The 227915-nt window shown below is 64.1% G+C and carries 206 protein-coding genes and 2 pseudogenes (2 of these 208 cut by a window edge); 80 read left to right on the forward strand and 128 right to left on the reverse strand.

Annotated features, from left to right (window positions below; all coding sequences use genetic code 11):
- On the forward strand, positions 1 to 561 hold the 3' portion of the coding sequence (locus IVB45_RS28980; protein WP_247358524.1) for a mandelate racemase/muconate lactonizing enzyme family protein. 543 nt of this gene lie to the left of the window's left edge; 561 of the gene's 1104 nt are visible here — the last part of the coding sequence; the start codon falls outside the window, past its left edge; its stop codon occupies positions 559 to 561.
- Between the two features lie 9 nt (positions 562 to 570).
- Here IVB45_RS28980 and IVB45_RS28985 read toward each other — a convergent pair whose 3' ends face one another.
- Positions 571 to 927 (reverse strand): hypothetical protein, encoded by a 357-nt coding sequence (locus IVB45_RS28985; protein ID WP_247358521.1) that lies wholly within the window; start codon positions 925 to 927, stop codon positions 571 to 573.
- Between the two features lie 180 nt (positions 928 to 1107).
- On the opposite strand from IVB45_RS28985, the gene IVB45_RS28990 reads away from it, so the two are divergent.
- A complete protein-coding gene (locus IVB45_RS28990) occupies positions 1108 to 1332 on the forward strand; it encodes a hypothetical protein (protein ID WP_027570609.1) in 225 nt (74 codons plus the stop codon).
- Between the two features lie 278 nt (positions 1333 to 1610).
- Here the strand turns inward: IVB45_RS28990 and IVB45_RS28995 are convergent, their stop codons facing one another.
- The gene (locus IVB45_RS28995) at positions 1611 to 2267 is read right to left on the reverse strand and encodes a glutathione S-transferase family protein (RefSeq protein WP_247358520.1); all 657 of its coding nucleotides are present in this window, start codon (positions 2265 to 2267) and stop codon (positions 1611 to 1613) included.
- A gap of 172 nt (positions 2268 to 2439) precedes the next feature.
- Here IVB45_RS28995 and phaZ point away from each other — a divergent pair, with 172 nt between their 5' ends.
- Together phaZ and IVB45_RS29005 are read left to right on the forward strand one after the other, a co-directional pair.
- On the forward strand, positions 2440 to 3663 hold the full coding sequence (gene phaZ / locus IVB45_RS29000; RefSeq protein ID WP_247358518.1) for a polyhydroxyalkanoate depolymerase: 1224 nt from the start codon (positions 2440 to 2442) through the stop codon (positions 3661 to 3663).
- A 114-nt stretch (positions 3664 to 3777) separates the two neighbouring features.
- Positions 3778 to 4704, forward strand: a complete 927-nt coding sequence (locus IVB45_RS29005) for a catalase family peroxidase (protein WP_247358517.1) — start codon at positions 3778 to 3780, stop codon at positions 4702 to 4704.
- On the opposite strand, the gene IVB45_RS29010 is transcribed toward IVB45_RS29005, so the two are convergent.
- The 7 genes from IVB45_RS29010 to IVB45_RS29040 form a co-directional block, all read right to left on the reverse strand.
- On the reverse strand, positions 4705 to 5631 hold the full coding sequence (locus IVB45_RS29010) for an AraC family transcriptional regulator (RefSeq protein ID WP_027570606.1): 927 nt from the start codon (positions 5629 to 5631) through the stop codon (positions 4705 to 4707).
- A gap of 270 nt (positions 5632 to 5901) precedes the next feature.
- A complete protein-coding gene (locus IVB45_RS29015; protein ID WP_247358515.1) occupies positions 5902 to 7770 on the reverse strand; it encodes an ABC transporter ATP-binding protein in 1869 nt (622 codons plus the stop codon).
- 9 nt (positions 7771 to 7779) lie between these two features.
- Positions 7780 to 8706, reverse strand: a complete 927-nt coding sequence (locus IVB45_RS29020; RefSeq protein ID WP_247358513.1) for a glyoxylate/hydroxypyruvate reductase A — start codon at positions 8704 to 8706, stop codon at positions 7780 to 7782.
- 12 nt (positions 8707 to 8718) lie between these two features.
- The gene (locus IVB45_RS29025) at positions 8719 to 10047 is read right to left on the reverse strand and encodes an FAD-binding oxidoreductase (protein ID WP_247358511.1); all 1329 of its coding nucleotides are present in this window, start codon (positions 10045 to 10047) and stop codon (positions 8719 to 8721) included.
- A gap of 58 nt (positions 10048 to 10105) precedes the next feature.
- Positions 10106 to 10981: an ABC transporter permease gene (locus tag IVB45_RS29030; RefSeq protein WP_027570602.1), complete on the reverse strand. Its 876-nt coding sequence runs from the start codon at positions 10979 to 10981 to the stop codon at positions 10106 to 10108.
- A gap of 2 nt (positions 10982 to 10983) precedes the next feature.
- Positions 10984 to 11934, reverse strand: coding sequence for an ABC transporter permease (locus tag IVB45_RS29035; protein ID WP_027570601.1), 951 nt, complete (start codon positions 11932 to 11934; stop codon positions 10984 to 10986).
- A 27-nt stretch (positions 11935 to 11961) separates the two neighbouring features.
- The gene (locus IVB45_RS29040) at positions 11962 to 13653 is read right to left on the reverse strand and encodes a peptide ABC transporter substrate-binding protein (RefSeq protein WP_247358509.1); all 1692 of its coding nucleotides are present in this window, start codon (positions 13651 to 13653) and stop codon (positions 11962 to 11964) included.
- A 219-nt stretch (positions 13654 to 13872) separates the two neighbouring features.
- Between IVB45_RS29040 and IVB45_RS29045 the strand changes: the two genes are divergently transcribed.
- From IVB45_RS29045 to IVB45_RS29065, 5 genes are all read left to right on the forward strand, one after another.
- Positions 13873 to 14505 (forward strand): cupin domain-containing protein, encoded by a 633-nt coding sequence (locus tag IVB45_RS29045; protein ID WP_027570599.1) that lies wholly within the window; start codon positions 13873 to 13875, stop codon positions 14503 to 14505.
- Positions 14506 to 14645: 140 nt separating this feature from the next.
- Positions 14646 to 16487 carry an ATP-binding protein gene (locus IVB45_RS29050; RefSeq protein WP_247358507.1) on the forward strand — a complete coding sequence of 614 codons (1842 nt, stop codon included), beginning with the start codon at positions 14646 to 14648 and terminating at the stop codon, positions 16485 to 16487.
- Positions 16488 to 16564: 77 nt separating this feature from the next.
- Positions 16565 to 17014, forward strand: coding sequence for a cupin domain-containing protein (locus IVB45_RS29055; RefSeq protein WP_247358505.1), 450 nt, complete (start codon positions 16565 to 16567; stop codon positions 17012 to 17014).
- Between the two features lie 41 nt (positions 17015 to 17055).
- Entirely contained in the window at positions 17056 to 18129 is a 1074-nt protein-coding gene (locus IVB45_RS29060) for a hypothetical protein (RefSeq protein WP_247358503.1), read from the forward strand.
- Positions 18130 to 18282: 153 nt separating this feature from the next.
- On the forward strand, positions 18283 to 19422 hold the full coding sequence (locus IVB45_RS29065; protein WP_247358501.1) for a YncE family protein: 1140 nt from the start codon (positions 18283 to 18285) through the stop codon (positions 19420 to 19422).
- A gap of 36 nt (positions 19423 to 19458) precedes the next feature.
- Here the strand turns inward: IVB45_RS29065 and IVB45_RS29070 are convergent, their stop codons facing one another.
- Positions 19459 to 20277: an ABC transporter substrate-binding protein gene (locus IVB45_RS29070; protein WP_247358499.1), complete on the reverse strand. Its 819-nt coding sequence runs from the start codon at positions 20275 to 20277 to the stop codon at positions 19459 to 19461.
- Positions 20278 to 20532: 255 nt separating this feature from the next.
- On the opposite strand from IVB45_RS29070, the gene IVB45_RS29075 reads away from it, so the two are divergent.
- Together IVB45_RS29075 and IVB45_RS29080 are read left to right on the forward strand one after the other, a co-directional pair.
- On the forward strand, positions 20533 to 21726 hold the full coding sequence (locus IVB45_RS29075) for an efflux RND transporter periplasmic adaptor subunit (protein ID WP_247358491.1): 1194 nt from the start codon (positions 20533 to 20535) through the stop codon (positions 21724 to 21726).
- A gap of 15 nt (positions 21727 to 21741) precedes the next feature.
- Complete coding sequence (locus tag IVB45_RS29080) at positions 21742 to 24900, forward strand: multidrug efflux RND transporter permease subunit (RefSeq protein ID WP_247358489.1); 3159 nt, start codon at positions 21742 to 21744, stop codon at positions 24898 to 24900.
- On the opposite strand, the gene IVB45_RS29085 is transcribed toward IVB45_RS29080, so the two are convergent.
- Both IVB45_RS29085 and IVB45_RS29090 read right to left on the reverse strand, forming a co-directional pair.
- Positions 24897 to 27164 (reverse strand): cation:proton antiporter, encoded by a 2268-nt coding sequence (locus tag IVB45_RS29085; RefSeq protein ID WP_247358487.1) that lies wholly within the window; start codon positions 27162 to 27164, stop codon positions 24897 to 24899. The two genes, IVB45_RS29080 and IVB45_RS29085, sit on opposite strands and share 4 nt — an antisense overlap.
- Before the next feature lie 401 nt (positions 27165 to 27565).
- Positions 27566 to 28738: an MFS transporter gene (locus IVB45_RS29090; RefSeq protein ID WP_027519745.1), complete on the reverse strand. Its 1173-nt coding sequence runs from the start codon at positions 28736 to 28738 to the stop codon at positions 27566 to 27568.
- Between the two features lie 59 nt (positions 28739 to 28797).
- On the opposite strand from IVB45_RS29090, the gene IVB45_RS29095 reads away from it, so the two are divergent.
- Positions 28798 to 29649: a helix-turn-helix transcriptional regulator gene (locus tag IVB45_RS29095; protein WP_027570589.1), complete on the forward strand. Its 852-nt coding sequence runs from the start codon at positions 28798 to 28800 to the stop codon at positions 29647 to 29649.
- Between the two features lie 171 nt (positions 29650 to 29820).
- Positions 29821 to 31173, forward strand: a complete 1353-nt coding sequence (locus tag IVB45_RS29100) for a malonyl-CoA decarboxylase (protein ID WP_027570588.1) — start codon at positions 29821 to 29823, stop codon at positions 31171 to 31173.
- A 167-nt stretch (positions 31174 to 31340) separates the two neighbouring features.
- Here IVB45_RS29100 and tarD read toward each other — a convergent pair whose 3' ends face one another.
- The 5 genes from tarD to IVB45_RS29125 all read right to left on the reverse strand — a co-directional run bounded on the left by tarD (position 31341) and on the right by IVB45_RS29125 (position 35259).
- Positions 31341 to 32510 carry a mandelate racemase/muconate lactonizing enzyme family protein gene (gene tarD, locus IVB45_RS29105; protein ID WP_247358486.1) on the reverse strand — a complete coding sequence of 390 codons (1170 nt, stop codon included), beginning with the start codon at positions 32508 to 32510 and terminating at the stop codon, positions 31341 to 31343.
- A gap of 147 nt (positions 32511 to 32657) precedes the next feature.
- On the reverse strand, positions 32658 to 32915 hold the full coding sequence (locus tag IVB45_RS29110) for a DUF3297 family protein (protein WP_007613756.1): 258 nt from the start codon (positions 32913 to 32915) through the stop codon (positions 32658 to 32660).
- The gene (locus IVB45_RS29115; RefSeq protein ID WP_027519751.1) at positions 32912 to 33388 is read right to left on the reverse strand and encodes a glutathione peroxidase; all 477 of its coding nucleotides are present in this window, start codon (positions 33386 to 33388) and stop codon (positions 32912 to 32914) included. The genes IVB45_RS29110 and IVB45_RS29115 overlap by 4 nt, the downstream gene beginning before the upstream one ends.
- 2 nt (positions 33389 to 33390) lie before the next feature.
- A complete protein-coding gene (locus IVB45_RS29120; protein WP_247358484.1) occupies positions 33391 to 34791 on the reverse strand; it encodes an amidase family protein in 1401 nt (466 codons plus the stop codon).
- A 210-nt stretch (positions 34792 to 35001) separates the two neighbouring features.
- Positions 35002 to 35259, reverse strand: a complete 258-nt coding sequence (locus IVB45_RS29125) for a hypothetical protein (RefSeq protein ID WP_007613759.1) — start codon at positions 35257 to 35259, stop codon at positions 35002 to 35004.
- 249 nt (positions 35260 to 35508) lie between these two features.
- On the opposite strand from IVB45_RS29125, the gene pqqA reads away from it, so the two are divergent.
- The 10 genes from pqqA to IVB45_RS29175 all read left to right on the forward strand — a co-directional run bounded on the left by pqqA (position 35509) and on the right by IVB45_RS29175 (position 45508).
- Positions 35509 to 35589 (forward strand): pyrroloquinoline quinone precursor peptide PqqA, encoded by an 81-nt coding sequence (pqqA, locus tag IVB45_RS29130; RefSeq protein WP_007595659.1) that lies wholly within the window; start codon positions 35509 to 35511, stop codon positions 35587 to 35589.
- Between the two features lie 118 nt (positions 35590 to 35707).
- A complete protein-coding gene (gene pqqB, locus IVB45_RS29135) occupies positions 35708 to 36637 on the forward strand; it encodes a pyrroloquinoline quinone biosynthesis protein PqqB (protein ID WP_247358482.1) in 930 nt (309 codons plus the stop codon).
- On the forward strand, positions 36634 to 37425 hold the full coding sequence (gene pqqC / locus IVB45_RS29140) for a pyrroloquinoline-quinone synthase PqqC (RefSeq protein WP_027570584.1): 792 nt from the start codon (positions 36634 to 36636) through the stop codon (positions 37423 to 37425). The genes pqqB and pqqC overlap by 4 nt, the downstream gene beginning before the upstream one ends.
- 6 nt (positions 37426 to 37431) lie before the next feature.
- Positions 37432 to 37743, forward strand: a complete 312-nt coding sequence (pqqD, locus tag IVB45_RS29145; RefSeq protein WP_247358480.1) for a pyrroloquinoline quinone biosynthesis peptide chaperone PqqD — start codon at positions 37432 to 37434, stop codon at positions 37741 to 37743.
- Positions 37740 to 38939: a pyrroloquinoline quinone biosynthesis protein PqqE gene (gene pqqE, locus IVB45_RS29150; protein WP_027570583.1), complete on the forward strand. Its 1200-nt coding sequence runs from the start codon at positions 37740 to 37742 to the stop codon at positions 38937 to 38939. The genes pqqD and pqqE overlap by 4 nt, the downstream gene beginning before the upstream one ends.
- Positions 38929 to 39915: a prolyl aminopeptidase gene (pip, locus tag IVB45_RS29155; RefSeq protein WP_247358478.1), complete on the forward strand. Its 987-nt coding sequence runs from the start codon at positions 38929 to 38931 to the stop codon at positions 39913 to 39915. Before pqqE ends, pip begins: the two co-directional genes overlap by 11 nt.
- 12 nt (positions 39916 to 39927) lie before the next feature.
- Complete coding sequence (locus IVB45_RS29160) at positions 39928 to 40605, forward strand: DUF4286 family protein (RefSeq protein WP_247358476.1); 678 nt, start codon at positions 39928 to 39930, stop codon at positions 40603 to 40605.
- A gap of 234 nt (positions 40606 to 40839) precedes the next feature.
- Positions 40840 to 42639: an FAD-dependent oxidoreductase gene (locus IVB45_RS29165; RefSeq protein ID WP_247358474.1), complete on the forward strand. Its 1800-nt coding sequence runs from the start codon at positions 40840 to 40842 to the stop codon at positions 42637 to 42639.
- Positions 42609 to 44456, forward strand: coding sequence for a 2-oxoacid:acceptor oxidoreductase subunit alpha (locus tag IVB45_RS29170; protein WP_027570579.1), 1848 nt, complete (start codon positions 42609 to 42611; stop codon positions 44454 to 44456). Before IVB45_RS29165 ends, IVB45_RS29170 begins: the two co-directional genes overlap by 31 nt.
- A complete protein-coding gene (locus IVB45_RS29175; protein WP_018454076.1) occupies positions 44453 to 45508 on the forward strand; it encodes a 2-oxoacid:ferredoxin oxidoreductase subunit beta in 1056 nt (351 codons plus the stop codon). Before IVB45_RS29170 ends, IVB45_RS29175 begins: the two co-directional genes overlap by 4 nt.
- Before the next feature lie 4 nt (positions 45509 to 45512).
- Here the strand turns inward: IVB45_RS29175 and IVB45_RS29180 are convergent, their stop codons facing one another.
- Together IVB45_RS29180 and IVB45_RS29185 are read right to left on the reverse strand one after the other, a co-directional pair.
- Complete coding sequence (locus tag IVB45_RS29180) at positions 45513 to 45956, reverse strand: DUF4399 domain-containing protein (protein ID WP_247287860.1); 444 nt, start codon at positions 45954 to 45956, stop codon at positions 45513 to 45515.
- A 17-nt stretch (positions 45957 to 45973) separates the two neighbouring features.
- A complete protein-coding gene (locus tag IVB45_RS29185; protein ID WP_247358472.1) occupies positions 45974 to 47536 on the reverse strand; it encodes an SUMF1/EgtB/PvdO family nonheme iron enzyme in 1563 nt (520 codons plus the stop codon).
- Between the two features lie 300 nt (positions 47537 to 47836).
- Between IVB45_RS29185 and IVB45_RS29190 the strand changes: the two genes are divergently transcribed.
- The 6 genes from IVB45_RS29190 (at position 47837) to IVB45_RS29215 (ending at position 50617) form a co-directional block, all read left to right on the forward strand.
- Positions 47837 to 48457: a hypothetical protein gene (locus IVB45_RS29190; RefSeq protein WP_247287858.1), complete on the forward strand. Its 621-nt coding sequence runs from the start codon at positions 47837 to 47839 to the stop codon at positions 48455 to 48457.
- A gap of 31 nt (positions 48458 to 48488) precedes the next feature.
- On the forward strand, positions 48489 to 48938 hold the full coding sequence (locus IVB45_RS29195; protein WP_247358471.1) for a DsrE family protein: 450 nt from the start codon (positions 48489 to 48491) through the stop codon (positions 48936 to 48938).
- 215 nt (positions 48939 to 49153) lie between these two features.
- Complete coding sequence (locus tag IVB45_RS29200) at positions 49154 to 49480, forward strand: metalloregulator ArsR/SmtB family transcription factor (protein ID WP_247358470.1); 327 nt, start codon at positions 49154 to 49156, stop codon at positions 49478 to 49480.
- On the forward strand, positions 49477 to 49908 hold the full coding sequence (locus tag IVB45_RS29205; RefSeq protein WP_247358468.1) for an SRPBCC domain-containing protein: 432 nt from the start codon (positions 49477 to 49479) through the stop codon (positions 49906 to 49908). The genes IVB45_RS29200 and IVB45_RS29205 overlap by 4 nt, the downstream gene beginning before the upstream one ends.
- 44 nt (positions 49909 to 49952) lie before the next feature.
- Positions 49953 to 50171 (forward strand): hypothetical protein, encoded by a 219-nt coding sequence (locus IVB45_RS29210; RefSeq protein WP_027570573.1) that lies wholly within the window; start codon positions 49953 to 49955, stop codon positions 50169 to 50171.
- A gap of 2 nt (positions 50172 to 50173) precedes the next feature.
- Entirely contained in the window at positions 50174 to 50617 is a 444-nt protein-coding gene (locus IVB45_RS29215) for a DUF1801 domain-containing protein (protein WP_247358466.1), read from the forward strand.
- A gap of 215 nt (positions 50618 to 50832) precedes the next feature.
- On the opposite strand, the gene IVB45_RS29220 is transcribed toward IVB45_RS29215, so the two are convergent.
- The 4 genes from IVB45_RS29220 to IVB45_RS29235 all read right to left on the reverse strand — a co-directional run bounded on the left by IVB45_RS29220 (position 50833) and on the right by IVB45_RS29235 (position 56567).
- A complete protein-coding gene (locus IVB45_RS29220; protein WP_247358464.1) occupies positions 50833 to 52368 on the reverse strand; it encodes a SpoVR family protein in 1536 nt (511 codons plus the stop codon).
- Entirely contained in the window at positions 52365 to 53642 is a 1278-nt protein-coding gene (locus IVB45_RS29225) for a YeaH/YhbH family protein (RefSeq protein WP_027570570.1), read from the reverse strand. The genes IVB45_RS29220 and IVB45_RS29225 overlap by 4 nt, the downstream gene beginning before the upstream one ends.
- A 19-nt stretch (positions 53643 to 53661) precedes the next feature.
- Complete coding sequence (locus tag IVB45_RS29230; protein ID WP_007595704.1) at positions 53662 to 55605, reverse strand: PrkA family serine protein kinase; 1944 nt, start codon at positions 55603 to 55605, stop codon at positions 53662 to 53664.
- Between the two features lie 299 nt (positions 55606 to 55904).
- Positions 55905 to 56567, reverse strand: coding sequence for a hypothetical protein (locus IVB45_RS29235; protein WP_247358462.1), 663 nt, complete (start codon positions 56565 to 56567; stop codon positions 55905 to 55907).
- A gap of 307 nt (positions 56568 to 56874) precedes the next feature.
- On the opposite strand from IVB45_RS29235, the gene IVB45_RS29240 reads away from it, so the two are divergent.
- From IVB45_RS29240 to IVB45_RS29265, 6 genes are read left to right on the forward strand one after another with little or no spacing between them, the layout of a single operon-like run.
- Positions 56875 to 59724: a bifunctional transaldolase/phosoglucose isomerase gene (locus IVB45_RS29240; RefSeq protein ID WP_247358460.1), complete on the forward strand. Its 2850-nt coding sequence runs from the start codon at positions 56875 to 56877 to the stop codon at positions 59722 to 59724.
- Between the two features lie 13 nt (positions 59725 to 59737).
- Positions 59738 to 60736: a phosphogluconate dehydrogenase (NAD(+)-dependent, decarboxylating) gene (gene gnd, locus IVB45_RS29245; protein ID WP_027570567.1), complete on the forward strand. Its 999-nt coding sequence runs from the start codon at positions 59738 to 59740 to the stop codon at positions 60734 to 60736.
- A gap of 43 nt (positions 60737 to 60779) precedes the next feature.
- Positions 60780 to 62291 carry a glucose-6-phosphate dehydrogenase gene (gene zwf, locus IVB45_RS29250; protein WP_247358458.1) on the forward strand — a complete coding sequence of 504 codons (1512 nt, stop codon included), beginning with the start codon at positions 60780 to 60782 and terminating at the stop codon, positions 62289 to 62291.
- Positions 62288 to 63037 carry a 6-phosphogluconolactonase gene (gene pgl, locus IVB45_RS29255; protein ID WP_247358457.1) on the forward strand — a complete coding sequence of 250 codons (750 nt, stop codon included), beginning with the start codon at positions 62288 to 62290 and terminating at the stop codon, positions 63035 to 63037. The genes zwf and pgl overlap by 4 nt, the downstream gene beginning before the upstream one ends.
- Positions 63024 to 63554, forward strand: coding sequence for a gluconokinase (locus tag IVB45_RS29260; RefSeq protein WP_007595717.1), 531 nt, complete (start codon positions 63024 to 63026; stop codon positions 63552 to 63554). Before pgl ends, IVB45_RS29260 begins: the two co-directional genes overlap by 14 nt.
- 34 nt (positions 63555 to 63588) lie before the next feature.
- Positions 63589 to 64401: an HAD family hydrolase gene (locus tag IVB45_RS29265; protein WP_247358456.1), complete on the forward strand. Its 813-nt coding sequence runs from the start codon at positions 63589 to 63591 to the stop codon at positions 64399 to 64401.
- 4 nt (positions 64402 to 64405) lie between these two features.
- On the opposite strand, the gene IVB45_RS29270 is transcribed toward IVB45_RS29265, so the two are convergent.
- The gene (locus IVB45_RS29270) at positions 64406 to 66205 is read right to left on the reverse strand and encodes a glycoside hydrolase family 15 protein (protein ID WP_247358454.1); all 1800 of its coding nucleotides are present in this window, start codon (positions 66203 to 66205) and stop codon (positions 64406 to 64408) included.
- Positions 66206 to 66247: 42 nt separating this feature from the next.
- Positions 66248 to 68209, reverse strand: a complete 1962-nt coding sequence (malQ, locus tag IVB45_RS29275; RefSeq protein WP_247358452.1) for a 4-alpha-glucanotransferase — start codon at positions 68207 to 68209, stop codon at positions 66248 to 66250.
- 204 nt (positions 68210 to 68413) lie between these two features.
- Here malQ and IVB45_RS29280 point away from each other — a divergent pair, with 204 nt between their 5' ends.
- Genes IVB45_RS29280 through treY form a run of 6 tightly spaced genes read left to right on the forward strand, consistent with a single transcriptional unit; the run spans position 68414 to position 82414 of the window.
- Complete coding sequence (locus IVB45_RS29280; protein ID WP_247358451.1) at positions 68414 to 70360, forward strand: maltotransferase domain-containing protein; 1947 nt, start codon at positions 68414 to 68416, stop codon at positions 70358 to 70360.
- An 11-nt stretch (positions 70361 to 70371) separates the two neighbouring features.
- Positions 70372 to 73665, forward strand: a complete 3294-nt coding sequence (gene treS / locus IVB45_RS29285) for a maltose alpha-D-glucosyltransferase (RefSeq protein WP_247358449.1) — start codon at positions 70372 to 70374, stop codon at positions 73663 to 73665.
- A complete protein-coding gene (gene glgB / locus IVB45_RS29290; protein WP_247358447.1) occupies positions 73658 to 75796 on the forward strand; it encodes a 1,4-alpha-glucan branching protein GlgB in 2139 nt (712 codons plus the stop codon). Before treS ends, glgB begins: the two co-directional genes overlap by 8 nt.
- Positions 75797 to 75799: 3 nt before the next feature.
- A complete protein-coding gene (gene glgX / locus IVB45_RS29295; RefSeq protein ID WP_247358446.1) occupies positions 75800 to 77878 on the forward strand; it encodes a glycogen debranching protein GlgX in 2079 nt (692 codons plus the stop codon).
- Positions 77875 to 79626: a malto-oligosyltrehalose trehalohydrolase gene (gene treZ / locus IVB45_RS29300; protein ID WP_247358443.1), complete on the forward strand. Its 1752-nt coding sequence runs from the start codon at positions 77875 to 77877 to the stop codon at positions 79624 to 79626. Before glgX (IVB45_RS29295) ends, treZ (IVB45_RS29300) begins: the two co-directional genes overlap by 4 nt.
- 1 nt (position 79627) lies before the next feature.
- Positions 79628 to 82414 (forward strand): malto-oligosyltrehalose synthase, encoded by a 2787-nt coding sequence (gene treY, locus IVB45_RS29305; protein WP_247358442.1) that lies wholly within the window; start codon positions 79628 to 79630, stop codon positions 82412 to 82414.
- A gap of 3 nt (positions 82415 to 82417) precedes the next feature.
- Here the strand turns inward: treY and IVB45_RS29310 are convergent, their stop codons facing one another.
- The gene (locus tag IVB45_RS29310) at positions 82418 to 82735 is read right to left on the reverse strand and encodes a polyhydroxyalkanoic acid system family protein (RefSeq protein ID WP_219681182.1); all 318 of its coding nucleotides are present in this window, start codon (positions 82733 to 82735) and stop codon (positions 82418 to 82420) included.
- Between the two features lie 185 nt (positions 82736 to 82920).
- Between IVB45_RS29310 and IVB45_RS29315 the strand changes: the two genes are divergently transcribed.
- Positions 82921 to 83085 carry a DUF3309 family protein gene (locus IVB45_RS29315; protein WP_007595743.1) on the forward strand — a complete coding sequence of 55 codons (165 nt, stop codon included), beginning with the start codon at positions 82921 to 82923 and terminating at the stop codon, positions 83083 to 83085.
- A 104-nt stretch (positions 83086 to 83189) separates the two neighbouring features.
- Here the strand turns inward: IVB45_RS29315 and ligD are convergent, their stop codons facing one another.
- Positions 83190 to 85880, reverse strand: coding sequence for a DNA ligase D (gene ligD, locus IVB45_RS29320; protein ID WP_247287831.1), 2691 nt, complete (start codon positions 85878 to 85880; stop codon positions 83190 to 83192).
- Between the two features lie 118 nt (positions 85881 to 85998).
- Here ligD and IVB45_RS29325 point away from each other — a divergent pair, with 118 nt between their 5' ends.
- Entirely contained in the window at positions 85999 to 86883 is an 885-nt protein-coding gene (locus IVB45_RS29325) for a Ku protein (RefSeq protein ID WP_247287830.1), read from the forward strand.
- Between the two features lie 218 nt (positions 86884 to 87101).
- On the opposite strand, the gene IVB45_RS29330 is transcribed toward IVB45_RS29325, so the two are convergent.
- The 6 genes from IVB45_RS29330 to IVB45_RS29355 form a co-directional block, all read right to left on the reverse strand.
- Positions 87102 to 87791: a response regulator transcription factor gene (locus IVB45_RS29330; RefSeq protein WP_247287829.1), complete on the reverse strand. Its 690-nt coding sequence runs from the start codon at positions 87789 to 87791 to the stop codon at positions 87102 to 87104.
- Positions 87788 to 90511 (reverse strand): sensor histidine kinase KdpD, encoded by a 2724-nt coding sequence (locus IVB45_RS29335; protein ID WP_247358440.1) that lies wholly within the window; start codon positions 90509 to 90511, stop codon positions 87788 to 87790. Before IVB45_RS29335 ends, IVB45_RS29330 begins: the two co-directional genes overlap by 4 nt.
- 37 nt (positions 90512 to 90548) lie before the next feature.
- Positions 90549 to 91151: a K(+)-transporting ATPase subunit C gene (locus IVB45_RS29340; protein ID WP_027570550.1), complete on the reverse strand. Its 603-nt coding sequence runs from the start codon at positions 91149 to 91151 to the stop codon at positions 90549 to 90551.
- A 110-nt stretch (positions 91152 to 91261) separates the two neighbouring features.
- A complete protein-coding gene (gene kdpB, locus IVB45_RS29345; RefSeq protein WP_247358438.1) occupies positions 91262 to 93376 on the reverse strand; it encodes a potassium-transporting ATPase subunit KdpB in 2115 nt (704 codons plus the stop codon).
- A gap of 65 nt (positions 93377 to 93441) precedes the next feature.
- On the reverse strand, positions 93442 to 95145 hold the full coding sequence (kdpA, locus tag IVB45_RS29350; protein ID WP_247358436.1) for a potassium-transporting ATPase subunit KdpA: 1704 nt from the start codon (positions 95143 to 95145) through the stop codon (positions 93442 to 93444).
- A gap of 31 nt (positions 95146 to 95176) precedes the next feature.
- Positions 95177 to 95266: a K(+)-transporting ATPase subunit F gene (locus IVB45_RS29355; RefSeq protein WP_018454042.1), complete on the reverse strand. Its 90-nt coding sequence runs from the start codon at positions 95264 to 95266 to the stop codon at positions 95177 to 95179.
- Between the two features lie 493 nt (positions 95267 to 95759).
- On the opposite strand from IVB45_RS29355, the pseudogene IVB45_RS29360 reads away from it, so the two are divergent.
- The 3 genes and pseudogenes from IVB45_RS29360 to IVB45_RS29370 all read left to right on the forward strand — a co-directional run bounded on the left by IVB45_RS29360 (position 95760) and on the right by IVB45_RS29370 (position 98697).
- Positions 95760 to 96227, forward strand: a pseudogene (locus IVB45_RS29360) (hypothetical protein).
- Between the two features lie 214 nt (positions 96228 to 96441).
- A complete protein-coding gene (upp, locus tag IVB45_RS29365) occupies positions 96442 to 97077 on the forward strand; it encodes a uracil phosphoribosyltransferase (RefSeq protein WP_247358434.1) in 636 nt (211 codons plus the stop codon).
- Between the two features lie 33 nt (positions 97078 to 97110).
- A complete protein-coding gene (locus IVB45_RS29370; RefSeq protein WP_247358433.1) occupies positions 97111 to 98697 on the forward strand; it encodes an AMP-binding protein in 1587 nt (528 codons plus the stop codon).
- A 55-nt stretch (positions 98698 to 98752) separates the two neighbouring features.
- On the opposite strand, the gene IVB45_RS29375 is transcribed toward IVB45_RS29370, so the two are convergent.
- Positions 98753 to 99919: an acyl-CoA dehydrogenase family protein gene (locus tag IVB45_RS29375; protein WP_247358431.1), complete on the reverse strand. Its 1167-nt coding sequence runs from the start codon at positions 99917 to 99919 to the stop codon at positions 98753 to 98755.
- 227 nt (positions 99920 to 100146) lie between these two features.
- Here IVB45_RS29375 and IVB45_RS29380 point away from each other — a divergent pair, with 227 nt between their 5' ends.
- Together IVB45_RS29380 and IVB45_RS29385 are read left to right on the forward strand one after the other, a co-directional pair.
- A complete protein-coding gene (locus IVB45_RS29380; protein WP_007595761.1) occupies positions 100147 to 100599 on the forward strand; it encodes a MaoC family dehydratase in 453 nt (150 codons plus the stop codon).
- Positions 100599 to 101450 carry a CoA ester lyase gene (locus IVB45_RS29385; protein WP_247358429.1) on the forward strand — a complete coding sequence of 284 codons (852 nt, stop codon included), beginning with the start codon at positions 100599 to 100601 and terminating at the stop codon, positions 101448 to 101450. Before IVB45_RS29380 ends, IVB45_RS29385 begins: the two co-directional genes overlap by 1 nt.
- A gap of 189 nt (positions 101451 to 101639) precedes the next feature.
- Here IVB45_RS29385 and IVB45_RS29390 read toward each other — a convergent pair whose 3' ends face one another.
- Positions 101640 to 102437, reverse strand: a complete 798-nt coding sequence (locus tag IVB45_RS29390) for a fumarylacetoacetate hydrolase family protein (RefSeq protein ID WP_247358427.1) — start codon at positions 102435 to 102437, stop codon at positions 101640 to 101642.
- A 202-nt stretch (positions 102438 to 102639) separates the two neighbouring features.
- Here IVB45_RS29390 and IVB45_RS29395 point away from each other — a divergent pair, with 202 nt between their 5' ends.
- Complete coding sequence (locus IVB45_RS29395) at positions 102640 to 103539, forward strand: LysR substrate-binding domain-containing protein (RefSeq protein WP_007613849.1); 900 nt, start codon at positions 102640 to 102642, stop codon at positions 103537 to 103539.
- A 3-nt stretch (positions 103540 to 103542) separates the two neighbouring features.
- Here the strand turns inward: IVB45_RS29395 and IVB45_RS29400 are convergent, their stop codons facing one another.
- The 9 genes from IVB45_RS29400 to IVB45_RS29440 all read right to left on the reverse strand — a co-directional run bounded on the left by IVB45_RS29400 (position 103543) and on the right by IVB45_RS29440 (position 114664).
- A complete protein-coding gene (locus tag IVB45_RS29400; RefSeq protein WP_247358426.1) occupies positions 103543 to 105030 on the reverse strand; it encodes an amidase family protein in 1488 nt (495 codons plus the stop codon).
- 16 nt (positions 105031 to 105046) lie between these two features.
- A complete protein-coding gene (locus IVB45_RS29405; protein WP_247358425.1) occupies positions 105047 to 105844 on the reverse strand; it encodes a xanthine dehydrogenase family protein subunit M in 798 nt (265 codons plus the stop codon).
- An 11-nt stretch (positions 105845 to 105855) separates the two neighbouring features.
- Positions 105856 to 108243, reverse strand: a complete 2388-nt coding sequence (locus IVB45_RS29410; protein WP_247358424.1) for a xanthine dehydrogenase family protein molybdopterin-binding subunit — start codon at positions 108241 to 108243, stop codon at positions 105856 to 105858.
- Positions 108244 to 108245: 2 nt separating this feature from the next.
- Complete coding sequence (locus tag IVB45_RS29415; RefSeq protein ID WP_247287812.1) at positions 108246 to 108737, reverse strand: (2Fe-2S)-binding protein; 492 nt, start codon at positions 108735 to 108737, stop codon at positions 108246 to 108248.
- Positions 108738 to 108758: 21 nt separating this feature from the next.
- Positions 108759 to 109865: an ABC transporter ATP-binding protein gene (locus IVB45_RS29420; protein ID WP_247358422.1), complete on the reverse strand. Its 1107-nt coding sequence runs from the start codon at positions 109863 to 109865 to the stop codon at positions 108759 to 108761.
- Positions 109866 to 109873: 8 nt separating this feature from the next.
- Positions 109874 to 110779, reverse strand: coding sequence for an ABC transporter permease subunit (locus IVB45_RS29425; RefSeq protein ID WP_247358420.1), 906 nt, complete (start codon positions 110777 to 110779; stop codon positions 109874 to 109876).
- Positions 110776 to 111693 carry an ABC transporter permease gene (locus IVB45_RS29430; protein ID WP_247358418.1) on the reverse strand — a complete coding sequence of 306 codons (918 nt, stop codon included), beginning with the start codon at positions 111691 to 111693 and terminating at the stop codon, positions 110776 to 110778. Before IVB45_RS29430 ends, IVB45_RS29425 begins: the two co-directional genes overlap by 4 nt.
- A gap of 55 nt (positions 111694 to 111748) precedes the next feature.
- Complete coding sequence (locus tag IVB45_RS29435; RefSeq protein WP_247358416.1) at positions 111749 to 113098, reverse strand: extracellular solute-binding protein; 1350 nt, start codon at positions 113096 to 113098, stop codon at positions 111749 to 111751.
- A 264-nt stretch (positions 113099 to 113362) separates the two neighbouring features.
- Complete coding sequence (locus IVB45_RS29440; protein WP_247358414.1) at positions 113363 to 114664, reverse strand: MFS transporter; 1302 nt, start codon at positions 114662 to 114664, stop codon at positions 113363 to 113365.
- 351 nt (positions 114665 to 115015) lie between these two features.
- On the opposite strand from IVB45_RS29440, the gene IVB45_RS29445 reads away from it, so the two are divergent.
- Genes IVB45_RS29445 through IVB45_RS29455 form a run of 3 tightly spaced genes read left to right on the forward strand, consistent with a single transcriptional unit; the run spans position 115016 to position 118783 of the window.
- Positions 115016 to 116230 (forward strand): ABC transporter substrate-binding protein, encoded by a 1215-nt coding sequence (locus IVB45_RS29445; RefSeq protein WP_247358411.1) that lies wholly within the window; start codon positions 115016 to 115018, stop codon positions 116228 to 116230.
- A 7-nt stretch (positions 116231 to 116237) separates the two neighbouring features.
- Positions 116238 to 117971 carry an FAD-dependent oxidoreductase gene (locus IVB45_RS29450; RefSeq protein ID WP_247358409.1) on the forward strand — a complete coding sequence of 578 codons (1734 nt, stop codon included), beginning with the start codon at positions 116238 to 116240 and terminating at the stop codon, positions 117969 to 117971.
- Positions 117972 to 117988: 17 nt separating this feature from the next.
- A complete protein-coding gene (locus IVB45_RS29455; protein WP_247358408.1) occupies positions 117989 to 118783 on the forward strand; it encodes an IclR family transcriptional regulator in 795 nt (264 codons plus the stop codon).
- 154 nt (positions 118784 to 118937) lie between these two features.
- Here the strand turns inward: IVB45_RS29455 and IVB45_RS29460 are convergent, their stop codons facing one another.
- The 12 genes from IVB45_RS29460 to IVB45_RS29515 form a co-directional block, all read right to left on the reverse strand.
- Complete coding sequence (locus tag IVB45_RS29460; RefSeq protein WP_247358406.1) at positions 118938 to 119717, reverse strand: SDR family oxidoreductase; 780 nt, start codon at positions 119715 to 119717, stop codon at positions 118938 to 118940.
- A gap of 54 nt (positions 119718 to 119771) precedes the next feature.
- Positions 119772 to 120356, reverse strand: coding sequence for a thiamine pyrophosphate-dependent enzyme (locus IVB45_RS29465; RefSeq protein WP_247359175.1), 585 nt, complete (start codon positions 120354 to 120356; stop codon positions 119772 to 119774).
- Positions 120357 to 120361: 5 nt separating this feature from the next.
- Positions 120362 to 120901: a thiamine pyrophosphate-binding protein gene (locus IVB45_RS29470; protein ID WP_247358404.1), complete on the reverse strand. Its 540-nt coding sequence runs from the start codon at positions 120899 to 120901 to the stop codon at positions 120362 to 120364.
- A gap of 162 nt (positions 120902 to 121063) precedes the next feature.
- Positions 121064 to 121807, reverse strand: a complete 744-nt coding sequence (locus IVB45_RS29475; RefSeq protein ID WP_247358402.1) for an aspartate/glutamate racemase family protein — start codon at positions 121805 to 121807, stop codon at positions 121064 to 121066.
- 9 nt (positions 121808 to 121816) lie between these two features.
- On the reverse strand, positions 121817 to 123082 hold the full coding sequence (locus IVB45_RS29480; protein WP_247358400.1) for an FAD-binding oxidoreductase: 1266 nt from the start codon (positions 123080 to 123082) through the stop codon (positions 121817 to 121819).
- 3 nt (positions 123083 to 123085) lie between these two features.
- Positions 123086 to 124747 carry a thiamine pyrophosphate-binding protein gene (locus IVB45_RS29485; protein WP_247358397.1) on the reverse strand — a complete coding sequence of 554 codons (1662 nt, stop codon included), beginning with the start codon at positions 124745 to 124747 and terminating at the stop codon, positions 123086 to 123088.
- 198 nt (positions 124748 to 124945) lie between these two features.
- The gene (locus tag IVB45_RS29490; protein ID WP_247287794.1) at positions 124946 to 125731 is read right to left on the reverse strand and encodes an ABC transporter permease; all 786 of its coding nucleotides are present in this window, start codon (positions 125729 to 125731) and stop codon (positions 124946 to 124948) included.
- Entirely contained in the window at positions 125728 to 126585 is an 858-nt protein-coding gene (locus IVB45_RS29495; RefSeq protein WP_247287793.1) for an ABC transporter permease, read from the reverse strand. Before IVB45_RS29495 ends, IVB45_RS29490 begins: the two co-directional genes overlap by 4 nt.
- Before the next feature lie 28 nt (positions 126586 to 126613).
- The gene (locus IVB45_RS29500) at positions 126614 to 127672 is read right to left on the reverse strand and encodes an ABC transporter substrate-binding protein (protein ID WP_247358395.1); all 1059 of its coding nucleotides are present in this window, start codon (positions 127670 to 127672) and stop codon (positions 126614 to 126616) included.
- A gap of 28 nt (positions 127673 to 127700) precedes the next feature.
- Positions 127701 to 129008: an FAD-binding oxidoreductase gene (locus IVB45_RS29505; RefSeq protein ID WP_247358393.1), complete on the reverse strand. Its 1308-nt coding sequence runs from the start codon at positions 129006 to 129008 to the stop codon at positions 127701 to 127703.
- 15 nt (positions 129009 to 129023) lie between these two features.
- Positions 129024 to 129740 carry an HAD family hydrolase gene (locus tag IVB45_RS29510; protein WP_027570518.1) on the reverse strand — a complete coding sequence of 239 codons (717 nt, stop codon included), beginning with the start codon at positions 129738 to 129740 and terminating at the stop codon, positions 129024 to 129026.
- Between the two features lie 38 nt (positions 129741 to 129778).
- On the reverse strand, positions 129779 to 130861 hold the full coding sequence (locus IVB45_RS29515) for an ABC transporter ATP-binding protein (protein WP_247287787.1): 1083 nt from the start codon (positions 130859 to 130861) through the stop codon (positions 129779 to 129781).
- Positions 130862 to 131072: 211 nt separating this feature from the next.
- On the opposite strand from IVB45_RS29515, the gene IVB45_RS29520 reads away from it, so the two are divergent.
- Positions 131073 to 132011, forward strand: coding sequence for a LysR family transcriptional regulator (locus tag IVB45_RS29520; RefSeq protein WP_027570516.1), 939 nt, complete (start codon positions 131073 to 131075; stop codon positions 132009 to 132011).
- A 57-nt stretch (positions 132012 to 132068) separates the two neighbouring features.
- Here IVB45_RS29520 and IVB45_RS29525 read toward each other — a convergent pair whose 3' ends face one another.
- The 7 genes from IVB45_RS29525 to IVB45_RS29555 all read right to left on the reverse strand — a co-directional run bounded on the left by IVB45_RS29525 (position 132069) and on the right by IVB45_RS29555 (position 139494).
- Complete coding sequence (locus IVB45_RS29525) at positions 132069 to 132980, reverse strand: lipase family protein (protein WP_247358391.1); 912 nt, start codon at positions 132978 to 132980, stop codon at positions 132069 to 132071.
- Positions 132981 to 133243: 263 nt separating this feature from the next.
- On the reverse strand, positions 133244 to 134434 hold the full coding sequence (uxuA, locus tag IVB45_RS29530) for a mannonate dehydratase (protein WP_247358390.1): 1191 nt from the start codon (positions 134432 to 134434) through the stop codon (positions 133244 to 133246).
- A 15-nt stretch (positions 134435 to 134449) separates the two neighbouring features.
- Complete coding sequence (locus tag IVB45_RS29535; RefSeq protein WP_247358389.1) at positions 134450 to 135499, reverse strand: L-idonate 5-dehydrogenase; 1050 nt, start codon at positions 135497 to 135499, stop codon at positions 134450 to 134452.
- Positions 135496 to 136902 carry a TRAP transporter large permease gene (locus IVB45_RS29540; protein WP_247358388.1) on the reverse strand — a complete coding sequence of 469 codons (1407 nt, stop codon included), beginning with the start codon at positions 136900 to 136902 and terminating at the stop codon, positions 135496 to 135498. Before IVB45_RS29540 ends, IVB45_RS29535 begins: the two co-directional genes overlap by 4 nt.
- 4 nt (positions 136903 to 136906) lie before the next feature.
- Positions 136907 to 137485, reverse strand: coding sequence for a TRAP transporter small permease (locus tag IVB45_RS29545; RefSeq protein ID WP_247358387.1), 579 nt, complete (start codon positions 137483 to 137485; stop codon positions 136907 to 136909).
- Between the two features lie 136 nt (positions 137486 to 137621).
- Positions 137622 to 138581: a sialic acid TRAP transporter substrate-binding protein SiaP gene (locus IVB45_RS29550; protein WP_247359173.1), complete on the reverse strand. Its 960-nt coding sequence runs from the start codon at positions 138579 to 138581 to the stop codon at positions 137622 to 137624.
- Positions 138582 to 138684: 103 nt separating this feature from the next.
- Positions 138685 to 139494 (reverse strand): FadR/GntR family transcriptional regulator, encoded by an 810-nt coding sequence (locus IVB45_RS29555; RefSeq protein ID WP_247358386.1) that lies wholly within the window; start codon positions 139492 to 139494, stop codon positions 138685 to 138687.
- Positions 139495 to 139639: 145 nt separating this feature from the next.
- On the opposite strand from IVB45_RS29555, the gene IVB45_RS29560 reads away from it, so the two are divergent.
- A complete protein-coding gene (locus IVB45_RS29560; protein ID WP_247358385.1) occupies positions 139640 to 141124 on the forward strand; it encodes a mannitol dehydrogenase family protein in 1485 nt (494 codons plus the stop codon).
- Between the two features lie 100 nt (positions 141125 to 141224).
- Entirely contained in the window at positions 141225 to 141632 is a 408-nt protein-coding gene (locus IVB45_RS29565; protein ID WP_027519831.1) for a nuclear transport factor 2 family protein, read from the forward strand.
- A 24-nt stretch (positions 141633 to 141656) separates the two neighbouring features.
- Here the strand turns inward: IVB45_RS29565 and IVB45_RS29570 are convergent, their stop codons facing one another.
- Positions 141657 to 142418: an HAD family hydrolase gene (locus IVB45_RS29570; RefSeq protein WP_247358384.1), complete on the reverse strand. Its 762-nt coding sequence runs from the start codon at positions 142416 to 142418 to the stop codon at positions 141657 to 141659.
- 145 nt (positions 142419 to 142563) lie between these two features.
- Between IVB45_RS29570 and IVB45_RS29575 the strand changes: the two genes are divergently transcribed.
- Positions 142564 to 143415 (forward strand): SDR family oxidoreductase, encoded by an 852-nt coding sequence (locus IVB45_RS29575; RefSeq protein ID WP_247358382.1) that lies wholly within the window; start codon positions 142564 to 142566, stop codon positions 143413 to 143415.
- Positions 143416 to 143535: 120 nt separating this feature from the next.
- Positions 143536 to 144801 carry a serine hydrolase domain-containing protein gene (locus IVB45_RS29580; RefSeq protein WP_247358381.1) on the forward strand — a complete coding sequence of 422 codons (1266 nt, stop codon included), beginning with the start codon at positions 143536 to 143538 and terminating at the stop codon, positions 144799 to 144801.
- 58 nt (positions 144802 to 144859) lie between these two features.
- Here IVB45_RS29580 and IVB45_RS29585 read toward each other — a convergent pair whose 3' ends face one another.
- Both IVB45_RS29585 and IVB45_RS29590 read right to left on the reverse strand, forming a co-directional pair.
- Positions 144860 to 145747: a dienelactone hydrolase family protein gene (locus tag IVB45_RS29585; protein ID WP_247358380.1), complete on the reverse strand. Its 888-nt coding sequence runs from the start codon at positions 145745 to 145747 to the stop codon at positions 144860 to 144862.
- Between the two features lie 112 nt (positions 145748 to 145859).
- Positions 145860 to 147149, reverse strand: a complete 1290-nt coding sequence (locus IVB45_RS29590) for an MFS transporter (protein ID WP_247359171.1) — start codon at positions 147147 to 147149, stop codon at positions 145860 to 145862.
- A 425-nt stretch (positions 147150 to 147574) separates the two neighbouring features.
- Here IVB45_RS29590 and IVB45_RS29595 point away from each other — a divergent pair, with 425 nt between their 5' ends.
- Positions 147575 to 148153 carry a MarR family transcriptional regulator gene (locus IVB45_RS29595; RefSeq protein ID WP_027570502.1) on the forward strand — a complete coding sequence of 193 codons (579 nt, stop codon included), beginning with the start codon at positions 147575 to 147577 and terminating at the stop codon, positions 148151 to 148153.
- Positions 148154 to 148166: 13 nt separating this feature from the next.
- Here the strand turns inward: IVB45_RS29595 and IVB45_RS29600 are convergent, their stop codons facing one another.
- Entirely contained in the window at positions 148167 to 149171 is a 1005-nt protein-coding gene (locus tag IVB45_RS29600) for a hypothetical protein (protein WP_247358379.1), read from the reverse strand.
- Positions 149172 to 149990: 819 nt separating this feature from the next.
- Between IVB45_RS29600 and IVB45_RS29605 the strand changes: the two genes are divergently transcribed.
- Positions 149991 to 150761: a response regulator transcription factor gene (locus IVB45_RS29605; protein WP_247358378.1), complete on the forward strand. Its 771-nt coding sequence runs from the start codon at positions 149991 to 149993 to the stop codon at positions 150759 to 150761.
- Positions 150762 to 150932: 171 nt separating this feature from the next.
- On the opposite strand, the gene IVB45_RS29610 is transcribed toward IVB45_RS29605, so the two are convergent.
- The 37 genes from IVB45_RS29610 to motA all read right to left on the reverse strand — a co-directional run bounded on the left by IVB45_RS29610 (position 150933) and on the right by motA (position 181687).
- Positions 150933 to 151391, reverse strand: coding sequence for a hypothetical protein (locus IVB45_RS29610; protein WP_018453988.1), 459 nt, complete (start codon positions 151389 to 151391; stop codon positions 150933 to 150935).
- Positions 151388 to 151900 (reverse strand): flagellar biosynthesis protein FlgN, encoded by a 513-nt coding sequence (locus IVB45_RS29615; RefSeq protein WP_247358377.1) that lies wholly within the window; start codon positions 151898 to 151900, stop codon positions 151388 to 151390. The genes IVB45_RS29610 and IVB45_RS29615 overlap by 4 nt, the downstream gene beginning before the upstream one ends.
- A gap of 39 nt (positions 151901 to 151939) precedes the next feature.
- The gene (locus IVB45_RS29620) at positions 151940 to 152425 is read right to left on the reverse strand and encodes a rod-binding protein (protein WP_247358376.1); all 486 of its coding nucleotides are present in this window, start codon (positions 152423 to 152425) and stop codon (positions 151940 to 151942) included.
- Positions 152422 to 152841, reverse strand: a complete 420-nt coding sequence (locus IVB45_RS29625; protein WP_247358375.1) for a hypothetical protein — start codon at positions 152839 to 152841, stop codon at positions 152422 to 152424. Before IVB45_RS29625 ends, IVB45_RS29620 begins: the two co-directional genes overlap by 4 nt.
- Positions 152842 to 152847: 6 nt before the next feature.
- Positions 152848 to 153600, reverse strand: coding sequence for a flagellar biosynthesis protein FliR (fliR, locus tag IVB45_RS29630; RefSeq protein ID WP_027570497.1), 753 nt, complete (start codon positions 153598 to 153600; stop codon positions 152848 to 152850).
- Positions 153597 to 155678, reverse strand: coding sequence for a flagellar biosynthesis protein FlhA (flhA, locus tag IVB45_RS29635; protein WP_247358374.1), 2082 nt, complete (start codon positions 155676 to 155678; stop codon positions 153597 to 153599). The genes fliR and flhA overlap by 4 nt, the downstream gene beginning before the upstream one ends.
- 94 nt (positions 155679 to 155772) lie before the next feature.
- Positions 155773 to 156039, reverse strand: coding sequence for a flagellar biosynthesis protein FliQ (fliQ, locus tag IVB45_RS29640; RefSeq protein ID WP_008130649.1), 267 nt, complete (start codon positions 156037 to 156039; stop codon positions 155773 to 155775).
- Positions 156036 to 156452 (reverse strand): flagellar hook assembly protein FlgD, encoded by a 417-nt coding sequence (gene flgD / locus IVB45_RS29645; protein ID WP_027570495.1) that lies wholly within the window; start codon positions 156450 to 156452, stop codon positions 156036 to 156038. Before flgD ends, fliQ begins: the two co-directional genes overlap by 4 nt.
- A 14-nt stretch (positions 156453 to 156466) precedes the next feature.
- Entirely contained in the window at positions 156467 to 156877 is a 411-nt protein-coding gene (flbT, locus tag IVB45_RS29650; RefSeq protein ID WP_027519845.1) for a flagellar biosynthesis repressor FlbT, read from the reverse strand.
- Positions 156877 to 157221 carry a flagellar biosynthesis regulator FlaF gene (gene flaF / locus IVB45_RS29655; RefSeq protein WP_027570494.1) on the reverse strand — a complete coding sequence of 115 codons (345 nt, stop codon included), beginning with the start codon at positions 157219 to 157221 and terminating at the stop codon, positions 156877 to 156879. Before flaF ends, flbT begins: the two co-directional genes overlap by 1 nt.
- Positions 157222 to 157288: 67 nt before the next feature.
- Positions 157289 to 158335: a flagellar hook-associated family protein gene (locus IVB45_RS29660; protein ID WP_247358373.1), complete on the reverse strand. Its 1047-nt coding sequence runs from the start codon at positions 158333 to 158335 to the stop codon at positions 157289 to 157291.
- A gap of 3 nt (positions 158336 to 158338) precedes the next feature.
- Complete coding sequence (gene flgK / locus IVB45_RS29665; RefSeq protein ID WP_247287761.1) at positions 158339 to 159817, reverse strand: flagellar hook-associated protein FlgK; 1479 nt, start codon at positions 159815 to 159817, stop codon at positions 158339 to 158341.
- A 34-nt stretch (positions 159818 to 159851) separates the two neighbouring features.
- Positions 159852 to 161084, reverse strand: a complete 1233-nt coding sequence (locus IVB45_RS29670; protein ID WP_027570491.1) for a flagellar hook protein FlgE — start codon at positions 161082 to 161084, stop codon at positions 159852 to 159854.
- A 90-nt stretch (positions 161085 to 161174) separates the two neighbouring features.
- The gene (locus IVB45_RS29675) at positions 161175 to 161756 is read right to left on the reverse strand and encodes a transglycosylase SLT domain-containing protein (protein WP_247358372.1); all 582 of its coding nucleotides are present in this window, start codon (positions 161754 to 161756) and stop codon (positions 161175 to 161177) included.
- Complete coding sequence (locus IVB45_RS29680) at positions 161707 to 163044, reverse strand: flagellar hook-length control protein FliK (protein ID WP_247358371.1); 1338 nt, start codon at positions 163042 to 163044, stop codon at positions 161707 to 161709. Before IVB45_RS29680 ends, IVB45_RS29675 begins: the two co-directional genes overlap by 50 nt.
- Positions 163041 to 164243: a chemotaxis protein gene (locus IVB45_RS29685; RefSeq protein WP_247358370.1), complete on the reverse strand. Its 1203-nt coding sequence runs from the start codon at positions 164241 to 164243 to the stop codon at positions 163041 to 163043. Before IVB45_RS29685 ends, IVB45_RS29680 begins: the two co-directional genes overlap by 4 nt.
- On the reverse strand, positions 164240 to 165571 hold the full coding sequence (locus tag IVB45_RS29690) for a MotB family protein (RefSeq protein ID WP_247358369.1): 1332 nt from the start codon (positions 165569 to 165571) through the stop codon (positions 164240 to 164242). The genes IVB45_RS29685 and IVB45_RS29690 overlap by 4 nt, the downstream gene beginning before the upstream one ends.
- 6 nt (positions 165572 to 165577) lie before the next feature.
- Positions 165578 to 166285: a hypothetical protein gene (locus IVB45_RS29695; protein ID WP_247358368.1), complete on the reverse strand. Its 708-nt coding sequence runs from the start codon at positions 166283 to 166285 to the stop codon at positions 165578 to 165580.
- Positions 166282 to 167913, reverse strand: coding sequence for a flagellar basal-body MS-ring/collar protein FliF (gene fliF / locus IVB45_RS29700; protein ID WP_247358366.1), 1632 nt, complete (start codon positions 167911 to 167913; stop codon positions 166282 to 166284). Before fliF ends, IVB45_RS29695 begins: the two co-directional genes overlap by 4 nt.
- 304 nt (positions 167914 to 168217) lie before the next feature.
- Entirely contained in the window at positions 168218 to 169129 is a 912-nt protein-coding gene (locus IVB45_RS29705) for a flagellin (protein WP_027570485.1), read from the reverse strand.
- Positions 169130 to 169398: 269 nt separating this feature from the next.
- Positions 169399 to 170307 carry a flagellin gene (locus tag IVB45_RS29710; protein ID WP_027570484.1) on the reverse strand — a complete coding sequence of 303 codons (909 nt, stop codon included), beginning with the start codon at positions 170305 to 170307 and terminating at the stop codon, positions 169399 to 169401.
- Between the two features lie 262 nt (positions 170308 to 170569).
- A complete protein-coding gene (fliP, locus tag IVB45_RS29715; RefSeq protein WP_007595877.1) occupies positions 170570 to 171310 on the reverse strand; it encodes a flagellar type III secretion system pore protein FliP in 741 nt (246 codons plus the stop codon).
- Positions 171307 to 171750 carry a flagellar basal body-associated FliL family protein gene (locus tag IVB45_RS29720; protein ID WP_027570483.1) on the reverse strand — a complete coding sequence of 148 codons (444 nt, stop codon included), beginning with the start codon at positions 171748 to 171750 and terminating at the stop codon, positions 171307 to 171309. The genes fliP and IVB45_RS29720 overlap by 4 nt, the downstream gene beginning before the upstream one ends.
- Before the next feature lie 42 nt (positions 171751 to 171792).
- Positions 171793 to 172488, reverse strand: coding sequence for a flagellar basal body L-ring protein FlgH (flgH, locus tag IVB45_RS29725; protein WP_027570482.1), 696 nt, complete (start codon positions 172486 to 172488; stop codon positions 171793 to 171795).
- On the reverse strand, positions 172489 to 173247 hold the full coding sequence (locus tag IVB45_RS29730; RefSeq protein ID WP_247287749.1) for a MotE family protein: 759 nt from the start codon (positions 173245 to 173247) through the stop codon (positions 172489 to 172491). It lies immediately after the preceding gene.
- A 64-nt stretch (positions 173248 to 173311) separates the two neighbouring features.
- On the reverse strand, positions 173312 to 174442 hold the full coding sequence (flgI, locus tag IVB45_RS29735; protein ID WP_247358365.1) for a flagellar basal body P-ring protein FlgI: 1131 nt from the start codon (positions 174440 to 174442) through the stop codon (positions 173312 to 173314).
- On the reverse strand, positions 174439 to 174915 hold the full coding sequence (gene flgA / locus IVB45_RS29740; protein ID WP_247358364.1) for a flagellar basal body P-ring formation chaperone FlgA: 477 nt from the start codon (positions 174913 to 174915) through the stop codon (positions 174439 to 174441). The genes flgI and flgA overlap by 4 nt, the downstream gene beginning before the upstream one ends.
- Positions 174916 to 174928: 13 nt before the next feature.
- Positions 174929 to 175717, reverse strand: coding sequence for a flagellar basal-body rod protein FlgG (flgG, locus tag IVB45_RS29745; protein WP_007595892.1), 789 nt, complete (start codon positions 175715 to 175717; stop codon positions 174929 to 174931).
- Positions 175718 to 175732: 15 nt separating this feature from the next.
- Positions 175733 to 176062 (reverse strand): flagellar hook-basal body complex protein FliE, encoded by a 330-nt coding sequence (locus tag IVB45_RS29750; protein WP_027570478.1) that lies wholly within the window; start codon positions 176060 to 176062, stop codon positions 175733 to 175735.
- Between the two features lie 2 nt (positions 176063 to 176064).
- Positions 176065 to 176481 (reverse strand): flagellar basal body rod protein FlgC, encoded by a 417-nt coding sequence (gene flgC, locus IVB45_RS29755; protein ID WP_085385293.1) that lies wholly within the window; start codon positions 176479 to 176481, stop codon positions 176065 to 176067.
- 11 nt (positions 176482 to 176492) lie between these two features.
- Positions 176493 to 176873, reverse strand: a complete 381-nt coding sequence (gene flgB, locus IVB45_RS29760) for a flagellar basal body rod protein FlgB (protein ID WP_247358363.1) — start codon at positions 176871 to 176873, stop codon at positions 176493 to 176495.
- An 85-nt stretch (positions 176874 to 176958) separates the two neighbouring features.
- Positions 176959 to 178044 carry a flagellar biosynthesis protein FlhB gene (gene flhB / locus IVB45_RS29765; protein ID WP_247358362.1) on the reverse strand — a complete coding sequence of 362 codons (1086 nt, stop codon included), beginning with the start codon at positions 178042 to 178044 and terminating at the stop codon, positions 176959 to 176961.
- A gap of 13 nt (positions 178045 to 178057) precedes the next feature.
- Positions 178058 to 179098, reverse strand: coding sequence for a flagellar motor switch protein FliG (locus IVB45_RS29770; RefSeq protein ID WP_027570476.1), 1041 nt, complete (start codon positions 179096 to 179098; stop codon positions 178058 to 178060).
- A 2-nt stretch (positions 179099 to 179100) separates the two neighbouring features.
- Positions 179101 to 179481 carry a flagellar motor switch protein FliN gene (fliN, locus tag IVB45_RS29775; protein WP_027519864.1) on the reverse strand — a complete coding sequence of 127 codons (381 nt, stop codon included), beginning with the start codon at positions 179479 to 179481 and terminating at the stop codon, positions 179101 to 179103.
- Between the two features lie 76 nt (positions 179482 to 179557).
- Positions 179558 to 179872, reverse strand: coding sequence for a hypothetical protein (locus IVB45_RS29780; RefSeq protein WP_018453958.1), 315 nt, complete (start codon positions 179870 to 179872; stop codon positions 179558 to 179560).
- Complete coding sequence (locus tag IVB45_RS29785) at positions 179853 to 180791, reverse strand: FliM/FliN family flagellar motor switch protein (RefSeq protein WP_007613971.1); 939 nt, start codon at positions 180789 to 180791, stop codon at positions 179853 to 179855. The genes IVB45_RS29780 and IVB45_RS29785 overlap by 20 nt, the downstream gene beginning before the upstream one ends.
- Positions 180788 to 181687, reverse strand: a complete 900-nt coding sequence (motA, locus tag IVB45_RS29790; protein ID WP_007613972.1) for a flagellar motor stator protein MotA — start codon at positions 181685 to 181687, stop codon at positions 180788 to 180790. Before motA ends, IVB45_RS29785 begins: the two co-directional genes overlap by 4 nt.
- A 142-nt stretch (positions 181688 to 181829) precedes the next feature.
- Here motA and IVB45_RS29795 point away from each other — a divergent pair, with 142 nt between their 5' ends.
- The 3 genes from IVB45_RS29795 to fliI are packed head-to-tail and all read left to right on the forward strand — an operon-like array spanning position 181830 to position 184712.
- Complete coding sequence (locus IVB45_RS29795; protein WP_247287740.1) at positions 181830 to 182618, forward strand: DUF1217 domain-containing protein; 789 nt, start codon at positions 181830 to 181832, stop codon at positions 182616 to 182618.
- A 3-nt stretch (positions 182619 to 182621) separates the two neighbouring features.
- Positions 182622 to 183350 (forward strand): flagellar basal-body rod protein FlgF, encoded by a 729-nt coding sequence (gene flgF, locus IVB45_RS29800; RefSeq protein WP_247287739.1) that lies wholly within the window; start codon positions 182622 to 182624, stop codon positions 183348 to 183350.
- Between the two features lie 36 nt (positions 183351 to 183386).
- A complete protein-coding gene (gene fliI / locus IVB45_RS29805) occupies positions 183387 to 184712 on the forward strand; it encodes a flagellar protein export ATPase FliI (protein WP_247287738.1) in 1326 nt (441 codons plus the stop codon).
- A 319-nt stretch (positions 184713 to 185031) separates the two neighbouring features.
- Here the strand turns inward: fliI and IVB45_RS29810 are convergent, their stop codons facing one another.
- Entirely contained in the window at positions 185032 to 185229 is a 198-nt protein-coding gene (locus tag IVB45_RS29810) for a hypothetical protein (protein ID WP_247358361.1), read from the reverse strand.
- Positions 185230 to 185574: 345 nt separating this feature from the next.
- On the opposite strand from IVB45_RS29810, the gene IVB45_RS29815 reads away from it, so the two are divergent.
- The 4 genes from IVB45_RS29815 to IVB45_RS29830 all read left to right on the forward strand — a co-directional run bounded on the left by IVB45_RS29815 (position 185575) and on the right by IVB45_RS29830 (position 190962).
- Positions 185575 to 186210: a MarR family transcriptional regulator gene (locus IVB45_RS29815; RefSeq protein ID WP_027570472.1), complete on the forward strand. Its 636-nt coding sequence runs from the start codon at positions 185575 to 185577 to the stop codon at positions 186208 to 186210.
- A 1026-nt stretch (positions 186211 to 187236) separates the two neighbouring features.
- Positions 187237 to 188301 (forward strand): 2-dehydropantoate 2-reductase, encoded by a 1065-nt coding sequence (locus IVB45_RS29820; RefSeq protein ID WP_247358360.1) that lies wholly within the window; start codon positions 187237 to 187239, stop codon positions 188299 to 188301.
- Positions 188302 to 188532: 231 nt separating this feature from the next.
- Complete coding sequence (locus IVB45_RS29825; protein WP_247358359.1) at positions 188533 to 189348, forward strand: YkgJ family cysteine cluster protein; 816 nt, start codon at positions 188533 to 188535, stop codon at positions 189346 to 189348.
- 102 nt (positions 189349 to 189450) lie between these two features.
- Positions 189451 to 190962, forward strand: a complete 1512-nt coding sequence (locus tag IVB45_RS29830; protein ID WP_247358358.1) for an ATP-binding protein — start codon at positions 189451 to 189453, stop codon at positions 190960 to 190962.
- A gap of 16 nt (positions 190963 to 190978) precedes the next feature.
- On the opposite strand, the gene IVB45_RS29835 is transcribed toward IVB45_RS29830, so the two are convergent.
- From IVB45_RS29835 to IVB45_RS29875, 9 genes are all read right to left on the reverse strand, one after another.
- Positions 190979 to 192010, reverse strand: coding sequence for a HoxN/HupN/NixA family nickel/cobalt transporter (locus tag IVB45_RS29835; RefSeq protein ID WP_247359169.1), 1032 nt, complete (start codon positions 192008 to 192010; stop codon positions 190979 to 190981).
- Positions 192011 to 192290: 280 nt separating this feature from the next.
- Positions 192291 to 193031: an ABC transporter ATP-binding protein gene (locus IVB45_RS29840; protein WP_247358356.1), complete on the reverse strand. Its 741-nt coding sequence runs from the start codon at positions 193029 to 193031 to the stop codon at positions 192291 to 192293.
- Positions 193028 to 193861: an ABC transporter ATP-binding protein gene (locus IVB45_RS29845; protein WP_247358355.1), complete on the reverse strand. Its 834-nt coding sequence runs from the start codon at positions 193859 to 193861 to the stop codon at positions 193028 to 193030. The genes IVB45_RS29840 and IVB45_RS29845 overlap by 4 nt, the downstream gene beginning before the upstream one ends.
- A complete protein-coding gene (locus IVB45_RS29850; protein ID WP_247358354.1) occupies positions 193861 to 195684 on the reverse strand; it encodes an ABC transporter permease in 1824 nt (607 codons plus the stop codon). Before IVB45_RS29850 ends, IVB45_RS29845 begins: the two co-directional genes overlap by 1 nt.
- Positions 195685 to 195697: 13 nt before the next feature.
- Positions 195698 to 196855 (reverse strand): ABC transporter substrate-binding protein, encoded by a 1158-nt coding sequence (locus IVB45_RS29855; RefSeq protein ID WP_027570465.1) that lies wholly within the window; start codon positions 196853 to 196855, stop codon positions 195698 to 195700.
- A gap of 60 nt (positions 196856 to 196915) precedes the next feature.
- Complete coding sequence (locus IVB45_RS29860) at positions 196916 to 197500, reverse strand: alkylhydroperoxidase domain protein (protein WP_247358352.1); 585 nt, start codon at positions 197498 to 197500, stop codon at positions 196916 to 196918.
- Positions 197501 to 197512: 12 nt separating this feature from the next.
- Positions 197513 to 198139, reverse strand: a complete 627-nt coding sequence (locus IVB45_RS29865) for a CMD domain protein (RefSeq protein WP_247359166.1) — start codon at positions 198137 to 198139, stop codon at positions 197513 to 197515.
- A gap of 47 nt (positions 198140 to 198186) precedes the next feature.
- Positions 198187 to 199221 carry a putative FMN-dependent luciferase-like monooxygenase gene (locus IVB45_RS29870; RefSeq protein WP_247358351.1) on the reverse strand — a complete coding sequence of 345 codons (1035 nt, stop codon included), beginning with the start codon at positions 199219 to 199221 and terminating at the stop codon, positions 198187 to 198189.
- Between the two features lie 136 nt (positions 199222 to 199357).
- A complete protein-coding gene (locus IVB45_RS29875; protein ID WP_027570461.1) occupies positions 199358 to 200152 on the reverse strand; it encodes a MetQ/NlpA family ABC transporter substrate-binding protein in 795 nt (264 codons plus the stop codon).
- A gap of 392 nt (positions 200153 to 200544) precedes the next feature.
- Here IVB45_RS29875 and IVB45_RS29880 point away from each other — a divergent pair, with 392 nt between their 5' ends.
- Together IVB45_RS29880 and IVB45_RS29885 are read left to right on the forward strand one after the other, a co-directional pair.
- Positions 200545 to 202332, forward strand: coding sequence for a peptide ABC transporter substrate-binding protein (locus tag IVB45_RS29880; protein ID WP_247358350.1), 1788 nt, complete (start codon positions 200545 to 200547; stop codon positions 202330 to 202332).
- A 367-nt stretch (positions 202333 to 202699) separates the two neighbouring features.
- Complete coding sequence (locus IVB45_RS29885; protein WP_155810080.1) at positions 202700 to 202840, forward strand: hypothetical protein; 141 nt, start codon at positions 202700 to 202702, stop codon at positions 202838 to 202840.
- Between the two features lie 34 nt (positions 202841 to 202874).
- Here the strand turns inward: IVB45_RS29885 and IVB45_RS29890 are convergent, their stop codons facing one another.
- Together IVB45_RS29890 and IVB45_RS29895 are read right to left on the reverse strand one after the other, a co-directional pair.
- Complete coding sequence (locus IVB45_RS29890) at positions 202875 to 203057, reverse strand: hypothetical protein (RefSeq protein ID WP_247358349.1); 183 nt, start codon at positions 203055 to 203057, stop codon at positions 202875 to 202877.
- A gap of 122 nt (positions 203058 to 203179) precedes the next feature.
- Entirely contained in the window at positions 203180 to 203374 is a 195-nt protein-coding gene (locus IVB45_RS29895; protein WP_027519884.1) for a hypothetical protein, read from the reverse strand.
- A gap of 86 nt (positions 203375 to 203460) precedes the next feature.
- On the opposite strand from IVB45_RS29895, the gene IVB45_RS29900 reads away from it, so the two are divergent.
- Entirely contained in the window at positions 203461 to 203976 is a 516-nt protein-coding gene (locus IVB45_RS29900) for a ferritin-like domain-containing protein (protein WP_247358348.1), read from the forward strand.
- Positions 203977 to 204039: 63 nt separating this feature from the next.
- Here IVB45_RS29900 and IVB45_RS29905 read toward each other — a convergent pair whose 3' ends face one another.
- Positions 204040 to 204897, reverse strand: a complete 858-nt coding sequence (locus IVB45_RS29905; RefSeq protein WP_247358347.1) for a glucose 1-dehydrogenase — start codon at positions 204895 to 204897, stop codon at positions 204040 to 204042.
- 63 nt (positions 204898 to 204960) lie between these two features.
- Complete coding sequence (gene treZ, locus IVB45_RS29910) at positions 204961 to 206769, reverse strand: malto-oligosyltrehalose trehalohydrolase (protein WP_247358346.1); 1809 nt, start codon at positions 206767 to 206769, stop codon at positions 204961 to 204963.
- A gap of 335 nt (positions 206770 to 207104) precedes the next feature.
- Between treZ (IVB45_RS29910) and glgA the strand changes: the two genes are divergently transcribed.
- From glgA to IVB45_RS29935, 5 genes are all read left to right on the forward strand, one after another.
- A complete protein-coding gene (gene glgA, locus IVB45_RS29915) occupies positions 207105 to 208514 on the forward strand; it encodes a glycogen synthase GlgA (RefSeq protein ID WP_247358345.1) in 1410 nt (469 codons plus the stop codon).
- A 74-nt stretch (positions 208515 to 208588) separates the two neighbouring features.
- A complete protein-coding gene (locus tag IVB45_RS29920; protein WP_027570454.1) occupies positions 208589 to 208846 on the forward strand; it encodes a DUF3606 domain-containing protein in 258 nt (85 codons plus the stop codon).
- A gap of 41 nt (positions 208847 to 208887) precedes the next feature.
- Positions 208888 to 211125, forward strand: a complete 2238-nt coding sequence (glgX, locus tag IVB45_RS29925; RefSeq protein ID WP_247358344.1) for a glycogen debranching protein GlgX — start codon at positions 208888 to 208890, stop codon at positions 211123 to 211125.
- 105 nt (positions 211126 to 211230) lie between these two features.
- Positions 211231 to 211524 carry a hypothetical protein gene (locus IVB45_RS29930; protein ID WP_027570452.1) on the forward strand — a complete coding sequence of 98 codons (294 nt, stop codon included), beginning with the start codon at positions 211231 to 211233 and terminating at the stop codon, positions 211522 to 211524.
- 146 nt (positions 211525 to 211670) lie between these two features.
- The gene (locus IVB45_RS29935) at positions 211671 to 212942 is read left to right on the forward strand and encodes a DUF892 family protein (RefSeq protein WP_027570451.1); all 1272 of its coding nucleotides are present in this window, start codon (positions 211671 to 211673) and stop codon (positions 212940 to 212942) included.
- Positions 212943 to 212945: 3 nt separating this feature from the next.
- Here IVB45_RS29935 and IVB45_RS29940 read toward each other — a convergent pair whose 3' ends face one another.
- A complete protein-coding gene (locus tag IVB45_RS29940; protein WP_247358343.1) occupies positions 212946 to 216062 on the reverse strand; it encodes a DEAD/DEAH box helicase in 3117 nt (1038 codons plus the stop codon).
- Between IVB45_RS29940 and IVB45_RS29945 the strand changes: the two genes are divergently transcribed.
- Complete coding sequence (locus IVB45_RS29945) at positions 216061 to 216291, forward strand: hypothetical protein (RefSeq protein ID WP_247358342.1); 231 nt, start codon at positions 216061 to 216063, stop codon at positions 216289 to 216291. The two genes, IVB45_RS29940 and IVB45_RS29945, sit on opposite strands and share 2 nt — an antisense overlap.
- Positions 216292 to 216449: 158 nt before the next feature.
- On the opposite strand, the gene IVB45_RS29950 is transcribed toward IVB45_RS29945, so the two are convergent.
- Positions 216450 to 216710, reverse strand: coding sequence for a hypothetical protein (locus IVB45_RS29950; protein ID WP_007595982.1), 261 nt, complete (start codon positions 216708 to 216710; stop codon positions 216450 to 216452).
- Between the two features lie 121 nt (positions 216711 to 216831).
- Between IVB45_RS29950 and IVB45_RS29955 the strand changes: the two genes are divergently transcribed.
- Positions 216832 to 217563, forward strand: coding sequence for a DUF3750 domain-containing protein (locus tag IVB45_RS29955; protein WP_247358341.1), 732 nt, complete (start codon positions 216832 to 216834; stop codon positions 217561 to 217563).
- Positions 217564 to 217840: 277 nt separating this feature from the next.
- Here the strand turns inward: IVB45_RS29955 and IVB45_RS29960 are convergent, their stop codons facing one another.
- The 7 genes from IVB45_RS29960 to IVB45_RS29990 form a co-directional block, all read right to left on the reverse strand.
- On the reverse strand, positions 217841 to 218128 hold the full coding sequence (locus IVB45_RS29960) for a DUF2934 domain-containing protein (protein ID WP_247287712.1): 288 nt from the start codon (positions 218126 to 218128) through the stop codon (positions 217841 to 217843).
- 280 nt (positions 218129 to 218408) lie between these two features.
- Entirely contained in the window at positions 218409 to 218570 is a 162-nt protein-coding gene (locus IVB45_RS29965) for a DUF2934 domain-containing protein (RefSeq protein WP_247358340.1), read from the reverse strand.
- Positions 218571 to 218905: 335 nt separating this feature from the next.
- Positions 218906 to 219562: a hypothetical protein gene (locus tag IVB45_RS29970; RefSeq protein ID WP_247358339.1), complete on the reverse strand. Its 657-nt coding sequence runs from the start codon at positions 219560 to 219562 to the stop codon at positions 218906 to 218908.
- A 14-nt stretch (positions 219563 to 219576) separates the two neighbouring features.
- Complete coding sequence (locus IVB45_RS29975) at positions 219577 to 220071, reverse strand: type II 3-dehydroquinate dehydratase (protein WP_247358338.1); 495 nt, start codon at positions 220069 to 220071, stop codon at positions 219577 to 219579.
- Positions 220072 to 220102: 31 nt separating this feature from the next.
- Complete coding sequence (locus tag IVB45_RS29980) at positions 220103 to 221383, reverse strand: TRAP transporter large permease subunit (protein WP_247358337.1); 1281 nt, start codon at positions 221381 to 221383, stop codon at positions 220103 to 220105.
- A gap of 58 nt (positions 221384 to 221441) precedes the next feature.
- Entirely contained in the window at positions 221442 to 221951 is a 510-nt protein-coding gene (locus IVB45_RS29985) for a TRAP transporter small permease (protein WP_106942116.1), read from the reverse strand.
- A 75-nt stretch (positions 221952 to 222026) separates the two neighbouring features.
- The gene (locus IVB45_RS29990) at positions 222027 to 223043 is read right to left on the reverse strand and encodes a TRAP transporter substrate-binding protein (protein WP_027570442.1); all 1017 of its coding nucleotides are present in this window, start codon (positions 223041 to 223043) and stop codon (positions 222027 to 222029) included.
- A 230-nt stretch (positions 223044 to 223273) separates the two neighbouring features.
- Between IVB45_RS29990 and IVB45_RS29995 the strand changes: the two genes are divergently transcribed.
- Together IVB45_RS29995 and IVB45_RS30000 are read left to right on the forward strand one after the other, a co-directional pair.
- On the forward strand, positions 223274 to 223933 hold the full coding sequence (locus IVB45_RS29995) for an FCD domain-containing protein (RefSeq protein WP_247358336.1): 660 nt from the start codon (positions 223274 to 223276) through the stop codon (positions 223931 to 223933).
- Between the two features lie 33 nt (positions 223934 to 223966).
- A complete protein-coding gene (locus IVB45_RS30000; protein WP_247358335.1) occupies positions 223967 to 224866 on the forward strand; it encodes an SMP-30/gluconolactonase/LRE family protein in 900 nt (299 codons plus the stop codon).
- A gap of 48 nt (positions 224867 to 224914) precedes the next feature.
- Here the strand turns inward: IVB45_RS30000 and IVB45_RS30005 are convergent.
- Positions 224915 to 225633, reverse strand: a pseudogene (locus IVB45_RS30005) (SDR family NAD(P)-dependent oxidoreductase).
- 1056 nt (positions 225634 to 226689) lie between these two features.
- Between IVB45_RS30005 and IVB45_RS30010 the strand changes: the two are divergent.
- Together IVB45_RS30010 and IVB45_RS30015 are read left to right on the forward strand one after the other, a co-directional pair.
- Entirely contained in the window at positions 226690 to 227619 is a 930-nt protein-coding gene (locus IVB45_RS30010; RefSeq protein WP_247358334.1) for a Ku protein, read from the forward strand.
- 61 nt (positions 227620 to 227680) lie between these two features.
- Positions 227681 to 227915, forward strand: partial view of a DUF72 domain-containing protein gene (locus tag IVB45_RS30015; protein ID WP_247358333.1) — the 5' portion only. The gene runs 179 nt beyond the window's last position; the window shows 235 of its 414 coding nt (coding positions 1-235); its start codon is at positions 227681 to 227683; the stop codon falls past the right edge of the window.

Here is a 227915-nt window from a genome sequence, read left to right on the forward strand (position 1 = left end):
CGCGCGGCGATCGGGCCCGGCATTCCGCTGATGGTCGACATGAACTGCCCGCTGTCAGGCGAAGAGGCGATCGCGTTCGCCAGGACATGCCGGGACGCGCAGCCGATGTTCCTGGAGGAGCCGGTCTGGCCGCCGGAGGATTTTGCGGCGCTCGCCGAGGTCCGCAGCAAGGGCGGGCTCGGCGTCGCCGCCGGCGAGAACGCCTGCACGGAATATCAATTCCGCCAGATGATGGATGCGGGCGCGGTCAGCCACGCCCAGCCGTCGGTGATCAAGGTCGGCGGCATCACGGAATTCCTGAAGGTTGGGGCGCTCGCAGATCGGGTCGGCGTCAAGATCGTTCCGCACTCCCCGTATTTCGGCCCCGGCCTGCTGGCGACCTTGCATCTGCTGGCGGGGCGCGACGACGGCTTCGTCGAGATGTTTTACCTGAAGCGCGAGGCCTGCCTGTGGGGCGGCCGCGCCGATGTCGATGCCACCGGCCATGTCGCGGTGCCGACCGGACCTGGGCTCGGTTATGAGCCCGACCGCAGCGTGATGGAGCGATATCGCGTCGCCTGAGCGCGGCGCCTATTTCGCCGCATCCTTCGGCGGCGGCGCATCCTGTTTCTTCTTCACATCCTCAGCGGTCTTCGCCTGCGCGGCCTGGAGATCGCCGAGCATCTTCTGAAAGCCGGCCACGGTCGTCTTCAACGCGTCGATCTGGCGACCCGCGGCGTCCAGCTTCTGCTGGTGATCGAGGTTCAGCTTGGTGATCGTCTTCTGCAGGAAGTCGACGTTGCTCTGGAGGCAGCTGGTGCGGCGCTCCATGGTCTTCTCGACGGTGCAGATCTCGATGCCGGGCACGTCCTGCGCGCGGACCGGCGCAATCGCCAGCGTGGCGAGCAGTGACATCGCGAAACAGACGCCGGCGCTTCGAAGCAGCATGCAGGTTCCTCGTCAAATCAATCACGGCAATGTGCGCTTTTTGCACGCAGCCTGTCGAGGCTACCACACTCGCACCGCATTCTCGCGTTGAGCTTGCGCTGTTCCCTCAGACGGGGAGCGATGATCTGCACGCGGAGGAAATGGGCGCTCCTTCCGCGGCTTTGTTTAGGGGAGTTTTTGATGGCAACGCGCGACAGACGACTGGCGGAATTTGACGGCGCCGGAGAACCGCCGCCTGGCCTTGCAGTCGAAGTGCTGTGCGAGGACCACAGCGGGACTTATCAGCTGCCGTTCGCCTGCCGCTATGTCGAGGGACGCTGGCAGAACCACGCGGCCGGCGTCGCAGTCGAAGCAACCGTCATCGGCTGGCGCGTCCCGCGCATGAAGCATTCGGGCGTGGCCTGAGCACTGATTTCTGTCTCAAAATGCAACGGGGCCGCGTCCCGGCTTAACCTTCGGAACGCGGCCCGAACGAATCACGTCCGAATCAGCCGTAGGCCCCCGTACGCGCCTGTTCACGGCTAGATGTCGCAAGCAGCCAGCGCGCGCACACAATATCTGCGCAGCGCGTGAGCCAGCCCAGCCGGCCACGGGCGTCAAACGTTAACGGCTTCAATGACATGACTGCGGGGTGCGGCGGTTGGATGCTCGCTCCCAAAACAGGCAGATGGCACCCCGCCTGCCTAATATTCGACCTCGAGCTCCTCGATCTCGGCCGGCTCGTCCTTGGCCGCCGCGATCCATTCCTTCATCTCCGGCATGGCCATGATGGTATCGGCATAAGCCTGCTGCCGCGGATCGAGCTTGACGTTGTAGGTCACGAAGCGCGTCACCACCGGGGCGTACATCGCATCAGCCATGGTGCGGGTCTCGCCGAACAGGAAGGGCCCGCCCGATTTCTCCAGGCAGTCGCGCCAGATCGCCCAGACGCGATCGATGTCAGCCTGCGCGCGCGACCAGATCTTGAAGCCCGGGAAGTGCCCCTTCAGGTTGACCGGCAGCGACGCGCGCAAGGTGGTGAAGCCTGAATGGATTTCCCCACAAATCGAGCGGCAATGCGCGCGCTGAACGCGATCCGCGGGCAACAGCCCGGCATCCGGCATCGCCTCGTTGAGATATTCGGCGATCGCCAGCGTATCCCAGACGATCGCGCCGTCGTGCCGCAGGCACGGCACCAGGATCGAAGACGACAACAGCAGGATTTCGGCGCGCGCCGACGCGTCGTCCGGTGCGGTGACGATCTCCTCGAAATCGAGCCCGGAAAATTTCGTGAGCAGCCAGCCACGCAGCGACCAGGACGAATAGTTCTTGCTGCTGATGGTCAGTGTCGCCTTCGCCATGTGGCCTTCCCTCACGCCTGTGACTCGCACCCTGCCCGGACTCTGCGGGAGTGCGCACCGCCTGTGCTTCCCGCGAAAAGAGCAGCAAGCGACGTGCCAATCTTGAGGACGGCCCATCTCCGGATTGGCTCCGATATTGCATAGCAGCACGGGGACAGGTGGGCGTTTCAGTATGATGTCGATGTATTATCAAGCCTTTCAGAACCATATGGACCTGACGGCGCCGTGGCGATCGGGGGCCTCCTCCGCGCTCAAATTCCTCAATCTGGTGCCGCAGGGCTTGTCGGATCAGGTCGTCGGCCGGCTGTCGGCCGCACTGGAGCTAATCTCCCGCTCCACCCTCACCTATCACCGCCCCGCCTACGGCATCGACAGCGTCATGGTCGGCAATCGCGAGGTCGCCGTGACCGAGGAGATCGCTTACGCGACCCCGTTCGGCTCGCTGCTGCGTTTCAAGAAAGAGGGCGTGGGCGAGCAGCCGCGCATGCTGCTGGTGGCGCCGATGTCCGGCCATTTCGCGACGCTGCTGCGCGGCACCGTGAAGACGCTGCTGCAGGATCACGATGTCTACATCACCGACTGGCACAATCCGCGCGACATTCCCCGCAGCGAGGGCCGCTTCGGGCTCGACGACTACACAGAGCATCTCATCGACTTCCTCGGCCAATTGGGCCCGCGCCCGCATATGGTCGCGATCTGCCAGCCCTCGGTCTCGGCGCTCGCGGCTGCCGCAATCATGTGCGAGGGCAACCATCCTTCGCGGCCGGCGACGTTGACGCTGATGGCCGGCCCGATCGACACGCGCATCCTGCCGACCAGGGTCAACGAATTCGCCAAGAGCAGGCCGATCGACTGGTTCGAGCAGAACCTGATCAACTACGTGCCGATGCAGTGCCGCGGTGCCTTGCGGAAAGTCTATCCCGGCTTCGTGCAGCTCACCGCCTTCGTCTCGATGAATCTCGAGCGCCACATCAAGCAGCACATCGATCTCGCCGATCACATCGCCAAGGGCGAGAAGGAGAAGGCGGCCAGCATCAAGACCTTCTACGACGAATATTTCGCCGTGATGGACCTGCCGGCGGAATTCTACATCGAGACCGTTCGCGACGTGTTCCAGGAGCATCTTCTGCCCCAGGGCAAGCTGATGCATCGGGGACGTCCGGTGAACACCAAGGCCGTCAGCCGCATGGGGCTGATGACGGTCGAGGGCGAGAAGGACGACATCTGCGCGATCGGCCAGACGCTGGCCGCGCAAGACCTCTGCACCGGCGTGCGCGCCTACCGCCGTGTGCACCACATGCAGGCCGGCGTCGGCCATTACGGCGTGTTCTCGGGCAAGCGCTGGAACAACGAGATCTACCCGCTGCTGCGGGATTTCGTGCACGTGAACTCCTGAAGCTCCGCCAAATTTCTTCAGCAGGATCGGACAAGGCAGCGCGGCTTTGGGAAAGACGCCGACCCTGCACCAAACCTAAAACACGGACATGCCGCTCCCGCCGGAGGCCAAGCCATGTCCGAATTGCCACCCCCTGCCGCCACTCCGGCCGCGATCGTCGACGCGCTCAAAACGGTCGCAGGCAATCCGCCGAAGGTGCGTGCGAGCTTCGCCAAGGGCCGATGCGTGCGCGGCACCTATGCCCCGTCCGACCGCGCCGCAGAGATCACGCGATCGCTGAGCTTCACCAAGCCCTCGCGCGTGCTGGCGCGCTTCTCCGTTGGCGGCGGCAATCCCGGGGTGACCGACACCAACAACCTCGTGCTGCGCGGCTTCAGCTTCAGGCTTGGCGACGACGCCCATCGCTCCGACATCCTGACCGAAACCGCTCCGGTGCATTTTGCACGGACGCTCGACCAGATGCTCGCCTTCCTCGAGGCGCGAATTCCGGGCGCGGACGGCGAGCCTGACATCGAGAAGGTCCGGGCTTTTTCCGCGGCCAATCCTGAAACGCTGAACCAGGCGAAGTACATCGCGGCGCGCCGGCTGCCCGGCAGTTTTTCCGGCACGACCTATTGGGGCGTGCACGCCTTTCCCGCGACGAACGCGAAGGGCGAGACCCGCTTTATCAAGTTCAAGGTCGCGCCTGTCGGCGGCGACGTCACCTTGAGCGAAGACGAAGCCAGGACAAAGTCGGTCGATTTCCTCCATGACGATCTCGCGCGGAGGATCGCAGCCGGCGACGTCCGCTTCAACGTGATGGCCTTGCTCGACCGCCCCGAGGATCCCACCATGGACGTGACCCTGCGATGGCCGGACGAGGACAACCGTGAACAGGTGCGGCTCGGGACCATCGTCATCACCAGCCTCGAGGCCAATGAGGCCTGCGACGGCTCCATCTTCAATCCGGCCAATCTTGCCGACGGCATCGGCCATCCGCTGGACGAGATCTTTGCGGCGCGCCGCACGGCCTACACCTATTCGCTGGAAACGCGGCGCTGACTAGATCTTTTCCCGTCCGCCATCCGTTTCGCGGCGCCACGCGCCCGGACTGACGCCGACCATGGACGAGAACACCCGGGTGAAATGGCTCTGATTGGCAAATCCGGCCGAGATGGCAATCTCGGACAACGGCAGGTCGCGGACTGTCATCAGTTGCTTGGCCGCCTTGACGCGCTGCTGGAGCAGCCATTGATGCGGCGGCAGGCCCGTGGAGATCCGGAATGCGCGTGAGAAGTGGCTGACTGACAGGCCAAGCTCGGTCGCGATCAGCTGCAGCGCGATCTTGCCCGAGAGATCGGAATCGAGCCGGTCACACGCACGCTTCACCTGCCATGGCGCGAGACCGCCGCGGGTTGGTTCTGCGGCTGGCTTCAGCCCGCCATAGGTCTGGGCGACATGGGCGGTGAGCGCGAGCATCATGTGATCGACGAAAAGCTGGTTGGTCTCGTCGGGCCGACACAGCCCTTGCCGCAACGAGGCACCGACATGTCGAACGACCTCGTCGTCATGACCGACACCGGGCTCGTAGCTGAGTTCGCCAACGCGCGGTCCGCCCGGTTGCCTGGCAATGCCGTTGAGCGCCGAGCGCGGCAAATAGAAGAAGAGCGAGTGAAATGGCTTGTCGATCACATAGCGCGGGTCGCGCTTGAGGTCGTACAGATAGGTCGCACCTGCGCGAACATCCGCCTTGGTGACACAGCGGCCCTCCTCCCAGCATTCGCAATCCGGATAGTCGCGGAGTTTCAGGCTGAGGAGATAGGCATCTTCCGCAGCCAGCGAGCCGGAAATATCCGGTGTCGGATCGTCGTTGCGGACTTCGGTGACCGCGAGCTCGGCGCTGTGCAGCGAACGCGTGATCAGAACCGGTGCTTGCTTCGAGCGAAGGCCCTGCCCGAGCCTCTGCCCGTAGACGCCTGCTTGGGTCATTTTAGTAAATCCATCCGTAAAGGCATGTCTTCGCCAGCCTTCCCGAGATCCGCGCATTATCGGAGATCGCCGGCCGACGGTCCAGCTGCAGCGCATAGCACGAAGCTGGCGCGGTCGGCCCTCGCACCAGATTGCGCCGCGATGATTTCATTGTGATTTCAGCGTGATGTCACAGGCCCGGCAGGGCGAAGGACAACACCGTTGACCTGCCCGACAGATTGCTGCGCGATTCCATCGTGCATTTTGGAAATGAATTGCGGCCTGCGCACGTCAGGCGGACCATTCCTCGCCCCAGACCTGGACGACATGGCCCGGCGACACCTCGCGATATTGCCGAACAGGCGGCTGGTAGTCGGGCGCGCGCACCGGGCTTCTGATCTCGTCGTTCGCTACCTCGCGCCTGGTGCCACGGCGCGCTGGATCGGGCACCGGCACGGCCGCCATCAGCTTCTTCGTATAGGGATGCTGCGGATTGCCGAACAGGGCCGCGCGCGGACCGGTCTCGACGATCTCGCCGAGATACATCACCGCGACGCGATGGCTCATCCGCTCGACCACCGCGATATCATGGGAAATGAAGAGGTAGGCAAGTCCCATGCTGGCTTGAAGATCGAGCATCAGATTGACGACCTGCGCCTTGACCGAGACGTCGAGCGCCGAGACCGCTTCGTCCGCGACGATCAGCTTCGGTCCGAGCGCGAGCGCGCGGGCAATGCAGATGCGCTGGCGCTGGCCACCGGAGAATTCGTGCGGAAAGCGCGCGGCCATGTCAGCGGTGAGACCAACGCGAACGAGCAGGTCGGCGACCTTCTCCCGCGCCTGCGACGCCGTTGCGAGCCCGTTGGCGAGCAATGGGGCCGCAATCGCCGTTCCCACCGACATGCGGGGGTTGAGGCTTGCGAACGGATCCTGGAACACGATCTGCATCTGCTTGCGAAAGTCACGCAAGGTGCGGGCATTCATGGCCAGCACATCCTGCCCGTCGATCAAAACGGTGCCGCTGTCCGGCTCCGTCAGCTTGAGAATGGAGCGGCCCGTCGTCGATTTGCCGCAGCCGGATTCGCCGACCAGCGCCAGCGTCTCCCCGGCGCGCAAGGTGAAGGAGACGTTCTCGACCGCATGGACGCGGCCCGAGATCTTGCCGAACAGGCCCGAGCGAATTGGAAAGCGCGTCGTGAGGTTGGAGACTTCGAGCAGCGGTCGCTCGGCAATCGAAACTGTATCGGGCGTCTCTGCCGGCTCGTCCGAGGTGCCCGTTAGCTTGTCCACGATCGGAAAACGCATCGGCCGCGTCCGCCCATCCATCGAGCCGAGGCGTGGCACGGCCGCGAGCAGTGCCCTTGTATAGGGATGCGAAGGGGCGGCGAAGATGCGCGAGGTCACGTTGGTTTCCACCGCCTGGCCGCCATACATCACCACGGTGCGGTCCGCGATCTCGGCCACCACGCCCATGTCGTGGGTGATGAAGAGGATCGACATCCCCTCTTCCTGCTGAAGCTCCTTCAGGAGCTCCAGGATCTGGGCCTGAATGGTGACGTCGAGCGCGGTGGTCGGCTCGTCCGCGATCAGCAGCCTCGGCTTGCAGGCCAGCGCCATCGCGATCATCACGCGCTGGCGCATGCCGCCGGAGAAACGATGCGGATGCTCGTGGAAGCGCGATTTCGCCGCAGGTATCCGCACGCGATCGAGCAGGCGAATGGTCTCGACCTCCGCCGCCACGCGCGACAGGCCGCGGTGCTGGATCAGTGCTTCCGCAATCTGGAAGCCGATGGTCAGCACCGGATTGAGGCTCGTCATCGGCTCCTGGAAGATCATGGCGATGTCGTTGCCACGAACATCCTTCATGCTCGCTTCGGGCAGCGTCAGCAGGTCGCGACCGGCAAGCTGGACGCGGCCTTCGACTCGGCCGTTCTCCTTCGGAATGAGCCGCATGAGCGAGAGCGCGGTGACGCTCTTGCCCGAACCGGACTCGCCGACGATCGCCACGGTTTCCCCCGAGGCAATATCGAACGACACGTCGCGGACGACGGGACTCCATTCCCGCTCACGTAGGAAGGACGTCGTCAGGCCGGAAACCGACAGCACCGGCGACGGCGCGTTGGCAGCGACTTGATCAGCTCCGCTTGCGCCCATGCTCATGCCGGTGTCCTAATAGCCACGACTACGATCGACACGCCCAGGCAGCTCCTCGCCGCGGCGGTGGCGCGCGATCACGTCCAGCACGAAATCGACCGCCGTATCCGGCGTGGTCATGCTGGCATTGTGCGGTGTGACCAGGATGCGCGGGTGGCTCCAGAAAGGATGCCCCGCAGGCAGCGGCTCCGGCTCGGCGACGTCGAGGACGGCACCCGACAACGCGCCGCTGTCGAGCGCCGCGAGAAAGTCGGCTTCGACCAGATGCGGGCCACGCCCGACGTTGACGAGCGACGCGCCGCGCGGCAGGCGCGCGAACAAGTCCGCATTCAGGATGCCCCGGGTCTGATCGGTCAGAGGCAGCAGGCAGACGAGAATGTCGGTCAGCGCAAGAAAATCCGGCAACGTCTCCATGCCCGCGTAACAGGTGACGCCGTCGATCTCGCGGAGTGAGCGGTTCCAGCCGAGAAGCGGAAAGCCGAACGCCGTGAGGCGTTCGAGCACGGCCTGGCCGAGCAGGCCAAGACCCATCACGCCGACGCGACGACGTTTGGCCGGCGTGATCCGGATCTCGCGCCAGACCTGCGCCTTCTGCTGGGCGATGAAGTGCAGGAGATCACGATGCAGGGCGAGCACCGCCATGGCGACGTATTCCACCATAGTCTCGGCGATGCCCGGCTCCAGCATACGCACCAGCGGAATGTGCGGCGGAACTTTTGACGCGTCGAACTGGTCGACGCCCGCACCGACCGAGAAGACCAGCTCGAGATTGGGGAAAGTCGTCGCGATGTCTTCCGGCGGCACCCACGCCACGAGATAGCGCACGTCGGCGGGATCGCCGATGTCGGGCCAGAGCCGGAATGGCACATCGGGCGCGCGCTCGGCGAAGAAGCCCGCCCACTCCGCGCCGCGAACCATGTTGGCCTTGTAGAGAAGCGTCATGCCGCCAAACCCTCAGAACGGGCTGACCGGCGCGAGCCGGCGGCCGTCGATCAGGCGCCTGTGGCTGTAGGCCGCGGGATCGACCAGCGGCGTCGCGCCCGTCACGATGTCGGCGGCGAGCTTGCCGGCCGCTGGACCGATGCCAAAGCCGTGGCCGGAGAAGCCGGTGGCCAGGAAGAAGCCGGGCATGGCGTCGACCGACGAGATGACCGGAATGGTATCCGGCGTGCAGTCGATCGTCCCGCCCCAGGCTTCCGCGATCTCGATGTCCTTCAATTCAGGGTTCGACTTGATCAGCGAAGCCAGCGCTGCATTGACCAGCGACATGTCAGGCGCGGGATCGCGCACGCGCTCGGTCTCGAATGGCGACGGCTTGTCCAAGCTCCAGCTCGTGCCGCGCATGAGCTGGTCGAAGAAGGATTTGCCAAACGACAGTTTCAACCCGTTCTTGCGATGCAGATAGGTGGGCCAGAAGGTTCGCGCGTAGCGGAACAGGTCGGGTGACAGTTCGACCGTGCCGCGATTGCGCAGCGCCAGCGTAAAGCCGCCGTCGAGGCGGCGGCGGATGCAATAGAAGTCGGTGCCGAGCGCGCCGGAGGTGATCTCCGGCCCCGGCGTGGTCCGGCATGCGGTGGCGTTGACGAGACCGATCGGCAGCTCGATGCCGTGGCGTCGGCAGAACAGCGACGACCAGGCGCCGCCCGACAGCAGCACCGATTGCGTGCGAATGGTACCATTCTCGGTGACGACGGCGCTCACCCGTCCGCCTTGCGTCTCCAACCCACGCGCGGCGCAGCCCTGGTGAATGGTGACGCCGTGTTTTCGCGCGGCGGTCGCAAGCGCGGGCACAGCCATCGACGGCTCGGCGCGCCCGTCGCTCGGCGTGTGCAGGCCGCCGACCCATGTCTCGGAATTGCCGGGCAGACGCTCGGCGACCTCGGCCGGCGTCAGGACGGTCGAGTGCACCTGCATCTCGCGCGCCGTTGCGGCCCATCGCTCCCAACTCGCGAGCTCATCCTTGCTCTTGGTCAGGAACAGCACGCCGGTGCGGCGGAAGCCGGCATCGACGCCGGCATCGTTCTGCATGTCCTCCCACAGGCGCAGCGCCTCGCGGGCCAGCGGGATCTCCTCACGCGCGCGACCCTGCTGGCGGCACCAGCCCCAATTGCGGCTCGACTGCTCGCCGCCGACATGGCCCTTCTCGATCAGGGCGACGGAGAGGCCCTTCTTCGCGAGATGATAGGCCGCGGAAACGCCGATGACGCCGCCGCCGATGACGACGACATCCACCTGCGCCGGCAGGCGTTCGTCACTGTTTATACGGGTGAGCGGCGGGGACATAGGACACTCCAGATATTCAGTTCGATCGAGACAGCTCGGCTCGTCGCCAGTTTGCAGATCATGGGATGTTCATCCGCGGGTCGAGCGCGTCGCGCAAGCCGTCGCCGAGGAAGTTGAAGCTCGTCACCGCCAGCGTGATGGCAAGGCCCGGCGCAATCGCGAGCCAGGGCGCGCTGGTGAGATAGATCTGTGCGTTGTTGAGCATGTTGCCGAGGCTCGCGGCCGGCGGCTGGATGCCGTAACCGAGATAGCTGAGATAGGATTCCAGCAGAATTGCCTTGGCGACGTTCAGCGTCGCCGCCACCACGATCGGCGCAATCGCATTCGGTACGAGCTCGCGGAACATGATCCGCAGGTTCGACGAGCCGAACGCGAGTGCAGCAACCGCAAACTCGCGTTCCCGCAGCGAGCGCACCTGGGCCTCGACGACGCGGGCCACCCACATCCAGGCGGTTGCCGCGATCAGCACCGTGGTGGTGACGAAGCCGGGCTCGATGAGCGCCGCGAGCGCAAGCAGCAGGAAGATGGTCGGAAAGCACAGCATCGCATCGACGAGCCGCATCAGCACCGCGCCGACCACGCCGCCATAGAAGCCGGCGAAGGCGCCGACGACGATGCCAACCGCCATCGCGATCACCATCGCGACGAAGCCGATCGACAGCGAGACACGCGCGCCCATCATCAGCCGCGCCAGCACGTCGCGGCCGAGCTCGTCGGTGCCGAGGATGTGCGCGCCCGACAGCGGCGGTGCGAACCGCTTCATGATGTCGATATAGGTGTCGTCGAACGGCAGGAGGTACGGCCCGAATGCCGAACCGAGAACAAGGACGAGAATGATCACCGCGCCTGCAAGCGCAAGCCGGTGCCGACGAAATCGCCGCCACGCGGCCTGGCCCGGCGCAATTTGATCGGTGGAGAGGGCGGCAGTCGTCATCCCTAGCCCACCCGGATGCGCGGATCGACGACGGCATAGAGGATGTCAGCGAGCAGCGATCCGATCAGCACCATGACCGCCGAGAACATCAGGATGCCCATCACCACGGGATAGTCGCGATAGCCGATAGAATCGAGGAACAGCCGGCCCATGCCGGGCCAGGTGAACACGGTCTCGGCGACCAGCGCACCACCGAGCAGCGTCGGAAACTGAAGGCCGCCCACCGTGATCATCGGCAGCAGCGCGTTCCGCAAGGCGTGAACCGTAAGGATTCGCCATTCCGGCATGCCCTTGGCGCGCGCGGTGCGAATGTAGTCCTGGTTGATGACTTCGAGCATCGAGGAGCGCATGAAGCGGCCCCACATCGCGGTCTCGACCAGCGCCAGCACCAGCGCCGGCGCAATGAGATGATGAAGCAGATCGAGCGGCGAGCCATCGCCGACGGTCTGCCGGTTGCCCGCCGGCAGCCAGCCGAGCTTCACCGAGAACACATAGATGGTGACGAGGCCGAACCAGAAGGTCGGGATCGACAATGCGATCATGGCGCCGACGGTTGCTAGCGAATCGAACAGCGAATAGCGGCGCAGCGCACCGAGCACGCCAATCCAGCAGCCGAGCAGGACCGCGATGATGGTCGCAGTCGCCATCAGTTCCAGAGTGGCGCCAAGATGCGACGAGATCACCGCCAGCACCGGCTCGCCGTCGCGATACGAGCGGCCCCAATCGCCCCTCAGCATCCGGCCGAACCAGTCGAGATACTGGATCGGCAGCGAACGATCGAGGCCAAGCTGCCTGGTGACGCGATCGAGATCCTCCTGGGTCATCTGCGCGGACGCCGCGAATTGCGAGAGCGGGCCGCCCGGCGCCAGATGCAGGATGGCAAAGCCGATCGCGGACACGATCACCAGCAACATGATCGCCTGCGCCAGGCGATTGGCGACGTAACGGGCCATCTCAGGCGATCTCGCGCACCTGAACCATCAGGCCCAATACCATTCGCGGATGTTCCAGCAGTTGATCGACATGTTGATGTTGGGGCGGAAACCCTGGAGTCCTTCCTTCACGCCTTCGGCAATGAAGCCCTGGAACAGCGGCAGGATCGCGAGGTCGTCGCGGATGAGCTTCTGCAGATTGCCATAGGTCGTCTTGCGCTGCGCCAGATCGAACTGCTTGGCACCTTCTGCGAGAAGTCGATCGGCCTCCGGGTTGCGATACTGATAGGTGTTGTAGCCGCGGCCACCCTTGGCAGGAATGGCGCCGGAGCCGAAGCGGGGCGTCACGTCGGGGTCGCTGCCGAGCATGAAATTCACCCCCACGATCACCGAGTTGAATTTCGATTGCTGCCAGAAGTCGCCCCAGATCACCGCGGCCGGCATGTTGTTGACGCGCATCGCGGCACCGATTGCGCGCCAGTCCTGGATCAGCAACTGCTGGGTCTGCTCGCGCACCGCATTGCCCGACGTCGTTGAATTGGTGAATTCGAGCTTGACGCCGCCTTTCTCGCGCACGCCGCCGGCGCCGCGGACCCAACCGGCCGCATCGAGCAGCGTGTTGGCCTTGGCCGGATCGTATTTGTGCTGCGGCAGTCCCTGCTGGAACGACCAGGCCTGTTGCGGCACGAAACTTTCGGTCTGCGTCGGCAAACCGTAGTTCAGCGCATCGATAATCGCCTGCTTGTTGATCGCGAGATACAGCGCCTCGCGCACGGTGCGGTCCGCCAACGCGCCGAACTCCAGATTGGGTGCGATGTGCTCCACCGACGACGTCGAGGAGACGAAGATCTTGCGGCCCTTCAGCGTCTTCGCCTCCTGCACGAAGTTTGGCAGAATGCCTTGCAGGCCGGTGTAGTCGACCTGGCCGGTGCGGAACTGGGTGTAGAGGACGGTGAGATCGGGAATGTATTTGAACACCACGCGTTCGACGTACGGCCCCTTGCCGTGATAGCCGGCGTGAGCATTCAACTGAATGTGGTCGCCCGGCACGCGCTCGCCCCAGCGGAACGGTCCAGTGCCGACAGGCGCGTTGTGGAACGGCGAGGCGTTCGGATCGGTCACCTTCTCCAGGATGTGCTTTGGCACGATGAAGGTCAGCGATCCCAGGATCGACATGTAGGGCGAATAGGGAGCTTCCATACGCCAGTGAATCTCGTCGGGCGCGACGACCTTAATGTCTTTCACGAGGCTATGGCCGACGCGGCTGCGCGCGCGGAAATCGGGATTGTTGATCAGCTCGAGCGAGAACTTGACGTCGTCGGCCGTGAACGGCGTGCCGTCGTGCCATTTCACGTCGCTGCGGAGCTTGATCTTCCAGGTCAGGCCGTCGGCCGACAGGCCGCCGTTCTCGAGGGTCGGGACTTCGCGGGCGAGGTCGGGAACGAACTGGCCGTCGGGATCGATGAACCAGAGCGGCGAGAACACCTGCCACCAGATGCCCTGATCGACTTCGATGCCCGGCATCAGGGGATGAAAGACCGTCGGCTCCTGCGATAGCGCCGCGATCACCTGCCCGCGCGGCTTGTCGGGCGGATTGGTCGGGCGTTCGGTCTGCGCGAATGCGTTGCCTGAAAGCGTCCATCCCGCCGCGGCGCCCGCGCCGAGCTGGAATATCTGACGGCGATTCGGATTGCCGAGATGCAGTGCCCCAACGCCGAACTTCCCGGTGTCGTCCGCCATGACCACTCTCCGTTGTCGCACGCGGCACCGTCTCCCGCGCCCCGAGATCCCCGGCAAAGGGACAGGAGTGGGCTTTAGTGCTTCTAAATTTTTCTATCAAAAGTTCATCACGACTAAATACAGCTGTCAATCGCATTGCTAGGATGCGCGACCTTTTCACTTCGACTGAAGCTCCAGACCGTCGTTGTCCGGGGCTGAGATGATGCACGGGAGAGCGACATGGATGGTCGCGGCGAGATCAGCGATCCGAAGGATGCCCCGGCGACCGAGGCCGACGATGCCGTCGACCAGCGCCTGGGCGAGACCGTGCGGCTGCTGCGGCAGCGTGCGGGCCTTTCGATCCAGGACGTTGCTAACAAGACCGGCCTCTCCAACGGCATGATCAGCCAGCTCGAACGCGCGCGTGCCATGCCGTCGATACGGACGTTGCGCCTGCTCAGCATCGCGCTCGACGTTCCTATCTCCTATTTCTTCGAGACCACCGATCCCGCCGATGTGCAGCGCTACATCGTGCGCAAGAACAGCCGGCGTCTGCTGCGGCTCACCGCCAGCGGTGTCGTCAAGGAGGCCTTGACGCCGGCAGACAAAGGCCAGCTCGAACTCTACGAGCTCACGCTCAATCCCGGCGCCTCGTCCGGCACTGATTTCCTGCAGCACACCGGCGAGAAGGCGGGCTATATCCTCTCGGGAAGCCTGCGGCTGTGGCTCGACAACCAGGCCCATCTGCTCGAGGCCGGCGACAGCTTTCGCTTTCCGAGCATCGTTCCGCACATGTTCGACAACCCGACCCAGCAGACGGCCCGCGTGATCTGGGTGACCACGCTGCGCCAGACCGATTCGCCGGCAGGTTGAAGCGCCGCCAACCCGGCACCACCGCAAATTGCCCCTCGACGCCGCCGCGCGGAATCTGTAGCTCACATCTGTAGCTGACGTGGAGCCGGACATTGACAGGGCGGCCACGGGGGCCGCGACTGACGCGTTGGTGTGAGACCATGAAACTCAGGGGGCTTCTGACACTCGCGATGGCCGCGCAGGTCATCGTGACCGCGGCGGCTCTCCTCGTCTCCTATGCCGCGACCGGAACCGGGTTCGGCATTGCCCAGATCGTCGCCCTGCTCGCAAGCGGCGCCATTGCGGTCCTGCTCGCTCGTCTGTGCACGCGCGCGATCGAAACCGCGCAGGAAAAACGCGCCGCCGCGCTACTGACCGAGCAGGCGCAGGCCAGCGCGCAGATGACGCAAGCCGTCATCAAGACCGCGCTCGACGCCTTCATTCAGACCGACCAGAGTGGCATCGTGCTGGAATGGAGTCTTCAGGCCGAGGCCCTGACTGGATGGACGCGCAAGGAGGCGCTCGGCACCGACGTCGTCAACCTCCTCATCGCCGAGCCGCTGCGCGACGGCTTCAGGCAACGCATGATGCGGCTGCTGCCGGAATTGTCGGATACGCCGATCGGCATCCGGTTCGAAGCGACCCTGCTGCACCGGGAGGGCGACGAGATCCTGATCGAGGCCTCCAGCACGGCGCTCCGCATCGGGGGGCGCACCCTCATCAACAATTTCGTCAAGGACGTCACCCAGAAGCGCGCCGCCGCGGAGCAGCTGATCCAGGCCCAGAAGATGGAGGCGATCGGCCAGCTCACCGGCGGCATCGCGCACGAATTCAACAACATGCTCACCGTAATCACGGGCACGATCGAGATCCTCGCCGACGCCGTGAAGGACAATCCGCCGCTTGCGACCATCACCAAGCTGATCAGCGACGCCGCCGACCGCGGCGCCGCGCTGACGTCGAGCCTGTTGTCCTTTGCCCGCAAGCAGGCGCTCAGGCCGGCCGAGAGCGACATCAACGAACTGCTCGAAGAGCTCGCAAAGCTGCTTCGGGCAACCTTCGACAAGAAGATCGAGATCGTGACCCGGCTCGACGGCAACATCTGGCTCGCCCTCGTCGATCGCGGCCAATTGAGCTCGGCACTTCTCAACCTCGCGATCAACGCCCGCGACGCGATGCTGGACAGCGGCAGACTGACGTTGACGACGCGCAACGTCGTGTTCGGCGTCCGCGAGGCCGTGGCGGTCGGGGCCGGCTATGCCGGCGACTATGTCGAGATCGAGATAGCCGACACCGGCACCGGCATTCCGCCGGCCATTCTCGAGCGGATCTTCGATCCCTTCTTCTCGACCAAGGACGTCGGCAAGGGCACGGGGCTTGGGCTCAGCATGGTGTTCGGATTCATCAAGCAGTCCGGCGGCGGCATCAAGGTCGCTTCCGAAGAAGGACGCGGCACGATTTTCACGATCTACCTGCCGAAGGCGGAGGCGAGCACGCTTCGCCCGACCGGCTATGACGAGCGCAAGGTCGTGGGCGGGACGGAAACCATCCTTTGTGTCGAGGACGACCGCGACGTCCGCCAGTACGTTACGGTCCAGCTCGAAAGCCTCGGCTACAAGGTCATCCCGGCCGCCAATGCGGCCGAGGCACTCGCCATCGCGGCCGAAGGCACGCCCTTCGACCTGCTTTTCACCGACATCGTGATGGCCGGCAGCTTGAATGGACGAGAGCTCGCCGACGAGATGGTGGCAGCGCGCCCCTCGCTGAGGGTGCTGTTCACGTCGGGCTATGCCTACGACGCTCCGCATGGGCAGGGACGCGCCACCAAGGCCGCGCCGCTTCTGACAAAGCCCTATCGGAAGGCCGAGCTCGCGCGCATGCTGCGCCGCTCTCTCGACACCGCCGTCGACGCGGTTGGCGATCCGATCCCGACGCCCTATTCGGTGCAGGCCGATCTCGAAGGCTTTCTGCGCAGGCAGGCCGCTGAACGCGACAGGCGTTAGGGCGCGTCTTGCGCATGGACAGCGCATGGCTGCTGCGCAACACTCCGTGTCAGTTACAATCCCATTGGAGGCGAGCCATGACGTCACTCGAAAAAGGCATCACCGCGAACGGTACGGGCTATGGCGGCAAGACCTGGAACATCCTCGGCCAGGTCTACTTCCCCAAGGCCGTCACCGAGTCCACTTTCGCGTTCGAGACCAACAGCGATCCCGGCCAGTTCGTGCCGGTGCACATCCATCCGACCCAAGACGAATTCATCCTGGTGCAGGAAGGCACGCTCGACCTCAAGCTCGACGGCCAATGGGTCAAGGCCCACGCCGGCGACCTCGTGCGCCTGCCGCGGGGCATCCCGCACGGCTACTTCAACAAATCCGACAAGCCGGCCCGTGCGTTGTTCTGGGTCTCGCCGATGCAGAAGCTGGAGGCGTTGTTCAATCAGCTCCATGACCTGACCGACCCGGCCGAGGTCGTGCGCATCTCGGCGCTGCACGAGGTCGACTTCCTGCCGCCCGAAGCCAACGACTAGGCTAAGATCCCCCGACCGACGAATCGTTGGGGGAACCGGCCATGCCTGCACGACGTCAACTCCTCGCAATCATCGCGGCGCTTGGGCTGCTCCTTGCGACACTGGCCCCGAGCCGGGCGCAGACGCTCACGACGAGGCAATCGGAGGCGGTTGCGAGCTACGAGCGTGCGCTCGGCGACTTCAAGGCGATTCTGGCCGAGCGGCGCCGCCAGATCGACGCCAAGCAGCCGCTGCCGAATCTGCCGGGCCAGGCGCTGTATCTGGCACGCGTCGCCGTGATCAGTGCTTACAAGGATCTCACCGACGCCATGCCGTCGCGGATCGGGAGGCCCAACAAGTTCGAGATACCTCCGGCCTATTTCGATGCCGACATCGAGCCGCTGGTCGACGAATACTCAAAACTGTTCGAGATCATGGAAGCGCCGCCGGCCGGGGCGCAGAACTCGGCGACGCCGTTCAAGGACGTAGTCGATCTCGCGGTCGCGATCGCGCGCGCCAAGGGGCTTGCGCCTGACCACGCCGAAGCCGCGGGCCGGATCAGCCTCGGGCTGTTCTTCGCCGAGACCAACGGCAAGCAGAACGTCCGCAACGGGCGCTCGAACACCTATATGGGCAGCTTCCAGACCGGCCCATCCGAGGACCGCAACGGCCGCAGGAAATGGGAGACCATCAAGGCCGAGATCGCGGCCGCCGATCCCGGGTTGAGCGCGCGCGACGACAAGGAGGAGGCGCGCGCCCGCGGCACCGATCATCGCTTCAATCACTGGACCAACGTGCGCGACGGCCTGATGAACGCGCATGCGGATGTTTTCCGGGAGATCCCGGGAATCGTGAAGACGCTGCCCGACCCGATCGACCAGATGAAGCTGTTCGAGCTGATCCAGATCGTTCCTACGCCGACGCGGTCGGCGCTCAAGTCCGGCGATCTCCTGAACTACAGGGTGTCCAGTCCGACGATCATGAAGCACCTGCGCAACAACAGCATCTTCGCATTCGGACAGGCCGACCGGGCGCGCACCTCGGCAAGCTTCCGGGAAATCCTTGGCGCGATGTGGCTGTTCAAGCGAAAGTTCGAGAAGGCGATGGCGAAATATGCGGAGATCAAGCCGCGTTGAGGGGCGTCGCCGCGTGGCACGCGGGTGAGAGCTAGCTCCCGCCTTGTAGCCGTCCGTCGGCGTCTTCAAAGGCAAACGGTCGCCGCCTGGTCATTGCGTCCTGCGCCCGGTGCATTTAGCTTCTCCGGACAAGAACAAATCTCGGGGGGACACATGACAGCCGCTCTTCGCAAGCGCACGCACCGTGCCGCATGGGCCTTGATCTCAACATCGCTGGCCGGCCTGGCCAATCTCGCCGCGCATGCCGAGATCGTCGTCACGGCCAATGACGGCAAGATGGTGCTCGAGAACGGCAGCGCCGTGGTGCGCAAGCAGCCGCTGCCGGACACGGTGAGCGTCATCGACTTCACCGAGGGTGCCTTGAAACTTCTCGGCGAAGTGCCCGCCCCGGCCAGCGTCGTCGGCCCGCCTCCGAGCGTGGCCATTGCGCCGGATGGCGCGTTCGCCCTCGTCACCGGCGCGATGAAGCTCGATCCTGCGGATCCGGCCAAGACGGTGCCCGACGACAAGCTCTCGGTCATCGACCTGAAATCCGTACCCCCCAAAGTGCTGGCGACCTTGCAAGCAGGCGCCGGCGCTGCCGGCGTTTCGATCAACCGTGCGAGCACGCTGGCACTGGTTGCGAACCGCAGCGAAGGCACGGTCTCGGTCTTCACGATCAGCGGGAGCACGCTTGCGGCGGCAGGCAAGATCCAGCTCGGCGACGCCAAATCAGGACCCAGCCACGCCGTCTTTTCCCATGACGGCGCGACCGCGCTGGTCACGCGCGACGGAGACAGCAAGATCTCGCTTCTGACTGTGGACGGGAGCAAGGTCGAGTACGCCAAGCGCGATCTCTCCGCGGGCATCCGCCCCTACGACATCGACCTCACCGGCAGCGGCGACAACGACTCGATCAGCCTGATCGACATGACGGCGAAACCGGTCCGCGTCGTCACGACAGTCACCGTCGGGCAGACGCCGGAAGCCGTGAAGATGTCCCCGGACGGCAACTACGTGGCCGTGACCGTCATGAACGGTTCGAACAAGCCGTCGGCCTCGCCGTTCTTCAACGATTTCGGCCTGCTCAAGGTCTACAAGATTTCTGGCACTGACCTTACGCCGGTGACGGAAGCCAAGATCGGCCATTGGTGCCAGGGCATGGTGTGGTCCAAGGACTCCAAATATGTCGTGGCCCAGTGCATGGTCGAAAACGAGCTGATCGCCTTCTCGTTCGACGGCAAGGCGCTGAACAAGACATCCACGCTCAAGATGCAAGTGAGCCCCGCGGGCATCCGCACCGCGGAGCCGTAGGGCCGGAGCGCGGCGCAGTCATCCTGCGCCGCCGCCTTATTCGGTGCGGATCGGCGTGTCCTTCAGGCCGTTGTTGTCATATGCCTTGCGCAAGGTGCCGTTCGTCACCGCCTCGTTCATGAACTTGGCGACGAAGGTCAGCGCTTGGGGACGGCCGAGCGGCACAGCGACGGCCGTGACGGTCTTCTTGAAGGTCTCGTCGAGCACGCGCGTGCCCGGAACCTTCTGCGCCATCTTGTTGAGCTGATCGCGCGACAGCGCGAAGGCATCGATCTCGCCGTTCTTCAGGAGGCCGAAGATCTCGTCGTAGGTCTGATAGCCCGTGACCTTCGCGTTCTTCAGATGCGCGACCGCGCCGCGCATCGTGGTCGTGGCGTTGACGGCCGCGACCTTGATGCCGGACTGGTCGAGCGTGGCAAAACTGGTGATGTTCGAACCGGCCTTCACGATGTAGGTGGCGTCCGCGACCTCGTAGATCGGGCCGAACATCATCCTGGTCTCGCGCTCGGGATCCTTGGGGAGCCAGGTGACATCCCAAGCACCTTTCTCAAGAGCGCCTTTCGATGCCGCATCGGTGATCTGGCCGGAATTCTGGTGCACGACATATTCTACGGGGACGCCGAGCTGGGCGGCCATCTCCCTGCCGAGATCGACGGGCACGCCGGCATAACCGGCTTCGGTCTTGGTAGACCAGAATGCACCGCCCGCCGGGCTGATTGCGATCGCAACCCGCAGCTTGCCGGTCGGTGCGATCTCGTCCTTCAGACCATCGGCTAGCGCGGGCATGGCAACGGCCGCGGCGAGAACGAGGCCGGCAAGGACCGACTTAAGGACCGACTGGAGAGACGTGGGCATGTCATGATCTCCCGACCTTTTCTTCTTTTATTCTTCTCTTGTTCGTTCCGAACGCTTCGCGCGTCGTCGCTCGGCCTTTGAGATAATTGTGGTCGATCGTGCGCGCGATGAAAAGCGGTTTGTCATGACAAACCCCGTCAAAGGCCACACCGCCGCTTGCAGTTCAAGGCCGCTGACTGCCATGGCTATGGTGTTCCATGGCCGGGTGTTTGTTGGTAGCCTGCCGCACCGACAGATAGCAACCGGGGCCACCGAATGACGCGCGCGAATCTCGCATCACCAGCACAGCGCATTGGGGCCTGGAGGCATGTCGGGCCGGCTGTGGCCGCCGTCGCGGCCGTTGCCATCCTCGCCGGCTGTGAGGACAAGAATACGTTCGTTGCCCCGCCGCCGCCCAAGGTGGACGTCGCCGCGCCGGTGCAGCGCCCGGTGACGCGGTATGTCGAGGCCACCGGCAACACCGCGCCGGTCAAGAATGTCGATCTCGTCGCGCGCGTGCAAGGATTCCTTCAATCGATCGACTACCAAGACGGCGCGTTCGTCAAGCAAGGCACCCAGCTGTTCACGATCGAGCCTGAGACCTACAAGCTCAAGCTCGATCAGGCGCAGGCGGCCGAGGCCGGCGCGCAGGCCTCGCTCCGGCAGACGGAAGCCGACTTCAAGCGGCAGGCCGAACTGGTGCAGCGCCAAGCGGTCTCGCAGGCGACCCTGGACACTTCGACCTCGAACCGCGACAACGCACAGGCCAACCTCCAGCAGGCCCAGGCCAACACCCGCCTCGCCGAAGTCAACTACGGCTACACCAAGGTGAGCGCACCATTCGACGGCGTCGTCAGCGCGCATATGGTCTCGATCGGCGAACTCGTCGGGGTCTCCTCCCCGACTCAGCTCGCCTCCATCGTCGCGATGGATCCGATCTATGTGAACTTCACAATCAACGAGCAGGACGTGCTGCGCATCCGTGCCGAGGCCGCTCGCCGGGGGCTCACCGCCGCCGACATGAAGCAATTTCCGATTCAAGTCGGCCTGCAGACCGAGGCCGGCTATCCGCATGAGGGCAGGCTCGACTATGTCGCCCCGACCCTCACCCAGTCGACGGGCACGCTCGCGGTGCGCGGTCTCGTGCCCAACGACAAGCGGGTGCTGCTGCCCGGCTATTTCGTCCGCGTTCGCGTGCCCTTCACCCAGGAGAAGGACGCCCTGCTCGTGCCCGACACCGCGCTCGGCAGCGACCAGGGCGGCCGCTATCTCCTCGTCGTCAACGGCGACAACGTTGTCGAGCAGCGCAAGGTGCAGATCGGTCCCGTGGACAACGGCTTGCGCGTGATCGAAAGCGGCTTGAAGCCGGATGATCGCGTGGTGATCGCAGGGCTCTTGCGCGTGATTCCGGGCCAGAAGATCGACCCGCAGGTGACGAAGATCGAGCAGCCGCAGGCGTCTGCCAAGTAAGTAGGAGCGCCGGCCATGATCTCAAAGTTTTTCATCGAGCGGCCGGTCCTCTCGAACGTCATCGCACTCCTGATGATCCTGATCGGCGGCGTCGCGCTGTTCAACCTCGCGATCGCGCAATATCCCGACGTGGTGCCGCCGACGGTGCAGGTCACGACCCGCTATCCCGGCGCCAGCGCCAAAACCGTGATCGACACGGTTGCCTTGCCGATCGAACAACAGGTCAACGGCGTCGAGGATATGCTCTACATGCAGTCCTACAGCGGCTCCGACGGCACCTATACGCTGACCGTGACCTTCAAGATCGGCACCGACCTCAACTTCGCGCAGGTGCTGGTGCAGAACCGCGTCTCCAGCGCGCTGTCGCAACTGCCCCAGTCGGTGCAGAACCAGGGCGTCACCGTGCAGAAGCGGTCGACGTCCATCCTGCTGTTCGTGACGCTGACCTCGCCCGACAAGACGTTCGACAGCCTTTATTTGAGCAACTACGCCACCATCAACCTCCGCGACGAACTCTCGCGCCTGCCCGGCGTCGGCAACGTCACCGTGTTCGGTGCCGGTCAGTATTCGATGCGGGTGTGGCTCGATCCGAACAAGCTGCAGGTCCGTGGCCTGGTGCCGCAGGACGTCATCCAGGCGATCCAGCAGCAGAGCCAGCAGGTCTCCGCCGGCCAGGTCGGCGCGCCGCCGACGCCGCCGGGCCAGGCGTTTCAGTATACACTGAACGTCAACGGCAGGCTCGACGACACCACCGAGTTCGAGAACATCATCGTCAAATCGGGCACCAACGGCGACGTCACGCGGGTGCGCGACGTCGGTTGGGTCGAATTGGGCGCGCAGACCTACAGCCAGATCTTCTCCCTGAACAAGCAGCCGGCCACCGGCATCGGCGTGTTCCAGTCGCCAGGCGCCAATGCTCTCCAGGTCGAGCAGGCCGTCGAGAAGAAGATGGCGGAGCTTGCAAAGGCCTTCCCGCAAGGGATGAAATACGACACGCCGTTCGACACCACCAAATTCGTGCAGGCCTCGGTGCACGAGGTCTACATGACGCTGATCGAGGCCGGCCTGCTGGTGCTGGTCGTCATCCTGGTTTTCCTGCAGGACTGGCGCGCGATGCTGGTGCCGGCGACCACGGTGCCGGTGACCATCATCGGCGCCTTCGCCGCCATGGCGGCGCTCGGCTTCACCATCAACATGTCGACTTTGTTCGCGATCGTGCTGGCGATCGGCATCGTCGTCGACGACGCCATCGTCGTGGTCGAAGGCGCGGCTCACAACATCGAGCAGGGCATGAACGGCCACGACGCCGCGATCAAGGCGATGGACCAGCTGTTCGCGCCGATCGTCGGCATCACGCTCGTGCTGATCTCGGTGTTTCTGCCGGCCTCGTTCCTCGCCGGGCTCACCGGCCGCATCTATTCGCAATTCGCACTGGTGATCGCCGCGACCGCGCTTCTGTCCGCCATCAACGCGGCGACGCTGAAGCCGACGCAATGCGCACTGTGGCTGCGGCCGACGGTGCCGCCGGAGCAGCGCAACTTCTTCTATCGCGGCTTCAACGCGGTCTACAACCGCGTCGAGCGCGGCTACATCCGGCTGATCGGCGTGCTGTGCAGGAACAGCACGATCTCGGTCGCATTCGCGCTGGTGCTGATCGGGATCGGCGGCTATGGCCTGTCCCGGGTGCCGACCGGATTCCTGCCGATCGAGGACCAGGGCTACCTGATCGCCGCCGTGCAACTGCCCGACGGTGCCGCGCTGGAGCGGACTCAGAAGGTGCTCGACAGAGCGAGCAAGCTGATCAAGGACACGCCTGGAGTCCAGCAGGTCATCACCATCGCCGGCATCTCCGCGCTCGACAACAGCGCCAGCCTTGCCAATGCCGGCGTCGCCTACATCATCCTGAAGGACTGGGACGCGCGCAAAGGACCGGGCGAAGATCTGCGCTCGCTGGTCTACGGGCTGAACGACAAGCTCGCGGTCATCATGGAGGCGCGCACGCTGGTGCTGCCGCCGCCGCCGATCCAGGGCATCGGCAACGCCGCCGGTTTCTCGATGCAGGTCGAACTGCGCGACGGCAACAGCGATTTCGCCAAGCTCCAGGCCATCACGGGCGCGATGGTCAGCAATGGCCAGAGCCAGAGCGCGCTCCAGCGCGTGCAATCCTCGTTCCGCTCGTCGGTGCCGCAGTTCAACGTCGAGATCGACCGCATCAAGACCCAGACCCTGCACGTCACGACCGACCAGGTGTTCGCCGCGCTGTCGACCTACCTCGGCTCGTCCTATGTCAACCAGTTCAACAAGTTCGGCCGCGTGTTCCAGGTCTACACCCAAGCCGATCCCGCCTTCCGCGTCACCGAGCGCGACATCGCCAACATGATGGTGCGCAACTCGAACGGCGACATGATTCCGATCGGCACCGTCGCCACGATCACGCCGGCCACCGGCCCCTCGCTGATCAGCCTTTACAATCTCTATCCGTCGTCGACCGTGATCGGCCTGCCCGCGCAGGGCTACTCTTCGGGCCAGTCGCTGAAGCTGATGGAGGAAATCGCGGACAAGACGCTGCCGCCGGGCACCGGCTTCGAATGGACCGCGATGTCCTATCAGGAGAAGGCCGTCTCCAACCAGATCTACTGGGTGTTCGGGCTCGCCATGCTGCTGGTCTATCTCGTGCTCGCCGGCCAGTACGAGAGCTGGTACGCACCGATCTCGGTGATCCTGGCGGTGCCGCTGTCGTTGCTCGGACCGATGCTGATCCTCAATGCCCTGAAGATCGACAACAATCTCTATTGCCAGATCGGCCTGATCCTCTTGATCGCGCTGTCGGCCAAGAACGCCATCCTGATCGTCGAGGTCGGGCTCGAGCTGCACGGCCGCGACGGCAAGCCGGTGCTGGAATCCGCGATTGAAGCCGCGCGCGCCCGCTTCCGCCCGATCCTGATGACGTCGTTCGCCTTCATCCTCGGCGTGGTGCCGCTGGTGATCGCGACCGGCGCCGGCGCCAGCGCGCGGAAGTCGATCGGCATCACCGTGTTCTCGGGCATGCTGGCCTCGACCTGCCTCGCGGTGCTGTTCGTGCCGGCGTTCTTCGTGGTGGTGCAGCGCTTCGAGAACTGGCGTGCGTCGAAGAAAACCCCGAAGGCGGTGGCGGTGGCCGAGGTGAAGTCCTAGGCCTTCTCCGCAGGGACCTGCCGCGCCTCGCCGCTCGAGACCAGCAGCACCGAGACCTTCGCCTGCCTGAGCACGGCGTCGGCGACGCCGCCGAAGGAGAGATGGTCGGCCTGGATGCGATCGACGCCCATCACCACGAGATCGACGTCGGTGGTCTCGATCTCGCGCAGGATCGCCGCTTCAGGCGCCCGGTTCGCGCGCAAGGTCGTGGTGATGTCGACGTCGTAGCGGGCGGCGAGATCGCTGGCGTCCTTCAGGATGCCGGCCTCGTGGCTCAGACCACGAGAGGCGCCGCGTTGCGCGCCCTTGTCGCGCGTCGTCGCGACATAGATCACCCGGAGCGAGCCTGATCCCGCCTGCGCCAGCGCGACCGCGACCTCGGCGCCGCGCTTGGAGACGCCGCTGCCGGAGACCGGAACGAGGATGTTGAGCGCCTCGGGCGTCGGCTGCTTCAGGTGCTTGCCCTTGGCCGCCACGATCGCGAGCGGTCCTTCGAACTTCGCTGCAATGCCCTCGATCTTGCGGTCGAATCGATCCTTGGTGGCTGCGACCTTGTCGGTGCCGACGACAAGGAGATCGAAGCCCTTGCGCGCTTCGTCGGCAATGGACTCGCCGAGCTCCGCACGCCTTGCCCGGGTGACGACGTCGACGCTGCCGGCGTCGCCATCGCCATGGGCCGATACCGCCTCAGCGGCTTTCTTCACCACGGTTTCGGGGCTTTCCTCTTCGTCGCGACCCTTCTCCTGATCCTTGGCGCGCTTGCCGATGTGCAGCACGGTGATCGGCAGGCCGCGCATGCCGGCGATCAGGCCGGCGATGTGGGCGGCGAAGGTGGCGTTGACGCTTTCGTCCACTGCGAGCAACGGACGTTCGAGGTTGGCGACGAAGCCGCGCCTCTCGAACTCTTCGCGTTCCAGGCGCTCTTGCTCCTCCTTGTTCATCGGCAGCTTTGCTAGCGCCGCGCGCAGCATCGGCGGCATGGCCATCGTGGTCACGATCGCCATGGTGACGATCATCGTGAAAAGATTCTGGCTGAGCACGCCGATCGAAAGACCGATGGTGGCGATGATCACTTCGGTCGAGCCGCGCGCGTTCATCCCGCTTGCGAGCGCCAGCGACTCCCGTGTGTTCAACCCGCCCACGGTTCCGCCGACGAAGGCGCCGCCGAACTTGCCGACGCTGGCGATCACGACCAGCAGGCCGGTGAGCATCAGCAGATCGGGATCGCGCAGCACTGTGAGGTCGGCGCTCAAGCCGGCCAGACCGAAGAACACCGGCATGAAGAAGCTCGAGATCAACCCGCGCAGGCGCTCGTCGATCTGCCGCGTCAGGATCGGGGACTCCCCGACCAGAATGCCGGCGACGAAGGCACCGAGCACGGTGTGGACGCCGATCAGATGGGTGATCAGCGCCATGGCGCACATCAGCAGCAGGATCACCGTGATGACCGGGGCGGTGCTGACGAGATTATCGTTGGCCCATCGAATGAGCTGGAACACGAGGCGGCGACCGATGGTGAAGCTGATGGCGAGGAAGGCCAGCGTGCCCAGCACGGCTTTCGCCACCGAGGCGATATCCAGCGTGCCGTGCGAGGCCAGGCTGAAGATGACGGCGATGATGATCCAGCCGATGGTGTCGTCGATGACGGCGGTGGCGACGATGATCTGGCCGACATTGCGGCGCATGAAATTCATCTCGCGCACCACCACCGCGACGATCTTCACCGAGGAGATCGACAGCGCCGTGCCCATGAACAGCGACGCAACCAGGCGGGCTTGCGGATTCGGCAACAGCGCGTCCGGCAGAAATTCACCGAGCGCGAAGCCGCAGGCGAAGGGCACGAGGATGCCGGCGATCGAGATCGCGATCGCGGCCTTGCCGACCTTCCTGACCAGCTTGAGGTCGGTCTCCATGCCGGTCAGCAGCAGCAGAAGCAGGATGCCGAACTGCGCGATGCCGTCGATCATCGCTTTCTGCTCGGGCGTTTTGGGGAAGATCGCGTGCTGTGCGTCAGGCCAGACCCAACCGAACAGCGACGGCCCCAGCAGGATGCCGGCGAGCAATTCGCCGATCACCGAGGGCTGGCCGAGGCGCTGCATGATCTCGCCGAGACCGCGGCCGACCGCGATCAACAGCACGATCTGCGCCACCAGCAGGAATTCGGACGGACCGGCCGATTTGCCGCCCTCGGCACTGGCCGCAACGGTGGTGAGGACGAGAGCCGCGGCGACAAGGCCGACCGGTCGGAGCAGGCTCCACTGCATGCAGGAATTTTCCCCCTTCATCTGCCCCGGCGAGGTGCCGGGATGACGGGGATAGAACCCGCGGTGGGCGCAGCGGGTTCCTGTCGCTTGCAGGGGGGGTTAGGGGGCAACACAAAAAAACGCTAAAACAACCCCATGCACAGTAGAGATGAGGTTGAAAAGGCTGAAGAAAATTTTGTGTGCGCCGAAATCATATTTCGTCTTTGCCGAAAACTGATTGCTCCGTCGGGCAAAACACTGGCATGATGGCATCATGAGTGGTCTGCGCAGGGTGCCTCCTCATCCCCCGTCATTGCGAGCGCAGCGAAGCAATCCAGACTGCCGCCGCGGAAAGATTCTGGATTGCTTCGCTGCGCTCGCAATGACGACGTGGAGGCAGCCGCGCGCCTCACGCCGATCCCTCACACCGCCTGCGGTGTCCTGATCTCGCGCGGGAGAATGATCGCCGCTGCGATCGCGAGCAGGCAGAGGGCGGCGAAGGCGTGCAGCATGGTGACGAAGCCGCCCTGCTCGTAGAGCCAGGCGACCAGGCCGACGGAGGCGCCGGCGGCGGTGAAGCCGATGAAATAGCGCACGGCATAGGCGCGCGAGCGCCATTCCTCGCTGGTGTATTTGCCGACCATGGCGTCGTTGACCGTGACCTGCCCGAACGCACCCATGACGATGCCGATCGAGACCAGGATCAGCGGCAAATTGGACAGGCTCGCGGCCAGATACAAAAACGGCGCCAGCATGAAGGACAGCGGCAGCGCCACCGTCTTCAGCGAATAGCGGTCGAGCAGCCGGCCGATCGTGTACTGCGTCATTGCGCCGAACACGTAGACGCAGGCCGCGATGACGCCGAGCAGCGCCGGGCTTTTGGTGAGATCGGCGAGCCGCTCGGCGAACAGCTTTGGCAGCGCGACGGTGACGGCATTGAAGGTCGTCGAGATCGCGATCACCACGATCAGCAGCGACAGGATCACGCGCCACATGTCCTGCTTGGCGACGCGCGCCTGCGCCGCCGCCTGTTTCGAACCCTTGCGGTCCTCGTGCACGACCATCATCGCAAACGCGATGCCGATCAGGATGGTGACGATGCCCGGGACGATGAAGGCGAAGCGCCAGCCGAGATACTGGCCGATCACGCCGGTGACCAGCGCCGACGATGCGACGCCGAGATTGCCCCAGACGCCGTTGATGCCCATCTCGCGGCCGAGCCTGTCAGCGTAGGAGACGATCATGGCAGTGCCGACGGGATGATAGATCGAGGCAAAAATGCCGATCGCGAACAGCGCCGCGCCGAGCTGCGCCGGGGTCTGCACGAAGCCGACCGAGATCATGGAGGCGCCGATGCCGACGAAGAAGATCAGCATCATGTGGCGGCGGCTCCAGCGGTCCCCGAGCCAGCCGGTGAGCAGCGACCCAGCGCCAAAGGCGACGAAGCCCGGCGTCGCATAAGGCAAGAGCTCCGAATAGGCCATGCCGAGCGCCGGTCCCATGATGATCACTGCGGCGGCGAAAATCAGCATCGCGTAATGATCGATGAAATGGCCCGCGTTGACGAAACTGATCACCCGGCTGGGGCTGTTCATGGGAATCCTCTCCTGCTCCGAAATGAGTTATATGTCTTGGGCATGACGGGATGCTGCCAATGACTGTCGTCGAGACGCCAATCCTCCGGGCGGTCCGGAGCAATCATCGCTCGCCCGCGGGCGTGCATCTGGTCGCGCGCGACTATCCCAAGGGCATGCGGATTGATCCGCATTTGCACCGCGAGGCGCAGCTGATCTATGCCGCCAGGGGCACCATGCAGGTGACGACGCCCGGGGGCCGTTGGCTGGTGCCGCCGGACCGCGCGGTGTGGGTGCCGGCCGGGCTCCAGCACGCCATCGATCTGCTGGCCGACATCGAGATGCGGACGCTCTATTTCGACCTCGCCTGGCTGAAGCGCGAGCAGCGCCATGAGGGACTGACTAGGGAATTCGTGGTGCGGGTGTCGCCGCTGCTGAACCAGGCGATCCTCGCGCTGTTCGATGCGCGCAATACCGAGGAGCGGACCGATCTGCTGGTTCGGCTGGTGATGCTGGAACTGGTCCAGGCCGAGGATTCCGCGACCTTCGTGCCGCTGCCACACGAGCCGCGCTGCCGGCGCGCGGCCATGATCGTGCTCGACGATCCCACCGGCCTGCACGACATCGACGCGCTGGCGCGCGAGGTCGGAACCTCCGCGCGCACGCTGTCGCGGCTGTTTTCGACAGAGACGCAGCTGAGCTTCAAGAGCTGGTGCCAGCGCGCAAGAATTGCGGCGGCGATCCAGCGGCTGTCGACCGATGCCAATGTGTCGGTGAAGCAGCTCGCGACCCAGCTCGGCTATGCCAGCGTGCCTGCGTTTTCCGCAGCGTTCCGTCAGGTGACGGGGCGGACCCCGACGGAGTTTGCTACACACTCGGTGTCATCGCCCGGCTTGACCGGGCGATCCAGTACTCCGGGACGGCGCGGCTAGAACCGAAAAGCTGCGGCGTACTGGATGCCCCGCCTGCGCGGGGCATGACACCTTTCCTGGAGACGCATGGCACCACTAAACTTGCCAAATTCCCCCGCTTGATTGTGATCGGCTTCCGCCCAAATCCCGTGTAAGATTCCCGCACCGCACAAACCCGACACGAAAGCCCCGATGGCCAACGCCTTCTTCTCCGACTTGCTCACCACCATCTCCGAGCGCGGCCGCACGCTGCTTCGCCGCGGGGATTCTGCCGACACCAAGCCAGACGCCGACGGGCTCATCGAGCTCTGTGGCGCGCTGCTGTCGGGCCGGGGCGAAGCGTCGGGCACGGCGATGGCGCGTGAGGTGCTCGACATCTACCAGGAGCTGGATGCGGCGGGACGTCGCGCTTTCTTCGAAGCCCTGGTGCGCGATTTCGGCCCGGATCGGGAACGCCTGTCCAAGGCGATCGAGACATGGCGTGCCAAGCCGGCCGACGAGGATGCCAGCGCGCTTCATTTCGCCTCCGAGCCGCGCCGGCAGGAGCTGATCCGCCGCCTCAACCGCGCGCCCGGCGGCACTGGGGATCTCGTCAAGATGCGCGCCGACCTGCTCGACATGAGGAACGGGCACACCGATCTCGCCGCACTCGATCGCGACGTTTCGCATCTTCTCTCGTCATGGTTCAACAGGGGGTTTCTCGTGCTGCGCAGGATCGACTGGTCGACCCCGGCCAACATCCTCGAAAAGATCATCCGTTACGAGGCCGTGCACGAGATCAGCGACTGGGACGATCTGCGCCGCCGCATCGATCCGGTCGACCGCCGCTGCTACGCCTTCTTCCATCCCGCAATGGTGGACGAGCCCCTGATCTTCGTCGAGGTCGCGCTGACGGAGACGATCCCCGGCGCGATCGCGCCGCTGCTCGCCGTCGATCGCCCCTCCGTCCCGATCGAGCGCGCCCGCACCGCCGTGTTCTACTCGATCTCCAACACCCAGCGCGGTCTCGGCGGCATCTCGTTCGGCAGCTTCCTGATCAAGCAGGTGGTGGAGGAGCTGCGCCGCGAATTGCCCAAGCTCGACAATTTCGTGACGCTGTCGCCGGTGCCGGGCTTCATGCCATGGGTGAAGCAGGACAAGGATTTGCCGCTGTCGGACGAGGACCGCGAAGTGCTGAAGCGCCTCGACGATCCAAAATGGTTCGAGAACCCCGAGACGACCACGCTGCTGCGTGGCGTGATCGAACCGCTCGCGGCGCACTACTTCCTCAAGGCGCGCACGCCGAAAGGCAAGCTGATCGACTCCGTCGCCCGCTTCCATCTCGGCAACGGCGCCCGCCTCGAGCGCATCAACTGGTTAGGCGATCTCTCGCCCAAGGGCGTGCGCGAGTCCGCCGGCGTGATGGTCAACTACCTCTACCGCCTCGACGACATCGAGAAGAACCACGAAGCCTACGCCAATGACGGCGAGGTCGTGGCCTCGAGCGCGGTGAAGAAGCTCTTGAAGGGCGAAGGACGGCGGCTGCTGGATATGCGGCTGTCGTAGCGATGCTGTCGTCCCGGCGAAGGCCGGGACCCATAACCACCAAAGACAGTTTGATGAAGACCCGCAGTTGCCAACTCCCTCCATAACCTCTCCCTGGGGTTATGGGTCCCGGCCTTCGCCGGGACGACACCGAATAATTAGCGCGGCCGTCGCCCCTAACATGCCTCCTACTCCGCCAGCGCCTTCATTTCCTTGTAGAGATCCGATTTGCCCTCGAAGCCGATGCCCGGCAGGTCGGGCATGGTGATGTGGCCGTTCTCGACGCGGACGCCGTCGGGGAAGCCGCCATAGGGCTGGAACAGGTCGGGGTAGCTCTCGTTGCCGCCGAGGCCCAAGCCGGCTGCGATGTTGAGCGACATCTGGTGGCCGCCGTGGGGGATGCAGCGGCTGGGCGACCAGCCATGAGTTTTCAGCACCTCCAGCGTGCGCTGGTATTCGCACAGGCCGTAGGACAGCGCGCAGTCGAATTGCAGCCAGTCGCGGTCGGGCCGCATGCCGCCGTAGCGGATCAGATTGCGGGCGTCCTGGTGGCTGAACAGGTTTTCGCCCGTTGCCATCGGGCCCGGATAGAATTCGGCGAGGGCTGCCTGCAGCGCGTAGTCGAGGGGATCGCCGACTTCCTCGTACCAGAACAGAGGATAATCCCGCAGCATCTTGGCATAGGCGATCCCGGTCTCGAGATCGAAGCGGCCGTTGGCGTCCACGGCGAGCTGCGCGTCCTTCCCGATCTCCTTCAGCACCGCCTCGATGCGGGCGCGATCGTCCTCGATATCGGCGCCGCCGATCTTCATCTTCACGACGTTGTAGCCGCGATCGAGATAGCCGCGCATCTCGCCGCGCAGCATCGAGAGGTCCTTGCCGGGATAGTAATAGCCGCCCGCGGCGTAGACGAACACGCGCGGATTGGCTTTGACGCCATGACGCTCGGCGAGCAGGCGGAACAGCGGTTGGCCCGCGATCTTCGCCACCGCATCCCACACCGCCATGTCGATAGTGCCGACCGCGACGGAGCGCTCGCCGTGACCGCCCGGCTTCTCGTTGGTCATCATCGCGCCCCAGACCTTGTCGGGGTCGAGATTGTCGCCGGAAGCGTTCAGCAGCGATTTCGGGTCGGCCTCCAGGATGCGTGCGGCAAAGCGCTCGCGGATCAGGCCGCCCTGCCCGTAACGGCCGTTGGAGTTGAAGCCGTAGCCGACGACGCGCTTGCCGTCGCGGACGACGTCGGTGACGACGGCAACCAGGCTCGTCGTCATCTTGGTGAAATCGATATAGGCGTTGCGGATCGGCGAAGAGATCGGTTTCGTGATCTCGCGGACGTCGACGATGCGGACGGACATGGGGTTGGCCTTTCACTTTCGTCATTGCGAGGAGCTCTTGCGACGAAGCAATCCAGACTGCCTTCGCGGAAAGATCCTGGATTGCTTCGCTACGCTCGCAATGACAAGGAGAGAGCGCGCTCGATGACGGGTGGAGAGCGCGCGCTCCTACTTCTTATCCCTGAAATACGGCTCGACCGGGCCGTGCACCTTGATGGTCAGCGGGTTGCCGTGGCGGTCCTTGGCGTTGCCTGCGGTGACGCGAACCCAGCCTTCGCTGATGCAATATTCTTCGACATTGGTCTTCTCGACACCCTTGAAGCGGATGCCGACGTCGCGCGCCAGGATGTCCGCATTGTAAAAGGGGCTGTTCGGATCGACCGAGAGGCGGTCCGGGAATTCGTCGCTCATGATTGTCTCGCTCATAACAGGGTCTCGATTTGCTGCCGCAATCCTTCGGGCCGCGCGGTCGGCGCATAGCGCGAAACTACCTTGCCGGCGCGATCCACCAGGAATTTGGTGAAATTCCATTTGATGGAGGCGCCCAGCAGGCCGGATTGCTGGCGTTTCAGGTACTCATACAACGGATGCGCATTGCTGCCGTTGACGTCGATCTTCTCGAACAGGGGGAAGGTGACGTCGTAATTGGTCGAGCAGAACGCCTGGATCTCGCTCGCCGGTCCAGGCTCCTGCGCACCGAACTGGTTACAGGGAAAGCCGAGCACCGAGAAGCCGCGCGGATTGAGATCGCGATGCAGATCCTCCAGCCCGCGATATTGCGGCGTGAAGCCGCATTTGCTCGCGGTGTTGACGATCAGCAGCACCTGCCCCTCGAAGCTGCGCATGGGCACTTCTTCGCCGAGAAGCGAGTTGGCCTTGAAGTCGTAGATCACCGACATCGCTAACCCACGGGATCGATCGGCGACGGCGGCACGCCGCCCGCCTCGATCGCTTCGCCGGCAAGGAGACAGAGATCCTCGCGATAGCGGCCGGACACGATGTGCACGCCAACGGGCGCCTTGCCGACGAGGCCGGTGGAGACCACGAGGCCCGGCAGGCCCATGAAGGGAATGGCGATCTGCGGCAGCTGTGCTTCCCAGACGCGTTTGAAGGACTCGTCGTCCTTGCGGTCGAGATGATCGGGGAACGGCAATTCGCCGGAGACCGGCGTCAGCAGCACGGCATAGGTCTCGAAGAACAACATCCAGTCGCGGGTCAGCGTGGCGCGGCGGGTCAAAGCCTTGGCGTAATTTGCCTGGTCCATCGGCGTAAGCCTGGCGCGATTGCCGCGCAGGCACGCCAGAGCGCCCGGATCGCCCTCACGCTCGGCCATCTCCAACTGCGCCTCGTAGCCGTCGCCCAGCCAGAGCTTGATCTGCCACTCGACGGCCTCGCGCATCGGCGGGGTGTCCTCGATTGTCTCGACGGTCCAGCCGGCACGCTCGAGCCGCTTGCCGGCGTCGATGACGGCAGCCTTCACCTCGGGCGCGGTGGCCAGGCCGTCCGGATTAAGACACAGCGCGGCGCGCTTCGGCCGCGCCGGGCCTTCCAGCGGTGCCGGCACGAACCAGGGATCGCGGATGTCGCGGGCCGACATCGCCGCGAGCGAAATCCTGATGTCGTTGACGGTGCGCGCCAGTGGGCCCGACACCGCCATGATCTGCGGGCCGATCGGGCGCTCCGGCAGGGCCGGATTGAAGGCCGGGATGCGGCCGAGCGTCGGGCGCAGACCATGCACGCCGCAGGCATAGGCGGGATAGCGGATCGAGCCGGCAATATCGGTGCCGTGGGCGATATGGCCGATGCCGGCCGCGACCGCCGAGCCGGCGCCGCCGGACGAGCCGCCCGGCGTCAGCGAGGCATCGCGGGGGTTCTTGGTGTCGCCGTGGACCAGGTTGGTGGTGAACCAGCGATAGGAGAAGGCCGGGCAATTGGTGCGCCCAAGCAGAACGGCGCCGGCTTTGCGGAAATTGGCGACCACCGGATTGTCCTCGCGCGCGATCAGGTCGCGCTGCAGTTTCAGGCCGTTGGTGGTGGCAAAGCCCGCCTGGTCGACATTGGCTTTGATGGTGACGGGCACGCCGGCCAGCACACCGGGGTCCCCACCCCTGGCGATGGCGGCATCGACGGCGTCGGCCTGCTTGAGCACGTCCTCCGGGCGGTGGTCGATCACGGCGTTGAGGCTGGGATTGACGGCGTCGAGCCGGGCCAAGCCGGCCTGCGCGGCCTCCCTGGCGGAGACCTTTTTGGTTTTGACGAGGTTGGCGAGGTCGGCCGCCGACAGGCGCCAGAGATCTTGCATGGCTTGCTCCGTTTAACCGGCGTCTTTTAGCCCCGGGAACGCGGCAAAGCCATGCGGATTTCGCAGGGGCGAAGGGCGGGGGATGCCGGGTGACGCCTCATTCTCCGTCATTGCAAGCGAAGCCAAGCAATCCAGACTGCCTCCGCGGAAGCAGTCTGGATTGCTTCGTCGCAAGGGCTCCTCGCAATAACGGGGAGAAAGCGTCGGAGGCTAATGCCGCGTCGCGGACTGGTCCGGGATGTCCAGGAGTGCCTCGGTGAAGGGGAATTCGAGCACGATCTCGCCTTCGCGGTCGGTGACCTCGATGACAGCCTCGAGCAGGGCCGGCTGGGTGCCTTCCGATCTCAGCACCTCCAGAATCATCTGGCGGGCGACCTCCCAGGCACGATCGGGATTGCGCAAATCCTCTCCCTCGGGATCCACGATCAGTTCGTCGCCGATACGGGTGTTGAAGAAATATCTGGGCATCACGAAGTTCCAGTTGGGTCGCCTGTACCGGATTGAAAGCTGCACTGCACTCACAACTGCTTTATCAGGACAGGGTTCGCGACCGAATGCGCCAAGCGCAGGGCCGCATCACCAGAAAGTACTGTTCCCCGCGCTTTTCTCGCGGCGCAATATGCCCTTGTTCGGGAAAATTTCACTGGCGAACTTTTGTGCTCGCAGTAACTTAGCCCCGGGCGGATACGTCCGAAATCTCGAAAATGGAGAGCCGAAATGGCCTGGAAAGCCCCCAAGATCGTCGAAGTGCCCTGTGGCATGGAAATCAACATGTATGTGAGCGCCACCCGCAAGTAAGCGGTTGGTGAATTCGCGTTCTGCGCAGGTGGATCTTTCGGTCACGATGCATGTCCGGAAGACAGGATTTGTGTTTGCTTGAGGTCCACCTCGCGACATTGCTTCCAGGAGACGGATCATGCTTCGCGTCGTCGTCCTGGGCGCCGCAGCCGGCGGCGGAGTGCCGCAATGGAATTGCGGCTGCGAGGGCTGCCGGACAGCCCGTGAAAACGGCCAAGAGCTGCAACGGACCCAAGCCTCGGTCGCCTTCAGTGGCGATGGCGAGCACTGGTTCTTGATCAACGCCTCCCCCGACCTCCGCCAGCAACTGAATGCCACGCCACAGCTGCATCCGAAGGCAGGCGCGCTGCGCCATACGCCGATCGCAGGCGTGATCCTGACCAACAGTGAAGTGGACGCGGTGGCAGGCCTGCTGTCGATGCGCGAGGGCTCGCCCTTCACGGTCTATGCGCATGAGAAGGTGCTGGCGATCCTGAAGGCCAACAGCATCTTCAACGTGCTGAACGAGAAGAACGTGCAGCGCCAGCCGGTCGAGATCAACGAGCCGTTCGAGCCGCGGCTGCCGGACGGGGCGCGCTCAGGCATCGAGGTTCTGCCCTTCGCGGTCTCGGGCAAATCGGCCTGGTACCTGGAAGGCAAGGCGCATCCGGGCGGCGACGCCGGCGAGGGCGATACGCTGGGGCTGAAGATCACCGATAAGTCGACCGGCAAATGCTTCTACTTCATCGCCGCCTGCGCCAAGGTCACCGACGCGCTCAAGGCCGAGATCGACGGCGCCGCGCTGGTGTTCTTCGACGGCACGGTGTGGCAGGACGACGAGATGATCAAGGCCGGGCTCAGCCACAAGACCGGCAAGAGCATGGGCCATGTCGCGATGTCCGGCGACCACGGCGCCATCGCGCGGCTCGCCGACCTCACTCTCGACAGGAAGATATTTCTGCATATCAATAACTCGAACCCGGCGCTGCTGCCCGCTTCCCCCGAGCGCAAGGCCGCTGAAGCGGCGGGCTGGCAGATACCCGCTGACGGAACGGAGATCGTGCTGTGAATGCCGCCTCACTGAGTGGAATGACCGCGCTCTCGGTCGGCAAGGACATCAGGCTCACGAGCGCCGAGGAGCTGGAGGCGGCGCTGCGCCATATCGGTGCGACGCGCTATCACAGCCTGCATCCGTTCCATAAGATGCTGCACGGCGGCAAGCTGAACAAGGGCCAGGTCCAGGCCTGGGCGCTGAACCGCTACTATTACCAGAGCACCATCCCGATCAAGGACGCGGTGGTGATCTCGCGCTTCCGCGACCGCGCCACGCGCGTGGAATGGCGCCACCGCATCGAGGATCATGACGGCGATATCGGCTCCGAAGGCGGTATCGAGCGCTGGCTGAAGCTGACCGACGGCCTCGGGCTGGACACGGCTTACGTGGAATCGACCGAAGGCATCCTGCCTGCGACGCGCTTTGCGGTGGAAGCCTATGTGCACTATTGCCGCGAGAAGTCGCCGCTGGAGGCGATCGCCTCCTCGCTCACCGAATTGTTCGCGCCGAACCTGCACGAAGAGCGCATCTCCGGCATGCTGGAGCACTACGACTTCGTCAATCCTGACATCATGAGCTACTTCAAGCGCCGGCTGGCGCAGGCGCCGCGCGACGCCGGCTTTGCGCTCGACTATGTCAAGGCGCATGCCACTACGCCCGAGCAACGCGCGTCGGTCTGCAACGCGCTGATCTTCAAGACCAACGTGCTATGGGTGCAGCTCGACGCGCTCCAACACGCCTATGTCGAGGGCCACATTCCGCCGGGCGCGTTCGTGCCCCAAGAACACCAAAAAGCGAGTTGAGGAACAATGGTCGGGCCGCGCAACATCAGCGTCAGCGAGACCAGCCGGCCGGTTCTGCCGAGGCACGCCAAGCTGAAATATGACGAAACGCGAAAAGTCTGGGTGATCCTGGCGCCCGAACGCGTGCTGGCGCCGGACGAGATCGCGGTCGAGGTCTTGCAGCTCTGCGACGGCGAGCGCAATGTCGGCGAGGTTTCCGACCAGCTCGCCGCAAAATACGCCGCGCCGCGCGAGGCGATCCTGGCCGACGTCATCGTCATGCTGCAGGACCTCGCCGACAAGGGCTTTCTCACGGAGGCCCGGGAGAAGACGTCATGAGCGATGTGCTCGGCAATCCCACCATCCCGCCCGACGCCAGCGACAGCCTCGCGGTGCTGGAGAAGAGCCGCTCGACGGCGGAGACGTTTGGCATTCCGCTCGCCGTGCTGCTCGAGATCACCCATCGCTGCCCGCTGCAATGCCCCTATTGCTCCAACCCGGTCGAGCTCGACCGCTCGGGCAAGGAGCTGACCACCGAGGAATGGAAGAAGGTATTGAGCGAGCTCGCCGAGATCGGCGTGCTCCAGGTGCATTTCTCCGGCGGCGAGCCGACGGCGCGCAAGGACCTGGTCGAGCTGGTCAAGCATGCCAGCGACGTCGGCCTCTACACCAACCTCATCACCTCGGCGGTGCTGCTGTCGCGCGAGCGGCTGAGCGAGCTTGCCGATGCCGGGCTCTGCCATGTCCAGATCAGCTTCCAGGGCGTTGAAGAAGCCCTCGCCGATCGCGTCGGCGGTTACAAAAACGGGCACCGCAAGAAGCTCGAAGTCGCAAAATGGACGCGCGAGCTCGATTTGCCGCTCACCGTGAATGCGGTGATGCACCGGCAGAACCTGCATCAGCTGCCTGATATCATCCAGATGTCGGTCGATCTCGACGCCGACCGGCTCGAGGTCGCCAACGTCCAATATTACGGCTGGGCGCTGAAGAACCGCGCCGCCTTGATGCCGACGGTGGCGCAGCTCGACGAGTGCACCCGCATCGTCGAAGAAGCGCGCGAGCGGCTGAAGGGCCGGCTGACGATCGACTATGTGGTGCCCGATTATTACGCGCTGCGGCCGAAGAAGTGCATGGGCGGCTGGGGCCGGCAGTTCTTCAACATTTCGCCGGCCGGCAAGGTGCTGCCCTGCCACGCCGCCGAGAGCATCACCGGGCTTGACTTCGAATCGGTGCGCTCCAACCATTCGATCGCCTGGATCTGGCAGAACTCGGAGGCCTTCAACCGCTATCGCGGCACCGGCTGGATGAAGGAGCCGTGCAAGAGTTGCGAATTCCGCGAGGTCGATTTCGGCGGCTGCCGCTGCCAGGCCTTTGCGCTGACCGGTGACGCCGCCAACACCGATCCTGCCTGTGCGCTGTCGCCGCTGCACGAGACCATCTTCAAGCAGGCCGAGCGCGAGGCCGAGGGCGAAACCAACCGCTTCGTCTATCGCAATTTCGCCGGCGGCACTCTGGAATCCGGGAATGATGCCTGACGCCGACGCGGCCAGCTCAGTCAAGCGCGCCGATCCCTTTGCGCCGCTGACCTCCGAAATGCTCGACGTCGGCGACGGCCACGAGCTCTATGTCGAGAGCGTCGGCCGCACCGACGGAATCCCCGCGGTCTATCTGCATGGCGGCCCCGGCAGCGGCTGCCAACCCGACCATCGCCGCCTCTTTGATCCCGACCGTTTCCATGCCGTGCTGTTCGACCAGCGCGGCTGCGGCCGCAGCCGGCCGAAGGGATCGCGCGCACACAACACCACGCAGCATCTGATCGCGGACATGGAACAGATCCGCGAGAAATTCGGGGTCGCGCGCTGGATGGTGGTCGGCGGCTCCTGGGGCGCGACGCTGGCGCTGGCTTATGCGCAGGCCCATCCTACGCGCGTCTCCGGGATTGCGCTCCGCGCGACGTTTCTCGGCACGCGTGCTGAAGTCGAGATCGCCTTCACCTCGCGCCTGTCGCAATTCTACCCCGCCCTCTACGAGGATTTCCTCAGCGTGCTGCCGGTCGAGGAACGCGCGCGGCCGGTGGAGGCCTATTATCGCCGCATCCTCGATCCCGATCCGGCCGTGCATGGCCCCGCCTCGCGCGCCTGGCACGATACCGAGCGCGCCCTGTCGGAGCACAAGGCGGCAAAGACGCGGATCGACCTGGCGTCGCTGAACGTGTGGCGCACATTGCCGGCGACGCCGTTCATGGAGGCGCATTATTTCGTCCAGGACAGCTTCATGACGGAGAACCAGTTGTTGCGGAACGCCGGCAAGCTCGACGGCATCCCCGGCATCATCGTCCAGGGCCGCTACGATCTGTTGTGCCCTCCCGAGACATCGCAGGCGCTCGCGAAAGCGTGGCCAGGTTCCGAGATTCGCGTCGTGGAAGAAGCCGGCCATTCGCTCTATGATGCCGGCGTGCGGGACGCGGTCATGAAGTCGATCGCGGATATCGCCTCGAAGATTTCGCGATAGCGGGACAAGGAAATGCCACTCGCAGGTAAAGGCATGCTGCTGACGTCGATGAATATCGACGTTTCAGATGAAGCCGATTTCAATCGCTGGTATGATCGCGAGCATCTGGAAGAGCGCGTTGCGATCGAGGGTTTTCTGGAGGCGCGGCGCTATGTCGCGCGCGCCGCCAATCCCAAATACCTCTCGCTGTATTCGACCGCGACACTCGACGTGCTCGACAGTCCCGCCTACCGGGCGCAGCTCGTTAACCAGACTGAATGGTCGCGGCGGAGCATGGCGCATTTCAAGGACATGCTGCGCGTGGTCGCCCGCATCACGATCAGCAATGGTACCGGACGCGGCGCGACGCTCGGCCTCGTGCGGCTGCGGCCGACGCCGGACAATGCAGCCGCGTGGCGTGACGCACTGCAAGAACGGCTGGCGCCGGATAAGCACGACGGTATCATCTCGATGCATCTGCTCGAGAGCGAGCCGGAATTGTCGGGCGCAACGGCGGATGTTCCGGCAGTACGCAATGAAGGCGCGCGCGACTGGTTCGTGCTGATCGACGGCACGCATGTCGGCGCGGTCTCGGCCGTGATCGCCGCGCGCTTCACCGGCCCTGCCGCCTCGCCATTCCCGCTTCCCGTGTCGGTCGGCACCTACAGCCTGATGTGGGACCTCGCCAAGAGCGACATCGCGCGCAACTAAGCCGTCGCACGCATTGCAACATGTTGCACCGCCACATACTGCGCGCGGCCGTTAATGCTGTGTGCGCGTGGCTCCCATGAAAGAGGGGAAGCGCGAAATTTGCCGTTGTACTTCGGAACGGTTCTAATAAGCTAACCCAATGACGTCATTCAGAAACCAGATCGCCGCGCGTTAGCGTTCGCCAAGCTCAAGAAAAGGCCGCCGGGTCTTTGAGCCTGCGCGGACAGGGTAGGAATGAAACCGACCGATATTGCGGCCCCCGACTACTTTCACAAAGTAGTCGATTGCCAATGGGCCTGTCCTGCGCACACCCCCGTTCCCGAATACATCCGACTGATCGCCCAAGGCCGCTACAGCGACGCCTATATGATCAATTGGAAATCGAACGTGTTTCCCGGAATTCTGGGACGCACCTGCGATCGTCCATGCGAGCCGGCGTGCCGCCGCGGACGTGTCGAGGAGACGCCGGTCGCGATCTGCCGCCTCAAGCGCGTCGCCGCCGACTTCAAGGACGACATCACCCAACGCCTGCCGCGGCCCTCGGCCAAGAACGGCAAGCGCGTTGCATTCGTCGGCGGCGGTCCCGCTTCGCTGACGGTGGCGCGCGATCTCGCGCCGCTCGGCTATCATTGCACCGTGTTCGACGCCGATCCCCAAGCCGGCGGCATGATGCGCTCGCAGATCCCGAAATTTCGCCTGCCCGATTCGGTCATCGACGAGGAGACCGGCTACATCCTGGGTCTCGGGGTCGACTTCAAGGGCGGCCACCGCATCGAGAGCATGAAGGCGCTGCTCGCGGAGAAGTACGACGCGATCTTCGTCGGCTCCGGCGCACCGCGCGGCCGCGAGCTCGACATTCCCGGACGCAAGGAAGCAGCCGCCAACGTCCATATCGGCATCGACTGGCTGTCATCTGTCTCGTTCGGCCATACCGACAAGATCGGCAAGCGCGTCATCGTGCTCGGCGGCGGCAACACCGCGATGGATTGCTGCCGCACCGCGCGCCGCCTCGGCGGCGAAGAGGTGAAGGTCGTCGTGCGCTCCGGCTTCGAGGAAATGAAGGCCTCGCCCTGGGAGAAGGAAGACGCGCTCCACGAAGACATCCCGATCCTCAACTTCCTCGTGCCCACGGCTTTCGTCCACGATAACGGCAAGCTCACCGGTATCACCTTCCAGAAGGTGAAGGCCGAATACGACGCCAAGGGCCGCCGCAACCTCGTGCCCTCGGGCGAGCCGGACCAGACCATCGAATGCGACGACGTGCTGGTCGCGGTCGGCCAGGAGAACGCTTTCCCCTGGATCGAGCAGGATTGCGGCATCGAGTTCGACAAATGGCACATGCCCAAGGTCGATCCGAAGACGTTCGTATCCACCAATCCAAAAGTGTTCTTCGGCGGCGACGCCGCGTTCGGGCCGAAGAACATCATCTGGGCGGTGGCGCAGGGCCATGACGCCGCGCTGTCGATCCACAAAATGCTCTCGGGCGAGGACGTCACCGAGCGGCCATTGCCGGAGGTGCACATCTCCTCGCAAAAGATGGGCATCCACGAATGGAGCTATGATAACGACATCTCCAACGACAAGCGCTACAAGGTGCCGCATCGCGACAAGGTGATCGCGCTGAAGGACATCCGCACCGAGGTCGAACTCGGCTACGACGTCAAGCTCGCGCTCGGCGAAGCCCATCGCTGCCTGAACTGCGACGTCCAGACCGTGTTCTCGACATCGCTCTGCATCGAGTGCGATGCCTGCGTCGACATCTGTCCGATGGATTGCATCACCTTCACGGAGAATGGCGAGGAAACCGATCTGCGCCAGCGCCTGAAGGCGCCGTCACTGCATCCCGACCAGGACCTCTACGTTTCCTCTGATCTCAAGACCGGGCGCGTGATGGTGAAGGACGAGGACGTCTGCCTGCACTGTGGGCTGTGCGCCGAGCGTTGTCCCACCGGCGCCTGGGACATGCAGAAATATTTGATCGAAATGACTCAAGCGGGTTCGACATGTCCGACAAAAAGCCGATCAGCAGCGTAAACGACTTCGTCGTCCGCTTCGCCAACGTCAACGGATCGGGCTCGGCCAGCGCCAACGAGATGTTTGCGCGCGCGATCCTGCGCCATGGCGTTCCGGTGAGCCCCCGTAACATCTTCCCCTCCAACATCCAGGGCCTGCCGACCTGGTACGAGGTGCGGGTGACCGAAGACGGCCATCTCGGCGCCCGCGGCGGCGTCGACATGATGGTCGCAATGAACCCGCAGACCTGGGACAAGGACGTCGCTGGCATCGAGCCCGGCGGCTATCTGTTCTACGATTCCACCAAGCCGATGCCGTCGACGAAATTCCGCGACGACATCACCGTGATCGGCGTTCCCCTGACTGCGATCACCAACTCGACCTACACCGATCCGCGCCAGCGCCAGCTGTTCAAGAACATCATCTATCTCGGGGCACTCTCGGCGCTGCTCGACATGGATCCGAAGCTGATCGAGCAGCTCATCGGCGAACAGTACAAGGGCAAGGAGAAGCTCTTGTCCTCCAACGTCCACGCGTTGCATCTCGGCCGCGACTGGGCGCTGCAGAACCTGAAATGCCCGACCGGGCTGCGGGTGAAGAAGTCCGACAAGGTCGGCGACCGCATCTTCATCGAGGGCAACAGCGCGGCCGCGCTCGGCGCCGTCTATGGCGGCGCCACGGTATGCGCCTGGTATCCGATCACGCCATCCTCGTCGGTAGCGGAGGCTTTCACCGCCCACTGCAAGAAGTACCGGCACGATCCCGAGACCGGCAAGGCGAAGTACGCGATCGTGCAGGGCGAGGACGAGCTGGCTTCGATCGGCATCGTGATCGGCGCCTCCTGGAACGGCGCCCGCGCCTTCACCGCGACCTCAGGCCCCGGCATCTCGTTGATGACCGAGTTCATCGGCCTGTCGTATTTCGCCGAAATCCCGGCCGTGATCATGAACATCCAGCGCGCCGGTCCTTCGACCGGCATGCCGACCCGCACCCAGCAATGCGACATCATCGCCTGCGCCTATGCTTCGCATGGCGACACCAAGCATGTGCTGCTGTTCCCCGAAGATCCCGCTGAAGCGTTCGAGTTCGCGGCCGCGGCCTTCGATCTCGCCGAGCGGCTCCAAACCACCATCTTCCTGATGCTGGACCTCGACATCGGCATGAACCACCGGCTCTGCCGTCCGCTGAAGTGGGACGATTCCAAGCAATATGACCGCGGCAAGGTGATGACCGCGGAGATGCTGGACGAAGGCCGCGACTTCGGCCGCTATCTCGACGTCGACGGCGACGGCATCCCCTACCGCACCTATCCCGGCACGCATCCGACCAAGGGGTCCTATTTCACCCGCGGCACGTCGCGTGACCGCTATGCGCGTTACTCCGAGGAAGGCTCGGTCTACGCCGACAACATGCAGCGGCTCATGCGCAAGTTCGAGTCCGCGCAGGACATGGTGCCGCGGCCGCTCCAGGCGAATGCGGAACGGCCGACCAAATACGGCGTGATCTATTTCGGCTCGACCTCGCCGGCGATGGACGAGGCGATCGGCCTGCTGGAAACGCGCGGGCACCAGCTCGACCGCCTGCGCATCCGAGCCTTCCCGTTTCACTCCAGCGTGGCGAGCTTCCTCGCCGAGCACGATTTCGTCTACGTCGTCGAGCAGAATCGCGACAGCCAGCTGCGCCAGTTGATCGTCAACGAGAACGGCATCGACCCGGTGCGGCTGGTGCCGATCGTGCATTACGACGGCTCACCGATCACCGCCCGCTTCATCGCAAAAGCCATTGGCGACCACCAGGATCACCTCAAGGTGACCCCGCTCCGCAAGGCCGTGTCATGACCTACATTGCAAAGCCGAAATTCCACCATCCCGGGCTGAAGAAGAACGAGCTCGGCTACACCCATCGCGATTACGAAGGCAAGATCTCGACGCTGTGCGCCGGCTGCGGCCACGACTCGATCACGGCCTCGATCATCGAGGCCTGCTATGAGCTTTCGATCGAGCCGCACCGGGTCGCCAAGATCTCGGGCATCGGCTGCTCGTCGAAGACGCCCGACTATTTCCTCGGCAATTCGCACGGCTTCAACTCCGTGCACGGCCGCATGCCGTCGGTCCTGACCGGCGCCAACCTCGCCAATCGCGATTTGATCTATCTCGGCGTCTCCGGCGACGGCGATTCCGCCTCGATCGGCTTCGGCCAGTTCGCGCATTCGATCCGGCGCGGCGTCAACATGACCTATATCGTCGAGAACAACGGCGTCTACGGCCTGACCAAGGGCCAGTTCTCGGCGACCGCCGACCGCGGCTCGAAGTCCAAGAAGGGCGTCACCAACACCGACAACGCCATCGACCTCGTCGCGATCGCGCTGCAGTTAGGGGCCACTTTCGTCGCGCGCTCGTTCTCCGGCGACAAGACCCAGCTCGTGCCGCTGATCGCGGCCGCGATCCGCCACAAGGGCGCGTCGTTCATCGACGTCATCAGCCCCTGCATCGCATTCAACAACCACGCCGGCTCGACCAAGAGCTTCGACTATGTCCGCGAGCACAATGACGCGGTGAACCGGCTCGACGTGCTGGTTGGCCGCGATCCGATCGCGGTGGATTACGCACCAGGCACGGTGCAGATGGTCGAGCAGCATGACGGCAGCAGGATCGCGCTGCGCAAGATCGACGCCGACTACGATCCGCATGACCGGCTCGGCGCCCAGACCTTTCTGCAAAAGCACGCCGCCAAGGGACAGATCGTCACCGGCCTGCTCTACGTCGACCCTGATGCGGAAGATTTGCACGAGCATCTCAACACGGTCGAGACGCCGCTCAACACGCTGGAAGCGGACACGCTCTGCCCGGGCTCGGCGGCGCTGGACAAGTTCAACGCCAGCCTGCGGTGACCGACTACCGCGCCGCGGCCGGCTGCCTGACCCGTATAGTGATCTTCTCCGACACGATGGGCGGCTCGAACGGATAGTGCCTGGCATCGCCCAGCACGAGTTGAAGCGTGTGCGTTCCGGGCGGAAGCTCGAGCAGCGTTTCGGTCTGCCCTGCCCCGAAATGCAGATGCGACTTGTCCTGCAGGATCGGCTCCTTGGGATCGATGGGGTCGTTGACGTCGATCAGCAGATGATGGTGACCGGCGTTCTGGTATTCGTCGCCGGCATGGGTCACTCCCATGTTGCGCAAGCCGAACCGGACCCAGAATCCGCCGCGGACCTTCTGCCCGTCATGCGGGGTGATGAAATAGAGCTTGGCGTCCTTGGGCGCTGCCTTGCCTTGTGAAAAGGCTGCCCCCGGGAGCAATGCGAGCGCCGCCGCCAGCGCGACGCAACGAAATATCTGCATCAAACCAACTCCACCATTTAGGGGCTGAGCGCCACGCGGAATCCGTGCGTGGGATAACGAACATTGGTGTCGTAGCCGTCGCGGTTGGACGGCCGCACATATCTCGAATCGTTCTTCCAGGAGCCCGAGCGCAGGACATGAGCGCTGCAGTCCCCGTTGCTCCATGCCGAGGCGTCGCCGGGCGCGCCCTGATAGGTCTTGTGCCAGCAGTCCTCGACCCACTGATCGACACCGCCGCCCATGTCGTGGAGCCCGAACGGATTCGGCCTGAAGCTGCCGACCTTCGCGGGCTGCTCGGCCGCGAGATCACCGCAATCCTTGCAGCCGGCCATGCCCGGCTGCAGCTTGTCGCCCCACCAATATTTGGTCTGCGTTCCGCCCCGCGCGGCATATTCCCATTCGGCTTCGCTCGGAAGCCGATAAGTCTTCTTCGTCGCCTGAGCGAGATAGGCCGCATATTGCTGCGCGTCGGTCCAGCTCACATTGCTGACAGGCGCATCGTCCTTGCCGATCGCCGTGAAGCCGCACGCCTTTGCAGCGGCGCACTCGTTCCATTCCTGCACGGTCACCGGATATTTTCCGATCGAGAACGGCTTGACCGTCACCTGATGGACAGGACGCTCGGTCGGGTCGTCGTTGCTTCCCATCGCAAAGCTGCCGCCGCGAATGGCGACCATCTCGGGTTCGCGGACGGGAATTGGCGATTGACTTGCCGATTGACTCGTCGATTGAATTGGCGCCGGAGCGGGCGACGGAGATGACGAAGCCGCGGAGGGAGACGGCTGCGGCGTCTGCGGCGCCGCTTCGCGCGGCGGAGGCTGCGGGCTCGGCGATGCGGCCGGAGAAGTGGCAGGAGAAACGGTAGTGACGGCGGCCTGCTCGCCCACCCTGCCCGGCGTCTGAGCCAGCAGATACCACAGCACGCCGGCGGCCATCACCGACAGCGTGATTCCCAGGAGAAAGATCAGAGCATTCTCGCGCCGCCCGCGCGTCCTGCCGACCGCGTCTGCATCCGGCAGCACTTTATAGACCCGCACGGGATCGGTGATGTTCTTGACTTTGCGGTCCCCGAGCGACTCGTAACCGCACACGACCTTGTGCTTTATCTGCTCGTAGATCGCGCCGGAGATAAAGACCTGGCCTGGCTCTGCGATGCCCTCGATGCGCGTCGCGATGTTGACGCCATCGCCGTAGACGTCATCAGGCTCCACGATGACGTCACCGAGATTGACGCCAATCCGGTACTCGATCCTGGTCTCCTTCGGAAGCGAGGCGTTGCGGCCGATGAGATTTTGCTGGATGACGATGCTGCATCGCACGGCCTCGACCGGACTGTCGAAGATCGCGATGAAGCCATCGCCCGTCGTCTTCACCAGACTTCCGTGGTGCTCGACGATGCTGGGCTGGATGAGATCCCGCTCGATCCGCTTGACGCGGACGTGCGTGCCCTCCTCGTCGGCCTGCATCAGGCGGCTGTAGGAAGCGATGTCACCGACAATGATGGCCGCGAGACGACGAGGCATAGGGCCGTGTGTGGGCGGCTCGTCATTCCCGGATCTGAAGTTGCGAATTTCGCCCATTGCGGGGGGACTCCACAAACTACAAGGCAGACCCCAGCCTACGACTGCGAGAGGCGATCGTCTGTGAAGGCTATCACATCGATGAAATCGGGCAACGTCGGAGCAATCGTCGGCGTCGAGTTCCGAAAGGCGAAGGCGTCAGCTCGAATGAACCTTCGTGACCCCACCGAAGACTAATGCCCGGCGTGGAACTTCACCTCGCTCCCTCCTGCGAAGATCACGTCAGATTGCGAACGTTGAACGCGTCGTACCTGGGCGGCGTCTACAGCGTACAGCTCAGTTGCTGCACGCGAGGCCATCATGAAGTTTTTTCTCGTTGCTGCCGTCTTCCTCGCCGCGTTTGCCGGCGCGGCCCACGCCGAGGAGGCCGACGATATCCGTGAGGCCAGCAAGGCCGAAGTCGAGACCTTCAACGCGCGCATGTATGTCGGTGCACCCGGCAACAAGGCCTATGCCTGCTTCGTGCGGCGCTACGATGCCGAGCATCTGGCGCACCATCCGAAGCAGAAGGTCGCCTCGATGAAGCTGCTGATCTCGGCGGAATTGGACACGGAGGACAAGCAGCTCCACAACTCCTTCCGCCTCGGATTCAGATATCGTCACCGCTCCGGCGATTTCGACTCCAGCGGCTCCTGTCATCACGCCGTGTTCACCAAGGACGGCACCGAGATCCGCCTCGGTTGCGGCGTCGACTGCGAGGGCGGCGGCATCGGCGTCGCGCTCTCGAAGGACGACAAATCGGCGATCGTGCGGCTGGCGCGGGTCAGGGTCTGGCAGAACAACAAGCCGGATGAGGATGCCGAGCAATCGCTGGTCGCCGGGGCCGACGACGGGATTTTCCGCCTAGATCGAACGGACAACAAGGAATGCGCCTCGCTCGTGACCGACCGCAAGGAACTCGCCGCGCTCCGCCACAAATGATATGTGTCCGGCGCAATCGAGGGAGATCGTCATGAACCGCCGGAACATCTTGTGGAGCGCCATCTCAGGCCTGGGCGCGGCGCTTGGCGCCTCCAGCGCGAAGGCCGCGACCGAAGCCGGCACGGGCAACAAGCTGAAGGTGGTCTATCATTTGAGCGATGCCGAGAAAGTCAATTTCGTGCTCGGCAACATCCAGAACCACATCGACGGCGTGGGCGGCCCCGAGCATGTGACGATCGCGCTGGTGATCCACGGACCGGCGCTGAAGGCGTTTCACTGGGCGCAGGCCAACCCTGACATCAGCAAGCGCGTCGGCGATTTCTCCAAGGATGGCGTCGAGCTTGCCGCCTGCGGCAACACGATGAAGGCGCAGAACGTCACGCTCACGGATCTCTTGCCGGGCTTCGTCAGCGCGGAGAAGGGCGGCGTGGTCCGTTTGGCCGAGCTCCAGTCTCTGGGCTATCTCTATCTGCGGCCGTAGGGCGCGGGAGGCGCCGCTACATTGTCCGTCATTGCGAGCGCAGCGAAACAATCCAGTCCCTCCACTGAGGCAGACTGGATTGCTTCGTCGCAAGGGCTCCTCGCAATGACGGCGGAGCGGGTTGCGCGAGCGAGGACCACACGCTCGCAACGCTCTTGACTTATCCATAACTCCACGGTTATGAATACATCCATAACTTACAGGTTATGGATTATATGTCCGCCGCCGCCCACGATCTTCTGTTCAGAACGCTCGCCGACCCCACCCGTCGGGCGATCTTCGAGCGACTGTGCCGCGAGGGCGAACAGACGGTCGGGGCCCTGACGGCAATGTCGGGCGTGTCCCAGCCGGCGGTCTCAAAACATCTCGGTGCGCTGAAGCAGGCCGGCCTCGTGCGCGACCGGCATCAAGGGCGGCAGACCCATTACAGCGCCCAGCCCGGCGCGCTCAATCCGCTGATCGACTGGACCAGCCAGATGGCCGGGTTCTGGCAGAACCGGCTCGACGCGCTCGACGATCTCCTAAAGAGGATGGACCAATGAACGAATCCGCGGCCGAAACCCGATCTGTAGTCATCGAGCGCGAATTTGCCTTTCCGGCAGAGCGGATCTGGCGCGCGCTGACGCAGCCACATCTGATCGAAGAATGGCTGATGAAGAACGACTTCAAGCCGAACGTGGGCCACCGCTTCAACCTTCGCGGCGAGTGGGGCGGCGTTTTGGACTGCGAGGTCCTCACCATCGAGCCGCAGAAGACGCTCGCCTACACCTGGAATTTCTCGCATGACGACGCGGCGTTCGATCTCAAGAGCGTCGTGACCTTCACGCTGACCCCGACCGGCGCAGGCACGCATCTGCGCGTCGAGCAAGCGGGCTTCAGCCCAACGCAGAAGCAGGCTTTCGGCGGCGCGCACGCCGGCTGGAAGCAGTTTTTCGCCAAGCTGGACGAGCTGCTGGCGCGGGCAGATTAGCTCGGCCGCCGGCCTTCATTCGATCATCTCAAGAGGAGGTTTCATTGACCGGAAATATGTGGATTCGGCAGATCCATCGCTGGCTGTCGATCGCTTTCACGCTTGCCGTCATCGCCAACATCGTCGCCCTGACGCTGCAAGTCCAGGCGACGTGGATCGGCTTGCTCGCCTTCGTCCCATTGATCCCATTGCTTGCGACCGGGCTCTATATGTTCGCGCTGCCATATCTCGGCCGCCGCCGCGGCGCCCGACAAGAGGCGTGAACATGAAGACGGCCGTGACCGCGAAAAACAGCAGCACGACGAAGACGGATGGCGCCTCGCCATCCAGGATGATCGACGGCAGGATCAAGGAGCTCGGCGACTGGCGCGGCGAGATGCTCGGGCGAATCCGCGGCCTGATCAAGGACGCCGACCCTGATGTCGTCGAGGAATGGAAGTGGCGCGGCGTTCCCGTGTGGGAGCACGACGGCATCATCTGCACCGGCGAGACCTACAAGGCCGTGGTGAAGATGACCTTTGCCAAGGGCGCGGCGCTGGAGGATCCCGCGGGCCTTTTCAACTCGAGCCTCGACGGCAACGTGCGCCGCGCGATCGATATTCGCGAAGGCGAAAAGATCAACGAGAAGGCGTTGAAGGCGCTGATCCGCGCGGCGGTGGAGCTGAATGCGTCTAAAGCCAAGAAGAAGCCGGCGAAACGTTCCGCATAGAACAGTTGTTGTGGAGCCACGAACGCTTTCCTCTCCCCTTGTGGGAGAAGGTGGCGCGAAGCGCCGGATGAGGGGTCTCTATCGACACGGGAAGTGTGGAGAGATACCCCTCACCCCAGTGAGCTTGTGTCTCCCGGCATCGCCGCCCTCTCCCACAAGGGGCGAGGGCACATCAACGCGCATCTCGACGTATTGCTCTGCACAGTCAGCCGCCCTCAGGCCACCGCCGAGATCGGGCGCGGGCTTACGACATATTCGCGCAGCACCTTGTCGTTGGCGTCGACCTCGATCAGCGCGACATCGTAGGTCCAGAGATCGGCCAGATGCTGGAGCACGCGCTTGGCGTCGGTCTCGTTGAGCTGCGCGCCCTTGATGACATGGTGATGCAGGATCAGCCGCCGGTCGCCGGAGAGATCGACGTCGACCACCTCGATATTCGCGTCGATGTAGCCGACATCGTGCTGCCGTGCCAGCTCGCGGCGGACGCGGCGGAAGCCGCGCTCGTCGTGAATGGCGTCGACCCGGATGCCGGCGCGTTCCTCGGGATCGTCATGCAGGTGGAACATGCGAAGGTGCCGCATCAGCTTCGGGCTCAGGAACTGGGCAATGAAGCTTTCATCGCGGTAGTTGGCCCAGACGTCGCGCAGCACGCCCATCACGTCGTTCTTGCCGGCGATGTCCGGGAACCACTCGCGATCCTCGTCTTCCGGCCGCGTCACGATGCGCTCGATGTCCTGCATCATGGCGAAGCCGAGCGCATAGGGGTTGAAGCCGGAGAAGCGCTGGTCGTCGAATTCGGGCTGGAACACGACGTTGGTGTGCGACTGCAGGAATTCGAGGAAATTGCCGTCGCTGATGCGGCCCTGCTGATGCAGCTTGGTCATGATGCGATAGTGGACGTAGGTCGCCGTCCCCTCGTTCATCACCTTGGTCTGGCTCTGCGGATAGAAATATTGCGCGATGTGGCGGACGATGCGCAACAGCTCGCGCTGCCAGGGCGCCAGCCGCGGCGCGCTTTTCTCCAGGAAGTAGAGCAGGTTTTCCTGCGGCAGGCCGAGCAGCTTGCGGCGCCGTTCGATGCTGAGCGCGGACCGGGTCTTGCTCTTTCCCGCCGGCACGGTGCGCCAGAGGTCGTTGAAGACCTCCTCCTCGTGCTGGCGGCGGCGCCCTGCCCGCTTCTCTTCGGCGCGGAGATCGAGCTTCTTCTTGCCGGGATAGCGGTCGATCCCATGCGACATCAGCGCATGCGCCGCATCGAGGGTGCGCTCGACCTCGACGCGGCCGTAGCGATCCTCGCAGCTCATCACATACTTCTTGGCGAAGTCGAGATAGTCCAGAATGCCGTCGGCGTCGGTCCACTGCCTGAACAGGTAATTGTTCTTGAAGAAGTGGTTGTGGCCAAAAGCGGCGTGCGCAATGACCAGCGTCTGCATCGTCGCCGTGTTCTCCTCCATCAGATAGGAGATGCAGGGCGAGGAGTTGATCACGATCTCATAAGCGAGCCCCATCAGGCCCTTGCGGTATGAGGCCTCGTGATAGGCGAACTGCTTTCCGAATGACCAGTGCTTGTAGAACAGCGGCATGCCGACCGACGAATAGGCATCCAGCATCTGTTCGGCGGTGATGACCTCGATCTGGTTCGGATAGACGTCGAGCCCGAGATCTTTCGTCGCCACCTCCTCGCAGGCATCCGTGATGCGCTGCAAGGTGTGAAAATCCCAATCGGCGCCTTCGAACAAGCGTTCCGTCATGGAGCGGCTTTCTCCTGGGCAGTGTCGCGGCGCTGGAACAGGTCGTGGAACACCGGAAAAATCTCGCTGCGCTCGCTGACCTTGCGCATCGAGAGCGGCGCGCCGCTGTTGCGCAGGCGCTCGTAGAGGGTCCAGAGCGAGGAGTCGGACAGATCGAAGGCGCTGCCGCCGGACTCGCCGACTTCGAGATAGGCGAAGAACTGGCAGACCGGCAGGATCTTGTCGGTCAGCAGCATGCCCGCGAGCTCGCCGTCGGAATAGGAATTGTCGCCGTCGGAGGCTTGCGCGGCGTAGATATTCCAGTCCGACGGGCTGAAGCGTTCGCGCACGATCTCGTGCATCGCCTGCAGCGCGCTGGAGACCAGCGTGCCGCCGGAAGCCGGGCCGTAGAAGAAGGTCTGCTCGTCCACCTCCTCGGCACGATCGGTGTGGCGGATGAAGACGATGTCGACATGCTTGTAGCGACGCTTCAGGAAGACGTAGAGCAGCATGTAGAAGCGCTTGGCGAGATCCTTCATGTGCTCGGACATCGAGCCCGACACGTCCATCAGGCAGAACATCACGGCCTGGGCAACGGGCTTGGGCACCGTCTCGAAGCGGCGGTAGCGGATGTCGAGCGGATCGATGAAGGGAATGCGCTTGGACTTCGCCTTCAGTTTTTCGAGCTGGGCCATCAGCACCAGACGCTCGTCCTCATCCGCGCAAGCGGCGATGGCGGCTTCCAGCTCTTCGATCTCCTCCTTGCTGGGACGCTTGAGCGCGATACGGCGCGCCATTGCGCGCCGAACCGTCCGGCTCACCGAGATGTTGGATGGCGAGCCCGACGTGGTGTAGCCGGCGCGCTGGATGCCCTCGCTCTCGGTCTGCGCGATCTTGCGCTTGGCCAGATCGGGAAGTTCGAGATCATCGAGGAAGAGATCGACGAATTCGTCGCGACTGAGCACGAAGCGGAAGGCGTCCTCGCTGTCGCCTTCGCCCGGACCGGAATCCTTGGCGCTGCCCTGGCCGGAGCGCTGGAGATAGTCGCCCTCGATGAATTTCTTGTTGCCCGGCAACACCATGTCGCGCGTTCCGCCGTCGCGGCGGAAACGCGGCTCGTGCATGCCGTCGAGCGGAATCGTGACCTCGCCACCCTCCAAGACGTCCTTGATGTCGCGTTCCTGCGAGGTCTTCTTGACGGCGCCCTGCACCAGGGATTTGGCCCGACGCAAGAACCGCTGCCGGTTCTCGAGACTCTTGCCGCCTGGATTCAGGCGCCTGTCAATAATGTGAATCGGCACTTTACCATCCGCCTCAACCGGCCTGCTTCACGCGCATGTACCATTCGACGAGCCGGCGAACCTGACGCTCGGTGTAGCCGCGCTCCACCATGCGTGCGACGAACTCGCCGTGCTTCTTCTCCGTCTCGCCGTCCTTCTTCGACCCGAAGGAGATGACCGGAAGCAGGTCCTCGACCTGGGAGAATATCCGCTTTTCGATCACATCGCGAATCTTCTCGTAGGAGATCCAGGTCGGATTCTTGCCACCGTTCTGGGCGCGCGACCGTAACGAGAATTTGACCACCTCGTTGCGGAAATCCTTCGGGTTGGCGATGCCCGCCGGCTTCTCGATCTTGGTCAGCTCCTGGTTCAAGAGTTCGCGATCAAGCAGCTGGCCGGTGTCGGCGTCCTTGAAATCCTGGTCCTCGATCCAGGCATCGGCGTAATCGACATAGCGGTCGAACAGGTTCTGGCCGTAATCCGAGTAGGATTCGAGATAAGCCTTCTGGATCTCGTTTCCGATGAACTCGGCATAACGCGGTGCAAGGTCCGCCTTGATGAATTCGAGGTAGCGCTTCTCGACTTCCTCGGGCAGCTGCTCGCGCTTGATCGATTGCTCCAGCGCGTACATCAGATGCACGGCGTCGGCGGCGACTTCCTGCGGATCGTGGTTGAAGGTCGCAGCCAGGATCTTGAAGGCAAAGCGGGTGGAGACACCGTCCATGCCCTCGTCGACGCCGGCGGCATCGCGATATTCCTGGACACTGCGCGCCTTCGGATCGGTCTCCTTCAGGCTCTCGCCGTCGTAAACCCTCATCTTGGCGTAGGTCGTGGAATTTTCGTGCTTCCGCAGCCGCGACATCACCGAGAACCGCGCCAGCGTCTCCAGCGTCGCGGGCGCGCAAGGCGCGGCCGCGAGCTCGGAGCCCTGGATCAGCTTCTCGTAGATCTTCTGCTCTTCCGTGATCCGCAGGCAATAAGGCACCTTGATCACGCAGATGCGGTCGATGAAGGCCTCGTTGTTCTTGTTGGCCTTGAAGCTCGACCACTCGGCTTCGTTGGAGTGCGCGAGGATGACGCCGGTGAACGGAATAGCGCCGATGTTCTCGGTGCCGATGTAGTTGCCTTCCTGCGTCGCGGTGAGCAGCGGGTGCAGCATCTTGATCGGCGCCTTGAACATCTCGACGAACTCGAGCACGCCTTGGTTGGCGCGGTTGAGGCCGCCGGAATAGCTGTAGGCGTCGGGATCGTTCTGCGCGTAGGTTTCGAGCTTGCGGATGTCGACCTTGCCGACCAGCGAGGAGATGTCCTGGTTGTTCTCGTCACCCGGCTCGGTCTTGGCGATGCCGATCTGGCGCAGCCGCGACGGCTGGATCTTTGCGACCCGAAACTGGGAAATGTCGCCGCCAAAGGCTTCCAGCCGCTTGTAGCACCACGGGCTCATCAGGCCGGTGAGACGGCGGCGCGGAATGCCGTATTTCTCTTCCAGCATCGGGCCGAGCTGATCCGGATCGAACAGGCTGAGCGGGCTTTCGAACACGGGCGAGAGCTCGTCGCCGGCCTTGAGCACGTAAATCGGGTGCACTTCCATCAGCGACTTGAGCCGTTCGGCGAGCGAGGACTTGCCGCCGCCGACCGGACCGAGCAGATACAGGATCTGCTTGCGCTCTTCGAGGCCCTGCGCCGCATGACGGAAGAAACCTACGATGCGCTCGATGGTTTCTTCCATGCCGTAGAAGCCGGCGAATGCCGGATAGGTGCGGATCGTGCGGTTCAAAAAAATACGGCCAAGGCGTGGGTCCTTGGCCGTGTCAATCGTCTGAGGCTCACCGATCGCTGCTAGCAGTCGTTCGGCCGCGTTCGCGTATTTCATGGGATCGCTTCGACACGATTCCAGATATTCCGCCATCGACATGTCGTGTTGGCTTCTCGCCTCGAACGACTTAGCGAAAGCGTTGAATAGAGAATCGTTGTACATGATCCCTCTCCGCGTGAGTTCCGCTACACAATTGAACGAAAGCAGCGACCGGACCGTTCCTTAGCGCCACTCTCGAATCAGCGTGAGCACATGACGATCATTCGACACCCGGGCGCCTTCTCGGCGCAACGCACAACGTAGGCACAGGGTGAGTTACGAACAGGCACCTGCCTGATATTTGAGCGAATCTTTGTCTATATTGGCTCATTTCCAGAAAATGTCACTCGCTCGCAACATCCGGGCGTTACCGGGGATGCGTTCATCCGGCGCCCCATCATAGCGATCTGCGAACGGCGATCTTATGACGCTTGTACGGCGAAGCCTTGGGTGCCGCGTTCATCTTCCTGCTGCAATGCGGTGCGTGGACCGCCGGCGGCGTGACAGTCGCGGCAAGCGCGCAGCAGTGTATCAAAATCGGTCGCCAGGCCCTCCGACTGGATGACGATGCGGTCGTTCTGCCGATCGTCCTGCGCACAACGGGCCAAGCCGCGGATGGTGCAGAGCTGCCGCTGCAAGGCCGGCGTCGGCGTCAGCACGATCACCTTGCGCCCGCGGCGTTCTTCAGCCGAAATCTCCGCAATCGAGTCCCACAGCAAAAATTCATTGCCGATGCGGAGATCGCGGATGCCATAGGGGGTGACGATCACCACCGATCCCCGTTCGGCGGGGAGCATCCAGATCAGCCGACCGGTAATCAGGGCGAACACCACCACGCCAGCAGAGCCGACCGTCGTGTCGTAATCGCCAAAAGCATCCCACCAGCCCAACGCGAGTGTCGCGCTGAGCAGCGTCATGGCGAAGCCTGCTACGACCAGCAGCCGCGTTTGGGTCGTACATGGACCGATTTCGAGATCGTGGGACGCATCGACGCTTCCGGTCGACGTGACCGATTGGGGACTGTCTGTGACAGCGAGCGCCAGACGGTCATGATGTGCTTGCATGCTTTCCCCCAGCATGGCCATTCGCGACCGAGCCACGATGCATCAGGCGGACCGGAATCCGCTGATGAGTACTCCGCGCAGCCACGAGCGACGAGCCGAAGCAGCTGACGTTACGCAACGAGGCCAGGCCGATTTCTCGCGGCCAACGACCTTTTACGCAACTCGGCTCCCTCTACGCGGATCGCCATGATCGCGACGGAGTTACACTGGAGGATATGACGCCCATACCCTTGATTGGTTCCCTCAAGGAAGCATGTAAGCTAGAGGATAGCGCGTCAGGACCGGCGCGGAAACCCCTCGCCCGCAGGCTTGGAGATAAATTAGCATCATGAATCCCGTCAAAGAACTGGAAAAGCACGGACAAGCCGTCTGGCTGGACTTCCTGGCCCGTGGCTTCATCGCCAAAGGCGACCTGAAGCGGCTGATCGACACCGACGGCGTCAAGGGCGTCACCTCCAACCCCTCGATCTTCGAGAAGGCGATCGGCAGCTCGGACGAATACGACGCGCCGATCGGCAAGGCATTGAAGCGCGGCGATCGGTCGGTCGCCGACCTGTTCGAGGCCGTCGCGGTCGAGGACATCCAGAACGCCGCCGACGTGCTGCGCCCAGTCTACGACCGCCTCAAGGGCGGCGACGGCTATGTCAGCCTGGAAGTCTCGCCCTATCTGGCGATGGACACCGGTGAAACGGTCACCGAGGCACGGCGGCTCTGGAAGGACGTCAACCGCAAGAACCTGATGGTGAAGGTGCCGGCGACGCCGGACGGCCTGCCGGCGATCGAACAGCTCATCGGCGACGGAATCAGCATCAACATCACGCTGCTGTTCTCCAGGGACGTCTATCTGCAAGTCGCCGAGGCCTATCTCGCCGGTCTGGAGCAATACGTCGCAGGTGGCGGCGACCCCTCCCACGTGGCGAGCGTCGCGAGCTTCTTCGTCAGTCGCATCGACTCGGTGGTCGACAAGCAGCTCGACGAGAAGATCGCCCGCGCCAACGATCCGAGCGAGAAGGAACGGCTCGCCGCGCTGAAGGGCAAGGTCGCGATCGCCAATGCGAAGGTCGCCTACCAGGATTACAAGCGCCTGTTCTCGGGGCCGCGCTGGGAGAAGCTCGCGGCCAAGGGCGCCAAACCGCAGCGCATGCTGTGGGCCTCGACCGGCACCAAGAACAAGGATTACAGCGACGTCCTCTATGTCGAGGAATTGATCGGTCCCGACACCATCAACACCGTGCCGCCAGCGACGCTGGATGCGTTCCGCGACCACGGCACGCCGCGCGACAGCCTGGAAGAGAATGTCGACGACGCCAGGCGCGTGCTGGACGAACTGGAGCGCTCCGGCGTCTCGCTCGACGCCATCACCGAGGAGCTCGTCAAGGACGGCGTCAAGCAGTTTGCCGACGCCGCCGACAAGCTCTATGGCGCGGTCGCCCACAAGCGCGCCACCGTGCTCGGGCCCGCGATCGACCGCCAGCTTCTCTCGCTCGGCGACGGTCTCGGCAAGGCCGTGGCCAAGAGCACCGAGGAATGGCGCGCATCCGCCAAGATCCGCCGGCTTTGGCAGCGCGACAAGTCGGTCTGGACCGGCACCGACGAGGATAAATGGCTCGGCTGGCTCGACAGCGCCGCCAAGGCCGACGTGGCCGACTATGAGGATTATGCCAGCCGTGTGAAAGGCCAGAAATTCTCCGACGCCGTCGTGCTCGGCATGGGCGGATCAAGCCTCGGGCCGGAGGTGCTGGCCGAGACCTTCGGCAAGAAGCCCGGGTTCCCGAAGCTGCACGTGCTGGATTCCACGGATCCGGCGCAGGTGCGGGCGATGGAAGCCAGGATCGACATCGCCAACACTGTGTTCATCGTCTCCAGCAAATCCGGCGGCACCACCGAACCGAATGCGATGAAGGATTATTTCCACGAGCGCGTCGCGCAGGCGGTCGGGCCGAAGGTCAAGACCGGCCATCGCTTTATTGCGGTCACCGATCCCGGGTCGTCGCTGGAGAAGGCGGCGAAGACGCTGAACTACGCGCGCATCTTCCACGGCGAGCCCTCCATCGGAGGACGCTACTCGGTGCTCTCGCCGTTCGGGCTGGTGCCGGCGGCAACCGCGGGCATCGATATCAAGACCTTCGTCAAGCACGCGCTTGCGATGGCCCGCTCCTGCGGACCGGACGTGCCGCCAAGTGAAAACCCCGGCGTGCAGCTCGGTCTTGCCATGGGCCATGCAGCGCTGGAAGGTCGCGACAAGGTGACGATCCTGTCGTCGAAGAAGATCGCCGATTTCGGCGCCTGGGCCGAGCAGCTCATCGCGGAATCGACCGGCAAGGACGGCAAGGGCCTGATCCCGATCGACGGCGAGCCGCTGGGCGAGCCCGCGGTCTATGGCAATGACCGGCTCTTCATCGACATCCGTATCGAGGGTGAGGCGGACCCCGCCCATGACTCGCAGCTTGCTGCGATCGAAGCGGCCGGCCATCCCGTCGTGCGTATCGTGATGAAGTCGATCGACCATCTCGGCCAGGAGTTCTTCCGCTTCGAGATGGCAACGGCGGTCGCGGGCAGCATCCTTGGCATCAACCCGTTCGACCAGCCGGACGTGGAAGCGGCCAAGATCAAGACCCGAGAGCTCACCGCCTCGTTCGAAAAGACCGGCACGCTGCCGGCCGAACGGCCGGTTGTCAGCACCAATGAGGCCGATCTCTACACCGACGAGACCAATGCCGCGGCCCTGCGGGCCGCCGGCGCCAACGGCGACCTCACCTCATGGCTGAAGGCGCATCTGTCGCGCTCCAAACATGGCGACTATGTCGCCCTGCTCGGCTACATCGCCCGCGACAAGGCGACGATCGACGCACTCCAGACCATGCGGCTCGAAGTGCGCGAGAAGCGACATGTCGCAACCTGCGCCGAGTTCGGCCCGCGTTTCCTGCACTCCACCGGGCAGGCCTACAAGGGCGGGCCCGACAGCGGCGTGTTCCTCCAGATCACCGCCGACGATGCCAGGGACTTGCCGGTGCCGGGCCAGAAGGCCAGCTTCGGCGTCATCAAGGCCGCGCAGGCGCGCGGCGACTTCGACGTGCTTACCGAGCGCGGCCGGCGCGCGCTGCGGGTCCACCTGAAGGGTGGGCTCAAGAAGGGTCTCGCGGCGCTCAATGCGGCGCTCAATGACGCACTGAACTAAGGGAATTTCTCAAATGCAACTCGGCATGATCGGCCTCGGCCGGATGGGCGGCAACATCGTTCGCCGCCTGATGCGCCAGGGACATTCGACCGTGGTCTACGACAAGGACGCCAAGGCCGTCGCGGGCCTTGCCGCAGACGGCGCGACAGGCTCGGCGACGCTCGAAGAGTTCATTGCGAAACTGGAGCGGCCGCGCACGGCCTGGGTGATGCTGCCGGCCGGCCACATCACCGAGACCACGATCGATACCATCGCGGGCGTGATGCAGGAAGGCGACGTGATCATCGACGGCGGCAACACCTTTTGGCAGGACGACGTCCGCCGCGGCAAGGCGCTGAAGGAGCGCGGCATCCACTATGTCGACGTCGGCACCTCAGGGGGCGTCTGGGGCCTCGACCGCGGCTATTGCATGATGATCGGCGGCGAGAAACAGGTGGTCGATCGGCTCGATCCGATCTTCGCCGCGCTCGCGCCCGGCGCCGGCGACATTCCACGCACGGAGGGACGTGAGGGGCGCGATCCCCGCATCGAGCAGGGCTACATCCATGCCGGTCCGGTTGGCGCCGGGCATTTCGTCAAGATGATCCACAACGGCATCGAATACGGCTTGATGCAGGCCTATGCCGAAGGTTTTGATATCCTCAAGAACGCCAACATCGAGGCCTTGCCGGCGGATCATCGTTACGATTTCGATCTCGCCGACATCGCCGAAGTGTGGCGGCGCGGCAGCGTGATCCCGTCCTGGCTGCTCGACCTTACCTCGACCGCGCTCGCGGATAGCCCTGCGCTGGCGGAGTATTCCGGTTTCGTCGAGGATTCCGGCGAAGGACGCTGGACCGTGAATGCCGCCATCGACGAGGCCGTGCCGGCCGAAGTCCTGACCGCGGCGCTGTTCGCACGTTTCCGTTCCCGCAAGGAACACACCTTCGCCGAGAAAATACTCTCAGCGATGCGAGCCGGCTTCGGCGGCCACAAGGAGCCGAAGCAGTCGGCTGCTTCGAAGCCCAAATAGCTCGAAGCGGAAGTAAAACGTAACAAGCGAAGGCCAATAGTTCGTGACAAAAGACCCGCAGCCAAAGCGCAAGCCGGAAAATTGCGCCTTCGTCATCTTTGGCGTGACCGGAGACCTCACCCATCGACTGGTGATGCCCTCGCTGTACAATCTGGCGGCCGAGAAAATGCTGCCGGTGAAATTCTGCGTCGTCGGCGTGGCCCGCAAGGGCCAGTCGGACGACGAATTGCGCGTGAGCCTGATGAAAGGCCTGCGCGAGTTCGCGACGCGCCCCGTGGACGACGTCGTCGCCCGGCAGCTCCTGCAATGCGTTACCTTCGTGGAGGCCGACGCAAAGGACCCGCCGTCATTCGATCGCCTGCGCGCGCATCTCGATCAGCTGGAATGTTCGGAAGGTACGGGTGGCAACCGGCTGTTCTACCTTGCGACCCCGCCGGCCGCATTCGCGCCGACCGCGCGCGAGCTCGGCCGCACCGGCATGATGAAGGAGAACGGCGCGTGGCGGCGGCTGGTGATCGAAAAGCCGTTCGGCACCGATCTTGCGTCGGCGCGCGCGCTGAACACCGAACTCCTGAAGATCATGGACGAGCACCAGATCTACCGGATCGATCACTATCTCGGCAAGGAGACGGTGCAGAACATCCTGGTGCTGCGCTTTGCCAACGGCATGTTCGAGCCGATCTGGAATCGCAACCATATCGACCACATCCAGATCACGGTGGAGGAAAAGCTCGGCGTCGGCCATCGCGGCGGCTTTTACGACGCCACCGGCGCGCTGCGCGACATGGTGCCGAACCATCTATTTCAGCTGATGTCGCTGGTCGCGATGGAGCCGCCGGCGCGTTTCGACGCCCATTCGGTGCGCTCCGAGAAGGCCGAGATTCTGACCTCGATTCAGCGCCCGAGCGAAGAGGAAGCGCTGAAGAGCTCGGTGCGCGCCCAATATCTCTCGGGGCGAATCGGCGACGATGAGATCCCGGACTATCGCAAGACCGAGGACGTCAAACCCGGCAGCACCACCGAGACCTATGTCGCGCTGAAGCTGATGATCGACAATTGGCGCTGGGCCGGCGTGCCGTTCTATTTGCGCACCGGCAAGGCGCTCGGCCACAAGCGCACCGAGGTCGCGATCAAGTTCAAGCAGGCACCGTTGTCGATGTTCTCAGGCACGGCTGTCGATCGCCTCTCCCAGAACTTCCTCACGATCGGCATCGCGCCGACCGAGACCATCGAGCTCCAGTTCAACGCCAAGATCCCGGGGCCGAGCGTCACCATCGACGGCGTCGAGATGAAGTTCCGCTATGGCGACTATTTCCGGGCCGATCCCTCGACCGGCTACGAGACGCTGATCTACGACTGCATGATCGGCGACAACATCCTGTTCCAGCGCGCCGACGGCATCGAGGCCGGATGGCAGGCGGTGCAGCCGTTCCTGGACGCCTGGAAGAACGCGGGCAGCAACGGCATCGAGACCTATCAAGCCGGCAGCGACGGCCCCGCCTGCGCCGATGAATTGCTCCGCCGCGACGGCCGAAGCTGGCGTAAGTTTTCGTGACGGCTGCGGGACAGCCGAAGCTGATCGTCGAGGCCGACGCCGAGGCTCTCGCGCGGGCCGCGGCCGAGCGGGTGATGGCGCGAATCGCGGCCAATCCAGGGCGCATCGCGATATGCCTGACCGGCGGCTCCAGCCCGAAGAAGCTCTACCAGCTTTTGGGCAGCGAGGTCTGGCGCGAAAAAATCCCGTGGGAGCGCGTGCACTGGTTCATCGGTGACGAGCGCTTCGTGCCCGAAAGCGATCCCCTCAACAACATGGCGGTCGCGCGCGCGACCTTTCTCGATCGCAACGCGCCCTCCGGCCATGTTCACCCGATCCCGACGACGGCTGACACCCCCGATCAGAGCGCCGAGGCCTATGCGCGCGAGCTGCAGGCTTTCTACGGCGCGGAAAGCCTGGACCCGGCACGGCCGATGTTCGACATGGTCTTGATGGGCGCAGGTCCCGACGGCCACACTGCTTCGCTGTTCCCGGGCTATCCTGCGATCGAGGAGACCGAGCGCTGGGTGGTCGGCGTCCCCAAGGCCAATGTTGCCCCCTTCGTGCCGCGGGTCTCGCTCACCCTGCCCACGCTGGCGTCCTGCCGCGAAATGCTGTTCGAGATAGCGGGGCACGACAAGCAGCCGATCTTGACGCGCCTGCTCAATGGCGAGACTCTGCCGGCCGTACGCGCGCGCTCGAATGGCGAGACCGTCTGGCTGGTCGACCAGGCCGCGCTTCCGGGGGGAATTCGTGACGGGCGTTGAAGCACCTTGTGCATTGATCGTGATGGGCGTGTCGGGCTCGGGCAAGAGCACGGTTGCAAAAGCGTTGGGCGAGCGCCTCGGCTGGCGATTCGAGGACGGAGACAGCTTTCATCCCGCCAGCAATGTCGAGAAGATGCGGGCCGGCCATCCCCTCACCGACGAGGATCGCTGGCCCTGGCTCAACGCCATCGCCGACGAGATCGCGCGGGTCTGTGACAAGGGCGAGCACGTGATCATCGCCTGCTCGGCGCTAAAGCATACTTATCGGGATGTGCTGCTGCGCGGACGCGACGACGTCCGCTTCGTCTTCCTAAGGGGCACGAAGGAGCTGATCGCCGCCCGCCTCGCGCAACGCAAGGGGCACTTCATGCCGCCCGGCCTGCTGACGAGCCAATTCAACACGCTGGAGCCGCCGGAAGCTGGCGAGCACGTGATCACCGTCTCGATCGACGAATCCGTGGAAGCGATCGTGGACGGCGCGGTGCGGCAGTTGAAACTGGGCGGCGCGAAACGCTGAGGCCAAACACCCAAGAAACACCCAAGGGACCGTCATGACAAAAATCTCGCTCGTCGTCTCCGACGTCGACGGTACGCTGCTGACCAAGGACAAGACGCTGACCGACCGCGCGAGGTCAGCGGTGCAGCGTCTGCACCAGGCCGGCATCGGTTTCACGATTACGTCGAGCCGCCCCGCGATCGGCATGCGCTTCCTGATCGAGCCGCTGGCGCTCTGGCTGCCGGTCGGCCCGTTCAACGGCTCCTCGATCGTCGATCCCGAGATGAATCCGGTCGAGCAGCATCTCATCCCCGCCGGCGCGGCCGAGCGAAGCTTGCAAATTCTCCGGGACTTCGGCGCCGACATCTGGCTGTTCACCACCGACAAATGGCTGATCGACAGGCCTGATGGCCAATACGTCGCTCACGAGCAGCATACGATCCGCTCCGATCCGACCATCGTCACGGATTTCTCGCCGTATCTCGCCAGCGCCTGCAAGATCGTCGGCGCCAGCGCCGATGCGGCGGGCCTCGAGCGTTGCGAGAAGGCGATGCAGAAGGCGCTCGGCAGCGAGGCGACGGCGGTGCGTTCGCAAACGTACTACCTCGACATCACCCCGCCCGGCTTCGACAAGGGCACATTCGTGCAAGCCATGGCCAAGCGCCTCGGCATTTCAACCGACGCGGTCGCCACCATCGGCGACATGCAGAACGACCTCGCCATGTTCCGCGTCAGCGGCACCTCGATAGCCATGGGCAACGCCGCCGACAACGTCAAAGAGCAGGCGACCCACGTCACCGCGACCAACGAGCAGGACGGTTTTGCGGAGGCGATGGAGATGATCTTGAAGCGGAACGGGGTCGCCTAGGTCACTACTTCGACCGCTGCATCGCCGGCTTCTGGCTGCCCTGCCTTGCCGCCGACAGATTATGCGCGGTGTTGACCAGCGCAATATGAGTCAGCGCCTGCGGGAAATTGCCGGTCTGACGCCTGGCGCCTGAATCATATTCCTCGGCCAGCAGCCCGACGTCATTGGCGATACCGACCACGCGATCGAACAGGACTTGCGCCTTGTCGAGATCGCCCGACAGCACATGGGCATCGGCCAGCCACAGGCTGCAGGCGAGAAAGGCGCCTTCGAGCGGCGGTTGCCCCGCAGGCACCTCGCGGGGATCGTGCCGCAGCACGAAGCCGTCGCGCAGCATGTGGTTTTCGACCGCCGCGATGGTGCCGCGAATGCGCGGATCCGACGCTTCCAGGAAGCCGACGGCCGGCAGCAGCAGCACGCTGGCATCGAGCAGCTTCGAGCCGTAGGACTCCACGAAGGCATTCTCCTCCACGTCGAAGCCCCTGTTGCAGACGTCGCGATGAATGGCGTCGCGCAAGGTGCGCCAGTGCAGCAGGGGCGCCTTGAAGCCGAAGGTCTCGGCGCTCTTGATGCCGCGGTCGAAGGCGACCCAGGTCATCACCTTGGAGAAGACGTAGTGCTTCGGCTCTCCGCGCCGCTCCCAGATGCCATGATCGGGCTGGTCCCAGACTTCGGCGAGGTGCTTGAGCACGGCGCATTCCAGCGCCCAGCTCTCGTCATCGAGCTTGAGCTTGGCCATCCGCGATTGGTGGAAGGCGTCGATCAGTTCGCCGTAGACGTCGAGCTGGAGCTGCGCATGCGCGGCATTGCCGACGCGCACCGGCTGCGCGCCCTCGTAGCCGTCGAGCCAGGTCGCCTCCCATTCCAGCAGCCGCCGCTGGCCCCAGATGCCGTACATGATCTGCATGTTCGACGGTGAGCCTGCCGCCGCACGCAACAGCCAATTGTGCCAGGCCGAGGCTTCCTCGGTGTAACCCGAGTTCATCAGCGCCAGCAGCGTGAAGGTGGCATCGCGCAGCCAGCAGAAGCGGTAGTCCCAATTCCTGGCGCCGCCAAGCTTCTCCGGCAACGAGGTGGTCGGCGCCGCGACGATGCCGCCGGTCGGACCGAAGGTCAGCGCCTTGAGTGTGATCAGCGAGCGCACGATCAGGTCGCGATAGTCGCCATCGCGATTGCAGTGGCTGCACCAGTCCTGCCAGAATTTTTCCGTCTCCTGAAGCGCGAGCTCCGGGTCGATCGGCGGGGGTGGCTCGAGATGCGAGGGGCCGTAGGTCAGCACGAACGGCACGGTCTCGCCGGCCTTCACTTCGAAATCGGAAACCGTGGTCAGATCCTCGCCGCGGGTCTGCGCCGGCGTCCGCAGCACGGTCATGTCCTGCCCGGCGACCGCCAGCAGGGAATGGTCGATCCGCCGCACCCACGGGATGTCGACGCCGAAGCCGAAGCGGATGACGAGCTCCATCCGCATCTTGACCGTGCCGCTGACTCCGCGGACCAGCCGCACGATGTCGGAGGCCTTGCCGCGCGGCGGCATGAAGTCGATCAGCGCAACGGTGCCGCTCTTCGTCTCGAAGCGCGTTTCGAGGATGAGGGTGTCGCCGAGATAGCGGCGCGACGTCGCGGTGACGTCCTCGCCCGGCGCGATCAACCAGCGGCCGTTCTTGTGCGTGCCGAGGAGCGCGGCAAAGCAGGCGTCGGAATCGAAGGCCGGCCAGCACAGCCAGTCGATAGAGCCGTTGCGGCCGACCAGCGCCGCGGTCTCGCAGTCGCCGATCAGCGCATAGTCCTCGATTTTCTGAGACAATGTCGTGCGAGCCTCGAAAACGACGTCCGGAGACCCCAGCGATCAACGCCCGCCGGGCAACGAGCGTTCGCGTGTAGCAGCCTTCAAAGCCGCGAGATCGACTTTCGAGGCGATCTTGTCGAGCGTCACGGGCAGGCGCTGGCGCCAGTTCGGATGCTCGTCGATCGTACCGGGAATGTTGGGCTGGTCGATCACGCCGAGCAGATCCTCCAGCGATACCGCAAGCAGCCGCGAGGGCGTGCGCGACAGGAAGGCGAGCACCGAATAGACATCATTGGCACGGATGCCGTTGGCACGCAGGATCTCGTCGAGCAGGCCGAGCGCATCCCAGCGGGCCTGATCGTTCTCGCCGGGATCGAGCCCGAGCGAGCGCTTCATCTTGAGATCGCTGAATGAGCGCCAGCCGGCATAGGTCGACAAATCATGGGTGTTCAGCGTCACCAGCGCGTTGGGCCGGTAGTGATCGACGGGCCGGAAGTGACCGGCATCGTCGCGCTCGAACATCATGACGAGGTAGGACCAGATGCCGAAATCCTGCATGGTCTCGCGAAAACCTTCCGGCACCGTGCCAAGGTCCTCGCCGATGACGATGCACCTATGGGCCGCGCTCTCGCGCGCCACGGTCGCCAGCAGCGCCTCGAACGGCATCTGCACATAGGCGCCATTGTCGGGCTTGAAGCCGCGCGGCACCAGATACAGCCGCTTCAGGCCCAGCACGTGATCGAGACGGATCGCACCGGAATGGCGCATCGAAGCCGCGAGCATATCGGCGAACGGCACGAAGGATTGCGCCTCCAGGCCGCCGGCATTGAAGCCCGCGAGGCCCCAATCCTGGCCAATGGTGTTGAGCACGTCCGGCGGCGCGCCAACCGCGAGATGACGGGAGATCGCCCCCTGCTCGTTCCAGGCATCGAAGCCGTTCGACTGCACGCCGACGGCGACGTCGAGATAAAGCCCGACCCGCATGCCGAGCTGGCCGGCCAGCTCCTTGGCGGCATGCAATTGGCTATCGGCGGTCCATTGCACGAATTCGACGAACTCGACCTCGTGCTTGTCGGGCCCGCTGCGCAGCTCGGCGCATTTTGTCTCGTCCGGCTGCTGCCATTCTATCGGCCATTCCCACCACGGCGCCACGAAGCGATGACGGAGCACCTCAAAGCAGGCAAAACGGGACAACAGCGGCGCGCGAGCCGCGCGGAAGGCGTCGAACTGGTTGCGGCGGACGCCGCTCGCGGTTTTCACGAAGCTGTCGAAGGCGGCACGCAAGGCCAGCCATTTCAAGGCCGCCATGTCCGAATAGGGCACACGATCGCCTTCACGGAGCCGCGCGGCGGTCGCGGCCGCGTCGGGGACGAGGTCGGGGGAAAATTCCGGGATCGCCTCGACGTCGATATAGAGCGGATTGAGAAACAGCCGGCTGTTCGGTGAATAGGGGCTGCAATCGGCCGGATGGTCGTCGAACAGCACATGCAGGGGATTGAGCCCGACGCCGTCGGCGCCCAACTGCTTGGCGAGCCGGACGAGACCGGCGAGGTCGGTGAAATCGCCGATGCCCCAATTGCGCTCCGAACGGACGCTGTAGAGCTGGACGGCAAGCAGCCAGCCGCGGTCGAAATCGCCGCCAAAGGCCCGCTCCGGCGCCACGATCATCGGCACCTCTTCGGTCACGCCTTCGGCATCGGTCAGCGTCAGGCGGTGATAGCCGAGCGGCAGGCCGGCGGGCCAGGCAATCACGGGCTCGCGCGTCTCACCTTGCGCGATCAAATTGCCGTTGCCGGTCATCTTCCATTTGAGCGGCGGCGCACCGATCGTCACCAATTCGGTGCGCGGCTGTCCCAAGGCGCGCACCACCACGGGCCCGCTGACGAAGCGGTAAACCCGCTTCTCAGGCAGGGCATCGAGGATGGATTTGAGGGCCACGGGATCGGTGACCCGCAGCTTTCCGAGGGCATCGACGAATTCGGATTGAACGCCCTTGATCCGGGCTTGAGCTAAAAGATCCATTCGGCACGCAGCTTGCAAGCCATTCTCTGGCCGGGGGAATTGATTTTAACGAGGTCACGGAAGAGGTTAGTCTGGGTTAACTCGCAAACCGCGCCTGCCGTTCCCCAGGGAACCAATGACACACAAGCGGCTTTCTATAGTGGTATCAAGCGTAGGTTCCCGGCAAGGGAAACGGGCTCCTGCTTTCTTGTCAATGGCATCACCGTGAACAAGACAATTCAAACTGTCGAGAGTGCCGCAGCCGGCAGCACTTTCCTCATCGAAGACGTCTATCCCCTGATCGACGGCGGGCGCTTCGCCGTGAAGCGGATCGCGCGCGAACCGGTCGAGGTCTGGGCCGACATCTACCGCGACGGCGACGCCGTGATCGGCGCAGCGCTGATCTGGCGACAAGAGCAGGACCGCGAATGGCAGAGCGAGCCGATGATCCCTCACGGCAATGACCGCTGGTCCGGCGCGTTCACACCCGTCGAGCCCGGCAAATATGTCTATGCGATCGAAGCCTGGACCGACGAGTTCGCCACCTGGTCGCACGCGATCACGCGCAAGCAGCGCTCCGGTGCCGACGTCACCCTCGATGCGATCGAGGGCGCCGGCCTTCTGACCAAGGCGCATGGCGCGCAGCAGGACGCCGCCGCCGTCATCGTCAGGCAATGCGAGGATTATCTTCAGACCGGCGACGTTGCCCCGCTGCTGGCAACCGAGCTCGGCGCAGCCATGGCCGAGAGCCAGTCGCGGCCTGATCTGACGCGCTCGGCGCTATTCCCACTGTTCGTCGACCGCGACAAGGCACGCTTCGGCGCCTGGTATCAGATGATGCCGCGCAGCCAGAGCCTGGTGCCAGGACAGCATGGCACGCTCCGCGACTGCATCGCGCGCGTGCCCGACATCGCCGCGATGGGCTTTGACGTGCTCTACTTCACGCCGATTCATCCCATTGGCCGTACCCGGCGCAAGGGCCGCAACAACACGCCGGTGGCGGGCGACGGCGATCCCGGCTCGCCTTATGCGATCGGCGCCATTGAAGGCGGGCACGACGCGCTGCATCCCGAACTCGGCACGATCGAGGATTTTCGCGCGCTGGTCGCGACCTGCCTGGAATACGGGCTCGAGCTCGCGCTCGACTTCGCCGTGCAATGCTCGCCGGACCACCCGTGGCTGACACAGCATCCGGAATGGTTCAAATGGCGCCCGGACCGCTCGGTGCGGACGGCTGAGGGCCCCTATTCCGACATCGTCATCCCCGATTTCACGTCCGTCGACCGGGCTGGACTGTGGAACGCATTTCGCGACGCCATGCTGTTCTGGATCGACCACGGCGTCACCATCTTCGCCATCGACAATCACGACACCGCGCCGCTCGCCTTCTGGGAATGGCTCATCCGTGACATCCGCCGCCGGCATCCCGAGGTAATCCTGTTCTCCAAGACGTATGCCCGCCCGAAGCTGATGAAGGGCCTCGCCAAGCTCGGCTTCGCACAATCCTTCTGCTATTTCCCCTGGCGAACGGCGAAGTGGGAGCTGGAGCAATATCTCGGCGAGCTGACGCGCTATCCCGAACGTGACTTCTATCGGCCGAACCTGTTCGTGAGCACGCCCGACCTGCTGCCCTATCATCTGCAGGGCGGCGAGACCTGGACGTACAAATCGCGCGTCGCGCTGGCGGCGACCTTGTCCGGCAATTACGGCGTCTACAGCGGGTTCGAGTTGCTGGAGCACGACGCGATCCCCGGCCGCGAAGAGTATCTCGACTCCGAGAAATACCAGATCAAGCAGCGCGCCTGGGACAAGCCCGGCAATATCAAGACGTACATCACGGAGCTCAATCGCATCCGCAACGAAAATGCTGCGCTTCAGCAGGCGGCGAACCTGCGCTTCCTCGGCATCGAAGACGACGAGACGATCGCCTTCGTCAAGGAAGCGACCGACCCGGCCAACATCGTCGTGGCCGTGGTTGCGCTCTCGCGCCACGTACGCGAATTCTGGTTGCCGCTCGGCGACATCACGGTTGACGCCGGCGGGCAGCGACACCACGTGTCGGCACTCGAAAACCTCCTCACCGGCGAACAGGCCCGCATCGAATGGAGCGGGATCAGGTTGCGTATCGATCCCGACCGCGATCCGGCGCTGCTGTTCCGCTGCCTGGCGTAAAGGCGCACGCCATGAACGTATTGTCTTCCGTCGACACCAAGAAAGCCGAGGCTGCCGAGATCGTGGATGAACTCTGGTACAAGGACGCCATCATCTATCAGCTTCACGTCAAGGCGTTTGCTGACAGCAATCATGACGGCATCGGCGATTTCGCAGGGCTGACCGAGAAGCTGCCTTATCTCCAGGAGCTCGGCGTCACCGCGCTGTGGCTGCTACCGTTCTATCCTTCGCCCGGCCGTGACGACGGCTACGACATCGCCGACTACGGCGCGGTCAATCCCGATTTCGGGACGATGAAGGATTTCAAGCGCTTCATCCAGGAAGCGCAGAAACGCGGGCTGCGCGTCATCACCGAGCTCGTCGTCAACCACACCTCGGACCAGCACAATTGGTTCAAGCGCGCGCGCCGCAGCCCTCCGGGCTCGAGCGCCCGCAACTGGTATGTCTGGAGCGACACCGACCAGAAATACCAGGGCACCCGCATCATCTTCACCGACACCGAGAAGTCGAACTGGACCTGGGATCACGAGGCCGGCGCGTTCTATTGGCACCGCTTCTTCTCGCACCAGCCGGATCTCAATTTCGACAATCCGCGCGTCGTCAGCGCCCTGATCCAGGTGATGAAGCGCTGGCTCGATGCCGGCGTCGACGGCTTCCGTCTTGACGCCATTCCCTATCTCTGCGAGCGCGAAGGTACCTCGAACGAGAACCTCCCCGAGACGCATGCCATCATCAAGCGGCTGCGCCACGAGCTGGATTCCTACTCCAAGGGCAAGCTGCTGCTGGCCGAAGCCAATCAATGGCCGGAGGACGTGCAGGAATATTTCGGCCGGGGCGACGAGTGCCACATGGCCTACCACTTCCCGCTGATGCCGCGCATCTACATGGCGATCGCCCAGGAGGACCGTTTCCCGATCACCGACATCCTGCGCCAGACGCCGGACATTCCGGCGAGCTGCCAATGGGCGCTGTTCCTGCGCAACCATGACGAGCTGACGCTGGAGATGGTGACCGACGTCGAGCGCGACTATCTGTGGACCACCTACGCCAACGATCCGCGCGCCCGCATCAATGTCGGCATCCGCCGGCGCCTTGCGCCGCTGATGGACAACGACCGGCGCAAGATCGAGCTGATGAACTCGCTGCTGCTGTCCTTCCCCGGCACGCCGATCATCTATTACGGCGACGAGATCGGGATGGGCGACAACATCTATCTCGGCGACCGCAACGGCGTGCGCACGCCGATGCAGTGGAGCCCGGACCGCAATGGCGGCTTCTCGCGCTGCGACCCGGCCCGCCTCTACGCGCCGCTGATCATGGATCCGGTCTACGGCTACGAATCGGTGAACGTGGAGGCGCAGTCGCGCAGCCTGTCCTCGCTGCTCAGCGCGACCAAGCGCCTGATCTCGGTGCGCAAATCGACGCTCGCCTTCGGCCGCGGCACCATGACCTTCATCCGCCCGGCCAACCGCGCCGTGCTGGCCTATGTCCGGCAGTACCGCGACGAGGTGATCCTCTGCGTCGCCAATCTGTCGCGCGCGGCCCAGGCGACCGAGCTCGATCTGTCGCCCTGGAAGGACCGCATCCCGCAGGAGATGCTCGGCCGCACGCGTTTTCCGGCGATCGGCGAACTGCCCTACATGGTCACGCTGGGGCCCTATGGCTTCTACTGGTTCCAGCTCACCGAGCGCGATAAGTCCGAGCCGGTGACGCCGCGCGCTGTGCCGGAATTCGAGACGCTGGTGGTGCCGGTGAACTCGACCTGGGTGTCGCTGGCGCGCGAGCGCGGCGTGTTCGAGCACGAGGTGCTGCCGGGATTCCTGTCGCGCACGCGCTGGTATCCGGAGCACAATCCCAAGCAGATCAAGCCGACGCTGACCTCGGCGGTGCCGTTCTGCGACATCGGCGACAACAGGCCCTGGATCGCGTTCTTCGAGGTGGCGCAGGGCGACGTCACCACGCGCTACGTGCTGCCGATGCAGATTGAATGGGTGCGCTTCGACCGCGAACGCTTCAATCCGAGGGCACTCGCCGCCGTCCGTCAGGGCGCCCGCGAAGGGACGCTGCTGGATGTGGCAACGGAGCAGATCTTCATCGGGCTGTTCCTGCGCAACCTGTCGCAGAACCTGGTGGTGGAAGAAAACAATCTGCGGCTGGAGTTCAAGGCGACCAGCCGGTTTGCCGAGTACACCATCAAGGAGCCCGAACGCATCCGCGCGATCGAGCAGTCGAACAGCACCGCGCTGGTCGACAACCAGTATGTCGCCAAGATCTATCGCCAGCTCGAAGCCGGCATCAATCCCGAGATCGAGATCGGCTCCTACCTCACCGAAATCGCCCGCTTTGCCAACACGCCGGCACTGCTCGGCAGCGTCGAGCTGGTCGAAGACGACCGTCGCAGCGCAGTCGGCGTGCTGCACGCCTATGTCGAGAACCAGGGCGACGGCTGGGGCGTCACCGCGGGCTATCTCGACCGCTATATCGACGAGCAGCGGGTGCTGCCACCGGGCGAGATGCCCCGCGAGACCCAGGAGCAGGCGCCCTATCTGCACTTCATTACGCAGATCGGCCGGCGGCTCGCCGAGTTGCATGTGGCTCTGGCCGCCGCAAAGCCAGGCGATCTCGCGCCGGAGCCGATTGGCTCCGCACAAATCAAGCGCTGGTCATCGGAGCTCAAGGCACGGGCCGAGCGGGTTTTCGAGCGGCTGGCCGCCAGCACCAACGGCCTGCGGGAGGCAGATCGGCCGCTGATCAATCAGCTCGCCGCGGACCGCGCGTCCCTGTCCGGTCGGCTCGACGCGCTTTTACCTTCCGAGATCGGCGGGTTGAACATCCGTCATCATGGCGACTTCCGCCTCGGGCAAACTCTGATCGTGAAGGACGATATCTTCATCATCGACTTCGACGGAGATCCGCGTTTGCCGCTGGCCGACAAGCGGCGCAAGCTGCCTGCGGCGCGCGACGTTGCCGGCCTGATCCGCTCGATTGATCTTTCGGTTAACGCGGCGCTCCACCGCGCGCTCACCGGTGCTTCCGACGAACAGGGCCGGCTTACGGCTGCGCTGGACGAATGGCGCGAGCGCACCACCGCGACGTTCCTCACCGCCTACCGCGAAGCCATGACCGATCGGCGACTGTGGCCGGAGGATCCGCAATCCGCGGCAGGCCTGTTAAGGTTTTTCCTGCTTGATCAAGCGTTCGAGGAAGTAGAGTACGAGCTGTCCCACCGGCCTGAAGGGCTCCATGCGCCGCTGTCCGGACTGCTTCGCATTCTGTCCAGTATCGAGAGCGAAGCCCATGCCTAAACTCCCTGCCGAAGCCTATGCAATCATCGAGGGTCGCCACTCCGATCCGTTCCACTATCTCGGGCTGCATCCCGAGGGCGATAAGAGCGTGGTGCGCGCGTTTCTTCCTGATGCCTCCAACGTCGAGGCGGTGGGCGAGCACGGCGAGGTGGCGAAGCTAGATCGCGTTCATGATTCCGGCCTGTTCATCGGGGCTCTGCCGAACGGCGCGAAGCACTACCAGCTTCGCGCGAAGTTCGGCGACAACGTCATCGAATTCGAGGACACCTATCGCTTTCCACCGATCCTGACCGATTTCGACCTCTATCTGCTCGGCGAAGGCACCCACCAGCGCCTTTACGACAAGCTCGGCGCGCATCCGATGCGGCTCGAAGGCATCGATGGCATCGGCTTCGTGGTGCTGGCGCCCAACGCCCGGCGCGTCTCCGTGGTCGGCGACTTCAACTTCTGGGACGGGCGCCGCCATCCGATGCGGGTGCGCGGCGCGGGCTATTGGGAATTGTTCATCCCGCACGCCAAGGCCGGCGATCACTACAAGTTCGAAATTATCGGACCGCATGGCCATCTGCTTCCGCTGAAGTCCGATCCGATGGCCTTTGCAAGCGAGGTGCGGCCGAAGACCGCTTCCATCGTGTTCGACGAAGCACATCTGCCGCGGCCGCGGCCGGCGCCCGACGGCATCAACGCATTGTCTGCGCCGATGTCGATCTACGAGGTCCATCTCGGCTCATGGCGGCGCAAGAACGGCAATGAATGGCTGACCTATCGCGAGCTGGCCGAGCAGCTGCCGGCCTACGCCCGCGACATGGGCTTCACCCATCTCGAATTCCTCCCCGTGAGCGAGCATCCTTTCGACGGCTCGTGGGGCTATCAGCCGACCGGGCTGTATGCGCCGACGAGCCGCTTCGGCACGCCGGAGGATTTTGCCGCGCTGGTCGATGCCTGCCACCGCGAGGGCGTCGGCGTGCTGCTCGACTGGGTGCCCGGCCACTTCCCGGACGATCCGCACGGGCTCGGCAGCTTTGACGGCACAGCGCTGTACGAGCACGCCAACCCGCTCCAGGGCCGTCATCTCGATTGGGGCACGCTGATCTACAATTACGGCCGCACCGAAGTGACGAACTTCCTGGTGTCGAACGCGCTGTTCTGGCTCGAGCGCTACGCGATCGACGGACTGCGCGTCGATGCGGTCGCGTCCATGCTCTACCTCGACTACAGCCGTCCGCCCGGCGCGTGGATTCCGAACCAGCATGGCGGCCGGGAGAACATCGAGGCGATCGCGTTCCTGCGCCGCTTCAACACCGAACTGTTCGCGCGTTTCCCGCAGGCGACCACGGCCGCCGAAGAGTCCACCGCCTGGCCGCAGGTCTCGCGTCCGGTCGAATTCGGCGGGCTCGGCTTCGGCTACAAGTGGAACATGGGCTGGATGCACGACACGCTGAACTACATCAGCAAGGACCCGATCCACCGCAAGCATCATCACGGCGACATCCTGTTCGGCCTGCACTACGCCTTCTCGGAGAACTTCGTCCTGCCGCTGTCGCATGACGAGGTGGTGCACGGCAAGCGCTCGATCCTCGGGCGCATGCCCGGCGACGAATGGCAGCGTTTCGCGAATTTGCGCGCTTATTACAGCTTCATGTTCGGCCATCCCGGCAAGAAGCTGCTGTTCATGGGCGCCGAGATCGCGCAAAGCCGCGAATGGAATCACGACCAGTCGCTCGACTGGCACTTGCTCGAGTACAAGCCCCATTCAGGCATCCAGGCGCTGATCCGCGATCTCAACCGGCTCTATCGCGCGGTGCCCGCGCTGCACCAGATGGACTGCGAGCAGGCCGGCTTCGAATGGCTGATCACCGACGATGCCAACCGCAACGTGTTCGCATGGCTGCGCAAGGGATTTGACGAGCACGCCCGGTGCATGGTGATCGTCAATTTCTCACCCAACGTCCATCGCAACTACCGGGTTCGCGCGCCGCTCGGCGGCAAGTGGAAGGAAGTGTTCAACTCGGACTCCGCCCATTACGGCGGCAGCAATGTCGGCAACATCGGCGAAGTCCACGCCGTCAATGGCGAGCTCCGCCTCACCATTCCGCCGCTCGCCGCGATCTTCCTCGTTCCGGAAAGCTGAACGATGCGCCTGACTGCTGGATCGCCCGCACGCCTCGGCGCAAGCTGGGACGGACGCGGCACCAATTTCGCGCTGTTCTCCGCCAACGCGCAGAAGGTCGAGCTGTGCCTCTTCGACATGCAGGGCCGCCGCGAGCTCGAGCGCGTCGAGCTGCCGGAGCGCACCGAGGATGTCTGGCACGGCTATCTCAATGACGTCTCGCCCGGCCAGCTCTACGGCTACCGCGTGCATGGCCCCTACGAGCCCGAGCACGGCCACCGCTTCAACGCCAACAAGCTGCTGCTCGACCCCTATGCCAAGCGGCTTTCCGGGCGGCTGGTCTGGAGCGACGCGCATTTCGCCTATCGCACCGGAAGCCCGCGCGAGGACCTGTCGTTCGACCGGCGCGACAACGCGCGCGGCATGCCGAAGGCCGTCGTCGTCGACGAGACCTTCAACTGGGGCCGCCGCGAGATCCGGCCCAACATTCCCTGGGAAGACACCATCATCTACGAGGCCCACGTCAAGGGGCTGACGCAGAAACGCGACGACGTACCGCCTAACCTGCGCGGCACTTACGGCGGGTTGTCGTCGCCGGCGATGATCGAGCATCTGAAGAAGCTCGGCGTCACCACGGTCGAGCTCCTGCCGGTCCACGCCTTCATCGACGACCGCATCCTGGTGGAGAAGAAGCTCGCCAATTACTGGGGCTACAACACCTTGTCCTTCTTCGCGCCCGAGGCGCGTTATGCCCAGGACAACGCCCTCGATTCCTTTCGCACCACGGTCGCGCGCCTGCACGATGCCGGCATCGAGGTGATGCTCGACGTCGTCTACAACCACACCGCCGAGGGCAATCACCTCGGCCCGACGCTGTGCTACCGTGGCATCGACAACGCGTCTTATTACTGGCTGAACCGCGAGAACCCGCGCTATTACGACGACTTCACCGGCTGCGGCTCGTCGGTGAACCTCACCCATCCGCGCGTGCTGCAGATGGTGATGGATTCCCTGCGCTACTGGGTCGAGGTCTGCCACGTCGACGGCTTCCGTTTCGACCTCGCCACCACGCTGGCGCGCGGGCCGAACGGCTATGATCGCGGCAGCTCGTTCCTGACCGCGATCCGCCAGGACCCGGTGCTGGCGAGCGTCAAGCTCGTCGCCGAACCCTGGGACCTCGGCCTCGGCGGCTATCAGGTCGGCGCATTTCCCTCGCAATGGTCGGAGTGGAACGACCGTTACCGCAGCGCCATGCGCCGCTACTGGAGCGGCGAAGGCAGCCTGATCGGCGACATCTCCAGCCGCATGACGGCGTCCTCCGACCTGTTCAACCATGATGGACGGCGGCCGCGCGCCAGCGTCAACCACATCACCGTGCACGACGGTTTCACCCTCGCCGATCTCTTCAGCTACAACGAGAAGCACAACGAGGCCAATGGCGAGGACAATCGCGACGGCTCCAACGACAACCACAGCAACAATTGCGGTGTCGAGGGCCCGACCGACGATCCCCAAATCGTCAGCTTGCGCCGGCAGCTTCGCAAGAACGTGCTGGCTTGCCTCATGCTGGCGCAAGGCATTCCGCTGATCCTCGCAGGCGACGAGGTCGGGAATTCGCAATCAGGCAACAACAACGCCTATTGCCAGGACAACGAGGTTGGCTGGGTCGGCTGGGACAATCTCGGCAAGGACGGCGACGACATGGTGGATTTCGTCGCCGAGCTCGCCGATATCCGCCGTCGGTTCTCGCAGCTTCGCAGCCATCGCTGGCTCGACGGCCGCCCCAAGGACGGCATCTCCTACGGCGCGCTGTGGCTGACGCCGGCCGGCGACGAAATGACGGAAAGCGACTGGAAATTCCCGGAAGGGCGGTTCCTCTCCTATGTGATGGGGCCGATGGAACCCGGCAGCGCCGCGATCTTTATCGTACTCAACGCAGCCCCCGAAGAGATCGCATTCAAATTGCCAAAAATGACCGAATACAAGAGGTGGCAGCAAATCCTGAACACGACCGACGCCAAGCTGAACACGGTCGACTTCCAGCCCGGAAGCGACAGCAAGGCGCCGCCGCGCTCCGTGCTCGCTTTCGCGGGGGCGCTATGAGGCCATCCTTCGGGGCGAGGCCGACGAAGGACGGCGTGTCGTTCCGGCTGTGGGCGCCTGCGGCGCGCCGTGTCGATCTCCTGCTCGACAGACGACACGCGATGCAGCGCCGGCAGGATGGCTGGTATGTCGCCGAGATTGCCAATCTGCCCGTCGGCAGCAACTACAAATTCAGGATCGACGACGAGATCGACGTGCCCGATCCGGCGTCTGCATTCCAGCCCGACGACGTGTTCGGCCCGAGCGAGGTGATCGATCATGACGCCTTCGCCTGGCACGCATCCGATTGGCGCGGCCGTCCCTGGGAGGAGACGGTGCTGATCGAGACGCATGTCGGCACCTTCACCGCGGAAGGCACCTATCGCGCCATGATCGACAAGCTCGATCATCTCGTCGCGACCGGCATCACCGCGGTCGAGCTGATGCCGCTGGCCGACTTCGCCGGTCGCCGCGGCTGGGGTTATGATGGCGTGCTGTGGTACGCGCCCGACAGCGCCTATGGTCATCCCGATGATTTGAAGAGGCTGATCGACGAAGCCCATCTGCGCGGGCTGATGATGTTCCTCGACGTCGTCTATAATCATTTCGGGCCCGAGGGAAATTACCTCGGCCGCTACGCGCCGACCTTCTTCACCGACGCGCATACGCCATGGGGCAGTGCGATCGATTATCGCGTGCCGCAGGTTCGCGCTTTTGCCGTCGAGAACGCGCTGTCGTGGCTCAGCGACTATCGCTTCGACGGCCTGAGGCTGGATGCCGCCAACCACATCATGGCGATCCCCGGCGAGCAATCGATGCTGCAGGACCTCAGCGTCGCCGCGGGCGAGCTTGCCAAGGCGACGGGGCGGCACATCCATCTCGTGCTGGAGAACGGCGACAACCGCGCGAGCCTGCTCGACGCGGCGCAGGAGCCACCGAACGGCAAATATCGCGCCCAGTGGAACGACGACTACCACCACGTCTGGCACGTGATGCTGACGGGAGAGCTCGCCGGCTATTACGCGGACTATCAAACGCCGCGGCTCGATCTCGCACGCGCGCTCGCCTCCGGCTTCATCTATCAGGGCGAGATCTCGGAATTCTGGGGCAAGCAGCCGCGCGGCGAGAAAAGCGACGAGCTGCCGCCGGCAACCTTCGTCAACTTCCTGCAAAACCACGACCAGATCGGCAACCGGCCGCTCGGTGACCGGCTCGAAAGCCTGGCATCGCCCAAGCAGATCGAAGCAGCACTCGCGGTGACCCTGCTGGCGCCGATGGTGCCGATGCTGTTTCAGGGCGAGGAGTGGGGCTCCACCGTGCCCTTCCCGTTCTTCTGCGACTTCCAGGGCGGACTGGCTGATGCCGTCCGCAAGGGGCGCAAGCAGGAGTATGCCTGGGCCTATGAGACGTACGGCGACGAGGTGCCCGACCCGCTCGATCCGGCAACGCTGCAATCGGCCGTGATCGACTGGACAGGCCACACGCCGGAGCAGGATGCACGTCTCGCGCTGGTGCGGGAGCTGCTCGCACTTCGCCACAAAGAGATCGCGCCACGACTGAAAGGTGCGCGCTTCGGTGATGCCGCCGTGGCCGATAGCGGCCTGCTCACCGCGCATTGGCACATGGGGGATGGCACGACGTTGCGCCTCGTCGCCAATCTCTCCGACAAGGACGCCGCATATTCCGGCGGTGTGGGCACCCTGATCTGGGGCGGCGCGACCGGCGACCGGCTTGCGCCCTGGTCGGTGGTCTGGCGCCTCGGAGCTTGACATGCCTTCAGCCGTTCCTCTCGCAACCTACCGGCTTCAGCTCACCGCGGATTTCGACTTCGACAAGGCCGCCGCGGTCGTGCCCTATCTGAAGGCGCTGGGAATCACGCATCTCTACACCTCGCCGGTGATGAAGGCCCGCAAGGGCTCGACGCACGGCTATGACACCGTCGACCACAGCCAGTTCAATCCGGAGCTCGGCGGCGAGGCCGGCTTCGCCCGGCTGAGCGAGGCGCTGACGCGACACGACCTCGGCCTCATCATCGATTTCGTACCGAACCATGTCGGCGTCCACTTTGCCGACAATCCCTGGTGGCTGGACGTGCTGGAATGGGGCCAGGCCTCGCCGCACGCCGTCTCCTTCGATATCGACTGGGATCAACTGGCTTTCCGCGCCCGTGGCGGCGTGCTGCTGCCGATCCTCGGAGCGTCCTATGGCGAAGCGCTCGAGAGTGGCGATATCGAGCTGCGCTACGATGCCAATGAAGGTAGTTTCTCCGCCTGGTATTTCGAGCATCGATTGCCGATCGCGCCGGAGCGTTATGGCGAGATGCTGCGGATGATCGTGAAGGAAGCCGACGCCGCCGAGTCCGAGGCCGGCAAGCGCATGCTGTCGCTCGCGGCGCGCTACACGGGACTGCGCCGTCCCAACCGCAAGGAAGCGCCCGGCTTCAAGGCGGAGCTCAGGGAGATCGCAGGCAGCGCCGACATCATCGCGCGCGGCCTCGGCGCGTATCGCGCCGCCAAGGACCGCCCCGCGCAGACGCTGGCGCTGCATCATTTGCTGGAGCGCCAGCACTACAAGCTCGGGCACTGGCGGCTTGCCTCCAGCGACATCAACTATCGCCGCTTCTTCGACGTCAACGGGCTCGCCGGCATGCGCGTCGAGGATCCCGGCACGTTCGCCGCCACGCACCGGCTGGTGAAGCAACTCATTGCCGAACGCAAACTGCAAGGCATCCGGCTTGATCATATCGACGGGCTGCGCGATCCCGCGCAATATTGCCAGCGGCTGCGCCGGCTGGTGCGTGACGCGCAGGGCACCACAAAACCGTTCTATACGGTGATCGAGAAGATCCTGTGCGAGCACGAGCGCCTGCCGCATTTCGCCGGCGTCCAGGGCACCACCGGCTATGAGTGGATGAATGCCATCACTCACGTTCTGGTCGACGCCAAGGGGCTGGAGGCCCTCGACGAGATCTGGCGGCAGATCAGCAACCGGCCGCCACGGCTGGCGCCTTACGTCAAGGACGCCAAAAGGCGCGTGCTGGAGACGCTGCTGACCAGCGAATTCACCGTTCTGACGCGCCTGCTTGCGCGCATCGCCAACGGGCACTATTCGACCCGCGACTTTTCCGCCGACAGCCTGCGGCAGGCGCTCGAGCTCTATGTGCTGCATTTCCCGGTGTACCGCACCTATTTGACGACAGGCGCGCCGACGGCGAACGATCGCAAGCTGATCGACGACACCATCGAGCAAGCGCGCCGGGAATGGTTCGCCGCAGACGAAGGCATTTTCGACTTCCTGCGCGACGCGCTCACCATGGATCTGCTCAAGCCCGGCCGTCCTCCGCACAGTGCCCCGAGGGTGCGCCGCTTTGCGCTGAAGGTGCAGCAATTCACCGGCCCGATGATGGCGAAGTCGCTGGAGGACACTGCCTTCTATCAATTCCACCGGCTACTCGCCCTGAACGAAGTCGGCGGCGATCCCGCGAGCAAGGGCCTCACCATTTCCGCTTTCCACGACACCATGCAGGCTCGCGCCAGGGAATGGCCGCAAGGGATGACGGCGACCGCCACGCACGACACCAAACGTGGCGAGGACGCCCGGGCGCGGGTCGCCGCCTTAAGTGAAATTCCCGGCGAATGGACCAGCGCGGTCGCGCGCTGGAAAGTCCTCAACGCACCGCACATCGCGCTCGACGGTAATCTGCGCGCTCCGTCGGCCACGTTCGAATACATGCTCTACCAGACGCTGCTCGGCGCCTGGCCGCTTGTGGAGACGGCCGATGCCGGTTTCGTCGCGCGTATCCAGGCCTATGCGCTCAAGGCCGCGCGCGAGGGCAAGGAGGAGACGAGCTGGCTCAACCCGCACGAGGCCTATGAGAACGGCGTCAAGAGCTTCATCGCGAAGATCCTCGATCCCGCGCTGTCAGGCGAATTCCTCGAGGCGCTGCAAACCTTGGCTCGCCGCGTCGCGCTGCTCGGCGCGCTGAATGCGCTGAGCCAGCTCACGCTCAAGGCGACGCTGCCGGGCGTGCCCGACTTCTACCAAGGCACCGAATTCTGGGACCTGTCGCTGGTCGATCCCGACAACCGGCGTCCGGTGGATTTCTCCGCGCGACACGCGGCGCTGGGCACGCTGGACAATCCGGACTGGAATCACCTGATCAAGAGCTGGCCGGACGGCCAGCTCAAGCTGGCCTGGACGCGGCACCTGCTCAAGCTGCGCAGCGAGCTGCCCGACGTCTTCGCGCGAGGTGACTACCAGCCGCTTCAGGTGCGGGGCGCACATGCCGAGCATGTCGTGGCCTTTGCCCGCCGCCACGGCCGCGCTGCAGTGATCGTCGCGGTCGGGCGCCACTTCGCACCTTTCACGCAAGCCGGACGCGAATGGCCGGCGCTCGATGGGGCCGACGCCACCATCGACGTCACGGGCTACAACGTGCCGGGTTTAGCCGGCAACGATCTGCCGCTCGCGCAGGCGCTTCGCGGTTTTCCCGCTTCTGTGATCCCGGCGCGCCCCGCGGGTGCGACGAAGCCGGTCCGGCAGCGCGCCCGCGCTTGAACGCTAACTTTTCGCGTCTTTGCCCAACAGCAGCTGGCCACGTTTGCGGATCGTGGCCTGCGCCATCTCAGCAAAGCGCTGCAATAGCCAGGGCAGCACGACCTGCACCTTGACATGATCGTCGGCGACGTCGACCTGCCCCGTCGCGATCTGCCCGAGCGCGCGGATGCGGAAATTCATGCTGTCGCCGCTCCAGCGCTCCTCCTCGACCTGCATCACGGGAATGCTTGCCGCAGCACGGCCGAGCCCAGTCTTGAGCCGGCGCACCGCCTCCTCGCGGCCGAGGCGGTGGGGAATGGAGACGACAAGCGGTGCTGACATGGCTCTGCCCGGTTAGTGATTGAACCTCACATAGTCATGCCCGCCGGTACCACAAAGGTTCCATGCAAGTTGCGCGTGCACCCGGTGTTTCATTGGCGGAACTTTAGAACCTGCGGCAAGTTGCCCTCGCACCACGGGACAGGTTGCAAACGACCCTTCAACGAAGGGCTGGAGGAGATTTCCGCATGTCTATCGGTACGATCATTCTGATCATTTTGGTCATCGCGCTGCTCGGCGGCTTCAGCGGCATCGGCGGCGGCCCGTTCTACGGCACCGGCTATTACGGCGGCGGCGGCCTCGGGCTAGTCATCGTGATCTTGCTGATCCTGTTACTGCTGGGACGGATCTAGCGACCGAGCGAATATCTAGTAGGGTGGGCAAAGGCGCAACGCGCCGTGCCCACCTTTTTGCTCGGCCGAGGAGAGGATGGTGGGCACGCTTCGCTTTGCCCACCCTACTTCGTTTTCCCGGCGAGCTTCTTGATCGCGGCCTTGATCGACGCGGCGGCATCGTCATAACCATCCCACGCCTTCGACCGCGGCAGCAGCCCCGGCACGCTGCGCAGCGTGTAGCGCTTCGGATCGAGATCGGTCTTCACCTGCGCCCAGGTGAGCGGCATCGACACGGTGGCGCCGGCGCGCGCACGCGGCGACAGAGGGGCCACCGCCGTCGACATGCGGTCGTTGCGCAAATAGTCCAGGAAGATCTTTCCCTCTCGCAACTTCTTCGACATGTTGAGCAGGTAGCGCTCGGGAGCGTCGTCCGCCATCCACTGGCAGACGCCTTGTGCGAAGGCCTTGGCCTCCTTCCAGCTCACCTGATCGCCCGCGCCATGACGCAGCGGTACCACGACGTGCAGGCCCTTGCCGCCGGTGGTCTTGCAGAAGCTTTCCATGCCGATGTCGGTCAGCCGCTGCCGCATCTCCTTGGCGGCCTCGACGACCTCGGCGAAGACGACGTCGGGCGCCGGGTCGAGATCGAACACCAGCCGGCCCGGGATATCGTAGGCGTAGGGCGCGCAGTTCCAGGGATGCAGCTCGACGCCACCAATCTGTGCTACGGCCGCGAGCCCCTCGACCCGATCGATCTGCAGGTAAGGCTTGCGGTCGCCGGAGACCCGCGCGAGCTCAAGAAGGTTCGAGGTGCCCTGCATGGCGTGGCGCTGGAAGAAGCATTCGCCCTTGATGCCGTCCGGGGCGCGGATCAGCGAGCACGGCCGGCCCTTGAGGTGCAGGATCATCCATTCGCCGACGGCTTCGAGATAGCGCGCGAGATCCAGCTTGGTGACCGGATCGCCATTGCCGTCGTCCGGCCAGAGCTGCTTGTCCGGCTTGGAGATGACGACTCCCATCACTTCGGCACTGCCGCCAGCCTGGGCCGTTCGTGCGCCAGTCTTCGCTTGCGCGCGCGGCTTGGCGCGCCGCTTCGTCGAAGGCTCGGCAAGCTCCGTATCCACCGGTGTCTCCGCCTCGACCTCCTCCGCCGGTTTGTCCTGCCGCAGCCCCTTGAAGGCGGCTTGGCGGATATTGCCGTCGGCGGTGAAGCCGGCGAACTCGATCTCCGCCACGAGCTCCGGCTTCAGCCAGTGCACCTCGCGCGCTTTCTTCGGTGCGTTCTTGCCGCCGAACGGGCTTTGCTTCGCCTCCATGGCCTTGAGGGACGGCATGATGCGCTTGACCTTGTCGGCGCCGAAGCCGGTGCCGACCATGCCGACGAAGGCGAGATGATCGCCACGGTGCACGCCCGCCATCAGCGAGCGGAATTTGCCGTTGGTGGTCTTGTAGCCGCCGATCACGACCTCATGGCCGGCGCGGCATTTGGCCTTGGTCCAGCTTTCCGTCCGCCCCGAACGATAAGGCGCGTCGAGCTTCTTCGACACCACGCCCTCAAGCTCGAGCTTGCAGGCCGATTGCAGCACGGCGTCGCCGCCGCTTTCGAAATGCTCGACATAGCGAATCTGGCTCGATTTCTTCTTACGTGCCTCCAGGAGCTCCTTAAGGCGGTCCTTGCGCTCCCCGAGCGGTAGCCGCCGCAAATCGAGGCCTTCGACGAACAGGAGGTCGAAGGCGAAGAAGATGAGCTCGTCGGTCTTGCCGTCCGACAGCGCGGCCTGGAGTGACGAAAAATTGGGTGCTCCGTTGTGATCGAGCGCGACGATCTCGCCGTCGATCATCATATCCGGCAACGCGCCCGCCTCCTTCGCGATGCTTGCGAATTTTTCGGTCCAGTCGAGGCCTTTGCGCGTCTTCAACGTCGCCTTGCCGCCCTCGACCCGCAGCTGCACGCGGTAGCCGTCGAACTTGATCTCGTGGCACCAGCCGTCGCCACCCGGCGGGCGCTCGACCGAGGTGCAGAGCTGCGGCGCGACGAAGTCCGGCATCTCCGCCGCCTTCTTCGCGGTCGTGGCGGTCGTGGCTTTCTTCTTTGCCGTTTTGCCGGTTTTCAACGCCGCGCGGGGCGTCGGCTTGACCGTGCGCTCTTTCGCCTCGTCCGCCCGGTTGGACTGCCAGACCGCGTCGGCCTTGGCCTTGGTGCCCTTCGCCAGCATGAACGGTTTTGGCGCGCGCCCCTTGCCTCCGGCGATCTGCTCCATCGGACGGCCGGAGGCGACCGATTTGTCCTCCTCGAGAATGTCGTTGTCTGCGCCCTCGCGAACATGTTCGTCGCGATGCTTGATCAGGAGCCAATTGGTCCGTTTGCCGCCGGTACGGTCGTTGCGCATGCGCACCAAGACCCAGCTGCCGTGTAGCTTCTCGCCATGCAGGGTGAACTTCAGATCGCCCTTCTTGAAACCGCGTTCGGGATCTTCGGATTCCCAAGTGCCGCGGTCCCACAGCATGACCGTGCCGCCGCCGTACTGGCCCTCCGGAATCGTGCCCTCGAAATCACCATAGTCGAGCGGATGGTCTTCGACCTCGACGGCCAGCCGCTTGTCGTGCGGATCGAGCGAGGGCCCTTTCGTCACCGCCCAGGACTTGAAGACGCCGTCGAACTCAAGCCGCAGATCGTAGTGCAGCCGCGTGGCGTCGTGCTTCTGGATCACGAAGCGCCGCTGCTTCGATGGCGCCACCGCGGTTTTGCCCGACGGCTCCGGCGTCTTCTCGAAATCACGTTTCTGTCGATACTTGGAGAGCTTTTGCAGCACGACTGGTCCCGGATTCTCTTTCGGCGTGGAAGCCTATCACGGCCCGCATCCCACCCGGAACCAAAACCCCGCGGGACGGTTGGGGTTCCAAAATGACTCGCAGACGCTGGAGAACGGAATGGCACCGCGCGCCTATTGGAAGGGAACGTTGAAGCTCTCGCTGGTCAGTTGCCCCGTCGTGCTTTATCCGGCGACCACCGCGGCCGAGAAGACGCGGTTTCACATGATCAACCGCGAGACCGGCAACCGGTTGAAGCAGCAGATGATCGACGCCGAGACCGGCGACGTCGTCGAGAGCGACCAGAAGGGACGCGGCTACGAGCTGCGTAAGGGCAAATATGTCGAGATCGAGCCGGAGGAGCTCGAAGCCGTCCAGATCGAGAGCAACCACACCATCGACATCGAGAGTTTCGTGCCGAGCGACGAGATCGACCAGCGCTATCTCAACCATCCCTACTATATCGCGCCCGACGGCAAGGCCGCGGTCGATGCTTTCGCCGTGATCCGCGACGCCATGAAGGACCAGGATCGCGTCGCGCTCGCCAAGATCGTACTCACCAATCGCGAGCACATCATCGCGATCGAGCCGCTCGGCAAGGGCCTGCTCGGCACCACGCTGCGCTTCCCTTACGAACTGCGCGACGAGGACCAGTTCTTCGACGACATCAAGAGCCCGAAGATCACCAAGGACATGGTTGAGCTCGCCGGCCATATCCTCCAGACCAAGGCCTCCCATTTCGATCCCAGCAAGTTCAAGGACGACTACGAGAACGCGCTGAAGGCGCTGGTGAAGCGCAAGGCCAGCGGCAAAAAGATCGAGCTGCCGGAGCCCCAGGAGCGGCCGAGCAATGTCGTCAGCCTGATGGATGCGCTGAAGCAGAGCTTGAAGGGACGCGGCGGGAAGAAGACGGCGGCGAAGTCCCATGCGCGCCGGGCATCGGGGCGAACGCGGGCCGCGAAGAAGACGCATCGGTCGACGGCGCGGCAGAGGAAGGCGGGTTGACTTAATCCGTCATTGCGAGCGCAGCGAAGCAATCCAGCATCTTTCCGCGGGGGCAGTCTGGATTGCTTCGCTGCGCTCGCAATGACGATGCTGATGCAGGCTTGCGCCGACCGTCATGCCCGGGCTTGTCCAGGGCATCCACGTTCTCGGTCCCCTGGGTCAAGACGTGGATGGCCGGGACAAGCCCGGTCATGACGGATCGTTGCACGTGGGCAGCCCTAATCCCCTGCCCTTAACCGGTACCCGATCCCCGTCTCCGTCAGCACATATTGCGGCCGCTCCGGATCGGCTTCGATCTTCTGCCGGAGCTGGCGGACATAGACGCGCAGATATTGGGCATCCGTCAGTTCGTCCCAGAGCTCCCTCAGCAGGAAGCGGTGAGTGAGCACCTTGCCGGCGTGCTGCACCAACACACGCAGGAGGTCATATTCCTTCGGCGACAGTTTGACATCGCGCTCTCCGACCCTGACGATCCGGCGCACCAGATCGACCGAAAGATCGCCGGCACGAAACACCGGCCGTTCGCCCTGAATCTGAAGCTGGTGCCGCAGCGCGGCGCGCAGGCGCGCCAGCAGCTCGTCCATGCCGAACGGCTTTGTCAGGTAATCGTCGGCCCCGAGATCGAGCGCCTCCACCTTGCCGGCCTCATCGCCACGGCTCGACAACACCACGATCGGCACAGCTTCATTGCGGGCGCGGATGGTACGTAACAGCTCATGGCCCTGGATATCGGGCAGGCCGAGATCGAGGATGATCAGCGCGGGATCCTCGCTGAGCTTCTCCAGCGCGGTCTTGCCGTTCGACGCCTCCAGGATCTCATAGCCTTGCGTCGAGAGCCCCATCCGCAGCAATTTGCGGATCGGCGGCTCGTCGTCGATGACAAGCACTTTGATCGGGGCTGCGCTCATGCGGCGGTATCCAATGCGTGGGTCCGGGCTGGAATGGACAGACGAATCGTCAGAACCGCCCCGCTCCGGTCGCCGCGATTCGCGGCCGAGATCGTGCCACGCATCGCCTCGACGAAGCCGCGGGAGATGGCGAGCCCGAGCCCGGTGCCGGGACGGACATGGTCGCCCTTCTGCGCGCGATAAAACTTGTCGAACACGCTCTCGAGCTCCTCGGACGGAATGCCGTCACCCTCGTCGGCGATCTGGAGCACCACATGATCGCTGTCGCGCCGGCTGCGGATCGAGACCGTGGCGTGGGGCGGCGAATATTTGGCGGCGTTGTCGAGCAGGTTGAACAGCACCTGCTCGAACAGCACCGCATCGAGCTGGAGCATGGGAAGATCTGCGGCCAACTCCAGCTCCACCTTGTGGGCGGTGAGGATCTTGGCTGCACGCCGGAGCGCACTGCCGACGATCTCTCCGAGATCGTGCAACGCAGCGTTGGGCACGATGGCGCCGGATTCGAGCTTGGTCATGTCGAGCAGATTGGCAATGAAGCGGTTGAGCCGTTCGGATTCGTCGATGACCGTCGCCAGCAGGTCGCGCTTCTCGGTGTCGGAGAGCGCGCTGGCAAGATCGCGCATAGTCGAGGCCGCACCCAGCACGGATGCGAGCGGCGTCTTCAGGTCGTGTGAAATCGAGGTCAGCAATGCGGAACGCAGCCGCTCGGATTCGACGGAGCGCTTGACGCGATCGACGTCCTCGACCAGCAGCACGCGCTCGATCGCCAGCGCGCCTTGGTCGACCAGCGCGTCCAGCAGCCGGCGCTGGTCCGGCGTCAGCAAGGGACCGGTGCGGTCGTCGTCGATGCCGATGACGCCGATCGGGCCGCGCCCGGTGCGCATCGGCAGGAACAGCCGCTTTGCGCCGGGCAGCGTGTCCGAGCCGCGGCCTGCAGGGCGGTCGTTGCTCCTGGCCCAGTTGGCGGCGGCAAGGTCGGCCTGATCGAGATCGTCCTCGGGGGGATAGCCCGACTTCACCGTGAGCAGACCTTCGTCCGGCAATAGCAGCACCACGCGGACTTTCAGCATCAGCGCGATCTGGTAGGCGGTCGCCCACAGCACGTCGTCGAGCGTACCGGTGCCGGCGAGCTTGCGGCTGAAAGCATAGAGCTGCTCCGTGGTCCGGATGCGGCCGATCGCAGCATCAGCCTGGGTGCGGACCCGCCCCGCCACGTTCGACACCACGAACGCTATCAGCATGAAGAAAAAGAACGCCGCGACATTGGTCGGATCGGTGATGGTGAAGGTATAGACCGGCGGCAGAAAGAAGAAATTGTAGGCGAGCGACGCCGCGACGCTCGCAAGCAGCGACGGCCATAATCCGTAGCGCACGGCAACCGTCACCACGGCGGTCAGAAACATCAGGTCGACGTTCTCAATGCCGAAATAAGGCTTGATGGCCACGGCGGCGGCGAGGCCAAGCGCGGTGATCCCGAGTGCCTTCAGATAGGGCCGCGCATCGAACGGATCCGATCGCGTTGCGGTCTGCACCGCCGTCTTCGGCGCCGGCTCGCTCGTGAGCTCGTCGCCTGGGATGACATGCACGCTGATATTGCCGGCGCGGCGCACCAGATCGTGCACGACGGAGCCGCGCGTCATCTCGAACCAGAGCGAGCGCGTCGACTTTCCGATCACGATCTGGGTGACGTTGTTGCCCTGCGCGAAGTTGACCACGTCGTCGGCGAGGCGGCGGCCGACGCCCGGGATCGTCAGCGCCTCGCCGCCGAGCGACTCCGCGAGCCGCAGCGTATCGGCCAGCCGGTCGCGCTCCTCATCGGACATTTGCAGGGACCGCCGCGTCTCGATCGACACCGCGATAAACGGCGCGTGCAGCCGATCGGCCAGCCGCTTGGTGTAACGCACGAGGCTGGCCGCGCGCGGATCTTCGCTGACGCAGACGAGGATGCGCTCGCCTGCGGCCCAGGGACCGGCGATCGCGTTCGCCTGCATGTGGGTGAGCAGCTGCTCGTCGACCCGTTCGGCCGTGCGCCGCAGCGCGAGTTCGCGCAACGCAGTCAGGTTACCCGGCGAGAAATAATGCTCCAGCGCCCGCTCGGCCTGCCTGGGGACATAGACCTTGCCTTCCTTCAGGCGCTGGATCAGGTCGTCGGGCGTGAGGTCGATCAGCTCGATGGCGTCTGCGCGGTCGAACACCGAATCCGGCACGGTCTCCCGCACCCGCACATGGGTGATCTGCGCGACAACGTCGTTCAGGCTCTCGATGTGCTGGATATTGACGGCGGTGTAGACGTCGATGCCGTGGGACAGCAGCTCCTCGACATCGAGATAGCGTTTCGGATGACGGCAAAGAGGAGCATTGGTGTGGGCGAGCTCGTCGACCAGCGCGATTTTCGGCCGGCGCGCGATCACGGCGTCGAGGTCCATTTCCTCGACAATCTGGCCGCGGTAGTCGAGCTTCTTGCGCGGGATCACTTCCAGCCCGCGCGCCAGCGCCTCGGTCTCGGCGCGGCCATGGGTCTCGACGAAGCCGACCACGACGTCGATGCCGGCCTTGCGCTTGGCGTGGGCGCTTTGCAGCATCTCGTAGGTCTTGCCGACGCCGGGAGCGGCGCCGACGAAGATTTTCAGCTTGCCGCTCACGCCCTCCTCCCGGCGCGCGGCCTCCAGCAGCGCCTCGGGCGAAGGACGTTGTTCGGGATCGCGGCGCTCTCGGACCATCAGATCAATATAATCATCCGCGCGGACCTAGCCTAGACTACTTCGTGGCACGATCGAGCGCGAGATTCAGAGTCAGCACGTTGATCCGGGGCTCGCCGATCAGGCCGAGCAGGCAGCCCTGGGTGTTGGAAGCCACCAGTTGCTTGACCTGATCCTCCGGCACGTTTCGCGCCTTCGCGACGCGCGGCACCTGGAATTGCGCCGCTTCCGGCGAGATATCCGGATCGAGGCCACTGGCTGAGGTCGTCACGAGGTCGACCGGCACGGCGGCATTCGGATTCTCGCCCCTGAGCTTGTCCACGTCTTCCTTCAGCCGGTCGGCCAGCGCCTTGCTGGTCGGGCCGAGATTTGAGCCACCCGAATTCGCGGCGTTGTAGGGCGCCGGTACCGTCTTGGTCGAATCGTTCGGATCCGGCGCCACCGTCGCCGAGGGACGGCCGTGGAAATATTTGTCGTCCTTGAACTCCTGCCCGATCAGGGCGGAGCCGACCACCTTGCCGTCCTTCTCGATCAAGCTGCCCTGCGCCTGCGCGGGGAAGATCGCACCGGCAATAGCGGTCATCGCGAGCGGGTAGGCCAGGCCGGTGATGGCGGTGAGCACCAGCAGCAGGACGATGGCGGGGCGGATTTCTCTGAGCATGCGTTTCTCCTATTTCTTTCGTCGTGGCGAGGAGCGAAGCGACGAAGCAATCCAGTCTCTCAGCCGCGGCAAGAATTCTGGATTGCTTCGCTTCGCTCGCAATGACGGGGTTAAGCCAGGTGCAAGGCAACGACGACGAGGTCGATCGCCTTGATGCCGATGAAGGGAATGACGATACCGCCGAGGCCGTAGATCAGCAGGTTGCGCCGGAGCAGTGCGCCGGCCCCGACCGCGCGATAGGCGACGCCCTTCAGCGCCAGCGGGACCAGTGCGATGATAACAAGTGCGTTGAAGATGATCGCCGACAGGATGGCGCTCTGCGGGCTCGACAGGTTCATGACATTGAGCACGTTGAGCTGGGGGTAGAACGCCAGGAACATCGCCGGGATGATCGCGAAATACTTCGCGACGTCGTTGGCGATCGAGAACGTGGTCAGCGCGCCGCGCGTCATCAAGAGCTGCTTGCCGATCTCGACCACCTCGATCAGCTTGGTCGGGTTGGAATCGAGATCGACCATGTTGCCGGCCTCGCGGGCCGCCTGCGTGCCGGTGTTCATGGCGACACCGACGTCTGCCTGTGCGAGCGCCGGCGCGTCGTTGGTGCCGTCGCCGCACATCGCCACCAGCTTACCTTTGGCCTGCTCGTCGCGGATCAGCTTGAGCTTGTCCTCGGGAGTTGCCTGCGCCAGGAAGTCGTCGACGCCGGCCTCCGCTGCAATCGCGGCGGCCGTCATGGGATTGTCGCCGGTGATCATGACGGTGCGGATGCCCATGCGCCGCAGCTCGGCAAAGCGCTCGCGGATGCCGCCCTTGACGATGTCCTTGAGCTGGATGACGCCGAGCAGCCTACCGTCCCTGGCGACCGCCAGCGGCGTGCCGCCGGCCTTCGATATCTCGTCGGCAATGGTCTGGATCTCGCGGCCGATGTCCGAGAGCCCGGCGAGCTGGATGGAACGAGCCGTGTTGCCAGAGGCAACCACCAGCGGTGCACCGCCACCGACATAGTTGAGCATCGCATCGACCGCGCCCTTGCGCACCGACGAGCCGCCGGCGTCGACACCGCTCATGCGGGTCTGCGCCGTGAAGGGGATGAAGGTGGCTCCCAACTCGGCCATCTCGCGGCCACGGATGCCGTATTTTTCCTTGGCCAGCACCACGATCGAACGGCCCTCCGGGGTCTCGTCGGCGAGCGATGCGAGCTGGGCGGCGTCCGCGAGCTCCTGATCGGTGACGCCACGCACCGGGCGGAAAGAGGTCGCCTGGCGGTTGCCGAGCGTGATCGTTCCGGTCTTGTCGAGCAGCAGCGTGTCGACGTCTCCGGCGGCCTCGACCGCACGGCCGGACATCGCCAGCACGTTGAAGCGGACCAGACGGTCCATGCCGGCGATGCCGATCGCCGACAGCAGTGCGCCAATCGTGGTCGGGATCAACGTCACGAACAGGGCGACCAGCACGACCACCGAGATCGAGCCGCCGGCATAGGCCGCGTAGCTCGGGATGGTGACGGTGGCGAACACGAAGATGATGGTGAGACCGGCCAGCAGGATGTTGAGCGCGATCTCGTTCGGGGTCTTCGCCCGTTCCGCGCCCTCGACCAGCTTGATCATGCGGTCGATGAAGGTCGAGCCCTGCGCTGCCGTGATCCGCACGCGGATCCAGTCGGACAGCACCTGGGTGCCGCCGGTCACCGCCGAACGGTCGCCGCCGGATTCGCGGATCACGGGTGCGGACTCGCCGGTGATGGCGGCCTCGTTGACGGACGCAACGCCCTCGATCACCTCGCCATCGGAGGGAATAGTATCGCCGGCCTCGACCAGCACGATGTCGCCGACCTTGAGGCTGGTGCCCGGCACGAGATTGAAGGCCAGGCCGGCGCCGGTCAGCAGCTTTGCCTGGCTCTCGGTGCGGGTCTTGCGCAGCGATTCCGCCTGCGCCTTGCCGCGGCCTTCGGCCACCGCTTCGGCGAAGTTGGCAAACAGCACCGTGAACCAGAGCCAAACGATGATCTGGAAGGTGAAGCCGAGATTCTCGCCGGCGGTGAGGAGATCGCGGAGGAAGATCACCGTGGTGAGCGCGGCCACGATCTCGACCACGAACATCACCGGATTCTTGATCATCAAGCGTGGATCGAGCTTGGTGAAGGACGCGCGGATCGCAGGTACGACGATCTTGGGATCGAGCATCGCCGAGACGGACGCGCGTTTTTGCAGTTTCATGGTATCCATGGAGGTCACTCCAAACAATCAGAAGGCGGTCGATCAGAACACTAGTCGTTCAGAACACTTGTTGTTCAAAACACTTGGCCGGCGTTCATCGCGAGATGCTCGACGATGGGGCCGAGGGCGAGGGCCGGGAAGAAGGTGAGGCCGCCGATGATCAGGATCACGCCGACGACGAGGCCGACGAACAGCCCGCCCGTGGTCGGGAGGGTGCCCGCGGACGGCGGGATCGATTTCTTGGCGGCCAGCGAACCCGCAATCGCCATCGCCGGGATGATCATGAAGAAGCGGCCGACGAACATCGCGCTTGCGAGCGTGAGGTTGTAGAAGAAGGTGTTGCCGGTGAGGCCCGCGAAGGCCGAGCCGTTGTTGCCGGTCGCCGAGGTGAAGGCATAGAGCACCTCGGTGAAGCCATGCGGCCCGGCATTCGCCATCGAGGCGACCGCCGCCGGATAGACCACGCCGACCGCGGTCCATCCCAGATACATCAGCGGCAGCACCAGGATCGCGAGCATCGCCATCTTCACTTCGCGCGCCTCGATCTTCTTGCCGACATACTCCGGCGTGCGGCCGACCATCAGGCCGGCCACGAAGATCGCGAGCACGACGAACAGCAGCATGCCATAGAGGCCGGCGCCGACGCCGCCGACGATGATTTCGCCGAGCTGCATATTGATCAGGGGAATCATGCCGCCGAGCGCCGTGAAGCTGTCATGCATGGCGTTGATCGCGCCGCAGGAGGCGGCCGTCGTGATCACGGCGAACAGGGAGGACGCGACGATGCCGAAGCGAACCTCCTTGCCTTCCATGTTGCCGCCGGTCAGGCCGAGCGCGTGCAGGGTCGAAGTACCGTTGGCCTCCGCCCAATAGGTGATGGCGACACCGGCGACGAACAGCACGCCCATCACGGACAGGATCGCCCAGCCCTGGCGCTGGCTGCCGACCATGCGGCCGAACACGTTGGTCAGCGCCGCACCCAGCACGAAGATCGATAGCATCTGAATGAAGTTGGACAGCGCGGTTGGATTTTCGAACGGATGCGCCGCATTGGCGTTGAAGAAGCCGCCGCCATTGGTGCCGAGCATCTTGATCGCGACCTGGGAGGCGACCGGGCCGACCGCAATGGTTTGCTTGGCACCCTCGAGCGTGGTGGCCTCGACATAGTCACCGAGCGTCTGCGGTATGCCTTGCGAGACCAGGAACAGCGTATAGACGATACAGATTGGCAACAGCACATAGAGCGTGCAGCGGGTGACGTCGACCCAGAAATTTCCGACGGTGCGTGCCGACGCACGCGAGAAGCCGCGGATCAGGGCGACCGCGAGTGCGATACCGGTCGCCGCCGACAGGAAGTTCTGGTGCGTCAAGCCGAGCATCTGCACGAGATAGGAGATCGTGCTCTCGCCGCCGTAGTTCTGCCAGTTGGTGTTGGTGATGAAGGAGATCGCCGTATTGAAGGAGAGATCCGCGGCGACCGCGCCTTGGCCGGCCGGATTGAACGGCAGTACGGCCTGCAACCGCATCACGCCGTAGATGATGAGGAAGCCGCCGACATGGAACAACAGCATGGCGACCGTATAGGTCAGCCAATGCTGCTCGCGCTTCTCGTCGACGCCGGAGAACCAGTAGATGCCGGCCTCGATGGGACGCAGCACCGGCGAGAGGAAGGTCCGCTCGCCGTTGAACACGCGCGTCATGTACCAGCCGAGCGGTTTTGTGAGCGCGACGATAATGACGCAAAAGAGAATGATCTGGAGCCAACCGATCACAGTCATGACATCAACCCTTCAGGCTTCGTGAGCACGGTCAGAACCGCTCGGGCCGCAGCAGCGCGTAAGTGAGGTAGAACAGGAGGCCGAGCGAAACGGCGCCGGCGAGCGAATAATCGAAGATCATGGTCCGCTCCCTCACAGCCGTTCGCAGGCATAGGTGTAGCCGATCGCAAGGGCGAAGAAGCCGAAGCCCAGCGCCAGCATCAGAATGTCCATCATGGAGATACTCCTCGTTGCGCCCTTGATTTGGGCGCAACCGTTTCTCGGGAGATCCGGTCGGCGCGTGAAAGGAAATTCCAGTGCATTTCCACGGCGCCCACCGGGACCTTTTGACCGGGCTGAAGTGCCACCGCGGGCATAGGTTTTCGAGACGAGGGCCGTGGCGAAGTTATAGGAATCTCATAAAAGGCCGGGGCTGACGGCGTGGTCGGACAACGCTCGCGAGGCACATGACATCGTCGTCCCGGCGACGGCGGAGAATGGCGCGCCACCGCCCCCATCCCGCACTTATGAAATCCCTATATCTCCCGCCCCGCCCCCATCTCGTTTTCAAATGCCGTTTTGGCCATCTTGGAGAGGCCGGCCGACTGACCGACGCCAATTCCAGGAGGCCTGACATGACCGCCGCTCTCCGGCACTACGATCCGCCCTCACTCAGCGAGCGCCTGCGCCACGCGCACACGATGACGCGACCGCTGATGCTCGAGATCATCGATCACGCCTGCCGGCACTTCCCTTCGCTCGGGCAGAGCGAGCGCACTGCGCGCGTCACGCGCCTGATCGAAGCAGAAGCTTGGGCCGATGCCGCGCTGGCACTGATGGAGCTGTAGCTGCCGCTGTGGCAAGTCCGCCGCATCGCCTACGACGAGGGTGAATGGCACTGCGCTCTCTCGCGCGAGCGCGAGTTGCCGGACTGGCTCGACGCCGCGGTCGAGGCGCGCCACGCCGATCTCGCGCTCGCGCTGCTGTCGGCTTTCATAGAGGTCGAGGCATTGGCCCTGGAAGTTTCGCGTCCGAGCGTTCCCACTATTCGTCCCGCGCCTGACCCGCTCTACGAGCCGGTCGGCTGTGAAAATTTCGGCTAGTGGGCGCGGTCCTGACGCTCGTCATCACACTCGTGGCGCGCGGGCTCGGAGCATAAACCGTCACGCCCATCGACCGCGAATTGACCATGGCTGCCTGCGGGGCGAGCAACCTGCTCCGCAGCGCGGTCGCGACGCCCGGCTGACGGCACGTCTCCCGCACCAAAAACACTCGGCCGATCTGGCGCAGTTTCACGGAACCGTGTAGATCGGTTTCATGAGCATCAGCAACGTCAACGTCGTCGCCCATCCCCTGGTCCAGCACAAGCTCTCCCTGATGCGGGAGAAGGACCGCTCGACCAAGAGCTTTCGCGAGATCCTGAACGAGATCGGGATGCTGCTCGGCTACGAGGTGACGCGCGACCTGCCGCTGGAGCTGGTCGATATCGAGACGCCGATTGCGCCGATGCGGGCGCCCAAGATCGCCGGCAAGAAGCTCACGCTGGCGCCGATCCTGCGCGCCGGCGTCGGCTTCCTCGACGGCATGCTGGCGCTGATGCCGTCGGCGCGCATCGCCCATATCGGGCTCTACCGCGATCCTGAGACATTGCAGGCCGTGGAATATTACTTCAAGGCGCCGCAGGACCTCTCGGACCGCACCGTGATCCTGATGGATCCGATGCTGGCGACCGGCAACTCGGCTTGCGCCGGCGCCTCGCTGCTGAAGGCGCGCGGCGCCCGCGACATCCGCTTCGTCTGCCTTCTGGCCGCGCCTGAAGGGATCGCGCAGTTCCAGAGCGAGCATCCGGACGTGCCGGTCTGGACCGCCGCGATCGACGAGCGGCTCAACGACCACGGCTACATCGTGCCGGGGCTGGGCGACGCCGGCGACCGGATGTTCGGCACCAAGTAGACAGGTTCGCGCGGTCGGGTTAGTCCGGTTGCCATGAGCGCCAACGAGTTTTCGCTGCAATCGCTGATCCGGACCGAGGCGGCCGCCGATCCGGCCTTCGTGTTCGACGGCACGCCGGTCTCGCGCGCGGAATTCTCGGAAAAGATCGAGCAGACCGCCGCCTGGCTTGCCGCACGCGGTATCGGCACGGGCGACGTCGTCGCGGTCTGGCTGGTCAACCGGATCGAATGGATCACGCTGCTGGTCGCCGCCGCCCGGCTTGGGGCAATCGTCGCCGCCGTCAATACACGCTACCGCAGCGCGGAGGTCGCGCATCTCCTGAAGCTCTCCGGCGCCAGGCTGATGGTGATCGAAGCCGCGTTTCGCTCGATCGACTTTGCCGCTATTCTCGCCGACGTTGCGAAGGACGAGGTGCCTACGCTGCGAGAGATCGCGGTGGTCGGCGCGGATGAGATTCCCGCCCAATGGACATGCGTGCGCTTCGACGCCTTCGACGAGCCCTATCCGCCGGCCCCGCCGGCTCAGGATGATTTCGATCTGCCGGTTCTGCTCTACACGACGTCGGGCACGACCAAAGGACCGAAGCTTGTCGCGCATTCGCAGCGAACGCTGGCCACGCACGCCGCCTCCGTCGCCGAGGCGCTAAAACTCTCGCCCCAGCGCCATGTGCTGCTGGCCATGCTACCGTTCTGCGGCACCTTCGGCATGACGAGCCTGCTCGGCTTCGTCGCAGCGGGCGCGATCGTCCATGCGCTCGCCGCCTTCGAGGCCGCGCCGGCGCTGAAGATTCTCCGCGAGTGCGGGATCACGCATGCCTTTGGCTCGGACGAGATGTTCCGCCGCATCCTCGCCGTCACCGACGCGCCGCATCCGTTTCCGCATCTCGAACTCTGCGGCTTTGCCGCGTTCCAGCCCGGCTGGCGCGAGCTTGCCGCGGAGGCCGAGGCGTGCGGCATGCCGTTGCACGGCCTCTACGGTTCGAGCGAGGTGCAGGCGCTGTTCTCGATCGCACGCTCGAGTGATGGCTTCGCCGATCGCATCGAGGGCGGCGGCTGGCCGATGTCGCCGGAGGCCAAGGTCCGTGTGCGCGACACCGAGACCGGCGAACTCGCGGCTCGCGGCGTCTCCGGTGAGATCGAGATCCATGCGCCGTCACGCTTCCTCGGCTACTACAACAATCCCGACGCGACGCGCGACGCCATCACCGCGGACGGCTTCTTCCGCACCGGCGATATCGGCCGGCTGCGCGGCGACGGCTCCTTCGTCTACGAAACCCGCGCGGGCGACGCCATGCGGCTCGGCGGGTTTCTTGTCGCACCCGGCGAGATCGAGGACGAGCTCAAATCGTGCGCCGGCGTGGCCGACGCCCAGGTCGTCGCGGTCGATCTGAAGGGAAACGCCCGCTGCGTTGCCTTCGTGATCCCCACCCAGGACCCCCAGCACGAACCGCCGCGGCAGGACGCGTTGATCACGCGCCTACGCGAGCGGCTCGCCGGCTACAAGGTCCCGGCGCGGATCTATGTCGTGGAGGCCTTCCCCATCACCGACAGCGCGAACGGCGTCAAGATCCAGCGCGCCCGGCTCCGGGCCATGGCGATGGACCGGATCGCCGCGGAATAAGCACGGCCACCGGGATAGCACGCGAATTCGTCTCGGCTAAAAGGTCGCGCATCAGCTAGTACGACTTCGCCAGCCCCAGCACCTTTTCCGCAATGAAGCTGAGCGCAAGCTGCGGGCTGACCGGCGCGATGCGCGGGATCAGAACTTCGCGCAAGTAACGCTCGACGTGGAATTCCTTGGCGTAACCGAAGCCGCCATGGGTCATCACCGCCTGCTCGCAGGCATGATATCCGGCCTCACCGGCAATGTATTTCGCGGCATTGGCGGCGCCGCCGCAAGGCATGCCCTTGTCGTATTGCCAGGCCGCCGACATCACCATCAACCAGGCCGCCTCGAGCTCGACCCAGTTTACGGCCAGCGGATGTTGAATGCCCTGGTTCTTGCCGATGGGTCGGTTGAACACCACGCGGGTCTTGGCGTATTCGGTCGCGCGCGACAACGCGAGCTTGCCGAGGCCGACGGCTTCCGCTGCGATCAGGATGCGCTCCGGGTTCATGCCTTCGAGGATATACTGGAAGCCTTTGCCTTCTTCGCCGATCCGATCTTCCATGGGGATCTCGAAATCCTCGAAGAACAGCTCGTTGGAATCGACGACCTTGCGGCCCATCTTCTCGATCTCGTGGACCTTGATCCTGTTGCGATCGAAGTCCGTATAGAACAGGCTCAGCCCATGCGTGGGCGAGCGCACATCCTCCAGCGGCGTGGTGCGAGCCAGCAGCAGGATCTTGTGCGCAACCTGCGCGGTCGAGATCCACACCTTCTGGCCGTTGACGATGTAGCGGTCGTTCTTGGCCACCGCGCGGGTCTTGAGCTGGGTCGTGTTGAGGCCGGTGTTGGGCTCGGTCACGGCAAAGCACGCCTTTTCGCGGCCCTCGACCATCGGCGGCAGCATGCGCTTGCGCTGTTCCTCGGTGCCGAACACGACCACGGGATTGAGACCGAACACGTTGATGTGCACCGCGGATGCGCCCGACATGCCGGCGCCGGATTCCGCGATGGCGCGCATCATGATCGCGGCTTCGGTGATGCCGAGCCCGGAACCGCCGTAGGCCTCCGGCACGCAGATGCCGAGCCAGCCGGCGTCGGCGAGCGCCTTGTGGAAGTCGTGCGGGAAGCCGCCGTCGTGGTCCTTCTTCAGCCAATAGGCGTCAGGAAAGCCCTCGCAGATCTTCGCGATGGCGTCGCGAATGGCCTCCTGCTGATCGGTGAGCGCGAAATCCATGATGGTCTCCTTGTTGGGAGCCGCGCCCGCGCCATCTCCCCTCTTCGCGTTTCCCACGCGAAGGCCGCGGCCGATTGCCGTGCCCGGACGTGCCCTCGCTTGCGTTCTTTAGCTCGAAAAACCGGGTACAGATACGTGAATTTGCCTGCCAACTGTGTGTACCATGCATGGGATCATGCGGCGCGATGGTGTGAGCGCGCTGTTATTTCGCAGGGAGGAAGACCGCGATGGCCGGACTTTATTTCGAGGAGTTTTCCGTGGGCCAGGAGTTCAGGCATCCCCTGACGCGGACCGTCACGGAGATGGACAACACCATGTTCAGCCTGCTGACGCTCAATCCGCAGCCGCTGCACATCGACGCGCATTTTTCGGCCCAGACCGAGTTCGGCCAGCGCATTTTCAACAGCCTTTACACGCTCGGCATCATGATCGGCATGACGGTCTATGATACGACCATGGGCACCACCGTTGCCAATCTCGGCATGACCGACGTCACCTTTCCGAAACCGGTCTTCCATGGCGACACACTGCGGGCGACGACCAAGGTGCTTTCATTGCGGGAGTCCAAATCGCGTCCCAAGGCGGGAATCGTCGAGTTCGAGCACCACGCTCTCAACCAGAACGACGAGATCGTCGGAAAATGCCGCCGCATGGCGATGATGCACAAGAGGCCGGTCTGATGCGTTCGATGCTATTCGTGCCGGGCGACTCCCCGCGCAAATTCGAGAAGGCCAGCGAAGGCAAGGCCGACGCGCTGATCATCGATCTCGAAGATTCCGTCGTCACCGACAAGAAGCCGGAGGCTCGCGGGTTGACGTTGGCGATGCTCAACGGCCGCAACAAACCCCATCAGCTCTATGTCCGCGTCAACGCGCTCGACACCGGCATGACGCTCGCTGACCTTGCCGCGGTGATTCCAGGCAAGCCCGACGGCATCGTGCTGCCGAAATCGCAGGGCGGCGACGACGTGCGGCAGGTCGCGACCTGGCTCGAAGCTTTGGAAGCTGCGGCTGGTATCGCCATCGGCTCAACACGCATCGTCTGCGTCGCGACCGAAACCGCAGGATCGATCTTCGGGCTCGGCAGCTACAAGGGCTGCTCTCCTCGCCTCGCGGGCCTGATGTGGGGCGCGGAAGATCTCTCGGCCTCGCTCGGCGCTACTGAAAAGGCGTCAGGCGGCGTATTCCATAGCCCTTATCGGCTGGCGCGCGATCTCTGCCTGATGGCGGCGGCCGCGGCCGAGGTCGCACCGATCGACACCGTCTATACCGATATCGACAATCTGACGGGGCTCGAACAGGAAACGCGCGCGGCGCGGCGTGACGGTTTTTCGGCGAAAGCGCTGATCCATCCCAAGCACGTCGACGTGGTCAACGCGGCGTTCGAGCCGACCGAGCCCGAGCGTAATTGGGCGGAGAAGGTGATCGCGGCGTTCGCGAACAATCCGAACTCCGGCACGCTGCGCCTCGACGGCCAGATGATCGACAGGCCGCATCTTCGCGCCGCGAAGAAGATCCTCGGCCGGAGCTAGAGCAGGACGCCGCGCTGCGACAGATGGGATACAAGCCATTCTCAGCGTCGTCGTGGCCGGGCTTGTCCCGGCCATCCACGGGCTTGCACGCAAGCGGCACCCAAAAACGTGGATGCCCGGGACAAGTCCGGGCATGACGAAGCGAAAACGTCCCGCCCCTCACTTTCCGCAGGCGGGGAGAGGGGAGCGCTAGACGATCTTGATCGACATGTCCGGCAAGCCGTCGAGCTTGCACAACAGCACGTCGCCCTTCACGACCGGGCCGACATTCTCCGGCGTGCCGGAATAGATGATGTCGCCGGCCTTCAGCTCGAAGGCTTCCGACAGTTTTGCGATCTGCTCGGCCACGCTCCAGATCATCTTGCTGAGATCCGAGCTCTGCTTCACCGTCCCGTTGATCGCCAGCGAAATAGCGCCCTTGTCGAAATGGCCGGTCTTGCTGGCCGGGTGGATCGGTCCGATCACCGCGGCGTGGTCAAAGCTCTTGCCGATCTCCCACGGCTTCTTTTCCGCGGCCATGCCGTTCTGGAGATCGCGCCGGGTCATGTCGAGGCCGAGCGCGTAGCCATAGACATGGTCGAGCGCCTTCTCGGCCGGAATGTTGGAGCCGCCGGACTTCAGCGCGGCGACCAGCTCGACTTCGTGGTGATAGTTCTTGGTCAGCGACGGATAGGGATGGTCGGCGACCTCGCCCACAGCGACGTTCTGGATTGCGTCGGTCGGCTTCTGGAAGAAGAACGGCGGCTCGCGGTTCGGGTCCGAGCCGCGCTCGATCGCGTGCGCCGCGTAGTTGCGCCCGATGCAGTAGATGCGGCGGACCTGGAACACCTGGGTTTCGCCGACGATCGGAATGGTGACCATCGGCACCGGAAAGATCGGCTTCGGCACGGCCTGCGCAGCAGCCGGCGCAACTTCCGCGATTGACGCAGCACTTGCCGCCGCGGCAATTGCAAGCAGCTCTCGTCGCGTTGCTGATCTCTCTTTCATGTTTTGTGCTCCCTTTTTGTGTTCGTTGGGCGCATCATGCGCGCCGGGCCGCCTGATAATCAATATTCACTATGCCAGCAATGCTGGACCGGCACGTCGTTTAATTGATGAGAACAGGCCGTCTGCGACCGAGCCTTCCCACCCCGGCTCCCATTCGCCCTAGCATGGAACTTGCATAAATTCTGGGCGACATGGATGCCGCATGAACCTCATCAGCCTCGATATCCGCATGCTCCGGTCGCTGATCTCCGTGGTCGAGACCGGCAGCATTACCGAGACCGCGCGGCGGCTGGGCCGCACCCAGCCGGCCATCACCCTGCAATTGCAGCGGCTGGAGGAGCTCACCGGCAAGCAATTGTTCGAGCATGCCGGGCGCCGGCTGACGCTGAGCGAGGACGGCACCACGGTTCTCACCTACGCCAAGTCCATCCTGCGGTTGCATGACGAATTGATTTCGCAATTGGCGTCACAGGAGATCGAGGGTCAGGTCGTACTCGGCACGCCCGACCTCTATGCCGCCTTCATGCTGCCGCAGATCCTCAGCGTGTTCCGAAAATCCTTCCCTCGCGTCCAGGTCGAGCTCAATTGCGCGCTCTCGACGCCGCTGGTGGGCCTGGTCAAGCGCGGCGATGTCGACATCGCGCTCGTGACCCGCATGAACGATTTTACGGGCGGCCAGGTGGTACGGCGCGAGCAACTGGTCTGGATGACCGGCGAGCAGTCCGCCGCGCACCAGGAACGGCCCATTCCGCTGGCGTTACTGCCGCCCGGAAACATCTATCGCGACTACGCGATCGACACGCTGGAACGCGCGAACTTGCGCTGGCGCATCGCCTGCGTCAGCGAAAGCGTCGGCGGCCTTCAGGCGGCGGCCTTCGCCGGCATGGCCGTGACCGTACTCGGCCGCAGCGCCCTGGTGCCGGCGATGCGCGAGATCGGCCCGAACGAGGGCCTGCCGCCACTGCCGAAGATCGAGCTGCTGCTCTACAAGTCGAGCGGCGCAACCTCGAAGGCGGCGACCGCCTTGCACGACTATCTCGCGCACTATCTGCGCCTCGACGAAGAGCTCAGCGGCCGCGGCGAGCCGATCGAGCTGTCCTGAGCTTCATACCTTCGCGCGCGCGGGACTTTCGCGGAGCGCCAGTGACGGCCAGAACACCGCCCAGGGCTGCGCCGCTTCGAACGCAGCGGCGATGCGGAAGATCGTGGGCTCGTCGAGCCAGGGAGCGACGATCTGCAAGCCGATCGGCATTCCATCGCGATCGAAGCCGCAGGGCAGGGTCGCCGCCGGTAGGCCGGCGAGGTTGATCGGCCAGGTGAAGGGCGACCAGCCGAGATGCGGATCGACCTTGCTGCCGTCGACCGTGTCGACGCCGATGCGGCCAGCCTCGAACGCGGTCACCGCGACGGTCGGCGTCACCAGCGCATCGACGCGCTCGAAAAGCTTCAGGAAGCCGCTGCGAGCCTGGCCGCGGCGATACCCCGCTTCGATATAGTCCGTGCCGCTGTAGCGTCGGCCGGCACTGATGACGTCAAGATAATCTGCTTCGGAGCTGGCGAGATCGGCCGTGGTCCTGGTCGCGACCGCGGCCGCCTGTTCGGTGAAGGCGATCGGCTTCAGCGTGTGTTCGAGGATCCCGGCATCGAGGCCGGGACCATCCATGGTGACCTGCGCGCCGCAGGCATCGAGAATGGCCAGCGCCTTGCCGAACGCCGAGCGCACATCGGGGCTGACGGCGGCGTAGCCGAGATCGACGCTGGCGCCGATACGAATGCCGTTCAACGGCGCGGCCTTCGTGTCGAACCGCCGCGCCGCCACCGGCAGGCTCGCGGGATCGCGCAGATCGTAGCCGGCGATGATCTCCAGCGTCAGCGCAGCATCCGCGACCGTGCGCGTGATCGGCCCGGTATGCGCGAGCGACCCCCAGGACGGTGGCGAGAAGCCGGGCGAACGCGGCACCAGCCCAAACGTCGGCTTCAGGCCGAACACCCCGCAGAAGGACGAGGGCACCCGGATCGAGCCGACGCCATCGGTTCCGATCGCGATCGGACCGCAGCCGGCGGCAACACCCGCCGCCGCGCCGCCGCTCGATCCGCCACTGGTGCGACCGGGGTCCCAGGGATTGCGCGTGGTGCCGGTGACCGGGCTGTCCGCCGTCAACTTGTAACCGGACTCGCAGGTCGTGGTCTTGCAGGTGACGATGGCACCCGCCTCCTTCAGCGCCGAGACAACCGCCGCGTCGACATCGGGCACGAAGGCCTTGTTCATCGGCGAGCCGCCATAGGCCGGCACGCCCGCGACAAAGACGAGGTCCTTGATCGTGACGGGCACCCCCGCGAGCGGGCCCTTGGCTTCGCCCGCGTGCATCTCCCTGGTGAGACGATCGGCATCCGCCCTCGCCTGCTCGTACATCGGCGTCACCACCGCGTTGCAGGCCTCGTTCGTCGCCTCCAGCGCGGCGATGGTGTCGTCGACCACGTCGCGCGGGGTGAACGCCTTGCGCCGGTAGCCGGCCATGATCTCGGTTGCAGAAAGCGCACCAAGGCCAGTCGGCGCCGGCGGGAGGGCCGCTCGGCCGGAACCATTAGTCATCATCAACCCTAAAGAGCTAGCTGAGCGCCGCGTCGACGGCGCGCTTGGCCATGACCGTGACGAGATGCGCACGGTAGTCGGCTTCGGCATGGATGTCGGAAGTGAGACCGTCGGTATCGATCCTGATCGCCGCGATCGCGGACGGATCGAAATTTTGCGACAGCGCCTCCTCCATCGGCGGAACACGAAACACGCCGGAGCCCGCTCCGGTCACGGCCACGCGAACGCCATCGGCGAATTTCGCGACGAACACGCCGACCAACGCATAGCGCGACGCCGGCGCCTTGAACTTTGCGTAGCCGGCTTTGAGCGGCACGGGAAAGCGGATCGCCGTGATGATCTCGCCAGGTTCGAGCGCGGTCTCGAACAGGCCGCGGAAGAACCCGTCGGCCGCGATCTCCCGTGTGCTGGTGACGATGGTCGCATCAAGACCGAGCACGCCAGCGGGATAATCGGCCGCCGGATCGTTGTTCGCGACCGAGCCGCCGATGGTGCCGCGGATGCGCACGGCGGGGTCACCGATCATCGAGGCCAGCGCGGCGAGACCAGGGATCTTCGCCTGCACCAGCTTCGAGGCGGCCACCACCGCATGTGGCGTCATCGCACCGATCGTGATGGTGGCGCCGTCGTCGCTGATGCCCTTCAGATGTCCGAGCTTCGACAGATCGATCAAGGCTGGCGGACTGGCGAGCCGCTGCTTCAGCGTCGGGATCAGCGTCATGCCGCCGGCGACGAGCTTGCTGTCCTCGATCGAGGTCAGCAGTTTAGCAGCGTCGGGAATCCGGTCCGGTTGGTGATAGGCAAACGGCTTCATTGTCATCCTCCCTATTCCGCAGCGACCGGCAGCGATGCATTTTGCAGCAGGCGCCAGATCCGGTTCGGCGTCGCCGGCATGTCGACATGGGTGACGCCGAGATGCGACAGCGCATCGACCACCGCGTTGATGACCGCGGCCGGCGAACCGATGGTGCCGACCTCGCCGCAGCCCTTCACGCCCATCGGCGTATGCGTACACAGCGTTGAATGGGTCGCGATGTTCATCATCGGCATATGGTCGGCGCGCGGCATGCAATAGTCCATCAGCGAGCCTGACAGCAGCTGGCCCGAGCCCTCGTCATAGACCGCGTTCTCGTACAGCGCCTGGCCGACGCCTTGCACGATGCCGCCGTGCAACTGGCCCTCGACTATCATCGGGTTGATAACGGTGCCTACGTCGTCCACCGCGGTGTAATTGACCAGCGTCACCGTGCCGGTTTCCGGGTCGATCTCGACCTCGGCAATGTGGCAGCCGCCGGGATAGGTGAAGTTGACGGGATCATAGTAAGCCTGCTCTTCCAGTCCCGGCTCCAGCACTTCGAGCGGATAGTCGTGCGGCACGTAGGCGGCGCCCGCGATCTCCTCGAACGTCTTCATGCGGTCGGTGCCTGCGACCGAGAATTTTCCGGCCTCGAACTGGATATCCACTTCGGCCGCCTCAAGCAGATGCGCCGCGATCTTCTTGCCCTTCGCGACCACCTTGTCCGTCGCTTTCGACAGCGCCGCGCCGCCGACCACCAGCGAACGCGAGCCATAGGTGCCCATGCCGAACTGCACGCGATCGGTATCGCCGAACACGATGTCGACATTGTCAAACGCGACACCGAGCTTTTCCGAGACGATCTGCGCGAACGTCGTCTCGTGGCCCTGGCCGTGATTGTGCGTGCCGATCATGACCGTCACCTGTCCGGTCGGATGCACGCGTACCGTAGCGCTCTCATAGAGCCCGCCGCGCGCGCCCAATCGTCCCGCGAAGCGCGACGGCGCGAGGCCGCAGGCCTCGACATAGGTCGAGTAGCCGAGCCCGCGGAATTTGCCCCGGCGCGCCGACTCCGCCTTGCGGATATCGAAGTTCTTGACGTCGGCCGCGACAAGGGCGCCATCGAGACATCCCATCGGATCGCCGGAATCGTATTGCACCAGCACCGGCGTCTGATACGGATAGGCCTCCTTCGGGATCATGTTGCGTCGGCGGATCTCGACCCGGTCGATCCCCATCTCGCTAGCTGCGACGTCGACGATGCGCTCCAGCACGAAGGTCGCCTCGGGACGGCCGGCGCCGCGATAGGCGTCGACCGGAACCGTGTTGGTGAACACTACCTTCACGTTGCAGTAGATTGCCGGCGTGGTGTAGACGCCGCCGAGCAGCGGTCCGTAGAGATTGGTGGGGATGTTCGGCCCGAAAGTCGAGAGATAGCCGCCCATATTGGCGAGCGTGTTGACGCGGAAGGCCAGAAACTTTCCGGTCTCGTCCAGTGCGAGTTCGGCCTCGGTGACGTGATCGCGGCCGTGGCGGTCGGAGACGTAGCCTTCGGAGCGGCTCGCAACCCATTTGATCGGCCGCATCACGCGCTTGGCGGCCCAGGTGATCACGGCCTCCTCGCCGTAGTGGAACTGCTTGACTCCGAAGCCGCCCCCGACATCCGGCGCCACCACGCGCAGCTTGTGCTGCGGAATGTTCAACACCAGCGCACCCATCAGGAAGCGTACGACGTGCGGGAACTGGCTGGTGGTCCACAGCGTGAAGCGATCGGTGCCGGGCTCGTATTCGGCGATCGCCGCGCGCGGCTCCATCGGGTTGCCGATCAGCCTGTTGTTGACGAGGCTGAGCTTTGCGACGTGTGCCGCTTTCCGGAACGCGGTCTCGACCGCGGCCTTGTCGCCGAGCTCCCAGTCGCAACAGATGTTGTTCGGCACGTCGTCGAACAGTTGCGGCGCGCCGGGTCGCACGGCTTCGAGCACGCCGACCACCGAGGGCAGCACCTCGTACTCGACCGTCAGCAGCTCGGCTGCAGCGCTGGCCTGCGCCGGCGTCTCCGCGACGACGAAGGCCACCATGTCGCCGACAAAGCGCACCTTGCCCTGCGCCAGCATCGGGAACGGCGGCTCCTTCATCGGAACGCCCTTGGCGTCCGTGATACCCCAGCCGCAGGGCAGCGAGCCTAACTTATCCGCGGCGGCATCCTCGCCGGTCAGGACCGCGATGACGCCGGGCGATGCCAGGGCCGCACTCTTGTCGATGCCGCGCAGGATCGCGTGTCCATGCGGCGAGCGCACGAACACACCGGCCGTCATGCCGGGACGCTTGATGTCGGAGACGTAATTGCCGCGGCCGGTGAGGAAGCGCTGGTCCTCTTTCCGTTTAGGTGAGGCGCCGATCCCGATCACATTGCCCATGGTTACTCTCCCCTGGCGGCGTTCATGGCGGCAGCGCCTGCCATGACCGAGACGACGATGTTCTGATAACCGGTGCAGCGGCAGATATTGCCTTCAAGGCCGTGGCGGACGTCGGCTTCCGTGAGGTCCGGCTTCTCGGTCGCGAGCGCCACCGCCGTCATCAGCATGCCGGGCGTGCAAAAGCCGCATTGCAGACCGTGATGCTCACGAAACGCTTCCTGCATCGGATGCATCTGGTTCGAACCGGGGGCGCCGTGAAGCCCCTCGATGGTGAGCAGCGTCGTACCGTCGAGCGCAGCAGCCAGCAGCGTGCAGCTCTTCACCGGCAGACCATCGAGGTGCACGACACAGGCGCCGCATTGGCTGGTGTCGCAGCCGATATGGGTGCCGGTGAGGTTGAGCCGCTCGCGCAGCAGCTCGGCGACCAGCGTCGCCGGCTCAACATCGATGGTGGTCGGCCGTCCGTTGAGTGTGAAGGATATCTGCACGATCATACTCCTGTGCGCGACGGGTCTTTAGGAAAGTGGAAGCGCGCTGCCGGTGGCCCATGTGGCCATCACGACGTCGCCGACGGTGAACGGATCCGCGAAGAAGGTCTTTTCTGGCACATAGGCGACGAACGCGTCGTCCGGCACGGTGTCCAGCATGACCTTGACGAAATAGCCCTGGTATTCGATCGCGAGCACGCGACTCGGCAGCGACGTAGAGCAGCCCGGCGGCAGCTCCCTGCCCGGCCGGACCAGCGCGACATCGTCGCGGCGCACGGCGATATCGATCTTGTCACCGACGCTAACCGTAGACCGCGCTTGAAGTGGGACCTCGATGCCATCAGGCGCGGCCTGCACGAGCGTAAAGGTCGAACCGTTGACCTTCTCGACCCGCCCCGACAGCACGTTCTGCCCGCCCATGAACTCGGCGACGTAGCGATCGTGCGGATGGGCATAGACGTCGCGGGCCGCGCCCGCCTGCTTGATCTTGCCCTGCTCCATCACCACCACCAAATCGGCGAGCGCGATCGCCTCGAGCTGGGTGTGGGTGACGTGGATGAAGGTGATGCCGAGCTCCTGCTGCATTCGCCTGAGCTCCTGGCGCATCTGCACGCGGAGCTGCTCGTCGAGGGCGGAGAGCGGTTCATCGAGCAAAAGTACCCTCGGCTCGGTGATCGCGGCGCGCGCCAGCGCCACACGCTGCTGCTGGCCGCCGGAGAGCTGCGCCGGCAGGCGATCGGCGAACTGCGTCAGCCGCACTTTCTCGATCATGGCATCCGCAGCGCGCAGACGATCGGCCTTCGACATGCCGCGTACGCGCAAAGCGAACGCGATATTGTCGCGCACGGTCAGGTGCGGGAACAGCGCGTAGGACTGAAACATCATCGCGGTGCGTCGCTGCACCGGCGCGAGCCCGACGACGTTCTGGCCGCCGATGACGATCTCGCCGGCGGTCGGGTCCTCGTGGCCGGCGATCATGCGCAGAATCGTGGTCTTTCCGCAGCCGGACGGACCGATGAAGCAGCAATAGGCGCCATCGGCGATCTTGAGGTTGACGCCGTCGACCACATTGCTGACGCCGTCAAAGCTCTTGCAGACGCCCGCCAGTTCGATATCGCCGCGATCGCTCTTCATTTCCCAGCTCAACCCTTTGTGCTGCTGCCGCGTTTCTTCTGGATCAGCACGATGCTGCCCAGGCTCGCGCCGATGACGATGAAGGACACGATCGTCGTCACCGTGCCGAGCGCGTAAAGCGAGGGCGACGTGACGTTCAAGGTCATGCTCCAGATCTCCAGCGGCAGCGTGTTCAGTGACCCCGCGGTCTGGAGGCTGCGCGCGAACTCGTCGTAGGAGAGCGTGAAGCCGAACAGCGCGACCGCGACCAGGCCGGGCGCCAGCACCGGGATCATCACCAGCCGGATCGACTGCCAGCGGCTGGCGCCGAGGTCGTAGGCCGCCTTCTCCCAGACCTGGTTGAAGCGCGACATCACCGCGAACATCACGAGCACGCCGAACGGCAGCGTCCAGGACAGTTGCGCGCCGAGCGCCGAGGTGTACCAGCTCGCATTGAGCCCGAGCGCCTGGAACAACAGACCGGTGCCGAGGCCGAGCACGAGACCTGGTGCGACCAGGCTGCCGATCATCATGTAGAACACGACGGTGTCGCCGCGAAAGCGCTTGCGAAAGCCGAGCCCGGCGAGGAACGAGACCACCACCGTGATGACAGTGACAATGACGGCGAGCTTGATCGAGCGATCGAACGAGCCCTTGACGTCGCCGGTTCGCACCTGGGTGAAGAGATCGACGAACCAGTGCAGCGAAGTGCCCTTCATCGGGAACACGAGGCCGCCACGGATATCCTGGAACGACAGGACGTAGATACAGAACATCGGGCCGTACAGCGCGATCACATAGAACGCGAACAGTGTCGCCAGAACATAAAACGTCCACGGCCGGCCGCCCTTGCTCGGTGCAATCGCCTTGGTCGTCGCAGGCGCGACCGTCTTTGACATGTCGGTTTTGGGCATGTCGGCGAGAACCGCGCTCATCGCGTGATCTCCTGCCTGATGTCGACGGTGCGCAGGATCAGCGAGACGATGGCGACCAGCACCAGCGTCAGCAGCACCGCGCTTGCGGCTGCGGTCGGATATTGCAATACACCGACGTCCTCGTAGAACGCGCTGACCACCGAGGCCGAGCCGCCGCCGGACATCACCTTGACCACGAAGAAATCGCCCATCACGATCGAGACGACGAAGATTGTGCCGAGGGCGATGCCGCTCTTGGACATCGGCACCACGATCAGGCGCATGATGTCGAAACGGCTGGCGCCTGCATCGATCGCGGCCTCGATCAGCTTCTTGTCGATCCGTGCCATGGAATTGAAGATCGGCACAATCATGAAAATGGTAAGCTGGTGGACATAGGCGATGACCACCGCGAGGTCCGAGAACAACAGCACTTCCAGCGGCTGGCGGATCAGACCGAGCCCCAGCAGCGCCTGGTTGATCAGGCCTTCCTTGCCGAGCAGCGGAATCCAGGAAATCATCCGGATGATGTTCGAGGTCCAGAACGGCACCGTGCAGAGCAGGAACAGGCCAATCGCCAGCAGCTGATTGCGGACGTGGAAGACCAGGAAGTATGCGACGAAGAAGCCAATGATTAGCGTGAAGACCCAGGTCAGCACCGTGAACTTGATCGTCGCCAGGTACAGCTTCAGCGTCAGCGCCGAATGCAGTACCTCGACATAGCTTGCGAGCGTGAAGCCCGGCGTCAGCCCGCCGAAGCCGTCGGTGGCGAAAAAGCTCGCGGCCAGCACGACCAGGATCGGCGCCACGAAGAACGGCACGAGCACCAGCACGAGCGGCGACACGTAGAGCCAGCCAGCGAGATTTGCGCGTGGTAGAGTTTGGGCTGGACTAAGGCTTGGCTGCATGTCGGCAAACGCCTCGAACTCGGTCATTTGGCACCGGCGCATTGCCGCGCCGGCGCTTCGTTCACGTCAGGTGAAGCAGGTTTCAGGCCACCTTGAAGTCGTTCCAGCGCTTGTTCATGTAGGCGGCTTCGTCCATCAGCGTGTTCCAGCACGAGATGTTCTTGACGCGGTCGAGGAACGAGCCGCCGTCACGCTTGGTGCCGCTCTTCTCCATCGGCACGCCATAGGGGTCGTTGACCACCTCGGGCGCGGGCTGGCCCTCGTACCAGAATGCCCATTCGGCCGGCGTGAGGAATTTCTTCGCAGTCGAGGGGACCGGGCTGTAATAGCCGTAGCGCGCGACGAAGCCGCCCTGCCATCCCGACAGATACCAGTTGAGATATTCGTAGGCCGCGTCCAGCTTCTTGCCGGAGAGATGCTTCATCAGGCCCATGCCGTTGCACCAGCCGCGATAGCCTTCCTTGCCGTTCTTGATGTTGACCGGCGCGTAGACGCACGGGATTTCCTTCACGCGTACCGCGGCAACCGCCGGCGACCACATCGACTGGATGACCACTTCGCCCGCCGCCATCAGCTGCACCGACTGGTCGAAGGTGGTCCAGGTCGCGCGGAACTGGCCCTGCTTCTTGAGCTCGATCAGCTTGTTGCAGGTGAAGTCGATCTCCTCCTTGGTCATGTTGCCCTTGTTGCCGTACTTGATCAGCCCGGCGCTTTCGAAGCAGAGCGCGGCATCCATGATGCCGATCGCAGGCACGTCGAGGATCGCGGCCTTGCCCTTGAACTTGGGATCGATCAGATCCTTCCATTCGGTGACTTCATGGCCGACGAGATCGGGGCGGTAGCCGATGGAGTCGGCGTTGTAGACCTGCGGCAGGAAGGTGGCCCATTCGGTCACGCCGTCGTTCAAATCGGTCGAATCGGGCTTGGCGATATACATGGCCTCGTAGGGCGAGATGCCCTGGCGCGGGATCTTGTGACCGTCGATCTCGCCCTTGGTGAAGATCGGCAGGATGTTGTCGAACTCCTTGACCTTCTTGACCTCGATGCCCTGGATCACGCCGCGCTTGGCAGCGAGCTTGGCCTGCCACCCCTCGAGATCGGCGATGTCGACCGTATTAGGCTGGCTTATGAAGCGGTTGATGGCGGCGGAGGTGTCGAGGTTCTGCATCGTCACCTTGAAGCCGAGATCCTTGGCCGCCTGGTCGCCGATCGCCTTCACCACCGAATAGGACACGCCGACATGGCGCAGCTCGATGTCCTTGATCTCCTGGGCCCAGATGGTCGGGAATCCGCGGATCGCGTCCGATCCTGCGGCCGCGCCGGCCACCGCCGCAGCGCCCTTCAACAGCGTGCGCCGGCTCAGCTTTTTCGCAGGCTTGTCGCTCGTCCCCGCCGGATTGGCAGTGGATGTCCCCTTGTCCCTGTCAAGCATGGCAACCCTCGTTGGCTACGATGAACGCTGCGCACCGGTCGCCATTGACCGGCTGCGGATGTGATCAATTGCGAGGGAGGCTATGGGCGGGATGTCGTGAAGTAAAATTGGAAGTAAAAATTCGCCGCATAAACGCGGCTAATGGTTCGCCCCGCTGCATCGGCTTTTGGCAGCGCGCATAAGAAGAAGTCAGGACGTGCACACAAAAACGATAGCTTCGAACGTGCGGGCCCGCTGGCGCGGCAGACGTGATGAAGGCGATCCTCAGGACCTGAGCTGGTCCCGCGCCCTCTCCGGCGCCATCAGCGTCGCGATGATGGTGACGATCGACAGTGCAATGATGTAGACCGACACGGCCCAATAAGAACCGGCCCATGCCAGCAGTGCCGTCGCAATCAGCGGCGAGAAGCCGCCGCTCAGCGCGGCGGCAACGTTGGCTCCCAGCGATGCGCCGCTGTAGCGCACCTGGGTGCGGAACAGCTCCGGCATGAAGGCCGCCTTCGGCCCGAACAGCAACGCATGCGTCAGTGTCATCGTGACGACAAGCGCGAGCGTGATCAGCGCCGGGTCCCTGGTGTCGAGGAACCAGAACAACGGAAACGCCAGCGCCACCGAGAACACGCCGCCGGCGAGATACAGCGCTTTGCGGCCGAAGATGTCGGACAGCCAGCCGGCGAGGGGCAGCGTCGCGAGCTCGACGAGCGCGGCATAGACGACCGCATTGAGGATCACCTGCCGCGGCAGGCCGAGCTGCGTCGTGGCATAGACCACGGTGAAAACAGTGAGGAGATAAGCGAGCCCGACTTCGGACACCGTGATGCCGATCGCGAGCAGGAAGCTGCGCCAGTCGCGGCGGAGGACTTCCAGCGCCGGCTGCGCCAGCACCTCCTTGCGCTCGAGCACCTCCTTGAAGTGCGGCGTCTCCGCGAGTTTCAGCCGCACGATAAAGCCGACGCCGACGAGCAGGATGCTGATCAGGAACGGCACGCGCCAGCCCCAGCTCAGGAAGTCCGCCTCGGGCAGCTGCGTCATCAGACCAAAAATGCCAGTGGACGCGGCGACGCCGACGGGGAAGCCGATCTGCACCAGGCTGCCGTAAAAGCCGCGGCGGTTGCCGGCGTGCTCGGCCACCATGACCACGGCGCCGCTCCACTCGCCACCGAGTCCGATGCCCTGGACGAAGCGCAAAATGACGAGAAAGATCGGCGCCCAGACTCCGATCTGACTGTAGGTCGGCAGGCAACCGATCAGGAACGTGCCCAGTCCCATCGCGATCATGGTCGCGACCAGCATCTTCTTGCGGCCGAGCCGGTCGCCATAATGCCCAATGATCGCGCCGCCGATCGGCCGCGCGACGAAGCCGACCGCATAGGTCGAGAACGCCGCCAGCGTGCCGACGAAGGGATCGAAGCTTGGGAAGAACAGCTTGTTCAGCACCAGCGCCGCCGCCGTGCCGTAGATCAGGAAGTCATACCACTCGATCGCGGTGCCGAGCGCGCTCGCCCACACCACATGCGCCGTCGTCGATTTCTCCGCCGCACTGGAGACCCCCGATGCTGCCGTCATCGCCATGTCCCAAGATTCCTGGGCGCCATCATGGCCAATCGCGATGGCGGTTGCAACTTGCGGGAGTGTTAGTTCTCCCCCAGATCACGATGCGAGATTTTTCGCGCCACGGCCTCCCACCGTCGTCCCGGCGAACGCCGGGACCCATAACCACAGGGAGGAGTTTGGCGAACACCCGTGCTCCGGTCCTGCGACCGCCCGGGATCAATAGATCACGCGGTGTGGGTCCCGGCCTTCGCCGGGACGACGCAGAGCCCTTTATTCGCCATTGACAAACTTATTCATCATTATCTAACTTGCTGTCACAACAACCAGCCGCGCCAAGCGGCCCATAAACGAGAGGGAACGACGATGAGAGGGCTTTTGGCCTGCGCCATGCTCGCGGCCATGACTTCGGCTGCCATGACCACCGTTGCGAACGCGCAAGTCTCCGACGACGCCGTGCGGATCGGCGTGCTTACGGATCTGTCGAGCTGGGGCCGCGACAACAGCGGGCCGGGCTCCGTCGAGGCTGCGAAAATGGCGGTGGAGGAATTCGGGCCCACCGTGCTCGGCAAGCCGATCGAGATCATCAGCGCCGACCACCAGATGAAGACCGACGTCGGCGTGCAGATCGTGCGCGGCTGGTTCGACAACGGCAAGGTCGATGCCGTCGTCGACATCCCCAACTCCGGCATCGCGATCGCCGTCCACAACATGGTGCGCGAGCGCAACAAGATTGCGCTGCTCTCCGGCCCCGGCGCGAGTTCGTTGACCGACGAGCTTTGCAGCCCGAACACCGTGCACTTCACCTACGATACCTACGCGCTGTCGAAGGTGACGGCATCCGCCGTAATCAAGGAAGGCGGAAAGTCCTGGTACTTCATCACCGCCGACTACGCCTTCGGCCAGCAGCTCGAGAAGGACGCCACGCGCTTCATCAACGAGATGGGCGGCAAGGTCTTGGGCGGCGTGAAGCACCCGACCAACACGGCCGATTTCTCCTCCTTTGCACTCCAGGCGCAAAGCTCCAAATCGGACGTCGTCGCCTTCGCCAATGCGGGCCAGGACACCGACAATGCGATCAAGCAGTCGGGCGAGTTCGGCCTGGTCCAGGGCGGGCAGAAGCTGGTCGGCCTCCTGATGTTCGACACCGACGTGCACGCGATCGGGCTCAAATCAGCGCAGGGCACCTACATGACCACGGCGTCCTATTGGAACATGGACGAGGCAACCCGCGCCTGGTCGCGGAAATTCTACGAGCGCACCAAGGTGATGCCGACCATGATCCAGACCGGGGTCTACGGCTCGGTGCTGCATTATCTCAAGGCCATCAAGGCCGCCGGCACCGACGATCCCGCCAAGGCGATGGCCAAGATGCGCGAGCTGCCAATCGAGGATACATTCGTTCATGGCGGACGCTTGCGCGAGGACGGCCGCGTCATTCGCGACATGTATCTCGCCAAGGTGAAAACACCCGAGCAGTCCAAGGAACCCTGGGATTATTTGGAGATCATCAAGACGGTGAAAGGCGAGGACGCCTTCCGTCCGGTCTCCGAGTCCAAATGTCCGCTGCTCAAGAAGTGAGGCCTGCATGACCGGCAACGAGCGCAACGCAATTGAGACTTACGAGTGCGATGTGCTCGTGGCCGGATCTGGCTGCTCCGGCATGTCGGCCGCGATCACCGCGCGCTATCGCGGTCTCGACGTCCTGATCGTCGAGAAGGAGCCGCGCTTCGGCGGCACCACCGCCCGCTCCGGCGGCTGGTTGTGGATTCCCGGCACCTCGCTGGCCAAGGCTTACGGCATTGCGGAGACGCCCGAGCAGGCGCGGACCTACCTGCGCCATGAAGCCGGCAACAACTTTGACGCCGCACGCGTCGATGCGTTCCTGAGCGCCGGCCCCGAGGCGGTCGATTTTTTCACCAGCAAAACGGCGCTGCGCTTCGACATGCCGCTGGTGTTTCCGGACTATCACGCCGAAGCGCCCGGCGGCACCCAGGGCGGTCGTTCGATGGTGGCACGCCCGTTCGACGGCCGCGAGCTCGGCGACCAGATCAAGACCCTCGGCATGCCCCTGCCCGAGCTGACCGTATTCGGCATGATGCTCGGATCCGGCAAGGACATCGTCCATTTCATGCGTGTGACGAAGTCGCTGAATTCGGCGGTCTATGTCGCAAAGCGCCTGTCGCGGCATCTGATGGACGTGCTGCGCTACGGCCGCGGCATGACGCTGACCAATGGCAATGCGCTCGCCGGGCGACTGGCAAAATCCGCGCAGGATCTGAAGATCCCGATGTGGCTGTCCGCGCCGGTGCGCGAGCTGACGGTCGAGAACGGCACTGTCACCGGCGCCATTGTCGCCCACGAGGGACGCGACGTCCGCATTCGTGCCAGACAAGGCGTCGTGCTCGCCTGCGGCGGTTTCCCGCATGATATCGAACGGCGCAAGAAGATGTTTCCACACGCGCCGACTGGGAACGAGCATTTTTCGCCGGGACCAACCGGCAACACCGGCGACGGCCTGCGGCTTGCGGAAAGCGCCGGCGGCCATGTCGAGGACCGGCTCCCGAACGCGGCAGCCTGGGTCCCGGTCTCGGTCACCAAGCGCAAGGACGGCTCAAACGGTGTGATGCCGCATTTCATCGACCGCGCCAAACCCGGCGTGATCGCGGTGATGCGTGACGGCAAGCGCTTTGCCAACGAGGGCAATTCCTATCACGACTTCGTCCAGGCCATGGTCAAGGCGGCGAAGCCCGGCGAGGAGATCGCGGCCTACCTGGTCTGCGACCACCCGACCCTGCGCAAATACGGCCTCGGCTGCGTGCCGCCATTCCCGATGCCGCTAGGTCATCACCTCAAGACCAGCTATCTCATGCGCGGCGAGACGCTGGAGTCGCTCGCGGCAAAGGCGGGCATCGACAGCATGGCGCTCGTCGAGACCGTCAAGCAGTTCAATGCGACCGCACCGCAGGGACACGACGCCGCCTTCGGCAAGGGGTCAAAGGCCTATAACCGCTATCAGGGCGATGCGCTGCACGGCCCGAACCCTTGCGTCGCGCCGATCGAGAACGGCCCGTTCTACGCCATCAAGATGGTGGTCGGCGATCTCGGCACCTATGCAGGCATCGTCACCGACGAGAACGGGCGGGCGCTCGATGCGGAAGGACGGGTCATTCCGGGGCTCTATGCCGCCGGCAACGACATGGCGAGCATCATGGGCGGCAATTATCCCGGCGCCGGCATCACGCTTGGGCCGGCGCTGACCTTCGGCTACATTGCCGGCCGTCATCTCGCCGACAGCGCCGCCAAGCGCAACGCGGCGTAAGCCACGCCAGGAGGCGCATGAAGAGAGAAAGCCGCGGCATCCAGTCGATCGAGGTCGGCGGCGAATTGCTCCGCGCCCTCGCCCGCAGCGGCGAGCCGATGATGCTGCGCGATCTCGCACGCGAGGCCGGCATGACGCCGGCCAAGGCGCATCCCTATCTCGCCAGCTTCTCCCGCATCGGCCTGATCGAGCAGGACGAGACCACCGGCCGTTACGAGATCGGCGCGCTGGCGCTGGAGCTCGGCCTGATCAGCCTGCGCCGCCTGTCCGGCGTACGCATCGCAGGACCGAAGATCGCGGCGCTCGCAAGTCAGATCGGGCATGCGGTCTCGCTCGCGGTCTGGGGGACGCACGGCCCGACCGTGGTGCAGCTCGAAGAACCCGGCCAGCCCGTTCACATCGTGATGCGCGCCGGCTCGGTGATGGCGCTGCTGGAGACGGCGACCGGCCGGGCGTTTGCGGCCTTCCTGCCGGAGAAGACGATCAACGCCGCACTCGAAAGCGGCCTCGATCGTCACGGCGTCGGCTACAATCCTAAGCGCGCCGTGAAAGGCGCGAAGCTCGCCGAGATGCTCACCGAGGTCCGCAAGCACGGCCTCGCCCGCGCGCTCGGCGACCCCCTGCCCGGCGTCAACGCATTCTCTGCGCCGGTGTTTGACCATTCCGGCCATGTCGCGCTGGTGATCACCGCGATGGGGCCGGAAGGCACTTTTGACGCGCGGTGGGACAGCCCGATCGCCCATGCTTTGCGCGATTGCGCGGGCGGCATTTCGAAACGGCTTGGTCACGGGATGACGGCTGCAGCGGAGTGAGGGGCTGGCTGCCCGCACAACTACGGCTGTCATGCCCCGCGAAGGCGGGGCATCCAGTACGCCGCAGCCACTCGGTTCAATCACGGGCGTCACGGAGTACTAGATCGCCCGCCTTCGCGGGCGATGACACGGGAGAGTGCGGCGACCTTGCCCCCTATTTCTCCTTCACCGGCACCGTGTAATTCAGAATGAGCCGACCGCCGTCTGGGTAGATGGTCTGCCCAGTGATGTAGGAGGCATCGTCGCTCGCAAGAAACGCCACGACGGAGGCCACCTCGCCCGGCTCGCCGCCGCGGCCGGCCGGCGTGCGTGACATCACGGTCTTGCGGGCATCCTCCGAGGTGTAGATGGACGATGCCACCATGTCGGTCAGAATCGTTCCCGGCCCGACCGCGACAACGCGAATATTGTGCGGAGCGAGTGCGACGGCTGCGACCGAGGTGAGCTGCTTCATGCCGCCCTTGGACATGGCGTAGGTGGCAAGCGCCGGGATTGCCAGCAGTGCATTGACCGAGGACATGTTGATGATGACCCCGCCGCCACCTTGCGCAATCATCTGCTTGGCCGCCGCCTGCACACCGAAGAATGCGCCCTTCAGGTTGATGCCAATGATCTCGTCGAATTCCTCTTCGGAGATCTCCAGGAGGTCCCGGTTACGAGCGACGCCGGCGTTGTTGACCATGATGTCGAGCCGGCCGAACTCCTTCACGGCCGTTGCGACCAGTTGGTCGACATCGGCACGCTTGGCGACATTGCCGACGACGGTACGCAAGGCATCCGGTCGCGCGAGTTCGGCGGCCGTCGCGGCCAAACCGTCGGCATCAACATCCGAGATGACGACTTTGACGCCGTCGTCCAGGAATCGTTTTGCGCAGGCCTTGCCGATGCCGCGCGCCGCGCCGGTGATGGCGGCGACCTTGCCGGTTAGTTTCATGGTCTCACTCCAGGATAGCTGCTTGGAGCAGACTGTCGCCGGGTGAGACCCGGCTCAGGCCGCCGCGAAGCCGAGATGAGCACGGAACCGGTTTTTGATAAAGACAGCATCGCGCGAGGGCAGCGAGCGCGGCGGATTTTCCGCCAGGACCTTGATGACAAAAAGCCGCGGGCCATCGGCCGTCTCGTCGAGCTGCGTCGCCAGACGTTCGACTTCCTCGAGCGTCCGCACGGTTCCAGCAGCGGCAAAGCCGCAGGCCACGGCAATCGCGGTGAGATCGACGCCGCGCCCTGTGTGGCTTGCCTGCATCCCCGTCTCGCCAAAATGCTGGTTGTCGATCACGACGATGTCGAGATTGCGCGGGCGTGCGACTCCGATGGTGGCGATGCCGCCGAGGCCCATCAACTGCTCGCCATCCCCGGTCAAAGCGAGGACGCGCTGTCCCGGCTGGGCTTGTGCGAGGCCAAGCCCGATCAGGGCGGCGCCGCCCATGGCGCCCCAGAGATAGAAATTGCCATCATGGTCGCCGACCGAATGAAGGTCATAGGTCGGCGAGCCGAGGCCGGACACGACCAGCGTGTCCTTGCGATTCTTCAAGAGCGCGGCAACGGCGGCGCGGCGGTCGAGCTGGGCTTGCATTGAGATCACCACTTCTTCTTGCCGATCAGGCGCTGTCCTATCAGCACCGCGATCTGCTGATCGGAATCGTAGGCGAGCGCTGCGGCCGATTCGACCGTCTCGACCAGATCTTCCGCCGTCTCCGCGCGCATCACCTTCAGGCCGATCGCTTCCAGCGAGGGCTGGGTCGCTCGGCTCATCGGCACCTGCCAGGGATTGAACTCGGCCCATTCGCCGCGCATCGTCACCAGCATCAGCAGTGGAAATCGTCCGATCGCCGACAGCGAGAGCATGTTGATGCAATTGCCGACCCCGCTCGACTGCATCAAGAGCACGCTACGTTGGCCGCCGAGCCAGGCGCCTGCGGCGATGGCGACGCCCTCCTCTTCCGTCGTCAGCACGTTGGTGGTGACGTCGCGGTCGGCCGAGAACAGGCTGATGAGCTGGCTGTGGCCGGCATCGGGGACGTAGGACATCTGCCGCACGTCGGCGGCCTTCAGGATGCAGTAGAGCTCGGACGGCCAAGCGTCTGCGCGCGTGTCGGGATTGGATTGAAGGCTGTGCACCGCTTGTCTCCGTGGATTTCGAGCAGCACTCTAGCGATGTTCAGGCGCCAAAGCTCTGACCGTCTGGCGCGATCAGGTATCGAGGGATTGTATAGCTGCTGCCGTTCGCATGAGTTCAGCGAGAACGATGCGCATTGCTGCGCCATGGCAGCTTCTCGACCTTTAGCCAAACCGACGCGGGCGCAGTCCGGCATGAAACCAGGTGATCATGGAATAGATGTCATACACGGGCAATCCAACTTCGGCCTGCAAAGCTGCCGCATAAGGCGGCATGTTGGTGCATTCCAGCACGATCGCGCCGACATCCGGGTTCCTGGCGACCAGCTCCTTGCCGGCCTCGACCACGTCACGTTCCGCCTGCGCGATATCCATGTCGTCCTTCTCGGCCTTGATCAGGACGCGGAAGAATTCCTTGCCGTGCTCGGTGCCGACCAGCGGCGTATCGAGCGGCACGCCGGCACCTGCGAGATGGGCCGGCGTCAAGGATGAACCGGACACCGTGACGAGGCCGACGCGCTTGCCCGGCGGCAAGGTCGCCTGCACCCACGGCACCTGCATCAGTGACGAGGTCGCGACGGGAACGCCGACCGCGGCTGCGATCTCCTTCTGGAACAGAGAGAGGAAGCCGCAATTGGTGGTGATGGCTTCGGCCCCGAGCCGCACTAGATCCTTTGCCGCATCGATGAAGTCAGGCAGCAGACCGGCCGCACCCTTCAGCACCACCTTCTCCGGCGAAGCCCCACCCACCACGCGATAGAGCACGGGGAAAGGCCAGGTGGTGCCGTTGCCCATGTCGCCGGGAATGCGGGGAAAGCGCGCCTCCAGCATCAGGATGCCGAGCGGCGCCCCATAAATGGCTTTGCCGCCGCGGGCGATTCGGGGGGACGAGTTGGCTGGAGCGGTCATGATGCGATCTCAGAGAAAACGATCGGGCGAAAACGGTGCGAGCGGAATTTCCGGCGGCTTGCCGCTCAGAAGCTGGGCGACGAGACGGCCGGTGCGGGCCGAACCGACCAGGCCGATATGGCCGTGGCCGAAGGCATAGACGATGTCGCGCGAGGCGCGCGCGTAGCCGATGCAGGGACGTCCGTCCGGCATGCTGGGCCGATGGCCAAACCAGGTCTTGATACGCGAAGCCGGAATATCCGTCGGCAGTTTCGGGAACATGCTGAAGAGGTTGTTGCGCAAAATCTCGGCGCGCTTCCAGTTGGGCTCGGCCTCGAGGCCTGCGATCTCGACCGTCCCCGCGGCGCGCAAACCCTTGTCGGTCCAGTTCACCACCATCTTCGCATCCGAGGCCATCAACGAGCTGCGCGGGCCCGTTTCCGGATTCTCGATCATGACGTGATAGCCGCGCTCGGTCTCCAGCGGCAGCGGATCGCCGACGGATGCGGTGAGCCGCTTCGAATGCGCACCGGCGGCAATCACCGCGGCATCGCACGCAATCTCGCCGGTCTCGGTCAGGACAGCCACGAGCTTGTTGTCAGATAGCTTCAGCCCGATTGCCTTGGCGCGCACAAGCTTGGCGCCGCTTGCCAGCGCATGTTGCGCGAGGGCCGCGACATAGGCTCCGGGGTCGCGGCAGCGCCCGGCCTCTTCCACCACCACGCCAAACGTGTAGCGCGGATGTAAATCAGGCTCGCGCTGACGCATCTCGTCGGCCGAAAGCTCCAGCCATTCGATGCCGACGCGCTTGCGCACGCGCCAGCCGAGATCGTTGTCGAAATTGCCGCGTGACGGGAAGACATGCATCACGCCGTTACGTTCGATCAATTCAGGGACGCCCGCCTCCTCCGCGAGCTTCCTGTGCAATAGCGGCGCGTCCTTCAGGAGGTCGCGCAGCGCAAATGCCGTCGTCTCGACCCGCGTCTCGGTCCAGCCCGACAGCAGATACTTGATCAGCCAGGGCAGCACCTTCGGCAGATAAGACCAGCGGATCGCGAGCGGCCCGAGCGGATCCATCAGATAACCCGGCACCTTCTTCCAGACGCCGGGCTCAGCCGGCGGGATCACCGAATGCGAGGAGAGCCAGCCGGCATTGCCGTAACTCGCCGCCTGTTCGCCACCGGGCTCGCCCGGATCGATCAATGTGACGCGATGTCCCTCGCGCAGCGCCTCGATGGCACTGATCACGCCGACCGCGCCGGCACCGATGATGGCGACGTGGCGGCCCTCCGACATCGCTTAAGCCTTCACCGCAGGGGCAAAGTCCTTGCCGACCGACATCGCCCGCGGATCGATGATGCAGTGGAGGATCGACGGCTTGCCCGAGGCGAGCGCACGCTCGAAGGCCGGCGCGAACTCTTCGGTGCGCTCGACGCGCTCGCCGTGGCCGCCGAACGCTTTTGCATACATCGCGAAATCCGGGTTCTTGAGCTGGGTGCCGACCACGCGACCGGGATAGTCGCGCTCCTGGTGCATGCGGATGGTACCGTATTGCGCATTGTCGACGACGATGACGACGAGGGCCGCGTCGTACTGCACGGCAGTCGCGAACTCCTGCCCGTTCATCAGGAAGCAGCCGTCGCCGGCGAAAGCTATGACGGTACGGTCCGGATATTGCCGCTTCGCGAGCACCGCGGCCGGCACGCCATAGCCCATCGAGCCCGACGTCGGAGCGAGCTGCGCCGCAAAACTGTGGAAGCGGTGATGGCGATGGATCCAGCCGGCATAATTACCGGCGCCGTTGCAGACGATCGCGTCCTTGGGCAGGCGATCGCGCAGCCAGGTCATGACTTGTCCGTACTGGAACGTGCCCGGCAGCTCGCGCGCCTTCTCGGTCCAAGCGAGATAGTCGGCATGCGCCTTGGCGGCCTCGCCTTTCCAGGCAACGGCGCCTGCCGGCTTCAGGGTCTCGACCGCGGCCGCAAACGCGGCGGGCGTGGCCTGGATCGCGACCTCAGGCTGATAGATGCGGCCGAGCTCCTCGGAGCCGGGATGAACGTGGATCAACTTCTGCCGCGGGGTCGGAATGTCGAGCAGCGTGTAGGATGAGGACGGCATCTCCGACATGCGGCCGCCGATGAGCAGAACGACATCGGCGTTGTCGATGCGCGCCTTCAGGCCCGGGCTCGGGCCGATGCCGAGATCGCCGGCATAGTGCGAGTGATCGGCGTCGATCAGCGAGGCCCGGCGGAACGAGGTCGCGACCGGCAAGTCGAAGCGCTCGGCAAAGCGCGCGATGCTCCTGGTCACCTCATCGGTCCAGCGCGAGCCGCCGAGAATGACGAGCGGTGCCTTGGCGCTCGCAAGCATGGCGCCAACGCGCTCGATATCGGCGGGCGCCGGCCAGCTCACCGCCGGCTCGATCCGCATGGCGTCCGCAACGGCAGCAGTCTCGGTCAGCATATTTTCGGGCAGCGAGATCACGACGGGACCGGGCCGGCCCTGCATGGCGACGCGGAAGGCGCGCGCGACCAGCTCCGGAATGCGGTCGGGACGATCGATCTCGACCGCCCATTTCGCCATGGTGCCGAACACCGCCTTGTAGTCGAGCTCCTGGAACGCCTCGCGCTCGCGCATGCCGGTGTCGACCTGACCGACGAACAGGATCATCGGCGTGGAATCCTGCATCGCGATGTGGACGCCGTGGCTGGCATTGGTGGCGCCGGGGCCGCGGGTGACGAAGCAGATTCCGGGGCGGCCGGTGAGCTTGCCATAGGCCTCCGCCATCATCGCCGCACCGCCCTCGGCGCGGCAGATCATGACGTCGATCGGGCTGTCATGCAGCGCGTCGAGCGCCGCAAGGTAGCTCTCGCCCGGCACGCAGGTGACGCGCTCGACGCCTTGCGCGACTAGCTGATCAATCAGGATCTGGCCCCCGGTGCGGGTGTTGCGAATGGTCATGACGGCTCCCTCAAGGCTTTGGCAATGCGTTTCGCAGCTTCGCGAAAATTATGTTCCGGGCTGGCGTAGGACAGCCGGAAACAAGGTGCAAGGCCGAAACCGCTGCCCGGCATTACGGCCTCGTCATGCCTCTTCGGCAAATAGCGGCGGCAGCCATGCCTCTCTCGGACGTCGACCTGGGAGCGGGCCCCCTTGCCGTCATGCCCCTTTGCGCTGCCGCGCGCTTGCCAGCAGCACCAGCATGAACGAGGCCGCGGTCATCAGCGTCGAGATGGCGGCGATGGTCGGGTCGATCTCGTCGCGGAGCGCGGTGAACATGCGCTTGGTCAGGGGCTGATACTGGCCGCCGGAGATGAAGAGCGCGACGATGGTCTCGTCCATCGCCGAGATGAAGGCGAAGATGCCGCCAGCGACCACGCTGGACTTGATCTGCGGCAGGGTCACCGCGAAGAAGCTGCGCAGGCGGTTCATGCCGAGGCTGCGCGCCACCATCTCCTGCGCCGGGTCGAAGCTCTGCAAACCCGCCAGCACCGAGATGATGACGTATGGCAGGCCCAGCATCACGTTCGCCAGCACCAGGCCCGGCAGGGTCGCGACCAGGCCGACTTTGGCATAGAGGAAGAAGATGCCCACCGCAGTGATGATGATCGGCACCACCAGCGGCAACAGCAGCGCCACGTGGATGACGCGCATGATGCGCAGCTTCGACTGGCTGATGGCGTAGGCGGCGGCAACGCCGAGCGGCGTCGCGATCACCACGGTCAGGAGAGCGACCGTCAGCGTCACCCGCGTCGCCTGCATCCAGGCGGCGTTGGAGAAATACTGCTGATACCAGCGCAGCGAGAACGACGGCGGCGGGAAGGTCAGGAAGCGCGCGCTGGAGAAGGAGATCGGCGCGATAATCAGCACCGGCAGGATCAGGTAGACCAGCACCAGCGCGCTGATCACATAGAGGGCAATCCGGGCGGGCGACAATCGTGTCATTTCTGCCCCAATATGCGATCGAGCGAGATGAAGCGGCTGACGGCGAAGAAGATCGCGAGCACGCTTAAGAGCAGCACGACGGCGACCGCGCTCGCGGCGCCAAACTGATTGTAGAGCTCGACATTGCGGCTCACCAGCATCGACACCATCACCGTGCGGCCGCCGCCGAGCAGTTCCGGCGTGATGTAGAAGCCGAGGCAGAGCACGAACACCATGGTGCAGCCTGCGAGCACGCCCGGTAGCGACAGCGGCAGGAAGACGCGGACGAAGGTGAGCGACGGGCTCGCCCCCAAGCTGGCGCCGGCCTGCATGAGATCGCTCGGAATCTTCTGCATGGTGGCATAGAGCGGCAGCACCATGAACGGCAACAGGATGTGTACCGTCGCAACCACGGTGCCGAAGGTGTTGTGCACCAGCGCGAGCGGTTCGCTCGTCACATCGAGATAACGCAAAAGCTGGTTGATCACACCGGTGCGCTGGAGCAGCGCCAGCCAGGCATAGGCGCGCACCAGCACACTGGTCCAGAACGGCAGCACGACCAGCGACAGGATGAGAATGCTCCATCCTTTCGGCACCGAGTTGGCGAGGTAGGCCACGGGATAGCCAAGCAGCAGCGCGATTCCCGTGACCGCGAGGCTGATCTCGAAGGTCAGCGCAAAGCTGCGCCAGTAGATGTCTTCGGTGAAGACGCGGCGATAATTCTCCAGCGTGAAGCCGTCATGGTAGATCGACTGCCAGGCGAGCCAGCCGACCGGCAGCACGATCAGAGCCAAGATCACCAGCAGCGCAGGCGACACCAATGCCAGCATCAGCGCATGCTCGCGGCGCTGATGCTTTTGCGATGGATCTGGCATGGATCTCGTCAATGCGGTCTCGCTTGGCTTACTTCTGCATGAACGACGCCCAACGCTTCTCGGCGGCTTCGCCGGCCGGCGAGGACCACCAGGCGTAGGACATCAGCGCCTGCTTGGCCGCATTGGCGGGCTCGCTCGGCAATTGCGCGGCGCGCTCGGGCTTGATCACGCCGGTATCGAACGCCTTGGGATTGCCCGGGCCGTAATCGATATTGAGCGGCAGATTGGCCTGGTGCACGGGATCGACGGCCTCGTTGAGAAATTTGACTGCCGTCTCGAGATTCGGCGCGCCCTTGAGGATGCAGAGCGAGGTGCTTTGCAAAACGCCCTGGTTGTAGGTGAAAGCGACCTTGGCGCCTTCCTTCGCGACTGCGCTGACGCGACCGTTCCAGGCCATCTCCATATCGACCTCGCCGTCATTGAGAAGCTGCGCCGACTGTGCGCCGGAGGTCCACCACACCGTGATGTGCGGCTTGATCTCTTCGAGCTTCTTGAAGGCCCGGTCGACGTCGAGCGGATAGAGTTTGTCGGGCGCGACGCCGTCGGCCATCAGCGCCGCCTCGAGCGTGGCGATCGGATGGTTGCGCAGCGCACGGCTGCCGGGGAATTTCTTGACGTCCCAGAAATCGATCCAGCTGTTCGGCGCATCCTTCGGGAACGTCTTCTGGCTGTAGGCCAGCACGCTGGAATAGAACTCGTACGACACCGAATAGGGATTGCGATAAGCCTCCGGCATCGCCGCTGCGTTGGGGATCTTCGAGAAATCGAGCTTCTCGATCAGCCCCTGCTCGCCGCCGCGCAGGCAATAGCCGGTTGGAGTATCCACGACGTCCCAGATCGGCTTGCCGCTACCGACTTGCGTCTTGATCGCGGGCCAGGCATCGGGAATGGAGTCCTGGTTGATGGTGATGCCGAGCTTCTTGGCGGAGGGATCGAGAATTGCCACCGTCTGCGCCTGCTGATAGGCGCCGCCCTGCGAGACGAAGGTGATCTGTTCGGCAGCGGCGGCGATGCCGGTTGTTGCGAATAATCCGAGCGATCCGCCCAACAACGCGTAGCCAAATCGAATATCTCGTTTCGTCGTCATCCTCGCCTCCTCTGTCACCAATTAAACGTCATTGACCGATCGCATCGAGAAGCTGGTACCAGCCGGCGACCATGCGCACGGCAGGCTCGCGCAGCGGATAGAACGGGATGGCTCTCAATCGCCGCGCGTCGAGCAGCCCAACCTCTGGCGTCTCGCCGCGCACGAAGGCGGCGAGATAGCGGCCCATCAGGCTCGACATCGCCACGCCCGCGCCGTTGTAGCCCATCGAGAACAGCGTGCGGTCGTCGAGCCGGCCGATATGCGGCACCGAGTCCAGCGTCATCCCGACCAGGCCCGACCATTTGTAGGCGAGCGGGAGGTCAGCGAGATCCGGGAAGATGCCGACCATCGCCTTGCGCAAAGCGTCGAAGGCGGCTTCCGAATCTTGCTTGCCGAACGCGCCGCGGCCGCCAAAAATCACGCGGTTGTCGACCATGCGGAACCAGCGCATCATGCGCTTGGTCTCGGTGTAGGTGCGCCCGGTCGGCATCAGGCTTCCCGCGAGGTTGCGCGGCAGCTTGTCGGTTGCGATGATGGCGCTGCGGAACGGGATCAGCGTGCGCTGCATGTTCGCGGTCGCGTCGGTGAGGTCGGAATAGCTGTTGGTGGCGATGATCGCCTGCTTTGCCCGCACCGCGCCCTGCGGCGTTTCGGCGACGATGCCGCCGTTGTCGCGCCGGAGCCTTACGACCGGCGATTCTTGGAAAATATTCACGCCGCGGCGCGCCACGCCATCGGCAAGGCCGCGCAGATAATTCAGCGGATGGATGCCGCCGGAGCCGGGATTGAGCACGCCGCCGACGAAGATGTCGGAGCCGGTCTCGTCGCGCACTTGCCCCTTGTCGAGGATGCGGACCTCCGCATCGCCCATCTCGCGTTTCATCCAGTTGGCTTCGTCGATCGCGGCCTTCAGGGTCGTCTCGTTGTGGGCGGCCTTGACCTGGCCGGTGCGCGTCAACGCGGCACTGGCGATGCCAAATTCGGAGACCAGCTCCTCGACGATATCTGTGGATTCATGCGCGATCCCGTACATGCGCTGCGCCATGGCGCGGCCGTGCACGGCGTCGATCTCGCGGAACGAGAGGCGGAACTTTGCGGTGATCACGCCGCCATTGCGGCCACTCGCGCCCCAGCCCGGTCGGTTTGCTTCAAGCACGATCGGCGAAAGGCCACTCTTGGCGATGTGGTGCGCAGCGGACAGGCCGGTATAGCCCGCACCGATGATCACCACATCCGCCTGGTGCTCGCCTGACAGGGCCGGAAACTCGCGCGCGGGCTCGGCCGTGGCTGCCCACAGCGAGTTGGCCGATGGCAGCGCGTTCCGGTCCCGTGTCATGCCACCGCTCATGCCCTACGCCGCCGGCCCGATGGCCGCATCGGCAAGCGCTTTCAAGGTCGGAAAATGGAAGTCCGGCTTGGTCAGCGTCTCCACGGCCGGTGTGCCTCCGAAGCCGGCCATGCCCTGACGACGCTCGATCCAGCACACCTTGTAGCCGAGTTTCCGCGCGATCCCGATGTCGTGATACTGGCTCTGCGCGACGTGAAGGATATCGGACTGCTTGTAACCGAAAGCAGACTGGCGCCCCTTGTTGTACGCGAAAAACTCCGGATCGGGTTTCGCAACGCCAGTCTCGTCGGCGCACACGGTATCGTCGAAGGGATTGCCGAGCGCATGCGCGTAACAGGAGAGCGCGACCCGGTCGGCATTGGTCATCGCGACCAGGCGGAATTTCGTGCGCAGGCGTTTGAGTGCCTCGACCGAGTCCGGGAACGGTCCCCAGCGCAGCACCGCGAGTTGGAAGACGTCGCAGGAGGCGTCATCGGCCTGTAGCCCGAGCTCCTTGGCAAGATAGCGATAGACATGAAACATCACCTCGCTCGAACGCTCGTGGTGCTTGTCGCGACCGCGCTTGTAGGATTCGAAGATCTTGTCATCGCTGAGCTCGGCCGGCGACTTGCCCGAGATCCGGCGCACCGCGGAGAGCACGCCGGTCTCGAAGTCGATCAAGGTGCCGACGACGTCGAAGGTGAGAACCTTGAAATTGCTGAACGAGGCTGTTGACGACATTTTTTTGGCTTCTTCTCTCGGTTGGACAAGGCTTGGGTTCAGTCCCTCACCCTGGGCACGACGATGGTGTCCTCGGGATGAAGGGTCACGGTGAGACTGCCGCCGAGCGGCGGGATGCGGCTGTAGGCCTGGTGATAGCTCGCCTGGCGCAGGCTGAGCCCGATGCCATCGGCAAGCGCCAGGAAGATGCGGAGGCTCTCGCCCTGATAGACGATGTCCGTGACCGTGCCGGTGAGCCGATTGCAGGCGTTGTCCGGCGCGCCGTCGTCGATCAGCAGCTTTTCGCTGTGCACGGCGAGCATCAGCGCGTCCCCGTCGGGAATGGCCCGGGCGCTGCGCAGAAGGACATTGCCGAGCGCAACGCTGGAGGCGTCGACGCGACGCACGGGAAGCATCGTGGCCTCGCCAATGAAACTGGCGACGAAGGAATCCGTGGGATGATCGTGCAGGCGCTCTGGCGCGTCGATCTGGATCAGCCGGCCGTCCTTCATCACGGCGACGCGGTCGCTCATGGTCAGCGCTTCGCGTTGATCGTGGGTGACGTAGATGATGGTGGCGCCGATGCGCTTGTGCAGCGAGCGCAGCTCGATCTGCATGGATTCGCGCAGCTGCTTGTCGAGCGCGGACAGCGGTTCATCCATGAGGATCAGCCGCGGCTCGAAGATCATGGCGCGTGCGAGCGCCACGCGCTGGCGCTGGCCGCCGGAGAGTTGCGCGATACCGCGCTCTTCGTAGCCGGCAAGGCCGACCATCGAAAGCGCCGCGCGCACCTTATCCGGCCAGGCCGCCTTCGGCAGCCGTCGCGCGCGCAAGGGAAAGGCGACATTCTCGCCGACGCTCATATGCGGGAACAGCGCGTAGTTCTGGAACACGACGCCGATGTCGCGCTTGTGCGGCGGCATCCAGGTGACGTCGCGGCCGCCGAACAGGATCGTTCCGCTCGATGGCAGGATGAAGCCGCCAAGGATGCCGAGCAACGTGGTCTTGCCGGAACCGGAGGGGCCGAGCAGCGAGACGAACTCGCCGGCCGCGACATTGAGGGACACGTCGTCGAGGGCGCGAACGGCGCCATAGGCCTTGCTCGCGGATCTGATCTCGACGCTTTCCGCTCGTTTGTCCAACGATCGACCTCGCCATGTCCCTACATGGCGTGCCTCACTGCGCGCCATAAGCCTGCTTTATAGACAGGACATTTGAGCACTTACGGTCGAAGCGTGCACCGCACCAACTTCTTCGCTCGCGAGCCCTGTCTTTAGGCTGTCATGTCGATGACACCAGACTTGGCAAAACTCGGCAATTGCCAAATTCTCACCCGGCTCATAACATGGTGTTATGCCCGAGCTGCGCCGGATGCTGCCCTCAAGTAACGCCCTGTTCGTCTTCGACGCAGCGGCGCGCAATGGCAGCTTCACGGCTGCGGCCGCCGAATTGAACGTCACCCAGCCTGCGGTGAGCCGGATGCTGGGTCAGTTCGAGGACCATCTCGGCGTCCGCCTGTTCGACCGCAAGGCGGGACGCGCCGTGCTCACCGAGGAAGGCGAACTCTTGTATCGCCGCGTGCTCGAAGGCTTTCGCAGCATCGAGAGCGGGCTGGTCGAGATCGAGCGGCGCCGCAAGGGCACCGAGACGGTGACGCTGTCGGTCTCCTCCGCCTTCACCACGCATTGGCTGATGCCGCGCATCGACAAGCTGCAGCGGCAATTCCCTCAGGTCGATTTGCGCTTTCAACTGATCTCCGGCGCGCTCCGCGGTCCGGTGGAAAATGTCGATCTTGGCATGCGCTTCCGCGATCGCGAGGAGCCGTCATCCGGCGGCACGCTGGTGATGAAGGAGGTCATGCTGCCGATGTGCAGTCCTGCCTATCTCGGCGAAACCGATCCCGCCGAGGGCAACACCATCATTCGGCTCGCCGAGACGCCGGGCGACTGGGCCGCGGATTACGCATCGCTTCTCACGGGGCGCCGCGGTGCGGCCAAGGCGCTGAGCTTCACGGACTATGCCGTCGTGATGCAGGCCGCCCTGCTCGGCCAGGGCATCGCGCTCGGTTGGCTGACGGTCGCCTCGCACTGGCTGTTGACCGGCGCGCTGGTGCCGGCCTCCGACACGCTCACCACCACACGCCGCATCTGCGAATTCCTGCCGCCGCGCAACCGGCCGATGCGTCCCATCGCCGCCGAGATCCGCGACTGGATCACCGCGCAGATGAAAAGCGAGATCGCCGCGATCGACCGGCTCTATCCGAAGCTCGGCGCGATGGCGGCTTGCTACTAGCGCGTTTTCGGGCGAAGTGGACCGGTTCACGTGAAGAAAACGCATCAAAACCGAAGTCTAGGCGGGTGTCAGCGCGGCACAGTAACGATCGGGCAGGTGATCGCCGATCCCCGCCGGCAGCAGCACCGTGAGCCTGCCGACGACATCCGACCGCGTGTTCTCGGATACGCCGCTGAGGAGATTGCGGACCTGCTCACCAATTCCAGCATTCGCCATTGGCTCATCCGAACCAACATTCGTCGTGAGCTGGCTACCGCTGAATTTGGCGCCGCGTGCACAGGCGAGATAACGGCCGACGTGATGAAAGCCAAGCCCAGGCGGAGGCACGGTCGGGACGATGTCGGTGCCGTGCACGAGACGATAGGTCGTCCTGCCGAACGTACCGTTGTAGAGGGCGACGAAATCGTCGCGGCCCACGCGCGGACAACCGTAAAGATAGATCTGCGCATCCGCGAGCTGGAGCTGCTCCCGCGCGAAGTCCGCCGTTGCCACCGCGATCGCGGCGCCGAGGCTGTGCCCAGTGATGAAGATCGGTGATTTGCGCGCCAGCGCTGCCGCCAGTGCGCTCTTCACGCCGTCCCACACGGCCGCCGCCGCATCGACGAACCCCTGGTGCACGGGCGCCTTCGGTCGGCCAAGCGTGAAATCGCTGACCCAGTTCAGGAGATGAAGCGGGTCGGTGCCGGCGAAGGAGACAATGGTTGCGTCGCCCTTGCTCGCGATGATCCCGCGCGTGTCGGTCAGCGGCAGCGTCGAATGCGCCGGTTGGCTCAGCAGCTTGACACCGGACAGATCCCAGAACGGAGAGATCCTATTGATGGTGTCCGGCACATGGGTCTCGTAGGCGAGTTGCGACATCCACATCATCGCGCGAGCGATGTCGAGATCAAAGCCGGTTGATGTCTCGTTGAATTTTGCAAATGCCCGCCTGTCATATTGATCGGGAGGGAGTTCGACCAGAATGCTCACATCAAGCTCCTAAATGGCTTATTGCTGCAATCCGTCGATCGAAAACGGAATGGCGCTACCTTCGCATATGGCTGGAACTTTGACAATCTGTGCGCGTGCCCGGGACGTATTCTGCCTTCCCGCTTAAGAGGACAAGGTTGAGACGAGGCACCTCTCCCTCCGCGTCATTGCGAGCGTAGCGAAGCAATCCAGAGTCTCTCCGCGGAGGGATTCTGGATTGCGTTGCCGCGCTCGCTATGACGGTGTGGATAGAGTTTTGGCCTCTATCGATGCTCGATCGCGCGGATCGCACCGCGGAGCTCGGCGAGGCCGCGGAGGCGGCCGATCGCGGTGTAGCCCGGATTGGTGCGCTTGGTCGCCGCGAGATCGTCGAGCATGCGATGGCCATGATCGGGCCGGAATACGATTTGCCGGTCGGGCGAACGCCGCGCGTTCTCCTTCAGCAGCGCCTTCAGCACCGCGACCATGTCGACGTCACCGTCGAGATGATCGGACTCGTAGAAGGACAAACCATCCGCTTCGCGCTTGGTCGCGCGCAGATGCGCAAAGGCGATGCGCGGACCGAAGCGTTCAGCCATCGCGGGAAGATTGTTCTCGGCGCGCACGCCGAGCGACCCCGTGCACAGGCAGATACCATTCGCCTTCGACGGCACGGCATCGAACAACGCCTGATAGTCGTCGGCGCTGGACGCGACGCGCGGCAGGCCGAACAGCGGGCGCGGCGGGTCGTCCGGATGCAGCGTCAGCGAAACGCCGAGCTGCTCGGCGACGGGCGTGACGCGGCCCAAAAACTCGGCGAGATGCTGCCGCAGAATTTTTGGCGTGACGTCGCGATATGTTTCGAGCCGGTCGCGGAATTGCGGAATGGTCATCGGCTCGGTGGTCGAGCCCGGCAGCGCGCTGGCGATGACCATGACGAGATAGTCGATATCGGCCTGGCTCATCTGGTCGAACAGCTTTTTCGCGCGGGCCTGCTGCTCGGATGAGTATTCCTGGATAGCGGCGGGACGCTTCAGGATGTGCAGCTCGAACGCAGCAAAGCGATCCTGGTCGAAGCGCATGGCGCGGGCGCCGTTCGGCAGCTCCCATTCCAGATCGGTGCGACACCAATCCACGACAGGCATGAAGTTGTAGCAGATGATCTTGATGCCGGCGGCGGCAACCGCCTCCAGGCTGGCGATCCACGTCTCGATCGAGCGCGTCGCCTTGGCTCCAAGACGCTTGACGTCGTCGGGGATCGGAATCGATTCCACCACCGACCAGGTCAGCTGTGAGCGGCCGGGCTGGCCACGCTCGATGAAGTTCTTGCGCTCCTCGACCGCCTTGCGCGTCCAGGGTTCGCCGATTGGCACCTGATGCAGCGCCGAGACGATGTCGCTCGCCCCGGCCTGCCTGACATCGTCGAGCGAGACCGGATCATCCGGCCCGTACCAGCGCCATCCCTCTAGCATCATGCCCATTTTCTCCGATCAGTTCGCGGTCAGCACGACCTTGACGCTCTGCGAGCGGTCGAGCGCCAGCCGCAGCGCTTCCGGCGCGGTGGACAGCGGCCGCTCGGCGGTCACCAGCGACAGCACGTCAACACTGCCGTCCGCGATCAGTTCTACCGCGGTCATGAACTCGAGCCCGAACCGGAACGAGCCGCGCAACTCGATCTCCTTGGCCATCACCGCATTGGCGGGCACCGGAATCTGGCCACCCGGCAAATTGCCGATCTGTACGACAACACCGCCGCGCCTGACGATACCGATCGCACTGGCAAGGCCTGCAGCCGTGCCCGAGACTTCGAAAGCGACATCGTAGGGGCGCGACGCGGCCTGCGCCTTCAGGCCTTCCTCGCCGGCCGAGACATTCTCGACGTGAGAAGCGCCGAGCCGGGTCGCAAAGGCCAGCGGCGCCGGCGCGATGTCGGCCACCGTGATGTCGGTCATGCCGGCGCGGCGCGCGGCGAGCATGGTCAGAAGCCCGATCGGACCGGCACCGAAGATGATGCCGCGCTTGCCTTCGATGTTGCCGGCACGCGCGACGGCGTGCAGGCAGACCGCGAGCGGCTCGGCCAGCGCCGCAGCCTGATAGGACACATGATCGGGGATCTTCACGCACTGCGCCGGAACCGCGTCGAAATAATTGGCGAAGCCGCCCTGCATGTGCGGAGTCTTCGAGGCCGAGCCCATAAAGTAGATATTTTCGCAGAGGTTTTGCCGGCCTTGGCGGCAGGCGCCGCAATGGCCGCACCAGCGCGACGGGTTGACGGCAACGCGGTCGCCGACCTTCAGGTTCGCCGCGGAGCCCGCGATCTCCACGACCTCGCCGGAGATCTCGTGGCCGAGCACCAGCGGCGATTTCACCAGGAAATCGCCGGTCCGGGCATGACGGAAATAATGCATGTCCGAGCCGCAGATGCCGCCGGCGCCGAAACGGAGGCGCACCATGCCTTCAGCGAGCTTGTCAAGCGGATGCTCGACCATGCGCAGATCTTCGGGGCCAAACAGGGTTGCGGCGAGAGCTGTGGATGTCATTTGGAAAGTCCCATGTATTTTGGCAGCCAGAGGGTCAGTTCGGGAATGTAGGTGATCGCGATCAATGCGAGCATCAGCGGCACCAGCCAGGGCAGGATCGCCACCGTCGTGCGCTCGACCGAGAGTTTTGCGACGCGCGCGAGAACGAACAAGACCATGCCGAGCGGCGGATGCAGCAGGCCGATCATCAGGTTCAGCGTCATGATCAGACCGAAATGGATCGGGTCGATGCCGAGCTTGAGCACGATCGGCAACAGGATCGGCACCAGAATGGTGATCGCCGCCGTGGTGTCGATGAAGCAACCGACGAACAGGATCAGGACGTTGGCGAGCGCCAGGAACACCCATTTGTTGTGGGTGATGCTGAGCATCCAGTCCGACAGCATCTGGGCTGCCTGCGACACCGTCAGCAGCCAGGCAAAGATCGAGGCTGCGGTGACGATGAACAGAACCGACGCCGTGGTCTCGATGGTGTCGAACGTCGCCTTCGCGACCGTTTTCATCGTCATGGTGCGGTAGCGTACCAGGCCGAGGAACAGCGACCAGATCACGGCGGCGACCGCGGCTTCCGTCGGGGTGAACCAGCCGAGCGTCATGCCGCCGATCAGGATCACCGGCGCCATCAGCGCCATCACCGCGGAGAAGTCGAAGTACCAGTCGATCGCGAGCAGCGCGAACAGGCCGAGACCAACTGCCCAATTGGTGGAGAGACCGGCGACCGTCAGAAGCCAGACGGCCATCGGGAAGCTCAATACGACGATGATCTCGAGCCCCGCCGATCCCAATTGCGGCCAGGAGAACGGCGTATCGCTGCCCCATTTGTTCTTGTGCGCGAAGTAGGTGACGGTGGCCATCATGAGCAGCGTCAGCACGACGCCTGGAATGACGCCCCCAAGAAACAGCGCGCCGATCGAGACGTTCGCCATCATGCCGTAGATCACGAAAGGCAGCGACGGCGGGATGATGGGCCCGAGCGTGGCGGACGCCGCGGTGACGCCGACGGAGAATTCCGTGGAGTAGCCGTGGTCCTTCATCGCCTTGATCTCGATGGTACCGAGACCCGCGGCATCCGCGATCGCGGTGCCGGACATGCCGGAGAAGATCACCGAGCCGATGATGTTGACGTGGCCGAGGCCGCCGCGCATCCAGCCGACCAGCGCGACGGCGAACTTGTAGATGCGCCCGGTGACGCCCGCGATGTTCATGAGATTGCCGGCCAGGATGAAGAACGGCACGGCGAGCAGCGGAAAGCTCTCGACGCCCGCGATCATGCGCTGCGCCAGCGTGACGTCGGGCGTCACGCCGCTGACCAGGATGTAGAGCAGCGACGACGCGGCCATGGCGATGGCCACGGGAACCCCGAGGAGCATCAGGATGAGGAAGCCTCCAAGCAACAGCAGCATAAAATTACCCTTCAAAACCGTCGTAGGCGCCGGGACGCTCGAGGATCGAATAGCCCTGTCGCAAATGTTGCACCGCCACCTGCAGAGAGCGCACGAACATCAGCACGAAGCCGAGCAGCACCGCATAGTAGACGTAATCCTTGGGAAGATTGATCGTGGTCATGGATTCATCGCCGATGATCTGGATGTAGACCCAGACCAGCTTGATTGCGTAGCCGAAGAAGGCGATCCGGATCAGGTCGATCACCGTCGACAACACCCGGGCCACGAGGTGCGGCAGATAGCGATAGATCAGATCGACCTGGATGTGCCGCGACAGCCGCACGCACATCGATGAGCCGATGAAGACCACGCCGATCAGGCAGTAGGTCGCGATCTCCTCGGTCCAGGCGTAGCTGTCGTTGAGCACATAGCGGGTAAAGAACTGGAGGAAGACGGCAAGCGCCATCACCCAGAAAATCGCCAGCGCGACCCAGTCCTCAAAGGCGTAGATGCCGAGATCGACCTTCGGCGCCGCCTCTTCCTCGAAGGTGTGGGCGATCTCGTCCGCGGTGATCTGCCGGTGCGTTTCGGCGGTGGACATGGGTTGCTCCTCAAACTGATCACGTCGTTCCGGGATGGTGCGTCAGCACCAGACCCGGAACCTCGAGATTCCCAGGTGCGCAATTGCGCACCTGAGGTTCGGTCCTGCGGACCGCTCCGGGATGACGACTACGTCGTCACTTCACCGCCTGAATGCGTTCCCAGTCGGCCTTGCGATAGCCAAACGTCTCGAACGCGACGTTCTTCAGCACGGTGTCGCGGAACTCGTTCTTGTCGACCTCCGTGACGGTCAGGCCCTTCTCCTTGAAGAAGGCGACCAGCTTGGCCTCGTTCTGCTTGATCTCCGCGGTCGCCTTGGCGGCTGCCTCCTGCGCGACGTCGGTGAAAATCTTCTTGTCCTCATCGCTGAGCTTCTTCCAGAGCGCGCCGGCCACCACCGTGTTGAGATGGTCGACGATGTGGCCGGTCAGCACGATGTGCTTCTGCACCTCGTAGAACTTCTTGGCCTCGATCGTGGTCAGCGGGTTCTCCTGCGCCTCGACGGTGCCGTTCTGGAGCGCCAGATAGACTTCGGCGAACGCGATCGGCGCGGTGTTGGCGCCGCAGGCGCGCGGCATCGCCAGATAGGCGGGAACGTCGGGCACGCGCATCTTCAGGCCCTTGAGGTCGGCACAGGTCTTGATCGGCTTGTTCGACGAAGTCTGGCGCACCCCGTAATAGGTCACCGCGACGATGTGGTGGCCGCTCTTGTCCTCATAACCCTTGGTGAGCTCCTTGAAGATGTCGCTCTTGGTGTAGGCGAGCAGATGATCGGCATCGCGGAAGGTGTAGGGATAATAGGTGACGCCGATCGGCGGAAAGCTCTTCGCGGCAAAACTCGAGCCGGAGATGATGATGTCGACCGAACCAAGCGAAAGCCCCTGGTTGATGTCGGCCTCCTTGCCGAGCTGCGAGGCCGGATAGACGTCGATCGCATAGCGCCCGTTGGTGCGCTTCCCGATCTCCTGCGCGGCCCAGACCGACGCGGTGTGGAACGGCTCCGAGGTCTCGTAGACATGGGCCCATTTGAGCTTGGTCTGCGCCGTGCCGGCGCCAGTCGTAGCAATCATCGCCGCGGCCGAGACCGCCAGCACCATTGTCATCTTTTTTAACACTGACTTTCCTCCATCTTTCAAGTCTGCTTCTTTTAAATCTGCTTCTTGTCAGCCCGTCCCCAAGGCGGGTGCGGGCCGCACAATGTCATCGCTGTCGCGCGCTGCTGCTCGCAGCTCGCTTCTTCTTCGGCGCACGTTCCGGTTTTGACGGCTTTGCCGTCGATCGCGCGGTGCGCCCGGAAGACGGTGCTGCCGCTTTCTCGGCGCCGAAGTTCTGCGCAAAGCGCTCCTGGGATCGCGCGAGATGATCGCGCATCGCGTCGCGAGCCGCTTCAGGATCGTGTGCGGCGATGGCGTCGCGCACCGCGCGATGCTCGTCGAGCGCAGTGCGCCACGTGCCCGGGCTCTCGAAATAATGCGCAAGCTGCGCGAAATAGGGATTGAGGCGCTGGTCGAACAACTCGCCGACGACACGGACCAGAACGGCATTGCCGAGGCTTCCGGCGATCGCGACGTGGAAGGCGCGGTCGTGGACCATCGAGGCTTCGCCGGGGTGTTCTACATTCTCCATCGCGACAAGGGACGCATCGATGCGGGCAACGTCGTCCTTCGTCGCCACGCGCGCGGCTTCTTCGGCGATGGCACTTTCCAGGAACTCGCGGGCGCGCAGCAGCTCGAACGGGCCCTCGATGACGGAAGCAGGCGCGGTCGCCGCAACCGCCGCGGGCTCGATCACATAGATGCCGGAACCGACGCGGATGCGGAGGCGGCCCTCGACTTCGAGCGCGATCAGGGCTTCGCGCACCGTCGGCCTGGAAATCCTGAGCTGCTCGGCGAGTTCGCGTTCGGTCGGCAAGCGGCTGCCGACCGCGTACTCGCCGCTGTCGATCAGGCTTCGCAATTGATCGGCGACTTGGCGATAAAGCCGTCTCGCCTCCACAGCTTCCAGCGGCACGCTGGTCCTCCCGAAAGGGTCATGCCGGCAGCTCTCGCTGCCCGCGGCCCGCCAATTTTGGAAAATTGGTCTTACCAATTGACCGCAGCATTGACCGAGGATAGGCGCCATGTCAAGCAGCGGCCAAACAAGAGGAGAGACGACCATGCGCCTTGATCCAACGCGCCTTGGCCGCGCCAATCTCGATCGGCTGCCACCAGGTATCCGCCGCCCGGCCTACGACCGTTCGCGCGTCACCTCCGGCATCGTGCATCTCGGCCTTGGCGCGTTTCATCGCGCCCACCAGGCCGTCGTCATCGATAATTGCCTTGCGGCCGGCGCCACCTCGTGGGGCATCGTCGGCGCCAGCCTGCGCAGCCCTGACACACGCGACGCCCTCGCCCCGCAGGATCATCTCTATACGGTCGCCGTCCGTGCAGCCGAAGGCACCGAACACCGCATCATCGGTGCGCTGCTCGATAGCGTGGTCGCGCGCGAGAGCCCGGCACGACTGGTCGAGCGAATGGCCGATCCCGCCATTCGCATCGTCTCCCTCACCGTCACCGAGAAGGGCTACTGCCACACGCCGCAGACCGGCGATCTCGACGAGCGGCATCCTGATATCGTGCACGACCTCAACAATTTCGACGCGCCGCGCTCGGCTCCCGGCTTCATCGTGGCCGCGCTGGCGCGCCGGCGGGCCCTGGGCGCCCCGCCCTTCACCGTGCTGAGCTGCGACAACCTCGCCGCCAACGGCCACACCGTACAGCGGATCGTGACGCAATTCGCCGCGCTACGCTCGAAGGATCTCGGCAAGTGGATCGCGGATACCGCGGCCTTCCCCTCGACCATGGTCGACCGCATCGTGCCGGAGACGACGGATGGTGACCGCGATGCGGTTTCATCAGCACTCGGTTTGCACGACGCATGGCCGGTCATGACCGAGCCGTTCACGCAATGGGTGGTCGAGGATCGCTTTACGGCAGGCCGGCCCGACCTTGCCGCCGCCGGCGTCGAACTGGTGAACGACGTCAAGCCGTTCGAGTTGATGAAGCTGCGGCTGCTCAACGCCAGCCATTCGGCGCTGGCCTATCTCGGCTATCTCGCCGGCTACGAGACCATCGCCGACACCATGCAGGATCCGCATTTCGCGCGCCTCGCCGCGCAGGTGATGGAAGAGGCCGCGGTGACGCTGACGATGCCATCAGGCGCAGACCTGGCCGCCTATCGCGCCTCGCTGCTCAAGCGCTTCGCCAATCCGGCACTGCATCACCGCACCTGGCAAATCGCGATGGATGGCTCGCAAAAGCTGCCGCAGCGGCTGCTCGGCGCGATCCAGGATCGTCTCGCCAGGAACCTGCCGATCGCGACGCATGCGCTCGCGGTGGCCGGCTGGATGCGCTACGTCAGCGGCCTCGACGAGAAGGGCCGCACCATCGACGTGCGCGATCCGCTCGCCGCCGAGTTCGCCGATTTGGCGCGCGAGGCAGGTCCCATCGCCGAACGATTGGCGCCCGCGCTGCTCGGCGTCGCGAAAGTGTTCGGGCCGCTAGGCGCGGAGCCGCGCCTGCGCGAGGCCGTGACCGTGGCGCTCGGCCGACTCTACAAGGATGGCGCGCGACGTGCGGTGGAGACCCTGGTCTCGGTGTGACCACAAAACCGGCAGCAATGCTGCATTGCGGTCCAGAGCGAACGGAAAGTCGACGGAAGTCTTGCTTGATTTTTGCCTGTCATTGCCCCACCCGAGAGGCATGGCAAAGGACACCAAGGTGATCGCCGCGAACGCAGCGTTCTACGCCGCCTTCTCGACTGGCGATTTCGACGAAATGGAGCGGATGTGGGCGGACGATGACGCCATTTCCTGCATTCATCCCGGCTGGCCGGCCATCATCGGCCGGGCCACGGTGATCGGAAGCTGGCGCGACATCCTGCAGAGTCCGGAACGGCCGCAGATCGTCTGCGCGGAACCGCAGGCCATCGTCGATGGCGACAGCGCGCGCGTGCTCTGCATTGAGATCGTCGACGGCACGGCATTGGCTGCGGCCAACCATTTTCGGCGCGTCGGCGACGACTGGCGCCTGGTGCACCACCAGTCCAGCCCGATCGCGCAAATTGTCGAGCAAGCTGAGGACGATAGAGCGAGCCACCGCGTCCATTGAGGGCACTCGGCCCGCAGGCACATTCTACTGTGCATGGGGTTGTTTTTCAGTTTTTTTGTTTTGGCGCCTCACCCCGAGCCCAGACAGGTCATCCAGCACGACCCGCGCCTGGCTAAAATTGTCGTCCCGGAAGAACATGCTTCTGGTGATGAGCACGGGAATGTTCGCCCGCGCGGCTGCGATCAGCCCGTTGGCGGAATCCTCGATCGCGACGCAGTCGGGTGCGTTGAGCTTCAGCCGCACCAGGATCTCGAAATAGACATCCGGCGCAGGCTTTTTGTGCGGCACATCATCCCCGGCGACGATCGCATCAAAATCCGCGGCCCAGCGCTTTCCCAAAGCCTGCGACAGCAGCGCATCGATGTTGCCGTGCGACGTGGTCGTCGCGATCGCGAGCCGCTGGCCGCGCGCCTTGGCAGCAGCGAGGAGATCCGTCACCCCGGGCCGTAAGGGGCAGCAGCCGGTTTCGACCAGTTCGGCATAATGCGCGGTCTTGATGCGGTGGAGTTCCGCGATCTCCACATCTGACAATGGCGCGGCGATCCTCAGCCTTTCATGGTGGGCGCGGATCCGTTCCTTGCCGCCCGTAACCCGCAGCAGATCCTTGTAGACGGCCCGGTCCCATTGCCAGTCGAGACCGTGGCGGGCGAAGGCATGGTTGAAGGCCTGCCGATGCAGCTCTTCGGTCTCAGCCAAGGTACCGTCGACGTCGAAGATCAGCGCGGCGGCGCGGCGGATCAGCTCGGCGGCGTCACATGGCCTTATGGCGGGCGCTTCTGCCTGCATGATCTATACGTCCCTCCCGACGAGCGACCATCGCCTGCACAGGCGGGCGAGACAAATTGCAATATCTTTTGCCGGACCCAAAAATCTCTTATGAGCGGAGGCGCGCTGCGGCGCGAACGGGAACTCCGACCTGCAAGGAAGATGTATGCGTCTCTTTATCCTTGGCCTCGGCTACAGTGCGCAGCACTTCGTCCGCCTGTTCGGTGGCCGCTTCTCGCATATCGCCGGCACGGTGCGCGATCCCGCGCAGCGGGGCGATCTCGCCAACATCGAGGTGCATGCTTTCTCCGGCAGCAGTCCGGCACGCGAGACGATCGAACGCATGAGAGACGCGGATGTCCTGCTCGTTTCGATCCCGCCCGGCAGCGTCGGCGATCCCGCAATCGGGGCCTTCTCCGGCCTGCTGGCGGCGGGCGGCGACCGCAAGATCGTCTATTTGTCCACGATTGGCGTGTATGGTGGTCACGCCGGCGGCTGGGTCGATGAGAGCACGCCGCCGAAGGCGGACCTCGACCGCACGCGCATGCGGGTCGCAGCGGAACAGGCGTGGACCGACACGACCGGTGGCGACGCCGCGATCCTGCGGCTTGCGGGTATCTATGGCCCCGGCCGTAACGCGCTGGTGACGCTGCGCGCTGGAACGGCCCGGCGCATCATCAAGCCGGGACAGGTGTTCAACCGCATCCACGTCGACGACATCGCGAGCGCGATCATGGCCGCGATTCATCACCCGAGCGGCGGCACGTGGAACGTCTGCGACGACGAGCCGGCGCCGCCGCAGGACGTGATCGCTTACGCGGCGAAGCTGATGAACGTTGCACCGCCGCCGGAAGAGCCGTTCGAGACCGCCGAGATGTCGGCGATGGCCCGCAGCTTCTATGCGAGCAGCGCCCGCGTCTCCAACGCGAAAATGAAGCGCGAGCTCGGCGTCACGCTTGCTTATCCGACCTACCGCCACGCCCTCGAGGCGTTGTGGCAAGCGGAGGAAGGAGGATAGGGCTCCGGCATTCCCGGCGTCCTAGCCATGCCCTGCCCGCGCTTGACTTCGCGCCGGTGCGGTCGTGATCTAATCGCTGAGCGGGCCAATGCATAACGAGCCCGAGCTTGAGAGGATTCCATGAAGAACATCGCCATGATCGCCGCGACCGCTGCCGCCATCACGTTCGGCGCAGCGCGCGCCGCACCGCTGCCCGAAGCTAGTCCAGACGACGCCGGCTTCTCGAAACAAGGCCTTGCACGGCTCGACAATTTCTTCGCGCGTGAGATCGCCGCCAAGCGTGTCCCCGGCGCGGTCGTCGCGATCGCCCGTGACGGCAAGCTCGTGCACTACAAGGCCTACGGCATGCTGGATCCGGACAAGGGCACGCCGATGCCTATCGACGCGATCTTCGCGCTGGCTTCGATGACCAAGCCGATGGCCGCAGTCGCGGGCCTGACATTGATGGAGCAGGGCAAGCTGCCGCTCCAGGCCAAGCTGTCCGACTATTATCCCGGCTTTGCCGACATGAAGGTCGGCGTTCAGCAGGCCGACGGTTCATTGAAGCTCGAACCGCAGGCATCACCGATCTTCATTCATGACCTGTACCGACACACGTCTGGCCTGATGTACGGCGGCCGCCCGGACAGCGCGAGCCCGGTGGCACGGCAATATCCGGAAGGCACCGCGCCAGCGATCGAAGGTGACACTCAGGCCTTCATCGATCGCATCACCAAACTACCGCTGGCGCATCAGCCCTCGACCGAGTTCGAATACGGTTTCTCGATCGACGTGCTCGGCGCCGTCGTCGAGAAGGTGAGCGAGCAGAAGCTCGGCGACTATCTCGCCGCCAACGTCTGGCAGCCGCTCGGCATGAAGGACGCGACCTTCCACCCGACCGACGCACAGCGCCCTCGCCTCGCCCGCCCGTTCGCCAACGATCCGCTGACCGGCAAGCCGCAAGCCATTAAGCTTTTGGACACGCCGACAAAATTCGACTGTGGCGGCGCCTGCTCGTTCGCGACCGTCGGCGACTACATCCGCTTCGGACAGATGCTGCTCGACGGCGGCGACCTTGACGGCCAGCGCATCCTCGGTCCCAGGACCGTGCATCACATGACGACCAATCATCTCGGCCCGGAGATCAAGAACAACGTGGCGAACATCGAGCCGCATCGCGCCGGGTTCGGCTTCGGCCTCTCGGTCGCGGTCCGCACCAGCGAGGGATTGTCGTCGGTCCCCGGCAATCCCGGCGAGTTCACCTGGAACGGCGCGTACGGAACGCAGTTCTTCTGCGACCCCAAGGAGCGTCTCGTGGTCGTGGTGGGAACGGCGGCGCCGGGCGAGCTGCGGAAATATTATCGCGAACAGGTTCAGGACATCGTTTATGGCGCGATGGTGAAGTGAGATCGACGCCTTGGAATAAAAAGGGCGGCCGCTCGGGCCGCCCTTTTGAAGATCGGCGTCAGCTCAGGACGCCATACTTCTTGAACCAGGCCTGCGCCTGTTTCCAGGCATCTTCTGCGGCGTCCTTGCGGTAGCTGCCGCGGTAGTCGGCATGGAAGCCGTGCGGCGCTTCCGGATAGATCTTGAACTCGGCTGTCTTCTTGTTCTGCTCCAAGGCTGCCTTGAGCTGCTCGACCTGGGCGACGGGAATGCCGGTATCGGCGCTACCATAGAGGCCGAGCACCGGTGCCTTCATCTCGGGCGCGAGCTGCATCGGGCTTTTCGGCCACAGCGGATTGGCTGGATCGACCGGCGGACCGTAGAAGGCGACGCCGGCCTTGAGGCTGCCGCTGTGAGCGGCATATTCCCAGACGGTGCGTCCGCCCCGGCAGAAGCCGATGATGCCGAGCTTACCGGTGTCGCCGCCTTGCGATCCCGCCCACGCCACCGTCGCATCGAGATCGGACAGCAGCTCGGCGTCCGGCTTGGCATTGACGATCGGCAGCAGGTCCTTGATCTCGGTGACCTTGGTCAAATCGACGCCCTTACGGAAATAGTAGTCGGGCGCGATCGCGAACGCGCCGAGCTTGCCAAGGCGCCGCGTCACGTCCTTGATGTATTCGTGCAGGCCGAAAATCTCCATCGCCACGATGATCACCGGCGCCTTGGTGTCGCCGGCGGGGCGGGCGAAATACGCAGGCATCTCCTCGGAACCGACCTTGATCTTGGCGTCCCCGGTCCGGAGGCCGCTGGTGTCGGTCGTGATCGCCTCGGCGCGCACGGGCCCGGCCGCAAGCGTGTAGCCGGCGGCGACGGCTGCGGTGGCGCTCATGAATCCGCGGCGCGAGACCGGGGCGACCTTGGTCAGCCCGACGACGTCGGATGTCATGGTGGTTTCGATACTCATCGGTTAATCCTTCCTGATGCGCGGCCCTGATCCTTCAGGCGCGCATTCGCCAATAATTGCCGGTGAAACGCAAATCACCAGCCTGCGAGCGCGCCACTTTCGGGGCTTGTTTTCAGATCTTGGTCTGACGCTGTTTCACCGGCGCAGTCTCGGGCATGAGGCTCATCGCGACAAGTCCAACGATCGCCGCAAGCAGCAGGTACCAGGCCGGCGCCAGCGGATTGCCGGTGACGTGGAGGAGCCAGGTGACCACGAGCTGCGCCGTCCCGCCGAAGCTGGCGATCGCGACCGCGTAGACGGTCGCGAACACGCCGCCGCGGATGTTCTGGGGCAGCGCTTCGGTGAAGGTCGCGTAGAACGCAGTGAACGGCAGCGAGCCGATGACGGACAGAACACCGAAACCAACCAGGAGCGACAACGCGCCGGGGGCATGGACGATCCAGAGGAAGGTCGGGTAGGTCAGCAGCAGCGTTGCGAGCTGCGGCCAGATCATCACCGGCTTGCGACCGAGACGATCCGCCAGCCAGCCCCCGACCAGCGCGCCAACAAACTGGATGCCGTTGCTGACCAGCGACACGGTGAAAGCCAGGGTCGATGACACATGCAGCGTATTCTGCGCATAGGTCGTCATATATTGGGTGACGTAGGTCGAGATCGTGCCGCTTGCCAGGATCATCAACGCAAGTCCGATGATGCCAAGGTGCCGTCTCGCCTGCGAAAGATGACCGGTGTGCTCGACGGTGCCGGCACCGGCTTCGGCCTGCGGGATCGTCTCGGGCAGCGTCCGGCGCATCCAGAAGCCGAACGGCAGGCACACCGCCCCGATGAGAAACGCCACCCGCCAGCCATAGGCGTCGAGCATCTCCGGCGCCATCGTCCTGCTCAGGATGACGCCGACGAGCGCGCCCGCGGTCGCGGCGATCTCCTGGCTCGCCGGCTGCCAGGCCACCACCAGCGCGCGATGCTCGGGCGGAGCGATCTCGATCAGATAGGCGGTGGTCGGTCCAACCTCCCCGCCCAGAGCAAAGCCTTGCGCCATACGCGCCGCGATCACGATGACGGGCGCAGCAAGGCCGATCGTTTGATAGGACGGCGTGAGCGCGATAGTCAGGATCGATAGCCCCATGAGCGCAAAGCTCAGCAGCATGGCAGGCCGCCGGCCGATCCGGTCGGAATAGATCCCAAGCACGATTCCGCCGATCGGCCGCGTCACGAAGCCGGCGCCGAAAGTCGCCAGCGACAGCATCAGGCTGCCGTACTCGCTTCCCGTCGGGAAGAAGGTATGGCCGATCTGGATGGCGAAGAAGCTGTAGGTGATGAAGTCGTAGAATTCGAGCATGTTGCCGACGGTGGCGGCCAATGCTGCGCGCTTGACGCTGAACGGCTTCACTTGCTCGATCACGGACGACACTCTGGCATTCCCGGGCTCGATCCTATTTCGATTTGACCGCCTGGCCCCATTGCAACGCAACATCCATTAACCGCAAACGGTGGTTCGCTCGCGCCCCTTTCCGCCGGCCCGAGTTGCGGCCGATCCGCCTGCTCGCGCGATTCGAAGCGCATCACGCAATAAATGGGCTTTGCGGTGGTCGCAACGACACATCATGTTGCACGCACATCCCACGCTATCGGAATTTGCGCGTACTCCGCGGTCATTTGACTGAAATTTTCAGAAGAGTTGAGCCGGGCGATTTACTCGAACTTTCTTCGCGACGCTCTAGTTCCACGACCGGAAGGTTCCACCTCTTTGGGGATCCTCCTTATCCGCCGCCCGGATTGCGCTACCAAAAGCTCAATTGAATTAAGATTTACCGACCTGGAATTGAAATGAACTTGGCTCGCGAATCGATTGAACTGCTGGAACAGGTCGCCCGGATCCTGTGGTTCGAAGGCACCAAGCACGGCTTGCGTGACCGCGAGTGGATGGCGCTGCGTTTCCTTTCCCGCGCCAACCGGTTTTCCAGGACGCCGTCGGCGCTCGCGAGTTACGTCGGCACCACGCGTGGTACCGCCTCGTTCATCATCGGCGAGCTGGAGCGGCTCGGATATCTCGAGCGAAAGCGCTCGGCCCAGGACAAGCGGTCGGTGATGCTGAGCGTGACACAACAGGGCAAGAAGTTCCTGGTGCGCGACCCCGTCAACGTCCTCGTCGAGGCCATCGCCGTGCTCGAGGGCGAGGCGAAGGTCAGCTTCCGCGACGCGCTCCGCCACGTGCTGGATCAGTCGGACGCGGCCGAACAGCGGCACCATACCGACGTCTGCAAGCGATGCATCTTCCTCCGCGAAGATCGCACCACCACGGACAGCAGGACGACGGCCGAGTTCAGCTGCCGCCTGTTTCGGGCGCCGATCGCGGAGGCGGAGGTCGATCTGCTATGCACCAGCTTCGAGCATCACCGCAAATAGAAGTGGCCCTCGATCAGGGCGTGGCCTTGCGTGACGAATAGATGACGCCCCCGCTGGACTCGACCACCAGACGTCCGTTCTCGTTTTTGATCTCCTCGATACGGCCAAGGCCGGGCACCTGCTGTCCCAACACCGCCTCGACGACGCCGTTCGGGCCTTGCAGGATCGCAATCCCCTCATAGGCCTGGCGGACCGACCAGCCCTTGACCGTCTTGCGCAGCGCCGAGATGCGCTCGGACGGTGCTACCGATCCCGTGATCTCGGGCGTAGCGGCCGAGGCCATCATTGGCATTGGCTGTGTGGCGACGGGCGCCGGAGCCTGGGCCTGCACCTGGGCAAGCTTGTCGAGCTTCACCGTAGAGGACGAGCTCACCCGTTCGATGCGATCCAGATTTTCGCCAAACCGGCCAAAACGGTCATTGGTCGCCTTGCTCGATTGATCGACCGCGGTGCGCAGGCCGTCGAGATTGTCGGACACGCCCGACACCTGCCTGCGCAGTTGCGCCACCGTCTCGCGCAGGTTCCTGATCTCAGTATTGGCCGCGACGTTGCTCTGGGCGGGCTGCGTGGTGAGATAGGCGATTACGCCGGTGCAGGCACAGACGACCAGGATCGCAGCAACCGCCAATGTCGCGAGCGGCACGACCCATGTCGGGCGCGGCGGCAGCGGTTTGGCCACGATCACGGCCGGCTTGATCACGATGGGCGTAGGCTTGGAGATTGCCATCTTGTCGAGGCGCGCCTTGGCGCGAATACGCTTCAGACCCTCGAGCGCCTCTTTCGCCAGAGTTTCATCGTTCGCTGCTGCCGACGCGGGCTTGGTGCTCGCAGCGGGCTTGGTATTCGCGGCAGGCTTGGTATTTGCAGTGGGCTTGGTATTTGCAAAAGACTGGGTATTTGCAAAAGGCTTGGCCGTCGGCGCCACATTGTCTCTGGCATCGCGCGTCTCCGCAGCCGGTTTCGCCGCTGCGGAAACATCGGCGGTCGCGTTGGGACGAGCTTGTCCATCGGACAACATGCGAGAATGCTCCGTTCGGTTCGATCTGTCGAACGGTGACATTATTTGCCGAAGCTTGCCTGAAACGTACGTATCGAAAACTTTTCATCACGCGCGATGCGACGTCACATGAGTCAAACGCGTCACGCACGTGGCGAGAGTGCGACTCGAAAGACACACCCTCGCCAAGATTTCGCCAAGCTGGAGTCGCCTCGCCATACATGAGTCGAATTGTCGCATGTGGGCAGACGATGACGAGAGTCAATCCCGGGTTGAAAACCCACCGATGTGCGTTAAGCGCAGCACCACCCAAAATGTCTGTAATCATACGGGGATGCGGAACTTTAGAACCGCCAGGGTGCAAAACTAGTTCGAATTCCAAATCAACTGATGCGATTGAATATACAAAGAAACAACTCGAACCAAACAAACAGCATCAAGCACGTGTAGCAAACGCTTAGTTGCGCACGCTTGATCGGAAATCGGCAATTGTTACGGTCCTACTCAAGTGATTCTCGCCAGTTGGCGAGGGGATTGACACAGTACAGTAGCGTTCGGATGCAATGAGCAACTTGGCGCAACTGTTCTAGGTCGCTTTCTCAATCCGCTCCGCGAGGTGATCCGCAAGACACCCGCCGAGCCTCACGCAGTAAGCGTTCAGTATCGAGTCGAAGTAGCAGGCCTGCGAGACGCAGGCACTGAATGCGTAGGGCTGCCCGCGAATATCGAAACCATAATAAGGGTTCGCGGGATGGAATATCGTCAAACAGCACAGTTGCCGAGCCGGGCATCACAACAAACAACCGGCCGAAACAAGTGCGAAACAGGGGCGAAAAACTGATGTATATTATCGTTGATGATCGCGAGAGCGTCACGAACAGCTATGTCGGAGGGCTCGTTCGCGAAGGTGTATCGTCGATCGGCTTCTCCTCCGGAGAATTCTGGGACTGGCTGCAATCTGCGAGTGAATCGGATCTGGCCGCGGTGGACGCCTTCCTCCTCGGGGATTGCGACACCCGCGGAAGCCTGCCGCGGGCGATGCGCAAGCGCTCCTCGGCCCCTATCATCGCCATGAGCGGCCAGAAGATGCTCAAGAACACGCTGGAGCTCTTCGAGTCGGGCGTCGATGACGTCGTCCACGTGCCGATTCACCTCCGCGAGATCCTCGCCCGAACGGCCGCGATTGCGCGCCGCCGGGTCGGGGAACTGCCGAGGCCCTGCGAGACCAGGATCCAGGTCTTCTTCAACGGACGTGACCCCGAGATCGCTGGCCACGCCCTCACCCTGCCCCGCCGCGAACTGCGCATTCTCGAATATATGGTCAGCAACCACGGCAAGTGGGTCACCAAGACGCAGATCTTCAACGCGGTCTATGGCATCTTCGAAGCGACATTCGACGAGAGCGTGATCGAGAGCCACGTCAGCAAACTGCGCAAGAAACTCCGCGACCGCCTCGGCCTCGATGCAATCGTGGCCCGGCGTTACGTCGGATACCGCCTCGACATCCCGGCCGGCGAGACCATCGACGTGCCGATGCAGGAGCTCGACGAAGTCGGCATCCTGCTGAACAGGGCGCATACCGCCCCAGTGGCGTATCCGGCCGGAAACTGATCGGCAGGGCGCTGCCACGAAACCGACAACGGCCTCTGCGAACCACCTTCGCAGAGGCCGTTGTAGTTTCTGACGTCAACGGCGAATAGAGCGCGGCAGTACCGGCGCTGCGGCTCGCGTGTAAGTATATTCTAGAGGCTCGCTTCTGATTAAATCAGAACCGGTAATGCCCTAGGGCTTCTGCTGGAATTCTTCCTTCGACACGTAATTGAAGTCCTCGACAAGGACGTCCTGGACGACTTCGGCCTGCATTCGCTCGTTGACACGCTGCTTGATGGCCGTCGTGAGGATGGAGAGGTCGTAACGGGCGAGCTTTCTGAAATCGAGGCGGTCGTCGGCATAGATCCTGCGGAAGGCTTCATCGACGACGAACGGCTCGGGCGGAACGTTGAGCTGGTGCATGGTCCGCGCCTCTACGGTATAGACGAAGCGCGCGACGATGTAGCCCTGCACGTTGCCACTCTCGACCATCGGCACGCTCAGCGCCCGCGTCTTCTGGTACTGCAGCCCGTCAAGATATTCGTCCTTTGCCGGCAGCAGGCTGCCATTTTCCTTCCAATAGGCCACGGCATAGCTCGTTCCCGCGGTGAGGATGCATACCCAGAGCCCGGCCAGCACGAGTCTGATCATTTTCCGTCCTGTGCTGCGCGACCGGTATAGGTGCCGTCCGACTCGGCGTCCTTGATGGCCTTGACGATGATGGTCGCAACCTCGCGCACCGCATCGTAATGCATTTCGAGGATGGAACGGTTTCGCTCGAGCTTCTCGCGCAGCCGCTGGACCTCCTCGGTGATCTCGAGCTCGCCGCCGAGGTGCATTCGTGCCCGCATCAGGCGGACGAATTCCAGCATGCTCCGGCTCTTCCGGGCGCTGAACTCGTCGAAGTCGATCTTCTTGCCCGTCGCGAGCGCAGCCGTCTCCTCTTCGACGATGCCTTCGAGCCGGCGGATCGCAGCCAACAGGCCGCGCACCTCGTCCGATCTCGCCGCCTCCGCACCGTCGTTCGCCACCTCGCCACCGACATTCGGCAGCAGCACGGGCAACAGGGCATCCCCCGAAATGGCCGCCGTCGTCATCGCCTCGGTGTCCACGGCCGGCTGCTCCATCACCATGGCCGCCGCGCCTTCTTGTGCCTGCATAGGAAATTCACCCTTCAACTTCTGTCACCCATTCCCGAATCATCCGGCCTTGCCCGTAGCGTCCGGTCCCGCCGGATGCGCGGCAGCAAACTGCTTGGCAATGCCAATGCCCTTGCCCTTTGCCAACTGCGCACCAAGTTGCTCCGCCAGCATCGACTTCCAGACGCCGCCCGCCGTGCCCTTCCCGAAGACCTCCTCGGACTCCTTCGGCAGCATCGTCTCGACGAAGGTCTGGAGGATGAAGGCCTCGAACTTGCGGTACACCTCGCCGGATGCCGGCGCCTTGATCACCTGCACCGGCGCCCCGTTCACCGCGCCCGACTGCGGTTCCGAAACCTTCGTCGCGGATTGATCGGCAGCTGCCGTCTTGGCCTTCGCCTTGCCGACCTCCGCGTCCATCGTGGCGGCGAAATCCGCGTCCGATGATTTCAACGCGTCGAGCTTCGCGGTGGCCGCGCGCTGCGTCACGGGATCGGCAGCATCGAGGACGTCGAGAACGAGGTCGGGTGTCGCTGTCACGATCATGTCTTGGTCCGATTGGCTTGCCGTGGCGTCCACTCGCGCACGGTGAGGCTTGTTCCCGTCATTTCCTCGAGCGATCGCTTCTCGGCGTCGCGAAGCTTGTCCGCGAGCGCCGCCTTCGCGACCTGCTCGAACTGCTTCACACGGCGGCTCTCCGCGCGAACCTGGTCGAGCTGCTGCGAGGCCTGCGCCTGAACCGCGCGCGCGCCGACGCTGGTTCTGGTCAGACGCCGCGCGACCGATTCGCTCGATGATCCCGCTGGCGGCTTGCCCTCGTTGAGAGTTCCCACCAGCCATTCCTGTTCATCCTGCAAGCTGCGCTCCTGCTGCCGCAGATGCGCGAGCTGCCACTCTGACAGCCGGAGCTGGAGCTTCACGAGCGAGACCATCCGGCCGAGCTTGTCCGCGCGCGACGTCATGGCCGATCACTCCGCCAGCCACGAGGAGACGCCAAGCATGAATTGCGTCAAGAGCTCGTCGCTGGTGAGGTAGAGCAGCAGGAAGCCACCGAACAGCACGAACGGTACCGAGATGAAATAGACCGGAATCGCCGGCGTCAGCTTGTTGATCAGGCCGACCGCCAGGTTGACGACGACCGAATAGACGATGAAAGGGCTGGCGATCCGCAGCGTCAGCACGAATGCCTCCGACAGCCTTCCGACGAGCTGGTCGAGCGGCATGCTGCCGCCGAGCCGGTCGCCGGGATGCCAGACGTCGTAGGAGTTCATCAGGCCGCGCAGGACCTGCCAGTGCTGGTCGGTCATGAAGAACAGCGTGGTGACGGACGTCATGATCAGCGGCACCAGGGCCGGCGCCGGATCGGTGTCGCCGACCGGCGTCCCCGGGATGTTGCTCAACCCGATTGCGCTGGCCATCACGGTGGCCATGGTCTGGAGTGCGAGAAAGAACACGCGACCGCCGAGCCCGATGACGCTGCCGACCACGAGCTCGGAACAGATCAGCAGCACGAGGGTCAGCGGCGCCGCGTTGTCCGTAAGTGGTTTCAGGACGGCGATCAGGATCGGCGTCAGCGCAAACGTCGTGACGAGCGCGACGAACAAGCGGACTTGGGCCGGAACGTTGACGCTGGAATAGCCGGGCACCAGCATCAGGCAGGCACCGATGCGGCAGAACACGATGAACGTCACCAGCACGCTATCGGTGAGGCCGCTGATCACGATATGGCTCCGAGGGCCCTGATCTCGGTGCTGCGCGCGACCTCGACATGCGACAGGATCGGCAGGGTCGGAAAGACCCGCTCCAGGATCATCCGGACATAGGGACGCGCTTCCGGGGTCACCGCCAGCACCACGCTGGTGCCGTTCTCGGTGAACTTGCGGATCGCGGCGCTGGCTTCGGTCGCAAACTGCTCGATCAGGCGCGGATCGGCGTCGAATTCGACGACGTCGCCCTTGGCGTCGCGCTTCAGGCTCTGGTGGAACGCGAGATCCCAACGGTTGCCGAGACGGACCACGTTGAGCACGCCGTTGTCGGTGAGATCGCCGCAAATCTGCTGGGCAAGACGTGTACGCACATGCTCTGCCACCTGCTCGGAGCGCCGCACATGGGGCGCGATCTCGGCGATGGCTTCGAGGATCAGATGAAGGTTGCGGATCGACACGCGCTCGGCCAGCAGGATCTTCAGGATCGCCAGCAGCCCCGAATACGATATCTGCGACGGGCAGAGATCCTCGACCAGGCGCTTGTATTCGGGATCGAGCCGGTCGAGCAGGCCGCGCATGTCCTTGTAGGACAGGAGCTGGGCGAGGTTGGCCCTGATCACTTCGCTCAGATGCGTGAGCAGCACCGAGAGATTGTCGACCGGCTTGCAGCCCTGGCGCTTGACCTCGTCGGTGAACGCGTCCGTCACCCACAGCGCCTTCATGCCGAAGGCCGGCTCGATCACCTCTTCGCCGGGAACGTCGGGCTTGCCATCCTTGTCGACGAGCACCAGCACTTCGCCGAGCCTGAGCTCGCCCTGGGCGACGCGGGTGTCGTGGATTCGGATCTGGTATCCCTTGGGATCGATCGACAAATTGTCGGTGAGCTTGATCTCGGGAACCACGAAGCCGTACTGCTTGGCGAACTTCTTGCGGATCTTGGCCACGCGGTGCGCCAGCTCGTTGCGCGAGCCCAGCAGATGGACCGAGAGGTGGCCCCCGAGCGCCAGCTCGATCTCCGCGGTCTTGAGCGATTCCTTGACGGACTCCTTGGCATCGACCTGGGCGCGTTCGTCGGCCTTGCGAGCATCTTCCTTCTGCTTCAGGGCTGCCTGCCGCCTCGGCAGCGAGTATCCGACGAAAGCCATGACGCCGCCGAGCAGCAGGAAGGGCGCCGTCGGCAGCCCCGGCATCAAGGCGAGCACGAACATCATCAGCGCGGCGGCCGACACCGCGCGCGGATAGCCGCCGAGCTGGCGCAACACCGCCTGCTCGGCCGAACCTCTGGTGCCGCCCTTCGAGACGAGCAGGCCCGCCGACAGCGACACGATCAGCGCGGGCATCTGCGTTACCAGACCGTCGCCCACGGAGAGCTTGGTGTAGACGTCGGCGGCGCGTGCCAGCGTCAATCCGTGATGCGTCACGCCGATGATGATACCGCCGAAAATGTTGATCGCGGTGATGATCAGGCCGGCGACGGCATCGCCGCGGACGAATTTCGAGGCGCCGTCCATGGCGCCGAAGAACGCGCTCTCCTCTTCCAGCTCGCGCCGCCGGCGCTGGGCCTCCTTGTCGTCGATCAGGCCCGCGGACAGATCCGCGTCGATCGCCATCTGCTTGCCGGGGATGGCATCCAGAGTGAAACGGGCGCCGACTTCGGCGATACGCGTTGCGCCCTTCGTGATCACGACGAAGTTCACCGTGACCAGAATCGCGAAGATGATCAGGCCGATGACGAAGTCACCACCCATGACGAACTTCGAGAAACCGGCAACGACATGGCCCGCGGCGTTTTCGCCCTCCCCGCCGCGCGACAGGATGAGACGGGTCGTTGCGACGTTGAGCGCAAGCCGCAGGATCGTCGCGATCAGGAGCACGGTCGGGAAGGCCGAGAAATCGAGCGGCCGCTGGATCCACAGCGCGACCATCAGGATCAGCGCCGACAGCGCGATCGAGAATGCGAGGCCGAGATCGATCAGGATCGGCGGTATGGGCAGGAACAGGATCGTGAGCATGGCCACGATGCCGCCTGCGAAAAAGGCGTCGGCGCCCAATCGTCGCGGGGTCGGCAGGCTAGCGGCTAACGTATCCGTCATGGGTCACCGGCAGAGGATCCGGCCCGTAATCTGCCGTGCAAAGCTTACGCGGGGGTGGTGGCAGGGGTGGCAGAGGCGGCCGGGGCCGCCCGGATCAGAAGCCGCGCTCGATGTGCGAATAGACCATCTCGGTGAAGGTGGAGAGATGGGCTCCGATGAAGGAGCCGGAGATGGCAACGACCACGAGAATGACGATGATCTTCGGAACGAAGGTCAGCGTCACCTCCTGGATCTGGGTCAGCGCCTGGATCAGCGCGATGATGGTGCCGACCAGCATCGCGGCACCGACGGCAGGCCCGGAGGCGACGATGATGGTCCAGATCGCCGCCTGGACGATGTCGAGGGCATCCCGTTCGTTCATGACTGGCTGATCGTGAGACCGGGGCCGATCGCGACTTTCGTACCGTTCTCGAGTGTCGCGATGGAGCCGTCGCTGTTGATGGAGACCGAAGCGACCTTGCCGCTGAAGCTTGCTCCGGTCGAGTCCGTGAAGCTGACGGTCTTTCCGATCAGTCCATTGGCCTGCGACAGCGACTGCGAAGACAGCAGGGCGTCGAGCTTGGTATTGGTCTGCATCGCCTGCTCGACCGACGAGAGCTGCGCAAACTGGCTCATATATTGCGAAGTGTCCATCGGATTGGTCGGATCCTGATTCTTCATCTCCGCGACGAGGAGCTGAAGAAACGTGTTGTAGTCGACGCCGGTGCTCGACGTCGTCGAGCTGGTCGAACTGGACGACTTGCTGGTGCTATCGGTCGCGCTGGTGACGTTCATGTCGCTCTCCGCTGTCAGGCAGCCTCGAATGGGGAATCGATCTTGGCGCCGGCCAGGATGGCCTGCTCCACCGGAAACAGTGCTCGGATCCGCTTGAGCGCCTCGAAGTAACGGCTCGCCCCGACCAGGTCGTCGACCGCACCAAGCCCGACCAGCATCTCCTGGCTCTCGCACACGGCGAGCAGGGCCGCGTGATGCTGCCCATAGAGAGCCGAAGCGTCCCGAACGTCGGTCGGATTCATCAGCATGAGCTGGACGATGAAATAGAGCTGCCGCAGCGCCGTTGTGGCGTCGGAGGCCTGCATGATCTGCCCTTCGAGCAGGAACATCACGTCATTGACGAGTTCGACGGAGACCTTGCGGTCCACGCGCAGCACGGCGCCGTTGATGTAGACCCGTTCGCCCGCACGCAAGGATATCTTCATCAAAGTGCGTCTCGGATCAGGCGGTTGATTTCGATGAGCTGGATCACGTCGTTCGACTTTTCTTCGCGAAGGCGATCGGCTTCCTTGACCACCCAAAGCCCGATCGAGATGATGTCCGCGCGCAGCTTTTCCGGAAGCCCGTTTTCCGGATGCGCGAGATCCTCGATGAAGATCGTCCACAGCCGCCGCACATAGAGCAGGCTCTCGACCAGATCCTCGAGGCTGAAGCGGTCCTCCTGGATCCGCTCGAGCCGGTCGATGCCGAGGCTGAGCGCCTGCCGCTCGCGGCCCCGCGCCTCATAGCCGCTCTCGTCGACGACCGATTCATAGGCTTCAAACGTCATCAGGACAACTCTGCGCAGGAGACCGAACAACAAGACAAGGGTTACGCGCCTTACGAAGGAGCTGGACTCAGAGATAGTTGATGAGGCTGATCTTCTGGAGTTGCGAGGTGAGCGCAAGCGCCGTCTGGATCTGCGTCTGCAAGGTGTTGACCCTGACGGAGGCTTCCGTCGGGTCCACCTTCTCTATACCGACGATCTGATTGTTCAGAATGTCCTGCTGCGTCTTCAGCTTGTCGGTTGCAGAGGTGATCCGCTGCTGGACCGTGCCGATGTCGCCGCCGAGGGTCGCAAGGTCAGTGATGGCGTTCCCGACAAGGCCGATGGCCTTGTCCACGACGACCTGGAACGTCGCTTGGTCCAGATTCGCGTTCCCGAGATCTGCCATCATGGTGTAGGCCTCGGCGAGCTTGCGGAAGCCCGTCTGATTGGCGCTGACGGAGGTATCGGCGATCTCGGTCGTCGAGATACGGCTTTGCATCACCTGGTCGGTCGCCGATGACCAATTCGTGTTCCAGGCCGGGCTCGCGAACTCGGCATCGAAGGTGGTGTCGAGGAAGGTCTGCATCTGGACCGGGGTGATGGTGTTCACGCTGGGCGATGATTGCGAGAAGCCGAAGGCCGCAAGGAAGTCGGCATCGACCTGGTTCTTGCTGGCCGAGCCCGCGGTGTAGGCCGTGATCGGCGTGTTCTGCGTGTTGATCCCCGCGAAGAGAGACGAGCCGTTATAGGAGACGTTCAGCGCGCCAATCAGATCCTGGAGGTTGGAGGACGCAGGCGGCAGGATGATCCGCCCGCCGCCGTCGGTACTGCGAGCCGCGATCAGGTCCTTGAGGAAGTCCGTTGCGGTCGAACCAAGCTGGGTGATCCGGCTCTGCGTGATGTCCAGGCGTCCCGAGACCAGCCCGTTGGTATCGACGAGCTGATCGGCAAAGCTTAGGTCCGCCCGCAGGGTGACGTCGCCTCCCGTCGTGGCGCCAAGCTCGAGGCCGACATCGGCGAAGCGGCCGGTGGTGGCTTCCTTCGAGGCCTTGGCCAGCGCGGCCTGATTGTTGGTGATCGAGGACCTCAACGACGAAGACAGCATCAAGGTCGAGATGTAGTTCGCGCTCATCATGACTTAATTTCCCACGGCAGCCAGCAGGCTCTGCAACATTTCGTCGACGGTCGAGATGATCTTCGACGAGGCCGAATAGGTGCGTTCGACTTGGAGCATCAACGACATCTCGTCGTCCATGTTGACGCCGCTGACGTTCGACAGCGCCGCGGTGCTGCGGTCGAGCAACGTTTTCTGGTAGGTGACGTTGGAATCGGCGGTCTTGCGCTGGTTTTCGATCCAGCTCGTCGAGGACGACGCGAAGTCGATCAAGCTGCCGTTCGGCTTGCCCTGCGTGGTTGCATCGAACGGCTGCGACGCATCCATGGCGCCAATGAGCTGCTGCAGCCGGGCCGAGTAACCGCCATTGCCGACGGTATTGTATTGGTATGCGACGTTGCCGCTGATCGCACCGTCGCGCAGCAGATTGGGATTGCCGCCCTGGGCCGGATCGACCGATGCAGCAACGGAAATCGTACCAGCGAGGCCCACCAAGACGGTGGCGCTCGCCGGCATCGCCGGCGCGCCGGGATAGGTGAAGAGACCGGGGACGTTGGGCAGCGTCGGAACAGGCGACTGGTCACTTTCCTTGAAGGCATCGACCAGGCCGCGCGCGATTTCGTCGAGCTGGCTCTGGTAAGTAACGGTATCATTGTCGCGCAGCTGCGCGAGGCCAGCAAGCTTGCCGGACTTGAGCGGCATCACGGAATTGGCGCCGGTTACCGGAACGCCGTCGATATAGACGGCATTGCCGGTGGTGCCGGCCGTATAGGCGTTCGTCGGCGCAAAGCTCACCGTTCGCGCTATCTTGTCGAACAGCACGACGCCGCTGTCGGTATAGAGCGCCGCGTCCCCGTTAGGACGGAGCGACATCGACACTCCGACCTCCTGTGACATCTGCGAGACGATGCTGTCGCGCTGGTCGAGGTAGTCGGTGATGTCGTCGCCGGAGATCGTCCCCTTCACGATCGCGGTGTTGACGGTCTGGAACTGGGAGAGCAACCGATTGATGTTTTGAACCGACGTTTGCATGTCGGCATCCGCGCCCTCACGGACCGTCTGCACGGTTTGGGTCGCCTGGTTGAGCGCGATCGCCATGTCCTTGGCGGACGTCACCGCTGCCTGCGCCAGCGTGGTGTTGTCCGGGGCGTTGGCATATTGCTGGAGCGCCTTCTTCAGCGCGTTGAGCTGCGCCGTCGGCGACTGGTCGAGTTCCGGATCGTCCACCGTGGCAGATGCGATCTTCTGGAGACCGTCAAGGATCGCGCTCTGCTTGGCCGACGTCGAGGTTGCGGTCAAGACATTGTCGTAGAGCCCCGAGCTGGCGGCGCGCTGGATCGCCGCCACGTAAACGCCGGCCCCGGGGAGATTGTCCAATACGGCGATCTTGCGCGAATAGCCGGCGGCACTGGCACCGGCGATGTTGCGCGAGATCGTCGACGACTGGATGCCCGACGCCATGAGCGATGCGCGAGCGGAGTCGAGAGCAGCGGTAAGGGACATGGTCTACTCTTGGCCGGGACGAGTGCAGAAGGATTCAGCGCTTCAGGTTGACGACGACGTCGAGCAGGTCGGCGCCGGTCTGGAACGATTTCGAGTTCGCGGTGAAGCCACGCTGTGCCTCGATCATCCCGGTGAGCTCGTCCGCGAGATCGACGTTGGAGTCTTCCAGCGCTTCAGACTGGATCGTGCCAAGCCCACCGGTGCCGGCATTCGCGGCCTGGGCGTTGCCCGAATTCTGGTTGGTCGAATAGACGTTGCCCGGCTCGGGCGTCAGATTATCGGGGCTCGCCACGTCGGCGAGCATGAGCGTGTAGAGCGTCAGTTGCTGACCGTTCTTGAGCACGGCGGTCACGTACCCGTTCTGGTCAACGTCGACCTTATCGATGGCCGACGGAACGCTACCGTTGACAGTGGCCTTGAAGCTGAAGTTGGTGCCGACCTGCGTCATGTTCGACAAGTCGAGGGTCACGGTCGCGCCGCCGGTTACCGGAAATGCAAGCGTCGTGGCGCTCGCTGCGGCCAGCGCGCCCTTTCCGGCCGTCGTCGTGTCGAAGGTATAAGTTCCGGTCGCGCCGAGCGTGGCGCCCGTCGTCGAGTTGTAGGCTTGGATTTGCCAGGTGTCCAAGCCCGCCGCTGTCGCGGTATGGGACATATAGAGATCGACCTTAACGGGCTGGCCGATATTGTCGTAGGCCACGATCGAGCTTTTCGACGAGTACGCGCCCGGACCGGGCGGACCGGCAATGAGTGCTGCCGTCGGATCCAGATTGCCGGTGGTGAGCGTTCCCGCCGTCGATGGCACGGGCACCTGCGAGACCTGGGCGATGTTCACGATCTGCATTCCCGACAGGCTGTTCTGTGAGAAATTAGTCACCTTCCCCGGCTGGCCGAGGAGGTAGTAGCCGGCCGCATTGACCAGATTGCCTTGGCTGTCCGGGACGAACGAGCCGGCCCGCGTCAGGAACTGCTGCGTGTTGGTGGCGTCGGACACCACGAAGAAGCCGTTGCCTTGAACGGCAAGATCCGTGCTCGATGTGGTGAATTGCGTATGTCCGGCGTCGCTGATGGCGTAGCGGACGGTGGTCTCGACGGCGCCGGAATCGTAATTGCCGGAGCCGCTCTTCAGGATCAGCGAGGAGAATTCGGTCGAAGCCCGCTTGTAGCCGGTGGTGTTGACGTTCGCGATGTTGTCCGAAACCGTCGACAGCTTGTTGGATTGCGCGGCCATCCCGGAAACGCCGGTACGCATAATGCCATAGAGGCTCATGGATTGGGCTCCTTAAGTAGGTTGCAATTACAATGATGGGTTTTGCTTGCGCGGGGCTGATGGTAAGAAACCATGCACAACTTCATGTCGTCAGCTCGTCTTGGGCTGACAGAACGAGCGCGCCTTGTCGGTCCACGCGCCGAAGCCGCTCGAGACGAGATGCGCGACGATGTGGCAGACGTAGCGCTTCTGCGCCGGCTGGTTGTTGGGGCCTGCATTGTAGCGGGCGACCGCCATGGTCCAGCTGCCCTCGCGCTGCTTCAGCTCCTTCAGGAAGCGCGCGGCGTAGTCGACATTCCCTGCGGGATCGAACATCGCCCGGACCGAGACGAATTTGTCGCCGTGATAGTAGTGGTTGATCTGCATGCAGCCGAGGTCGATCAGCTTGATCCCCCTAGCTCGCATGGCTTCGAAGTTGGCGATCGCGTCGTTCATGTCTTTGGCGAATACGGTCTGTCCATCGGCGCCGAGCGCGTAAGGATGAAGCGCGCCGCGCCGGCCGGTCTCGGTCAGGCCGACCGCGTAGAGAATGCCGAGCGGAATTCCGTGCTGCTGGGACGCACGCGCCATCTCGCGCTCGCACGGGCGCGAATTGTCGGTCGCAGCAGTCGCGGCGCCGGCGTTACAGATAAACAGGGCCGCGACGAATCTGCGGCGCCACGTCCTGATCATGACGCGTCTCCTGGTTGGACGGGCGCTCCTGTCGGGCCTGCTTGGCGCCGCCGTCGGCTTGTCCCGACGAATTGCTCGTACCGTCGAACGTGCCTTGCGACTGCGACGAGGGCTGTTGCTGGCCCGAAAGCTGCGGCTGCGACTGGCCGGAGCCGCTCTGGAAACCATCCAGCGAGCCGTGCTGGACGGGTGCTATGTCGGCGACGTAGCCCGCCGATTGCATCAGCTCGCGGATCGAATCGCGCTGCTGATCCAGCATCTGGCTCGTGTCCTTGCGCGCGGCGGCAAGGTGGACGGACACCTCGTTGCCGACCAGACGAAGGCGCACGGTGACATTGCCGAGCGCGGGCGGCTCGAGATTGATGGTCAGGATCTTGAGCGGCTGATCCGGCGCATTGGCTTGGGACGCGGCAACATCTGCAGCTGCGGAGACCGGTGCCGGAGCTTCTTTCAGCTCGGCGATAACGGCGTTGGCAACCTGCTGCGGAGCGTTGAACTGCGCCGGCGGCAGATGAGTCTCTTGCTGGACTACGGTGACCTTGGTCGTCCCGGGCAATGCGTCCCGCGCCGAAACCTTGGCAGCACGCTCGACATTGGCCGCGACGGCGTCGAAGCCGGGTGCGGTTGCCTCCTGCGACGGCTCACTGCCTTGCGGCGATGTCGCCTGGTCGGTAGCCGTCGCGTGCGACGCCGCGGTCTGCGAGTGCGCAGTGGTTGGAGCCGCGGGAGACGCGAGCTCGGGGGTCGTCGCCTTTCCCGTTCCCATGGCCTGAACGTCGCGCTTCGTCGTGGAAGACCGCTCGTCGCGCCCGGACGCATCCTTCTTGTCGCCGGCCGGTGCTTGCATCTGCGGCATCACGACCGGCGGCCCGGCGACGATCTCCTGCCCCATGATCCCGGCAATGCTCGATCGGCTCTGGACGTCGGCCTGCTCGGTAGGATCGAGGAATCCATGTTTCCCGGACGATTTCTCGGTGGGTTTCTCCCTGGATCCGGGCTCTTCGGCTGCCGCGGCACGGTCGTGCACCGTCTCGTCGCTAGCGTCGTCCTTCCCGCTCTGATGCGCCAGGCGCGTTCGCAGCGTTCCGGCTTTCACCGCCGTGTCGCCGCCCTCGTCGTTGAGCGCCCGCTTCGCGAGACTCGAGACGGTGTGCAGCAGATCGTTGAAGGAGGAGTCCGCCTGCGCCTTCGGTCCGGCGCTCTTGCCGGAGCGCGATGTGCCCCGCATGTTGAGGCTTTCGGCGAGACTCGAAAAGACCTGTCCGGAGGTTCCACTGAGCTTCGTCATGGACGGCGATCCCTGGTGAGAAGTTCGAGTTCCCCGAGTTGCTTCTGCGCGCGCGCAAGCGTTGCGGTCGACGACGCCAGGTCGAGACGCGCCGGCGTGACCGGAGACTTGTCGGCTGCGGCGGCGGATCCGCCAGCGAACGGCTTGCGAACGTCGAGTGCGAGCTGCACCGTTGCATTGAGAAAGGGGATGTCGCGCTCGGGCAGCTTCGACCGGTCGAGCGCCTTCAACTCGGCGAGACCGCCGTCATATTCGTCGGCGAGCGCCCGCGACACGCCGCGGAACAAATGCGCCCGCTCGCGCTCCGCCGAGGCATCGGCGCTGAGAGTCAGGGCACGCTCGCCGGCAAGCCGGGTCACGGCCAGCCCTCCGCGCACCATCGCGGTCCGCGCGATCACGAGATAGAGCTTGAGGCGGCTCGCGCGGTCGATCTGCTCCAGCAGGGTGGTGATCCGCGCAAACCGACGCTCGTCGAGCGCGAGGCTCGACTGCGTCAGGCCGGTCGCAAAGCGCTGCCAGAAGTCCCCGGCATAGACCGAGTTGTGGTAGTGCCTGATATAGGCCAGCGTCAGGAACTCGAACTTGTCGAAATCCTCGGCTTGCCCGACCAACAGGATCTCGCGCCGCAGCGCGGCCTCCTCCACCAATGTGCCCGGCAAGAGCAAGCGCGCGTCATCCAGACGCTCGATTGCGAGCGATGCCTCGGCGCGTGCGAACAGCGCGCCCTGGACCAGCGCGAGCTGTCCGCCCAGGCCCGACGGAACCGTCCGCGGCTTGACGTCCTTGAGCAGTTCGCGCGCTTCGTCCTGACGACCCTCGACATAGGCAAGCGCGCCATCGAACAGCCGTCCATCGACGTTCAGCTTGTCGCGCGGCAGCTTGCGGATGATTTGCGGCGCGCCACCGCTGAGCAGGTAGATGATGGCGGCCTGGCCGTTCTGCGAATTACTCCACACGCCCGGATCGGCGGCGAGAAATTTTTCGCCGATCTGTCGGATCAATGCGCCGTGGCTGCCGTGCGCCGCGCTATCGCCGTTGGCGATGCCGTCCTGCACGGCCTGCAACGCCCGAACGAGCTCGTATGGCTCGCCCGATGCCGATACCAGCGGGGGCGGCATCGGTGCCGGCTCGGCGAATGCGCCTGCCGCCGTGAACGGCAGCAGCATCAGGAGCGCGGCGCGGAGAAGCGGCCTGATCAAGGACGCTTCTCCCGGACCATGATCTCGATCCGGCGATTCTGCGCGGCCGCCGGATCGTTTTGAAGTTTCGGCCGCCGATCGGCATAACCCTCGACATGCTCGATGCGCTGCGCATCGACACCGGAGCGGACCAGCATGTAATAGGCCATCTGCGCACGGGCCGTCGACAGCCGCCAGTTGTCATAGGCCTCCGAACGGTACGGCCGATTGTCGGTGTGGCCGCGGACGATGATCACGCCGGGACGCTTCGTCAGCAGCGGGCCGATCTTGTCGATCACCCGGATGAGTTCGGGCCGCGGCTCAGCCGAGCCGACCGCGAACATGCCGAAGTTGGCATCGTCGGTCAGGCTGATCAGCAGGCCTTCCTCGACCTGACGCACCTCGGCCACCGGTCCGGCGCCAGCCTTGACGTCCGACAGCGCGTCCGCGATCGCCGACTGAAGCTGGTTGACCGCTAATTGCTGGGCCTGAGCCGCGTCGCGCGGCTCGGATTCCTTCGTCGTGTCGTTGGGACGCGGCTGAGCGGCGGCATTGGCTTGATTACCAGCCTGGGCGCCGGGCTGCGCGCTCCCTTCGCGTGAGGCCTGTGATGGCGTGGGCCCCGGCGGCAGCAGAGCCGACAGGCTTGCGGACGACGCATCGGCGTTCGGAGCCACGCTTCCGCCGGCATCGTCCTGCCTGGCTCGGCGTGCCTGTGGCTCGCTCTCGCCTGTGCCGGACGCAGTGTCGCGCGCGGACGCATTCGGCTTCAGCTCGGGCTTGGGCTCGATGATGCGATCGGCATCCTTGGGTGCCTGCGGCGCAAGCTTCCAATAGCCGGGATCGAACGGATCGCGGTAGGCGTCGCCGCCCTTGAGGCCATCCTCTTCGGCGGACGTCAAAGCGCCGGCGCGCCGCTGGCCCGAGGCCTGGTTCGCGCTGCTGGCGATCTCGGCGAGTGTCGTATAGGGATCGCGGAACAGGACCTTCTCCTCGTAGAAGGGCGGCTTCTCGGCCGTCGGAGAGTCACCGCGACGTTCCTCGCTCGGTCCTCCCGGCTGGCGCCTGCCGTCCTGGCCGTCGAACGACGACGGCTCCTTCTTGGAGAGATCCTTGAGCCCCTTCGGGGCAGGTGCGTTCTCCGCGAGCTTGATCGGATTGAAATAGCTCGCGACCACCTGCTTCTGATCCTGGTTGAGGGCATTGATCAGCCACATCACCAGGAAGAACGCCATCATCGCGGTCATGAAGTCCGCATAGGCGATCTTCCAGACGCCGCCGTGCGGCTTCTCGTCGTCGAAGGCGCTCCGCCGGCGGATGATGACGAGTTCTGACTTGACCTCATTCATGACGGACTACCGGCGCGCCTCTTTCAGGCTCTCGCTCCAGGCCGTGATCTGGGTCTCGATCACGGTCTGGTCGGCCACGACGCGAACCTCGAATGTATCGGCGGCCTCATACTCGATGCCGGTTCGCCGCGCCGTCCCGAGCTGCGTCTTCACCAGGTCGAGCAGTTCGCTCGGGCCGGTGACCTTGAACACCGGCACCGGCGAATTGCCGGTTAGCGCAGCAATCTGCTCGACCAGCGACCCGATCGCCTTGTCGCGGACCGCGTCGGCGAGGAACGGCAGCAATATCCGCGCAACGGAGCTCGCGATGTTGGTCTCGATTTCACGGCAAGCTGTGTCGAAGCCGCTGACGACCGCCACCGCCTGCTGGTCGGACCACTTGGCCCGCTCTTCGCCGAGCCGGATCGCGCTGCGCACGCGTTCCTCGGCGATCCTGGACTCGCCGTCCGCAACGCCGGCCGCATGGCCGCGCCGAAAGGCATCGTCCAGGAGATTGACCGCCGGGGCTTCCGCCTTCGGCGCCGGAGGCGGCGACTGAAGCTGCGGCTGCGATTGCGGTTGCGAATGGGTCTGAGGCTGCGGCTGAGGCTCGCGCCGGGCTTCCTTCGGCCTCGTCAGCACATCCTGGATTTTGGGCGGCGGTGGAGGCGGAGGCGATTTGACCCGCCCGTTCACGTCGAACTGCGTCAGGAGCTTTCCGATTGCCGCGTTCATGCCGCCTCCTCGCGTCGCATCCAGTCTTTAAGGATCGCTGCCGCCTGCATCTGATCGAGACGAACGATCTGCTCCAGCCGCTTCTGCGGCGTTCGCTGCATCTTGCCTTCGAGGTCTTCGACCAGGTTGAGCTCGGCTTCTTCGCTGTCCGCCAATGCGAGGGCGCCTGCGGCCGACTCGAGCTGGGCGGCTTCCGCCGCCTCGGTCTGCTCCTGCGCCGCGCGATGGGTCAAAATGCCATTGACCGCAGGACGAAGTCCAAACCACACCAGCATCGAAGCTACGGCCAGGATCGTGACCGCGTTGATGACGCTGCCGAGCTGCTTGTTGATCATCTCGACGAAGCTGATCGGCGGCACCGGCGCCAGTTCGCGCGAGCCTTCGATGAAATCGACGGCCGTCACCTGGATCTGGTCGCCGCGTGCCTTGTCCAGCCCGCCGGCCGTGGCCGCGAGTTGGCTGATCTCGGCGAGCTTGCTGTCGACGATGGCTTGGTTGCTCTTGTCGCCGAGGTCGGCAATGAGCCGCCCGCGGTTGACCAGCACGGCAATGAACAGCTTCTTCACCGAATAGCCGTCGCTCACCGTCGTCGTGGTCTTGGACGAGACCTCGAAATTGGTGACGTCCTCGCGGCGGGTCTTGTCTTCGCTGGAATTCTTGGTGCCGCCAGCGTTCACCTGCTGGTCGGGAAGATTTTGCTGCACCGTGGTCGGCTGCGAACGGTCCGCGTTCTGTGACTTCTCGTTCTCGCGAACGTTCCGCACCGAGCGCTCGGCGCGGCTCTCCGGATCGTAGACGGTTTCGTTGGTCTGCCGCTTGTCGGTGGAGAGCTGCGATGCAACGCTCACTTCGAAATTGTCGAGGCCCAGATATGGCGTCAGCGCCTTGCGGATATTCTCCTGCACCATTCCGCCGACCGTCTTCTGCAGGCTCGCCATCTTGGTCGGAGCAGCAGTGGCCTCGTCCTCTTCGGCAAGCAGCATCGAACCGTCGGCGTCAAGCACCGTGACCTTGTCGCGGCTCATGCCTGGAATGGCAGCCGCGACGAGATGACGGATCGACTGCGCCGTGCGCGCCTCGATCGCGCCGTCGGTGCGCAGCACGACCGATGCCGAAGGTGGCTGCTGCGTCGCGCGGAACGACCCCCGCACCGGCATCACGATATGCACCCGCGCCGCCTTCACGCCCTTCATCAACTGCACCGTGCGCGCGATCTCGCCTTCGAGTGCCCGGAGCTTGGTGACCTCCTGCATGAACGAGGTCAAACCGAGCGAGCCGATCTTGTCGAACAGCTCGTAGCCAGAATTGGCGCTGGTCGGCAGCCCCTTCTCGGCGAGCAGCATCCGCGCCTGCATGGTCTGGCTCGGACGCACCGAGATCGCGTCGCCGGCGGTGTTGACGTCGAAGGTGATGTTCTGCTCGCGCAGCGCTGCACCCATACGCGTCACGTCTTCGCGGGAAAGGCCGGTATAGAGCGTTTCGAATTCAGGCCGGCTCAGATAATAGGCGCCGCCCACGACAGTGACGAGAACGGCGAAACCGATCAATCCCAAGGCCATCAGGCGTCGCGGCCCAAGCTCCAGCAGATTATTGAGCAGTTGCTGTATCTGCGCACGACTGAACAGCATGTGACCTCATACCAATGCGAACGTAGAGGACACTCTGCTGCCAACCTTGTCTGAAGGTTGCGCGAGACCACGAATGTGTCGGTTCGCCGGCGAGGCGTTGCAATTTTACAAGAGACTGAGTGACGCAATTGCGCGCGTCGGCGACAAGCGGACGGCCGGTCGCATCGCGGTGCGATCGCCGACGGCGTGTTGCCTGGAATGTGGCGTCAGGAAATCGATGTGGGCACGTCGTGTGCCGTCGGATCCGCCGCTCACGGCGGAGACCGTGCTCCCTGAGGAGCACGGTCGTTTTCGAAGCCGCGGCTTAGCGGAACAGCGACAGGATGCTCTGGCTGTTCTGGTTGGCGATCGAGAGCGCCTGAACGCCGAGCTGCTGCTGGGTCTGGAGCGCCTGAAGGCGGGTCGATTCCGCATTCATGTCGGCGTCGACGAGCTGGCCGATACCGCGGTCCACGGAGTCCATCAGGGTCTTGACGAATTCCGTGTTGGTCGCGAGTCGGTTCTTGACGGCACCGAGATTGGCGGCGGCCGACGCCACCGAGTTGATCCCGGCGGTGACCTGCGCGATGTAGCCATCGAGCGTGGTCTGGTCAGCCGCCGAGTCGGTCAGCACGGAGATGCTCATCGTGTTGATCGACGGAGAGGTCGAACCGGCCGTGTCCAGAATGCCAGTCTGGGTCGAGGTGTAGAGCGAGTAGTTCGCGGTCGTCACGGTGATCGAGCCGATGGTGGGCGTACCGCCGACACGCGAGTACGACGACACCAGGTTGAAAGTCGTCGGCGTCGTAGCGGTCGTGCTCAGCCAGTTGATGCCGTTGAAGGTCGCCGAGTTGGCCTTGAGCTTCATATCCTGCTGGATCTGGGTGATGTCAGCCTGGATCTTGGTGCGGTCGATACCAGCGGTCTTGGCTTCGACCAACAGCGCCTGGAGCTTGGTCAGGCCGGAGTCCTTGTCGCCGATAACCGACGTCAGAGCGGTATATTCGGTGTCGACGGTCGCAGCCGACAAACCGAGCGAGTCGGAGACCGCGGAAAGCGCGGCGTTGTCGGAGCGCATCGACGTCGCGATCGACCAATAGGCAGCGTTGTCCGAGGCGGTCGAGACGCGCATACCGGTCGAGATCCGGTTCTGCGTGGTCGCGAGCTGCGAGCTGACGTTGCGAAGGGTCTGCAGCGCGGTCATTGCAGACGAGTTGGTGAGGAGGCTAGAACCCATTTTGATGTCCCTTTGGAGATTGAATTAAATTTGGGGACATACCGGACTTACACCGGTACGGCAGGGCGGCGTCATGCCTTTGGGCTGCGCAAAAGCGTCAAGGCCCAACCTGTCGTAACGGCGACGATAGCCCGCGAAGCTTGTGCGGGGCTTGTGGCTCTGTGTCTTTGCCGCAACAAGGCGGCTGAAATTGCGGCGCGCGATGTCACGCCAAAATGAAAGGGCCGCGCCTCGTGAGAAGCGCGGCCCTCCCCAAAATCGTTTGAGGTTTAGCGGAACAGCGACAGGATGCTCTGGCTGCTGTTGTTGGCGATCGAGAGCGCCTGCACGCCGAGCTGCTGCTGGACCTGGAGGGCCGACAGGCGGGTGGACTCCTGGTTCATGTCGGCGTCGACGAGCTGACCGATACCGCGGTCCACGGAGTCCATCAGCGACTTCACGAAGTCCGTGTTGGTCGAGAGCCGGTTCTTGACGGCACCGAGATTGGCGGCGGCCGAGGCCACCGAGTTGATGCCAGCGGTGACCTGCGCGATGTAGCCATCGAGCGTGGTCTGGTCAGCTGCCGAGTCGGTCAACGCGGAGATGCTCATCGTGTTGATCGACGGAGCGGTCGAACCGGCCGTGTCGAGAATGCCGGTCTGCGTCGAGGTGTAGAGCGAGTAGTTGGCGGTCGTCACGGTGATGGAGCCGATGGTGGGCGTACCGCCGACACGCGAGTACGACGACACCAGGCTGAAGGTCGTCGGCGTCGTGGCGGACGTGCTCAGCCAGTTGATGCCGTTGAAGGTCGCCGCACTGGCTGTCGCCTTCATCTGCTGCTGGATCTGGGTGACGTCTGCCTGGATCTTGCTGCGGTCGATACCGGCGGTCTTGGCTTCGACCAGCAGGGACTGGAGCTTGGTCAGGCCGGAGTCCTTGTCGCCGATGACCGTGGTCAGAGCGGTATATTCGGTGTCGACGGTCGCAGCCGACAGACCGAGCGAGTCGGAGACCGCCGAGAGCGCGGCGTTGTCGGCGCGCATCGAGGTCGCGATCGACCAGTAGGCAGCGTTGTCCGAAGCGGTCGAGACGCGCTGGCCGGTGGAGATGCGGGTTTGCGTGGTGGAGAGCTGCGAGCTCACAGACCGCAAGGTCTGGAGTGCGGTCATGGCGGTCGAGTTCGTAAGCAGGCTTGACATTGCGAATGTCCCTTTATGTACGCGTTACATTTTCACGAGGGGACATACCGGGCTTTCACCGGTACGGAGGGGCGGCATCATGCCTTTGGACTGATGTGGGTGGGGTCCAACCCGCCGTGACGCATTGCTAGCACGCCGAATCTTGCGTGCGGATTAAGATCGACTTGAATTGCGCTGTAAAATCAAATGGTTAACAGTGCCTATTGCTAACCATAGTCCGGTACTTATCGCTAACCATAACCCCGCCTGGCGCTCACTGCCGTTACGAGAACGAGCGCACCAGCCCGGAGGCAAGCAGATTCCAGCCGTCGATCAGCACGAAGAACAGCATCTTGAACGGCAGTGCGAGGATTGTCGGCGGCATCATCATCATGCCCATCGACATGGTCAGCGTCGCCACGATCATGTCGATGACGAGGAACGGCAGGATGATGAGAAATCCGATCTCGAACGAACGCCTGAGCTCGGAAATCATGAAGGCCGGAATGATGACGCGCATGTCCACGCGCTTGTCGTCGAACTTCCTGCGGAAGCTCTCCGCGGCGAGCGATTCGAAGGTCTGCAGATCCTTGTCGCGAACATGAGCCAGCATGAATTCGCGGAACGGATCGGTGATCTTCAGATAGGCCTCTTCCTCCGAGATCTCGTTCTTCATCAGCGGCTGGATGCCGGTTTCCCAGGCGCGGTCGAAGGTCGGCGCCATCACGTAGAAGGTCATGAACAGCGCGAGGCTGATCAGCACCAGATTGGCCGGCGTGGTCTGAAGTCCGAGACCGGCGCGCAGGAACGACAGCGCCACCGCAAACCGCGTGAAGCTCGTTACCATGATGAGCAGTCCCGGCGCCACGGACAGTACCGTGATCACCGCCATCAACTGGATGATCCGGCCGCTGGTCGAGCCGTTACCCGGCGGCAGCAGCGAATTGAGGTCCGGAATTTGGGCCAGTGCCACTTCGGGCAGCACGACCAGGAGCAACGCAAGCAGCAGGACTCTCAGTTTCACTGAATCACCAACGTCTCAATGATCAATTCGCGGATCTTGCCCGAGGAGCGGATATTGGCGCGTTCGGTCAGGTCGTCGCGCAGGTGCTGAAGCCCGCGCGATCCCTCGAACTGCGCCACCGTCGCCGACCGCAGATAGGTGACGATGTCCTCGCTGATATGGGCCGCCAGGATGCCGGCATCCTCGTCACTCATGCTGTCGGTCACCATGGAGGCTTCGATGCGGGCCCAGTTGTTGGCCGGCGCGCCGAGATTGGTCACGATCGGCGACAGCTTCCTGAGCCGCGCGCTGCCGGCGTAGCTCGAGGCAAGAGGCGGCGGCGTGGCGGTTTTCTTCGCATCGGCGACGCGCTCGGCGGCCGCAAACAGATGCAGGCCGGCAAGCCCGCCCGCGCCGATCGCGATCAGGGTCAGCACCACGATGGCCGCAATCAGGCGCATGATGTCCCCTGCCCTCGTGACGCGGCCCGACGGTCGCGCATCTCAGAACGGTGCCACGGCGTCATAGATCCGATGTCCCCATCCAGGCTGCTGCACGTCCGAGAGATTTCCCCGGCCGCCGTAGGCCACGCGCGCCTCGGCGATCTTCTCGTAGGAGATCGTGTTGGTTCGCGAGATATCGCGTGGACGCACGATGCCGCCGACGTTGAGCACACGCATTTCCGTGTTGACCTTGAACTCCTGCGAGCCGCTGATCATCATATTTCCGTTCGGCAACACGTCGGTTACGATGGCTGCGATCGACAGTTTGATATCCTCTGCGCGGTCGATTTGGCCGTTGCCCTTGATCTGGGTGTTAGTGTTGAGGTTGGCGCTCGTCGAGCCCTTGTCCTGCCATCCCGCGACGTCCATCAGCCAGTCGAGGCCGAACTTGATCTGCGAATCGCGCGAGCGACCAGTCTTGTTGTCGAGCTTGGCCTTGTCCTGCATCGAGATGATCACCGTCACTACGTCGCCGACGCGCCGGGCGCGAGGATCGCGGTAGAGGTCGGTGCCGTCGTCCCAGGTCGAGCGATAGCTGACGGGCGAGTGCATGCGGGGCGTCACGGGAATCGGATCGGCCTGCGTCCTCAGGCCGCTCCCGACCGGCGACAATCGCGGGCCAGTCAGGACCTCGGCCGGATCAGTGACGCATCCCGCAAGCGACAACAGCGACAGGATGAGGATCAGATTCTTCATCTATTTGGTCTTTCCGTCATCCACGCGACGCATCCCGCCGAGCAGATCGGCGAGGTGCGCCGCGCGCCCCGTCTCCATCTCGTTGAAGATTGCGCTCGAGCTCCTCGGGCTGAGCTTTGCGAGCACGGCCGCAGCCGTCTCGTCCGCCATTCCGGCGATCTGGGTTGCGGCGGCGTCCGGCTTCATGCGCGAGTAGATCTCGACGACGCTCGCTTCGGCCTTCTTCAGGAAGTCGTCGCGCAACGCCATCCACTTCTCATATTCAGCGCGTTTGGCCTCGACCTCGGCGATCCGCTCGCGGAGCTGGTTCTCGGCCTTCTCCAGCTCCTTGAGCTGCCAGGCCAGCCTTGCATCGACCGCGGGGTCGGCGACATTGCTGCAGAACAGAGCGACTTCGTTGTCCGCGGTTGCAGCGGCCTGGGGCGGCACCGGCTTCGGCGGCGCCGTGACGCTACCGGGCTTGGCGGGTCGCGGCGCGGCTGTGGGCGCCGGCGCGGGCTTCTCGGAGGCCGGCACGGCACCCGTGGTCGCGGGTCCCGAATCTTCGGCTGCCCACGCCGTCGCCCGCATCGACGCATTGTCGCTCGGGATCGATGAGATCGGCTTCTGCGGGCCAGGCGCGCGGGCGCGCGCGAAGGACAGCAGATTGAGCGGCTTCGACGGCTTGGCCTCATCCAGCGCCAGAACGGGCGAAGCGCTCGCGAGCGCGGAGGCCGCGACCAGGAGGAGGAGTTTGGCTTTATGATCCAGCTTCAACATCGGTCCGCGTGCGATTCTCGGTCGAGAGAGCATTGAGCGACCAAGCTTGCACGGCGCTTACGCGTCATTGCACGATGACATCCGCCTGGAGGGCGCCGGCCGTCTTGATCGCCTGGAGGATCGCGATGATGCCGGATGGTTTCAGGCCGATCTGGTTCAGGCCGCGCACCAGGCGCTGGAGATCGACGCCGCTCAGGATCGCCACCTGCGATCCGGCCTCGTTGGCCTCGACCACGGTCTGGGGCACGACCACCGTCTGCCCTTTCGAGAAGGGTGCCGGTTGCGACACCACGGGAAGCTCGGTGACGCGGACCGTCAGATTGCCGTGCGTCACGGCAACGGTCGATATCCGTACGTCGCGTCCGATCACCACCGTGCCGGTACGCTCGTTGATCACCACCCGCGCCGGCGTGTCCGGCTCGACCGTCAGCTCGCCGATTTCGGCGAGAAAGCGGACCGGGCCGATGTGGCGCGGCTTCGACAGCACGATGGTGCGGTAGTCGCGCTCGAAGGCGATCTGCGCGCGGTAGCGTCCGCCCGCGTAGCGATTGATGGCGTCGAGGATTCGCGTTGCGGTGACGAAGTCGGGGTTCTTGAGCTCCAACACAAGATACTCCATTTCATGGAGACTACCCTGCACCTCGCGCTCGACCAGCGCGCCGTTCGGGATTCGGCCCGCGGTCGGCGTGCCCTGGCTGACGTTCTGGGCCTGGCCTCCGACGCTGTAGCCGGCGACCGTGACCGCGCCTTGCGCCACTGCATAGACCGCGCCGTCCGCCGCGCGCAGCGACGTCATCACCAGGGTGCCGCCGAGCAGGGAGGTCGCATCGCCGAGCGACGACACGGTCACGTCCATGCGCTCGCCGGCACCGATCGAGGGCTGCAGGTCCGCGGTCACCATCACGGCCGCGACGTTGCGCGTGCGCAGCGTCGTCGGACGCGGGGGATTGTTGGTGCTGGTGGTCTCGTTCCTGACATTGATGCCCATGTTCTCGAGCATCGATTGCAGGGACTGCTCCGTGAACGGAGCATTGCGGAGCGTGTCGCCGGTGCCGTTCAGGCCGATGACGAGGCCGTAGCCGACGATCTGGTTTTCGCGCAATCCCTTGATGTCCGCGATGTCCTTGATGCGGACGGCGGCGTGGGCGCTGGCGGCGAAAACGAGCAGGACGAGCGCAAGCAGGACTCTGGTCATGACCCGTCCACGACCTTGACGGTGCCGTCGGGCTGGACGACACCCCTGATGATCACACCCGTATCGGTGTTTCGTATCGGGATGAGCGCGCCGGGCGCGCCCGACTGCATCGCGGCGCCGTAGGTCACGATCGACAGGCCGCTGTCTTCGACCACGACCTTGACCATCGCGCCGCGGGCCACCGTCCAGGGATCCTCCACCGAGTTGGTCGGGATCGGCTGGCCGGGGAGCAGCGCGCGGCGCGCCATGCGGCCGACCAGGACCTGGCGTCCTTCGATGAAAACGGCGACGCCGAGCACGTTCGGCGCAAAGGCGCGCTCGGTGATCATGTCGTCCCGGATCAGCTCGCCGGCGCGGATCGCGACGGCCGGCACGGGAAGCCGCTTCTCCTCGGCCGCCGCGACTCGCGCGAAGACGAGAACCAGCAGCACGGCGGCCAACCCGCGCATGATCGAGCCCATCCTGTTCAACATGGATACACCGGAACTAGCGCATGCCCTTCGAGACCGTCTGGGCCATTTCATCCGAGGCCTGGATGACCTTGGCATTCATTTCGTAGGCGCGCTGGGCGGAGATCAACTCGGTGATTTCCTTGACCGGGTCGACGTTCGAGGCTTCGAGATATTGCTGGTTGATCTTGCCGTAGCCGGAATCGCCGGGCAACCCGACGACCGGCGTGCCGGACGCGGTGGTCTCGCGGTAGAGATTGCTGCCCAGCGGTTCGAGGCCGGCCTCGTTGGCGAAATTGGCGAGATTGAGCTGGCCGATCTGCCTCGGGTTCACTTCCGTATCCAGCTTGGCAAACACCTGTCCGGTCTGGTTGACCGTGACCTGAACCGTTCCCTGCGGCACCGTGATTGCGGGATCCAGCAGATAGCCGTCGGTCGTGACGAGCTGGCTGTTGGCGTTGGTGTTGAACGAGCCCGCGCGGGTATACTGCACCTCGTTATTCGGGCCGAGCACCTGAAACCAGCCGCGGCCGTTGATCGCCATGTCGTAGGGATTGCCGGTCTGCGTGAGCGCGCCCTGGATGTGCAGCTTGCGGATCGCCGCCGACTTGACGCCGAGGCCGAGATTGGCGCCTTCCGGGATCGGCGACGAGCCGCTGGTGTTGGCAACGCCCTGCATGCGGTCCATCTGGTAGAACAGATCGGTGAACTCGGCACGCGCCCGCTTGTACGAGGTCGAGTTGATGTTGGCGATGTTGTTCGCGATGACTTCGATGTTGGTCTGCTGGGCGTTCATGCCCGTGGCCGCGATGGCAAGCGATTTCACAGCGTCACTCCTTGATCAGATCGACATCCGAACGACTTCTTGGTAGGCCTGCACGACCTTGTCGCGAACTGCGACCGCCGTCTGCAAAGCCTGTTCGGCCGACATCAGCGCCTCCACAACGCGCCGCGTCGATTCCTTGCCCTGCATCGCCGAGATCGAGGCCGCCTCGCCCGCCTTCAGTGTCCCGATCGCGTCCGTCGTCACCTGCTTCATGACAGATTCGAATCCGACGTCGGCGCCGGACTGGATCGCGGGTGTCGCCGTCGACGAGATGGCCTGCGCCTCGGTCGCGCGGCTCGCCGCTTGCCCGGCCGAAATCGCTGTGGATGAAATTGCTTCAAGCATTGTCAGCTCCTCAGCAGGTCGATGGTCATGCCCAGCATCGACCTCACCTGTTTCACGACCTGCAGATTGGCTTCATAGGACCGGTTGACTTCCCGCATGTCCGCCATCTCGATCATCATGTTGACGTTCGGCAGCTTGACGTAGCCGGCCTTGTCGGCGGCGGGATGCCCCGGCTCGTACTCCACGCGGTACGGCGTGGTGTCGACGCCGATTTCCTTGACCTTCGCCAGCTGAGCGCCCGAGGCGCGGTCCATCGCGGCATCGAAGGTGATCGTCTTGCGTTGATAGGGATCGGCGCCGGCGGAGCGCCCCGTCGACGTCGCGTTGGCGAGATTCTCCGAGACGATGCGCATGCGCGTCGACTGCGCTTCGAGCCCGGAGCTCGCGACCGTCAACGAGGATTGCAGTGAGTCCAGCATGTCAGTTCACCTCAGGTCTTCGCGCTCGACAGCAGCATGCGGTGAAACGACCGCACGACCGCCGAGTTCATCGAGTAGTCGCGACTGACGTCGCTGCCCTTGATCATTTCCCGCTCGAGACTGACGGAGTTGCCGGAGTGAACCACGTCCCAGCTGTCCTTCTTCGCGGTCGCCCGGGTGTCGCTCTCGGCAGCAGAGAGTTGCATGTGCGACGGCGACGTGGTCGCCAGTCTCACCGGCGTGCTGTCGAGCACCTTGTTGAAGGGCTCGACGTCGCGCGCCTTGAAGCCCGGCGTGTTGGCGTTAGCGACGTTGGTGGCGATCGTCGATTGGCGGAGCTCGAGGTATCGCGCCTGCGACGATGCGAGTTCGAAGAGATAGAGCGGTCCCACGGCAGCACCATTCTGGTTCAGACGGGGTAACCTTAGGGTCGCAAGCTTTCGTCAGGCTGATGGAATAGACGCCGTCCTCGGAATTCTACTGGACCTTCTCGGACCGCGGCGCCTGCTTGGACTGCAGGAAGTAGATGATCTCGGCGACCGGCCGGAAGAACTCCGCCGGAATCACTTGGTCGACCTGAACCGCCTCGTAGAGCGCGCGCGCCAGCGCCTTGTTCTCAATCACCGGAATCCGGTTCTGCTCGGCGACTTCGCGGATCTTCAGCGCAATCACGTCCATGCCCTTCGCCACGACGATCGGCGCCGGATTTTCCTCGCGATTGTAGCGTAGCGCGATCGCGAAGTGCGTCGGGTTCGCAATCACCAGCGTCGCCCGCGATGCGGAGGCGATCATGCGCTGGCGCGAGCGGTCGCGCGCAAGCGAGCGCAGGCGCGCCTTGATCAGCGGATCGCCTTCGGCCTGCTTGTGCTCGTCCTTGATCTCCTGCCGCGTCATGCGCAGCTCGCGCCGCCAGTGGAAGCGCGCCCATGCGAGATCGACCGCTACCAGGACGATGGTCGCGATGCAGATCGCCGAGACGATTCGCATGGCGATGTTGAGAATCATCTCCGGCAGCGCGACCGGGTCGGTGTACATCGCCTCGAACGCCTTCGCTTCCGACGAGCGCAGCACGAACGCGACGACGACGGTGACCGCGGCGAGCTTGAACAGCGACTTGGCGAACTCGACGAGGCCCTGCGATCCAAACAGCCGGCTCCAGCCGCTGAGCGGAGAGATTCGCGACAGGTCCGGCGTGATGCGCTGGAGCACCAGGCTGGGAGCATTTTGCAACAGCGAGGCTGCGAGCCCGAACGCCGACAGGGTGACGACCAGCGGCGTCAGGAACCGCAGTGCCTGAAGCCCGACCACGATGAGCAGATTCTGGGCGTCGGCCCCGGTGCTGAGAGGGAAGCCGTCGGGATCATCGAGAAAGCCCGTCAGCATCGGCGTCAATTGCTGAACGCCCTGGCCGATCAGGAACGCCTGGATCACCATCAGCGCAGCCATCGAGGCGAAGATGGAAGCCTCCCGAGAGACCGGGATTTTGCCCTGTTCGAGCGCATCGCGGACTTTTTTCTCGGTCGGCTCTTCTGTCTTGCTCTCCTGATCGGTTGTTTCTGCCATGCCCGTTCAGCGGTCAGCGGAAGACCAGCTCATCCTCCTGCTCGGGGTTGAGCTCGATTTCGCCCTTTTCCGCGAGGTCGAGCGCGAGGTCGGTGATCACGCGCCGCGCCTCCAGCACGTCGCGCTGGTTCGACGGCTCGCCGATGGCGAGTTCGTGCTCGACGACCCGGCGGACGCGCGAGGCGACCGAGGACAGGATCATCTCGCGGAAGTGCTTGTCGGTGCCCTTCAGCGCGATGACGATGCGATCGGTCGGCACCTGGTCGAAGATCATGGTGCGCGCCTTCGGCGTCAGGTTGGTGACGTCGTCGAAGGTGAAGAGCAGCTCCTTCAGCACTTCGGCCGACTTCGGCCGCTTCTCCGACAGGCTCTTGAGCATGTCCTCGATGTGTCCGCGCTCCATCTTGTTGATGATGTCGGCGACGCGGGCATAGGTGTCCGCGCCGAGGTTGCGGGCGAAGTTCAGCGTCAGATCCTCATGCAGCGTCTTCTCGAGGACCCTCATGGCGTCGTCGACGATCGGCTTGAGGCTGAGCACGCGCCGCATCAGCTCGTTGCGCAGGCTCGACGGCAGCTGGCTCATGACCTTGGCGGCGCAGGACGGCTTGACCTTGGACAGGATGAGCGCCGCGGTCTGCGGATGCTCCTTGGACAGGTAGCTTGCCAGCGAGTTCTCCGACACCGACGAGACGCGATCCCACACGGACCGGCTCGAATTGCCCAGCAGGTCCGACATGATGGCCGAGACCTGGTCGGCCGGAAGCACGTCGCCGAGCACGGCTTCCAGGCCACCGAGGGTGCCGAGAATGTTGGCGCCCATCGAGAATTGCTGGGCGAACTCCTCGACGATCGCTTCGAGTTCCTGCGCCGTGATCGGCCGCAGCTCGGCCGCGGCCTTTGTAACGGTGCGGATATCCTGCGGCTCGAACTGCGCGAGTACGCTCGCGGCCGCCTGCCGACCCATGGCGAGCAGGAGTGCCGCGACCTTCTCCGTTCCGCCCAGCGTGGCGACGCCTCGCTGCTTGATGGGAGCCATGCCGACCTGTGCCGCCATGGTCAGGTATCACCCTGCCCCAACGGGCCGACAATCTCGGTGAGCGAGACGCCGAAGCGGGAATTGTCTTCTTCGACCACGACCACCTCGCCGCGGGCGACGACGCGGCCGTTGACCACGACGTCGACGGGTTCGCCGACCCTGTGGTCGAGCGGAACCACCGCGCCGCGGCCGAGCTTCATCAAATTTGCCACCGGAATGGTCGCCGATCCCAGCACCACCTGCATGGTCACGGGAATGCGCAGGATGGCATCGACATTGGCGAACTTGCCGGTCTCCTCCGCGGTGCGCGCGGCAATCTCCGCCAACCGCTCCAGCGGAGATGTTTCGGTATGCCCCTCGTCGGCCGCCGATGCTGACTCATAGTCGAAGGATTGCGCCATCTGGTATCGCCTCTTGGTATTTCCGCTCCCGGAGCGCCGTGACGTTCCGATCGTATTTATTCCGCCGGCTTCGGCTTCAATGCTTGTTCACGTCGGCGCCGCCTGCGGTCGCCGCGGATGCCAGCCCGCTCCTGGCATCAAGCGCCGCGATCGCCTCGTGGGCCTGATCGATCTTCGTGCTCAGCACGTTGGCGAGCCGTCCGAGATTTGCGGTGGAATCATGCGCCGCGGTGATGACCGTGTCGAAGGCGCCCGCCGTCTCCTGGACGATGGTCGAGAACTCGCCCTGGTAGCTGCGCAACCGCGCCAGCTCGCGATGCATCCGGGTCACCCGCATGCTGGTGAAGGCGAGCGCGATCAGCAGCACGGCATCAACGAGATAGGATATCATCGACGAACTCCCGTTTCTGATCGACGGGATCTGCCACCTGCATGGCGTAATAGCCGTCAAGCTGGCCGATCTGACACCAGAACAGCACCTGGTTGTTGCTCTCGAGTCGAGCCAGCGTGCGTGGCGTGGCTTCGAGCTCGAGCACCTGGCCGACCTGGAACTTCACGACGTCGCCGAGCGAAATCATCTTTTCGTCCAGCACGGCGCTCAGCGTCACCTCGGTGCGGTGAACCTCCGTCTCCATCTGCTCGCGCCAGCGCGGATCGGCCGCGCGGCCGTCGCTCACGACCACGGTCGCGAGCTTCTGCCTGAGCGGGTTGAGCGCGGAGTGCGGAATGATGAGGAACATCTGGCCGCCGCGGTAGAGTGCCTGCAGCATGATGTTTGCGCAGATCGACATGTTGCCGCTCCGCCCGATCGCCAGCGATGCCATGGCGGTTTCGACCCGCTCGACGCGGAAAGTGACGTTGGAGGTGCCGGCGAAGGCGGATTGCAGCGCCTTGGCGAACCGCTCGAACAGCGCTTGGACCAGGCGGATCTCGATGTTCGAGAAGCTGCGCTCGACGTCGAGCGGCGGTTCGGCGCCGTCGGAGCCGAACATCGCCTCGACCATCGTGAACACGAAGTCGCGGTCGAGCATGATGATGATGCGGGAGTCCCACTGCTCGGCATAGAGCACGGCCGCAACCGCATTGGCCTCGTAGTCCTTGATGATATCGCCGACACGGTCGTTGGTGATGCCGTTGACCGAGAAATAGCATGGCGTTCCAGCCATCGGCTGCAGGCTGTCCGTGCACGATGCCGCCATGCGATCGAAGATCACATTGAGCATCGGCATGCGTTCGATCGAGATGCCGGCGGCGTCCAGCAGATAGTTCGGCAGCGGCTTGCGCTGATCGACGTCGAGGGCTTCCATCATGATGCGCGCGCAGCCTTCGGTTCAACCTCGGTCACGACCGCCTTGGGTCCCGCGATCGTCTCGTTCTCGACAACGTCGATCGAGGGCCGCTCGGGGCTCGCGATCATCTTGCGGCCGTGCTCGACGGCGATCTGCGGCATGGCGCCGTTCATGAACGCCAGCAGCGTCTGCTTGACGATGATGTAGGGCCGGCAACGCTTTTCGCGCGTCATCTTCACCTTCATCGCGAAGGGCGAAATGATGCCGTAGGACAGGAAAATGCCGGCGAAGGTGCCGACGAGGGCGGCGCCGATGAAGCCGCCCAGCAGCTTCGGCGACTGGTCGAGCGCGCCCATGGCCTTGATGACGCCGAGCACCGCAGCGACGATGCCGAGCGCAGGCAGAGCTTCCGAGACCACCACGAGCGCGTGGTAGGGCGCCAGCTTACTCTTCACGATGGTGTGGATCTCCTCGTCCATCAGCGCTTCGATCTCGTGCGTTCGCGCGTTACCCATGATGATGAGGCGGACGTAGTCGCAGATGAACTGGAGCAGCGACGGATCTCCGAGCACGCTCGGGAACGCCTTGAATATCTCGGAGGACGCGGGATCGTCGATATGCGCCTCGACCTCGTTGCGGCCCTTGCCCCGCAGTTCCCGCATCAGCGCGTGGAGCGCACCGAGCAGATCGAGATAGTAGCGCTGACCGGGCACCGCCCCCGTCACTGCCTGCACGCAGGCAAGCCCGGTATCCGCGACCGTCTTCCAGGGATTGGCCATGATAAAGGTGCCGGCCGCGGTGCCCATGATGATCACGAACTCCCAAGGCTGCATCAGCACGCCCAGATGCCCGCCCATGGCGGCAAATCCGCCCAGCAGTGCCGCTACCGTGATGACGATCCCCACGAAACTGCCCAACGCGCCGCTCCATCACCGATCCCATCGGGAATATCTAGTCGGCGAGCCTTGCGCGAGGCTGGCTTCCCCCTCGCCAGCCTCGCGCAAGCGATTCACGGCAGCTTGGGACGACGTCGCGAAAGCGGCCAGAGGGGCGCGGGTCATGCTATCCACCATCGCGGACTACACCAGACTGACCAAGGACATGGGCAAGTCGCTGACACAGGTCGCGACGCAGCCGGACGTCAGCCGCGACACCGATTACTTCCTCAGCCACATCGGCAACGTGAAGACCATCGACGACTTCCTGAAGGACTATCGCCTCTATTCCTACGCGATGAAGGCATATGGCCTCAGCGACATGACCTACGCCAAGGCGTTCATGCGCAAGGTGCTGACCGAGGGTATCGCCGACAACAAGACCTTCGCCAACAAGCTGACCGACATCCGCTACCGGCAATTCGCCGCCGCTTTCAATTTCGCCGCCCTCGGCGACAAGGCGACCCAAACCGCCGCGGCCACGACCGGCACGGCGACCCAATACGTCACGCAGACGATGGAGGAGAAGGCCGGCGACCAGAACGAGGGCCTGCGGCTGGCGCTCTATTTCACGCGCAAGGCTTCCACGATCACCAATTCCTACCAGATCCTCGCGGACAAGGCGATGACGCAAGTGGTCCAGACGGCGCTCGGCCTGCCGTCGACGATCAGCTCGGCTGATATCGATGCCCAGGCCAAGATGATCACGAGCAAGATCAAGCTCACCGATTTCCAGGATCCGGCCAAGGTCACCAAATTCGTGCAGCGCTTCGCGGCGATGTGGGATGCGACCCGGGCCCAGAGCGAGACCTCGACCAACCCGGCGCTGGTCCTGATCGGCGGCGCCACGACGTCGATTGGCATGGATACCAACGTGCTCACGACACTTCAGAACATCAAGTTCAACAGGTAAGTCATGCAATCGGCCCTCTATGTAGGATTGTCGGCGCAGGTCGCCCTCGAAAAGCGCCTCCAGACGATCGCCAACAACGTCGCCAACGTCAACACGGCGGCGTTCCGCACCGACGTGGTGAAGTTCGAGACGGTGTTGTCCAAGGCGGGCGTGAACCCGGTCGCCTTCTCCTCGCCCGGCGACAACATCATCTCGCGCGAGATGGGCAGCATCACCGAGAGCGGCAACCCGCTCGATGTCGCCGTGGTCGGACAGGGCTGGATCGCCTTCGCCGGTCCGAACGGCACGGTCTATACGCGCGACGGTCGACTCCAGATCGCCGCCAACGGCGACCTTCAGACCGTCTCCGGCTTCCCCGTCATCGATTCCGGTGGCGCGCAAATCACCCTCGATCCGAACGGCGGACCGGTCTCGATCGCGCGCAGCGGCGCGATCACCCAGGACAACAACGAGATCGGCACCATCGGCCTGTTCAACATTCCCGCCGACGCCAATCTCGACCGCTACGGCAATTCGGGCGTCACGCCCAACCGGCCTGCGACCGCCATCGCCGACTTCTCCCGCGACGGCTTCAAGCAGGGCTATGTCGAGGGCTCGGGCGCCAATCCGATGATGGAATTGACGAAGCTGATCGCGGCCTCGCGCGCCTTCGACGGCACCAATTCAATGATCGAGGGCACTGAGAGCTCGCTCCAGAACGCAATCCGGACGCTGGGCGAACCCGGCAAATAGACTGCGCCCCGCGCGCAATGAGGTTGGACGGTTTCCTTGAACGCTCTTCGGCAACTTGAGTGGGCGCTGCTGGAGCTTCAGCAGAGCACTCCCCTGGCAAGCGTCAGCGGCGCGATCTCCGAGATCGCGTCGACGCATTTCCGTGTCTCCGGCCTGTCGCGCTTCGTCAGGCTCGGCGAACTGATCGGCGTCAACTCCGGCGGCAAGCCCCAGATCGGCGAGGTGGTGCGGATCGACAGCGAGGGCATCATCGCCAAGCCGTTCGACCGGCAGTTCGCCGGCGGCCTCGGCTCGGTCGCCTACCGGATGCCTCCTTTGTCCTTCGCACCCGATCCGAGCTGGAAGGGCCGCGTCATCAACGCGCTCGGGGCGCCGCTGGACGGACAGGGCCCTCTCACCCCCGGGTCGCGTCCGGTCTCGGCCGAGGCGGAGGCGCCTTCGGCCATGAAGCGCGCGCGGGTCCACAAGCCGCTGCGCACCGGCGTACGCGTCATCGATTTGTTCGCCCCGATCTGCGCCGGCCAGCGCGTCGGCATCTTTGCCGGCTCCGGTGTCGGTAAATCGACGCTGCTTGCGATGCTCGCCCGCAGCCAGGGTTTTGACACCGTCGTGCTGGCCCTGGTGGGCGAGCGCGGCCGCGAGGTGCGCGAGTTCATCGAGGACGTGCTGGGCGCCGACCGTCACCGCGCCGTCACGATCGTGTCGACGGGCGACGAGAGCCCGATGATGCGGCGACTGGCGCCGAAGACGGCCATGGCGGTCGCCGAATATTTCCGAGACCGGGGCGAATCGGTCCTGCTCATGGTCGATTCGATCACCCGGTTCGCCCACGCCGCCCGTGAAGTCGCGCTCGCCGCAGGTGAGCCCGCAGTCGCGCGCGGCTACGCACCCACCGTCTTCACCGATCTGCCGCGCCTTCTGGAGCGCGCCGGACCCGGCGACGAGGGGTCCGGGACGATCACCGGGATTTTCTCCGTGCTGGTGGACGGCGACGATCACAACGAGCCGATCGCCGATACCATCCGCAGCACACTTGATGGGCACATCGTGCTCTCCAGGCACATCGCCGACCAGGCACGTTACCCGGCGGTGGACGTTCTGGGTTCGGTCTCCCGTCTCGCCCATAACGTCTGGGACCCCGAAGAGCGCGAATTGGTGAGCAAGCTGCGCGCCATGATCGCCAAATACGAGGACACGCGCGACCTTCGCCTGATGGGCGGATACCAGGCGGGACGTGATTCGGGGCTCGACCAGGCGGTCGACATGGTCCCGAGAATCTATGGCGCGATGCGGCAGGACGCTTCGGCTCCGCCAAGCGCCGATCCGTTCCGCGAGCTGCGGGACATGCTCAAGGGCGACTAGCAAGTCTCAGCTTGAGTCGGGGCGCGAGGCGCCCGCGATCGCACCTTGCTCGTTGTTTTCGACAGGCGATTGCGCATGCCGCCACGCTTCCAGCGCATGCACATGCACGCCCGTCTCCGGTTTCAGCCGTGATCGCCTCCACCGTTCGGGTGAGGGAAATCGTGCAGCCGCGCCGAATGCGACTGAACCGGCGACTTCTCGATCCGACCCGGACAACCGCCGCATGTAATTCCTGTGAGTTCCCTCGGACGGTTCTTGGCAGAACGCACAAGTTGTGGATGACATGCCGACGCACATCGTCGTCATGCACAAGCTTCGGTCAACTTGCATCAACGACAGCCAACAACGTGCCGTGCAATAAAACCGTCGCATAGTTGCGTGCATGTTGCTCGTGGGACAGCGTATTGCGTTCACCATCATGTGTCCCGAAGAGCGAGATTGTCTTGAACGTTACATTCGCCTGCGACGACATCCTGTCTGCGAGATGGTCTCTACTTGATTTTGTTGAGAAGGTCATTCATCGTTTCGTCGGAAGATAAGAAACGTCTGCGTGTGACTTGAACCTTAGGGGCTTCGGTTGAACTACTCCGATCCATCGTCTGCTGGCGACGGCTATTCGGGCTCCCGTACGACAACGCCGCGAATGGCATACCATCAGCAACACCGCTTACCGTGCCATAGCTTGCAGTGCCCATTGGTCCAGGTCGGGGGCCGGGCAGTCCGTGCTTTCACGCGAGAGAAGAGCACGGTGCATGTGTCGAACATTGCCGGTAGTACGGCTTCTCGCAAACGGCTCATTCGCGACGGCGGAAGGCGGCTCGGGGGCGCCGCAAACGTGACTCCCGGGGCAAGGTAGGAATTCATGCCATTGGCAAGAGAAGCCGTGGAGCTGCTGGTTCAGGCAGCGAGGGCTTGGTATTTCGAAGGCGATCAGCATGGGTTGCGCGATCGGGAATGGATGGCGCTGCGCTTTCTCGGCCGCGCCAACAGGTTTTCGCGCACGCCGTCCGCGCTCGCCGGCTTCATCGGCGCAACCAGGGCAACTGCATCGCAGATCGTGAAGACGCTGGAGAGCAAGAGCTTCCTGGTGCGAAAACCGTCGCACGAAGACAAGCGTTCTGTCGTGCTGCACGTCACCGCACAGGGCGAGAAGTGCCTGAGCCAGCACGATCCGATCAATCACGTGCTGAACGCGGTCACGGCGCTCGGACCCGACGAGTGCGTCAGGCTGCGCGATTCGCTGCGCGACATCCTCAATCACCTCGACGCAGCACATCAGCGGCTCGATGCCAGCGTCTGCCGGGACTGCATGTTTCTTGCCGAACGCGGGCCGGGTACCGGCAAGGGACGCGCAACGGCGGAATTCATGTGCCGTTTGTATCGCGCCCCGGTCTCGCTCGAGGAGACCGAACTGCTCTGCACCAGTTTCGAGCGCACCCGCGACCGCCCCAAGATCGAGGAGCATCTCGACCGCGCGCGCATGGCGAACCAGGGGTGAGGCACGCGAGCGTTGCTGCGCAGAGCTGCGACCCAGCGGCGACATGGCGTAATGCGGCGACAGACTGGATTGCTTCGCTGCGCTCGCAATGACGGAGTATGAGGCGGTAGCCGCACTCTTCCAGCTCGCATTTTGAATTGCAGACACAGCTTCGCATCCTCGCGGCGCGATTCGCCCGAGTTTTGCTTCGTCACTCCACCCTCTTGTCCAAGAGGGCGCAGGGAAGGCCGGGTGCCGGCTGGCACCCGCGGTCCGCTGCGCGAAGATGTAGCGCAAGGAAACCGCACAGCAGCATACAGGTGTAGCCAATCACTCGGCCTTCCCTGCGCGATGGTTGGACGGCTTATGCCGTGCTCTCCCGGGAGCCGAGTTCCTGCTGGCCTCCCTCGCTCTCACAGAAGTCGTCGACACCGCGCCGGTTGACGCAGATGCCGCATCCGCAAGAGCTTGACCGTAGCAACGACGGCCAGGACCACACGGTTTTGCCGTACGCACGGCCCGCCATTTCGCCGCAGTTTTCCCAGCCCTGTCGACAAAGCCGGAAACTTACAGATGAGACGAAGCCTAGCAGCGCCGCTCGTCGGAACGAAGCCTTGGGCTCACGGAGAGCAATCCGCCCTGCCCTTAGCCTCTCGCACCCGAACGCTGCCGCGTCCACCGCAAGCCCGGCTCGCGAACGTGACGACCACAAGATCGCCCCTCAAGGATAAGCCGGGATGCGCGACACATACGCCATTTCCGAATTTCGGTAAAGTAGAATATTTTCGCGAAGATAGATTGACAGAGGGCGACACAGAGGAGGTCCCGTAGCCCGGATGGAGTGCAAGCGTAATCCGGGAAGGTACCGAACGCTGGGCCGAGCAGCCCCGGATGCACTCCGCCCGATCCCGCCATGTCATATTCGCCCGGCCCTTGTATCCATTATCCCAGTTGCCATCCTCACGCACTTTGCCTTACATGCCCGCCAAACTCGGCCGCGGATGACGGCCGGGGCTCAAAAATCACAAATTGGCAAAGGGACGAGGCATGGCGCGTAACATCCTGATTCTCGGGGCTTCCTACGGCTCCCTGCTGGGCACGAAGCTGCTGATGGCGGGACACAACGTGACCTTGGTCTGCCGCGCCAAGACCGCGGAGCTGATCAACCGCGAGGGGACCGAGGTGCGCATCAAGTTGCGTGACGAGGCGGTTCACCGCGCCATCTTCTCGCGCGACCTGCCCGGCAAGCTCGACGCCGTGACACCCGCCAATGTGGAGTTGTCGCGCTACGACATGGTCGGCCTTGCGATGCAGGAGCCGCAATACACCAACCACACGGTGCGCGTTCTCATGGTCAGGATCGCCGCGGCGAAGCTGCCGTGCCTGTCGATCATGAACATGCCGCCGCTGCCCTATCTGAAACGGATTCCCTCGCTCGCAGACATGGATCTCGAGGAGGCCTACACCAACGCGCAGGTGTGGGAGCGCTTCGAGCCGGGGCTCGTAACCCTGTGCTCGCCCGACCCGCAGGCGTTCCGTCCGCCGGAAGAGGCTGCGAACGTGCTTCACGTCGGTCTGCCCACAAATTTCAAAGCATCCGTGTTCGCCGACGAGAAGCACAACAAGGTGCTGCGCGAGCTCGAAGCCGACATCGATGCGGTGACCCTCGACGGCCACGACGTGCCGGTGAAGCTGAAAGTGTTCGATTCTCTGTTCGTGCCGCTGGCGAAATGGTCGATGCTGCTGACCGGCAACTACCGCTGCATCACGCCACACGAGCCGCAGTCGATCCGCGACGCCGTGCACGGTGATCTCGCGCGCTCGCAGACGATCTACGAGCATGTCGACGCCATCGCCCGGCGTCTGGGCGCCGATCCGCAGGATCAGGTGCCGTTCGCGAAATATGCCAAGGCCGCCGAGAGCCTGCTGAAGCCGTCATCGGCCGCACGCGCGGTGGCCGGCGGCGCGCCCTTCATCGAGCGCGTCGATCTGCTGGTCAAGCTGATCTCGCATCAGCTCGGCGCGCCCAATGCAGAGATCGACCGCACGGTCGAGACCGTGGACCTGAAGCTCAACGAGAAGATCGTGCAGGGCGGATCGGGCGCGCTGTAACACCATCGGCGCGGCAGGCCTTGCTGCCCGGAATTGCCACATCGATCGCGATCAGGCGCAATTCGGACCGTCCCCGGGACGCCACCGATTTGCGCAAACATCGCATCCATGCGAGTTCTAGCCATGCGAGTTGCCGAATTATCCGCCGCGCGACGGGCCGGCAGGCGGTTCCGCAGGTTCCCGACCGGCGCGCAATCGTCAGATGGAAGGCAGAAGAACAAGTAGTCGAAGATGGATCAGGCGACGTTGCAGGTCGTTCGCGCCGTGGAAGCCGGCGCAACGACGATAAAGGGCGTCATTGACGCGACCGGCTTGTCCCGCCTCAAGATCGAGCGCGCATTGAACGCACTCGAGAAACAGCGGCTGCTCGTTCGCGATAGCCAGGGGTTCAGGGCAGCCGGTCGAACTGCGCCGCCGCCCACCCGGCAATGCGGCTCGTGCAATGCCTGCTGCGACATCCTCGAAGTGGCCGGCGTCGACAAGCCGGTAAACCAGCTGTGCAAGCATTGGCAGACAGGCACCGGGTGCACCATCTACGAGCGCCGTCCCCAGATGTGCCGTTCATTCGTCTGCGCCTGGCTGCAAGGCCATCTCGACGAGGACTGGTTTCCGGCGAAGTCGGGCATCATCGTGCATTTCAGCCAGGACGCCGTGAACGTGACGGTCGATGACCATTGCCCCGACCGCTGGCGCGAGGAGCCCTATTTGAGCAAGCTCGCCGAATGGTCGCTGAACGGCATCAAGCGAATCGGAAATCGCGGCTACGCGACGCTCGTCGTCTCCGGCGCCGACCGGTTCCTGCTGCTCGGGCGCACCGTCGTTCCCGAGCCGACGCTGTTCGGCACCGCGTTCCTGCCGCTCACCGCCGACACCTTCCGATTCTGGCGGGCGAAATCCCCGGAGCATTTGCAGCGGCTGCACGAGCGCATCGCCGAAATCGAGCGGATCAGGCAGGAATTCGGCTCCTGCGCCATTCCCTCGAATGAGGACGACGATCCACAAGCCCCCTATCGGCCCGCACTTCTACGTTTGTCGCGTCACGCCTGAACTTCGCCGTGGGCAACGGACCATGATTTCCGCCGTGGCGCTCGACGCGCCGCGGCCGGGTTGATAAGCCCCTGTCCGCGAATGATGGGACTTGAGTCGGGCATGACGGTTGCGATCGAGATGGGGCAGACCACGGCGGGCGCCGCGGCGGCCATGGACCTCGAGGAACTGCTGGCGACCCGCCTCCTGGTGCAGGGCAATTCGGGCTCCGGAAAATCACATCTGCTGCGGCGGTTGCTGGAGCAGAGCGCGCCCTGGGTGCAGCAGGCCATCATCGATCCCGAAGGCGATTTCGTCTCGCTGGCGGAACATTTCGGCCATCTCGTGATCGAGGCCGAGGATCACACCGAACGCGGCCTTCAGGTTGCCGGCGAGCGCGCGCGGCTGCATCGCGTCTCCACCGTGCTCAATCTCGAAGGGCTCGACGCCGAGAACCAGATGCGCCGCGCCGCGGCCTTCCTTGGCGGACTCTTCGACGTCGGGCGCGACTATTGGTACCCGATGCTGGTGGTGGTCGACGAGGCGCAGCTGTTTGCGCCTGCGGTCGCGGGCGAAGTCTCTGACGAAGCGCGGAAGCTTTCGCTCGGCGCGATGACCAATCTGATGTGCCGCGGCCGCAAGCGCGGGCTTGCCGGGATCATCGCGACCCAGCGGCTGGCGAAGCTCGCCAAGAACGTCGCGGCCGAAGCGTCGAACTTCCTGATGGGCCGCACCTTCCTCGACATCGACATGGCGCGCGCCGCCGACCTGCTCGGCATGGAGCGGCGGCAGGCCGAATCCTTTCGCGATCTCGAACGCGGACAATTCATGGCGCTCGGCCCCGCGCTGTCGCGACGCCCCCTGCGTTTGAACATCGGCGCGACCGAAACCCAGCCGCGCAATTCCACGCCGCGGCTGATGCCGATGCCCGAAGCCGCACTCGAGAATATGCGCGCCGTGATCCTGGCCGCGCCGCCCCCCGATGCCAGCCGACCGCAGCGCCGGCCCGCGCCCGATCTGCTCGAGCAGCTCCGCGCCGCGAAGGCTGCGGCACCGGAGATCGGCCCCGACATGATCGAGGTCCCGGTCAGTGCCGAGGAGCTCGCCGAGCGGCGCGAGCGCGTGGATCGGACCCTTCGTGCCGTACTCGCCGCACCCGATGCCGGTTTCCGCGCGGTCGGCGTGCTCTACCAGGAGTTCGTGGTCCGCTGCCGCATCGAGGGCCTCGGCTCGGCGGTGCCCGACCTCACCGAATTCCGCCGCATGCTGACACGCGCACGCGCCGGGCTCGGCGCCGAGCATGCCGAGGACGACGCCTGGCAGGATGTGTCGCTCCGCGCCTCGATCCTTCCCGAGGACATGCAGGGCGTGTTCATGATGATCGCGCGCGCGGCGAAAGAAGGCTGGCCGTGTCCAGGTGACGCCGCGATCGCCCGCGCCTACGGCTCGCATTCGCTGCGCCGGGCGCAGCGCCTGCTCGGCTACATGGAAGAGCAGGGCCTGATCGTCTGCCAGCTCGACGGCGCCGGCCGCAGGTTCGTGACGCTGGTGGAACTGGCCTGGGCCACCGCGCCGGGCGATCCCAATGCCGACGATCTACCGGCGGAGCAGGTCGCGAGCGCGGCGTCGGCTTGAGCCAGCGGATTGTCGATCAGGCCGCTTCGGTGGCCTCGGCGCCGATAAGCGCATCCGCGGCGCGCCGCCGCTCAACTGCAAACATGCGCCGATAGAGCACGACCGACACGAGCCAGGCGATCACGAACAGCGCGACCACGGCGAAGCCGACATTGGCGAGCGAGTCGTTGAGCGCGTCAACCAATGCCCACACGCCGCCGGTCAGGCCGAGCCGGTCCGCGATCAGCCCGAGCGCCTCGATGCCGCCGATCAACAGCGCCACTGCCACGGAAGCCCCTGTTATCGTGAGATTGTACCAGAGCTTTCGCAGCGGATCGACAAAGGCCCAGCGATAGGCGCTCACCATCAGTGCCGAGTCGGCGGTATCGACCAGCGCCATGCCCGACGCGAACAGCGCGGGGAAGACCAGGACATCGGCAAACGAAGCGCCGCGCGCGGCTTCGCCGGCGGAGATGCTGAGCAGGCCGATTTCGGTTGCGGTGTCGAAGCCAAGCCCGAACAGGAAGCCCAGCGGATACATGTGCCAGGGTTTTGTCACCAGGCGGAACATCGGGCCGAGCAGCCGCGCCAGAAGGCCGCGACTGGCAAGCAGGGCATCGAGGCCCTCGGCGTCGTGAATCCCCTGCTCCCGTGCCGCGCGAAACGTCCGCCACAGGCCGGCGAAGATGACGAGATTGATGGCCGCGATCACCAGCAGGAATAGCGCCGACACCGAGGTGCCGATGAAGCCGCCGATCTCCTTGAGCACGCTGTCGCCACCGAGGCTCACGACGCCGAGCGCGAGCAGCATGGTTGCGACCACGACGATTGTGGAATGGCCGAGCGCGAAATAGAGACCGACACTACGCGGCGCGCCGCCTGCCTGCATCTGCTTGCGCACGACATTGTCGATGGCCGCGATGTGGTCGGCATCGACGGCGTGGCGCAGGCCGAACACCCAGGCGAGCAGCGCGGTCGCCATCACCGTCGGCCGGTCACCGAACGCTGCGAAGGCCCAGGCCCAGGCCGCGATGTTGGCCGCGATCAGCCCGCCGAACAGCAGCACCATTCCGGGCTCGACCGCCCGCAAAGACCATCTCGTCACGACAATCATTCCGTCTGCTGCGCCACACCGCACCAGCGGTATGATCTTTTCATAAGATGGTCATACTGACCAGTGCAATCCCGGAGGGGGCGGCACGGTTCTGCAGCAGTGCTTGCCATCCTTCGAGACGCCCGCTGCGCGGGCTCCTCAAGATGAGGTCTTGCTTCGCCGCGAGATTGCCAGACCCTCATGGTGAGGAGCCCGCCAACGGCGGGCGTCTGGAACCATGCAGGCCGGGATGGCGCTACGCGGCCTCGGAGCCGCCGAGATAGGCGTCGCGGATGCGGGGATCGTCCTTCAGCGCGCGGGCGGAGCCGGAGAGAACGATCTTACCGGTCTGGAGCACATAGGCCTCGTGCGCGATCTCGAGCGCGAGGCTGGCGTTCTGCTCGACCATGAAGACCGAGACGCCCTCCTGGTTGATGGTGCGGATCAGCTCCAGCACGCGGTCCACATAAAGCGGCGACAGGCCCATGGTCGGCTCGTCCATCACGATCATCCTGGGACGGCTCATCAGCGCGCGCGCCATCGCGACCATCTGCTGCTCGCCGCCCGAGAGCGAGCCGGCGCGCTGCGACAGCCGCTGGCCGAGCTTCGGGAACAGCGTGAGCATCTTGTCGAGATCCTGCGCGATCGCCTCGCGGTCGTCGCGCACGAACGCCCCCATCAGGATGTTCTCGCGCACGCTCATGTCCGCGAACAGGCGCCGTGCCTCCGGCACCGAGGCGATGCCGCGGCGGACGATCTGCGGCGTGGTCAGTCCGAGCAGCGAGGCACCGTCGAAAGTCACCTCGCCCGAGCGTGGCTTCACCAGGCCCAAAATGATCTTCATCGTCGTCGACTTACCGCTGGCGTTGCCGCCGAGCAGGCAGACGATGTGGCCGCGCGGCACTGATATCGACAGGTCGAAATGCACCTGGGCCTGGCCGTAGAAGGTATCGACGTCGGTGAGCGCGAGCAGCGCATCGGGAGGCGAGTTCGTCATGCCGCGCTCTCCTGTTTCGTCGCGAGGCCGTGGCCGAGATAGGCCTCGATCACCTTGGGATCGCCGCGCACCTGTTCACCCGGGCCTTCCGCGATTTTCTTGCCCTCGTCCATGACGATGACGCGGTCGGACAGGCGCATCACCATTTCGAGCTTGTGCTCGATCAGCAAGATCGTCAGCCCTTCGGCCTTCAGCTCGGCGACGAGCCCCTGCATCTCCGTGGTCTCGGTCGGGTTCATGCCGGCGGTCGGCTCGTCCAGCAGCAGCAGACGCGGCTTCAAGGCGAGCGCACGCGCAATCTCGACGCGGCGGCGATTGGCGTAAGACAGGCTGTAGGCCGGCTGGTCGATGCGCGGCAGCAGCCGTTCGCCGAAGCGCGCGAGGACGACCTTCACCTCCTCGCGCAGCCGCTCTTCCTCCGCCTTGACGCTGGCGGGGCGCAGCAACGCCAACCCCAATTCCAGCAATGGCCCGATTACCGGCACAGCCGGCTTGACCGCACGCAGCCGCGTATGGGCGCCAATCAAGACGTTGTCCATGACGCTGAGATTGCCGAAGACGCGGCCGAGCTGGAACGTGCGCGCGATGCCTGCGGCGGCGAGCCGTTCCGGCGAGAGACCCGTGATGTCCTTATCTTCGAAGCTAATCATCCCGGCGTCCGGCAGGTCAAGCCCGGTCACGAGATTGAACAACGTCGTCTTGCCGGCCCCGTTCGGGCCGATGATGCTGATCAGCTCGCCTTTGGCGAGATCGAGATCGATGGCATCGACGGCGGTGAGGCCGCCGAAACGCCGCGTCAGCCCGCGCAGGGACAGCATGGTCGTGCTCATCACATCGTCCCCAACAAGCCTTGCGGTCTGAACCGCACCAGCAGCAGCAGCACGATGCCGTAGATCAGGATGCGATACTCCGCCGCGATCCGGAACACTTCCGGCAGCCCGACCAGCGCAACCGCTCCGACGATGGCCCCGACGACATTGCCGAGGCCGCCGAGGATCACCACGGTCAGCGCCAAAATGGATTGCTGCGTGTTGAAGGTCTCGTGGTTGATGTAGGAATAGAGATGCGCGGCGATGCCGCCACTGATCCCGGCGGCAAAGCCGCCGAAGATGAAGGCCAGCGATTTGTAGCGATTCAGGCTGAGCCCGTAGGCGCGCGAGGCGATGTCGTCGTCGCGGATGGCGCGGAAGCTGCGGCCGAGATGGGAGCCGAGCAGGCGTCCCTGCAGCAGCGCCAGCACCACCATCACGATGAAGCTGAACCAGTAGATCGAAATCGGGCTGACCAGCTCATAGCCAAACAGCGACAGCGGCGGGATGCCGGAGATGCCGATCGGCCCGCGCGTGACGCTCTCCCAGTTCAGGATCACCAGCGAGACGATCTCGCCGATCGCGAGCGTCGCGATCGACACATAATGTCCGCGCAGCCGGAACGACGGCGAGATCAGCGCCGTCCCCAGCGCAGCACTCATCAGGCCGCCGCCGATGATGGCAAGGACGACCGGGATGGCGAACGTGAGCGATAGCAGCGCGGAGGTGTAGGCCCCGATCGCGAGCAGCGCGGCGTGTCCCAGCGAGACCTGACCGATCGTGCCTGCAACCAGGGTGAGGCTCAGCGCGAGCATGCCGAGCAGCCAGGCGTTGATCAGGGTCTGGAGCACGTAGAACGACACTGGCAACAGCGGCAGGATCGCGAAGACGGCGGCAGCGATCAGCAGAGCCCAGCGCGGAATCCGCACCGGCCGGCTCGGCGCGATGAAGGTGCCGGTGAGCGGCTCGGGCGGCGCCTGCCGGGCGCTGGCGAACAGGCCGTTTGGCCGCAGCACGAGCACGACGACCAGCAGCAGGAACGCGAACAGATTGCGGTAGCTGGTGCCGAACACGGCGACGCCGTAGCTCTCGACCAATCCGAGCAGCAGGCTTCCGATCACCGCACCCGGCACATTGCCGGCACCGCCGACGACTTCGGCGACGACGCCCTTGAGCGTCGCCTGCAGGCTCATCGCGGTGTCGATCTGGTTGTAGTACATGCCGACCAGCAGGCCGGAAACGCCGCCGAGCGCAGCCGCAATGCCGAACACGGCCTGATTGACGCGATTGACGTCGACGCCCATCTGCATCGCGGCGTCGCGGTCCTGCGCGGTGGCACGCACGGCCCAGCCGAGCTTGCTGTAGCGCAGGAACACGAACAGCAGCAACGCGCTGGTGAGGCCGACGCCGGCGATGAGGAGATCGAGCGGTCCGATCGTGCCGCCGCCGATCTGGAAGCGGATATCCGGCAACTGGCTCGGCAGCGCGCGCGGATTGGGCGAGAAGGTCAGCATCACGAGCTGATCGAGCACGAAGCTGATGCCTATGGTCGCCAGCAACGGCGCGATGCGCACCGAGTTTTGCAGCGGACGCAGCCCAAACCGCTCGATGATCAAGCCCACCAGCGCCGCCGCCACCGCGACCACGATGATGGTGAGCGGGAGCGGCGTATGCAGCTGCACCACCGCGACCCAGCCGATATAGGCGCCAACGAGATAGATCGAGCCTTGCGCAAAGTTGATCAGCCGGCTGACGCCGAAGATCAGCGCGAGCCCGACCGCAACGAGGGCGTAGACGTTACCGACGATCAGCCCGTTGATCGTGTAGTCGAGCCAGGAAGACACGCAGAAAATCCCCTCAGGTCGGCTTGCCGTCCCAGAGGGCGAACTGGCCCTTGCGCACGACGAGCTCGGCGTTCATGGCGCCCTTGACGCGCCGGCTCTCGACGTCGAACGTCGCCTTGCCGAAGATCACGCTCGAGACGTCCTTCACTTTCGTGAAGGCGTCGCGGATCGCGCGCCGGTCGGCGCCGCCGATCCTCACGACGGCGGCCGCCATGTTCATCGCGTCATAGGCGTAGGCGTTGAACGCGTCGGGCTCCACCCCGTTGTACTTCTTCTTGAAGCCCGCGATGAACGTCTGCACCTCGGGGCGCGGGTCTTCCGGGAAGTAGCGCGTTCCGACATGGACGTCCTCGACTGCATCGCCGCCGAGCTCCAGGAATTTCGGCGAGTAGACCGAGCTAGCGGCGCAGATCACCTGCTTCAGCCCGACCTGGCGCGCCTGGCGCGCGATCAGCGCACCGTCGGAATAATAGGAGATCAGGATCAACCCGTCCGGATTGGCGTCGCGGACCCGCACCAGCGTGGAGCGGAAGTCGCGCTCCTCCGCGATGTAGCCTTCGGTGACGGCGATTTCGGCGCCGTGCTCTTTCGCGGCCTTGACGAAATAGTCACGGCTGGTACGGCCCCAATCGGTGTTGAGGTGCAGCACGGCGAGCTTCTTCAGGCCGAGACGTTTGACGGCATAGGCCGCCAGCAGCGGCTGCTCGTCGGCCTGACTGACCGAGGTGCTCCACATGAAGTCGCCGCCCTTGGTGAAATCGGGATGCGAATTGGTGAAGCCGAACTGCACCAACCCGCCGCGCTGATAGATTGGCGAGGCCGCCATCGAGGCGGGACTGGAGAAGTCGCCGAGCTCCATGACGATCCTGGGATCGGAGACGAACTTCTGGGCGATCGCCACCGACTGGCGCGGGTCGCTCTGGCTGTCCTCGAAGCTGTAGGCGAGCTTGCGGCCGTTGATGCCGCCCGCCGCCTGAATCTCGTCGAGCGCGAGATCAAAGCCCTGCTTCCACTGCGTGCCATATTGCGCGTTCGGCCCGGTCAGCGGACCGCTGACGCCCAGCAAAATCGGCTCGGACGATTGCGCAAGCGCGGCGCGCGAGAAGGCTGCTCCCGCCATCATGACGGCAAGCGAGCCCTTGACCAGGGTACGACGATCGATGTTGCTCATGGACGGCTCCATCCTGTCAGGTGTTGAAACAACCAGCAATTTCCATGCCGGTGAGATTGGCTATTTCGAGGGCTCGCCGAGCGACAGCATCAGCCGGTTAGCCCAGTTGAAGAACGACGCGCCGTTGATGACGTCGACGATCTCCGCATCGTCGAGACCGGCGCGGCGCAGCTCATCAATATTGTCGGGGCCGAACGCGATCGGCGTTGCGGCCAGCGCCACCGAGGCCTTGACGACTGCATTCCAGCGCTCGCCGAGATCGGCGCCAACGCCCTCGTCGAGCAGCCGCTGCACATCGTCGCGGCGCTTGGAATAAGTGCTGGCGACACGCGCATGTACGGAGGCGCAGTAGATGCAGCCGTTATAGCGCGAAGTCGCTGCCGCTGCGAGCTCGCGCTCGGCGCGCGGCAGGCCGTCGGCAACGTTGTAGAAGATGTCCTTGTCGGTCTTGGTGCGGGCTTCCAGCACCTCGGGATCGCGCACCAGCAGTCGAAAATATTCGGACTTGGAACGAGAGCGATCGACGAGGCCGGCGAAATGCCGCTCGGTCAGCTCAGTCTCAGGCAGCGGATCGATCCACGACACCCAGCCCAGTTCATCCTGGGTGAAAACGGCGGGCGGATTGACATTGTTTGCAGCGCTCATGATGCAGCCTCCTTACGCGCCGGCCGCGGCGTTCGCGGCGCGCCCGAGCGAGGCACCCAGCACGCGCAGTCCGGTGACAACGCGCACCTGGAACGACAGGAACGCAACGAGCTGAGAGAACGTGACGATGCCGGTGTTCGACCAGCCAGCGGCGAGCAACGCCCTCATGTCGGCCGCGGCCGCATCGCGCGGGCGGAACACCAGCAGATGCGCATGCTCGAACGCCGCAACGAGCCGATCCCCGAGACCGGGCTTGCGCTCCGCGCTGACGCGGTAGATCAGGCCGGGCTTGTTTTCCACCGAAAGCGGTCCGGCCGGAAAGGCGCCGTAGGGGCCCGAGGTCTCGCCCCGCGCGATTTCGACATCGACCGCTTCGACCAGGCGCGCGCCATCGGCGGTCGCAGCTAACTTCGCGCGATAGAAGGCAGCTACAGTCGGCTCGCGGTGAAGGCCGATCACGAAGAACGCGACTGCGGCACGCTCGACGAGCGAGAAGTCACTGGCGTCAATCGGCTCGAACAGAGAGAGATAGCTCTTCTGCGCATTGTCGCGCGCCTGCACGCGCTTGGCGCGAATGCCGTCCAGAGCCGAACCCGGTTCGATCCTGGCGAGCGTGTCGATGATATCTTTCGTAGCCATCATTCAGCCTCTTGCAGCCTCGTGCAACGCGATTGCGTTCATTCCGACTAACCCGCCAGCGCCACGTCGGGCGCCGTCCGCGCCCAGCCCAGCGCCGGCGCGACCTTCTCCGCGACCAGCTCGATCGAGCGCAGGATATGGGGATGCGGGGCATCGACCGAATGTGCCTGGAAGACGAGATCGGTCACCCGCTCCAGGGTGGCGTCGGCGCGCAGCGAGGCGATGACGTCGTCGGCCGCGCCGACATGGGTGTCGAACGCCGCGATCATCTCCTCCAGCGTCTCGCCCGGCTTGGCGTGGCCGCCCTTGAGGAATTGCGGCAGAGCGCGCCGCAGGCCGATATCGGCAAGGCGCATCGCCTCGGTCCGGTCGTCGGCGACGAAGATGGTGCGCGAAGCCATGATGCGGGGCTCGCGTCCCGGCGGTAGCGCTTCGAGATAGGCATCGATCACCGGATTCTGAATCTCGGCCAGCGTTGCCTTCGGCGCCTCCTTGGTCCGGGGCTGGGTGCGCGACAGCAACAGGCCATCACCCGCCTTGCCGGCACGCGCGCCGCCCGCCACAGAGAACGTCGCCTGCCAGATCCGGTTGTCCAGTTGCGGCCGCTGTGGATAGAGCGTGTCACCACCGTCGAGCGGCTTGCCCACCAGCGCGGTGCGGACGACCTCGAGATTGCGCGCAAAGATCTCGTTGCGCTGGGCGCTGTCGAGGCCGAACGCGGCAAAGGCCGAGGGATTGCCGCCGGTGCCAACACCGAGCTCGAAGCGACCGTTGCAGAGCAGATCGAGCACCGCGGCGTCTTCCGCCACCCTCACCGCATTCTCCAGCGGCAAGGTGACGATGCCAGTACCGAGCCGGATGCGCGAGGTTTGGGCAGCGACGTAACCGAGGAAAGTAAAGGGCGACGGCAGACCGCCCTCGCGCTCGTGGAAATGGTGCTGCGCGATCCACGCGGAATCGAGGCCCGCCTTCTCGGCGCGCACGATCTGCTCGGCCGCGAAGCGATATCGGTCAGCCGCCGGGGCCTCGTCGAGAAGCCGCGTGAAAAACCCCAGGCGTTTCAGGTTTGCTAAGCGTTTCATACGACCCCTGTCGGACGAGGATGGGCCCCGATGATGTCGGTTGCCGCAGCTCCAGACAAGCGGGCATTGCGCAGGGCTCGTACGCAAGCCTGCCCGCCGGGATCGCCCTGAGCTGAACTTTGGCTGGGCAGACTGCCTACCAGCTCGGCAGTACCGCGCCCTTGAACTTGGTCAGGACGAACTCCTTGACCTCTGCGGTGTGGTAGCTGTCCACCAGGATCTTGACCCAGGGCTTGTCCTTGTCGACCGTGCGAACGGCAATGAGATTGACGTACGGACCCTTCGGGTCCTCGCGCAGGATCGGATCCTTGACGGGATCGAGGCCCGCCTGGGTTGCATAATTGGTGTTGATCGCCGCGGCGTCGACATCGTCGAGCGCGCGCGGCGCCTGCGCTGCGTCGACTTCGATGAACTTCAGCTTCTTGGGATTCTCGGTGATATCAAGCACCGTCGGCTTGAAGCCCGTGCCGTCCTTCAGCTTGATCGCGCCCTTGTCGCGCAGCAACAGCAGCACGCGGCCGCCATTGGTCGGATCGTTCGGGATCGAGACCTTGCCGCCCTCGGGGATGTCGGCGAAGGCCTTGTGCTTCTTGGAATAGACGCCGATCGGAAAATTCACGGTCAGGCCGGCGGCTTCGATCTTGTAGCCACGGTCGGCCTTCTGGTTGTCCAGATAAGGCTGGTTCTGGAACGAATTGGCCTGGATCTCGCCGGCATCGAGCGCGGCGTTCGGCACGACGTAATCGGAGAATTCGATGAGCTGGATGTCGAGACCCTGCTTGGCGGCGATCGGCTTCACGGCCTCGAAGATCTGGGCGTGCGGCCCCGGCGTCACGCCGATCTTGATGGTCTCGCCTGAAGCGGCGGCCGACCAGGCAGCGAGCACGGTCGCAAGGATCAGGGGGAGGCGAAACGACATCTTGGTCTCCATGGCTTGGCAATGATTGGAACCGTATTCGCTTCTCCGCAGCGCGAAATCAATGAAATTGAAATCCATATTGGCCTGCTGGAGCGGACGACGCTTCTCCGTTCGTCCGCATGGGGGGAACGAATGCACCTGCGCAAGTATGAGGCGCATCACGGCAAAACGGCACGGATCGTTGGGCCCAGGCCGCTGGAGCGAAGCCCAATCCGGAGCGCCGCCTGCCGCGGCCGGACTTATCCTGGTTTGCGCTCGGCCCCATCCGGGCTTCAGACCTCTCCCCGCACGTTCGTCATTTCGCCGCATGGTTTTCTCACCCTGTCGGCATTGCCGCCTCGCCCTTGATGAAACATGATGGGCCTTGGCCGGTGACGACTTGTCCGTGAAGCGGGGATCATCCGATGAACGAGAACGAAATCCGCAAGTCCATCGCTGAGGTGAAGCAGGGCAAGCTGTCGCGACGCTCGTTCATGCAGACGATGGCTGCGATCGGGATCGCAGCGCCGGTCGCCAGCCAGATCCTGGTCTGGAACGACGTGGCGATGGCGGACGCCACGCTGCCTTACAAGCCGACCAAGGCCGGCGGCGGCGGCCCGCTCAAGATCCTGCTCTGGCAGGCCCCGACGCTGCTCAATCCGCATTTCGCGCTCGGCACCAAGGACCAGATCGCCTCGCGCGTCTTCTTCGAGCCCCTCGCCGGCTGGGACAAGGAGGGCAACCTCGTCCCCTGCCTCGCGGCCGAGGCCCCATCCAAGCAGAACGGCGGCCTTTCGCCGGACGGCCTGAGCGTGACCTGGAAACTGAAGCAGGGCGTGAGATGGCATGACGGCAAGCCCTTCACCGCCGACGACGTCGTTTTCACCTGGCAATACGCCTCGGATCTCGCCACGGCGGCGTACACCACGGGTTCTTACAAGGACATCACGGTCGAGAAGATCGACGACTACACCGTCAAGGTGCTCTTCAAGGCCCCGACGCCGTTCTGGGCCGATCCCTTCGTCGGCTCGGTCGGTCCGATCCTGCCGAAACATCATTTCGGCGACTATGTCGGCGCGAAGTCGCGCGAAGCGCCCGGTAATCTGAAGCCGGTCGGCACCGGTCCCTACAAATTCGTCGAGTTCAAGCCCGGTGACCTGATCCGGGCAGAACGCAATCCCGACTATCACGTCAAGAACCAGCCGCATTTCGATACGCTCGAAATCAAGGGCGGCGGCGATGCGGTGTCCGCGGCGCGCGCCGTGCTGCAGACCGGCGAATACGATTATGCCTGGAACATGCAGGTGGAGGAGGAGGTCCTCAAGCGCATGGAGGCCAGCGGCAAGGGCAAGCTCGACGTCACGCCCTCCGGCAACGTCGAGTTCATCATCCTCAACACGACGGACCCGTGGACCGAGGTGGACGGCGAGCGCTCCAGCCCCAAGACCAAGCACCCGACGCTGTCCGATCCTGCCGTTCGCCGCGCGATCAACCTGCTGATCGACCGCGACTCGATCCAGAAGTTCATTTACGGGCGCGGCGGCATCGCCACCGCGAGCTTCGTCAACGCACCCAAACAGTTCAAGTCGCCCAAGCTGAAATACGAGTTCGACGTCAACAAGGCCAACAAGATCCTCGATGAAGCCGGATGGGCCAAGGGCGCGGACGGCCTCCGTGAGAAGGACGGCAAGAAGCTCAAATTCGTTTTTCAGACCTCGACCAATGCGCCGCGTCAGAAGACGCAGGCCATCATCAAGCAGGCCTGCCAGAAGGCCGGCATCGAGATCGAGATCAAGGCGGTCACGGCATCGGTGTTCTTCTCATCCGACGTCGGCAATCCCGACACCTACTCGAAGTTCTATGCCGACATGGAGATGTACAACACCACGCAACCGCAGCCCGACCCGGAGCGCTTCCTGAACCAGTGCGTCTCTTGGGAAATTTCCAACAAGGACAACAAATGGCTCGGCCGCAACGTCTCGCGCTGGTCCGATCCCGAGGCCGACAAGGCCTACAAGGCTGCACAGAACGAGCTCGATCCCATCAAGCGCGCCGCGTTGCTGATCAAGGTCGACGAAACTTTTTGCGAGGCCAACGTGTTCCTGCCGCTTCTATCCCGCAACATCGTCAACGCAGGGGTCAACAACCTCATGGTCGACATGTCGGGATGGGACGTCACGACTTGGAATCTGGCGAGCTGGTACCGCAGCTGACGCCTTCCAGCTCAATCCTTGTAAGCTCAATCCCTGCCGGCGAATTGACGGTCGAGGTTTGACGCCGTGTCGGCGCTTCTCAGCCGTTTCATCAGCTCATCCCTCTCCTTACCGTCGGGCAACGACTCGGCCCTTTCGCGGATGGTCCTGGTGAACTCCGCAAGCCGCTCTTGAAGAGTGGTGGTTTGCTGAACGCGACGCCGCCTGAGCACGATCGGGTCTCCATGTCATGGCACCATGCGGTGCCCTTCTGGATTGCCAATGATAAAAGCGGGCGCAGCCATGTCTGTATCAAATGATATAGTTCAAGCCATTTGGTGCCGACGCCCTTTGTTCACATGTGAACAGTCGGAGCTGCCTTCAGCAGATGGTCCGGAACGAACAGGACGGCTGTTTCATTGACGCTGCGAGACAGCACGGACGCGCCATGGGCAAGATATTGATCAGCACCGCCGTCGTGAGCCTGGCGCTCATCATTGCCTTCGCGGTCTATGTCATCACTCTGTGAATTGCCGAAGCCAATGATAGTGCGGCTCCGGAAATCACCCGCGCGCGCAGCAATCCACCAGCAGGTCCCAGATCCGCTGCGCCTCGCCCGATGCGCGGGTCTCTAACCCCTTCTCCGGGTTGGACTGCGAGTAGCCCGCCACCGGGGGCGCTTCGCGCGGCACAATCCATCTCTGGGAGATCGGATCGTACCATTTTCCGATAGTGGTTTCAGTCACGCCGCTCGACTCACCGATATGATCCTGGGCGGAGCCACGGCTCACGGGCTTCGTCGAATCCCATTCACCGCGCCTCACCCATTTTACAAATCGGTTCCTTGCCGGATCGTTCCTGCCGCGGCTCAGCCCGGCCGTGCCGGATGAAGCGTACGCGGATGCCGCTCGTGCAGCAGCCGCGCGAGCTCTTCCCGCTCCGCAGGCCGTCCCTTCATGGCGGTCTCGAACAGCGCTTCTTGGATATCGCGCGGCATGTCGCCCCACACGTCCATCGCCGCCCGTCCGAGCAGGCTCGCAAGATGATCCGCACCATCGCTCATTCGGCTCTCCTGATCTGGTCACAGGAATGGAACAGCTGCGGCTGTGCGGCGTTCCAGTTCCATCATTGTGAAAGGAGACGTCGTTTATGGGATTCTTCACTAAGGACATCAAATCGATGGAAGACCTGCTGCTGCACGGGCTGCAGGACATCTATTACGCGGAACAGCAGATCCTCAAGTCGCTGCCGAAGATGATCGACAAGGCGACCAACAAAGACCTCGTCGCCGGACTGAAAGCTCATCTGGAAGAGACCAACAAGCAGGTCGACAGGCTCGGCAAGGTGTTCGCAAAGCTCGGCAAGGAGCCGAGCGGGACACACTGTCCCGCCATCGACGGCATCATCAAGGAGGCCGATGAGACCGCGGGCGAGATCGAGGACAAGGCCGTGCTCGACGCCGCGATCGTGGCCAACGCACAGGCCGTCGAGCATTATGAAATGTGCCGCTACGGCACGCTGATCGCATGGGCAGAGGAACTCGGGCACGACGACATCGTGCGCTTCCTCACGACGAACCTGAACGAAGAGAAGGCCGCCAACACCAAGCTGAACACGGTGGCGCTTCGCAAGGGCGTCAATGCCAAGGCGTCCAGCGCCGCTTGATCGAGACGTACTGGGAGTGGCGGCCCTGCTCGCAGGGCTGCCACTTTCTCGTCGCACGTTCGGTCAGATGAACGGCTTGCCGCCGGTGACCGCAAGGGTCGCTCCCGATGTGTAGCTCGAGAGCGGATCGGCGAGCATGACATAGGCGGTCGCGAGCTCGGCCGGCTGGCCGGCCCGTTGCATCGGCACCTGCTTGCCGAAATTCTTCACGGTGTCCTCCGCCATCGTCGATGGAATCAGCGGCGTCCAGATCGGACCCGGGGCGACCGCATTGACCCGAATGCCCTTTGCCGCCAGCATCTGGGCAAGCCCACCGGTAAAGTTTTGAATGGCGCCCTTGGTCGTGGCATAGGCCAGCAGGGTCGGATTCGGCATGTCGGAATTTACCGACGCGGTGTTGATGATCGCCGCTCCCGGGCGCATGTGGGGCACCGCAGCCTTGCTGAGATAGAACATGGCATGGATGTTGGTCTCGAACGTCCGCTGCCATTCCTCGTCGCTGATATCACCGATCTCCTTGAACGTGTCCTGATGGGCCGCGTTGTTGACGAGGATGTCTATTGCGCCGAACGCCTCGACGGTGCGGGAGATGATCGCGCGGCAATGATCGGGATTGCGGATGTCGCCCGGGATCAGGACGACCTTGCGCCCCTCATGCTCCACCAGCGCCTTCACCTCGGCGGCATCTTCGTCCTCGTTCAAATAGGCGATGACGATGTCGGCGCCTTCCCGGGCATAGGCGATCGCGACCGCGCGGCCGATGCCACTGTCGCCTCCGGTGATGATTGCCTTCTTTCCGGCCAGGCGCCCGGCGCCCTTGTAGCTCTCCTCGCCGTGATCCGGTCGCGGATTCATCGCGCGGGTCGAACCGGGCATCGGTTGCTGCTGCGGAGGATAAGGCGGCTTTGGATATTCGGTCATGGAGCGGCTCCAGGGATTTGCTCCGCTAACGGGAAGCTTTCGGAAGCGTTCCTCGCCGTTCCATCACGCTTCCTGGCCAAGCCGCACGATGATGTCGTTCGGCAACAGGGCTGGCGCGTCGGCCGCGCCCAATCGCCACAGGCTCTCGCCCGCGACCAGCGCCGGCATGGGCAGTTCGCGGTCGGCGAAATTGGCGACAATCTGCAAGATGTCCCCCTCCTCCGTCCGCCAACGGGCATCCAGGCCACCCGTGCGAGTGTTCTCCCCCAGCAACTTGCAATGAGCCGACACGAAACCCCGTTTGATCAGCGGCACGATCTTCTCGCGCCGTATCTTCAGCAATTGGGTCGTCAGACCGCGAAACCTGGCGCTGGCGGGAGAGCGATGGATGTCCGTCCAATCGAGCTTCGATGCTGCGAAAGTTTTTTCATCGCACGGATCCGGAATTCTGGCGCGCATGTCGGGCGTCGAGAATGCCTTGAAGTGCGCGAACTCCTTCCGCCGCCCTTCCCGCGTCAGCTCAGCAGCCTCGCCGGACCAGTCCGCGAAGAACAGGAATGGCGTCTCGGCCGCGGCTTCCTCACCCATGAACAACATCGGAATATGCGGGCTCAAGAGAACCAGCGCCATGGCCTGATCCAGTTTCTCCGGACCGACCAGCGCGGAAAGCCGCTCCCCGAACGCGCGGTTGCCGATCTGGTCGTGGTTCTGGGCGAAGAAGATGGTGGCCTCGGGCGGCAGATGCGCGCTCGGCTCGCCGCGCGGTTCGTCATGCAGCGGAAAGACTTCGCCTTGGTAGGCAAAACCCTCGGTGAGCGCTCGCACGAGATGTTCAAGCGGCCTGTCTGCGAAGGCGCGATAATAGCCTTCGTCCTCGCCCGTCAGCAGGACGTGGAGCGCGTTGTGAAAATCATCGCCCCATTGCGCGTCATAGAGCCTGGTTCGCCCTTGCGCCCGGTCGAGCAGGCGAGCCTGATTGGCCTCGTTCTCCAGCATCAGATGCACGCGCCGGCCCGGCAGCTGACTGCGAACCGTCTCGGCAAGCTCGATCAGGAAATGGCGGTCGGAATCGTCCTTCAGCGCGTGAACGGCGTCGAGCCGCAAGCCGTCGAACCCGTAGTCGCGCAGCCACATCAGCGCGTTCTCGATCAGGAACTCGCGCACGAACGCGCCGTCGTGTCCCTCGAGGTTGACCGCAGGCCCCCAGCCGGTGCTATGGCGCGGGGTGAAGAAGCTTTCTGCATAGAGGTGCAGATAGTTCAGCTGCGGCCCGAAATGGTTATAGACGACGTCGAGATAGACCATGATGTCGAGGGCATGCGCCGCGCGTAACAGCCGCTTGAGGTCTTCCGGCCTGCCGTAGCGTGCATTCGGCGCATTCAGCAGCACGCCGTCATAGCCCCAATTGTGCCGGCCGGGGACGTCATTGAGCGGCATCAACTCGATCGCGGTGATGCCGAGATCGCGCAGATAGGACAGCTTCTTCTCGACGCCGGCATAGGTGCCCTCCTCACTGAAAGTGCCGACATGCAGCTCGTAGATCACGGCCTCCGCCCAGTGGCGGCCGGGATAGAGCACCGAATCTCGGAACGCCGCGGTGTCGACCACCTCGCTCGGCGCACCGACGTCGTCCGGCTGGAAGAACGAGGCGGGATCGGGAACGACGAGATCTTCGTTGATCCTGAACTGATAGCGCGTGCCGACATGCGCGGTGGGACTCAACGACTGGTACCAGCCATCGTGGTCGCGCATCATCCGGAGTGGCCGGCCGGCTTGGAGCAATTCGACCGATTGCGCCGTCGGTGCCCAGAGATTGAAACAGACCCCTTGCTGGAGGCATCGAGGACCGTGGTGTCGCGCTTGCCCTGCCATTCCCAATCTGTGACTCAAAACTGGCCGCCTTTGCGTGCATGGCTGGAAGTTACGACACGCTTCGCGAGGCTCGATTTTACGATCGCTTAAGCATGCTCAGGACGTGAGAAGCCGAGATGCAGGCATTCGTTCCTCAGGCGAGCGCCGCACCCCGCGCACACGCTCTGTGTGCACTTTTGAACCGAGGACGAAAAACGTCTGTTCGGTGGCGAAAGTTAGGAACGTTTGTTGCGGCGCGGAATTCAGGAATTGCGCTCCGTTGGGGAGGCGCAATTGGAATTCTAGAGATGGTTGGCAGAGGCCAGTGGTGTCCCTCGGGCCGGGCGGCGTGACGCATGCGGATCCTTTTCGCGACGCCCGAAGTATCAGACTTCATTCAAGTGGGTGGACTTGCCGCCGTCTCGGCGGCTCTCCCGCGCGCCTTGCGCGACTTTGCCGACGTCCGCGTCATCATCCCCGGCTACCCGGCCGTCCTGCGCGGATTACAAGACCTTACGACCGTCGGACGATGCCAACCTTTCGCGGCCCTTCCGGCCTTTGCCATCGATCTTGGGCATACCGCCGACGGCATGACCTATTACGTCGTCCGGTGCCCGGCGTTGTACGAACGAGACGGCACGCCCTATGCCGATGGCCGCGGAGCTGATTGGGGCGACAACAATGTCCGGTTCGCAACCTTCTCTTATGCCGCAGCGCAGGTTGCGAGAGGCTTGGTCGACAAGGATTGGGCCGCGGATCTCGTTCATGCCAATGACTGGCAATGTGCGCTGATCCCCGGTTATCTGGAATGGCACTACGCGCACATTCCAACTGTGTTCACGATCCACAATCTCGCCTATCAAGGCGTCTTCGACCGCAGCTCCCTCGCGCCGCTGGGCATCCCAGAAGCGAGCTTCAACATCGACGGCGTGGAATTCTACAATCGCCTGTCCTTCATCAAGGCCGGCCTGGTCTACGCTTCCCACCTGACGACGGTGAGCCAGACCTATGCCCGCGAGATCACCACCGTCGAGTACGGCTGCGGTCTCGAAGGGCTGTTGCGGCAACGGGCCGATCGCAACCAGCTTTCCGGCATCTTAAACGGAATCGACGAGAGCTGGGATCCTCGCACCTGCCGCTCGTTGTTCCAGCCGTTCGGCGCTGGTGACTGGGCCGAACGGTCGTTGAATGCGGACGATGTGAGGGAACAGTTCGGACTGGCGGTCTCGAGAGGTCCCCTGTTCGCGCTCGTGGCGCGTCTGGTGCACCAGAAGGGCGTCGACCTCGTCATCGAGAGTGCGCAAGCGATCATCGACGCCGGCGGCCAGATTGTCGTGACAGGCAAGGGCGAACCGCAATTCGAGGAGGCGCTGCTGCAGGCGCAGGTGCGCGCGCCGCGCTCGATCGGCGTGAAGATCGGCTTCGACGACGCCGAGGCACGAAAGATATTCGCCGGCAGCGACTTTACCCTGATGCCGTCGCGCTTCGAACCCTGCGGGCTGAGCCAGATGTACGCCCAGCGCTTCGGCTCGCTGCCGATCGGCCATCGCACCGGCGGGCTCGCCGAGACGATCGTGGACGGCGAGACCGGCTTCCTGTTCGACCGCGCGTCGGCCCCCGGCTTCCTTGGAAGCCTTTGCCGGGCCTTTTCCACCTTCGGCATGAAGGACCGCCTCGATCACATGCGCCGCGCGGCCATGGCGCAGGCCTTCAGTTGGACCCAGTCGGCCAAGTCGTACGCAGCCATCTACAAATCTTCGATCTAGACGGGCAACTGCAGGACGAGCAGGGAACGGAATCGCCTGAGGGGTGGTTGCAACTCTACACAGGAGTTTTCGACATGCGCCGCTCGAAGCCGCAGCCGATCCGCAACAAACTCGACTTGGCCGACCCTACTCAGGTGCGCCTCGTCAGAAAGCGTCTCGGGCTATCCGATGCGGAGCTGACCAGCATCGTGGAGCGGATCGGCAACTCGATTGCGGCGATCAGCAAGGAGGCGGCGCTGCAAAGGGCAACCACGCTGCCCAAGCCAGACGATGTGCCTCCTGTCGCCGTGATTACTTCTGCGACGGTCGGCGAACGGGCGACGCGCAAGTGAGAGCAAGTGCACCAAATTGTTGAAGGGCTGTACGGGGAACAATGGATCAAACAGTACATTCGGATGACGCCCTGACGCGGGCGGCATCGAGCCTGCGCCGCTCCCGCATCAGCGAGGGCAAGCCGTTTCCGCTTGGCGCCACCTGGGACGGGCTCGGCGTCAATTTCGCGCTGTTTTCGGCCCATGCCACCAAGGTCGAGCTCTGCCTGTTCGACGACAGCGGCGAGACCGAACTGGAGCGGATCGAACTCCCGGAATATACCGACGAAGTCTGGCACGGCTATCTGCCCTCGGCCCGTCCCGGCACCGTCTATGGCTACCGCGTCCACGGCCCCTACGAACCCGACGCGGGACACCGCTTCAATCCCAACAAGCTCGTGCTCGATCCCTACGCCAAGCAGCTGGTCGGCCGGTTGCGTTGGGGACCGGAGCTGTTCGGCTACCAGCTCGACCATGCCGACAAGGATCTCTCCTACGACGAACGCAACAGCGCGCCCTTGATGCAGAAATGCCGTGTCATCGACCCGGCTTTCACCTGGGGCGCCGCGCGCAAGCCGGAAGTGCCATGGGAGCGGACGATCGTCTACGAGATGCACGTCAAGGGCTTTACCCAGCTGCATCCGCTGGTGCCCGACGCAGACCGCGGCACGTTCTCCGGTCTCGCGCACTCGGAAGTTCCGGCCTATCTGCGATCGCTTGGCATCACCAGTGCGGAATTGTTGCCGATCCATGCCTTCGTCGACGACAGCTACCTGGTCGAGAAAGGCCTGCGCAATTACTGGGGCTACAACTCCCTTGCCTTCTTCGCGCCGGAGCCGCGTTACCTCAAGACGCCGTTCGCGAACGAATTCAAGACCATGGTCAACCAGTTCCACGCCCATGGCATCGAGGTCATCCTCGACGTCGTCTACAATCACACCGCGGAAGGAAACGAACTCGGTCCGACGCTGTCATTCAAGGGCATCGACAACGCCAGCTATTACCGCCTGCTGCCGGACCAGCGGCGCTATTACATCAACGACACCGGTACCGGGAATACGGTGAATTTGTCGCACCCGCGCGTGCTGCAACTGGTCGCGGATTCCCTACGCTACTGGGCGACCGAGATGCGAGTCGACGGCTTCCGTTTCGACCTCGCCACCATCCTGGCACGGGAGCCCTACGGGTTCGACGAAGGCGGCGGCTTTCTCGATGCGTGCCGCCAGGACCCCGTGCTCTCCAGCGTCAAGCTGATCGCCGAGCCCTGGGACATCGGTCCGGGCGGCTATCAGGTCGGTCAGTTTCCGCCGGGATGGGCGGAGTGGAACGACAAATTCAGAGACACCGTGCGCGCTTTCTGGAAAGGCGACGAGGGTTCGATCGCGGACTTCGCCAAGCGCGTGTCTGGATCCGGCGATCTCTTCAACAAGCGCGGTCGCCGGCCATGGGCCAGCGTCAACTTCGTCACCGCCCATGACGGTTTCAATCTCAATGATCTCGTTTCGTACAATGACAAGCACAACGAGGCCAATGGCGAGGACAATCGCGATGGCCACAGCAACAATCACTCCTGGAACTGCGGCGCCGAGGGACCGACGGACGATCCGGAGATCATTGCCCTGCGCGAGCGCCAGAAGCGCAATCTGCTGGCAACCATGCTGTTGTCCCACGGCACGCCCATGCTGCTAGCCGGCGACGAATTCGGACACACCCAGCACGGCAACAACAACGCGTACGCCCAGGACAACGAGACCACATGGCTCGACTGGATGGGCATCACCGCGAATGGCCGCAGCCTACGCGAATTCACCCGCAAGCTGATCGCGACGCGCAAGGCATTTCCGATTCTCTACCGCAGCCGCTTCCTGGTCGGCTCACACAACGAAGAGCTGGACGTCAAGGATGTGACGTGGCTCGCGCCGTCTGGCGAGGAAATGACGACGGAGCAGTGGCAGGACGGCAACGCCAAATGTTTCGCTTTGCTGCTCGACGGCCGCGCCCAGGAGACCGGGATCAAGCGCCGCGGTTCGGACGCAACCATGCTGCTGATCTACAATGCTCATCACGACGTCGTCAATTTCACCTTGCCCGCGGTCGCCGAGGGACGCAGCTGGATCGGGTTGATCGACACCAATCAACCGGAGGGGCAGATGCCCGCATTCGAATTCGGGCATGTTTATGCGATGACCGGGCGATCCCTCGTGGTATTCGGCCTCGCGACCGAGAACATCGCCACGCGCCGCCTGCGCCAGGGCCTCGGCGCACTGCTTGACGTCGTGGAGGCGCCACTGCCGGGATAGTTCGTCGTGACACGGTGAGCCGAGGCTGTCGAGTTGATGACGACAGGGAACGCACGCAGGTTACCGGCGTTCGAGTAGATGGGGCATCAGTCGGAGAACACCGAGATGAAGTTCACAGGTGCCGTTATCCTCGCCGCTCTCGCGCTGCCTGCAGCAGCCTGGGCGCAGGCCAGCAAGCCTGACGTTTCGTCCGCGCCGAGCGCACAGAATTCGGGAGCCGGCATTGCCGGACAGCCCGGCAACAAGAACGGGCCGACCGCCAAGCCTGGTGAGACCGTCGGATCGAGCTCGACGAGCTCCACTGGCAACACCGCCGTGCAATCGCAGGATCCGGCGCATATTCAGGGCGCACCGGGCAACAAGAGCGGGCCGCCTGCCAAGCGTCCGGATCAACGCTGAACGAACCCGCCCGCAATCCTGCCGATCGACTTCGAACGACCTGCGCCTGACATCATCGGCGCAGGTCGTTTCGCGAGGAACGAACGCTGAAGCCGCCCGTTCGGAAGACATCTTCTTTCCTGTCCTTCCAATCCGAGAGTCCTTCCATGTATCACCACGTCAAGAAGCTGATGTTCACCGTGCGCGTCGACGAGCCGGATCCCCGCTTCGGCAACATGCTGCTGGAGCAGTTCGGCGGCGCCAATGGCGAGCTCGCTGCCGCGATGCAGTACTCGATCCAGGGATTGAACTGCGAGGATCCCGATCGCAAGGACCTGCTGATGGACATCGGCACCGAAGAGCTCAGCCATCTGGAAGTGGTCGGCACGCTGGCGCGGATGCATCTCAAGCCGTCGAAGTTCGACCGCCAGGCAGCCGAAGCCGATCCCCTCATCGCCATCGCGGGCGGCGGCGGGGTCAATCTCTTCAACTCCCAGGGCAATGCCTGGACCGCCGACTATCTGAAGATCACCGGCGAGCTCGACGTCGATCTGCGCAGCAACATCGCCGCAGAGGCGCGGGCCAAGATCGTCTACGAGCGGCTGATCAATTTCTGCGACGACGCCGGCAGCAAGGACGCGCTGCAGTTCCTGATGACCCGCGAGATCACGCACATGAAGGCGTTCGCGCTCGCGCTCGAGAGCATGGGCAAGCCGGCGTTCAGCATCGGCCGCATCGCCCCGACACCCGGCCTCGTGGATCAGTTCTTCAACGATTCTACCGGCGCCGGTGATCATGGCGAGATCGACACGCGCGGACCGTGGAACGAGGGCGGCGACTGGGTCTTCACGGAGTCGCCGGCGATTCAGGCGGGCGAACCGGGTCCGGCCTCGGCCATCGTCACCGAGAGTTCGCCACCCGCAGACGAAGCCGGTCTGGGCGATCTGCTCATCAACGAGCTGCGCGATATCCTGCATGCCGAGAAGCAATTGACCAAGGCGCTTCCCAAGATGGCGGAGGCCGCCCGCTTCGACCAATTGCGTGAGCTGTTCGAGCAGCATCTCGCCGAGACCGAAGCGCAGGTCGAACGCATCAACGAATGCTTCGAAATGCTCGGTAAATCCGCCCGCGCCAAGCCCTGCAAGGGCATGATGGGCTTGGTCGAGGAGGGCCAGGAAGTCATGGCCGAGGGCGAGGACAAGGAGGACGCGGCGGCCGACCTCGCCCTGATCGGCGCAGCGCAACGCGTCGAGCATTACGAGATCGCAGGCTACACTACTGCGCGCAACCTCGCCCAGCAGCTGCGCCACAGTGCGATCGTCGCCCTGCTGTCGAAATCGCTGGCCGAGGAGGAGAACGCCGATCAGCTCCTCAACCAGGTGGCCCGCTCGCTGATGTCGGTGGCGAAAATGCCCGCGGCGGTCGAGCAGACCGAATGATCCCTAGGCGTCGAGGGGGTCGAGGAATTCCTCGACGCGTTTGAACGGGTCCTGATCACGGCGACCGGCGTAGACGACGCGGTCGCCGTCGCGCTGCAGCAATTGGCCCTCCGACTTCCCCCTGAATTTCCGCAGCCGCCCTGGCAGGAACGTCGCGGCGACGGCCTCGGGCCCGACATCGAGCCTGACGATGCCGCGCCGTTTGCAATCGATCCGGAGCCTGGCGGATGCGAAGAAGTCGCGGGCCTCCGGCGGCAGTCTGCCGAAACGACGCGAGATCTCCTCCTCCAGGTCTTCCAGATCGTCGTCGCTTCGGCACCTGGCAGCGCGGCCATAGATCTCGAGCCGGACCGCTTCCGATTGCACGTAGCCTTCAGGCAGCATGTCGGCCAACGGCATATTGAGATCGGGGACCCACAGATCGGCGCCGGTATCGCTGCCTCGCTCGGACGCCCGCTTCAGCAGATGACTGTAGAGCACGGGTCCGAACACCTGGACGTGGCCGGACTGCTGTTCCGAAAACAGATCGCCGGCGCCCCTGAGGTCGAGGTCGCGCTCGCTGATCGCAAAGCCGGCACCCGGCTTGCTGAACTCCTCCAGCACCGCCAGACGTTTCTCGGACTGCTCCGAGGTCGATTCCGTCAGCAAATGAGCAAACGCGCGCGTGCCGCCGCGTCCCACCCGTCCCCTGAGCTGATGCAACTGTGCAAGCCCGAACTTTTCGGGCCAGCACACCACGATGGTGTTCGCGCGTGGAATATCGAGACCGCTTTCCACGATATTGGTCGCCAGCAGCACATCCGCCTCGCCGTCGACGAAACTCATCATGCGGTCGTCGATCTCGTCCACGGGCAGTCTGCCGTGAAGACAGACGATGCGCAGCTCCGGCGCCACCGATTGCACACGGGCCAGCATCGGCTCCAGATCCTGGATGCGCGGGCAGATCAGGAAGCTCTGACCATGCCGCCTGCGCTCGCGGAGCAGCGCGGCGGCAATGGCAGCGTCCGACAGCGGCGCGATCCTGGTCACGATGGGAAGGCGATGAACCGGCGGCGAGGCAATCACGCTGAGGTCCCTGAAGCCGGCAAGTCCCGCCGCGAGCGTGCGCGGGATCGGCGTGGCGCTCATCCACAGCGAATGAGCCCCCTTGGCGAGGCTTGAAAGCTTCGCCTTCTCCGCCGCCCCGAAATGCTGCTCTTCGTCGATGATGACGAGGCCAAGATCGGCGAACTTCACGTCCTTTGCCGCAAGCGCCTGCGTGCCGACCACGACTTTCAGCGTGCCGCGCCGCAGCCCCTCCTTGGTCTCTCGCGTCTCCGGGCCTGAACTGGCCCGCGAGAGGCTTCCCACCTCGATGCCGAGAGGGCCGAACCGTTTGCGGAAGGTTTCGACATGCTGCCGCGCCAGCACTGTGGTCGGCGCCGCGATCGCCACCTGCTTGCCGGACAGCGCCACGGCGGCCGCCGCCCGCAGCGCGACCTCGGTCTTGCCGAAGCCGACGTCACCGCAGATCACCCTGTCCATGGGATGGCCCGCCGCAAGATCGTCGAGGACGTCTTGAATCGCTTGGCCCTGGTCCACTGTTGTGAAATAGGGGAACCGTGCGACGAATTTTTCGTAAGCCGGCCCCGGCGGCACCAGTTTGGGTGCGCGACGGCGGAGGCGCTGGCTGATGTGTTTGGCGAGCGCCTTGGCGGCGACCTGGATTTCCGCTTCCGCCTCGGTGCGCCGCGCCCACCAGCTGCTGCCGTCCGCCTTGTCCAGCGTCAGCTTGCCGGGCTCGCCGGCATAAGGCCAGATCACGGCAAGATCGGACGGCGGTACGAGCACGGCATTGTCGCCCGCGAATTTGAGCCTGATCATCTCGCGTCGCGATCCCTTGCCCATGTCCAGGGTCTGCAAGCCGTCGAGCACGGCGAGCCCGCGTTGCAGATGGACAATGGCGGCGCCCTTTTCGGGCACGTCGGGATGATCGAACGCCGGGTTCCAGGCGCGCGCCATCGGCTGGGGATGATGGGCCCGGCTGCCGAGCACGTCGGACGCGGTCACGACGACAAGCGGCTTGCGGCCGGCGCCAATGAACCCCGCGTCGAAATCGGCCAGCAGCGCGCCTTCGCGGCTCCGTGCCTTCGTCACCTCGCTCCAATCGGCCAGGCGCTCCGCCTTGATGCCGCTCATGCGTTCCATCGCGCGAAGGTCGTCCTCGACGGCCGCGACGAACAGCAGCCGCGATCCGCCGCGCTGCATATCGGCGACAAAGGCGCGAAGCGCCTTGCGCGGCGAAGCCAGCTTCGAGAACTCCGGCGTCGAGATGAAGGCGGCCTTGCGCGGCAGCACGCTGATGCGCTTCTTCAGCTGCTTCCAGTCCGCCTGCCCCAGATACTCGCGCTCCGCGTCCCTGCGGCCGGCGGCGTCCTCGATCGTGCCCAGCCAGCTCTCGGCGTGGGCCGATACCCCGGCATCCGCGATCCATCGCGCGCGGCTGCAATAATCAGGTAGCGTCGCCCGTTGTCCGCGCGTAGCTCCCAGCGCGATCCGTTCGGACATGGGATCGATGATCAATTCGGCGGTCTCGTAGACGACCTCGTGCTCGATGGGATCGACCGCGACGATCTTGCGGATCGTGTCTCCGGAATGCTCGATCCGGAAGGGAGCGAGCGCGCCGGCGGGAAACACTTCGAACGTCTTGCCATGGAACAGGACGCCGCCCGGATACTCCGCCTCTTCGTCGAGATCGTAGCCGAGAGCTTCCAGCCGCGTCTCCAGCTCGGGCCCGGAATAGGGTGCGCCCACCTTCAGCGTGAGGCTCGACCGCGACCAGCTCGCCGGCAGCGGCAGCCGTTCCATGATCGCTTCCGCGGTCGACACCAGGAAGACGGGTTTCTTTGCCTTGGCGAGACGCCGCAGCACCGAGCTGCGCCGGCCCGCGATCTCGCGGGAGGGCTCGAGGCCGTCGAAGGGCAGCGTGTTCAGGCGCGGAAACACCAGCACGTCGACCGAGGGATCGAGGGCGTGGATTACGCCGCCCAGCCGCTCTGCCCTGCTCTCGTCATCGCAGAGGAAGACGAGGCCGTCGCGGCCGGACTTCTCCCAGTGATCGAGCAGATGCAGCGCCAGCATGCCGAGCGGCGATGAGGAGGCGATCGCGGAACGCGAGGCGCTCTTGTCCGGGCGCTTGCCTGTCGAGCTCGTGCTTTTCGAACTCGTGCTCTTCGAACTCTTGCTTTTCGCGCTCTTGCTTGTCGAGCCTTTGCTTTTCGAGCTCTTGCTTTTTGTCTTTATCGCGCCGGTCGTGGCCCGGGCTTTCCTGGTGGGCGCCAATGTGTATCCAACTTTGTTTCGCAAATAGAGGCGAGCGAGGACGAGCCCTCCCGTCGAGCTCCGTCGATAACGCGCCTCGGGCCTGAGCGCCCAATGACGTCATTACAATTTTGCAATTGCGTTGAAAAGCAGAGACAGGGGTAAAGGCAAGCGGCCTGAACGGGCATAAGGCTAACCGGCAGGCAGCTATTGCAGGACCTTCGGCAGCACCACGACCACGTCCACGCTCTGCGCGAGGATATGCGTTGCGACCACAGCGAGCTGGTGCGAGAACTCGTCCTCGATCTCGGCTGCGCAGTCTTCGTCGCTGGCAATGGCAAACAGCAGATTGCCGTCGATTTCGTCGAACCGGATGCCGGCGAAGAGGCGATCGAAAATCTCGGCGCCCGCGATGTACGCGATTCGCGCCTGGATGGCCTGGTCCTCGACGAGCGACAACTTCCTCATGGACGCAACATATGGCCGCACCACCCGAATGCAAGAGCAGGAGAGCGCTGGCGCCGCGTACCTTGCGAACTATATTGGTGACATCGTCCCGCCTGACCGCCGTTGGCCTTTGAGGAAATCCTTGATTCTGTTCCTGCTGCTGATCTTCCTGCCGATCGGCGTGTCGGCCGGCCGCTATTATTTGCGCGGCGACGGCCGCGGCAATTGGCAGACGGCGGATCGCTCCAGCGCCGGCCTGCTGCCGCCCGCATCCGCCAATCCCGACGCGCTGATCCGCGTGTTCGCCGCGCGCACGGTGCGCTGGCGCAGTATTTTTGCCGTCCACACCTGGATCGTCGTCAAGGAGAAGGGCGCCGCCACTTACAGCCGATACGACTACACGGGCTGGGGCGACCCGATTCGCAGCAACGGCTTTGCCCCCGACGGCCGCTGGTTCGGCGCCCTCCCGGAAACCGTCGTCGCCGTCGACGGCGCGCGGGCCGAAGCGCTAATTCCCAAGATCCGTTCCGTCATCGAGAATTACAAGTTCCGGGCCTATGGCGACTACAGTGCCTGGCCGGGACCGAATTCCAACACCTTCGTGCAGGCCGCGCTGGACGCCGTTCCCGAGCTGCGCGCGGTGCTGCCGCCGACCGCCATCGGCAAGGACTTTCCCTACAGCGGACGCTGGGCCGGCATCACGGCGTCCGGCACCGGGCTCTACGCCTCGCTGTCGGGCTATCTCGGCATGACCATCGGCTGGGTCGAAGGGGTAGAGATCAATTTCCTCGGCGCGGTGCTCGGCCTCGACATCCGCCGCCCCGCGCTGAAGCTTCCAGGCATCGGCCGCCTGGGTGTCGCGGCCGGCGCGTAAAGCATGACGGAGCAGTCCCATCAAAGTCGGTGCCCTCGCAAGCTTCCCGATATCACCCTTTCAATGTGTGCTTCAGGTCACAGCAGAATCGAGCGCCTCGGCCTAGAATGATCTTGCATGGCCGCAAACAAGGTAACGGCGGTACGCACCAGGCTGGAGAGGCGACCAACAGCTACGAACTTTTGAGGCCGCCCGGGTGAAGAACTCGGCGGCTTTTTCTCTGTCCGCGGAACGCGCGGCCGAAGCTTGTGTGCTGCCGGTGTGGCTACCGGAACTTCTATCGTTTGTCTGAGGGATCCGAGAGCCTCCGCTGATCGCGCTCTTCTTCGATCTGCCGTTCGGCCTCGAGCCAAAACTCCACGTCCCGATCGACCGGGCGACCGGCCTGCTCCCAGAGTTCGTACGCGCGCGCTCGTACCTTGCCGCGCCGCATCATGCGAAGCAGCTTTTGCTTAAGCTCCTCGGCGAAGTTCTTGAATCGCTGGACGGTGGTTTCGTCTTTGACGAGCGCAGCCGCTCGCGTTGCGAGTTCGATCTGGTGCTCTATCTTTTGCCGCTCGTCCACCGCAAACCCCGCCGAAGCCACGGGCCTGCGTCGCAGCCCGTGCTGCTCACAACCTCAATTCCGGCTGGAAGGCTCTGTTCCGCCTTCAATGCCAGGTCTTAGTGCCACGTCGTGTCCGCTTCGACGATCACTGCTCTTGTTTCGGGATCTTCGGTCACATTACAGGTGCAGGGCATGCCCTCACCGCAGCGGCAGCCGCCCAATTCCTCGCTCCAGGCGCGGAGCGGATGGTTTTCGCAGACCCATCCCAGACCGTGGCAGAATGGGCATCTCTTGTCGGTCACAGCGTATCCGGCGTCCGCATTGGGTTCGACTTGTCCTCGTTGCGCAACTCCTGCTCGGCCGCGTGCCAGAACTCTTCCTCGCGGCCTTCCGGCTTGCCAGCTCGCTCCCAAAGCCAGTGCGCACGTTCTCTGATGTCGTGATCGGTCGGCTCAGGCATTGCATCTCCTGCGAAGAGACACGGCCCCACCCTGGGGGGTATGGGGGCTTGGAGGCGGGGCCGTGCAGGCCAGCAAATCGGCGGCGACGCTGGCCCGCTGAGTCAAGCCTCGATGGTGCGCAAGAGTTCCTAGTTCGGAGCGGCGATCACGCGAGCTCGAACGAAGCCGCCGTCGCCGCCTTTTGCGGACCCCGCGATGAAGCGGTGCACTCCCGACGCGGCGCGTTCCGCGGGTATCGGGATGCCACGTCAGCCAGCAATTCAAACCAATCTGGCGTCGAGCAGCAGGCAGCGCAAGCTCGAGCAGGTCAGCGCGGCGAGCGAGAACGTTGTCGTCAACCGAAATCCGCGATGCGGGCGTCGAGCGCAAACATGCTTTGATAAACTTCCGGCTCGCTCGCCCCGGCCATGACGTCGGGCGCAAGCTCGCTTGCCCGCTGCAAGGCAGCCTGCAACGAGGCGACGTCGAGCGCCTCGACCAGCAAAAGCCCCGCGAAGAAGCCCTCGTTCTTCCGCATGCCCTTTTCGGTCGTCCGCACCGACGTCCGCGCCTCGTCAGTCGCGCCGATCTGCACGGCGGCAACCCCGTCGCACGCAACGAGCGCCTGAGCCAGACCCTGGAGATCTTTCGGCAACGTCTCTATCCGGAGCGCCACGATTGATGCGCCTTCGCCCCGCCCTTTCCGCGCGCTCATGACACCGCCGCCCCGCATGAAATTGCCGAGCTTCGGCATGATGCGCTGTGACCACGGCGTCGGTGCGTTGAGGCGCGCCAGATAGGCCTCGCCGTCGAGGACCTCCGGCGTCTCCAGCTCATACAGAATGAAGAAGCGGTCGATGTCGTCCCTTGCCGCGCGGAAGACACGCGATGCCAGGAAGCCCTTCGTCGTCACGCGCTCGGTCGTGTGCTCACGCGTCAGCCAGTGCCGGTAGTCGGTCAGGTCGTGAGCCTCGACGTCGCTCCAGATGGCAAGAAATCCCGTGCCGCGCATTGCGCCCTCCATGCTTACGCCTTGCCGCCGGCCGCAAGCCCGTGCAGAGCCGGTGCGATGGTCTCAGGCAATTGCCCCAACCGTTGGACGACCGCGAGCATCGCGGCGAGATAGCCATATGGACCGAGACCGCAAATGACCGCCGTGCAGGCACTCGACGTGATCGAATGGCGGTGCAGCTCGTCCCGCGCGTGGATGTTCGAGATATGCACCTCGATCTTCACACCCTCGAAAATCTTCAGCGCATCGATCAGCGCGATCGAGGTGAATGAATAGGCCGCGGGATTCATGATGATGGCGTCCGCGTTGCCATGGGCGGACTGGATCAGGCTGACGAGCTCGCCCTCCATGTTCGTTTGATGGAACGACATCGAGACTCCGAGCTGATCGGCCAGCGCCTTGCAGCTCGCCTCGATCTCATCGAGCGTCGTCGAGCCGTAGATGTGAGGCTCGCGGATACCGAGGAAATTGAGATTGGGTCCGTTGAGGATCATGATCCTTGCGGCCATTTTCGTTTGTCCTTCTTTTGTGCCGACGCGTCTAGCCGGCAAACCATTTGGCCGGGATCGTCACCAGTCCCGGGAATAGCACCATCGCGAACAGGACGATCAGTTGCGCGATCATGAAGGGCCAGACGCCCTTGATGATATCCTCCATGCTGATCCTGGAGACGCCGCAGACGACATTGAGCACGATGCCCACCGGTGGCGTGATCAGGCCGATCGCATTGTTGATGATGAAGAGCACGCCGAAATAGACGGGGTCGATGCCCGCCGCCTTGACGATCGGCATCAGGATCGGCGTGAGAATGAGGATCGTCGGTGTCATGTCGAGCGCCGTCCCCACAATGACAACCACAACCATGATCGCGAGCATCAGCAGCGTGTTGTTGCCCATGAAGGGCTTCAGCAGGGTTACGACCTGCGCGGATATCTCGGACACGGTGATGAGCCAGGACGATACCAGCGCCGCAGCGACCAGGAACATGACGATGCTCGTCGTCACGGCAGAGGAGACGAAGATCGCGTAGAGCTGCGACAGTTTCAGCTCGCGGTAGACGCAGGTCGCGACGAACAGCGAATAGACGGCGACGACCACTGCGGCTTCCGTCGGCGTGAAGATGCCGAAGCGCAGGCCGACCACGATGATGACCGGCAGCATCAACGCCCAGAAGCCGTCGACGACGGCCTTGACGATCTCCGACCACGAGGCCCGTGGCGGCGGCGTCAGGTTCTCTTTCCGCACCACCCACGCCCAGGCCATACAGAGCCCTGCGCCGAGCAGCAGTCCGGGCACGATGCCAGCCAAAAACAGTTTCGAGATCGAGACGCCCGCGGCGACGCCGAAGATGACGAAGCCGATGCTGGGCGGGATGACGGGAGCAATGATGCCGCCCGCCGCCACGAGGCCCGCTGCATAGGACTTCTTGTGCCCCGCCGCCACCATCATGGGCACCAGAAGGGACGCGAGCGCCGCTGCATCGGCAGCCGCCGAGCCGGACAGCGACGCGAGGATGCAGGAGGCAAGGATCGTGACATAGCCGAGCCCGCCACGGAAATGCCCGACCGCGACCAGCGCGACATTCACGATACGCTTGGCCAGCCCTCCCTTGTTCATGATCTCGCCCGCGAGCATGAAGAAGGGAATCGCCATCAGCGGAAAGCTGTCGGCGCCGTTGATGACATTCTGCGCCACGATCTGGGCGTCGAACATGTCGATCGTGCTCATCAGGGCCACGCCGCAGACGAGCAACGCAAAGGCGATCGGCATGCCCAGCGCCATGGCGCCCAGCAGCGAGAAGGTGAAGACGGCGATCGTCATGACGCGATCCCGGTGGACTGCTGGATGTGGACGCCGCCTGGCACGGTTCGATAAGACATCAGTGCTCTTCCGATTCCTTGACGGCCACCATGTCGGATTCGCTCGCCTGTCCAGTGAGCACGCGGACGAGGTCGTAGAGAAGGATCACTGCGGCCGACGCGCCGAAAATCACGCCGACCGCGTAAAAGATGGCCATCGAGAGACCGGTCGCCGGCGCGCGATCGTCAATGTTGATGATGGTCTGGCGCCAGCTTCCCGACAGCAGCAGCCAGTCGGCAAACAGCATCAGGCAATAGTTGATAACGAAGCATATGCGCTTGCCAGAGGCCGGCAGCATCCGGACGAGGCTGTCGACGCCGAGATGGGCGTGCTCGCGAAGCGCGACGATTGCGCCCAGGAAGGTCAACCAGACCAGCAGCCAGCGCGACAACTCTTCGGAAATCGTGATTCCGGAGTTGAAGCCGTAGCGCAGGACGACATTGCCGAAGACCAGGACCACCATCACCGCGAGGCACGCGGCAATGACGGCCTTCAGGAACGTGCAATAGAGGTCGAGAACTCGCGCCATGCGTGACGTCCGGACAAATGAGGGGCGGAGCCGACCACTGGCCGACTCCGACGCCTGCGTGACAGCAGAAGTCGACTACTTCACGTCCTTGCGGATGCGCTCGACCTCTTCGTTGAAGAGCTTCACCGTCTCGGGACGAAGGCTGGCCGACGTCTTGTCCGCGACCGGCTGCGCTGCCTTCCGCATGCGCTCCGTTTCTTCAGGAGCGATCGCGTTGTACTGCATGCCCTTGGCCTGCAGCTCCGCCAGAGCCTTGTCGGTCTGGAGGCGGGTCTGCTCCTTCTGATAGCCGCGGCTTTCTTCATAGGCTTCGCGCATCAGGCCCTGCTCGGTTGGCGACAGCTTGTCCCAGAAGATCTTACTCACCAGGATGATGTTCAGGGTGAAAGTGTGATTGGTGGCGGAAACGTACTTCTGCACTTCATAGAACTTGTTCGAGAGAATGACCGTGTAGGGATTCTCCTGGCCGTCGACGGTGCGGGTCTCGAGCGCCGAATACAGCTCACCGAAAGCCATCGGGACCGGATTTGCCTTAAAGGCACTGAAGCTTTCGAGATAGACCGGATTCGGAATCACACGAAGCTTGAGGCCGCTGAAGTCCTCGAGCTTGGTGATCGGACGGGTGCTGTTCGTGACGTTGCGGAAGCCCAGGCCCCAATATCCGAGGCCAATAAGCCCCTTCGACGGCAGCGTATCCATCATCGCCTTGCCGAATTTTCCGGTCGCGAGAGCATCGGCCTGCTCGGTCGTGTTGAACAGGAACGGGAAATCGATCAGACCGAATTCCGGAACGACGGTGGCAAGTGATGTCGTCGAGGCCGAGAGCATCTCCTGGGTGCCGCCGCGCAGCGCGGATTGCTGCTGCAACTCGTTGCCGAGCTGTGAGGCCGCGAACTCGCGGACCTTCATCTTGCCCCCGCTCTTCGCCAGCAGGATCTCGGCGAATTTCTGCACGCCAAAGCTGACGGGGTGATCGGTGTTGTTCAGGTGTCCCCACCTGATCGTGCGCTCCTGAACGTCCTGAGCGGATGCGCCGACCGTCAGCGCCACGCAGATCGCCGTCGCAGACAGCGCCCGTACCAGCAAGCTCATCGTTTTCCTCCCTGTTCGAACGGGCGCGAACGGCGGCTTAAGCCATCATTTTTCGCACCCTCAGTCCATTTAGACATCACACATGTATTTCTATGTCAAATGATGATATCTAATTCATATGATGATTTATCGTACGTCCGACATTTGAAATCTGCTATATTGCTGGCAACACTGATGGTTCCGCCGCCTCCGAAGTGGCTGACCGATCGCGACAGGTGGGATCAGAAGGCATGACGTCACTCGAGGAACGGCCCCTGTCGGCGGGCGACAGTGGCTATCAGCGCATCCGGGCCGACATCATTTTCGGAGTGCTCACGCCATCCGGACGCCTCAAGCTCGATGCCATGAAGGAAGATTACGGCCTCAGCGTCAGCACACTGCGCGAGATCCTCAATCGTCTGACCTCCGAGGGTTTTGTGGTCGCCGAGGGCCAGCGCGGCTTCGAGGTGGCGCCGATCTCCATCCAGAACCTGCGTGAGCTCGCCGGTCTGCGCATCCTGCTGGAGCATCATGCGATGGCCGAGTCGTTCCGCGCCGGCGACGTGGAGTGGGAAGGCCGCGTGGTGTCGGCGCATCACAAGCTGGCGGCGACCGAACGGACCGTCCTCAAGGAGGGCGACGATCCCGAGCTGCGCAAACGCTACGACGGCGAATTCCACCAGGCGCTGATCTCGAGCTGCGGTTCGCGCGAGCTGATGCAGACCCACGCGATCGTGTTCGACAAATATTTCCGCTATGCGCTGCGCTACCGTGGCGCGGAGACGATCAACCAGCACAAGGCGCTGCTGGAATGTGCGCTCAAGCGCGACATCAAGAGCGCCAAAGCCGTGCTCACCGAGCACATCAACGGTTGCGTCGCGCACGCCCTCGCCTCCTGGAACGAGGACTGATCGCCCGGCTCGCGGCTGGAATCGGATATCGGGATGACCACCGACAAGATCCCCGCACATCGGGTCGAGACCGCGGTCGCCGCCGGCGATGTCCTCGGCGAGACGCCGTTGTGGTGCGACCGATCCCGCAAGCTGTGGTGGGTCGACGTCGACCGGCGGCTGCATCAATCGTTCGATCCGGCGACAGGCGCTCATCAGGTTGTTCCGTACGCATGCAACTTCCTCGGCAGTCAGGCTCTGACGGCGGATGGCTCCCACCTGCTCGCGCAGGATCTGGGACTTTATCGCCGCGCGTCCAATGACGGTCCTCCAGCTCAGCTCTGCGAGGTCGAAAGCGGCCCCGACAACCGCCTGAACGACGGGCGCGTCGATGCGCGGGGCCGGCTATGGATCGGCACCATGGACAACCAGCTGCATCGACCGAACGGGGCGCTGTATCGCGTGGACGCCGACGGCCGGACAGCGCGCATGTTCGGCGATGTCATCGTGACGAACGGCATCGCGTTCTCACCCGACAATCGCACGCTCTATTTCACCGATACGAGGCGATACCAAACCTGGCAGTTCGACTTCGACCTCGATGACGGCGTGATTGGCAACAGACGGCTGTTCGCGGATTACAGCGCCTCCGGCGAGAGGCCCGACGGCGCGTGTGTCGACGTCGCCGGCGGACTGTGGACCGCATTCTTCTCCAGCGGTCGGGTGATACGCTATCGGCCGGACGGCCGGATCGACACCGTCATTCCGGTGCCGGCGATCAATCCGACCTGCGTGTGCTTCGGCGGAACCGATCTGAAGACCTTGTTCGTGACGACGGCCAGAAAGTTTCTGGATCGCGAGCAATTGAGCCGCGAACCCCAAGCGGGTCACGTTCTGGCCATTCATGGCATCGCACAGGGGCTTCCAGAACACCACTTCGGCAATTCATCCTGAACCCTTTTCATTCTGAACCCTTGCACGGGCCATCGTGAACCGGCTCCGCTACCATTTCTCGCCGAAGGGGCGAATCTCCAGCTCGAAGGTCCAGGCACTCTTGGGTTGCTGATAGAGCATCCAATAGGATTCGGCGACCGATGACGGCGGCATCAGGAGGTCGGGATTTATCCAGCGCGTTCGGACCGAGCGGCTCGATCCGCCGTTGCCGGACCCATTCCGTGTCGACGCTGGAATCGATGATCAGATGCGCCACGTGAATGTTCTTCGGGCCCAATTCGCGCGCCGCCGCTTGCGCGACCGCCCGCAGGCCGAACTTGGCGCTGGCAAAGGCTGCATAGCCGCTTCCGCCGCGCAGGCTCGCCGTCGCACCGGTGAAGAAGATGTTGCCCTGGCCACGGGGCAGCATCAGGCGCGCGGCCGACGAGGAAGTCGGAATAGCAAGCCATCTCCCAGACCTTGCGGAACACCCGTTCGGTGGTGTCGAGAATCGGAAAGTTGACGTTGGCGCCGACGTTGAAGATGCAAACCTCGAGCGGCGCGTGCTTGTCGGAATCGCCGAGAAACGAGATGATCTGGTCCTCCTTGCGCGCATCGAGCGCGCGCGCGTGAATTTCGCCGCCGGCCTGCTCGATCTCCTTGACGAGCGGTTCGAGCTTGGCGCCGTCGCGGCGTCCCGCGAACACCGTAAAACCCTCGGAGGCGAACTTCTTTGCAATCTCAGGTTCATACCCACCCCGGCCCCGGAGCTCGACGCAACTCGCCATCGGCGGCGCCGGAGAAGCCGACGGCAAAACAGAGGCAAAGATGAAGGCGAAGGCCCCGCCGCGGGGCCGCCTGAGATGGCCGCGTAGCGCGAGCGCCGTTCGACGTATCCCGGAAATGATGCGACTGATCTTTCAACAGCGGACATGAGTTCTCGTTCTCGCGGCGCGTTTCGCCCGAGCTTTGCCTGGTCATTCCACCCTCTAAACCAAGAGGGCACAGGAAGGCCGGGTGCCGGCTGGCACCCGCGGTCCGCTGCGCGAAGATGTAGCGCAAAAGAACCGCACAGCAGCATACAGGTGTAGCCAATCACTCGGCCTTCCCTGCGCGATGGTTGGACGGCTTATGCCGTGCTCTCCCGGGAGCCGAACTTTCCTTTTGGCCTCCCTCGCCTCGCGAATTTGGATGATGCTGTCCGCCCGGTTGGGCTCGCACACACCTCCGCGACAGCTTGACCGTAGCAACGACGGCCAGGACCACAGGGTTTTGCCGTACGCACGGCCCGCCATTTCGCCGCAGTTTTCCCGGCCCAGTCGACGGAGCCGGAAACTTACAGACGAGACGAAGCCTAGCAGCGCCGCTCCGCACGCGGTTGCGGGCTCACAGGGACTACCCGCCCTGCCCGCACCATCTCGTGCCGACGCTGCCGCGTCCATCGCAAGCCCGGCTCGCAATCAAGCCGACAACGAGATCGCCCCTCAAGGATGAGCCGGGATGAGCGACACATGCGCCCTTTCGAATTTCGGCAAAGTGGAATATTTTTGCGGGGAGGGGTTGACGGGGATGGCGGGTGTTTTGCCCGACGGGCTGGGTTGCCGCTCCCCTTAGAGCAACGGATTGGCTGATCCACAAAGGTCTAATGACCGAGGATCTGCCATGGGTTGGGTCACCGCTGTATGTTCTTATTTTGTCCGTATGAGTCATGACCGCCCGCCATATATTCAGGCCGCTTGACCGGGACGTGGCATCAATTTGCAGTGGACACCTGCGGTTGATGTCGGAACTGCGGCCCGCCGTTCGTCTTGAGTCCAAGTCCCCGCAATGGAGTGTTGCGTACCATGGCCCCCCGCGCGAACTGGAAAGGCTTTTTGCGTCTCTCGTTGGTCACCTGTCCCGTGGCGCTCTACCCAGCTACGTCGGAGAGCGAGAAGATCTCCTTCAACCAGCTCAACCGTCAGACCGGTCATCGGATCAAGTACCTGAAAGTCGACGCCGAGACCGGCGACGAGGTGCCCAACGAGGACATTGTCAAGGGCTACCAGCTCGAGAAGGACCAGTTCATCGAGGTGACCAAGGAGGAGCTTGAGGAGATCGCGCTGGAATCCACGCGGACCATCGAGATCGACGAGTTCGTAGACAAGGCCGACATCGATCCGCGCTACCTAATTCGCCCCTACTACATCCGTCCGGACGGAAAAGTCGGCCACGACGCCTTCGCGGTCATCCGCGAGACCATCCGCGAGATGAACAAGGTTGCGATCGGGCGCGTGGTGCTCACCAACCGAGAGCACATCATTGCGCTCGAGCCGATGGACAAGGGTCTGGTCGGCACCTTGCTGCGGTATCCCTACGAGGTTCGTAGCGAGCAAGAATACTTCGACGAGATCCAGGACGTCAAAGTGACGAAGGACATGCTCGATCTGGCCAGGCACATCGTGAACCAGAAGGCTGGATCATTCGAGCCGGAGAAGTTCGAGGACCATTATGAAAGCGCGCTGATCGAGCTCATCAACCAGAAGCGCGCCGGCAAGCCGATCGTGCCGAAGGATCGGCCGAAAGGCGAGAACGTCGTCGATCTGATGGACGCGCTACGCAAGAGCGTCGGCGGGGCAGCAGCAAAGACCGAGGCTCCGAAAAAGCCTGCCAAAAAGTCGAAGAAGGCTGCCGCGGCTCAGAAGGAGATGCTGATGCCGATCGCCGGTAAGAAGCTGGCTAAGGAAGCGACGGCGAAGAAGCCGACAGCAGGGACGCGGCGGAAGTCGGCGTGAGATTGTGAAACATCCGGTGATGTCCGATGGCAGTTACGGACTGACATGGAAGAGGCCGCGCATGTCAAGGCTGAGCTGCGGCTCGGCACAGCGCAAAATGTTCGTTGAGTCCGATGCGGAGTTCCTGTTCCGCGCACTGCAGGAAAGGACCTCAGCCGCTCTCGCTTGCGAGCCGCGTCACGTCAGCTGGTTTACGTCCGAGGTCGGCGCCTGGCTCAAGGAACGTCGGATTGCCCGCGTCGCCGCGGATCCGGCGCGGGTGCCCGATGCCGACCTGCCGGGCGGGTGGCCGGGCT

The sequence above is a fragment of the Bradyrhizobium sp. 4 genome (genome assembly GCF_023100905.1).
GTDB lineage: Bacteria > Pseudomonadota > Alphaproteobacteria > Rhizobiales > Xanthobacteraceae > Bradyrhizobium.

What these genes read in the sequence shown, in the direction of transcription:
- IVB45_RS28985 (WP_247358521.1), bottom strand. Translation starts at nt 927, where the DNA reads ATGCTGCTTCGAAGCGCCGGCGTCTGTTTCGCGATGTCACTGCTCGCC.
- IVB45_RS28990 (WP_027570609.1), top strand. Translation starts at nt 1,108, where the DNA reads ATGGCAACGCGCGACAGACGACTGGCGGAATTTGACGGCGCCGGAGAA.
- IVB45_RS28995 (WP_247358520.1), bottom strand. Translation starts at nt 2,267, where the DNA reads ATGGCGAAGGCGACACTGACCATCAGCAGCAAGAACTATTCGTCCTGG.
- phaZ (WP_247358518.1), top strand. Translation starts at nt 2,440, where the DNA reads ATGATGTCGATGTATTATCAAGCCTTTCAGAACCATATGGACCTGACG.
- IVB45_RS29005 (WP_247358517.1), top strand. Translation starts at nt 3,778, where the DNA reads ATGTCCGAATTGCCACCCCCTGCCGCCACTCCGGCCGCGATCGTCGAC.
- IVB45_RS29010 (WP_027570606.1), bottom strand. Translation starts at nt 5,631, where the DNA reads ATGACCCAAGCAGGCGTCTACGGGCAGAGGCTCGGGCAGGGCCTTCGC.
- IVB45_RS29015 (WP_247358515.1), bottom strand. Translation starts at nt 7,770, where the DNA reads ATGAGCATGGGCGCAAGCGGAGCTGATCAAGTCGCTGCCAACGCGCCG.
- IVB45_RS29020 (WP_247358513.1), bottom strand. Translation starts at nt 8,706, where the DNA reads ATGACGCTTCTCTACAAGGCCAACATGGTTCGCGGCGCGGAGTGGGCG.
- IVB45_RS29025 (WP_247358511.1), bottom strand. Translation starts at nt 10,047, where the DNA reads ATGTCCCCGCCGCTCACCCGTATAAACAGTGACGAACGCCTGCCGGCG.
- IVB45_RS29030 (WP_027570602.1), bottom strand. Translation starts at nt 10,981, where the DNA reads ATGACGACTGCCGCCCTCTCCACCGATCAAATTGCGCCGGGCCAGGCC.
- IVB45_RS29035 (WP_027570601.1), bottom strand. Translation starts at nt 11,934, where the DNA reads ATGGCCCGTTACGTCGCCAATCGCCTGGCGCAGGCGATCATGTTGCTG.
- IVB45_RS29040 (WP_247358509.1), bottom strand. Translation starts at nt 13,653, where the DNA reads ATGGCGGACGACACCGGGAAGTTCGGCGTTGGGGCACTGCATCTCGGC.
- IVB45_RS29045 (WP_027570599.1), top strand. Translation starts at nt 13,873, where the DNA reads ATGGATGGTCGCGGCGAGATCAGCGATCCGAAGGATGCCCCGGCGACC.
- IVB45_RS29050 (WP_247358507.1), top strand. Translation starts at nt 14,646, where the DNA reads ATGAAACTCAGGGGGCTTCTGACACTCGCGATGGCCGCGCAGGTCATC.
- IVB45_RS29055 (WP_247358505.1), top strand. Translation starts at nt 16,565, where the DNA reads ATGACGTCACTCGAAAAAGGCATCACCGCGAACGGTACGGGCTATGGC.
- IVB45_RS29060 (WP_247358503.1), top strand. Translation starts at nt 17,056, where the DNA reads ATGCCTGCACGACGTCAACTCCTCGCAATCATCGCGGCGCTTGGGCTG.
- IVB45_RS29065 (WP_247358501.1), top strand. Translation starts at nt 18,283, where the DNA reads ATGACAGCCGCTCTTCGCAAGCGCACGCACCGTGCCGCATGGGCCTTG.
- IVB45_RS29070 (WP_247358499.1), bottom strand. Translation starts at nt 20,277, where the DNA reads ATGCCCACGTCTCTCCAGTCGGTCCTTAAGTCGGTCCTTGCCGGCCTC.
- IVB45_RS29075 (WP_247358491.1), top strand. Translation starts at nt 20,533, where the DNA reads ATGACGCGCGCGAATCTCGCATCACCAGCACAGCGCATTGGGGCCTGG.
- IVB45_RS29080 (WP_247358489.1), top strand. Translation starts at nt 21,742, where the DNA reads ATGATCTCAAAGTTTTTCATCGAGCGGCCGGTCCTCTCGAACGTCATC.
- IVB45_RS29085 (WP_247358487.1), bottom strand. Translation starts at nt 27,164, where the DNA reads ATGCAGTGGAGCCTGCTCCGACCGGTCGGCCTTGTCGCCGCGGCTCTC.
- IVB45_RS29090 (WP_027519745.1), bottom strand. Translation starts at nt 28,738, where the DNA reads ATGAACAGCCCCAGCCGGGTGATCAGTTTCGTCAACGCGGGCCATTTC.
- IVB45_RS29095 (WP_027570589.1), top strand. Translation starts at nt 28,798, where the DNA reads ATGACTGTCGTCGAGACGCCAATCCTCCGGGCGGTCCGGAGCAATCAT.
- IVB45_RS29100 (WP_027570588.1), top strand. Translation starts at nt 29,821, where the DNA reads ATGGCCAACGCCTTCTTCTCCGACTTGCTCACCACCATCTCCGAGCGC.
- tarD (WP_247358486.1), bottom strand. Translation starts at nt 32,510, where the DNA reads ATGTCCGTCCGCATCGTCGACGTCCGCGAGATCACGAAACCGATCTCT.
- IVB45_RS29110 (WP_007613756.1), bottom strand. Translation starts at nt 32,915, where the DNA reads ATGAGCGAGACAATCATGAGCGACGAATTCCCGGACCGCCTCTCGGTC.
- IVB45_RS29115 (WP_027519751.1), bottom strand. Translation starts at nt 33,388, where the DNA reads ATGTCGGTGATCTACGACTTCAAGGCCAACTCGCTTCTCGGCGAAGAA.
- IVB45_RS29120 (WP_247358484.1), bottom strand. Translation starts at nt 34,791, where the DNA reads ATGCAAGATCTCTGGCGCCTGTCGGCGGCCGACCTCGCCAACCTCGTC.
- IVB45_RS29125 (WP_007613759.1), bottom strand. Translation starts at nt 35,259, where the DNA reads ATGCCCAGATATTTCTTCAACACCCGTATCGGCGACGAACTGATCGTG.
- pqqA (WP_007595659.1), top strand. Translation starts at nt 35,509, where the DNA reads ATGGCCTGGAAAGCCCCCAAGATCGTCGAAGTGCCCTGTGGCATGGAA.
- pqqB (WP_247358482.1), top strand. Translation starts at nt 35,708, where the DNA reads ATGCTTCGCGTCGTCGTCCTGGGCGCCGCAGCCGGCGGCGGAGTGCCG.
- pqqD (WP_247358480.1), top strand. Translation starts at nt 37,432, where the DNA reads ATGGTCGGGCCGCGCAACATCAGCGTCAGCGAGACCAGCCGGCCGGTT.
- pqqE (WP_027570583.1), top strand. Translation starts at nt 37,740, where the DNA reads ATGAGCGATGTGCTCGGCAATCCCACCATCCCGCCCGACGCCAGCGAC.
- pip (WP_247358478.1), top strand. Translation starts at nt 38,929, where the DNA reads ATGATGCCTGACGCCGACGCGGCCAGCTCAGTCAAGCGCGCCGATCCC.
- IVB45_RS29160 (WP_247358476.1), top strand. Translation starts at nt 39,928, where the DNA reads ATGCCACTCGCAGGTAAAGGCATGCTGCTGACGTCGATGAATATCGAC.
- IVB45_RS29165 (WP_247358474.1), top strand. Translation starts at nt 40,840, where the DNA reads ATGAAACCGACCGATATTGCGGCCCCCGACTACTTTCACAAAGTAGTC.
- IVB45_RS29170 (WP_027570579.1), top strand. Translation starts at nt 42,609, where the DNA reads ATGTCCGACAAAAAGCCGATCAGCAGCGTAAACGACTTCGTCGTCCGC.
- IVB45_RS29175 (WP_018454076.1), top strand. Translation starts at nt 44,453, where the DNA reads ATGACCTACATTGCAAAGCCGAAATTCCACCATCCCGGGCTGAAGAAG.
- IVB45_RS29180 (WP_247287860.1), bottom strand. Translation starts at nt 45,956, where the DNA reads ATGCAGATATTTCGTTGCGTCGCGCTGGCGGCGGCGCTCGCATTGCTC.
- IVB45_RS29185 (WP_247358472.1), bottom strand. Translation starts at nt 47,536, where the DNA reads ATGGGCGAAATTCGCAACTTCAGATCCGGGAATGACGAGCCGCCCACA.
- IVB45_RS29190 (WP_247287858.1), top strand. Translation starts at nt 47,837, where the DNA reads ATGAAGTTTTTTCTCGTTGCTGCCGTCTTCCTCGCCGCGTTTGCCGGC.
- IVB45_RS29195 (WP_247358471.1), top strand. Translation starts at nt 48,489, where the DNA reads ATGAACCGCCGGAACATCTTGTGGAGCGCCATCTCAGGCCTGGGCGCG.
- IVB45_RS29200 (WP_247358470.1), top strand. Translation starts at nt 49,154, where the DNA reads ATGTCCGCCGCCGCCCACGATCTTCTGTTCAGAACGCTCGCCGACCCC.
- IVB45_RS29205 (WP_247358468.1), top strand. Translation starts at nt 49,477, where the DNA reads ATGAACGAATCCGCGGCCGAAACCCGATCTGTAGTCATCGAGCGCGAA.
- IVB45_RS29215 (WP_247358466.1), top strand. Translation starts at nt 50,174, where the DNA reads ATGAAGACGGCCGTGACCGCGAAAAACAGCAGCACGACGAAGACGGAT.
- IVB45_RS29220 (WP_247358464.1), bottom strand. Translation starts at nt 52,368, where the DNA reads ATGACGGAACGCTTGTTCGAAGGCGCCGATTGGGATTTTCACACCTTG.
- IVB45_RS29230 (WP_007595704.1), bottom strand. Translation starts at nt 55,605, where the DNA reads ATGTACAACGATTCTCTATTCAACGCTTTCGCTAAGTCGTTCGAGGCG.
- IVB45_RS29235 (WP_247358462.1), bottom strand. Translation starts at nt 56,567, where the DNA reads ATGGCCATGCTGGGGGAAAGCATGCAAGCACATCATGACCGTCTGGCG.
- IVB45_RS29240 (WP_247358460.1), top strand. Translation starts at nt 56,875, where the DNA reads ATGAATCCCGTCAAAGAACTGGAAAAGCACGGACAAGCCGTCTGGCTG.
- gnd (WP_027570567.1), top strand. Translation starts at nt 59,738, where the DNA reads ATGCAACTCGGCATGATCGGCCTCGGCCGGATGGGCGGCAACATCGTT.
- IVB45_RS29265 (WP_247358456.1), top strand. Translation starts at nt 63,589, where the DNA reads ATGACAAAAATCTCGCTCGTCGTCTCCGACGTCGACGGTACGCTGCTG.
- malQ (WP_247358452.1), bottom strand. Translation starts at nt 68,209, where the DNA reads ATGGATCTTTTAGCTCAAGCCCGGATCAAGGGCGTTCAATCCGAATTC.
- treS (WP_247358449.1), top strand. Translation starts at nt 70,372, where the DNA reads ATGAACGTATTGTCTTCCGTCGACACCAAGAAAGCCGAGGCTGCCGAG.
- glgB (WP_247358447.1), top strand. Translation starts at nt 73,658, where the DNA reads ATGCCTAAACTCCCTGCCGAAGCCTATGCAATCATCGAGGGTCGCCAC.
- glgX (WP_247358446.1), top strand. Translation starts at nt 75,800, where the DNA reads ATGCGCCTGACTGCTGGATCGCCCGCACGCCTCGGCGCAAGCTGGGAC.
- treZ (WP_247358443.1), top strand. Translation starts at nt 77,875, where the DNA reads ATGAGGCCATCCTTCGGGGCGAGGCCGACGAAGGACGGCGTGTCGTTC.
- treY (WP_247358442.1), top strand. Translation starts at nt 79,628, where the DNA reads ATGCCTTCAGCCGTTCCTCTCGCAACCTACCGGCTTCAGCTCACCGCG.
- IVB45_RS29310 (WP_219681182.1), bottom strand. Translation starts at nt 82,735, where the DNA reads ATGTCAGCACCGCTTGTCGTCTCCATTCCCCACCGCCTCGGCCGCGAG.
- IVB45_RS29315 (WP_007595743.1), top strand. Translation starts at nt 82,921, where the DNA reads ATGTCTATCGGTACGATCATTCTGATCATTTTGGTCATCGCGCTGCTC.
- IVB45_RS29325 (WP_247287830.1), top strand. Translation starts at nt 85,999, where the DNA reads ATGGCACCGCGCGCCTATTGGAAGGGAACGTTGAAGCTCTCGCTGGTC.
- IVB45_RS29330 (WP_247287829.1), bottom strand. Translation starts at nt 87,791, where the DNA reads ATGAGCGCAGCCCCGATCAAAGTGCTTGTCATCGACGACGAGCCGCCG.
- IVB45_RS29335 (WP_247358440.1), bottom strand. Translation starts at nt 90,511, where the DNA reads ATGGTCCGAGAGCGCCGCGATCCCGAACAACGTCCTTCGCCCGAGGCG.
- IVB45_RS29340 (WP_027570550.1), bottom strand. Translation starts at nt 91,151, where the DNA reads ATGCTCAGAGAAATCCGCCCCGCCATCGTCCTGCTGCTGGTGCTCACC.
- kdpB (WP_247358438.1), bottom strand. Translation starts at nt 93,376, where the DNA reads ATGGATACCATGAAACTGCAAAAACGCGCGTCCGTCTCGGCGATGCTC.
- kdpA (WP_247358436.1), bottom strand. Translation starts at nt 95,145, where the DNA reads ATGACTGTGATCGGTTGGCTCCAGATCATTCTCTTTTGCGTCATTATC.
- IVB45_RS29355 (WP_018454042.1), bottom strand. Translation starts at nt 95,266, where the DNA reads ATGATCTTCGATTATTCGCTCGCCGGCGCCGTTTCGCTCGGCCTCCTG.
- upp (WP_247358434.1), top strand. Translation starts at nt 96,442, where the DNA reads ATGAGCATCAGCAACGTCAACGTCGTCGCCCATCCCCTGGTCCAGCAC.
- IVB45_RS29370 (WP_247358433.1), top strand. Translation starts at nt 97,111, where the DNA reads ATGAGCGCCAACGAGTTTTCGCTGCAATCGCTGATCCGGACCGAGGCG.
- IVB45_RS29375 (WP_247358431.1), bottom strand. Translation starts at nt 99,919, where the DNA reads ATGGATTTCGCGCTCACCGATCAGCAGGAGGCCATTCGCGACGCCATC.
- IVB45_RS29380 (WP_007595761.1), top strand. Translation starts at nt 100,147, where the DNA reads ATGGCCGGACTTTATTTCGAGGAGTTTTCCGTGGGCCAGGAGTTCAGG.
- IVB45_RS29385 (WP_247358429.1), top strand. Translation starts at nt 100,599, where the DNA reads ATGCGTTCGATGCTATTCGTGCCGGGCGACTCCCCGCGCAAATTCGAG.
- IVB45_RS29390 (WP_247358427.1), bottom strand. Translation starts at nt 102,437, where the DNA reads ATGAAAGAGAGATCAGCAACGCGACGAGAGCTGCTTGCAATTGCCGCG.
- IVB45_RS29395 (WP_007613849.1), top strand. Translation starts at nt 102,640, where the DNA reads ATGAACCTCATCAGCCTCGATATCCGCATGCTCCGGTCGCTGATCTCC.
- IVB45_RS29400 (WP_247358426.1), bottom strand. Translation starts at nt 105,030, where the DNA reads ATGACTAATGGTTCCGGCCGAGCGGCCCTCCCGCCGGCGCCGACTGGC.
- IVB45_RS29405 (WP_247358425.1), bottom strand. Translation starts at nt 105,844, where the DNA reads ATGAAGCCGTTTGCCTATCACCAACCGGACCGGATTCCCGACGCTGCT.
- IVB45_RS29410 (WP_247358424.1), bottom strand. Translation starts at nt 108,243, where the DNA reads ATGGGCAATGTGATCGGGATCGGCGCCTCACCTAAACGGAAAGAGGAC.
- IVB45_RS29415 (WP_247287812.1), bottom strand. Translation starts at nt 108,737, where the DNA reads ATGATCGTGCAGATATCCTTCACACTCAACGGACGGCCGACCACCATC.
- IVB45_RS29420 (WP_247358422.1), bottom strand. Translation starts at nt 109,865, where the DNA reads ATGAAGAGCGATCGCGGCGATATCGAACTGGCGGGCGTCTGCAAGAGC.
- IVB45_RS29425 (WP_247358420.1), bottom strand. Translation starts at nt 110,779, where the DNA reads ATGAGCGCGGTTCTCGCCGACATGCCCAAAACCGACATGTCAAAGACG.
- IVB45_RS29430 (WP_247358418.1), bottom strand. Translation starts at nt 111,693, where the DNA reads ATGACCGAGTTCGAGGCGTTTGCCGACATGCAGCCAAGCCTTAGTCCA.
- IVB45_RS29435 (WP_247358416.1), bottom strand. Translation starts at nt 113,098, where the DNA reads ATGCTTGACAGGGACAAGGGGACATCCACTGCCAATCCGGCGGGGACG.
- IVB45_RS29440 (WP_247358414.1), bottom strand. Translation starts at nt 114,664, where the DNA reads ATGACGGCAGCATCGGGGGTCTCCAGTGCGGCGGAGAAATCGACGACG.
- IVB45_RS29445 (WP_247358411.1), top strand. Translation starts at nt 115,016, where the DNA reads ATGAGAGGGCTTTTGGCCTGCGCCATGCTCGCGGCCATGACTTCGGCT.
- IVB45_RS29450 (WP_247358409.1), top strand. Translation starts at nt 116,238, where the DNA reads ATGACCGGCAACGAGCGCAACGCAATTGAGACTTACGAGTGCGATGTG.
- IVB45_RS29455 (WP_247358408.1), top strand. Translation starts at nt 117,989, where the DNA reads ATGAAGAGAGAAAGCCGCGGCATCCAGTCGATCGAGGTCGGCGGCGAA.
- IVB45_RS29460 (WP_247358406.1), bottom strand. Translation starts at nt 119,717, where the DNA reads ATGAAACTAACCGGCAAGGTCGCCGCCATCACCGGCGCGGCGCGCGGC.
- IVB45_RS29465 (WP_247359175.1), bottom strand. Translation starts at nt 120,356, where the DNA reads ATGCAAGCCCAGCTCGACCGCCGCGCCGCCGTTGCCGCGCTCTTGAAG.
- IVB45_RS29475 (WP_247358402.1), bottom strand. Translation starts at nt 121,807, where the DNA reads ATGACCGCTCCAGCCAACTCGTCCCCCCGAATCGCCCGCGGCGGCAAA.
- IVB45_RS29480 (WP_247358400.1), bottom strand. Translation starts at nt 123,082, where the DNA reads ATGTCGGAGGGCCGCCACGTCGCCATCATCGGTGCCGGCGCGGTCGGC.
- IVB45_RS29485 (WP_247358397.1), bottom strand. Translation starts at nt 124,747, where the DNA reads ATGACCATTCGCAACACCCGCACCGGGGGCCAGATCCTGATTGATCAG.
- IVB45_RS29490 (WP_247287794.1), bottom strand. Translation starts at nt 125,731, where the DNA reads ATGACACGATTGTCGCCCGCCCGGATTGCCCTCTATGTGATCAGCGCG.
- IVB45_RS29495 (WP_247287793.1), bottom strand. Translation starts at nt 126,585, where the DNA reads ATGCCAGATCCATCGCAAAAGCATCAGCGCCGCGAGCATGCGCTGATG.
- IVB45_RS29500 (WP_247358395.1), bottom strand. Translation starts at nt 127,672, where the DNA reads ATGACGACGAAACGAGATATTCGATTTGGCTACGCGTTGTTGGGCGGA.
- IVB45_RS29505 (WP_247358393.1), bottom strand. Translation starts at nt 129,008, where the DNA reads ATGACACGGGACCGGAACGCGCTGCCATCGGCCAACTCGCTGTGGGCA.
- IVB45_RS29510 (WP_027570518.1), bottom strand. Translation starts at nt 129,740, where the DNA reads ATGTCGTCAACAGCCTCGTTCAGCAATTTCAAGGTTCTCACCTTCGAC.
- IVB45_RS29520 (WP_027570516.1), top strand. Translation starts at nt 131,073, where the DNA reads ATGCCCGAGCTGCGCCGGATGCTGCCCTCAAGTAACGCCCTGTTCGTC.
- uxuA (WP_247358390.1), bottom strand. Translation starts at nt 134,434, where the DNA reads ATGATGCTAGAGGGATGGCGCTGGTACGGGCCGGATGATCCGGTCTCG.
- IVB45_RS29535 (WP_247358389.1), bottom strand. Translation starts at nt 135,499, where the DNA reads ATGACATCCACAGCTCTCGCCGCAACCCTGTTTGGCCCCGAAGATCTG.
- IVB45_RS29540 (WP_247358388.1), bottom strand. Translation starts at nt 136,902, where the DNA reads ATGCTGCTGTTGCTTGGAGGCTTCCTCATCCTGATGCTCCTCGGGGTT.
- IVB45_RS29545 (WP_247358387.1), bottom strand. Translation starts at nt 137,485, where the DNA reads ATGTCCACCGCCGAAACGCACCGGCAGATCACCGCGGACGAGATCGCC.
- IVB45_RS29550 (WP_247359173.1), bottom strand. Translation starts at nt 138,581, where the DNA reads ATGGTGCTGGCGGTCTCGGCCGCGGCGATGATTGCTACGACTGGCGCC.
- IVB45_RS29560 (WP_247358385.1), top strand. Translation starts at nt 139,640, where the DNA reads ATGCGCCTTGATCCAACGCGCCTTGGCCGCGCCAATCTCGATCGGCTG.
- IVB45_RS29565 (WP_027519831.1), top strand. Translation starts at nt 141,225, where the DNA reads ATGGCAAAGGACACCAAGGTGATCGCCGCGAACGCAGCGTTCTACGCC.
- IVB45_RS29570 (WP_247358384.1), bottom strand. Translation starts at nt 142,418, where the DNA reads ATGCAGGCAGAAGCGCCCGCCATAAGGCCATGTGACGCCGCCGAGCTG.
- IVB45_RS29575 (WP_247358382.1), top strand. Translation starts at nt 142,564, where the DNA reads ATGCGTCTCTTTATCCTTGGCCTCGGCTACAGTGCGCAGCACTTCGTC.
- IVB45_RS29580 (WP_247358381.1), top strand. Translation starts at nt 143,536, where the DNA reads ATGAAGAACATCGCCATGATCGCCGCGACCGCTGCCGCCATCACGTTC.
- IVB45_RS29585 (WP_247358380.1), bottom strand. Translation starts at nt 145,747, where the DNA reads ATGAGTATCGAAACCACCATGACATCCGACGTCGTCGGGCTGACCAAG.
- IVB45_RS29595 (WP_027570502.1), top strand. Translation starts at nt 147,575, where the DNA reads ATGAACTTGGCTCGCGAATCGATTGAACTGCTGGAACAGGTCGCCCGG.
- IVB45_RS29600 (WP_247358379.1), bottom strand. Translation starts at nt 149,171, where the DNA reads ATGTTGTCCGATGGACAAGCTCGTCCCAACGCGACCGCCGATGTTTCC.
- IVB45_RS29605 (WP_247358378.1), top strand. Translation starts at nt 149,991, where the DNA reads ATGTATATTATCGTTGATGATCGCGAGAGCGTCACGAACAGCTATGTC.
- IVB45_RS29610 (WP_018453988.1), bottom strand. Translation starts at nt 151,391, where the DNA reads ATGATCAGACTCGTGCTGGCCGGGCTCTGGGTATGCATCCTCACCGCG.
- IVB45_RS29615 (WP_247358377.1), bottom strand. Translation starts at nt 151,900, where the DNA reads ATGCAGGCACAAGAAGGCGCGGCGGCCATGGTGATGGAGCAGCCGGCC.
- IVB45_RS29620 (WP_247358376.1), bottom strand. Translation starts at nt 152,425, where the DNA reads ATGATCGTGACAGCGACACCCGACCTCGTTCTCGACGTCCTCGATGCT.
- IVB45_RS29625 (WP_247358375.1), bottom strand. Translation starts at nt 152,841, where the DNA reads ATGACGTCGCGCGCGGACAAGCTCGGCCGGATGGTCTCGCTCGTGAAG.
- flhA (WP_247358374.1), bottom strand. Translation starts at nt 155,678, where the DNA reads ATGACGGATACGTTAGCCGCTAGCCTGCCGACCCCGCGACGATTGGGC.
- fliQ (WP_008130649.1), bottom strand. Translation starts at nt 156,039, where the DNA reads ATGAACGAACGGGATGCCCTCGACATCGTCCAGGCGGCGATCTGGACC.
- flgD (WP_027570495.1), bottom strand. Translation starts at nt 156,452, where the DNA reads ATGAACGTCACCAGCGCGACCGATAGCACCAGCAAGTCGTCCAGTTCG.
- flbT (WP_027519845.1), bottom strand. Translation starts at nt 156,877, where the DNA reads ATGAAGATATCCTTGCGTGCGGGCGAACGGGTCTACATCAACGGCGCC.
- flaF (WP_027570494.1), bottom strand. Translation starts at nt 157,221, where the DNA reads ATGACGTTTGAAGCCTATGAATCGGTCGTCGACGAGAGCGGCTATGAG.
- IVB45_RS29660 (WP_247358373.1), bottom strand. Translation starts at nt 158,335, where the DNA reads ATGATGAGCGCGAACTACATCTCGACCTTGATGCTGTCTTCGTCGTTG.
- flgK (WP_247287761.1), bottom strand. Translation starts at nt 159,817, where the DNA reads ATGTCCCTTACCGCTGCTCTCGACTCCGCTCGCGCATCGCTCATGGCG.
- IVB45_RS29670 (WP_027570491.1), bottom strand. Translation starts at nt 161,084, where the DNA reads ATGAGCCTCTATGGCATTATGCGTACCGGCGTTTCCGGGATGGCCGCG.
- IVB45_RS29675 (WP_247358372.1), bottom strand. Translation starts at nt 161,756, where the DNA reads ATGATCAGGACGTGGCGCCGCAGATTCGTCGCGGCCCTGTTTATCTGT.
- IVB45_RS29680 (WP_247358371.1), bottom strand. Translation starts at nt 163,044, where the DNA reads ATGACGAAGCTCAGTGGAACCTCCGGACAGGTCTTTTCGAGTCTCGCC.
- IVB45_RS29690 (WP_247358369.1), bottom strand. Translation starts at nt 165,571, where the DNA reads ATGAATGAGGTCAAGTCAGAACTCGTCATCATCCGCCGGCGGAGCGCC.
- IVB45_RS29695 (WP_247358368.1), bottom strand. Translation starts at nt 166,285, where the DNA reads ATGAACGCGGCAATCGGAAAGCTCCTGACGCAGTTCGACGTGAACGGG.
- fliF (WP_247358366.1), bottom strand. Translation starts at nt 167,913, where the DNA reads ATGCTGTTCAGTCGTGCGCAGATACAGCAACTGCTCAATAATCTGCTG.
- IVB45_RS29705 (WP_027570485.1), bottom strand. Translation starts at nt 169,129, where the DNA reads ATGGGTTCTAGCCTCCTCACCAACTCGTCTGCAATGACCGCGCTGCAG.
- IVB45_RS29710 (WP_027570484.1), bottom strand. Translation starts at nt 170,307, where the DNA reads ATGTCAAGCCTGCTTACGAACTCGACCGCCATGACCGCACTCCAGACC.
- IVB45_RS29720 (WP_027570483.1), bottom strand. Translation starts at nt 171,750, where the DNA reads ATGCGCCTGATTGCGGCCATCGTGGTGCTGACCCTGATCGCGATCGGC.
- flgH (WP_027570482.1), bottom strand. Translation starts at nt 172,488, where the DNA reads ATGAAGAATCTGATCCTCATCCTGTCGCTGTTGTCGCTTGCGGGATGC.
- IVB45_RS29730 (WP_247287749.1), bottom strand. Translation starts at nt 173,247, where the DNA reads ATGTTGAAGCTGGATCATAAAGCCAAACTCCTCCTCCTGGTCGCGGCC.
- flgI (WP_247358365.1), bottom strand. Translation starts at nt 174,442, where the DNA reads ATGACCAGAGTCCTGCTTGCGCTCGTCCTGCTCGTTTTCGCCGCCAGC.
- flgA (WP_247358364.1), bottom strand. Translation starts at nt 174,915, where the DNA reads ATGTTGAACAGGATGGGCTCGATCATGCGCGGGTTGGCCGCCGTGCTG.
- IVB45_RS29750 (WP_027570478.1), bottom strand. Translation starts at nt 176,062, where the DNA reads ATGCTTGAAGCAATTTCATCCACAGCGATTTCGGCCGGGCAAGCGGCG.
- flgC (WP_085385293.1), bottom strand. Translation starts at nt 176,481, where the DNA reads ATGCTGGACTCACTGCAATCCTCGTTGACGGTCGCGAGCTCCGGGCTC.
- flhB (WP_247358362.1), bottom strand. Translation starts at nt 178,044, where the DNA reads ATGGCAGAAACAACCGATCAGGAGAGCAAGACAGAAGAGCCGACCGAG.
- IVB45_RS29770 (WP_027570476.1), bottom strand. Translation starts at nt 179,098, where the DNA reads ATGGCGGCACAGGTCGGCATGGCTCCCATCAAGCAGCGAGGCGTCGCC.
- fliN (WP_027519864.1), bottom strand. Translation starts at nt 179,481, where the DNA reads ATGGCGCAATCCTTCGACTATGAGTCAGCATCGGCGGCCGACGAGGGG.
- IVB45_RS29780 (WP_018453958.1), bottom strand. Translation starts at nt 179,872, where the DNA reads ATGATATCCTATCTCGTTGATGCCGTGCTGCTGATCGCGCTCGCCTTC.
- IVB45_RS29785 (WP_007613971.1), bottom strand. Translation starts at nt 180,791, where the DNA reads ATGATGGAAGCCCTCGACGTCGATCAGCGCAAGCCGCTGCCGAACTAT.
- IVB45_RS29795 (WP_247287740.1), top strand. Translation starts at nt 181,830, where the DNA reads ATGCTATCCACCATCGCGGACTACACCAGACTGACCAAGGACATGGGC.
- flgF (WP_247287739.1), top strand. Translation starts at nt 182,622, where the DNA reads ATGCAATCGGCCCTCTATGTAGGATTGTCGGCGCAGGTCGCCCTCGAA.
- IVB45_RS29810 (WP_247358361.1), bottom strand. Translation starts at nt 185,229, where the DNA reads ATGACCTTCTCAACAAAATCAAGTAGAGACCATCTCGCAGACAGGATG.
- IVB45_RS29815 (WP_027570472.1), top strand. Translation starts at nt 185,575, where the DNA reads ATGCCATTGGCAAGAGAAGCCGTGGAGCTGCTGGTTCAGGCAGCGAGG.
- IVB45_RS29820 (WP_247358360.1), top strand. Translation starts at nt 187,237, where the DNA reads ATGGCGCGTAACATCCTGATTCTCGGGGCTTCCTACGGCTCCCTGCTG.
- IVB45_RS29825 (WP_247358359.1), top strand. Translation starts at nt 188,533, where the DNA reads ATGGATCAGGCGACGTTGCAGGTCGTTCGCGCCGTGGAAGCCGGCGCA.
- IVB45_RS29830 (WP_247358358.1), top strand. Translation starts at nt 189,451, where the DNA reads ATGACGGTTGCGATCGAGATGGGGCAGACCACGGCGGGCGCCGCGGCG.
- IVB45_RS29835 (WP_247359169.1), bottom strand. Translation starts at nt 192,010, where the DNA reads ATGGTGCTGCTGTTCGGCGGGCTGATCGCGGCCAACATCGCGGCCTGG.
- IVB45_RS29840 (WP_247358356.1), bottom strand. Translation starts at nt 193,031, where the DNA reads ATGACGAACTCGCCTCCCGATGCGCTGCTCGCGCTCACCGACGTCGAT.
- IVB45_RS29845 (WP_247358355.1), bottom strand. Translation starts at nt 193,861, where the DNA reads ATGAGCACGACCATGCTGTCCCTGCGCGGGCTGACGCGGCGTTTCGGC.
- IVB45_RS29855 (WP_027570465.1), bottom strand. Translation starts at nt 196,855, where the DNA reads ATGAGCAACATCGATCGTCGTACCCTGGTCAAGGGCTCGCTTGCCGTC.
- IVB45_RS29860 (WP_247358352.1), bottom strand. Translation starts at nt 197,500, where the DNA reads ATGAGCGCTGCAAACAATGTCAATCCGCCCGCCGTTTTCACCCAGGAT.
- IVB45_RS29865 (WP_247359166.1), bottom strand. Translation starts at nt 198,139, where the DNA reads ATGGCTACGAAAGATATCATCGACACGCTCGCCAGGATCGAACCGGGT.
- IVB45_RS29870 (WP_247358351.1), bottom strand. Translation starts at nt 199,221, where the DNA reads ATGAAACGCTTAGCAAACCTGAAACGCCTGGGGTTTTTCACGCGGCTT.
- IVB45_RS29875 (WP_027570461.1), bottom strand. Translation starts at nt 200,152, where the DNA reads ATGGAGACCAAGATGTCGTTTCGCCTCCCCCTGATCCTTGCGACCGTG.
- IVB45_RS29880 (WP_247358350.1), top strand. Translation starts at nt 200,545, where the DNA reads ATGAACGAGAACGAAATCCGCAAGTCCATCGCTGAGGTGAAGCAGGGC.
- IVB45_RS29885 (WP_155810080.1), top strand. Translation starts at nt 202,700, where the DNA reads ATGGTCCGGAACGAACAGGACGGCTGTTTCATTGACGCTGCGAGACAG.
- IVB45_RS29895 (WP_027519884.1), bottom strand. Translation starts at nt 203,374, where the DNA reads ATGAGCGATGGTGCGGATCATCTTGCGAGCCTGCTCGGACGGGCGGCG.
- IVB45_RS29900 (WP_247358348.1), top strand. Translation starts at nt 203,461, where the DNA reads ATGGGATTCTTCACTAAGGACATCAAATCGATGGAAGACCTGCTGCTG.
- IVB45_RS29905 (WP_247358347.1), bottom strand. Translation starts at nt 204,897, where the DNA reads ATGACCGAATATCCAAAGCCGCCTTATCCTCCGCAGCAGCAACCGATG.
- treZ (WP_247358346.1), bottom strand. Translation starts at nt 206,769, where the DNA reads ATGGCAGGGCAAGCGCGACACCACGGTCCTCGATGCCTCCAGCAAGGG.
- glgA (WP_247358345.1), top strand. Translation starts at nt 207,105, where the DNA reads ATGCGGATCCTTTTCGCGACGCCCGAAGTATCAGACTTCATTCAAGTG.
- IVB45_RS29920 (WP_027570454.1), top strand. Translation starts at nt 208,589, where the DNA reads ATGCGCCGCTCGAAGCCGCAGCCGATCCGCAACAAACTCGACTTGGCC.
- glgX (WP_247358344.1), top strand. Translation starts at nt 208,888, where the DNA reads ATGGATCAAACAGTACATTCGGATGACGCCCTGACGCGGGCGGCATCG.
- IVB45_RS29930 (WP_027570452.1), top strand. Translation starts at nt 211,231, where the DNA reads ATGAAGTTCACAGGTGCCGTTATCCTCGCCGCTCTCGCGCTGCCTGCA.
- IVB45_RS29935 (WP_027570451.1), top strand. Translation starts at nt 211,671, where the DNA reads ATGTATCACCACGTCAAGAAGCTGATGTTCACCGTGCGCGTCGACGAG.
- IVB45_RS29945 (WP_247358342.1), top strand. Translation starts at nt 216,061, where the DNA reads ATGCCGAGCGGCGATGAGGAGGCGATCGCGGAACGCGAGGCGCTCTTG.
- IVB45_RS29940 (WP_247358343.1), bottom strand. Translation starts at nt 216,062, where the DNA reads ATGCTGGCGCTGCATCTGCTCGATCACTGGGAGAAGTCCGGCCGCGAC.
- IVB45_RS29950 (WP_007595982.1), bottom strand. Translation starts at nt 216,710, where the DNA reads ATGAGGAAGTTGTCGCTCGTCGAGGACCAGGCCATCCAGGCGCGAATC.
- IVB45_RS29965 (WP_247358340.1), bottom strand. Translation starts at nt 218,570, where the DNA reads ATGCCTGAGCCGACCGATCACGACATCAGAGAACGTGCGCACTGGCTT.
- IVB45_RS29970 (WP_247358339.1), bottom strand. Translation starts at nt 219,562, where the DNA reads ATGCGCGGCACGGGATTTCTTGCCATCTGGAGCGACGTCGAGGCTCAC.
- IVB45_RS29975 (WP_247358338.1), bottom strand. Translation starts at nt 220,071, where the DNA reads ATGGCCGCAAGGATCATGATCCTCAACGGACCCAATCTCAATTTCCTC.
- IVB45_RS29980 (WP_247358337.1), bottom strand. Translation starts at nt 221,383, where the DNA reads ATGACGATCGCCGTCTTCACCTTCTCGCTGCTGGGCGCCATGGCGCTG.
- IVB45_RS29985 (WP_106942116.1), bottom strand. Translation starts at nt 221,951, where the DNA reads ATGGCGCGAGTTCTCGACCTCTATTGCACGTTCCTGAAGGCCGTCATT.
- IVB45_RS29990 (WP_027570442.1), bottom strand. Translation starts at nt 223,043, where the DNA reads ATGAGCTTGCTGGTACGGGCGCTGTCTGCGACGGCGATCTGCGTGGCG.
- IVB45_RS29995 (WP_247358336.1), top strand. Translation starts at nt 223,274, where the DNA reads ATGACGTCACTCGAGGAACGGCCCCTGTCGGCGGGCGACAGTGGCTAT.
- IVB45_RS30000 (WP_247358335.1), top strand. Translation starts at nt 223,967, where the DNA reads ATGACCACCGACAAGATCCCCGCACATCGGGTCGAGACCGCGGTCGCC.
- IVB45_RS30010 (WP_247358334.1), top strand. Translation starts at nt 226,690, where the DNA reads ATGGCCCCCCGCGCGAACTGGAAAGGCTTTTTGCGTCTCTCGTTGGTC.